Annotated in this window: 175 protein-coding genes, 8 tRNA genes and 1 riboswitch (2 of these 184 only partly in view); of the genes, 108 read left to right on the forward strand and 75 right to left on the reverse strand. The window is 44.4% G+C overall.

Annotation, left to right across the window (positions count from 1 at the left end; translation table 11 throughout):
• From treY to glmS, 3 genes are all read left to right on the forward strand, one after another.
• Positions 1 to 2209: the 3' portion of a malto-oligosyltrehalose synthase gene (gene treY, locus OQY15_RS18975; RefSeq protein ID WP_265793507.1), read on the forward strand. It extends 1784 nt beyond the left edge of the window; only the last 2209 of its 3993 coding nucleotides appear in the window; its start codon lies off the left edge, out of view; it ends in the stop codon at positions 2207 to 2209.
• Between the two features lie 9 nt (positions 2210 to 2218).
• Positions 2219 to 2698, forward strand: a complete 480-nt coding sequence (locus tag OQY15_RS18980; protein ID WP_265793508.1) for a DinB family protein — start codon at positions 2219 to 2221, stop codon at positions 2696 to 2698.
• A gap of 258 nt (positions 2699 to 2956) precedes the next feature.
• Positions 2957 to 4795 (forward strand): glutamine--fructose-6-phosphate transaminase (isomerizing), encoded by a 1839-nt coding sequence (gene glmS, locus OQY15_RS18985; protein WP_265793509.1) that lies wholly within the window; start codon positions 2957 to 2959, stop codon positions 4793 to 4795.
• 74 nt (positions 4796 to 4869) lie between these two features.
• Here the strand turns inward: glmS and dxs are convergent, their stop codons facing one another.
• Positions 4870 to 6798: a 1-deoxy-D-xylulose-5-phosphate synthase gene (dxs, locus tag OQY15_RS18990; protein WP_265793510.1), complete on the reverse strand. Its 1929-nt coding sequence runs from the start codon at positions 6796 to 6798 to the stop codon at positions 4870 to 4872.
• Positions 6799 to 6965: 167 nt separating this feature from the next.
• On the opposite strand from dxs, the gene glyA reads away from it, so the two are divergent.
• Together glyA and OQY15_RS19000 are read left to right on the forward strand one after the other, a co-directional pair.
• Positions 6966 to 8237 (forward strand): serine hydroxymethyltransferase, encoded by a 1272-nt coding sequence (gene glyA, locus OQY15_RS18995; RefSeq protein WP_265793511.1) that lies wholly within the window; start codon positions 6966 to 6968, stop codon positions 8235 to 8237.
• A 21-nt stretch (positions 8238 to 8258) separates the two neighbouring features.
• Complete coding sequence (locus tag OQY15_RS19000) at positions 8259 to 10724, forward strand: PAS domain S-box protein (protein WP_265793512.1); 2466 nt, start codon at positions 8259 to 8261, stop codon at positions 10722 to 10724.
• A gap of 164 nt (positions 10725 to 10888) precedes the next feature.
• Here the strand turns inward: OQY15_RS19000 and OQY15_RS19005 are convergent, their stop codons facing one another.
• From OQY15_RS19005 to rluF, 3 genes are all read right to left on the reverse strand, one after another.
• Positions 10889 to 11605 carry a ComF family protein gene (locus OQY15_RS19005; protein WP_265793513.1) on the reverse strand — a complete coding sequence of 239 codons (717 nt, stop codon included), beginning with the start codon at positions 11603 to 11605 and terminating at the stop codon, positions 10889 to 10891.
• A gap of 33 nt (positions 11606 to 11638) precedes the next feature.
• Positions 11639 to 12691, reverse strand: a complete 1053-nt coding sequence (gene rlmN / locus OQY15_RS19010; protein WP_265793514.1) for a 23S rRNA (adenine(2503)-C(2))-methyltransferase RlmN — start codon at positions 12689 to 12691, stop codon at positions 11639 to 11641.
• A gap of 128 nt (positions 12692 to 12819) precedes the next feature.
• Positions 12820 to 13875: a 23S rRNA pseudouridine(2604) synthase RluF gene (gene rluF / locus OQY15_RS19015; protein WP_265793515.1), complete on the reverse strand. Its 1056-nt coding sequence runs from the start codon at positions 13873 to 13875 to the stop codon at positions 12820 to 12822.
• Positions 13876 to 14049: 174 nt separating this feature from the next.
• Here rluF and OQY15_RS19020 point away from each other — a divergent pair, with 174 nt between their 5' ends.
• The 23 genes from OQY15_RS19020 to OQY15_RS19130 all read left to right on the forward strand — a co-directional run bounded on the left by OQY15_RS19020 (position 14050) and on the right by OQY15_RS19130 (position 42282).
• Positions 14050 to 14601 carry a sigma-70 family RNA polymerase sigma factor gene (locus OQY15_RS19020; protein ID WP_265793516.1) on the forward strand — a complete coding sequence of 184 codons (552 nt, stop codon included), beginning with the start codon at positions 14050 to 14052 and terminating at the stop codon, positions 14599 to 14601.
• On the forward strand, positions 14598 to 15254 hold the full coding sequence (locus OQY15_RS19025; RefSeq protein WP_265793517.1) for a cupin domain-containing protein: 657 nt from the start codon (positions 14598 to 14600) through the stop codon (positions 15252 to 15254). Before OQY15_RS19020 ends, OQY15_RS19025 begins: the two co-directional genes overlap by 4 nt.
• Before the next feature lie 51 nt (positions 15255 to 15305).
• A complete protein-coding gene (locus OQY15_RS19030) occupies positions 15306 to 16481 on the forward strand; it encodes an amidohydrolase family protein (RefSeq protein WP_265793518.1) in 1176 nt (391 codons plus the stop codon).
• 10 nt (positions 16482 to 16491) lie between these two features.
• Entirely contained in the window at positions 16492 to 17442 is a 951-nt protein-coding gene (locus OQY15_RS19035) for a DUF561 domain-containing protein (RefSeq protein ID WP_265793519.1), read from the forward strand.
• Positions 17443 to 17447: 5 nt separating this feature from the next.
• Entirely contained in the window at positions 17448 to 17720 is a 273-nt protein-coding gene (locus tag OQY15_RS19040; RefSeq protein ID WP_265793520.1) for an acylphosphatase, read from the forward strand.
• A 28-nt stretch (positions 17721 to 17748) separates the two neighbouring features.
• Positions 17749 to 19230 carry an oligosaccharide flippase family protein gene (locus OQY15_RS19045; RefSeq protein ID WP_265793521.1) on the forward strand — a complete coding sequence of 494 codons (1482 nt, stop codon included), beginning with the start codon at positions 17749 to 17751 and terminating at the stop codon, positions 19228 to 19230.
• 28 nt (positions 19231 to 19258) lie between these two features.
• Positions 19259 to 19690, forward strand: coding sequence for a dUTP diphosphatase (gene dut / locus OQY15_RS19050; RefSeq protein ID WP_265793522.1), 432 nt, complete (start codon positions 19259 to 19261; stop codon positions 19688 to 19690).
• A gap of 8 nt (positions 19691 to 19698) precedes the next feature.
• Positions 19699 to 21123, forward strand: a complete 1425-nt coding sequence (locus OQY15_RS19055) for a tetratricopeptide repeat protein (RefSeq protein WP_265793523.1) — start codon at positions 19699 to 19701, stop codon at positions 21121 to 21123.
• Positions 21101 to 21895 (forward strand): DUF4292 domain-containing protein, encoded by a 795-nt coding sequence (locus OQY15_RS19060; RefSeq protein WP_265793524.1) that lies wholly within the window; start codon positions 21101 to 21103, stop codon positions 21893 to 21895. The genes OQY15_RS19055 and OQY15_RS19060 overlap by 23 nt, the downstream gene beginning before the upstream one ends.
• Before the next feature lie 21 nt (positions 21896 to 21916).
• Positions 21917 to 23170 carry a peptidoglycan DD-metalloendopeptidase family protein gene (locus OQY15_RS19065; RefSeq protein WP_265793525.1) on the forward strand — a complete coding sequence of 418 codons (1254 nt, stop codon included), beginning with the start codon at positions 21917 to 21919 and terminating at the stop codon, positions 23168 to 23170.
• Positions 23171 to 23221: 51 nt separating this feature from the next.
• A complete protein-coding gene (tatA, locus tag OQY15_RS22380) occupies positions 23222 to 23986 on the forward strand; it encodes a twin-arginine translocase TatA/TatE family subunit (RefSeq protein WP_322973388.1) in 765 nt (254 codons plus the stop codon).
• 18 nt (positions 23987 to 24004) lie between these two features.
• Positions 24005 to 24208 carry a twin-arginine translocase TatA/TatE family subunit gene (gene tatA, locus OQY15_RS19075; protein ID WP_265793526.1) on the forward strand — a complete coding sequence of 68 codons (204 nt, stop codon included), beginning with the start codon at positions 24005 to 24007 and terminating at the stop codon, positions 24206 to 24208.
• A 43-nt stretch (positions 24209 to 24251) separates the two neighbouring features.
• Positions 24252 to 25682 carry an Asp-tRNA(Asn)/Glu-tRNA(Gln) amidotransferase subunit GatA gene (gatA, locus tag OQY15_RS19080; protein ID WP_265793527.1) on the forward strand — a complete coding sequence of 477 codons (1431 nt, stop codon included), beginning with the start codon at positions 24252 to 24254 and terminating at the stop codon, positions 25680 to 25682.
• On the forward strand, positions 25679 to 27001 hold the full coding sequence (locus OQY15_RS19085; protein ID WP_265793528.1) for a lytic transglycosylase domain-containing protein: 1323 nt from the start codon (positions 25679 to 25681) through the stop codon (positions 26999 to 27001). The genes gatA and OQY15_RS19085 overlap by 4 nt, the downstream gene beginning before the upstream one ends.
• Before the next feature lie 342 nt (positions 27002 to 27343).
• The gene (gene ruvA, locus OQY15_RS19090; protein ID WP_265793529.1) at positions 27344 to 27928 is read left to right on the forward strand and encodes a Holliday junction branch migration protein RuvA; all 585 of its coding nucleotides are present in this window, start codon (positions 27344 to 27346) and stop codon (positions 27926 to 27928) included.
• Between the two features lie 33 nt (positions 27929 to 27961).
• On the forward strand, positions 27962 to 35146 hold the full coding sequence (gene sprA, locus OQY15_RS19095) for a cell surface protein SprA (protein WP_322973389.1): 7185 nt from the start codon (positions 27962 to 27964) through the stop codon (positions 35144 to 35146).
• Positions 35147 to 35206: 60 nt separating this feature from the next.
• Entirely contained in the window at positions 35207 to 35587 is a 381-nt protein-coding gene (gene gcvH, locus OQY15_RS19100; RefSeq protein WP_265793531.1) for a glycine cleavage system protein GcvH, read from the forward strand.
• A gap of 17 nt (positions 35588 to 35604) precedes the next feature.
• Positions 35605 to 36063, forward strand: coding sequence for a VanZ family protein (locus tag OQY15_RS19105; RefSeq protein ID WP_265793532.1), 459 nt, complete (start codon positions 35605 to 35607; stop codon positions 36061 to 36063).
• Between the two features lie 26 nt (positions 36064 to 36089).
• Positions 36090 to 36227 (forward strand): hypothetical protein, encoded by a 138-nt coding sequence (locus OQY15_RS19110; RefSeq protein WP_265793533.1) that lies wholly within the window; start codon positions 36090 to 36092, stop codon positions 36225 to 36227.
• 131 nt (positions 36228 to 36358) lie between these two features.
• Positions 36359 to 39229 (forward strand): outer membrane beta-barrel family protein, encoded by a 2871-nt coding sequence (locus OQY15_RS19115; protein WP_265793534.1) that lies wholly within the window; start codon positions 36359 to 36361, stop codon positions 39227 to 39229.
• Between the two features lie 85 nt (positions 39230 to 39314).
• A complete protein-coding gene (locus tag OQY15_RS19120; protein WP_265793535.1) occupies positions 39315 to 39530 on the forward strand; it encodes a FeoA family protein in 216 nt (71 codons plus the stop codon).
• A 5-nt stretch (positions 39531 to 39535) separates the two neighbouring features.
• Complete coding sequence (gene feoB / locus OQY15_RS19125) at positions 39536 to 41650, forward strand: ferrous iron transport protein B (protein ID WP_265793536.1); 2115 nt, start codon at positions 39536 to 39538, stop codon at positions 41648 to 41650.
• Between the two features lie 17 nt (positions 41651 to 41667).
• Positions 41668 to 42282, forward strand: a complete 615-nt coding sequence (locus OQY15_RS19130; protein ID WP_265793537.1) for a SprT-like domain-containing protein — start codon at positions 41668 to 41670, stop codon at positions 42280 to 42282.
• Here the strand turns inward: OQY15_RS19130 and OQY15_RS19135 are convergent.
• The 12 genes from OQY15_RS19135 to pdxA all read right to left on the reverse strand — a co-directional run bounded on the left by OQY15_RS19135 (position 42231) and on the right by pdxA (position 55046).
• Positions 42231 to 43052 (reverse strand): hypothetical protein, encoded by an 822-nt coding sequence (locus OQY15_RS19135; RefSeq protein ID WP_265793538.1) that lies wholly within the window; start codon positions 43050 to 43052, stop codon positions 42231 to 42233. The two genes, OQY15_RS19130 and OQY15_RS19135, sit on opposite strands and share 52 nt — an antisense overlap.
• 59 nt (positions 43053 to 43111) lie before the next feature.
• Entirely contained in the window at positions 43112 to 45088 is a 1977-nt protein-coding gene (locus OQY15_RS19140; protein ID WP_265793539.1) for an alpha-ketoacid dehydrogenase subunit alpha/beta, read from the reverse strand.
• Between the two features lie 3 nt (positions 45089 to 45091).
• The gene (locus OQY15_RS19145; RefSeq protein WP_265793540.1) at positions 45092 to 46483 is read right to left on the reverse strand and encodes a LutB/LldF family L-lactate oxidation iron-sulfur protein; all 1392 of its coding nucleotides are present in this window, start codon (positions 46481 to 46483) and stop codon (positions 45092 to 45094) included.
• A gap of 84 nt (positions 46484 to 46567) precedes the next feature.
• Positions 46568 to 48187, reverse strand: a complete 1620-nt coding sequence (locus OQY15_RS19150; protein WP_265793541.1) for a M28 family peptidase — start codon at positions 48185 to 48187, stop codon at positions 46568 to 46570.
• 3 nt (positions 48188 to 48190) lie between these two features.
• On the reverse strand, positions 48191 to 49084 hold the full coding sequence (tatC, locus tag OQY15_RS19155) for a twin-arginine translocase subunit TatC (RefSeq protein ID WP_265793542.1): 894 nt from the start codon (positions 49082 to 49084) through the stop codon (positions 48191 to 48193).
• A 78-nt stretch (positions 49085 to 49162) separates the two neighbouring features.
• Positions 49163 to 50503 (reverse strand): acetyl-CoA carboxylase biotin carboxylase subunit, encoded by a 1341-nt coding sequence (gene accC, locus OQY15_RS19160; RefSeq protein WP_265793543.1) that lies wholly within the window; start codon positions 50501 to 50503, stop codon positions 49163 to 49165.
• Positions 50504 to 50537: 34 nt separating this feature from the next.
• Entirely contained in the window at positions 50538 to 51029 is a 492-nt protein-coding gene (gene accB, locus OQY15_RS19165) for an acetyl-CoA carboxylase biotin carboxyl carrier protein (RefSeq protein WP_265793544.1), read from the reverse strand.
• 69 nt (positions 51030 to 51098) lie between these two features.
• Entirely contained in the window at positions 51099 to 52088 is a 990-nt protein-coding gene (locus tag OQY15_RS19170; protein ID WP_265793545.1) for a beta-ketoacyl-ACP synthase III, read from the reverse strand.
• An 11-nt stretch (positions 52089 to 52099) separates the two neighbouring features.
• Positions 52100 to 53038 carry a phosphate acyltransferase PlsX gene (gene plsX / locus OQY15_RS19175; protein WP_265793546.1) on the reverse strand — a complete coding sequence of 313 codons (939 nt, stop codon included), beginning with the start codon at positions 53036 to 53038 and terminating at the stop codon, positions 52100 to 52102.
• 100 nt (positions 53039 to 53138) lie between these two features.
• A complete protein-coding gene (gene rpmF, locus OQY15_RS19180) occupies positions 53139 to 53330 on the reverse strand; it encodes a 50S ribosomal protein L32 (protein ID WP_142527375.1) in 192 nt (63 codons plus the stop codon).
• 23 nt (positions 53331 to 53353) lie between these two features.
• A complete protein-coding gene (locus OQY15_RS19185) occupies positions 53354 to 53890 on the reverse strand; it encodes a DUF177 domain-containing protein (protein ID WP_265793547.1) in 537 nt (178 codons plus the stop codon).
• Positions 53891 to 53966: 76 nt separating this feature from the next.
• Positions 53967 to 55046 (reverse strand): 4-hydroxythreonine-4-phosphate dehydrogenase PdxA, encoded by a 1080-nt coding sequence (gene pdxA / locus OQY15_RS19190; RefSeq protein ID WP_265793548.1) that lies wholly within the window; start codon positions 55044 to 55046, stop codon positions 53967 to 53969.
• Positions 55047 to 55204: 158 nt separating this feature from the next.
• Between pdxA and rsmA the strand changes: the two genes are divergently transcribed.
• Together rsmA and OQY15_RS19200 are read left to right on the forward strand one after the other, a co-directional pair.
• Complete coding sequence (rsmA, locus tag OQY15_RS19195) at positions 55205 to 56011, forward strand: 16S rRNA (adenine(1518)-N(6)/adenine(1519)-N(6))-dimethyltransferase RsmA (RefSeq protein ID WP_265793549.1); 807 nt, start codon at positions 55205 to 55207, stop codon at positions 56009 to 56011.
• Positions 56001 to 56927 (forward strand): 2-hydroxyacid dehydrogenase, encoded by a 927-nt coding sequence (locus tag OQY15_RS19200; RefSeq protein WP_265793550.1) that lies wholly within the window; start codon positions 56001 to 56003, stop codon positions 56925 to 56927. Before rsmA ends, OQY15_RS19200 begins: the two co-directional genes overlap by 11 nt.
• A gap of 282 nt (positions 56928 to 57209) precedes the next feature.
• Here the strand turns inward: OQY15_RS19200 and OQY15_RS19205 are convergent, their stop codons facing one another.
• Entirely contained in the window at positions 57210 to 59075 is a 1866-nt protein-coding gene (locus tag OQY15_RS19205) for a M1 family metallopeptidase (RefSeq protein WP_265793551.1), read from the reverse strand.
• A 189-nt stretch (positions 59076 to 59264) separates the two neighbouring features.
• Here OQY15_RS19205 and greA point away from each other — a divergent pair, with 189 nt between their 5' ends.
• Both greA and OQY15_RS19215 read left to right on the forward strand, forming a co-directional pair.
• Entirely contained in the window at positions 59265 to 59738 is a 474-nt protein-coding gene (greA, locus tag OQY15_RS19210) for a transcription elongation factor GreA (RefSeq protein ID WP_265793552.1), read from the forward strand.
• A gap of 10 nt (positions 59739 to 59748) precedes the next feature.
• A complete protein-coding gene (locus OQY15_RS19215) occupies positions 59749 to 60141 on the forward strand; it encodes an HIT family protein (protein ID WP_265793553.1) in 393 nt (130 codons plus the stop codon).
• A 10-nt stretch (positions 60142 to 60151) separates the two neighbouring features.
• On the opposite strand, the gene OQY15_RS19220 is transcribed toward OQY15_RS19215, so the two are convergent.
• From OQY15_RS19220 to rsgA, 3 genes are read right to left on the reverse strand one after another with little or no spacing between them, the layout of a single operon-like run.
• Positions 60152 to 60478 carry a nucleotide pyrophosphohydrolase gene (locus OQY15_RS19220; RefSeq protein WP_265793554.1) on the reverse strand — a complete coding sequence of 109 codons (327 nt, stop codon included), beginning with the start codon at positions 60476 to 60478 and terminating at the stop codon, positions 60152 to 60154.
• Positions 60479 to 60480: 2 nt separating this feature from the next.
• Complete coding sequence (dtd, locus tag OQY15_RS19225) at positions 60481 to 60933, reverse strand: D-aminoacyl-tRNA deacylase (protein WP_265793555.1); 453 nt, start codon at positions 60931 to 60933, stop codon at positions 60481 to 60483.
• A complete protein-coding gene (gene rsgA, locus OQY15_RS19230) occupies positions 60933 to 61853 on the reverse strand; it encodes a ribosome small subunit-dependent GTPase A (RefSeq protein WP_265793556.1) in 921 nt (306 codons plus the stop codon). The genes dtd and rsgA overlap by 1 nt, the downstream gene beginning before the upstream one ends.
• A 255-nt stretch (positions 61854 to 62108) precedes the next feature.
• On the opposite strand from rsgA, the gene thrA reads away from it, so the two are divergent.
• From thrA to thrC, 3 genes are read left to right on the forward strand one after another with little or no spacing between them, the layout of a single operon-like run.
• The gene (thrA, locus tag OQY15_RS19235) at positions 62109 to 64556 is read left to right on the forward strand and encodes a bifunctional aspartate kinase/homoserine dehydrogenase I (protein ID WP_265793557.1); all 2448 of its coding nucleotides are present in this window, start codon (positions 62109 to 62111) and stop codon (positions 64554 to 64556) included.
• On the forward strand, positions 64553 to 65488 hold the full coding sequence (locus tag OQY15_RS19240) for a homoserine kinase (protein ID WP_265793558.1): 936 nt from the start codon (positions 64553 to 64555) through the stop codon (positions 65486 to 65488). Before thrA ends, OQY15_RS19240 begins: the two co-directional genes overlap by 4 nt.
• Positions 65489 to 65499: 11 nt before the next feature.
• The gene (thrC, locus tag OQY15_RS19245; RefSeq protein ID WP_265793559.1) at positions 65500 to 66813 is read left to right on the forward strand and encodes a threonine synthase; all 1314 of its coding nucleotides are present in this window, start codon (positions 65500 to 65502) and stop codon (positions 66811 to 66813) included.
• Here thrC and OQY15_RS19250 read toward each other — a convergent pair.
• The 6 genes from OQY15_RS19250 to murQ all read right to left on the reverse strand — a co-directional run bounded on the left by OQY15_RS19250 (position 66797) and on the right by murQ (position 74447).
• Positions 66797 to 67231, reverse strand: a complete 435-nt coding sequence (locus tag OQY15_RS19250; RefSeq protein WP_265793560.1) for an META domain-containing protein — start codon at positions 67229 to 67231, stop codon at positions 66797 to 66799. The two genes, thrC and OQY15_RS19250, sit on opposite strands and share 17 nt — an antisense overlap.
• 76 nt (positions 67232 to 67307) lie before the next feature.
• Positions 67308 to 68261, reverse strand: a complete 954-nt coding sequence (gene metF / locus OQY15_RS19255; protein WP_265793561.1) for a methylenetetrahydrofolate reductase [NAD(P)H] — start codon at positions 68259 to 68261, stop codon at positions 67308 to 67310.
• An 8-nt stretch (positions 68262 to 68269) separates the two neighbouring features.
• Complete coding sequence (metH, locus tag OQY15_RS19260; RefSeq protein WP_265793562.1) at positions 68270 to 71929, reverse strand: methionine synthase; 3660 nt, start codon at positions 71927 to 71929, stop codon at positions 68270 to 68272.
• A gap of 111 nt (positions 71930 to 72040) precedes the next feature.
• Positions 72041 to 72150: riboswitch (SAM riboswitch) on the reverse strand.
• 110 nt (positions 72151 to 72260) lie between these two features.
• Positions 72261 to 73013 (reverse strand): Bax inhibitor-1/YccA family protein, encoded by a 753-nt coding sequence (locus OQY15_RS19265; RefSeq protein WP_265793563.1) that lies wholly within the window; start codon positions 73011 to 73013, stop codon positions 72261 to 72263.
• Between the two features lie 49 nt (positions 73014 to 73062).
• A complete protein-coding gene (locus OQY15_RS19270) occupies positions 73063 to 73632 on the reverse strand; it encodes a hypothetical protein (RefSeq protein ID WP_142527356.1) in 570 nt (189 codons plus the stop codon).
• An 8-nt stretch (positions 73633 to 73640) separates the two neighbouring features.
• Complete coding sequence (gene murQ, locus OQY15_RS19275; RefSeq protein WP_265793564.1) at positions 73641 to 74447, reverse strand: N-acetylmuramic acid 6-phosphate etherase; 807 nt, start codon at positions 74445 to 74447, stop codon at positions 73641 to 73643.
• A 194-nt stretch (positions 74448 to 74641) separates the two neighbouring features.
• Between murQ and OQY15_RS19280 the strand changes: the two genes are divergently transcribed.
• Positions 74642 to 76249: a S41 family peptidase gene (locus tag OQY15_RS19280; protein WP_265793565.1), complete on the forward strand. Its 1608-nt coding sequence runs from the start codon at positions 74642 to 74644 to the stop codon at positions 76247 to 76249.
• A gap of 2 nt (positions 76250 to 76251) precedes the next feature.
• Here the strand turns inward: OQY15_RS19280 and der are convergent, their stop codons facing one another.
• Positions 76252 to 77553, reverse strand: coding sequence for a ribosome biogenesis GTPase Der (gene der, locus OQY15_RS19285; RefSeq protein ID WP_265793566.1), 1302 nt, complete (start codon positions 77551 to 77553; stop codon positions 76252 to 76254).
• Positions 77554 to 77597: 44 nt separating this feature from the next.
• Entirely contained in the window at positions 77598 to 78476 is an 879-nt protein-coding gene (era, locus tag OQY15_RS19290) for a GTPase Era (protein ID WP_265793567.1), read from the reverse strand.
• Positions 78477 to 78586: 110 nt separating this feature from the next.
• Here era and OQY15_RS19295 point away from each other — a divergent pair.
• From OQY15_RS19295 to cobT, 10 genes are all read left to right on the forward strand, one after another.
• A tRNA-Met gene (locus OQY15_RS19295) sits at positions 78587 to 78659 on the forward strand.
• Positions 78660 to 78700: 41 nt separating this feature from the next.
• Positions 78701 to 78772 (forward strand) — tRNA-Glu (locus OQY15_RS19300).
• A 46-nt stretch (positions 78773 to 78818) separates the two neighbouring features.
• Positions 78819 to 78891, forward strand: a tRNA-Met gene (locus tag OQY15_RS19305).
• A 46-nt stretch (positions 78892 to 78937) separates the two neighbouring features.
• Positions 78938 to 79009, forward strand: a tRNA-Glu gene (locus OQY15_RS19310).
• A 40-nt stretch (positions 79010 to 79049) separates the two neighbouring features.
• A tRNA-Met gene (locus OQY15_RS19315) sits at positions 79050 to 79122 on the forward strand.
• A 41-nt stretch (positions 79123 to 79163) separates the two neighbouring features.
• Positions 79164 to 79235: transfer RNA gene (locus tag OQY15_RS19320), tRNA-Glu, on the forward strand.
• Between the two features lie 299 nt (positions 79236 to 79534).
• The gene (locus OQY15_RS19325; RefSeq protein WP_265793568.1) at positions 79535 to 80842 is read left to right on the forward strand and encodes a DUF5723 family protein; all 1308 of its coding nucleotides are present in this window, start codon (positions 79535 to 79537) and stop codon (positions 80840 to 80842) included.
• Positions 80843 to 80917: 75 nt separating this feature from the next.
• On the forward strand, positions 80918 to 85192 hold the full coding sequence (gene cobN, locus OQY15_RS19330; protein WP_265793569.1) for a cobaltochelatase subunit CobN: 4275 nt from the start codon (positions 80918 to 80920) through the stop codon (positions 85190 to 85192).
• Between the two features lies 1 nt (position 85193).
• Positions 85194 to 87098, forward strand: coding sequence for a magnesium chelatase subunit D family protein (locus OQY15_RS19335; protein ID WP_265793570.1), 1905 nt, complete (start codon positions 85194 to 85196; stop codon positions 87096 to 87098).
• 19 nt (positions 87099 to 87117) lie between these two features.
• Positions 87118 to 88791: a nicotinate-nucleotide--dimethylbenzimidazole phosphoribosyltransferase gene (gene cobT, locus OQY15_RS19340; protein WP_265793571.1), complete on the forward strand. Its 1674-nt coding sequence runs from the start codon at positions 87118 to 87120 to the stop codon at positions 88789 to 88791.
• Here the strand turns inward: cobT and OQY15_RS19345 are convergent.
• On the reverse strand, positions 88788 to 90101 hold the full coding sequence (locus tag OQY15_RS19345) for a cobyrinate a,c-diamide synthase (RefSeq protein WP_265793572.1): 1314 nt from the start codon (positions 90099 to 90101) through the stop codon (positions 88788 to 88790). The two genes, cobT and OQY15_RS19345, sit on opposite strands and share 4 nt — an antisense overlap.
• Positions 90102 to 90220: 119 nt before the next feature.
• Here OQY15_RS19345 and OQY15_RS19350 point away from each other — a divergent pair, with 119 nt between their 5' ends.
• From OQY15_RS19350 to OQY15_RS19360, 3 genes are read left to right on the forward strand one after another with little or no spacing between them, the layout of a single operon-like run.
• Complete coding sequence (locus tag OQY15_RS19350) at positions 90221 to 91069, forward strand: methylated-DNA--[protein]-cysteine S-methyltransferase (RefSeq protein ID WP_265793573.1); 849 nt, start codon at positions 90221 to 90223, stop codon at positions 91067 to 91069.
• 1 nt (position 91070) lies between these two features.
• Positions 91071 to 91670 carry an alpha-ketoglutarate-dependent dioxygenase AlkB gene (locus OQY15_RS19355; RefSeq protein WP_265793574.1) on the forward strand — a complete coding sequence of 200 codons (600 nt, stop codon included), beginning with the start codon at positions 91071 to 91073 and terminating at the stop codon, positions 91668 to 91670.
• A gap of 59 nt (positions 91671 to 91729) precedes the next feature.
• Entirely contained in the window at positions 91730 to 94267 is a 2538-nt protein-coding gene (locus OQY15_RS19360; protein ID WP_265793575.1) for an ATP-binding protein, read from the forward strand.
• Positions 94268 to 94270: 3 nt separating this feature from the next.
• On the opposite strand, the gene OQY15_RS19365 is transcribed toward OQY15_RS19360, so the two are convergent.
• A complete protein-coding gene (locus tag OQY15_RS19365) occupies positions 94271 to 95599 on the reverse strand; it encodes a sigma-54 dependent transcriptional regulator (RefSeq protein ID WP_265793576.1) in 1329 nt (442 codons plus the stop codon).
• A gap of 86 nt (positions 95600 to 95685) precedes the next feature.
• Positions 95686 to 96000 carry a hypothetical protein gene (locus OQY15_RS19370; RefSeq protein WP_265793577.1) on the reverse strand — a complete coding sequence of 105 codons (315 nt, stop codon included), beginning with the start codon at positions 95998 to 96000 and terminating at the stop codon, positions 95686 to 95688.
• Between the two features lie 227 nt (positions 96001 to 96227).
• Here OQY15_RS19370 and OQY15_RS19375 point away from each other — a divergent pair, with 227 nt between their 5' ends.
• From OQY15_RS19375 to OQY15_RS19395, 5 genes are all read left to right on the forward strand, one after another.
• The gene (locus tag OQY15_RS19375) at positions 96228 to 96476 is read left to right on the forward strand and encodes a hypothetical protein (RefSeq protein WP_265793578.1); all 249 of its coding nucleotides are present in this window, start codon (positions 96228 to 96230) and stop codon (positions 96474 to 96476) included.
• Between the two features lie 112 nt (positions 96477 to 96588).
• Positions 96589 to 97026, forward strand: a complete 438-nt coding sequence (locus tag OQY15_RS19380) for an Rrf2 family transcriptional regulator (protein WP_265793579.1) — start codon at positions 96589 to 96591, stop codon at positions 97024 to 97026.
• Positions 97027 to 97141: 115 nt separating this feature from the next.
• Positions 97142 to 97933, forward strand: a complete 792-nt coding sequence (gene cobA / locus OQY15_RS19385; RefSeq protein WP_265793580.1) for a uroporphyrinogen-III C-methyltransferase — start codon at positions 97142 to 97144, stop codon at positions 97931 to 97933.
• Positions 97934 to 98127: 194 nt separating this feature from the next.
• Positions 98128 to 100008 (forward strand): tetratricopeptide repeat-containing sensor histidine kinase, encoded by a 1881-nt coding sequence (locus tag OQY15_RS19390; RefSeq protein ID WP_265793581.1) that lies wholly within the window; start codon positions 98128 to 98130, stop codon positions 100006 to 100008.
• Positions 100009 to 100066: 58 nt separating this feature from the next.
• Positions 100067 to 101668 (forward strand): S8 family peptidase, encoded by a 1602-nt coding sequence (locus tag OQY15_RS19395; protein WP_265793582.1) that lies wholly within the window; start codon positions 100067 to 100069, stop codon positions 101666 to 101668.
• A gap of 38 nt (positions 101669 to 101706) precedes the next feature.
• Here the strand turns inward: OQY15_RS19395 and OQY15_RS19400 are convergent, their stop codons facing one another.
• A complete protein-coding gene (locus tag OQY15_RS19400) occupies positions 101707 to 104220 on the reverse strand; it encodes a hypothetical protein (RefSeq protein WP_265793583.1) in 2514 nt (837 codons plus the stop codon).
• A gap of 332 nt (positions 104221 to 104552) precedes the next feature.
• On the opposite strand from OQY15_RS19400, the gene OQY15_RS19405 reads away from it, so the two are divergent.
• From OQY15_RS19405 to OQY15_RS19415, 3 genes are all read left to right on the forward strand, one after another.
• Entirely contained in the window at positions 104553 to 115559 is an 11007-nt protein-coding gene (locus OQY15_RS19405; RefSeq protein WP_265793584.1) for a putative Ig domain-containing protein, read from the forward strand.
• Positions 115560 to 115583: 24 nt separating this feature from the next.
• Entirely contained in the window at positions 115584 to 116576 is a 993-nt protein-coding gene (locus tag OQY15_RS19410; protein ID WP_265793585.1) for a PorP/SprF family type IX secretion system membrane protein, read from the forward strand.
• A gap of 62 nt (positions 116577 to 116638) precedes the next feature.
• Complete coding sequence (locus OQY15_RS19415) at positions 116639 to 118603, forward strand: OmpA family protein (protein WP_265793586.1); 1965 nt, start codon at positions 116639 to 116641, stop codon at positions 118601 to 118603.
• Here the strand turns inward: OQY15_RS19415 and OQY15_RS19420 are convergent.
• Entirely contained in the window at positions 118600 to 118971 is a 372-nt protein-coding gene (locus tag OQY15_RS19420) for a response regulator (protein ID WP_265793587.1), read from the reverse strand. The two genes, OQY15_RS19415 and OQY15_RS19420, sit on opposite strands and share 4 nt — an antisense overlap.
• 84 nt (positions 118972 to 119055) lie before the next feature.
• On the opposite strand from OQY15_RS19420, the gene OQY15_RS19425 reads away from it, so the two are divergent.
• Complete coding sequence (locus OQY15_RS19425) at positions 119056 to 119244, forward strand: hypothetical protein (protein WP_265793588.1); 189 nt, start codon at positions 119056 to 119058, stop codon at positions 119242 to 119244.
• A gap of 133 nt (positions 119245 to 119377) precedes the next feature.
• Positions 119378 to 119884: a GAF domain-containing protein gene (locus OQY15_RS19430; protein WP_265793589.1), complete on the forward strand. Its 507-nt coding sequence runs from the start codon at positions 119378 to 119380 to the stop codon at positions 119882 to 119884.
• A gap of 7 nt (positions 119885 to 119891) precedes the next feature.
• On the opposite strand, the gene OQY15_RS19435 is transcribed toward OQY15_RS19430, so the two are convergent.
• Positions 119892 to 121961 (reverse strand): S8 family serine peptidase, encoded by a 2070-nt coding sequence (locus OQY15_RS19435; RefSeq protein WP_265793590.1) that lies wholly within the window; start codon positions 121959 to 121961, stop codon positions 119892 to 119894.
• Positions 121962 to 122029: 68 nt separating this feature from the next.
• On the opposite strand from OQY15_RS19435, the gene OQY15_RS19440 reads away from it, so the two are divergent.
• Positions 122030 to 122488, forward strand: coding sequence for a hypothetical protein (locus OQY15_RS19440; RefSeq protein WP_265793591.1), 459 nt, complete (start codon positions 122030 to 122032; stop codon positions 122486 to 122488).
• A 26-nt stretch (positions 122489 to 122514) separates the two neighbouring features.
• Here the strand turns inward: OQY15_RS19440 and OQY15_RS19445 are convergent, their stop codons facing one another.
• From OQY15_RS19445 to OQY15_RS19460, 4 genes are read right to left on the reverse strand one after another with little or no spacing between them, the layout of a single operon-like run.
• Positions 122515 to 123369, reverse strand: a complete 855-nt coding sequence (locus OQY15_RS19445; protein ID WP_265793592.1) for an N-acetylglucosamine kinase — start codon at positions 123367 to 123369, stop codon at positions 122515 to 122517.
• A 17-nt stretch (positions 123370 to 123386) separates the two neighbouring features.
• Positions 123387 to 124700: a TolC family protein gene (locus OQY15_RS19450; RefSeq protein WP_265793593.1), complete on the reverse strand. Its 1314-nt coding sequence runs from the start codon at positions 124698 to 124700 to the stop codon at positions 123387 to 123389.
• A gap of 11 nt (positions 124701 to 124711) precedes the next feature.
• Positions 124712 to 127822 carry an efflux RND transporter permease subunit gene (locus OQY15_RS19455; RefSeq protein ID WP_265793594.1) on the reverse strand — a complete coding sequence of 1037 codons (3111 nt, stop codon included), beginning with the start codon at positions 127820 to 127822 and terminating at the stop codon, positions 124712 to 124714.
• A gap of 13 nt (positions 127823 to 127835) precedes the next feature.
• On the reverse strand, positions 127836 to 128906 hold the full coding sequence (locus tag OQY15_RS19460) for an efflux RND transporter periplasmic adaptor subunit (protein ID WP_265793595.1): 1071 nt from the start codon (positions 128904 to 128906) through the stop codon (positions 127836 to 127838).
• 143 nt (positions 128907 to 129049) lie between these two features.
• Here OQY15_RS19460 and OQY15_RS19465 point away from each other — a divergent pair, with 143 nt between their 5' ends.
• Entirely contained in the window at positions 129050 to 130846 is a 1797-nt protein-coding gene (locus OQY15_RS19465; protein ID WP_265793596.1) for a PDZ domain-containing protein, read from the forward strand.
• A 65-nt stretch (positions 130847 to 130911) separates the two neighbouring features.
• On the opposite strand, the gene OQY15_RS19470 is transcribed toward OQY15_RS19465, so the two are convergent.
• Complete coding sequence (locus OQY15_RS19470) at positions 130912 to 131397, reverse strand: hypothetical protein (RefSeq protein ID WP_265793597.1); 486 nt, start codon at positions 131395 to 131397, stop codon at positions 130912 to 130914.
• 127 nt (positions 131398 to 131524) lie between these two features.
• Here OQY15_RS19470 and OQY15_RS19475 point away from each other — a divergent pair, with 127 nt between their 5' ends.
• The 8 genes from OQY15_RS19475 to OQY15_RS19510 all read left to right on the forward strand — a co-directional run bounded on the left by OQY15_RS19475 (position 131525) and on the right by OQY15_RS19510 (position 142337).
• Positions 131525 to 133303 carry a long-chain fatty acid--CoA ligase gene (locus OQY15_RS19475; protein WP_265793598.1) on the forward strand — a complete coding sequence of 593 codons (1779 nt, stop codon included), beginning with the start codon at positions 131525 to 131527 and terminating at the stop codon, positions 133301 to 133303.
• A gap of 207 nt (positions 133304 to 133510) precedes the next feature.
• Entirely contained in the window at positions 133511 to 134845 is a 1335-nt protein-coding gene (locus tag OQY15_RS19480; RefSeq protein ID WP_265793599.1) for an OmpA family protein, read from the forward strand.
• A 119-nt stretch (positions 134846 to 134964) separates the two neighbouring features.
• Positions 134965 to 135423 carry a MarR family transcriptional regulator gene (locus OQY15_RS19485; protein ID WP_265793600.1) on the forward strand — a complete coding sequence of 153 codons (459 nt, stop codon included), beginning with the start codon at positions 134965 to 134967 and terminating at the stop codon, positions 135421 to 135423.
• Positions 135404 to 137809 carry a 3-hydroxyacyl-CoA dehydrogenase/enoyl-CoA hydratase family protein gene (locus tag OQY15_RS19490; protein WP_265793717.1) on the forward strand — a complete coding sequence of 802 codons (2406 nt, stop codon included), beginning with the start codon at positions 135404 to 135406 and terminating at the stop codon, positions 137807 to 137809. The genes OQY15_RS19485 and OQY15_RS19490 overlap by 20 nt, the downstream gene beginning before the upstream one ends.
• Before the next feature lie 24 nt (positions 137810 to 137833).
• Positions 137834 to 139012: an acetyl-CoA C-acyltransferase gene (locus tag OQY15_RS19495; protein ID WP_265793601.1), complete on the forward strand. Its 1179-nt coding sequence runs from the start codon at positions 137834 to 137836 to the stop codon at positions 139010 to 139012.
• Positions 139013 to 139037: 25 nt separating this feature from the next.
• Positions 139038 to 140828 (forward strand): acyl-CoA dehydrogenase family protein, encoded by a 1791-nt coding sequence (locus OQY15_RS19500; RefSeq protein ID WP_265793602.1) that lies wholly within the window; start codon positions 139038 to 139040, stop codon positions 140826 to 140828.
• A 78-nt stretch (positions 140829 to 140906) separates the two neighbouring features.
• Positions 140907 to 141431 carry an FKBP-type peptidyl-prolyl cis-trans isomerase gene (locus OQY15_RS19505; protein ID WP_265793603.1) on the forward strand — a complete coding sequence of 175 codons (525 nt, stop codon included), beginning with the start codon at positions 140907 to 140909 and terminating at the stop codon, positions 141429 to 141431.
• Between the two features lie 3 nt (positions 141432 to 141434).
• The gene (locus OQY15_RS19510) at positions 141435 to 142337 is read left to right on the forward strand and encodes an FKBP-type peptidyl-prolyl cis-trans isomerase (RefSeq protein WP_265793604.1); all 903 of its coding nucleotides are present in this window, start codon (positions 141435 to 141437) and stop codon (positions 142335 to 142337) included.
• An 11-nt stretch (positions 142338 to 142348) separates the two neighbouring features.
• Here OQY15_RS19510 and OQY15_RS19515 read toward each other — a convergent pair whose 3' ends face one another.
• Both OQY15_RS19515 and OQY15_RS19520 read right to left on the reverse strand, forming a co-directional pair.
• On the reverse strand, positions 142349 to 143653 hold the full coding sequence (locus OQY15_RS19515) for a deoxyribodipyrimidine photo-lyase (RefSeq protein WP_265793605.1): 1305 nt from the start codon (positions 143651 to 143653) through the stop codon (positions 142349 to 142351).
• Positions 143650 to 144558 (reverse strand): TIGR01777 family oxidoreductase, encoded by a 909-nt coding sequence (locus tag OQY15_RS19520; RefSeq protein ID WP_265793606.1) that lies wholly within the window; start codon positions 144556 to 144558, stop codon positions 143650 to 143652. Before OQY15_RS19520 ends, OQY15_RS19515 begins: the two co-directional genes overlap by 4 nt.
• A 243-nt stretch (positions 144559 to 144801) precedes the next feature.
• Between OQY15_RS19520 and OQY15_RS19525 the strand changes: the two genes are divergently transcribed.
• The 5 genes from OQY15_RS19525 to OQY15_RS19545 all read left to right on the forward strand — a co-directional run bounded on the left by OQY15_RS19525 (position 144802) and on the right by OQY15_RS19545 (position 152181).
• Positions 144802 to 146055, forward strand: coding sequence for a DASH family cryptochrome (locus tag OQY15_RS19525; RefSeq protein ID WP_265793607.1), 1254 nt, complete (start codon positions 144802 to 144804; stop codon positions 146053 to 146055).
• A gap of 104 nt (positions 146056 to 146159) precedes the next feature.
• Entirely contained in the window at positions 146160 to 147038 is an 879-nt protein-coding gene (locus OQY15_RS19530; RefSeq protein ID WP_265793608.1) for a MerR family transcriptional regulator, read from the forward strand.
• Between the two features lie 54 nt (positions 147039 to 147092).
• Positions 147093 to 149888 (forward strand): 2-oxoglutarate dehydrogenase E1 component, encoded by a 2796-nt coding sequence (locus tag OQY15_RS19535; protein ID WP_265793609.1) that lies wholly within the window; start codon positions 147093 to 147095, stop codon positions 149886 to 149888.
• A 19-nt stretch (positions 149889 to 149907) separates the two neighbouring features.
• The gene (gene odhB, locus OQY15_RS19540) at positions 149908 to 151140 is read left to right on the forward strand and encodes a 2-oxoglutarate dehydrogenase complex dihydrolipoyllysine-residue succinyltransferase (protein ID WP_265793610.1); all 1233 of its coding nucleotides are present in this window, start codon (positions 149908 to 149910) and stop codon (positions 151138 to 151140) included.
• A 153-nt stretch (positions 151141 to 151293) separates the two neighbouring features.
• Positions 151294 to 152181, forward strand: a complete 888-nt coding sequence (locus OQY15_RS19545) for a hypothetical protein (RefSeq protein ID WP_265793611.1) — start codon at positions 151294 to 151296, stop codon at positions 152179 to 152181.
• On the opposite strand, the gene OQY15_RS19550 is transcribed toward OQY15_RS19545, so the two are convergent.
• Both OQY15_RS19550 and OQY15_RS19555 read right to left on the reverse strand, forming a co-directional pair.
• Entirely contained in the window at positions 152178 to 152888 is a 711-nt protein-coding gene (locus OQY15_RS19550) for a head GIN domain-containing protein (RefSeq protein WP_265793612.1), read from the reverse strand. The two genes, OQY15_RS19545 and OQY15_RS19550, sit on opposite strands and share 4 nt — an antisense overlap.
• Positions 152889 to 152963: 75 nt before the next feature.
• Complete coding sequence (locus OQY15_RS19555; RefSeq protein WP_265793613.1) at positions 152964 to 154616, reverse strand: M1 family metallopeptidase; 1653 nt, start codon at positions 154614 to 154616, stop codon at positions 152964 to 152966.
• A gap of 111 nt (positions 154617 to 154727) precedes the next feature.
• Between OQY15_RS19555 and OQY15_RS19560 the strand changes: the two genes are divergently transcribed.
• Together OQY15_RS19560 and lpdA are read left to right on the forward strand one after the other, a co-directional pair.
• Positions 154728 to 156419: a glycosyltransferase family 39 protein gene (locus OQY15_RS19560; protein ID WP_265793614.1), complete on the forward strand. Its 1692-nt coding sequence runs from the start codon at positions 154728 to 154730 to the stop codon at positions 156417 to 156419.
• Positions 156420 to 156496: 77 nt separating this feature from the next.
• Positions 156497 to 157903 (forward strand): dihydrolipoyl dehydrogenase, encoded by a 1407-nt coding sequence (lpdA, locus tag OQY15_RS19565; RefSeq protein ID WP_265793615.1) that lies wholly within the window; start codon positions 156497 to 156499, stop codon positions 157901 to 157903.
• A gap of 281 nt (positions 157904 to 158184) precedes the next feature.
• On the opposite strand, the gene OQY15_RS19570 is transcribed toward lpdA, so the two are convergent.
• From OQY15_RS19570 to OQY15_RS19595, 6 genes are all read right to left on the reverse strand, one after another.
• Positions 158185 to 159009: a hypothetical protein gene (locus tag OQY15_RS19570; RefSeq protein ID WP_265793616.1), complete on the reverse strand. Its 825-nt coding sequence runs from the start codon at positions 159007 to 159009 to the stop codon at positions 158185 to 158187.
• 76 nt (positions 159010 to 159085) lie between these two features.
• On the reverse strand, positions 159086 to 162277 hold the full coding sequence (locus OQY15_RS19575; protein ID WP_265793617.1) for an efflux RND transporter permease subunit: 3192 nt from the start codon (positions 162275 to 162277) through the stop codon (positions 159086 to 159088).
• Positions 162278 to 162283: 6 nt separating this feature from the next.
• Positions 162284 to 163348, reverse strand: a complete 1065-nt coding sequence (locus tag OQY15_RS19580) for an efflux RND transporter periplasmic adaptor subunit (protein ID WP_265793618.1) — start codon at positions 163346 to 163348, stop codon at positions 162284 to 162286.
• The gene (locus tag OQY15_RS19585) at positions 163345 to 164667 is read right to left on the reverse strand and encodes a TolC family protein (RefSeq protein WP_265793619.1); all 1323 of its coding nucleotides are present in this window, start codon (positions 164665 to 164667) and stop codon (positions 163345 to 163347) included. Before OQY15_RS19585 ends, OQY15_RS19580 begins: the two co-directional genes overlap by 4 nt.
• A gap of 28 nt (positions 164668 to 164695) precedes the next feature.
• Entirely contained in the window at positions 164696 to 165307 is a 612-nt protein-coding gene (locus OQY15_RS19590) for a TetR/AcrR family transcriptional regulator (RefSeq protein WP_265793620.1), read from the reverse strand.
• 113 nt (positions 165308 to 165420) lie between these two features.
• Positions 165421 to 166035, reverse strand: a complete 615-nt coding sequence (locus OQY15_RS19595) for a TetR/AcrR family transcriptional regulator (RefSeq protein WP_265793621.1) — start codon at positions 166033 to 166035, stop codon at positions 165421 to 165423.
• A gap of 192 nt (positions 166036 to 166227) precedes the next feature.
• On the opposite strand from OQY15_RS19595, the gene murB reads away from it, so the two are divergent.
• From murB to OQY15_RS19615, 4 genes are all read left to right on the forward strand, one after another.
• Complete coding sequence (murB, locus tag OQY15_RS19600) at positions 166228 to 167253, forward strand: UDP-N-acetylmuramate dehydrogenase (RefSeq protein ID WP_265793622.1); 1026 nt, start codon at positions 166228 to 166230, stop codon at positions 167251 to 167253.
• Between the two features lie 167 nt (positions 167254 to 167420).
• The gene (locus OQY15_RS19605) at positions 167421 to 167951 is read left to right on the forward strand and encodes a sigma-70 family RNA polymerase sigma factor (RefSeq protein WP_265793623.1); all 531 of its coding nucleotides are present in this window, start codon (positions 167421 to 167423) and stop codon (positions 167949 to 167951) included.
• A 125-nt stretch (positions 167952 to 168076) separates the two neighbouring features.
• Complete coding sequence (locus OQY15_RS19610) at positions 168077 to 168754, forward strand: lycopene cyclase domain-containing protein (RefSeq protein WP_265793624.1); 678 nt, start codon at positions 168077 to 168079, stop codon at positions 168752 to 168754.
• Positions 168754 to 168987 (forward strand): cytochrome b5 domain-containing protein, encoded by a 234-nt coding sequence (locus OQY15_RS19615; protein ID WP_265793625.1) that lies wholly within the window; start codon positions 168754 to 168756, stop codon positions 168985 to 168987. The genes OQY15_RS19610 and OQY15_RS19615 overlap by 1 nt, the downstream gene beginning before the upstream one ends.
• A gap of 57 nt (positions 168988 to 169044) precedes the next feature.
• On the opposite strand, the gene OQY15_RS19620 is transcribed toward OQY15_RS19615, so the two are convergent.
• A complete protein-coding gene (locus OQY15_RS19620; protein ID WP_265793626.1) occupies positions 169045 to 169965 on the reverse strand; it encodes a PfkB family carbohydrate kinase in 921 nt (306 codons plus the stop codon).
• A 146-nt stretch (positions 169966 to 170111) separates the two neighbouring features.
• Between OQY15_RS19620 and OQY15_RS19625 the strand changes: the two genes are divergently transcribed.
• A tRNA-Asn gene (locus OQY15_RS19625) sits at positions 170112 to 170185 on the forward strand.
• 62 nt (positions 170186 to 170247) lie between these two features.
• On the opposite strand, the gene OQY15_RS19630 is transcribed toward OQY15_RS19625, so the two are convergent.
• The gene (locus tag OQY15_RS19630) at positions 170248 to 171207 is read right to left on the reverse strand and encodes a WG repeat-containing protein (protein ID WP_265793627.1); all 960 of its coding nucleotides are present in this window, start codon (positions 171205 to 171207) and stop codon (positions 170248 to 170250) included.
• 10 nt (positions 171208 to 171217) lie between these two features.
• On the reverse strand, positions 171218 to 171544 hold the full coding sequence (locus tag OQY15_RS19635; RefSeq protein WP_265793628.1) for a DUF4870 domain-containing protein: 327 nt from the start codon (positions 171542 to 171544) through the stop codon (positions 171218 to 171220).
• Positions 171545 to 171757: 213 nt separating this feature from the next.
• On the opposite strand from OQY15_RS19635, the gene OQY15_RS19640 reads away from it, so the two are divergent.
• The 8 genes from OQY15_RS19640 (at position 171758) to OQY15_RS19675 (ending at position 184033) form a co-directional block, all read left to right on the forward strand.
• Positions 171758 to 173692, forward strand: coding sequence for a LuxR C-terminal-related transcriptional regulator (locus OQY15_RS19640; protein ID WP_265793629.1), 1935 nt, complete (start codon positions 171758 to 171760; stop codon positions 173690 to 173692).
• Between the two features lie 135 nt (positions 173693 to 173827).
• Positions 173828 to 176890, forward strand: a complete 3063-nt coding sequence (locus OQY15_RS19645; RefSeq protein WP_265793630.1) for a TonB-dependent receptor — start codon at positions 173828 to 173830, stop codon at positions 176888 to 176890.
• Positions 176891 to 176899: 9 nt separating this feature from the next.
• The gene (locus tag OQY15_RS19650) at positions 176900 to 178576 is read left to right on the forward strand and encodes a RagB/SusD family nutrient uptake outer membrane protein (RefSeq protein WP_265793631.1); all 1677 of its coding nucleotides are present in this window, start codon (positions 176900 to 176902) and stop codon (positions 178574 to 178576) included.
• Positions 178576 to 179619: a glycoside hydrolase family 43 protein gene (locus OQY15_RS19655; protein ID WP_265793632.1), complete on the forward strand. Its 1044-nt coding sequence runs from the start codon at positions 178576 to 178578 to the stop codon at positions 179617 to 179619. The genes OQY15_RS19650 and OQY15_RS19655 overlap by 1 nt, the downstream gene beginning before the upstream one ends.
• Positions 179620 to 179653: 34 nt before the next feature.
• Positions 179654 to 180730, forward strand: coding sequence for a cellulase family glycosylhydrolase (locus OQY15_RS19660; protein ID WP_265793633.1), 1077 nt, complete (start codon positions 179654 to 179656; stop codon positions 180728 to 180730).
• A 145-nt stretch (positions 180731 to 180875) separates the two neighbouring features.
• A complete protein-coding gene (locus tag OQY15_RS19665; RefSeq protein ID WP_265793634.1) occupies positions 180876 to 182231 on the forward strand; it encodes a Gfo/Idh/MocA family oxidoreductase in 1356 nt (451 codons plus the stop codon).
• 5 nt (positions 182232 to 182236) lie between these two features.
• A complete protein-coding gene (locus OQY15_RS19670; protein WP_265793635.1) occupies positions 182237 to 183277 on the forward strand; it encodes a PmoA family protein in 1041 nt (346 codons plus the stop codon).
• Positions 183278 to 183286: 9 nt separating this feature from the next.
• Positions 183287 to 184033: a DUF1080 domain-containing protein gene (locus OQY15_RS19675; protein ID WP_265793636.1), complete on the forward strand. Its 747-nt coding sequence runs from the start codon at positions 183287 to 183289 to the stop codon at positions 184031 to 184033.
• On the opposite strand, the gene OQY15_RS19680 is transcribed toward OQY15_RS19675, so the two are convergent.
• From OQY15_RS19680 to OQY15_RS19700, 5 genes are all read right to left on the reverse strand, one after another.
• Entirely contained in the window at positions 184020 to 184811 is a 792-nt protein-coding gene (locus tag OQY15_RS19680; protein ID WP_265793637.1) for a response regulator, read from the reverse strand. The genes OQY15_RS19675 and OQY15_RS19680 overlap by 14 nt on opposite strands.
• Entirely contained in the window at positions 184786 to 188001 is a 3216-nt protein-coding gene (locus OQY15_RS19685; protein WP_265793638.1) for a two-component regulator propeller domain-containing protein, read from the reverse strand. The genes OQY15_RS19680 and OQY15_RS19685 overlap by 26 nt, the downstream gene beginning before the upstream one ends.
• Before the next feature lie 54 nt (positions 188002 to 188055).
• Positions 188056 to 189714, reverse strand: coding sequence for an RNA-binding domain-containing protein (locus OQY15_RS19690; RefSeq protein WP_265793639.1), 1659 nt, complete (start codon positions 189712 to 189714; stop codon positions 188056 to 188058).
• A gap of 245 nt (positions 189715 to 189959) precedes the next feature.
• Positions 189960 to 190033, reverse strand: a tRNA-Asn gene (locus OQY15_RS19695).
• A 113-nt stretch (positions 190034 to 190146) separates the two neighbouring features.
• Entirely contained in the window at positions 190147 to 190992 is an 846-nt protein-coding gene (locus OQY15_RS19700; protein ID WP_265793640.1) for a helix-turn-helix domain-containing protein, read from the reverse strand.
• A 197-nt stretch (positions 190993 to 191189) separates the two neighbouring features.
• Between OQY15_RS19700 and OQY15_RS19705 the strand changes: the two genes are divergently transcribed.
• The gene (locus OQY15_RS19705; protein WP_265793641.1) at positions 191190 to 191945 is read left to right on the forward strand and encodes an alpha/beta hydrolase; all 756 of its coding nucleotides are present in this window, start codon (positions 191190 to 191192) and stop codon (positions 191943 to 191945) included.
• 54 nt (positions 191946 to 191999) lie between these two features.
• Here the strand turns inward: OQY15_RS19705 and OQY15_RS19710 are convergent, their stop codons facing one another.
• Together OQY15_RS19710 and OQY15_RS19715 are read right to left on the reverse strand one after the other, a co-directional pair.
• The gene (locus OQY15_RS19710) at positions 192000 to 193226 is read right to left on the reverse strand and encodes a Gfo/Idh/MocA family oxidoreductase (protein ID WP_265793642.1); all 1227 of its coding nucleotides are present in this window, start codon (positions 193224 to 193226) and stop codon (positions 192000 to 192002) included.
• Between the two features lie 2 nt (positions 193227 to 193228).
• The gene (locus tag OQY15_RS19715; protein WP_265793643.1) at positions 193229 to 194266 is read right to left on the reverse strand and encodes an FAD:protein FMN transferase; all 1038 of its coding nucleotides are present in this window, start codon (positions 194264 to 194266) and stop codon (positions 193229 to 193231) included.
• 177 nt (positions 194267 to 194443) lie between these two features.
• Here OQY15_RS19715 and OQY15_RS19720 point away from each other — a divergent pair, with 177 nt between their 5' ends.
• Positions 194444 to 194686, forward strand: a complete 243-nt coding sequence (locus tag OQY15_RS19720; RefSeq protein WP_265793644.1) for a DUF3253 domain-containing protein — start codon at positions 194444 to 194446, stop codon at positions 194684 to 194686.
• Between the two features lies 1 nt (position 194687).
• On the opposite strand, the gene OQY15_RS19725 is transcribed toward OQY15_RS19720, so the two are convergent.
• The gene (locus OQY15_RS19725) at positions 194688 to 196118 is read right to left on the reverse strand and encodes an amidohydrolase family protein (protein WP_265793645.1); all 1431 of its coding nucleotides are present in this window, start codon (positions 196116 to 196118) and stop codon (positions 194688 to 194690) included.
• A gap of 660 nt (positions 196119 to 196778) precedes the next feature.
• On the opposite strand from OQY15_RS19725, the gene OQY15_RS19730 reads away from it, so the two are divergent.
• Together OQY15_RS19730 and OQY15_RS19735 are read left to right on the forward strand one after the other, a co-directional pair.
• A complete protein-coding gene (locus OQY15_RS19730) occupies positions 196779 to 197669 on the forward strand; it encodes a HEPN domain-containing protein (protein ID WP_265793646.1) in 891 nt (296 codons plus the stop codon).
• 561 nt (positions 197670 to 198230) lie between these two features.
• Positions 198231 to 198869: a hypothetical protein gene (locus tag OQY15_RS19735; RefSeq protein ID WP_265793647.1), complete on the forward strand. Its 639-nt coding sequence runs from the start codon at positions 198231 to 198233 to the stop codon at positions 198867 to 198869.
• Between the two features lie 52 nt (positions 198870 to 198921).
• Here OQY15_RS19735 and OQY15_RS19740 read toward each other — a convergent pair whose 3' ends face one another.
• Entirely contained in the window at positions 198922 to 199521 is a 600-nt protein-coding gene (locus tag OQY15_RS19740; RefSeq protein WP_265793648.1) for a cupin domain-containing protein, read from the reverse strand.
• 267 nt (positions 199522 to 199788) lie between these two features.
• Between OQY15_RS19740 and cobI the strand changes: the two genes are divergently transcribed.
• From cobI to OQY15_RS19775, 7 genes are read left to right on the forward strand one after another with little or no spacing between them, the layout of a single operon-like run.
• Complete coding sequence (gene cobI, locus OQY15_RS19745; RefSeq protein WP_265793650.1) at positions 199789 to 200484, forward strand: precorrin-2 C(20)-methyltransferase; 696 nt, start codon at positions 199789 to 199791, stop codon at positions 200482 to 200484.
• Entirely contained in the window at positions 200481 to 201842 is a 1362-nt protein-coding gene (gene cobJ / locus OQY15_RS19750; RefSeq protein ID WP_265793651.1) for a precorrin-3B C(17)-methyltransferase, read from the forward strand. The genes cobI and cobJ overlap by 4 nt, the downstream gene beginning before the upstream one ends.
• A gap of 9 nt (positions 201843 to 201851) precedes the next feature.
• Entirely contained in the window at positions 201852 to 203039 is a 1188-nt protein-coding gene (gene cbiE, locus OQY15_RS19755) for a precorrin-6y C5,15-methyltransferase (decarboxylating) subunit CbiE (protein ID WP_265793652.1), read from the forward strand.
• Positions 203033 to 204862, forward strand: a complete 1830-nt coding sequence (cobM, locus tag OQY15_RS19760) for a precorrin-4 C(11)-methyltransferase (protein ID WP_265793653.1) — start codon at positions 203033 to 203035, stop codon at positions 204860 to 204862. The genes cbiE and cobM overlap by 7 nt, the downstream gene beginning before the upstream one ends.
• A complete protein-coding gene (locus OQY15_RS19765; protein ID WP_265793654.1) occupies positions 204859 to 205590 on the forward strand; it encodes a precorrin-6A/cobalt-precorrin-6A reductase in 732 nt (243 codons plus the stop codon). Before cobM ends, OQY15_RS19765 begins: the two co-directional genes overlap by 4 nt.
• Positions 205587 to 206693 (forward strand): cobalt-precorrin-5B (C(1))-methyltransferase, encoded by a 1107-nt coding sequence (locus OQY15_RS19770; RefSeq protein WP_265793655.1) that lies wholly within the window; start codon positions 205587 to 205589, stop codon positions 206691 to 206693. Before OQY15_RS19765 ends, OQY15_RS19770 begins: the two co-directional genes overlap by 4 nt.
• Entirely contained in the window at positions 206680 to 207405 is a 726-nt protein-coding gene (locus OQY15_RS19775) for a cytochrome c biogenesis protein CcdA (RefSeq protein ID WP_265793656.1), read from the forward strand. The genes OQY15_RS19770 and OQY15_RS19775 overlap by 14 nt, the downstream gene beginning before the upstream one ends.
• Here the strand turns inward: OQY15_RS19775 and OQY15_RS19780 are convergent.
• Together OQY15_RS19780 and cobA (OQY15_RS19785) are read right to left on the reverse strand one after the other, a co-directional pair.
• Positions 207383 to 208321 carry a sirohydrochlorin chelatase gene (locus OQY15_RS19780; RefSeq protein ID WP_265793657.1) on the reverse strand — a complete coding sequence of 313 codons (939 nt, stop codon included), beginning with the start codon at positions 208319 to 208321 and terminating at the stop codon, positions 207383 to 207385. The genes OQY15_RS19775 and OQY15_RS19780 overlap by 23 nt on opposite strands.
• Positions 208318 to 209046, reverse strand: coding sequence for a uroporphyrinogen-III C-methyltransferase (gene cobA, locus OQY15_RS19785; protein WP_265793658.1), 729 nt, complete (start codon positions 209044 to 209046; stop codon positions 208318 to 208320). Before cobA (OQY15_RS19785) ends, OQY15_RS19780 begins: the two co-directional genes overlap by 4 nt.
• Before the next feature lie 151 nt (positions 209047 to 209197).
• Here cobA (OQY15_RS19785) and OQY15_RS19790 point away from each other — a divergent pair, with 151 nt between their 5' ends.
• Together OQY15_RS19790 and OQY15_RS19795 are read left to right on the forward strand one after the other, a co-directional pair.
• Positions 209198 to 210598: an ATP-binding protein gene (locus OQY15_RS19790; RefSeq protein WP_265793659.1), complete on the forward strand. Its 1401-nt coding sequence runs from the start codon at positions 209198 to 209200 to the stop codon at positions 210596 to 210598.
• A 32-nt stretch (positions 210599 to 210630) separates the two neighbouring features.
• Positions 210631 to 212292, forward strand: coding sequence for a response regulator (locus tag OQY15_RS19795; protein WP_265793660.1), 1662 nt, complete (start codon positions 210631 to 210633; stop codon positions 212290 to 212292).
• Here the strand turns inward: OQY15_RS19795 and OQY15_RS19800 are convergent.
• From OQY15_RS19800 to recJ, 4 genes are all read right to left on the reverse strand, one after another.
• Positions 212258 to 213001 (reverse strand): histidine kinase dimerization/phospho-acceptor domain-containing protein, encoded by a 744-nt coding sequence (locus tag OQY15_RS19800; protein ID WP_265793661.1) that lies wholly within the window; start codon positions 212999 to 213001, stop codon positions 212258 to 212260. The two genes, OQY15_RS19795 and OQY15_RS19800, sit on opposite strands and share 35 nt — an antisense overlap.
• A gap of 264 nt (positions 213002 to 213265) precedes the next feature.
• Complete coding sequence (locus OQY15_RS19805) at positions 213266 to 214795, reverse strand: GH3 auxin-responsive promoter family protein (protein ID WP_265793662.1); 1530 nt, start codon at positions 214793 to 214795, stop codon at positions 213266 to 213268.
• Positions 214796 to 214811: 16 nt separating this feature from the next.
• Complete coding sequence (lptB, locus tag OQY15_RS19810; protein WP_265793663.1) at positions 214812 to 215546, reverse strand: LPS export ABC transporter ATP-binding protein; 735 nt, start codon at positions 215544 to 215546, stop codon at positions 214812 to 214814.
• Positions 215543 to 217258 carry a single-stranded-DNA-specific exonuclease RecJ gene (gene recJ / locus OQY15_RS19815; RefSeq protein WP_265793665.1) on the reverse strand — a complete coding sequence of 572 codons (1716 nt, stop codon included), beginning with the start codon at positions 217256 to 217258 and terminating at the stop codon, positions 215543 to 215545. The genes lptB and recJ overlap by 4 nt, the downstream gene beginning before the upstream one ends.
• A gap of 72 nt (positions 217259 to 217330) precedes the next feature.
• On the opposite strand from recJ, the gene OQY15_RS19820 reads away from it, so the two are divergent.
• On the forward strand, positions 217331 to 218098 hold the full coding sequence (locus tag OQY15_RS19820) for an MBL fold metallo-hydrolase (protein WP_265793666.1): 768 nt from the start codon (positions 217331 to 217333) through the stop codon (positions 218096 to 218098).
• Here OQY15_RS19820 and OQY15_RS19825 read toward each other — a convergent pair.
• The 4 genes from OQY15_RS19825 to ahcY all read right to left on the reverse strand — a co-directional run bounded on the left by OQY15_RS19825 (position 218085) and on the right by ahcY (position 223752).
• Positions 218085 to 218498 (reverse strand): response regulator, encoded by a 414-nt coding sequence (locus OQY15_RS19825; protein ID WP_265793667.1) that lies wholly within the window; start codon positions 218496 to 218498, stop codon positions 218085 to 218087. The two genes, OQY15_RS19820 and OQY15_RS19825, sit on opposite strands and share 14 nt — an antisense overlap.
• Positions 218499 to 218655: 157 nt before the next feature.
• Positions 218656 to 221535, reverse strand: a complete 2880-nt coding sequence (gene gcvP / locus OQY15_RS19830) for an aminomethyl-transferring glycine dehydrogenase (protein WP_265793668.1) — start codon at positions 221533 to 221535, stop codon at positions 218656 to 218658.
• Positions 221536 to 221610: 75 nt separating this feature from the next.
• Positions 221611 to 222330, reverse strand: coding sequence for a pyridoxine 5'-phosphate synthase (locus OQY15_RS19835; protein ID WP_265793669.1), 720 nt, complete (start codon positions 222328 to 222330; stop codon positions 221611 to 221613).
• A 105-nt stretch (positions 222331 to 222435) separates the two neighbouring features.
• On the reverse strand, positions 222436 to 223752 hold the full coding sequence (gene ahcY, locus OQY15_RS19840; RefSeq protein WP_265793670.1) for an adenosylhomocysteinase: 1317 nt from the start codon (positions 223750 to 223752) through the stop codon (positions 222436 to 222438).
• A gap of 208 nt (positions 223753 to 223960) precedes the next feature.
• Here ahcY and OQY15_RS19845 point away from each other — a divergent pair, with 208 nt between their 5' ends.
• Positions 223961 to 224371 carry a BrxA/BrxB family bacilliredoxin gene (locus OQY15_RS19845; RefSeq protein ID WP_265793671.1) on the forward strand — a complete coding sequence of 137 codons (411 nt, stop codon included), beginning with the start codon at positions 223961 to 223963 and terminating at the stop codon, positions 224369 to 224371.
• A gap of 68 nt (positions 224372 to 224439) precedes the next feature.
• Here the strand turns inward: OQY15_RS19845 and cdaA are convergent, their stop codons facing one another.
• Together cdaA and folP are read right to left on the reverse strand one after the other, a co-directional pair.
• Positions 224440 to 225231 (reverse strand): diadenylate cyclase CdaA, encoded by a 792-nt coding sequence (cdaA, locus tag OQY15_RS19850; protein ID WP_265793672.1) that lies wholly within the window; start codon positions 225229 to 225231, stop codon positions 224440 to 224442.
• Positions 225232 to 225261: 30 nt separating this feature from the next.
• Positions 225262 to 226119, reverse strand: a complete 858-nt coding sequence (folP, locus tag OQY15_RS19855; RefSeq protein WP_265793718.1) for a dihydropteroate synthase — start codon at positions 226117 to 226119, stop codon at positions 225262 to 225264.
• A gap of 56 nt (positions 226120 to 226175) precedes the next feature.
• Between folP and OQY15_RS19860 the strand changes: the two genes are divergently transcribed.
• Genes OQY15_RS19860 through OQY15_RS19875 form a run of 4 tightly spaced genes read left to right on the forward strand, consistent with a single transcriptional unit; the run spans position 226176 to position 229457 of the window.
• A complete protein-coding gene (locus OQY15_RS19860) occupies positions 226176 to 226718 on the forward strand; it encodes a DUF1599 domain-containing protein (protein WP_265793673.1) in 543 nt (180 codons plus the stop codon).
• 2 nt (positions 226719 to 226720) lie between these two features.
• Complete coding sequence (locus tag OQY15_RS19865; RefSeq protein ID WP_265793674.1) at positions 226721 to 227872, forward strand: BT_3928 family protein; 1152 nt, start codon at positions 226721 to 226723, stop codon at positions 227870 to 227872.
• Position 227873: 1 nt separating this feature from the next.
• Entirely contained in the window at positions 227874 to 228929 is a 1056-nt protein-coding gene (locus OQY15_RS19870; protein WP_265793675.1) for an ABC transporter permease, read from the forward strand.
• Between the two features lie 3 nt (positions 228930 to 228932).
• Positions 228933 to 229457 carry a shikimate kinase gene (locus OQY15_RS19875; RefSeq protein ID WP_265793719.1) on the forward strand — a complete coding sequence of 175 codons (525 nt, stop codon included), beginning with the start codon at positions 228933 to 228935 and terminating at the stop codon, positions 229455 to 229457.
• On the opposite strand, the gene OQY15_RS19880 is transcribed toward OQY15_RS19875, so the two are convergent.
• Entirely contained in the window at positions 229454 to 229852 is a 399-nt protein-coding gene (locus tag OQY15_RS19880) for a hotdog domain-containing protein (protein WP_265793676.1), read from the reverse strand. The genes OQY15_RS19875 and OQY15_RS19880 overlap by 4 nt on opposite strands.
• 67 nt (positions 229853 to 229919) lie before the next feature.
• Positions 229920 to 230686: the 3' portion of a tRNA pseudouridine synthase A gene (locus tag OQY15_RS19885; RefSeq protein ID WP_265793677.1), read on the reverse strand. It continues 43 nt past the right edge of the window; 767 of the gene's 810 nt are visible here — the last part of the coding sequence; its start codon lies off the right edge, out of view — the gene reads right to left on this strand; its stop codon occupies positions 229920 to 229922.

The raw sequence follows: 230686 nt of genomic DNA on the forward strand, positions 1-230686 counted from the left end.
AAAGGTAAATTCTCACTGGAGTGACCCGAATGTGGATTATGAGGAGCTGGTGAAGGAGTTTCTGAGGGGTATCATGGAGCCATCGGGCTCTTTCTGGCAGAGCTTTGTGCCCTGGCACCGTCAGCTCTCTGACTTCGGGATCATGAACTCGCTCTCACAGCTGGTGCTGAAGTTTACTTGCCCGGGTGTGCCTGATACGTATCAGGGAACGGAGCTCTGGGACCTGAGCCTGGTGGATCCTGACAACAGGAGGCCTGTGGACTATGAATTGCGCAAGCAATGGCTGCAGGAGTTTGGCGAAGGTGGTACTTCTTTGTCAGACCTATGGACGGAGCGTTATAACGGGAAGATTAAACTTTATCTGACGCATCTGCTGCTGGATAAACTAAAGCCTTATGCAGATCTGCTGGCATGGGGCGAATATATACCCTTGGAGGTTAAAGGGAAGTTCTCTTCTGATGTGCTTGCCTTTGCGCGTCAGGATGGGGAGCAGATGCTGGTGGTGCTGGTGCCGCTGCATCAGGGAAAGGCTGGCGGGGAAATCTCCGGGGAACTGCAGCGGGACTGGGGAAATACGCGTATTGAACTTCCGCTGAAGCAGTTCCGCTGGACAAATCTTTTGGATGGCTTTACGGCGAAGGAGAATGTGCCTGAGTTGTTTGTAGATAAATTATTTGGGGATTTTCCTATTGCTGTGCTTTCAACTGAGGTGGTACACAATCCGCGCGGTGCGGGTATCTTATTGCCGGTAACGTCTTTACCTTCTGACTATGGGATAGGTGATTTGGGTCTTGAAGCTTATGACTTTATAGATTTCCTGCAGCGTGCCGACCAGAAATACTGGCAGCTGCTGCCGCTGAATCCTATCGGTGCAGATCAGGCTTTTTCTCCCTATAGCTCGGTTTCTGCCATGGCAGGCAATACCTTGCTGATCAGTCTGTATGGCCTGGTGACGCAGGGTTTCCTGGAGCAGAAACAGCTGGAGAAGGTAAGGATATCTGCTAAGGATGAGGTGGATTTTAAAAAGGCGCTGGCGATAAAAGATAAGTTGCTGAAAAAGGCTTATGAGCGCTGGAAGAAATCTGAAGATCCGGGATTTGTTGATTTTGTGGAAAGGGAAAAGGACTGGCTGGATGATTTTGCGCTGTACTCGGTCCTGAAGGTCTATTTTAATGGTGCCTCCTGGGTAAAATGGTCTCCGGAATACCGTGACCGTGATGCGGGGAGCCTGAGTAGTTTTGCGGCTGATCGTGAAGATGAGCTGTCGTTCGAGAAATGGAAACAGTATGTATTTTTTGAACAATGGTCGGAAATCAGGGACTATGCCTGTGACAGCCGGATCGACTTGTATGGTGATCTGCCTTTTTATGTGGGGCATGATTCTGCAGATGTATGGTCGAACAGGGAATTGTTTAGCCTGGATGATACGGGTGCGATGATTGGTGTTGCGGGGGTACCTCCTGATTACTTTAACGCGGATGGGCAGCTCTGGGGAATGCCGGTGTACAACTGGGACAGGATGAAGGCTGATGGTTACCAATGGTGGCTGCGCAGGATCCGTAAGAATATGGAACTGTATCATTTGTTGCGTCTGGATCATTTCAGGGCATTTTACGACTACTGGGAGGTTCCTGCGGCTGAACGTACGGCGGTGAATGGCGCCTGGAAAGCTGGTCCGGGGGATGATTTCTTCCATGTGCTGCAGCAGGAGTTTCCTGCAATGCCTTTCGTGGCTGAAGACCTTGGGGAGATCAGTGATGGTGTGTACGGGCTCCGGGACAGGTTTAACCTGCCGGGCATGAAGGTGCTGCAGTTTGCCTTTGGTGAGGACATCAGTTTTTCTGACCATATCCCTCACAATTATCATTCAGATAACTTTATTGTATACACGGGAACGCATGATAACAATACGACGCGTGGATGGTATGAAACGGATGCAGATAAGGTCTCGCGCAAAAACCTGAATAGATACACGGGGATGAAGGTGAAGGCTCATGATGTGCATATGGTGTTGTCTAAAATGGCTTACGCCTCGGTGGCGAAGATCGTGATTCTGCCAATGCAGGATCTGCTGGGTCTTGATGGGAAATCGAGGATGAATAAACCGGCCTCGGTAAAGGAAAACTGGAAATGGCGCCTGAAGGATTTGCCGGGATGGGACATTGAGAAGAGGTTGCGCTCATGGGTTAAATTATATGGAAGATATTAATTGATCATTATGGATAACAGAAAAATTATCGTTGATGAGCTGACGGCTCTGATTGAAAAAGGGAATGCTCATGCTTCTTTTGAAGATGCTGTAGCAGGGGTTTCTTTGGACTTGATTGCCAAAGTACCGGAAGGTTTACCGTATGGCGTTTGGCATATGGCGGAGCACCTGAGGATTGCGCAGTGGGATATCCTGGAGTTTTGCCTGGGGCCTAACCATGAGTCGCCGAAATGGCCTGATGAGTACTGGCCGGAGGTTGGTGAAGAGGTGACGAAGGAGCAATGGGAGGCTACGGTTTCTGCATTCAAAAGGGACAGGGCGAGCTTCCTGGAACTGCTGAAGGATGAAAAAAGGGATCTGTTTGCGCCATTTGAATATGGCGACGGGCAGAGTCTTTTCCGTGAAGCGCTGTTGCTGGCAGATCATAATTCTTACCATCTGGGGGAGATTATCGTGATCAGAAGGTTACTCGGGGACTGGAAAAGTTAAATTTTTTGAAATATTTTTATTGCTGACCTGCTTTTTAAGCCTGCTAAATCCTTTATTTACGCTAAAACGTTTTAAAGTGTTTAGCAGGCTTGCTTTTGAATGGCCTGATTTCTATTTAAATGAAATTATCAGGCTTTATTTCTGATAAATCTTAGGTTTTTGAGCAAAAAATGGGGTCCTTTAAGTTAAAAAGGGAGTTTTGACTCCATGGATTGTGCCTGCTATTCTTTAGCTTTACGTTTTAAATTCAAATATAAAATGTGTGGAATAGTAGGTTATATAGGGCACAGGGAAGCCTGGCCAATCGTCCTTAAGGGCTTAAAAAGACTGGAGTACCGCGGTTATGACAGTGCGGGTATCTCTCTTATCAATAATGAAGGACTGAACATCTATAAAAAGCTGGGTAAGGTTCAGGAGCTGGAAAACTTTAGTACCGGCAAAAATTTGTCGGGCAGCATTGGCATGGGGCATACGCGCTGGGCTACGCACGGTGTTCCTTCCGACAGGAATTCACATCCACATACCTCTAACGATGGCCGCCTGACGATCATCCATAACGGGATCATCGAAAATTATGCGGTGCTGAAGGAGGAGCTGGCTTCAAGGGGTCACGTCTTTAACAGTGATACGGATACGGAGGTGCTGATACACCTGATCGAGGAGATCTTTCGCAAGGAAAATGTGGACTTGCTGGAGGCTGTTCGACTGGCATTACACCAGGTGAGTGGTGCCTATGCAATTGTGATCATGGATGAAGAACAGCCTGATCAGCTGATTGCCGCACGTAAGGGCTCTCCGCTGGTGATCGGGGTAGGTGCAGGTGAATATTTCATCGCTTCTGATGCAACGCCAATCATAGAATATACGAAAAATGTAATCTATCTTAACGATAACGAGATCGCTCTTGTGAAACGGGAGGAGCTGGTGATCAAGAGGCTGGACAATGTGGTTCAGACGCCTTACATCCAGGAGCTGGAACTGAAGCTGGAGATGCTGGAGAAGGGTGGCTATGAGCACTTCATGCTGAAGGAGATCTATGAGCAGACGCGCTCCATCCGGGATTGCCTCCGTGGACGTATTTATGCGAATGAGGGTCGCGTACAGCTGGGTGGTATCAAGGAATATGGGGATAAACTCAAGAATATCGACCGGATTATCATCGTGGCCTGTGGTACTTCATGGCATGCGGGTCTGGTGGGTGAATACCTGATTGAGGAATATGCGCGTATACCTGTGGAGGTGGAGTATGCCTCGGAGTTTCGCTACAGGAACCCGATTATTACGGAAAAAGATATTGTAATTGCGATCTCTCAGTCGGGAGAAACGGCGGATACGATGGCGGCGATTCAAATGGCGAAGGAACGTGGCGCTACGATCTTTGGGGTGTGTAATGTGGTGGGTGCATCTATTCCGCGGTTAACGCATGCGGGAGTGTATACACATGCTGGTCCGGAAATCGGAGTGGCATCAACAAAGGCATTCACAGCTCAGGTGACGGTGCTGACGCTAATGGCGTTCTACATGGCGCAGCAGAAGGGTACGCTGACGCAGGCGAAACTGGTGGAGCTGCTGACGGAGCTGGATAATATCCCTGAGAAGATCGAAAAAGCTTTGGAATCGAATGAACTTATTCTGGAGATCGCTCATAAATTTAAAGACTCACGCAACTGTTTGTTCCTGGGTAGGGGGAGTGGTTTTCCTGTAGCGCTGGAAGGGGCTTTGAAGCTGAAGGAGATCTCGTACATTCATGCAGAGGGTTACCCTGCTGCGGAGATGAAACACGGGCCTATCGCGCTGATTGATGAGGAGATGCCTGTAGTGGTAATTGCCACGAGGAATTCTTCGTATGAGAAGGTGATCAGTAATATCCAGGAGGTGAAGGCGCGTAAAGGTATTGTGCTGGCGATCGTTACTGAAGGGGATACTGAGGTACGTGATATGGTGGATTACTGTATCGAGATTCCTGATGCAAGTGAGGCGTTTTTGCCGCTGCTGGCGACGATTCCGCTGCAGTTACTGGCGTATCATATCGCGCTGCTGCGGGGTTGTAATGTGGATCAGCCAAGGAATCTGGCGAAGAGCGTTACTGTTGAATAAAAAAAGGTGCTGTGTTTTTGATGCTGTACGCTGCTGAAACGCAGCCTAAGGCATCAAAAATACAGCACCTTTTTTTAAGAAGCAATCGTTGCAGTAGTTCTGCTAACGGCGATCTTCTTTACGGTTTGGATGATGCCATTCTTATCGTATCCACAGATCGCCCATAACTCAGGCTGCTCGCCGTGCTCCACAACTTCATCAGGTAGTCCCAGACGGATAACATTTGCCTGATAGTTATGATCAGCCATGAACTCAAGAACGGCAGAACCCATGCCGCCCTGAAGGCAGCCGTCTTCTACTGTGACAATCTTTTTATAGCGTTTAAACACATCGTGAAGCAGTACCTCATCAAGTGGTTTCACAAAACGGATATCGTAATGGGCAGGATGGATACCTTCGGCATTGAGCTCCTTACAGGCCTCTACAGCAAAGTTTCCGACATGACCGATCGTCAGGATGGCAACATCTTCACCATCACAGATTTTACGGCCCTTACCTACTTCAATAGCTTTGAAGGGACGTTTCCAGTCGAGCATAACACCTGATCCCCTTGGGTAACGGATAGAGAATGGTCCCGCATCTTTCAGCTGGGCAGTATACATCAGGTTACGCAGTTCTTCCTCATTCATAGGTGCAGCAACCGTCATATTCGGGATGCAGCGCATATAAGCCAGGTCGTACGCACCATGGTGTGTAGCACCATCAGCACCAGCCACGCCGGCACGGTCAAGGCAGAACACAACATTCAGGTTCTGGATCGCTACATCGTGGATCACCTGATCATAGGCACGCTGCATGAAGCTGGAGTAGATATTACAAAAAGGTACAAGCCCCTGTGTAGCCAGTCCGGCAGAGAACGTTACGGCATGCTGCTCAGCTATACCGACGTCAAAGGCACGGTCGGGCATGGCCTTCATCATGATATTCATGGAAGATCCCGAAGGCATCGCAGGCGTGATCCCTACAATTTCTTTATTGTTTTCCGCCAGCTCCACAAGGGTATGTCCGAAGACATCCTGATACTTTGGTGGCTGCGGTTTATCATTCAGAGATTTTTTAATCTCCCCCGTCATTTTATCAAAGAGACCGGGTGAGTGCCACTTGGTCTGATCTTTCTCTGCCAGGGCAAAGCCTTTACCCTTTACGGTTACGCAATGCAGCAGTTTAGGTCCGGGAATATCTTTCAGGTCGCGCAGAATAGCAGCAAGCTTTTTCACATCGTGGCCATCCACAGGTCCGAAGTACCTGAAGTTTAAGGCTTCAAACAGATTGCTTTGTTTGAGCAGGGTACCTTTGATGCTTTTTTCGATCTTTTTTACAAAGGTATGGGCGTTAGGGCCCAGTTCCGAAAGCTTGATCAGTACGCTTGATATATCATCGCGGAAGCGATTGTAAGATTTGGAAATTGTAATGCTGGTAAGGTATTCCTTCAGAGCACCTACGTTGGGATCGATCGACATACAGTTGTCGTTCAGGATCACCAGCAGGTTAGAGTTTTCTATTCCGGCGTGGTTGAGGCCTTCAAAAGCCATCCCTGCGGTCATGGAACCATCCCCGATGACAGCCACATGCTGACGGTCATTTTCGCCCTTGTAATGGGAGGCTACAGCCATACCCAGTGCTGCAGAAATGGAAGTGGAAGAGTGGCCGACACCAAAGGTATCGTATTCACTTTCACTCATCTTAGGGAAGCCACTGATACCATTGAGCACGCGGTTGGTATGGAAAACAGACTTTCTGCCGGTCAGGATTTTATGTCCGTAAGCCTGATGGCCGACATCCCACACGAGTTTATCGTAGGGGGTATTGAGTACGTAATGTAAGGCAACAGTAAGTTCTACCACTCCCAGGCTGGAGGCGAAGTGCCCTCCGTTAACGCTCACAACATCAATGATATACTGACGTAATTCCTGGCTGATTTGCTCGAGATCATCTTCTTTATACTGCTTGAGATCAGCAGGGTAATTTATGTTCGGTAGTAATGGAGTGGTAAAGTTTTCCATGCAGATATTAGTAGACAACAATATACAAAGTACGTGATTTTAGTTAATAAAACCGCGAAATTTTAGCGTTTACATCATTTGTGTTTAAACGTGTGAGCAGGATGACATATTTATGCCCTTAAAATTGGCAGGAAATCGTTATTTTTACCGAAATTATATTTTAATAAATGGAAAGAGATACTTTAATCTTTGATTTGATTGACAAGGAATTAGACCGTCAGGAGAATGGCCTTGAGCTGATCGCTTCAGAGAACTTCGTAAGCAGACAAGTAATGGAAGCTGCAGGTTCAGTGTTAACGAACAAATATGCTGAAGGCTTACCAGGCAAACGCTATTATGGAGGTTGTCAGGTAGTTGATGATATCGAAACTATTGCCATTGAGCGTGCGAAGAAACTATTTGGCGCTGCATGGGTAAACGTTCAGCCTCACTCTGGTGCACAGGCAAATGCTGCCGTGATGCTTGCAGTATTGCAGGCTGGTGATAAGATCCTTGGTTTTGATCTTTCACATGGCGGTCACTTAACGCACGGTTCTCCGGTTAACTTTTCAGGAAAATTGTACCAGCCACTTTTCTATGGTGTAGGTAAAGAAGACGGACGTATTGACTATGCTAAACTTGAAGAAGTAGCACTGGCAGAACGCCCGAAACTGATTATCTGTGGTGCTTCCGCTTATTCGAGAGAATGGGACTATGCTTTTATCCGCAGTGTAGCCGATAAAATTGGTGCTTTGGTACTGGCAGATATTTCTCACCCTGCAGGATTTATTGCTAAAGGATTGCTGGCAAACCCACTTCCACATTGCCATATCGTTACAACGACTACGCACAAAACGCTTCGCGGACCACGCGGAGGGATGATCATGATGGGCAAAGATTTCGAAAATCCTTTCGGTTTGAAAACTCCTAAAGGCGAAACACGCATGATGTCATCTGTACTGGATATGGCTGTATTCCCTGGAACACAGGGCGGACCATTGGAGCATATCATTGCCGCTAAAGCAATCGCATTTGGCGAGGCACTGAGCGATGATTATCTGGTATATATCAAACAAGTTCAGGCGAATGCGCAGGCTATGGCGAAGGCTTTTGTTGCCAAAGGATATGGAATCATTTCTGGCGGAACAGATAACCACCTGATGCTGATCGACTTGAGAAATAAAAATATCACCGGTAAACTTGCTGAAAATGCGCTTGAAAAAGCTGATATTACGGTGAACAAAAACATGGTGCCTTTTGATGATAAATCACCTTTCGTAACCTCAGGAATTCGTGTAGGAACTGCTGCAATTACTACCAGAGGTCTGAAAGAAGAACAAATGGGCGAAATCGTTGATTTAATCGATCAGGTGTTGACAAACGCTGAAGATGAAGCAAACCTTGCCGCTGTTAAGAAACAAGTAACTGCCCTGGTTACACGTTTCCCATTATATAAGTAAAAATTAAAGGGTTAATCAAATATGTTGCAGAATTCAGGAGTGTTGTCAAATCATGAGCATGACAGGTTATGTGCCTTACATGCTTATCACATCCTGGATACCCCCGCAGAAAGCAGCTTTGATAACCTGGTTAATTTAGCCACCCAGATATTTAATATGCCCATTGCCTTTATCTCTCTTATAGATGAGAAAAGGCAATGGTTTAAATCTTCTATCGGTCTCAACGATAAGGAGATGCCCCGTGAAGCTTCCTTCTGTGAACATACCATCGGGGGAACTGATATCATGGAGGTTTGTGATACCCTGCTGGACAACAGGTTCAGTACGTACGGTATCGTTACCGAAGAACCTTTTGTACGTTACTATGCAGGTGCTCCGCTGATCGATGAGGATGGTTTTGCACTGGGTACGCTCTGCGTGGCCGACAGCAAACCCAATGAGCTTTCCGATCTCCAGAAGGACATTCTCCGCAACCTGGCGAAGGAGGTGATGGTGCACATCAAATTAAAGAAAAAGGAGCAGGAGATTGCTGCCAATGCCCTGCGGCTGGAGGAAACGAAGAAGCTGGAAAGCGATCGCATGAAGCTCTCTTTTGTGGCCAGCAAGATCAATAATGCGGTAGTGATCAACGATTCCAATAACCTGGTGACCTGGGTAAATGCGGCATTCGAAAAAATTACCGGATTTACATTGGAAGATGTAAAAGGAAAACGCCTGAGCGACCTGATTACTGGTCCGAAGACGGATATGGAACTGCTGGACGAAGTAAGACGGCTGACCGAAAAACGGCAGTCATTTACGATCGATATGCTGGCCTATCGCAAGGACAAACGTGAGATCTGGGTTTCCCTGTACAATACCGTGGTGCTGGATGAAGAGGGCAATGTGGATGCTGAGATAGAAATCATCATCGATATCACCGATAAGAAAAAGGCCGAGGAAGAGCTGATGCTGCTTTCGCTGGTGGCGAGTAAAACCGATACAGGGGTAAGCATCCAGGACAAGGAAGGAAGAACCACCTGGGTGAATAAGTCGCTCGAAAGAATGACGGGCTACACCATGAAGGAATTACGCGGGCACCAGATGGGAAATATCTTGTCGCCCAATTTCTACGACCAGGACCTGATTGAAGAATCGCGGAACAAGAGCTTAAACAGTCAGTCGTACAGTATCGAAGTGCTGGGCGAAAAGAAGGATGGCACACCGATCTGGTTTTCTATCTCGAATACGCCGATATTAAACAGCAGGGGCATGGTTGAACGCCAGATTGACCTGATCTCTGATATTACCCAGCGCAAGCAGGTAGAAAAGGAGATGATTGAAGCCAAAGAACAGGCTTTAAAGTTGAGTCAGGCGAAGCAGATGTTTCTCTCAGTGATGAGCCACGAGATCCGTACGCCGTTAAATGCCGTGATCGGGATGACACACCTGCTACTGGATAACGATCCGAAAATCTCGCAGATTGATGACCTGAATATCCTGAGGTTCTCGGGAGAAAACCTGTTGCATATTATCAATGATATTCTTGATTTTACCAAGATTGAAACGGGCAAGATGGAACTGGAAATCTTTCCTTTCAGTCTGAAGACACTGGCCAATGATATTATCCATTCCCTGCAGGTTAACGTTAAGAAGAACAGCAATGAACTCCGACTGATATTTGACCAGAATATACCTGCGCAGGTGTCAGGGGATAAGAACCGTTTGTATCAGATCCTGATGAACTTCCTGGGTAATGCCATCAAGTTTACGGACAAGGGGCTGGTGCAACTGAGGATTCAGCTGATAGAGGAAAATGACAGTGAGGCGGTGATCAGGTTTGAGGTGGAGGATAATGGTATTGGTATACCAAAAGATAAACAACAGTATATCTTCGAAACGTTTACGCAGGCAAAGACTGATATCTCCAGAAAATACGGCGGTACAGGATTAGGACTGGCGATTACGAAGAAGCTGCTGGACATGTTTAATTCTGAGATTACTGTAGAGAGTACTGAAGGAAAGGGCACGACCTTCTCCTTTGATATGAGATTTAGCAGGACGCATGAGCAATCCCTGGCATCTGCACTCGGACCTGAGATGAGTGTATTTATCGGGAAGAAAATTCTGGTGGTAGATGATAACGAGATCAACATCCTGATTGCAAAGCGCATACTGAGCAAATGGGGTCTGGAGATCGATGCTGCCATCAACGGCTATGAGGCGATAGATAAGATCATGACCATACATTACGATCTTGTTTTTATGGATATCAAAATGCCGGGACTTGATGGGTTTGAAACAGCGGGTATCATTCGTGATATCAGTGGCCTGTATTACAAGGAGGTGCCGATCATTGCTTTGACAGCCTCTACTCTAAAAAATGATCACTACAAATTCAAGGAATGCGGTATGAATGGGCATGTGCTGAAGCCCTTCAATCCCGAGGAGATCAAACAATTGCTTTCAGGCTTCCTCTCTGCGGAGACACTGGAAAGCCAGTACTAAGCCTCTTCATCTAACCAGAAAGGCGTTTTAAAAGATAAAGGGCCGATATTTCTGGGAAGAAATGACCGGCCCTTTTACCATCTAAATTAACGCTCTCGAATATATAAACGCAGACATTCCTGAAATGTTTTATTCCGGGATAAAAAAATAAGATTTATTTCTTTTTACTCCGTAAAAGCAAGCGCAGCTATGCTGAGCTGCTGCAGCCCGCTGTCCAGCAAAACCTGTCCGCATGCCTCCAGCGTGGCGCCGGTAGTGATGACATCATCCACCAGTAACACATGTTTACCTGCAAGGGCTGCCTGATCAGGGACACTGAAAACAGCCTTCATATTCTCGAAGCGCTTATAGCGGTTTTTTTTGGTTTGCGTAGCTGTAGAACGTTTGCGGATGAGCTGAGTGGTTCCGACAGGAATATGCATCACAGCGGATATACCTTCGGCGATCTTCTGGCTCTGGTTATAACCGCGGCTTCTTCTTTTAGCGGGATGGAGTGGGACGGGGATAATCAGGTCTGGCAGCGCATCAGCAGTTGTAAAGCCTTCCAATAACTTTTCTCCGAGTATTTCCCCCAGCCTGACGCCCAGTTCAGACTGGGAGCGGTATTTGAGCTGGTGAATGAGCTGCTGCACTTTGGAGGTCTTTCTGAAATACAGCATCGCCATAGCACTATGACAGTTGATCCTGCCCCAGAATAGCCTGGCAAGGGGGTTGTCGGGATAAAGATGGAAGTCGGTATAAGGCAGGTCGTACAGACAAGTTGTGCAGATCTGTTTTTCTCCATGAAAAAGCTGTTGCCCGCAGGCTGCGCAAAGATCAGGGAACAGCAGATTGAAAAAATCTGCCAGGTATCTTTTGAGGATGGTGGCTTTAAATTTCATGCCGCCAATGTACTGCCGTTCTGGAATATCCTGTTAGGCCTTTTCTTTCACCGCCAGCTGTCCGCAGGCAGCATCGATATCTTTTCCGCGGCTGCGTCTGATATTGGTGTTTACGCCCTGGCTTTTGAGGTAGTTGGAGAAGGCATCAATTTTATCACCTTCGGCATTGATGAAATCTGCAAACTGGATAGGGTTATACTCAATCAGGTTCACTTTGCAGGGTACATGTTTACAGAACTTGGCCAGGTCCATGGCATCCTGTATCTCGTCATTGAAACCATTAAAAACGATATACTCATAAGTAACCGGGTTTTTGGTTTTTGCGAAATAATACCGCAGTGCTTCTGCCAGTGCTTTCAGTGAGTTATGCTCAGTGATGGGCATGATCTCGTTCCGTTTTTTGTCGTCTGCCGCGTGAAGAGAGAGGGCAAGATTAAACTTAGCACCATCGTCGCCGAGTTTACGGATCATTTTGGCGATGCCCGCTGTAGAAACGGTAATCCTTTTATAAGACATGTTTAAACCATCAGGAGCAGTGATGCGCTCGATGGATTTCATGACATTGGCATAATTTAACAGCGGTTCGCCCATGCCCATATACACGATATTGGTAAGGGGAGCATTGTAATTCTTTTTGGCCTGCTCATCAATTAAGACCACCTGATCATAAATCTCATCAGCATTGAGGTTACGCTTTCTGTCCATATAACCCGTAGCGCAGAACTTGCAGGTTAAACTGCAGCCTACCTGAGAGCTCACACAGGCTGTCATCCGTTCTTCCATCGGGATGAGAACCCCTTCCACGATGTTGCCATCGTATAAACGGAAACTGCTTTTGATGGTATGATCGTTACTGTGCTGCGAGTTATTTACTGATACCACATTGATGGCATAATTTTCATCCAGTTTCCTTCTCAGGTCTTTGGAGAGGTTGCTCATCTCCTCGAATGTACGCGCAGATTTTTCCCATAGCCATTGGTAAACCTGTTTGGCTCGGTAGGCGGGCTCGTTCATTTCTTTGAAGTGTTGCTGAAGCTGGATCAGATTCAGTGAGCGGATATCAGTTTTAGTTAGTGTTGCAGGCATTTGATGCAAAGTTACCTAAAATTTGTAAGCCACCCAATATTTATAATGAGTTGACTTACAGATGGCATTAGGATTTCGGGGTGCTGCAGAGGGGCATGCTGTTAGCATTCCGCACTCTGCTGATTGGGTTATCTTTTAGGACTTCTGGTTTTTCCTGCAGGAGCTCCGGATTTTCCGTTTGATGGTCTTACAGGTCTGCGGCTTGGTCCGCCGGATTTATTCCAGTCGCCCGCCGCTGAAGCAGGTTTATATGAAGATGAGCCTCCGGCTTTTGACGGCCTTTCTGAAGCTTCTCCTCTTCCTGCACCGCTTCTTGAAGATCTTGGAGCATCTGCTCCGGCTTTAGCTCTTCCAGCTCCGGCCGGTTTAGCACGTGAAGAAGATCTTTTTGGTGTTACATTTACCAGATCATCATCACCTTTGACTGATTTTTTGGCAACCCTCTTAGGAGTTTTATCTGCTACAGAGCTTGATTTGGCTACCAAATTATAGATATCCGTTTCCTCTTCAGGCGTCAGTTCTCTCCATTCGCCAACCGGAAGGCCTTTAAGGCTGATATTCATGATACGCACACGTTCCAGTTTGGTGACATTGAAACCAAAGTGTTCACACATGCGTCGGATCTGTCTGTTGAGGCCCTGAATCAGGATGATCCTGAAAACAAAAGGACTTTCTTTGATCACCTTACATTTTTTGGTCATAACGCCCAGTACAGGTACACCCTTGGCCATGTCAGTAATGAACTTATCTGTAACCGGCTTATCAACCGTTACCAGGTATTCTTTTTCGTGATTGTTGCCCGCACGTAGGATCTTATTAACCAGATCGCCATTGTTGGTCATGAAGATCAGTCCCTGCGAGTCCTTATCTAACCTTCCGATAGGGAACACACGCTCGCTATGGTTCACATAGTCTACAATATTACTTTTTACCCCTGCTTCGGTAGTGCTGGTTACGCCAACAGGTTTATTAAATGCCAGTAAGATAGAATTTTCTGCCTGTTTAGGCTCGATGGTCTGTCCGTTTACCGAAACCAGGTCGCCGAAATAAACCTGGTCGCCAATTTTGGCTTTTTTGCCGTTAATGAATACATTCCCTTGCTCTATATACCTGTCAGCCGCTCTTCTTGAGCACATTCCGCTTTCACTGATGTATTTATTTAATCGGGTGGTAGAATCAGCCATAAATTAATTAATTGATTTTCTTTTTACAAAGTAATCAATTAATACCCATATATGCTATCAAAATAATTTAATAGGCTTTCACTACACTATTAACTGGCAAGTATCAGGAAGCTATTTGCAAGCTGATGGTAATTGGCTAATTTTACACCAAATAAAAGTATACACACAAATTATATGATCATTCCTTCCCCTCAGAACGATGTGGATCACAACTTCGTCGCCATGTTTCAGCACGGCGATAAAGAGGTGTATGCCCGTCTGTATAACAAATATGCACCTGCTATGCTTGGTGTATTACAGCGAATGACAGGGGACAGGGAACTGGCTGAGGAATGTGCCAATCAGGCTTTTCTCGCGATCTGGTCACAGCGGAAGGAGTATGATCCTGCGAAGGAGCGCTTGTTCACCTGGATCATGAAAATTGCGAAGCAGTCGCTCGCCTGTGTGGCTCCGGAGAAAAGAAACCAGATGGCCGATGAGATACGCGAGGAGATAGACCTGGTGTATGCCATGGATATCAAAACATATCTTCAGGAGATGCAGAAGGAGCAGGGTGATAATTTTGCTGCAGGCCTTGATGCAAACATCCGCGAAGCTATCCATCTCATATATTTTGAATCACAGAGCTTTGCCGGTGCGGCAGAAAAAATTGGTATCCCTGCAGACACCCTCAGGGGGAAAATGATTCAAACGATCAAACAAATTAAGGGTTCCATACTGTCATGATGAATCTGGAAGAATTTATAGCGTCCGGGATTCTGGAACTGTATGTTCTGGGTGATACTTCTGATGAGGAAACTGCGGAGGTCCTGATTATGCTGAGTAAATTTCCAGCAGAGATTACACATGAAATTGAGGAAATCAGCACAGCGCTGGAAAAACTTGCACTGGAAAATGCCGTAGAACCATCCGCAAAAGTAAAGGAAGGTTTTTTTGCCAAATTAAATGAACTGGAAGCCGGCAAGGCTGCGGCTAAGTCGTCAGTTCAAAGGGGAACTGTATTACATCAAAGCAGCCGGCCAGCGACTGAAATCCCGCTCTTAACGCATTTTTCAAAAAAAGAGGATTATACTGACTGGTTCAGTCCTGAAGACCTGCTCATGCCTGAAGGCTTTGCGGGTGTACACCTTAAAATGCTCGGTCATACCGAAAAGATGACCACCTTGCTGATCATCGCCACTGCAATTGAAGGTGAAGTGCATCATGACCTCTATGAAAAACTACTGGTGATTGAAGGCACCTGTAATGTTATTGTAGAGGGTAAAGTGCATACTTTTCAAAAAGGGGATTACATCAATATCCCACTCCATAAATGGCATGATGTAGTGATCCCTGATGGTACGATCTGCAAGGCCATTCTGCAAAGAATCCCCGTATAAATATCTTTCGCTTTTATCAGCTTTGGCGGGAATAACCGTTATTTGTACGATATGATTTCATACATTTCCGCATCCTGGATCTACCCTGTAAGCACTGAACCGCTGGAAAATGGCGTTATCGCGCTGCATCCCGACGGTACTATTGAAGAAGTACTGTCTGCAGAGGAGGCATCAGCAAGAAACATCACCGATATTTCCTCTCATGAGGGTATACTGGTTCCCGGACTGGTGAACACGCACTGCCATCTGGAACTTTCTCATTTAAAAGGAAAGATTGCGGAGCATACCGGTCTGCCTGGTTTTGTACAGCAGGTGATACAGCAGCGTGCTTCTTCTCCTGAGGAGATCGAAAATGCGATGCTGCATGCCGATGAGGAAATGTATAACAATGGTATCGTAGCCGTTGGGGATATCTCTAACCAGCCCGTTTCAAAAAACGTTAAACTGAACAGCAAAATCTATTACCATACTTTTGTAGAGGCCATGGGCTTTAATCCGGCAAAGGCGGGCGACATTATCGCCGCTGCGAAGCTTACCCGGGAAGCATTTGCTCCTCTCAAGGCCACGATCGTACCCCATGCACCGTATTCTGTTTCGGCCGAGCTCTTTCAGGAGATCAATGCACTTTCCGGAATCACAGGGGAGTCGGTTTCGATACATAACCAGGAGACGGCTGATGAGAATGCTTTTTTTGAAAGCAAGACTGGGCATTTCCTGAAGCTCTATGAGTTTCTGGGGCTGGATATCTCTTTTTTTGAAGCCGGCGGGAAATCTTCATTGCAGAGCTATCTGCCACGGTTATCTGCTGCGCCAAGAACGCTGCTGGTGCACAATACTTTTACAAGCAAAGCTGACCTTGAATTTGCTGCATTAACACATCCACAGCTTTTCTGGTGTTTGTGTCCCAATGCCAATCTTTATATTGAGAACAGGCTGCCTGATATTGCGCTGCTGAAGGATGCAGGCATAAGGCTTACGCTGGGAACTGATAGCCTGGCGAGTAACCATCAGCTGAGTATCCTGGCAGAAATGCTGAGCCTGCAGGAAAGGGAAGCAGTATCTTTTGAGGACGTACTGCGCTGGGCAACACTAAATGGTGCTGCCTTTCTTGGAATAGATACAATATATGGTAGTTTTGAAAAGGGAAAGAAACCTGGTCTGAACCTGATTACAGGGACTGAGGAAGGGCGGATCACAAACCGTACAAAGATTAAGCGTTTGATTTAAAATAAAAGCTATGTCTAACCGAATTAACAGCTTGTTTGATATTCAGTATCCCATTATCCAGGCAGGGATGGTCTGGTGCAGCGGATGGAAGCTGGCCTCGGCGGTATCCAATGCCGGGGGGCTGGGGATCATCGGTGCAGGATCTATGTACCCTGATGTATTGTGGCAGCATCTGCAGAAAATGAAAACGGCTACCGACAAACCTTTTGCTGTAAACATCCCTCTCATGTATCCGGATACGGAAATCCTGATGGACATCATTGTGAAGGAGGGCGTGAAGATTGTCTTTACCTCTGCGGGAAACCCGGCGATATGGACACCCTTTTTAAAGGGAATGGACATTACGGTAGTACATGTGATTTCCAATACGAGGTTTGCGAAAAAGGCAGAGGACGCAGGTGCGGATGCCATCGTTGCGGAAGGATTTGAAGCCGGGGGGCACAATGGGAAAGAGGAAACTACAACGCTGTGCCTGGTACCGATGATTGCCGATGCTGTAAAGATCCCGGTAATTGCTGCCGGGGGTATATCTTCTGGCAGAAGTATGCTGGCAGCGATCGCTTTAGGTGCCGAGGGCGTGCAGGTAGGATCGGCATTTGCCGTTGCCGAAGAATCTTCTGCGCATCCGGCATTTAAGGAAAGGATCATCAAGGCCAATGAAGGGGATACGCGGATGCACCTGCAGAAAATTGTACCGGTGAGGTTACTGCGAAATACCTTTGAAGCAGCCGTGGCAGCGGCAGAAGCAGAGGGTGCAGACCCTGCAACATTAAAATCTTTGTTGGGTCGCGCACGGGCAAAATTAGGTATGTTTGACGGAAATATGGAGGAGGGGGAGCTGGAAATAGGGCAGGTCTCGGCTATGCTGAAGGAAATTCGCCCTGCGAAAGTTATACTGGATGAAATCTGGCAGGGTTTTCTGTCTGAGCAGCAAACGCTCTCTAAGTTTGATATTAAATAAATAAGATGAAGCATATTACGATCAAAATAACGGGTAAAGTACAGGGTGTCGGTTTCAGATATACGACGAAAGTTGTGGCCGACCAGATGGGTGTAAGGGGAATGATCAGGAATGAAAAGGATGGCACTGTATATATCGAAGCAGAGGGAGACGATACGCTGCTGGAAGTATTTCTGGAATGGTGCAACGAAGGGCCTGACCGCTCAAAGATAGAAAACGTGGAGGTTACGCCGGGCGAACTGAAAAACTATCGTAATTTTGAAATTATTAAGAAGTAGAACATCCATTTTCGTTTAATCCGGTCACGTGTCAGTTATCAAAAAGTTTTTAGGTCAGACAGCTGTATATGGTCTCAGTACCGTATTCTCAAGGCTGTTTAATTTTATCCTAACGCCATTATTTACCAAGGTTTATGCGACAAGCGTATATGGCATCTTTACTACCTTATATAGTTATGCCTCGCTGATCAATGCAGTACTCGCCTTTGGGATGGAAAGTACTTATTTCAGGTACCTGAACAAACATGAGGATAAAAAGCAGGAGGTATACAACAATTCTTTTCTTTGTATTGCCTTTATTGCGCTGCTGTTCCTGATCACGGGTTCTGTTTTTGCCAACGGTATTGCCTCATGGATCAATAACGGGCATGAAGCGCAGGTGCTGGATTACCAGTTGTATATCCGTTTTTTTGTATGGCTGCTGTTTCTGGATGCAATCTGTGTGATTCCTTTCGCAAAACTAAGGGCTGACAACAAAGCTTTTAAATACAGCCTGATCAAGTTTTTGAATATCGGCTGCTTTGTAGGCTTTAATCTATTTTTTATTTATGTGGTACCGCTGATCATCAAAAGTCAGGGGCCGGTTGGGACCTGGTTTGAATCATGGTACCGCCATGGATGGGTAGGATATGTTTTTATTTCCAACCTGATTGCCAGTCTGGTGACATTTGTATTGCTGCTGCCAGAATTTTTACAGATCAGGTTCCGTTTTGACAGAGAGTTGTTTTCAAAGATGCTTTCCTACAGCTGGCCGATACTGGTGGCTAACCTGTCATTCATCGTGAATGAAAACCTGGATAAGATTGTGCTGAGCAGGTTGCTGCCAGATGAGATTGCAGATGGGCAGGTAGGTATCTATGGGGCGGTGTGTAAGATCGCGATATTTCTGAGCATTTTTATTACGGCTTTCAGGCTGGGTGCAGAACCATTTTTCTTTAGCCATGCCAAACAGGCGAATGCAAGAAACACGTATGCAGTGATCCTCCATTATTTTGTGATCGCTTTATCGCTGTTGTTCCTTGGACTGGTAGCAAATATTGAAATTCTGAAACATTTTATTGCAGAAAACTACTGGGTCGGATTACCGGCAGTACCGTATCTGCTTTTCGGCTATGTCTGCCTGGGAATTTATATGAACCTCTCTATCTGGTACAGGTTATCGGATCAAACGAAGTATGGCTTATACATCTCAATGGTAGGCGCAGTGATCACCATTGTTTTCAACGTGATCCTGATCCCGAAATTTAGTTATATGGGCTCTGCATGGGTGTCAATGCTGGCTTACTCAGTCATGATGGTGATATCTTATGTTCTGGGCCAGAAGTATTATCCGATACCCTACAAACTGAACAGAATCCTGGTGTACCTGCTGACCTCACTGGTATTGGTGGTACTCTCTTTCTGGGTATTTCACAGGAATATCTATATCGGCAACGGCCTGCTGCTGCTGTTCCTCGCGGGAATATATTATGTAGAAAAGGACGAAGTAAAAGCGCTGCTTAAAAAATAATATCATATACGAATAACCATATATTACAATGAAGATCAATATTATCAACAAATCAGGACTGGCATTACCACAATATGAAACTGCACATGCCGCCGGAATGGACATGAGAGCGTTTACGCCGCAAGAGATTGTGATTAAACCTTTACAGCGTATTCTTGTCCCAACAGGATTACATATTGAACTTCCTGTGGGTTACGAAGCGCAGATCCGTCCGAGAAGTGGTCTGGCCTATAAACATGGGATCAGCATTGTTAACTCTCCGGGAACAATTGATGCGGATTACCGTGGCGAGATCAAAGTGCTGCTGGTAAACTTGTCTGATACGGATTTTGTGATCAATAACGGCGACAGGATTGCGCAGATGGTCATTGCAAAACATGAAACCATCAGCTGGGAAAGCGTAGACGTACTGAGTGACACTGCACGTGGCGAAGGTGGCTACGGGCATACTGGTAAATAAAAAATATCATGTTTAGAATTGTTGTTTTATGCGGTATACTTTTAACAGGAATGCAGGCTGCAGCGCAGCAGGCAGTGACCCCTGTACGTGACAGTAGCCTCATTAAACAACTTTTCTTTGCAGGGCTGAAAGATAAACTGAACGAAAATTACGACAAGAGTAATGAGAGTTTCAGCAGGATTACAGCCATAGACCCGCGCAATGCTGCTGCATGGTATGAAATTGCCCTGCTGAATTTCAGGCAGAACAGAATGCCCGAAGCAGAGACGGCAATCAAAACGGCTGTGGGGCTGGACAAGGATAATCTCTGGTACTGGAAACTCATGGCGGAGCTTTATAAAAGCACCGGCAATATGGAGAAGCTGATCCCTGCATTTGACCAGCTGATCAGGCTTTCTCCGGAACAGAAGAATTTCTATTTTGACCGGGCAAATGCTTTATCCATAGCCGGGAAAAAAGAAGAGGCTCTGGCGGCATACACGCTGCTGGAAAAGAAATTTGGTCCTTCGGCTTCGCTCAACAGGGCAAAACAGAGGGTTGCTGCCGAGCCATTGCCAGCTGATTCTATGGCCATGGCGACACTGTATGCAGGACAGAAGAACTTCCAGGCTGCTGCCCGTATCCTCAAAAATATTGCTCCCGCACATCTCGACGACCCCTTGTACTTTGCGCTTTCGGGCGATATCCTCTACGAGAACGGAAACCTGCCGGCGGCACTGCGTAGTTATCATAAGGCTTTGAAAATAAGCGATCAGCTTTACGGTGTCTGGGAAAAGGTTTTGAATATACATATCCTTCTGGGGCAGTATAAGCAGATGATTGAAATGGGTGAAGCCGCTTTATCGGTTTATCCAAATCAGGCGATCCTGTATTACTATATGGCTTTTGCGCTGCACCGTGAAGAGAAGAACAGCGCGGCCCTGAGCAATATTAAAACCGCGCTTTCGCTGGATGGTGAAAACAAGGAGTTGCAAGCCTTGATTTTTGCTTTGCAGGCGGAGATCCTGATTGATGAACGTAAACCGGATGCGGCAGATGCGGCCTTCGACAAGGCCATCAGGCTTGATCCGAAGAATTACCTGATCATGAATAATTACGCTTATTATCTCGCGCTGCGAAATGAGAATCTCAATAAGGCGATTACATTGATAGATGTTGCAGCCCGGGCATTGCCCAATGACGCTTCCATAGCAGACACCTATGCGCTGGTTTTATTTAAAGGTGGTAAGTATACGATAGCCAGAACCTGGATAGAAAAGGCGCTGGAAAACAAGGAGGCGGGAAATAGTGTTTACCTGGAGCATTACGGGGATATCCTGTTTTTGCTGGGTGAGGCAGATAACGCAGTGCTGCAATGGAAAAAATCGAGGGATGCAGGGAATGATTCAACGCTGCTTAAAAGAAAAATAGATGAGAAAAAATACGTTAAATAGCCTGCTGCTGCTGTCGCTGATTTTCATAGCTGCAGGATGTAAGTCGAAAAAGGCTGTGGTAAAAGCACCTTCTGTGGCAGAGACACCTGCGCCGGTGCTGAATACTAAAAAACTGGAGAACCTGAAGACTTTGAAATCAAAGGATCTCCCTTTCAATACGCTTTCCCTGAAGGGCAAGGTAAGTATGGAAATAGAAGGCAAAGAGAATGGCGTATCTGTGAATGTGAGAGTGAAAAAAGATGAAAAGATCTGGATCAGCCTGACTGCGATTGCGGGAATTGAGGTAGCACGTGCGCTGATCACCCCGGACAGCCTGATTGTGAGAAACAACCTGCAGTCGGTAGCCCTCAAAAAGCCTTTCAGCTATATCTACAGGTTTGCCGGTAAACAGGTCACCTTTAAGATGTTACAGTCGGTGCTGACAGGGAATACCATAGATGAACTGATGACAGAACAGTCGGTAGTTGAGCTCAACGGAGGTATCTTTACGCTTACAGGCGATAAGAGCGGCCTGGGTTACCGGGTGTTGTTTAATACACTGCTGAAAACCGCTGAACTGAACCTGAATGACGCCAGGGCTGGTCAGGCCCTGAAGGTAAACTATGGCGAGTATCAGGATGTAACGGGAGCACTTTTCCCATCCGTCACCAGAATTAACTCCGTTTCAGGTACAAAAAAAACCAGCATTGCATTTGATTTTAACAAGATAGAGCGTAATGTTCCGCTTGATTTTCCGTTTAGTGTTCCCAAAAGGTTTGAGTTAATAAACTAATTTTTTTATACTTTTGATGCAATGAAGCTACACAAATTACTTTTCTTTCTTTTATTTTTTGCGTTTGTATCCACTGCGGTTGCGCAAAGCAGTTCACAGCTGAAAAGAAAAAAAGAAGCCATACAGCGGGAAATTGAACTCTTACAGCGAAATCTGAACAAGGCTTCACAAAGCAAGAAGCTTACTTTAGGGGAGATCCGTGCGCTGAGCACCAAGATTGACCTGATGCAGAATAAAATCACGGTGATTAACTCGGAGATAAAAAACCTGGACAGTGAGATCCATGAAAATACGAACACCGTACATTCACTACAGGGTCAGCTGGCGCAGTTAAAAAAAGAATATGCCGGGATGATCAGGTTTGCACAGCGCAACAGGAACTCATACGACAAGATGATGTTCATCTTTGCGGCGCGTGATTTTAACCAGGCCTATAAAAGAATAAAATACCTGCAGCAATTTGGTCAGTACCGCAAGAAGCAGGCTGATTATATCCAGGGAACAGAAAAGAACTTAAACTACAAGATTGTAGTACTTGACAAGAGTCTGAAAGCAAAAAGCAGTTTGCTGAAGGAACAGGAGTCGGAGCAGGATAAACTGGCAAGGAACAAGAAAGAGCAGGCTTCTGTGCTCAACAAGGTAAGCAGACAGGAAAAAGAGCTTGGCCGTGATATTGCAAAGAGGAAGAAACAGCAGTCGGCCATAGACAGGGCGATCAGGGATGCAATTGCGCGTGAGATTGCCATTGCCAGGAAGAAAGCTGAAGACGAAGCCCGTGCTGCTGCTGCAAGAGCAAGGGCAGAGAATAAGGCTGCACCTGTAGAGAAGGCAAAAACCAGTAGCAATTACCTGACATCTACACCTGAAGCCGCGAAATTATCCGCTGGCTTTGAGAACAACAGGGGACGTTTGCCATGGCCGGTAGGACAGGGATCGATCACCGAAAACTTTGGAAGACATACTGAAGGTGAAGCAAGCTATACCAATGACGGGGTGAATATCCTGACAGCTGACGGAGCGGCAGTAAGAGCGGTATTTGGCGGAGAGGTGCTTTTTGTGAGGATGATACAGGGTATTTATGTTGTGGCTATCCGTCATGGTGATTACTTTACGATCTATCAGAACCTGAGATCTGCTTCGGTAGCGAAAGGCGACAAAGTGGAGACACGCCAGACGATAGGATCTGTTGCCACAACCTCAGATGGGCCAGTGTTACATTTTGAAATCATGCGCGGTCAGGCTAAGCTGAATCCGGAGGCGTGGATAGCAAAATAAATAATTGGGTTTAAAATGATTATATTTGTTGAGATTTATTAATTTGTTGATATGAATTTTGGAGTGATATTAGAGTTTTTAAATATGGGCGGTGGAGAAATCATGCTGATCCTTGGCGTGGTGCTGTTGTTATTTGGGGGTAAGAAATTACCTGAACTGGCAAGAGGACTTGGTAAAGGTATCAGGGATTTCAAAGATGCGTCCGAAGGTGTGAAGAGAGAAATCCACAGGAATATCAATGCAATGGATATTGACGACGATCTGAAAGCTGAGAACGAAAAATACGAGCAGCAGCATCCGCCGGTAAATACACCAACTTTAGAGGAGCAAATGTACCCTACTGCTGCGGCAGCTGCGAGTACGGCTACACATGAAGAAGTGGAAATCCCTGCTTCGGAAGCTCCTGATGAAGTGGTATCAGAAGCACCGGAAGTTCCGGTTGAAAATGCAGAGCAGCCTGAGGCGAAACCTGCACCAGCACCACTGGGTACGCCAATTGCAGCTTATTCTGCAACCGCTGCAGCAGCAAAGTCAAATGCAGTTCCGGAACCGGAGACAGTAACGCCGGAGACGGCATCAGCTGATGAAGCCCCGGCGGCAAAAGCTGAGCAGCCTGCAGCTGAAGCTCCAAAAGCTGAGGCTCCGAAAGCTCCTGAGACAGTGACGCCGGAAACGGCATCAGCAAAAGCTGAGAAACCTGCAGGCAAAGCTCCTGAAGCCCCAAAAGTTGATGCAGCTGCATCAGCAGCACCTGCGGTTGAGACGGTAACGCCTGACACGCATCAAACAGTTCCTTCAGAAACAGAAAAAAAATAAAATTTAATTCTTACGATCATGTTGAATACAACAATATTAGCTGCCTTGGGCACACCAGAAATCCTTATTATTTTAGCGGTTGTTCTATTGCTTTTTGGCGGTAAAAAAATTCCTGAACTCATGCGCGGACTTGGTAGAGGCGTAAAAGAATTCAAAGACGGTAAAGACGGCGCGGATGATTCAGTTGAATCAAACCACACCAATACCCATAAACCTTTGTAGGTTTAATTTTTGAATTGCTAACCCTTTAATTGCCGCTTACAGTTTGAAGAAGTATACATCTTTATCAGAGATACAAGCATTGATTGATCAAAAAAAGCTTGTTCTTCCTGATCTGCTTGACCACTATTTTACACAGATAGAAAATCATATAAACCTCAATGCATTCAACGAGGTTTTTTTTGACTCTGCAAAAAAACAAGCGCAGGAAGTGCAGCAAAAGGTCAATAATGGCACTGCGGGGAAACTTGCAGGGATGGTCATTGGTATCAAGGATAATATACTTTACAAGGATCACGCTACTACCGCTTCTTCAAAGATGCTGGAGGGTTTTGTGTCTCCTTACTCGTCGACCGTTGTGGAGCGGCTGATTGCTGAAGACGCCATCATCATTGGCAGGTTAAACTGTGATGAATTTGCGATGGGCGGTTCAAACGAAACCTCTTATTACGGACCGGTACGCAATGCTGCGAATACAGAGATGGTAGCCGGTGGCTCATCCGGTGGTTCTGCGGTTGCAGTACAGGCTGATCTTTGTCTTTCTGCCCTTGGTACCGATACCGGTGGTTCGGTGAGACAACCCGCTGCTTTTTGCGGATGTTTTGGCTTTAAGCCTACTTACGGACGTATTTCGCGCTATGGCGTAATTGCTTATGCTTCTTCCTTTGATCAGGTAGGTACGCTGACCTCGTCGGTCACTGATGCAGCCCTGCTGATGGAAGTGCTCGCCGGCGCTGATGCATACGATAGTACCGTATCGACTTTGCCGGTTCCTGCTTACACTGCGAAGCTGGATGATCAGGGTAAAAAGAAAATTGCAGTGCTGAAAGAAACACTGGAAAGCGAGGGACTTGATCCTGATATCAAATCTTCCATTCTTGCCGCGATTGAAGAATTCAAAGCTCAGGGACACACGGTAGACTATGTATCGTTTGATCTGCTGGAGTACCTGGTGCCTGCCTATTATGTATTAACAGCTGCTGAAGCCTCTTCTAACCTTTCCAGGTATGATGGGGTACATTACGGATACCGCAACCTGCAGGCAGAAAACCTGAACAACTTATACAAAAAATCGCGTGCCGAAGGCTTTGGGGATGAAGTAAAAAGAAGGATCATGCTGGGTACTTTTGTACTGAGTGCAGGATACTATGATGCTTACTACCAGAAAGCCCAGCGTGTAAGAAGGATGATCAGAGATAAAGTTGAAGAGCTTTTTCAAAGCTACGATGTGCTCTTAAGTCCTGTTGCACCAACTCCGGCCTTTAAAATCGGGGACAATATCCAGGACCCGCTGGTGATGTATCTTGCTGATATATACACTGTACTGGCCTCTCTGAGTGGTATTCCTGCAATTGCAGTACCTCTGGGCAATAATTCATCAGGTTTACCGTTAAGCTTACAGTTAATGGCAAAACATTTTGAGGAAGATGTTTTACTTTCTATAGCAAAGAGTTTTAGCACCCCTAAGCGCTTATGATAAGAAATGTACTTGTAGTAATGTTCTCTGTACTCGTTGGTTTAACTGCTGCAGCACAGGAAAAAATAAACAAGCTGGATTCCATCTCCCCGATCAGCTTTCTTTCAACGACCTATACAGGTGACACCACCGCGGTACCAGCGGTTCTTGAAAATCCATTATTCTACAATTACAATTTCACTTACAAAAAACGTCTGGATTCCATTCAAAGGGAAATTCCGCTGACCTATAACGAATCTGTACAACGCTATATTGATGTTTATGCCGGCCGGAAAGAGATGATGGGTAAGATGCTGGGGCTTTCAGAATATTATTTCCCGATTTTTGAAAATGCGCTTAAAGCTTTTAGTGTGCCTGCTGAACTCAAATATCTGCCGATCATAGAATCTTCAATGAACTCTCACGCGATTTCGAGAGTAGGTGCTACGGGTTTATGGCAGTTTATGTTTACTACCGCTAAAGGCTACGGTCTGAACATGGATAATTATGTGGATGAGCGTAAAGATCCGATCCAGGCGAGTTATGCCGCTGCAAAATATTTTAAAGATGCTTATGCAGAGCTGGGCGACTGGCTGCTGGCGATAGCTGCCTACAACTGCGGAACGGGTAACGTAAACCGTGCCATTGCAAAAGCTAACTCAAGGGATTTCTGGGCGATCAGACCATTCCTGCCGATGGAAACAAGAAATTATGTACCTGCATTCATCGCGGCGATCTATGTGATGAACTGTCCTGATAAACACCAGATTCTGGCACAGAAGTCGCTTTTTGCGATCAAAACTGATACTATCCAGGTGAACCGTTACGTATCCCTGACTGAGCTTGCAGAAGCGATGTCTATGGATGAAACAGATCTTTGTACTCTGAACCCTTCTTACAAGAAAAAGATTGTGAATGGATCTGCAGACTTACCAAAAAGGATCATCATGCCAAAGGTCAGTCTGGCGAGTTATGCCAACATCTATGAAGTATTGAATGACCATACTCTGGCGGCCAGTCCTCAAATCATTCTGGCATCCAATGACGACAGGAGAATTCAAAAGAAGCGCAGGGAGCCGGTGACTGAGAAACCTGCTTTAAAATACCACAAGGTAAGCGCAGGACAAAACCTGACTACCATTGCCGATCAGTTCGGGGTAGAAGTACAGGATATCAAAGTATGGAATAAACTAAAAGGGAATAACATTGTTCCCGGACAGAAATTAATCATATCCAAAGACGGTGCTGCCGCCGGGCACACTGAAGCGCGTACAACCAAAAAATACATTTCTTACAGGGAACGCTCAAATGGAGTTTCCAAGTCCTCAGGAAGGCTTTAAAGGCCCTCATTCTTTTTGTTCATTCCTGATACAGTCTTCTTATTGCTCAAATATTATCTGATATTCGTATATTCTTCGCATGAATTATGTGGGGAGAAAATTTGTGTAGGTAAATTTAATACACAATAAAGAATTTAATAATATTTCTCTATTAACTTTGGCTCAAAAAACAGCAATATGTGATCATGTAGACCTGAAATCCATCTCTTTATTAAACGCTCCTTTAGTAAAAGTTTAGATTAACGAAAAGCTCAGAGTAATCAAGGTGTTGCAAATCATTATCAATGGTAGATTCCTTTTAGTAGCTTTAACACATTGATTTTAGCGAAAAAATAGAAAAATATGTACGATTATATTGATGGCAGGCTGACGTTTAAATGTCCTGCTTATGTTGTGGTTGAAGCTGGTGGTATAGGATATCATATCAACATATCACTGAATACCTACAGTGCACTGGGAGCTGGTGAGCGTTGCAAGATGTATGTTTGGCTCCATGTAAAAGAGGACGCACACACGCTTTATGGATTTATCGATGAAGGAGAACGACGGTTGTTCCTGCACCTGATCTCGGTGTCGGGCATCGGGCCAAATACCGGCAGGATGATGCTCTCATCGATTACCCCGGCAGAGATTCAGACTGCCATTGTCAATGCAGACTTACCACTGATCCAGCGGATCAAGGGTATTGGTGCGAAATCCGCACAGCGCTTAGTATTAGAACTTCAGGATAAACTGAAAAAAGAAGGTACGGGATCTCTGATCGCGGCCCCGCTGAGCAATACAACGAGGGAAGAATCATTATCTGCCCTGATGATGCTGGGCTTTGCAAAATTACCGGCAGAAAAAGCCATCGATAGCGCCATTAAAAATGGTGGAATGGACCTGACTGTTGAACAAATGATAAAAATAGCTTTAAAGAATTTATAAGACCAAATAGCCTGTACCTATATTTTTTTGCCTTTGAGAAACACTTTTACGTTGCTGATCTTCCTGGTTCTTTCATTCTGCGGCATTCATGTTTTTGCCCAGGTGAGACGCGTAGTTCCCTCCAGGGACACTACCAGGAATACTTTTGGCCTAAGGGAAAAGCAAAGACTGGGTATCAGGCAACCTTTTAATTCATTTGCGCCGCTTCCTGATAACATGACAAGGGAGGTGGAGTACGATGCGCTGAACAAAAGGTATATCATCAGGGAAAGAGTGGGAGGAAGGATGCTCGGTCTGCCGCAGTATCTGACCATCGATCAGTACCAGCGCCTGGTGAACAGCGAAATCAAACGCAATAACTGGCGTGAAATTTCCAATTCAGAAGTTGATGAGATCAGGAATACGGGGGTGATCCCGAGTCTGACCATTGAAAACAGATCTTTTGCCCGTTTATTTGGTGGCAACCAGATCAATATCCAGCCGAGGGGGGAGGCAGAGCTCACATTTCTGGGCAGAGTAAACAAAAATGAGAATCCCCTCTTTAATGAGCGGCAGCGCAAGCAGAGCAATTTCGATTTTAACCAGCGTATCCAGATGGATGTGGTGGGTAATATCGGAACGAAGCTGAAGCTGAACATGAACTACAACACCGAAGCCCAGTTCGACTTTGAAAACCAGATTAAACTGGACTACACGGGGGGCGAGGATGACATCATCAAAAAAATTGAAGCGGGTAACGTAAGTATGCCGCTGAGCACTGCCCTCATCCCCGGAACGCAGGCGCTATTCGGAATCAAAACCCAGCTCCAGTTTGGGAAACTGAATGTGACCTCGGTTTTCTCGCAGCAGAAATCGCAGTCGCGCGAACTCAAAATCACCAATGGTGCCCAGCAGAATGAATTCAGGCTTGGTGCCGATAACTATGAGGCCAACAAACATTATTTCCTCGCCAAATATTTCAGGGATACCTACAACAGATCCCTGGCTACTCCACCTACGGTTTTATCCGGAATCAACATCACGAAAATAGAAGTCTGGATAACCAATAAAACTGGAAACACCCAGGACTCAAGGGACGTACTGGGGCTGATTGACCTGGGAGAAAACCAGCCATTTAATACGGGACAGATTGTAGGTGGGGCGGGTTTCTCAGTAGTGCCATCCGGATATTTACTGCAGGGCAGCCGGCAATCCAACGACCTGCTGACCAAACTGCCCGCGGGAGCACGGCAGACGAACTCCAATGATATCATTTCTTTCTTCCAGGCAAATGGAGGAACTGATAACTTCGGAAAGATGACCTATGCCCGGAAGCTGTCAGACAGGGAATATACCTTACATACCCAACTGGGTTATATCTCGCTGAACAATCCTTTAAATGCAGATGAGATTCTGGCTGTAGCTTTCAGGTATACCTTTAACGGCGTGGAATATCAGGTGGGGGAGTTCTCTACCGATGTGAGTTTTGATCAGGCTTCGCCAAAAGTGCTGTATGCGAAGTTGCTGAAGAACGAGACGCTGAAGACCAATCTGCCTACCTGGGACCTGATGATGAAAAATATTTACTCCATCGGGGGATACCAGATCAGTCCGCAGAACTTCAGACTGGATGTATTGCGTCTGGATAATGAATCGGGTATTGAAAAACCGGTGATGTCTGAAGGGATCAACACCGCGAATAAACTCTGGATTAACCTGACGGGACTGGACAGGTTAAACCAGCAGAATGAACGCAAGCCTGACGGGGCTTTCGACTTTGCGGCGGAAGATAAACCTTTCGCCAGTACGGCCAGTTCAGGTACACAGACCTCAGCAGGAAATATGAATGTGCCGGGAAACTTTGGTGCGGGTACAACGAGTAATGGCCTTTCTTCATTCATCACGAATACCAGTGCGGGCTATGTGACGATTGATCCCCTTAACGGCAGGGTGATCTTTCCGGTGGTGGAGCCTTTTGGTAAAGACCTGGCCTCACAGTTTAATCCCGGGGAGCAGAACCTGATCGACAAATATACTTTTCCGGCCCTCTATGACTCTACCAAGGTGGTTGCACAGCAGCTGTTTACCAAACAAAACAGGTTTATCATCAGAGGAGCATTTCAGTCGGAAGTAGCTTCAGAATTTAGTCTGAACTCTATCAATGTACCCGAAGGCTCTGTAAAAGTATTTTCCGGAACAATTCCTTTACAGGAAGGTGTGGATTTTACAGTGGATTACCAGGGCGGACGTGTAAAGATCATCAATGCGGGCTTACTGATCTCCGGTCAGCCGATCAGGATTACAACGGAGAACAGTGAGCTGTTTGGTTTACAGCAGCGCTCACTCTTTGGGACCCGTCTGGATTACCGCGTGAACAATAAGCTGAATCTTGGAGGTACCTACCTGAACCTGACGGAGAAGCCGCTGACGCCAAAGGTTAACCTGGGCGAGGAGCCGATCAGCAACACCATCTACGGGCTGGACCTGAACTACAGTTCTTCCTCCAGGTTTCTGACGAAGATGGTGGACCGCCTACCGTTCATCTCTACAAAAGCGCCTTCGAAGATCAGCTTCTCGGCAGAATTTGCGCAGCTGGTGCCGGGGCATCCGGGGGCATTGAACAGCGCCGGAGATAAGGGTGGGGTGAGTTATCTGGATGACTTTGAAGCTACGCGCTCGGTGATTGATCTGAAAAGTGCGATCGCCTGGCAGTTGTCGGCCACGCCACAGCTTTTCCAGGAATCACAGCTGATAGATAATCTTGCCTATGGCTACAACCGGGCGAAGATGGCCTTTTACAACATCGACCCTACATTTTATAACAGCGCCGGAACGAACCTTCCGGCCAGCATCAGAAACAACAGGGCGGAGCTGTCCAACCACCTGGTGCGGGAGGTCATTGAGCAGGAGGTTTTTCCATTTAAGGAAACGCCTACAGGACAAAACGTATCGCTGCCTACATTGAACGTTGCCTTTTATCCCACAAAGAGGGGACCGTACAACTACGCTACTACCGGATTTAGTCCAACGGGCGACCTGCAAAACCCGAGATCGCGCTGGGGAGGTATCTTCAGAAAGATTGAGACGAACGACTTCCAGGCGCTGAATATCGAATACATAGAACTCTGGGTGATGGATCCGAATATCTATAAACCGAATTCTCTGGGAGGGGATGTATATTTCAACATCGGGAACCTTTCTGAAGATATCCTGAAGGACGGCAGGAAATCGCTGGAGAACGGGCTTCCTGCAGACGGGGATCCTTCGAAATATGATGAAACCAACTGGGGCCGCGTATCTAAACTGCAGCCGGTGATCCAGGCTTTTGATAACGACCCCGCTGCACGCCGTGCTCAGGATGTGGGTTTGGACGGTTTGTCCAGCAATGATGAAAAGGTGAAATTTGCCGCGCAGATCTCGCAGATCAAAGCACAGCTGAACCCTTCGGCAGCAGCAGAAATTGACAACGACCCAAGTTCTGATAACTATACCTTCTACCGCGGCCCTGCCCTGGATCAGGCAAATGCCGGAATTCTGAAGCGCTATGAAAATTACAACGGCCCTGAGGGAAACTCGAAAACCTCGCAGCAATCGCAGGAGGAGCTGGGCATAGACAACTCGGCCTCTACCTCATTACCTGATGCGGAGGATGTGAACAGGGATAACAACATGACGCAGAGTGATGAGTATTTTCAGTACAAAGTGTCGATGCGCAAGGGCGATCTGGAAGTGGGCAAAAACTACGTGACCGACGCCGTAACTTCGCAGGTGAAGCTGGCGAACGGGCAGACACAGCCGGTTACCTGGTACCAGATCCGCATCCCTCTGGCAGATTATGAACAAAAGGTTGGGAATATCCAGGACTTTAAATCTATCCGTTTCTTTAGGATGTTCCTGACGAATTTTGCGGATACTACGGTGCTGAGGTTTGCAAAGATACAGCTGGTACGTGGGGATTGGAGACAGTACAATTCGCTGAATGAAAGTTCACAGATCATCACCGATCCGGCATTGAATACGGTGACGGCAGATAACTCGACGATTGAGCTGACTACCGTCAACATTGAAGAGAACGGAAAGCGCTCGCCTATCCCGTATGTGATCCCTCCGGGAATTATCAGGGAGCTGGACTATAATAACTACAGAACGGATACAAAACTCAACGAGCAGTCGCTCGCTTTCACGATACGCAACCTGCGCGATGGTTATGGCAGGGCGACTTTTAAAACTACGCTGAGTGATTTCAGATCGTACAAACGTCTGAAAATGTTTGTGCATCTTGAAGCGCTGGGCAATACAGTGATTAACAATGGCGATCTGCATGCATTTATCAGGGTTGGAGCGGATAATCAGGATAACTACTATGAGTATTCACAGCCGATGACGGTGACGCCACCAAACACCAGTAACCCGGATGCGATCTGGCCGGATGCCAACGTGATGGATATTGAGCTGAAGCTGTTCCAGGATGCCAAGCTGGCACGGAACAGGGCCAGGGATGTGAATGGAGCCTTATGGGATATCAGTAAACCATTTACCTATGTAGTAGAGGGCAACAGGACCATCACGATCAAGGGGCAACCTGACATGGGCCAGGTGAAGGTGTATATGCTGGGGGTAAGAAACCCGCTGAAGAATGCGGCCATTCCGGGAGCTGATGACGGGCTGGAGAAAAGTGCGCAGCTCTGGTTTAATGAATTGAGGCTTACAGAATTTGATGAACGCGGGGGATGGGCGGCAGCGGCAAGGATGAACGCGCAGCTGGCAGATTTTGCAGAGGTAAATGTATCGGGAAGTAAAACGACGATCGGCTTTGGCTCACTGGACAGCCGCGTGAGTGAACGTAACAGGGATGACAATGTATTTTTTGATATCTCTTCAAATATTCAGCTGGGCAAGTTCTTCCCGCAGAAGTCGGGTTTGAAGGTGCCGATGTTTGTGAGTTACTCTAACCAGGTGAGCACGCCGCAGTATGATCCGAAGATGCCGGATATTGAACTGAAAAGGGCTGTAGCGACAGCCACCAGGGAGGAGAAAAAGGAAATCCTGGACTACTCTCAGGATGTAACAACACGCAACAGTATCAACTTTACGAATGTACATAAGGAACGTACCGACCCTTCGAGGAAACCGCAGGTGTGGGATGTGGAGAACCTTAGTGCCAGTTACTCCTTTACGAAATTCCTGCACCATGATTTTATCAACCAGAATACGGTGCAGAAAACTACGTTTGCATCGCTGGCATACAATTACTCCGGACAATCGAAGAACTATCGTCCATTTGACAAGATCATCAAAAACAATACGCTGGCGTTGTTGCGGGATGTGAACTTCAGTCTGCTGCCAAGTGCGATCAATTTCAGGATTGATGTAAACCGCTTTTACTCGGAGAACAGTTTGCGGAACAATGATCCTACCAACAGTATCCCGATCAATACCACCTATAATAAGAACTTCCTGATCACGCGGGTATATGCGATTTCCTGGAACCTGACGAAGTCGATGACTATAGATTTTGACGCAACGAACTATTCCATCATCGATGAACCGGAAGGCAGGATCAACGGCCTGAAAAGGGATACCGTATGGCAGAACCTGAAAAGCCTGGGCCGTACCACTGATTACAGTCATAACCTGAACATCACTTATACGCTGCCGCTAAACAAGATCCCGGGAATGGACTGGGTAAATGTGGCTACCCGTTACGGAACAAACTTTAACTGGCAGACAGAGCCTTTGTCGACACTGAACGACCCGAATATTAATCTCGGAAATACGATTCAGAACTCGAGGACGATCCAGCTGAACCCTACGCTGAACTTCAACGGGCTGTACAATAAGTTTGGGGCACTGCGCAACATGAAGGATGGTGATGGCAGCGGATTTTCAGGGGTGATGGCCAACCTGCTGACCAGCATTAAAAACATTAACGCGGCGTACACACAAACCAAAGGGATCTTCCTGCCGGGCTACCTCCCGAGAACAAGTTATTTTGGTATCGATGATCTCACGGGTGCCCCCGGTCTGGGTTTTGTTTTCGGAAGCCAGAGGGACATCAGGCAGATGGCACTGAACAATGGCTGGATCACCAGAGATACGCTCCAGCAGCAGCTGTATATCAATACGCTTAGGGAGGACATCAGCGTGACGAGTGTGCTGGAGCCCTTCCGGGATTTAAGGATTACGCTGACAGCAAACAAGAACAGGACACTGAACTATTCCACGAACTTCAGGTACGACAATACCAGTCAGGCTTTCCGGAATCTGAGTCCGTATACCACGGGTGATTACAGTATTTCATTTATCACGCTGGGAACGGCATTCTCGGAGAAGGCCGGCAGTACGGTATCACAGCTGTACAACCGTTTTATGGCGAACCGCAGTGTCATCTCGCAGCGTCTGGGGGCTTTAAACCCGAATTCAAGAGGGCTGAGCGGGGGATTTGCTGATGGTTATGATCAGAACTCTCAGGATGTGATTATCTCGGCATTTATGGCTGCTTACAGGGGTAAAGATGCTTCAACCTCGAGTCTGAATGCTTTCCCTAAGATTCCTCTGCCCAACTGGCGTATCAACTACGGCGGACTGGGCAGGCTGGACTTTATGGCGGAGACTTTTAAATCGATCGATCTGAGACATGCCTACCGCTCTGTGTACAGTGTAAACGGTTTCAACTCACTGCTGCGCTATACGGAGAACAATGGTTTTTCGAATACAAGGGATGATAACCAGAACTTCCTTCCCTTTTACCAGTTCCAGCAGGTAACGATTGCAGAAACTTTCTCGCCGCTGATCGGTGTGGACACGCGGTTGAAGAATAATCTGACGGCGAATTTTGAGATCGGCAGAACGCGGTTGCTGGGTCTGAGCCTCTCCAACAGTCAGCTGGCACAGCTGTCGGAGAATAACCTGGTGTTTGGAATCGGCTACAGAACGACGAAGTTCAGGTTCCCTTTCGGGCTGTTCAAGGAGCTGAAGCTGGACAACAACATGGACTTTAAACTGGATCTTGCCATACGGGACAACAAAACCGTGATCTACAGGGCGGACGTGCTGGAAGCAGAAGTTTCTTCGGGAGCCAAAAATATCACTTACAGGCCTACAGTGGATTACATCCTGAACCAGCGTTTCAATATCAAATTATTCTATGATGCGAACCTGACCAAGCCTTATACCTCGCAAACCTTTAATACTTCGTTCAGCAATTTCGGCTTTAGTTTGCGTATTACACTGAATTAGCCTTGCTAAGAAGCAGATATTATTTACCTTTGGTTCATACAAACAAAACCAAACAAGAAAATGAATTTTCCATCAGAACTAAAGTACACGAAAGACCACGAATGGGTTAGAGTTGAAGGTAATGAAGCCTTTATTGGTATTACTGATTTTGCACAACGCGAACTGGGTGACATCGTTTATATCGATATCAATACAGTAGGTGATGAGATTAGCAAAGATGAAGTTTTTGGTACTGTTGAGGCGGTTAAAACTGTGTCTGATCTTTACATGCCTGTTACTGCAACAGTCCTGGAAGTAAATACAGCATTAAACGACAATCCTGAACTGGTAAATTCTGATCCTTATGGTGAAGGATGGATGGTTAAAGCTACAATCTCTGATGCTTCTCAGGTAGAAGGTTTGTTAACTGCAGAAGCTTATCAGGCCTTAGTTGGTGCATAGATCATACAATGAGTAAAATGAAAACATTATCATATCAGCGATGGACGGTTCTCTGGACGGTCGTGATCCTGATATTTTGTACTGCGAAAATGCCCGATACCCAAGGTTCGGGCTTTTTCTTTGCTGGATTTGACAAGCTGGTGCATCTGGGATTTTTCTTTGTGCTGAGCATTTTGTTGTTCTACGGAAAAATTAAAAGCCAGTCGAGCTACAGTTTCAGGGTGATGACGATCTTTAAGATCGTTGCGCTGACCTTCTTTGTAGGTGCAGGAATTGAGGTTCTTCAGCTGGAGTTGTTTCCCTACAGATCTGCCGAATGGTGGGACCTGGGTGCGGATATGATGGGGGTGATGATGGCGGTATTTAGCTACATTCTTTTACACCGGTCAAACTACAATGAGTCTGCAATGAGCAGGGAAATCCGTAAGAACAATGAAGCTGCACTTGAAGAAGCTGTTGAAGTTGAGAAAAAATAGTTTTTATTTTACCAAATAATTTTCCGATGAAGACAAGGTATAGTATTTTATTTCTGGGAGTAGTGATGCTGGCCAGCGGATGCAGGATCTTTAAACCGGGCTGCAACTGTCCGCATGTAGTTTCTGCTGCGGAGCTCAAAAAACAGGAAGTTAAAAGATCCTGATTTTTAATACATAATGGATATCCCTATCCTGTGTATTTAATTTGTTACCCTTCTTTCTGTTTGTCATTTCAAACTATTTGCAGGAACTGGAGTCTGATACCTTAGACAAACAAACATACTCCTCATTCTTGATGACAACTTCTACAAAAAATCTGCTGCTGATAGCTTTTCTTCTGATCAGCTTCTCCTCATTTGCTCAAACCAAAAATGGTTCCGTGACCGGAAAAGTGGTGAATGCCAAAGACCGCCTGCCTGTAGATTTTGCTTCTGTAGCAGTCAAAAATTTAGCGGATACTACACAGACCTCAGTAATCAATACACAGGCTGATGGTTCTTTTTCTATCGGCGGACTTGCCCCAGGCAGCTATCGCCTGACGGTGGCTTATCTGGGTTTAACTAACCTGAACAAGCAATTCTCTATCAGTGCTGCGGCTCCCCAAGCTGCTTTGGGTGAACTGGCCATGGAAAACGGTGGGGTAGATTTGAAAACAGTGGTGATCAATGGGGTGGTGACACCGGTAACGGTAAAAACGGACACCGTAGAATACGATGCGAAAGCATTTAAGGTGAGGGAGAATGCCGTAGTGGAGGATGTGCTCAAGAAATTACCAGGTGTGGATGTAGCTAAGGATGGCTCTGTCAAAGCGCAGGGGGAAACGATTACCCGCGTGCGCGTAGATGGAAAGGACTTTTTTGGGAACGACCCGCTGCTGGCCACTAAAAACCTGCCGGCGGATATGATCGAGAAGATCCAGGTGATTGACCTGCTGTCTGACCAGGCGCAGTTTACGGGTGTGGATGACGGCAACAGGGAGAAGATCATTAATATCACGACGAAGAAGGATATGAAGAATGGCTATTTCGGAAATTCTTCTGCCGGCTATGGTACCAACTCAGGTGCAGGAACGGACCCGCGGTATGATGTAAGTATCAATGCAAATAAATTTAACCAGGACCAGCAGTTTTCTGTAATCGGCCAGTTCAACAATGTAAACAAGCAGAATTTTGGCAGTGGTGGCGGAGGCGGTAACCGTGGTGGTGGTGGCGGAAGAGGTGGATTTGGTGGTGGTGTCAGCACTGGTGCGCCGCAGCAGGGAATTACCACGACCAATGCTTTCGGGCTCAACTTTGCGGATGTGTATACCGATGAGACAAAGATCACAGCCAGTTACTTTTTTAATAAAAGTTCTCTTTTTAATGATCAGAGCAGTTTAAGACAGAACTTACTGGGGAACAGTACAACAACTTTTGATGAAGACCTGAACAGTCTGACTGACAGAAAGAATCACCGCTTTAACTTTATGATCGATACAAAGATCGATACGGCGACAACGATTCGTATTGAACCGGCAGTAACGTATACGGAAAGTGGTCTGAACCAGAATAGTTCCTATGTGAATACCTACGCTACTTCGCAAACCGTAGGAACGCAACGCCTGAATACAAAGACAACTGCACCAACGGTTAATAACAATATCCTGTTGCGTCATAAGTTCCCGAAAAAAGGGCGTACATTATCATTGAATATCAGAACGACGATCAATGAGAGTGATGGCAGAAACTTCAATACGATCCTCAACAGGACGACCTCTGGTCTGGATTCGCTGACACTGGACAATACAGATCAGCTGAATAATACAAATTCCAATTCAATCAGCAATACCTCAAGGCTGGTCTATACAGAACCGCTGTCGAAAACGCTAAGCCTGGAACTGAACTATCAGAACGTCTATAATTTTGATAACAGTGAGCGACTGACCTATAATTATAACACGGTTACTTCACTGTATGATATTCCTGATTTTACATATACCAATACCTACGAAAACAAGACTTTAACGAATGCGGTGGGTGCCAGCATCAACAAGACGGCCAGTAAGTACAACTGGAACATCGGACTGGCAGTGCAGAATGTAGACAGAAGAAATGATAACCTGACTACAGGCAATGTTTTTGATCAGAATTTTAACAATATTGTGCCGAGCGGGCAGCTGCGTTATAACTTCAGTAAAAGCAAAAGACTGGTGATCAGATACCGCGGAAGTACACAACAACCGTCAATTACCCAGATACAGCCTATTCCTGATAACTCGAATACACAGAGTATACCTATTGGTAATCCGGATCTGAAACCGGCCTTTACAAATAACATGACGGTGCTGTACAATAATTTTGATTTTGCCCATTTCCGCTCGCTGTTTATTTTCGCTAATCTGAGTCAGACGATCAATGCCTTTGGTAATAACAATACACTGATCAATGATGCCAATGATCCTAATTTTGGTAAGATCGCAGTAGTTCCTGTAAACGTGCACGGTGTGTATCAGGGTACACTGGGTTCATCCCTGGGATTGCCGATTATAAAAGAAAATAAGCTGAACCTGAATATTGACCTCGGAGGTACCTACGCAAGAGGAGTGAACTTTACAAACTCGATTGAGAATATTACCAATGATGTTTCTGTTACCAATAAATACAGGCTGGTGAGTTCTATGGATAAACTGGATCTGACGGCAGGTATTGCAGGATCAATCAACAGGGCTACTTACTCTGCACAATCCAATGCGAATACGACATATTATACGCTGAACCCTACTGCCAATGTGAGTTATATGTTCCCTGGGGAATTCAGGCTGGCCATAGATGCAGATTATTATCAAAATACGGGCAGGGGTCCTGGGTTTGATACCAACTATACCATTGTGAACGGTTATATCAGTAAACAGTTTTTCAAAAACCGGGGAACCTTTAAGCTGTCGGTAAATGATGCGCTGAACCAGAATCAGGGAATCACCAGAACATCGAGCAATAACACGATCACGGATTTGAGATACAATGTGCTTAAGCGGTTCTATATGTTTTCCTTCACTTATTCGTTAAACCGTATGGGTGGCAGGAACATGAACAACATGACGCCTGGTCAGCGCGGAGAGCGTGGAGATCGCGGCATGGGAGGCGGCATGGGTGGCTTTGGTGGCGGCGGAAGACGAGGAGGAATGTAATTTCTGCATCATCTATGCAGGTGATATGTGACTCATTATTTGGATTTATTATCGATAAAGGGTAAATTGCCAGCTAATTTAAGGTATGAATCTTTCACATTTAAAACCAGGAGAACGCGGCACAATCGTAGCTTTTACAGATCTTGAAATGTCTGTAAAATTAATGGAAATGGGCTGTCTGCCTGGGGAGATGGTTGAAGTTGAGCGTTTTGCCCCTTTAGGTGATCCTATGGCAATCCGTGTGGCGGGATACCAGCTTTGTTTGCGTAAAGACGAAGCTTCAGTTATTATCATTACATAGACACATTGAGCCATATTCTAAAAATCGCGTTGGTTGGTAATCCCAATACGGGAAAATCAACTTTGTTTAACTTACTTACAGGATTGAACCAGAAGATCGGGAACTTTCCCGGTATCACGGTTGACAAGAAGGTAGGTTATTGCAAATTGACGCCCGATCAGCAGGCTGAAGTAACCGACCTTCCGGGAACTTATAGTTTATACCCAAAAAGTAAAGACGAAAGCATAGTTTTCCAGGTCCTGGCAGATAAAGGCAATGCGAATCATCCTGATATGATCGTGGTTGTTGCCGACGCGACCAACCTGCGCAGAAACCTGCTGTTGTATTCTCAGGTGGCGGATCTGAATATTCCTGTGGTACTGGCGCTGAACATGACGGATATGGCGAAGAAAGAGGGGATCAACATCAACGTTGATAAACTCTCTGCCAAACTGGGTATACAGGTGGTGCCGATTTCTGCCCGCAGTAATACGGGACTGAAAGAGCTGAAACAGGCCATCGCCAATATTACTCCTATTGCTACGCAGGAAAAAGGTGCTGATATGAAAGTACTGGCCGGAGGAGCGATTGAGGAAGTGAAAACGCTGGTAGGTACGGACAACGATTATTATGCCCTGCAGTTGCTGCACCAGCATGAACATCTGGAATGTTATACCTCTCAATACGAGGAGTTTGAAACGATTGAAAGAAATCACCATTTTGAATCTTCGAAACTGCAGGCGGCAGAAACAATTGCTCGCTACAAACACTTAAGTACAATCTTATCTGACGTGATTGAGGATACGGGAACAGCAAAGAAGTTTGTGATCAGTGACCGTATTGATGCGATCCTGACGAACCGCTTCTGGGGTTTCTTCATTTTCCTTTTCATCTTACTTTTTGTTTTCAATGCTATATTTTCATGGGCAAGTTATCCTATGGACCTCATTGAAGAATCCTTTGCATGGCTGACCAGCACGGGGCATGAGCATCTTCCCCCAGGTGTTTTAACCGACCTCCTACTGGACGGGGTGGTAGCCGGATTGGGAGGGATTGTGATCTTTATTCCGCAGATTGCGATTCTCTTTGCCTTTATTTCTATCCTGGAGGATACGGGATATATGGCGAGGGTGACCTTCATGATGGATAAGATCATGCGCAAGTTTGGTCTTAGCGGCAGGTCTGTGGTACCGATGATTGGCAGTCTGGCCTGTGCCGTGCCTTCTATTATGAGTGCAAGAACCATCGAAAGCTGGAAGGACAGGATCATTACGATTATGGTGGCTCCGCTGGTGAGCTGCTCGGCCAGGTTACCGGTATATACCTTGCTGATCTCACTGATTATTCCTGAGGAAAATGTATTTGGCTTTATTAGTCTGCAGGCATTAACGCTGATGGCGATGTACCTGATCAGTATTGTGGCCGCGATGGTCGTAGCTTTTGTGATGAAGTTTATCATCAAGGCCAAAGAGAAATCGTATTTTATCATGGAGCTGCCGGTGTACAGAATGCCACGATGGAAGAATGTGCTTTTTACGATGTATGAGAAATCGAAGACCTTTGTACTGGAAGCAGGAAAGGTGATTATAGCGATCTCTATCGTATTATGGGTGCTGGCAAGTTACGGCCCATCAGAGAAGTTTAAGGCAATTGACAGTAAATATGCACAGATTGAGCTGAAGCAGGATAGCCTGCAGGTGAGTACGCTTGAAAGGGATAAATCAGCAGAGAAGCTGGAGAATTCTTATGCAGGTATACTTGGTCATACGATTGAACCGGTGATCAGACCGCTTGGTTTTGACTGGAAAATCGGTATAGCTCTGATTACATCATTTGCCGCCAGGGAAGCCTTTGTAGGTACAATGGCGACGATTTATAGTGTGGATGGTGTCGCGGATAATGAAGGGACTATACGGGATAAAATGCGGGTTGCCGTGGATGCCAAAACTGGTCTGCCACTGTTTACTTTTGCTACCGGATTTTCGCTGATGTTGTTCTATGCTTTTGCCATGCAATGTATGAGTACGGTGGCTGTGGTATACAGGGAGACAAAAACCTGGAAATGGCCAGTGATACAGACAGTCTACATGACGGTAATGGCTTATGTTGCCAGCTTAATTGCCTATCAGATTTTAAAGTAAATACTTATCTTAGGACTGTGGAAAAAGTGAATGTTTTAGCACAGTATATGCCTCCTGAAGCTGCTCCGGTAATTGCTAAATGGATAGATTATTTTCAGTGCGAATTTAAGATTTCTAAAAGCCGTGCTACCAAGCTTGGGGATTACAGGCATCCATACAAGGAGCTTGGCCACAAAATTTCTGTAAACAATAACCTCAACAGCTACGCTTTTCTGGTAACTACGGTACATGAGTTTGCGCATTTGCTGACCTGGAACGATCACCGGAATAAGGTTAAGCCCCATGGGGAGGAATGGAAAGTTAACTTCAAAAGGATGATGAAGCCCTTTCTGGAGAAACAGGTGTTTCCTGCCGATCTTGAGCTGGCCATCACCAGTTATCTGAATAACCCTTCTGCTTCCAGTTGTACTGACCTGAAGTTATCGCGGGCACTGAAACGTTATGATGCACTGGCGGACCATACACGTCTGGAAGAGTTGCCGCGACATACGGTATTTGCCATCAAGGACGGCCGAAGGTTTAAAAAAGGGGAGCAGTTGCGGAAAAGGTTCAGGTGCGAATGCCTGGATAACGGTAATATCTATTTGTTTAGTCCGCTGGCAGAAGTACTGGTACTGTCTACAGGTACGTAAACTGCCTCTTTATCCTTGATTTTCCATTTTAAGCTGAGTTTATCATCTTTGAATACTGAAGGGAAATTTAAGAGGCTATCTATAAAAGCATCCCTGGTATTGACCAGCAAACTGGCTTTGTAGTTACTGGGATTCTTACTTTTCAGAAAGATATAATGTGCATCAGGATAAGTGGTGATATTATCAAAAACCATCTCAAACTTATCTTTACCTGCGATCGCATCATCCATACTTTTGATATCATCTGTATAATCCTCTGCTGGGTATTTGTTATCCGAAGGCTGGACTAAGAGATAGGGCAATGTAGACAGCGCAGCGGCAGAACCGGCAGTTCTGCTGTCCATTTTGAAGGTTACGTTGTTGCGGAGATAGGTACGGATATTCTTGTATACCTCGACACCTTCATTCATAATTTTGTCCTGCTCTTTTACCAGAATAAGACTATCATTTTTAAAATAATAGCTTTTTACGCTGTTGCTGATGTTGCCATTGGCACTATATGTTTTATACAATTTGCCATCGCCGTAGGCACTGTACTTTTCTGCATACACGGAAAGATCCCCCGAAAGGTAGATCAGGCTATATTCTTTTTTGTAATGGCTTAATGTTCTATCTATAGTAGCAGAGTAGTTGAGGATAGATTTATCAGTCATGCCCGTGGTTCCTCCCTGTCCGGGCAATGCAGCTTGTGGGTGTTCCGATTTAAAGTAATTACAGCTGCAAAATGTAAACAGTAAGCATACTAAACTAAAAAACCGGATCGTGTTCATAAGGTCTTGGTAATTGGGTTGATATCAGCTATAAGGCTATTATCGTGCCAATGAAATCCTTAGTAAGCCAATAATTTTTGGATAGAGGTATGTAACCTGCTTTTGGCGAGAAACTGATCCTCCAGTATATTGTTCATCGGGATGGCGGTATCCAGACTTGCACAACGCATCACAGGGGCATCCAGCATACTGAAGCAGTTCTCGGCAATCCAGGCTGCCAGTTCTGCCCCAAAACCGTTGCTCAGTGTATCTTCATGTAAGATCAGTACTCTTCCTGTCTTTTTTACGGCCTCCGCCACAGCATCCTGATCCCAGGGTTGTAAGCTGCAGAGATCCAGTAGTGTTGCTGACAACTGCGGGTATTCTGCCAGGTAAGCGAGTGCCCAGTGTACCCCAAGGCCGTAGGTGATGATACTGAGTTGCTCACCTTGGCTGAGTACATTCGCTTTACCTATTTGCATGGTATAATACCCCGACGGAACCTGTCCGCTGATGTTTCTGTACAGATATTTATGCTCAAAATACAGTACTGGGTTGGGGTCTTCTATGGCGGCTAACAGTAGTCCTTTCGCATCCGCGGGGAAGGCGGGATACACAATCTTTAAACCCGGTGTTTTCGTAAACCAGGCTTCATTGCTCTGGGAATGGAAAGGTCCGGCACCGGTTCCTGCACCGGTAGGCATTCGGATAACTACATCAGCCTTCTCTCCCCAGCGGTAATGCGTTTTTGCGAGGTTATTTACGATCTGGTTAAATCCACAGGTGACGAAATCAGCAAACTGCATTTCTATCACCGCCTTATATCCATTGATGGACAAGCCCAGTCCGGCACCTACGATGGCGGATTCACAGATGGGGGTATTGCGTACCCTGGCTTTCCCGAACTCCTCAGCAAAACCCTGTGTGATCTTGAAGGCTCCGCCATATTCAGCAATATCCTGGCCCATCAAAATCAGGTTACCGTGCTTTTGCATGCCAGTTCTGAGTCCGTCGCTGATCGCATCAATATACCTCATCTTATTACTTACCCTTGAGGGCGCTGCAGGCAGGGGATGATGTGGTTTGTACATATCACTGAGTTCCTCCTCTGCTGAGGATACCGGTTCAGGATCATGAAAGGATAATTCTATTTCCTGATCAATCTGGATTTTGAAATCTGACCTGATTTTTTGTATGGATTCAGGGCTGAGCACTTGTTGTGCCACCAGATAATCTTCGAAGTTCTGCAGCGGATCTTTCTGCTGCCATTCTTCCAGCAATGCTGCAGGAACATATTTTGTACCTGAGGCTTCCTCATGTCCCCTCATTCTGAAAGTTAAACACTCCACCAGTACCGGTCTGGGCTTAGTTCTTATCTTTTCTGCGATTGCGGAGAGGGTATCCAGCACTTCCAGCACATTGTTGCCATCGATCTGCAAACCTTCGATACCATAACCTGGTGCTTTATCGCTCAGGTTTGCACAATTGTACTGTTCCGTAATGGGAGTAGAGAGGCCATAGCCGTTATTTTCTATAAGAAAGATTACTGGTAAATTCCAAACGGAAGCTACATTGATGGCTTCGTGGAAGTCGCCCTCACTGGTGGCACCTTCACCACTGAAAACTAGTGTAACTTTTTCCTTTTTACCGATCAGATCTGCCAGGGCTATGCCATCTGCAATGGCCAGCTGAGGCCCCAGATGGGAGATCATCCCGATAATCTTATGGTGCTGTGTACCGAAATGGAAGGACCTGTCGCGGCCTTTGGTAAAACCTGTGGCTTTCCCCTGCCATTGTCCCATCAGTTTTCTAAGGGGGATCTTTCTGGCGGTAAAGACACCGAGGTTGCGGTGCATTGGCAGGATATATTCATCGGCATTCATTGCCAGGCTGGCACCAACAGCAATGGCTTCCTGACCGATTCCTGAGAACCATTTTCCTATTCTGCCCTGCCTCAGCAGGATCAGCATTTTTTCTTCGACGAGTCTGGGATAGAGCAATTCCCTATAGATGGATATAAGGGTACTATTGCTTTTATCTCTCCGGTCGAACTGCATAGGTTAAATGTCTGTTTTGCTTTTTTGTTTCTCCTGCCACTGTGCAGCAAAAGATTTGTCGGCAATTTCTGGCATAGCACGATACTTACCCCACATCTTTTTAAAGAAGAATTTGAGCAGGAAGTTTTTGATCTTTCCTCCAACCATATCCATCCGGGAGCGTTTGGACATGCCCGTGTTCCACATTTTCCAACCGATGTCCTCTACTTTTGTATTTTCATGTTGTTCTGCGGCATCCCTTCGGTTAAACAGCAGCATTTTATGAATATCGATCTTAACGGGGCATACTTCTGAACATTTTCCGCAAAGGCTGGAGGCATAGCTGAGGTGTTTGAAATCCTTCATCCCCTGTAAATGTGGAGTGATGAGCGAACCGATCGGGCCGCTGTAAGTGGTGTTATATGTATGTCCACCGATGTTTTTATAGATCGGGCAGGCATTGAGACAGGCTCCGCAACGGATGCAATATAAACCCTGGCGCTGATCTTTCTGGGCCAGCAGGTTTGTACGTCCGTTGTCCAGCAGGATAACATACATTTCTTCGGGTCCGTCAGTTTCATGCGGCTGTCGTGGCCCACTGAGGATGGTATTGTAAACTGTGAGGTTCTGACCTGTTCCATGGCTGGCCAGCAGCGGCCAGAAAAGATCCAGGTCGGCCATCGAAGGAATGATCTTTTCGATCCCTACAATGGCAATATGTATCTTGGGGAAGGTAGTGCTTAATCTGGCATTCCCTTCGTTCTCCGTAAGCGCTATACTGCCTGTATCGGCAATGAGGAAGTTGCCTCCGGTGATACCAATATCAGCAGTGAGGTATTTTTCCCTCAGCAGTTCCCGGGCTTTCTGTGTGAGCTGCTGCGGTGTGTAGTCTATCGGAGTGCCGAATTTCTCGTGGAAAAGCTTCGCGATATCCTCTTTGGTAAGGTGCATTGCAGGAGTAACGATATGGTATGGAGCCTGGCCAAGGAGCTGTACGATGAATTCTCCAAGGTCGCTTTCCAGCGAGTTAATGTCATTTTTCTCGAGGAAATCATTCAAATGAATTTCTTCGGTGATCATCGACTTGGACTTGATAACCGTTTTACCGCCGCTTTTGCTGATAATATTTAATATCTCCCGCTGTGCCTCTTCGGTATCGTTTGCCCAGATTACTTTACCGCCACGACGCTGAAAGTTGGCTTCAAATTCTGGTAAGAATTTGTCGAGGTTCTCCATTACTCTCCATTTGATCGTATGGGCCTTCTTTTTTGAGTTCTCTAAATTCTCAAATTTAGTGAGGCCTCTCTCAACCGCGGCATTATATTTACCAATGTTATGGTTAATCGTGTCACGGTGATCCAGATCAAATGCCTTCTCATCTGCCTTTACCAAAAACTCCTCAGCAATCTTCGTCATCTTCAAATATAAATAAATACGTTTATAGGTAAACAAAAAAACCTGCCGGTTGGGGCAGGTTTTTTATTGTTTTACAAGTATTTTTTATTTTTTAGGAGTACCATCTTCGTTTTTGTCCACTACAGGGCGTTTAGCGCCGTTCGCGAGTTCCCATGCAGTGTAATAAACCAGCTGAGCGCGTTTGCTGAGCAGGTCAAAATTGATTTTGCTCACTTCATCTCCGGGCTGGTGGTAATCTGCGTGTACACCACTGAAGTAAAAGATAACCGGGATACCATGTTTAGCGAAGTTATAATGATCTGAACGGTAGTAGAACTGATTTGGATCTGTCCTGTTATTGTATCTCATATCCAGGTTCATTTTGATGTTATCGTCATTCGCTTTGATACCGATGGCATTCAGGTCGGAACTTAACATATCAGAACCAATAATATAGATATATTCAGGATTGTCCTGGTGTGCATCATCAACACGTCCGATCATATCGATATTCAGGTCAGTAATGGTTTTATCCAGTGGAAATACCGGGTGTTCTGAATACCATTCAGATCCAAGTAATCCTTTCTCTTCACCAACAACGGTCATAAACAGGATGCTTCTTTTTGGTCCTTTACCTGCTTTTTTTGCTTTGGTGAAAGCATCTGCAAGCAACATCACTCCTGTAGTACCAGAACCATCATCATCAGCACCATTGTTCACTTTATCCGGGCCGGAAGTTGTGAGTCCGATATGGTCATAGTGACCGGTGATGACCAGGATCTCATCTTTCAGAACAGGATCAGATCCTTCCAGGAAACCCAGTACGTTCTCTGCCCTTACTTTAACTTCTTCTTTTGCTGCTTTTCCGGCTACGGCAACCTTTAAGTTCCGGGATGCCGGCTTTCCTGAAGAAGTAATTTTTTGCTGCAAAGCTGACACTGTAGTACCTGCAGCTTTTAACAATTCATTAGCAGTAGCAGTGGATACTCTGATTGACGCAAGTGTATTTGCGCTCTGCAGTTTTGCCGTGTTTGCTGCGTTTTTCAGCATCACGTCACCTTTGCCACTGTAGTTCATTTTCATCTCTTCAGTGATGTTATCCAGATTTGGATCGATCTGAATCACTGCAAGTGCTTTGTGCGAAGCCAGGTATTGTATTTTTGCCTGCTGAGCAGCCATCATCTTTCTTCTGGCAGCACGGTCTGCAGGAGCAGCAGCAGTGTCTTTAGTTGTTGGATCGCCATAAGCAAAAATCAACACTACTTTTCCTGCAACATCTACACCTGCAAAGTCATTGTAACCCTGCTGATCCAGGCCATAGCCTGCGAAAACGATATCTTTTGCATCGAAATTGAATCCGCCTAAAGCAACTGTAGAAGCAGAAACTACGAAATCTTTGGCATATTCCTTCGTTTGTCCATTGATGGATAAAGCCATCCCGCTAAGGTTATAGGAAACCATATCAATCGGCTGGAAATAACTTCCGTTCACAGGAGCTTTTAAACTCAGTGATTTAAAATAATCCCTGATATAATCAGCGGCCATCCAGGCGCCTTTTTTACCGGTTTCCCTACCTTCATACTCATCAGATGCCAGCACTGACAAATGTTTGTAGGCATTGTCTTTATTGATGGAGGTGCTGAATTTCTCGGCAGTTTTGTTTTGTGCAGCACAGCCCAGGCATAGTAATAAGGCTAAGCTGGTGCTTAAAAATTGTTTGTTCATGTCTTAGTCTTGTTTGGGTGCTTTACGTGTTCCATAAAGCTCTTTATTCTTTTTACCTTCGATGTAGGCTGATATATAGATACTCAATTCATATAGAAGGAAAAGCGGGAAGGCTACAACAAGCATGGTAATCATGTCAGGTGTAGGCGTTACAATTGCAGCGATAATCAGGATGACAACTACCGCATAACGACGGCTGGCTCTCATGAACGCAGGGGTCATCACACCAAACAGTGACAAAATGTAAATGATTACAGGTAGTTCAAAGATAATTCCCGTTCCGATGGTTAAAGTTGCTATGGAAGAGAGGTAAGAATCAATGGTAAAGGTATTTTCAATCATCGGACTGATCGAAAAGCCTGTCAGGAAATTTATCGATAGGGGACAGATGATAAAATAACCAAAAAATACACCGGTGAAAAAAAGTATCGAAGCAAAGAATACAAAACCGCGGGCTGACTTTCTTTCTTTGTCATGCAAGGCTGGTTTGATGAACAGCCACAATTCAAACAGCAGGTAGGGGATACCAAAAACAATTCCCGTCATGATACAGGAGTTGATCTGAAGCGTAAACTGTCCTGCCATTTCTGTATTGATGATTTTACCTTTTATTTCTGTAATACAAAAATCGGCACCCAGCGAAGGAAACTGGGCCACCAGTTTACACATCATACGGTAAGTCCAGAAATCAGGACTTTTAGGGCCCATGATCACTACATTGAAAAGGTATTCGTAATACCAGAAAGCGAGACCCGTAAAAATTACTATCGCCAATAAAGCACGCAGGAGGTGTTTTCTTAATACATCAATATGGTCAAAAAAGGACATTTCGGCTTCTAAACTCTTTCCTTTATTCTTAACGGCCTCTATAAGGTCCTGCGCTCTATTATCACTCATGAATATAATTTGTAAACAAAAATACCATTCTATTTAATTTAGAATGGTATTTACGTTAAATATAATAATTAGATCTTTTTAATCAGTAAAAACAAAAGTTTCCATGAATTTTGTGGTGAAATTACCTGCCCTGAAGTTAGGATCTTTCATTAATTTCAAGTGGAAAGGAATGGTAGTTTTTACACCTTCAATCACAAATTCACTTAAAGCGCGTTCCATGGTACTGATAGCTTCTTCGCGTGTTTGTGCTGTACAGATCAGCTTCGCAATCATGGAATCATAGTTTGAAGGGATCTGATAACCCGCATAAACGTGAGTATCAACCCTTACGCCATGACCACCTGGTGAATGGAAGTTTGTGATCTTTCCTGGTGAAGGCCTGAAGTTATTGTAAGGATCTTCAGCATTGATCCTGCATTCGATAGAGTGCAAATTAGGGAAGTAATTCTTTCCTGAAATTGGCACACCTGAAGCAACTTTTATTTGTTCTTTAATTAAATCGTAGTTGATGATCTCTTCTGTTACCGGATGTTCTACCTGGATACGGGTATTCATTTCCATGAAATAGAAGTTACGGTGTTTGTCTACCAGGAATTCGATGGTTCCTGCACCTTCGTAAGATACTGCAGTAGCACCTTTGATGGCAGCTTCACCCATACGGTCTCTCAGCTCTGGAGTCATAAACGGAGAAGGAGCTTCTTCTACCAGTTTCTGATGACGACGCTGAATAGAGCAATCGCGTTCTGATAAGTGACATGCTTTGCCATACTGATCACCAATAATCTGGATCTCGATATGTCTTGGATCTTCAATATATTTCTCAAGATAAAGACCATCATTACCGAAGGCAGCACCAGACTCCTGTCTTGCGCTATCCCAGGCATTTTCAAAGTCTTCATCTTTCCAAACCACGCGCATTCCGCGGCCACCACCACCGGCAGTAGCTTTGAGGATGACAGGGTAACCAACTTTATTAGCCAGTTCGATACCTTCTTTTACACTTTCCAGTAATCCTTCAGATCCCGGAATGGTAGGTACACCTGCTTTTTTCATGGTTTCTTTGGCTGATGCTTTATCACCCATAGAGTTGATCTGCTCAGGTGTAGCGCCAATGAATTTAATACCGTAGTCTCTGCAAACAGAAGAGAATTTTGCATTCTCTGACAAGAAACCATAACCCGGATGTATAGCATCCGCATTGGTTAATTCAGCAGCAGAGATAATATTTGGAATACTCAGATAAGAATCTTTACTCGGAGGCGGGCCTATACAAACAGCTTCATCCGCGAAACGAACATGTAGACTTTCCCTATCTGCAGTAGAGTAAACAGCGACAGTTTTAATGCCCATTTCTTTACAGGTACGAATAATACGCAAGGCAATCTCGCCCCTGTTGGCAATTAATATTTTTTTAAACATATAATTGATAAGATGATGATTTGCTAAAAGCAAATTACATAGGTTCTACTAAAAATAATGGTTGGTCATATTCTACCGGAGATGAATTGTCTACCAGTACTTTAACTACTCTTCCAGAAACTTCACTTTCAATTTCGTTGAATAACTTCATAGCCTCGATGATGCAAATTACCTTACCCACAGCGATCTCATCACCAACATTTACAAATGATGGTTTTTCAGGGCTTGATGAACGGTAAAATGTACCGATCATTGGAGATTTAACAGTAATATATTTTGAAGTATCCTCTGCTGCTACTGCTGCTGGTTCAGCTACCGGAGCTGCATTTGCGATCACAGCAGCTGGTTGTGCAGCTGGTGCTCCTGCCAGCACTTGTGGTGCTACAGCGGGTACAGTAGTATTTATAACCGTTGGGGTCTGGTTAGTTTTGATAGTGATTTTGAAGTCTTTTTGTTCAATAGCAACTTCATTGACGCCCGAACGAGAAACAAATTTAATGAGTTCCTGAATTTGTTTGATATCCATTTTGTGGTATTTTGTTGAAAAGATTTCTGTCTTATAAAGACTCTAAGTTAATATTTATTATCGTATAAATTAGTAAGCCCATTTGATGTACACGGCACCCCAGGTAAAGCCGCCCCCAAAAGCAGCGAGAACAATGTTGTCGCCTTTTTTAAGCTTGCTTTCCCATTCCCACAAACAAAGTGGGATGGTTCCGTTGGTCGTATTGCCGTAACGCTCAATATTGATCATTACCTTTTCTGATCCTACGCCCATTCTTGCGGCAGTAGCATCGATAATTCTTTTGTTGGCCTGATGCGGTACCAGCCAGGCTACATCATCAGCGGTCAGCTCATTTCTGTCCATAATCTCGGCAGCGACATCGGCCATATTGGTAACAGCAAACTTAAATACTGTTTTACCTTCCTGGAATACGAAGTGCTCTTTGTTATCTACAGTTTCATGAGAAGCTGGTTTCACTGAGCCTCCGGCTTTCTGGTTCAGGAACTGTCTGCCGGCACCATCAGATTTAAGGATAGAATCCATAATTCCATTGCCCTCTTCATTTGGTTCTACCAAAACAGCGCCACATCCGTCACCAAAAATGATGCAGGTAGTACGGTCTGTATAGTCGATGATCGATGACATCTTATCACCACCAACAACCAGTACCTTTTTATGTTTGCCTGATTCGATAAATTGTGAAGCTGTAGTGAGTCCGAAGATAAACCCTGAGCAGGCTGCCTGGAGATCAAATCCCCATGCGTTTTTAGCGCCTATTTTATCCGCGAGGATATTTGCTGTTGCCGGGAATGGCATATCAGGAGTAGTGGTACAGAAAATGATCAGATCGATTTCTTCAGCACCGATACCGCGTTTTTTTAGCAGGCCATTTACAGCATGCACAGCCATATCGGAGGTTCCGAGACCTTCACCTTTTAATATTCTTCGCTCTTTAATACCCGTTCGTGAGGTGATCCATTCGTCTGTTGTATCTACAAGAGATTCTAATTCTTTGTTAGACAATACATATTCGGGAACATAACCTTGAACCGCAGTAATAGCAGCGTGAATTTTATTCATTTTTCTCGTATTTATTTAAAAGCAGCCTGTATTTTTTCTACCAGACCTGTAGTTATCATTTCTCTGGCTTGCAGCACCATATTCTTTACCGCTTTAGGGGTAGAGATACCGTGACCAATGATGACTGGTGCATTCACACCCAGCACAGGGCTTCCACCATGATTCTCATAGTTGAACCTGTCAAAAAATTCATCCTTGAGTCCTTTCTGGATAGTCATCACATAAAAGGATTCTGCAAGTTTAAGCATAATATTTCCTGTGAAGCCATCACATACAATCACATCCGCTTTTTCGTTAAAAAGATCGCGGCCTTCAATGTTTCCAATAAAGTTAAACTGCTTACATTCCTTCATTAGCGGGAAGGTGGCGAGGCTGAGCATGTTGCCTTTCTCGTCTTCTTCACCAATATTGATGAGACCAACTTTAGGATTGTTGATGTGCATGACATTTTCGGCATATAGACTGCCTACGATACCAAACTGTACCAGTACGTCTGGTTTACAATCTGCATTGGCGCCTACATCGAGCATCAAACCAGTACCACCGTCCAGTTTAGGCACCAGAGTACAAAGGCTTGGCCTGATAATGCCGGGTACAGTTTTTACGCTGAATACCGCGCCCACCATCATGGCTCCGGAATTACCGGCACCAATAAAGGCATCAATTTCTCCCTTTTTTAACATGGAGAAACCTAAAGAAATGCTGGAATTAGGTTTTTGGGCGATTGCCCTTGTAGGATGTTCGCCCATACCAATTACTTCTTCGGTATGAACATATTCAAAGTGATCGGCATTGAAGCCTTTTTCGGCAAGGATCGGCTTAATCTGCTGTGTATCGCCAATCAGCACCAAGTGCTCGTTTGGCGATAAAAGTTCATGAGCTGCTATTGCTCCCAAAACATTTGCTTTGGGAGCATAGTCTCCGCCCATTATATCGAGACCTATTTTCATAGTAAAAAATCAGTTTGTGAGTAAAGCGTTATTGCCTTTTTTTCCAAGCGCCTAAGTTAAACTTAAAGAGGCTGAAAACACAAACAATTTCTCAGTAAAATTAACCTATTGAGGTATTTTCAATAACCAATTTACCGTTGTAGTATAAGTTACCGTCAACGTTGTATGCATGGTGAGGAACGTGGATTGCACCAGTAGTTTGACAAGTAGCGAAAGAAGGAGCTACCGCTTTATAGTGTGTTCTTCTTTTATCTCTTCTGCTTTTAGAGATCTTGCGTTTAGGATGTGCCATTGCTGATTTATTATTTTAAATTATTATTTTAATTTTCGTAGCGCTTCCCAGCGTGGGTCGTCACTTGTTGTTTTTTCTTCCTGTTGTTGAGATGGTGAAGAGAGGTTTTCCAGTCTTTCAATCATCTCGCTGTCGCATTTAGCATCAATGCCATTCTGCTCACAGATTTTAATGTAGGGTACTGACACTGTAATCAATTCATATAGAATCTCAGAAATATCAATACTACTTTCTTTTTTGTTGAGCATGATAATCTCCAGATCATCACTCTCTAAATCATCCTCTGCAAACTTCACGATCTGCCTTTCTGTAACGTCCAGCGGAGAGTCAAAAACTGCAAGGCATTTATCGCAATCCAGTTTAATCGTTCCGGCAACGTGAATCATCAGAATCAGCATTGTCTCCTGTTTGTCCAGCTCTACATCTACTTTTAGTTGCCCTTCTTTTACCAAAGAGTACTCAAATGCGTCAAAAAAGCTGTTATCAATCTCAAAATCAAATTGATGCTTGCCAATTTTTAAGCCTGTAAACGGGATTGAAAATTGTTGTAAAGGTTTCAATTGTAACAAAATTTTAGCCCGCAAATGTATGAATTAATTTGGGATATCTAAAATGTTTTACAAATATTATTAAAGGTTAATTTGCATCATCCTTTACATCGGCTGCAGTTTCTATTACTTTGCCTCCGCTTCTTAACTGATTGCTTAACAGAGATTCCTGCTCACGTCTGTGTTTTACAATGTGCGCAGCAGCAAAAACTGCCTCAAGGAATGAGGAAGGATCTGCCACATTTTTGCCGGCGATACCATATCCCGTACCGTGGTCGGGAGAGGTGCGCACATATTTCATTCCGGCGGTGTAGTTAACACCATTACCGAAAGCAATAGTTTTAAATGGAATCAGTCCCTGGTCGTGGTACATCGCCAGAACAGCATCAAATTGTTTGTAAGTTGCGTTTCCAAAGAAGCCATCCGCAGGATACGGGCCGAAGCAAATCACGCCTTTATCAAACGCTTCCTGTATTGCAGGTATGATGATATCCTGCTCTTCTGTTCCCAGCAAACCATTGTCGCCTGCATGCGGGTTTAGTCCCAGTACTGCGATTTTTGGTTTTTCGATCCAGAAATCCTTTTTCAGGCTTTCATTGATCATGACCAGCTTTTTAACGATCTTTTCTTTGGTGATGCTTTGTGCAACCTGCGTGATCGGGATATGGCCGGTAACGACACCGACACGAATATCTTCGCTCACGAGGAACATCAGCACATCTCTTGCGCCACTGCGTTCCTGCAGGTATTCTGTATGTCCGGGAAAGTTAAAAGTATCAGACTGTATATTATGTTTATTGATTGGTGCGGTAACCAGTGCATCTATATCTCCGCTGACCAGGTCTTCAGTTGCTTTTTCCAATGATAACAAGGCATATTTTCCACCGGTAGGGGTTGATAGACCAAGTTCGATCTTCACATCTTCCTCCCAGCAGTTGATCATATTGGCTTTTTTCGGATTTGCATCCGCAGCCTGACTGATGACGTTGAAACTGAAATCACTTAAACCGAGGGCTTTTCTATGATAGGATGCTACTTTGGTATGTCCATAAACGATAGGGGTGCAGTAATCCAGGATACCTTGATTAGCTAAAGTCTTCAGAATAACTTCCAAACCAATGCCATTTACGTCGCCTATACTGATACCTATTTTAATCTTACTGCTCATGCTCAAATAAAAATTTAGCGCAAAATACAGAAAATTCATCAGGATAGTGTTTTTTAGTGGGTCATATGTCCGGTGTTACCCCATTAATCATAAATCTTTAGTTATTTTGCAGGAATGATGACGGTGGTTACTGTTTTCAAATTTAATAAGGATAGCATATGAGTCTGGTAAGGGCGAAAAAACATTTGGGACAACACTTTCTGACCGATAAGAAGATTGCGGAAAAGATTGTGAACGGTCTTGTTCATACTGATCAGTACCGTCAGGTGCTGGAGGTAGGCCCGGGGATGGGTATTCTTTCTGACATCCTTCTGGAGAGGGATTATCTGGAGACTTTTATGATAGACATTGATACGGAATCGTATCATTTCCTGAATGAGAAGTATCCGCAAATGGGAAGCCGGCTGATCAATGGGGATTTCCTGAAGCTTGACCTGGCGGCTGTTTTTCCGGGAAAGTTTGCCATTATTGGTAATTTCCCTTACAATATATCTTCACAGATCCTGTTCAAAGTACTGGAACACCGCGATAATGTGGTGGAAATGGTGGGTATGTTCCAAAAAGAAGTTGCAGAACGCTGTGCTTCAAAATCGGGAACTAAGGAGTATGGTATCCTCAGTGTCCTGATACAGGCGTACTATGATATAGAATACCTCTTTACCGTAAAGCCCGGTACTTTTAATCCGCCACCAAAAGTAAACTCGGGTGTGATCAGGCTGAGCAGAAACAAGGTGGAAACGCTGCCATGCGATGAGAAACTTTTCTGGGCAGTAGTAAAGGCGGGCTTTAACCAGCGCAGGAAAACATTACGCAACGCTTTGTCGGGTGTGCTGCCCAAAGCGAAAATGGACGATCATATTTTTTTTGAAAAACGTGCGGAACAGCTGACGGTGGAAGATTTTATTACACTTACACAGCATGTAACTGAACGCGCTAAAATTACTATACAAACAGATGAAGGGTAAAATTTTAATTGTTGACGACCTGCATCCTGTATTTAAGGAGAGGGCAGTACAACTGGGTTATGAAGTTGATGACCTTCCAAAAATCACAAGAGCTGAAACAATGGCCGCAATTGCGGGATATGATGGTATTGCCGTGCGTACAAAATTCAGAATTGATAAGGAACTGATGGACGCGGCTCCCGGGCTTAAGTTTGTAGCCAGGGCAGGAGCTGGACTGGATAATATTGATGAAGCCTATGCCAATGAAAAAGGCATTTTGCTGATCAATGCCCCGGAAGGAAACAGGGATGCTTTAGGTGAACATGCCGTGGCGCTGCTGCTTTCACTGATCAATAATCTGCGCAAGGCTGATATTGAAATCAGGAATGGTATCTGGGACCGTGAAGGCAACCGTGGCTGGGAACTGAAGGGTAAAACTGTCGGAATCATAGGCTATGGCTTTATGGGCAGCAGTTTTGCACAAAAACTTTCAGGTTTTGGTGTTAAGGTGATTGCCTATGATAAATACAAGACCGGGTTTTCTGATGCCTATGCACAGGAATGCAGCATGGAGGAGATTGTAAAACACAGCGATGTGCTCAGTCTGCATATCCCCCTGACTTCAGAAACCAGGCAAATGGTAGATGCAGAGTACTTTTACCATTTCAAAAAGAAGATATTTTTTATCAATACTGCGCGGGGCGAAATTGTGAGCACGAAAGCGGTGCTTGAGGGTTTGTCATCCGGCAAGATCATGGGTGCCGGATTGGATGTACTGGAGGCAGAGAAGTTCCCTAATTTGGGAGAACAGAACTGGTATGACGAGCTAAAAGTCTCTCCGAAGGTGTTGCTGAGCCCTCATGTGGGTGGCTGGACCTTTGATTCGTACCGTAAGATCTCAGAAGTTCTTGCTGATAAGCTGGAACAGCTAAAATAATAAAGAGGCCGTATCATAAACCATTTACGATACAGGCCCTATTGTATATCGTTATGTTTTTGATTATCCTCTGTTGAGTTACAGAAGGTATTCTGGTCGCTATTACCAGAGGTTTAGGAAGCTGTTGATGAGGTGTTGACAGGCTCAATTCATCGTTTTGAGCCTGTCAACACCCTGTTAACACCCCGTTAACAGCCTGCTAAGTATGAAGCAGATGCCTGCCGGGGGCGATGATCGGACGATCTTATATATCACTGTCTTATACGATGTCTGCTCCTGATTTTACTTTTTCCAGTCGTTATTTGCTGGTGTAGCATCCATATAGATACCGCCATCAATCACAATTGCAGCAACTGCCTTTTTAGCGGTAAACTGAACTGAAGTGGATTTCTGGTTGGCTTTCCAAACTGCAGGGGTATGGTGGAATGCTTGTGTGGTGCCGTCTGCATAAGTTACTTTGACATCGAAAGGAATGGCGAAACCACCTACATTATTTAACGCAACTGCATATTCATCACCCTTGATAGAAACTTTGTCGATAGCCAGATCTATATAGTTATTACTGAAGAACCAGTTATTCCAGTACCAGTTGAGATCCTGACCGGAAACATTATTGATTGAATTAAAGAAATCCCATGGCACAGGATGTTTACCGTTCCAGCGATCCATATAGGCACGGAGATATTTTTTGAAGGCCTCATCACCGAAAAGATCCTTTAAACCAAGGTAAGCCAGAGAAGGTTTTACATAGGCGTTATTGCCTGTGGCAAGAGTAGTGGGCGTAATTACCGGCAGCTCCTCTTCGGTGTTTTTGCTGGCAATCCATCTTTTTACCCTGAACTGCTTATAGTTTTCTGCTGCTTTTTCTTTACCCAGCTGGTCAATGGCAATCAGGTATTCGAGAGTAGTTGCCCAGCCCTCATCCATATAAGCGTAACGTGTTTCATTGATACCCATATAAAAAGGGAAGTAGGTGTGTGCGATTTCGTGGTTCATCACAAACTGGCTGAATTCCATATCCGGTGTAGTAGAATCGTTCACCATCATTGGGTATTCCATGTCGGCAAAGCCCTGCACTACTGTCATTTTTGAAAATGGGTAGGGCACTCCCGGCCAGTTCAGAGAGAACCAGTTCAATGCCAGTTTAGACCATTCTACACCGTGTGAAAAGTCTGTAGCTTTTGAATCATAGGCAGATTGTACACTTGATCTTCTTTTAGTTTTCGGATCAACGATCACACTTCCGGCATCCCATATATAATGGTTGCTCAGAGCAAAAGTAATATCAGTGATATGATCGGCAGTAAATTTCCAGGTATTCCATGCATTCTGTTTGGTTACCTGTCCCTTGGACATCTCTTCGGCATTTGCCATGGAAATTACCTCGTCGCTGGTATATGATTTTTTCAGGCGCTGGGCAATCTTTGGCTGCAGCACCTCGTCAGGATTTTTCAGGTCACCTGTTGCCCAAACCACATAGTTTTTGGGTGCAGTGACGCTAAACTGGTAATCATTGAAATCATTGTAGAACTCTGCCCTGTCGGTATGTGGGATGAGGTCCCAGCCATTATAGTCGTCATAAACGGAAATTCTTGGGAAGGCATAGGCAACAAAGAATGTAGTACTGTCCAGTTGTCCTTCGCGTCCGCTTTCTTTGGAAAGAGGGTAGCTCCAGCCAATCTTTAATTTAGCAGTTTCGCCGGGAAGGATCGCTTTTTTTAATTTAACCATTCCAATCGTTCCCCAGTCTTTTGCATCAATGGCATACGAATCAGCCCCGATAACAAAAGAGCTGATCTTTAATCCTGTGGTCAGAAAATCCTGTCCTGTGTAATTGGATCTTGGAGATTCAGGTTTGTGGATATTATTGACAAACCTGACAGCGATGGTGCGTAAAGTATCAGGGCTGTTGTTGGTATAATCTATGGTTTCATTTCCTTTTACCGTTTTATCATCTGGCGTAACGGTAAGTGACATGTTGTATTTTCCTTTGTTCTGCCAGTAGCTTTTGCCTGGTTTTCCATCTGCCGAGCGGGTACCTTTATCGAAGGCAGCTTTGATATTTCTAGGCATGTAAAGTTGCTGTGCCTGACTGCTGTAAGTAAATAACATACCCAGGACGGCCAGTCTTAAAATTTTGCGGTGCATAAAGATTAATCAATTAGTTGCATCAAAAGTAAAGGTTTTAAGTTCTTTCTAAACAATTCAAATCAAAAGATTTGCTTTTATAAGAATTGCCTGTTATCTTCGTTTTAATTGAAGCAAGACTATGTAGGCTTAAAATGCCCATATAGTCTTGTTTGTATTTTAAAGGAAGTTATAAATAATAAATAAGCTATGACAGAGGTAACATACTACACTCAGGAAGGATTAGATAAGCTAAAGGAAGAAGTACATTACTTGACGACAACAGGGAGACAACTGATCTCTAAAGCTATAGCTGAAGCAAGAGATAAAGGTGATCTTTCAGAGAACGCAGAATACGATGCTGCCAAAGAAGCACAAGGGCTTCATGAGGCGAAAATTTCAAAATTGAAGGCAACTTTAGCTTCAGCAAGACTGATCGATGAATCAAAACTGGATACATCAAAGGTACTTGCATTATCAATTGTTAAAATTAAAAACGTTAAAAACGGGGCGACCATGACTTATCAGCTGGTTGCTGAATCAGAGGCTGATATGAAATCTGGCAAGATCTCAGTAAAATCGCCTATTGCCCAGGGATTACTGGGTAAGTCTGTTGGCGATAAAGCAGAAATTGAAGTTCCTGCGGGAAAGATAGAGTTTGAAATTTTAGAAATCAGCAGATAAACAATAACATATGGCAAGTATATTTTCAAAGATTATAGACGGGGAGATTCCCGCGCATGTAGTTGCAGAAACGACAGAATTTCTGGCTTTTCTGGATATTAATCCCCTGACGATGGGCCACGTGCTGGTGATCCCAAAGAAAGAAGTTGATTATATATTTGACATGGATGACGAGAGTTATTTCGGACTGACGCTGTTTGCCAAGATTGTTTCGGCAGGTGTGAAAAAAGCATTTCCATGTATTAAAGTTGGAATGGCAGTGATAGGTCTTGAAGTGCCGCATGCACATATCCATTTGATTCCGCTAAATACGATGGATGACATCAACTTTAGCCGTCCCAAGCTGCATCCTACCCAGGAGGAGCTTGAAGAAGCTGCACTAAAAATTAAAGCACAGTTATAATATAACTGTGCTATCTTAGTTTCTCATTATTCCGGTGCCTGTCGGCATCCCTTATACTTTTCTTTACCAGATTTTTCTCCAGAGCTTCCGTCAGGTTAATTCCGGTCTGATTGGCAAGGCAGATCAGAACGAACATTACATCGGCCATTTCTTCTCCCAGATCCACTGCTTCATCACTCTTTTTGAAAGATTGCTCTCCATAACGGCGCGACATGATGCGGGCTACTTCGCCTACTTCTTCCATTAATATGGCCGTATTGGTGAGTTCATTAAAATAGCGGATGCCCGTGGTATTGATCCAGCGGTCTACCGTTTCCTGTGCTTCCTGTATGGTCATGACTATACTTTATTTTTTGTGTCTATCAGTATGGTTACGGGGCCGTCATTGAGCAGACTGATTTTCATATCTGCCCCGAAGATTCCGGTTTGAACGGGTTTACCAAGCAGTGTGCTCAGCTGCCTGATCATGGCTTCATATAATGGGATTGCTTTTTCCGGCCTGGCTGCCCGGGTAAATCCTGGTCGGTTTCCTTTTTTTGTAGCGGCAAACAGCGTAAACTGACTGATCAGCAAAATATCTCCGTTGATGTCTGCCAGGGATTTGTTCATGAGTCCCTGCTCGTCGCCAAATATCCTGAGGTTAACAATTTTTGATGCCAGCCATTCCAGGTCTTCCTGCTGGTCGCTGTCTTCAATACCCAGCAATACCATCAAGCCTCCGGTGATCTCCCCGGTGACCTGTCCATCAACTTTGCAGCTTGCTTCGGTTACTCTCTGGATCACTGCTCTCATTATGCCCTGGTTTCGTTGCCGTGATAGATACTGAGATAACTCTCATAGCGGCTGGTGTCTATTTCTTCATTTTCTACTGCTTTTAATACGGCACATCCGGGTTCATTGATATGTCTGCAGTTATGGAATTTACAAAGGTGCATCAGATCGCGCATCTCGCGGAAATAATGGCCCAGCTCTTCGGGTTTGATATCATAGATGCCAAGCTCCCTGATGCCTGGTGTATCGATCAGGTATCCCCCAAATGGCAGGGTGTGCATTTCTGCAAAAGTAGTGGTATGCTGTCCTTTATCACTCGACTCCGAGATCTCTCCCGTTTTAATACTCCTTCCCGGAAGAAGGGCATTGATCAGGCTTGATTTTCCCACTCCGGAATGGCCGGAAAATAAGGTTGTCTTATCTTTTAAGAGTCCCTCTATTACAGGAATATTGGTTCCTTCCAGTGCAGAGACGGTATAACACGGATAATCCAGACGTTCGTATATACTTTTATAATCTGCCAGTACTTCCAGCCCTTCATCGCTGAAGAGATCGAGTTTGTTAAAGATCAGCGTGGCCGGGATACGGTAAGCCTCGGCCGTTACGAGAAAGCGATCTATAAAGCCCAGCGAGGTACGTGGCGAAACCAGCGTGACAACGAGAAAGGCCTGATCCATGTTAGCGGCGATAATCTGCGCCTGCTTGGAGAGGTTAATGGATTTCCGGATAATATAGTTGCTGCGTTCATGAAGTTTGAAAATTACCCCATTATCTGAGTTGGGTTCCATTTCAAATTCCACCTGATCACCCACTGCAATTGGATTGGTGGTCTGGATACCTTTGATCCTGAATTTACCTTTGATCCTGCAGTCATAATCCTGGCCATCTGCGCCATGAACCTGGTACCAGCTCCCTGTTGATTTAATTACTAATCCTTGCATATTTACAGGGGTAAAGGTAAATTTTTTTATGATTTCCTTGCTTATTCAAAAAATATAACTTTACTTTATGGCGCAGCAACAACTAAATAGTTTTTGCTCCTGAAATATGAAATCACCTATTACAATTACATCCATTATTATTACCACCACCGGCATGTCCGGAGGCAGGTGAGCTAATGGTATAAAGAAAATATAAAAAACCATAGAAAGCGCCTTCCTCTAAACGGAAGGCGCTTTTTTTTTAATTCTAAAATTATGAATATTTTAAAATTCGGAGGTACTTCAGTCGGTTCAGCAGAAGGCATCCGTACCCTGATCAGTATACTGAAGAAGGGAGAGCAGGAAGAGTATCCTGTAGTAGTACTCTCGGCGATGAGCGGCGTAACCAACCTGCTGCAGCTCATGGCAGAGAAAGCACTTTTAGCTGAGGAATATGCTCCGGAACTCAAACAAATTGAGGAAAAGCATTTCCAGGTGGTGCGTGAGTTGTTACCTGCATCTGCACAGAACCCGGTGTTTACCAAATTAAAGATCTACTTTAATGAACTGGAAGACATCCTGCAGTCGGTATATACTTTAAAGGAATTGAGTCCTCAGACCAGGGATTCTATCCTGAGTTTCGGAGAGCGCTGTTCTACATTCATGATCAGCCATATTGCCAGACAAGATTTCCCTGCTGCACTTGCCGTGGATGGGGCTGAACTGATCAAAACTGACAGCAACTACGGACAGGCGAAAGTAAATACGCCTTTAACAGAAATGCTGATCCAGGATTTCTATGCAGCTAATCCTGATAAATTGTTGTTTGTAACCGGATATATTGCCAGCAACACTGAAGGCAGAATCACTACCCTGGGACGCGGCGGTAGCGATTTTACTGCTGCGATATGGGGATCTGCCTTAAACGTGAACCAAATTGAAATCTGGACTGACGTAGACGGTATGCTGACTGCCGATCCAAGGATTGTTGAAAAAGCATTCTCATTGTCAGAACTGAGCTATACCGAAGCGATGGAACTTTCATATTTCGGTGCCAAGGTGATTTATCCGCCAACGATGATCCCTGCCTTTTTAAAGAAAATCCCTATTGTCATCAAGAATACCTTCAATACAGATTTTGATGGTACGTATATCCGCCATGGCGCAGATTCTTCGGACCTGCCGATCAAAGGAATTTCATCTATCGATGATATCAGTATCCTGAACCTTTCCGGTAGTGGTATGGTAGGAAAAGCTGGTTTTAGCGGCCGTCTGTTCTCCCTTTTATCAAGAGAGCAGATCAATGTAGTGCTGATCACACAATCTTCATCTGAGCACAGTATCACTTTTGCAGTGAAGCCGGAAGATGCACTGAGAGCGCTGGCGATCATCAGCAAAGAATTTGAACTGGAACTCCATGCCAAGAAACTGGAATATCCGCAGGTAGAAAACGGATTGTCTGTACTGGCAATTGTAGGGGAGAACATGAAACACACGCCCGGTATGTCTGGCAAGTTATTTCATGCCCTGGGCAGAAATGGAGTGAACGTAAGAGCAATAGCACAGGGATCTTCAGAATACAATATCTCGGTAATCCTGTCGAAAAACGATTTGTCTAAGGCGGTGAATGCAGTGCATGACGCTTTCTTTGCTGATCTGAAAAAGACGCTGCATATCTTTTGTCTGGGCACAGGAAATATTGGTAAAACATTGTTCCGCCAGCTGCTTAGCCAAACTCCGCATTTAGCGAAGAACAATGATCTGGAAGTAAAGGTAATGGGTATCAGCAATTCCCGCCAGATGAGTATGAGCAGCACAGGATTTGATCTTGCCAACTGGGAAGAGGAAATGCAGGTTAATGCAGAGCCCGCTGATCTGAAGGATTTTGTGAAGCAGATGAAGGCAATGAACCTGCCGAACTGCGTTTTTGTTGATAATACAGCGAGTCCTAATCCTGTATATTATTATCAGGATATCCTGGAATCAAGCATCTCAGTGGTGACTTGCAATAAAATTGGTAACTCTGGAGAATATAGCCAGTACAGTGCATATAAGGCTGCTGCACGAACCTACGGGGTAGATTTTCACTATGAAACTAACGTAGGTGCAGGCTTGCCGATTATCCGCACCCTGAAAGACCTGATGATGAGTGGTGACAATATCGCCAGCATTGAAGCGATCCTGTCTGGTACCATTTCTTATATCTTTAACAATTTTAAAGGAGATGTGAAATTTCATGAGATCGTGAAGTCTGCACAGGACATGGGTTATACTGAACCTGACCCGCGCGACGACCTTAACGGGAAGGACTTTATGCGGAAGATGCTGATCCTGGCCAGGGATGCCGGATATCCTCTGGAAGAAGCTGATATCGAAATTGAAAGCATGCTCCCTGCTTCTTGTCTGGCGGCGGCAACAGTAGCTGATTTTTACCAGGAGCTGGAGAAAAACACGGAATACTTTGAAAATCTCAAAACAACGGCTGCCAGCAGTGGAAAAGTGCTGAGATATATTGGCAAGCTGGAAGCGGGTAAGGTAGCGATTACACTGCAGATGGTAGATGATTCGCATCCTTTTTATATGTTATCAGGTAGTGATAATATTATTTCTTTTATCACTGATCGGTATAAAGACCGTCCTTTAGTGGTTAAGGGGCCAGGTGCAGGTGCAGAAGTTACTGCAGCAGGAGTATTCGCAGATATAATAAATGTAGGTAAGAGATGAGATCGTCAGTAAAAGTTTTTGCGCCAGCTACAGTTGCCAACGTAGTTTGCGGGTTTGATGTGTTAGGATTTGCAGTAAATGAGCCGGGGGATGAGGTGATCATGCGGGTAACAGATACGCCGGGAGTGTTGATCTCCAAAATTACCGGTGATGAAGGACGTTTGCCGCTAAATCCGGCAAAAAATACTGTGAGTGCAAGTGTTCAGGATTACCTGAAACATATTGGACGTACAGATATCGGAATAGATATAGAGTTACATAAAAAGATGCCGATTGGCAGCGGGCTGGGTTCCAGCTCTGCAAGTACGGTGGCAGGCCTTTTTGCGATCAATACTCTGTTTGATAACCAGCTTACAGCTCAGGAACTCGTGCCCTTTGCGATGAAAGGTGAGGAGCTTGCCTGTGGGTACGGTCACGCAGATAATGTAGCCCCGGCCTTGCTGGGAGGATTTGTGTTGATCAGAAGTTATGAGCCACTGGATGTGATCAGTCTTCCTTTTCCTGAAGAGATGTATGCAGCTATAGTATATCCTGAAGTGGATGTGCCTACAAAAGATGCGCGCCAGATGATCCGTTCCAAGGTTTACCTTAAAGATGCGGTAAAACAATGGGGGAATGTAGCGGGACTGGTAACAGGTTTGTTCACTAAAGACTACGACCTGATTGGCCGCAGTATGGTTGACGGACTGGTGGAGCCTACGCGTTCTATCCTGATCCCTGATTTCTATAAAATGAGAAGTATTGCCATGGAAATGGGTGCCATCAGCTTTGGTATTTCTGGCTCCGGCCCTTCGGTTTTTGCCTTGACGAAAGACGAATCCACAGGTCATGCGATCACTCAGGCTTTACAGAAACAACTAAAATCCATCCAGATCAACAGTTTATCATTTGTATCATCAGTTAATAAAAAAGGTCCGGTTGTACTGGATTAAAGTATATCAGAATGAAATTATATAGTACTAATAACCACGACCTGGAAGTAGACTTTCAGTCGGCTGTTTTTAACAGCATGCCACAGGACAAAGGATTATATATGCCGACAGAGATCCCTGTGCTGGATGAAGATTTCCTTAAAAACCTGGACAAATACACCCTTCCGGAAATTGCCTATAAGGTGGCGTCAGCTCTGTTGCAGGACGATATTCCTGCGGATGACCTGAAGGCACTTATTGATGATGCCATCAATTTTCCTGCTCCGGCTAAAAAGCTGGATGAGGAAACTTATGTACTGGAACTGTTCCATGGCCCCTCATTGGCTTTCAAAGATTTTGGAGCGAGATTTATGAGCAGGGTGATGGGCTATTTCCTGAAAGACGGAGAGCAATTACTGGATGTTCTGGTAGCTACATCAGGTGATACCGGTGGCGCAGTGGCGCTGGGCTTTCTGGGGGTGCCCAATACACGTGTGACAATCTTATATCCCAAAGGAAAGGTGAGTGAAATCCAGGAGTTGCAATTGTGCAGCAATGGACAGAATATCCGCGCTATAGAGATCGACGGAACATTCGACGACTGCCAGGCACTGGTAAAACAGGCTTTTGCAGATGATCAGCTGAACGCCGAAATGAGACTTACCTCAGCCAATTCGATCAATATTTCAAGACTGATTCCTCAGACGTTTTACTATTTCAATGCCGTAGCACAATTGTACAGGGAGGGTAAAAGAGACATTGTGTTTTCTGTGCCAAGTGGCAACTTTGGTAATATCGCTGCAGGATTACTGGCCTGGAAAATGGGCTTGCCGGTAAAACAATTTATTGCTGCTACCAATGCCAATGATACTGTGCCTCGTTTCCTGGAAACAGGGGTTTATGAAACCCGTCCCTCAGTTCAAACTTATGCAAACGCAATGGACGTGGGTGCACCAAGTAACTGGGTAAGGATCATGGAACTGTTTAAGCAGGATACTGTAAAGCTGAAAGAACTGGTAAAGAGCTACCGCTATACGGATGATGATACAGTGAAAGCTATTGAAGCCATTTACCAGCAGTTTAACTATGTAGCTTGTCCGCATACTGCAATCGCATGGCTGGCAGTTCAGGCCTACAAAGCTGAATACCCATCGGCAGAGGATGCTTTCGTCTTTTTATCAACGGCACATGCCTGCAAGTTCCCGGATATTTTCTCTGCTGAAATGGCTGCACATATTGATTCTCCGGAGCAATTGGAAGAGTTGAAAAAGAAAGGTAAATCAGCTACACCAATGAATGTGGATTTTGAAGCCTTTAAAGGGTTTTTACTTACTGAATCTTTTTAAAACGCATAATAGCGATATCGCCCATCATGAAGTTGAGGGTGGTATCGCCTGTTATTGCATATTTATTTACTTTTTTCAGCATCTCAAAAAATACGGCCTCTCCTTCACCGGGACAGGCCATTTTTGTAACTATTAATGGCTCATTGAAATTGATGGAAGTATCATCTGCCTGCAGCTTACCTGAAAAAGAGTTGCAACTGCTGTTTCCGCTTATGCGTTTGTCGGCAAGGTTGAAAATCATTTGCGGTTTTTTTCCCGGATAAAGACCATTAAAAGCAATCCTTGGTCCCGAAATATAATTCAGTTCCCAGGAGCCCCCCAGTTTGGACAGATCAGAGCTTGCCTCTACTGTATTCTTAAGCGCATTACATGATGATAATGTAACGATAGCAAGCATAATCAATGTCGTCTTTCTCATAACGTTCCTGTTTATAGGAACGGAATGTACAAAGAATCTGCCAATTTTATCCCAGAATAATAATTAGACATCAGAATTAGAAAATTTCGCGGGCAATTCTCCTGGTCGGTTCGGGATTACTCATGGTATAAAAATGCAATACAGGCGCACCAAGTTTTACTAACTCTTTGCATTGCTGTATCATCCATTCTATACCCACTTCTTTTACTTCCTTTTCATTCTTGCAGGCTTGTATCGCCTCTGTCAGGTTCTCAGGAAGATCCAGGTGGAAGATCTTGGGCAGACTGATCAGTTGTTTGGATGAGGTGATGGGTTTTAGTCCGGGAATAATGGGTACATTTATCCCATTTGCCCTGCATTGTTCAACAAACTCTGAATATTTGGAATTATCGAAAAACATCTGTGTAACGATAAATTCTGCACCCATATCCACTTTTTGCTTTAGATATTTGAAATCTGTTTTGAGGTTTGGCGCTTCGAAATGTTTCTCCGGGTATCCGGCTACGCCAATACAGAAATCAGTTTGGTAGGCGTCATGGTCTTCAAACAGGTATTTGCCTTTGTTCATGTTAGCTACCTGCTCCAGCAGGTCTGTTGCGTAGGCATGGCCGCCTGGGGTAGGAATAAACCCGGAATCTGCGTGGCGGGCATCACCGCGCAACACCAGCACATTGTCGATACCTAAAAACTGCAGGTCGATCAGTGCATTTTCTGTTTCCTCTTTGGTAAAACCTCCGCAAATCAGGTGTGGAACAGCATCTACTTTATACCTGTTCATGATAGCCGCGCAAATGGCTACCGTTCCCGGGCGTTTACGGTATGAAACTTTCTCCAGCAGCCCATTATCATGCTGTTTGTAAATATAATCTTCTCTATGGTACGTTACATCAATGAAAGGAGGGTTGAATTCCATCAAAGGGTCAATGGCATCGTAAATATCTGAGATACTCTTTCCTTTAACAGGTGGCAGCAACTCAAACGAAAACAGGGTTTTGCCCCCGGCATTCTCAATGTGTTCGGTAATCTTCATTCTCAGTTTTAATAAGCTAAATTTGGACTAAGCCATCTTTCAGTATCGTCCAGGGACATGTTTTTTCTGCGGGCATATTCTTCAACCTGATCTTTAGTGATCTTGCCAAGACCGAAATATCTGGACTGTGGGTGAGCAAAATAAAATCCGCTGACAGCAGCAGTAGGGTACATGGCGAAGCTTTCTGTAAGTCGTATGCCCGTTTCCGCTTCTGCATCCAGTATACTAAACAATATGTCCTTCTCTGTGTGATCAGGGCAAGCAGGATATCCCGGAGCAGGACGGATACCGGCGTATTCTTCCTTGATCAGTTCATCAGCCGTAAGCTGCTCATCTTTTGCATAACCCCAGTATTCTGTACGTACCAGCTCATGCATTCTTTCTGCAAAGGCTTCAGCCAGCCGGTCTGCCAGTGCTTTTGCCATGATGCTGTTATAATCATCATACACGGCTTCAAATTCTGCTACGAGCTCATCGCAACCAATACCAGTGGTGACTGCAAATCCACCGAAATAATCCTGTACACCACTGTCTTTGGTAGCTACGAAATCAGAAAGTGCATAATAAGGCTGTCCCGCAACTTTTTCTGCCTGCTGACGAAGTGTATGGATCGTTACAGGTTTACCTTCTACCTCTAAAAGAATATCATCCCCAACTGAATTTGCCGGCCAGAAACCGATCACGCCGTTTGCCGAGAGTAGTTTCTCATCAACAATTCTTTTCAGCAGTACCTGGGCATCATCGTATAATTTTTTAGCTTCATTTCCGATCTTTTTATCTGTGAAGATCCTCGGATAGCTGCCACCCATTTCCCAGGTATGGAAAAATGGCGTCCAGTCGATATATGGTACTAATTCTTCCAGCGGATAATTAGTAAAGGCTTTTGTTCCCAGGAATGCCGGCGCCGAAGCTACCTGTGCAGGGTCAATCTGGAATCGGTCAGCACGTGCTTCTTCAATAGTTTTGAAGCGTTTGTCTGAACGTTTATTTAAATGCGATTCTCTCGCTTTATCATATTCCTGTCTGACGTTGTCTATGTAGGCGTCGCGGGTTTCTGCATTCATCAGCGTACTGCAAACTGATACGCTTCGGGATGCATCCAGAACATGTATAGCCGGCCCTGAATAGTTAGGAGCTATCTTTACCGCCGCATGAATGCGAGATGTGGTGGCACCTCCGATCAGCAGTGGAATGGTGAAGCCTTCACGTTCCATTTCTTTGGCAAAATGCACCATCTCATCCAGTGAAGGGGTAATTAAACCACTTAAACCGATGATATCAGCATTGATCTCTTTGGCTTTTTTAATGATCTCCTGTGCTGGTACCATTACGCCCATATCAACGATCTCGAAGTTATTACAGGCCAAAACTACGCCTACAATATTTTTACCAATATCATGTACGTCGCCTTTTACCGTAGCCATCAATACCTTGCCGGCGGATGAGCTCTGATCGCCATCCGGATTATCCAGTTTTTCCTGTTCAATAAATGGAAGCAGGTAAGCTACTGCTTTTTTCATTACCCTGGCCGATTTTACTACCTGTGGAAGGAACATCTTGCCGGCACCAAAAAGATCTCCTACGATGTTCATCCCGTCCATCAACGGGCCTTCAATCACATGGATCGGTCGGTCGTATTTTTGTCTGGCTTCTTCCACATCGTCATCAAGATATTCGATAATACCTTTAACGAGAGAGTGGGAAAGCCGTGCCTCTACGGATTCTTTTCTCCATTCCTCATCCTTCACCAACTCCTTGCCCTTGGATTTTACTGTTTCTGCAAAATCTACGAGACGTTCAGTGGCGTCATCCCTGCGGTTGAGCAATACATCTTCTACTTTTTCCAGCAGCTCTGCGGGAATAGCTTCATAAACCTCAAGCATTCCTGCATTCACGATACCCATATCCAAACCAGCTTTGATGGCATGGTACAGGAAGGCCGAGTGCATGGCCTCACGTACAGTATTGTTTCCCCTGAAAGAGAAGGAAATATTGGAAACACCGCCGCTTACCTTTGCGTGAGGCAGATTTTCTTTAATCCATCTGGTTGCATTGATAAAATCGACAGCGTAATTGTTATGTTCTTCCAAACCTGTAGCAACGGTTAAGATATTCGGGTCAAAGATGATGTCTTCAGCCGGGAAACCAATTTCATGCACAAGGATATCGTATGAACGTTTACAGATTTCTATCCTGCGTTCGTAATTATCTGCCTGTCCCTGTTCATCAAAGGCCATTACCACTACGGCGGCACCAAAATTCATAACTTTGCGTGCACTTTCGCGGAACTTATCTTCACCTTCTTTTAAGGAGATGGAGTTGACGATTCCTTTTCCCTGCAGGCATTTCAGTCCGTTTTCGATAACGCTCCATTTGGAGGAGTCTACCATGATCGGCAGTTTGGAAATATCCGGTTCTGAAGCGATCAGGTTGAGGAATTTGGTCATTGCTGCCTCGGAATCAAGCATCCCTTCATCCATGTTAACATCGATCACCTGTGCACCGCCTTCTACTTGCTGACGGGCAACAGTAAGTGCTGCTTCGTAATCGCCGCTAAGGATAAGCTTGGAGAATTTAGGTGATCCGGTGATGTTTGTTCTTTCGCCGATGTTGACGAACATGCTTTCGGGGGTGATGGTTACGGGTTCTAAACCGCTGAGACGCATGTATTGAGGAAGTACTGGTATTTTTCTTGGGCTAATGTTTTTTGCTTTGGCAGCTATGGCGGCAATATGGTCTGGCGTCGTGCCACAACAACCACCTACAATATTCACAAATCCATGCTCTATAAAGTCTTCAACAAGTGTTGCAGTTTCATCAGGAAGTTCGTCATAAGCACCAAATTCATTGGGCAGACCAGCATTGGGATAGGCTGAAACATAACATCCGGCTTTGGCCGAAAGTTCTTCAATATGTGGCCTCATATCTTTGGCACCCAAAGCACAGTTGAAACCTATGCTCAGCGGTTTGGCATGCACGATAGAGTTTAAAAATGCTTCAGCAGTTTGTCCTGATAAAGTTCTTCCTGAAGCATCGGTAATGGTACCGGAGATCATGATCTCTATTTTACGTCCAATGACCTCTTCATATTGTTTAATGGCAAAGATGGCAGCTTTGGCATTAAGTGTATCGAAAATAGTTTCTATCAACAGTAAATCTGCACCGCCATCAACAAGTCCTCTGATCTGCTGGTAATAGGCATCCGCAAGTTCATCAAAGGTGAGCGCTCTGAAACCAGGGTCATTTACGTCAGGAGAAATAGACAGCGTACGGTTTGTAGGGCCCACAGCACCGGCAACAAAACATATCCTTTCCGGATGGGCAGTCATGAACTCATTGACTGCTTCTTTTGCAATTTTTGCGCCTTCGAAACTCATCTCATAATCCAGCTCCTCCATCTGGTAATCTGCCAGGGAGATGCGCTGGGTGCTAAAGGTGTTGGTCTCGATAATATCGGTTCCGGCCTTCAGGTATTCTGTATGTATGGCTTTAATGATATCCGGGCGGGTGATATTGAGCAGGTCATTGTTACCTTTTACATCACAGGGATGATTCTTAAAGCGTTCGCCCCTGAAGTCTTCTTCAGTAAGTACATAACGCTGGATCATTGTGCCCATTGCACCGTCAATTATTAAAATACGTTTTTCGAGCTCTTCTCTAATGTTCATTATCAGGGGTAATCATAGCCATTTCTGTACGTCTATTGTTCTTTGAAAAAACAATGTCATCCAGGAAATTAAATAAACAGGCTTAATCAGAATTCCGGCGGCGGATCGAATTACTTATCTTTCAGGAGCGCCTTTAACTGCTCGAGTAGAATGTAGCACCTTGTAAGCACAGGTTGCTAAGACTTCGCAGGGTCTAATCCCTCCGTCTTTCTTTATAAGCGTGTGCAAAAATGCAATAAAGAAAAATCAATTCCAAAATTTGCCAGGTTAAACCCAATAAAAAAGGCTGCCGAAATATTCGGCAGCCTTTTTTATGCATTTGTAATCTGGATTATTTTCTTCCTCCAAAGATCCTTAACAGGAACAGGAAGATGTTGATAAAGTCCAGATATAAGGACAGTGCACCCATAATAGCCAGTTTCTTAGAATCATCAGCAGCAATAGTGTCGCCGTTTTCCTCGATACCAGCACCGATACGTTTTAATTTCTGAACATCATATGCCGTTAAGGCTGTGAAGATAGCTACTCCGAAAAAGCTCATTACGTAATCGAAACCTGAACTTTTTAAGAACATATTAACGACACTTGCGATGATTAAACCAACTAAACCTACCATTAATATCGGTCCGAATTTACTCAGGTCCGTATCAGTGGTGTATCCAAGAACGGCCATCAGACCAAATATTCCTGCGGCTGCAGCAAAACAACCAATTACTGATCCTGAGGTATAAATCAGCAAGATAAAACTTAAACTCACACCTGTAAGTACTGAATAGAGGATAAATGTACCCAGCAAAGCACCATAAGAAAGTTTGCTCAATCCGGCACTCATTAACAGTACCAATCCAAGCGGAGCAAACATGACAATATAACCTAAAGTAGAAAGTTTACCGGTTTCCATATTAAGCAGATACTGCAACATTTCCGGAGTATTTGCCATGTAAACAGCAGCTATTGTAGAGATGCCCAGTGCCACGAACATCCATAAAAAGACATTAGCAAAGAATTTTTTGGCAACAGTTCCTGTCTGGTTTTCTACGAAAACTGATTTTTCTGACCAGTTGTAATTATTATTGTTATCCATTTTTTTAAAATTTTAATTAAATATACGGGTAATATGCTACATGCAAAATTTATGCCCCTAGTCTTTTTGTCAGAATTTCTTCAACTTTATGGAAAAATTGAAGGGGTTTAAGTGTTCGCCATGCCAAATCGTCCAGCTGTCCGCCAAAATTAATATAGTAGTCTATATTGCTGCTTCTGAACTCTTCGATCACATGTGGATTAAAATTAATACCTGTAATCCATCCGTCTTCTACATCCTGAAACCACTCTTCATAATAACTGTCTTCAGAAGAATGAAAGTTCAGAATGTTTTCACCAATCAGAATGAACTTATTGATGCCCTCATCGATCATCAGCTCCAGGATTTCTCTTTTCAGCAGCATGATGTCATTTGATATTGCATCATTCCATTCACCTATAAACTCAATGATTGCATAATTATGGTCGTAATCTACAAACAGGACTTTGATATATAGAGTACTCGAGCCAAAATCATCCCATTGAGGGTGGATCAGGTAATTGTACAGTTGTTTATCGAAATAAAACTCTGAATATTCCGTATTGAAAAATGGTGAACGGGGATCCTCTGCGGCTATATAATCGTCCCGCCAGCGGTAATATGGTTCTATTTCATGCATACAAGCTCTTATTTATTACTGGCTTCAACAGCTTTCCTTACACTTCCGTAACGGATCAGCAGATCTTCGGCTTTTTGATAATCGATATTTAGTTCATCCATTACCATCTGTGTACCTCTGTCTACCAGCTTATGATTAGTTAACTGCATATCGACCATTCTATTGCCTTTCACCCGTCCCAATTTTATCATTACGGTGGTACTCAGCATATTTAATACGAGTTTTTGAGCCGTTCCTGATTTCATACGGGTAGAGCCGGTGAGAAATTCGGGACCCACGACAACTTCTACCGGGAAGTCGCTGGCTGCAGCAATAGGTCCTCCCTCATTACAAACGATGCATCCGGTTAAAATCCCATTTTCGCGGGCTTTCATCAAGCCTCCGATCACATATGGCGTAGTTCCCGAGGCTGCCAGGCCAATCAGGCTGTCTTTTGAATTGATATTAAATTCCTGCAAATCTATCCATGCCTGAGCATCATCATCTTCGGCATTTTCTACGGCGCGCCTGATTGCCGTATCACCACCCGCAATAATACCTACTACTTCGTCAAATGGAACACCAAACGTTGGGGGGCATTCCGAAGCATCAACTACACCCAGCCGGCCACTTGTGCCTGCACCAATATAAAATAACCTGCCACCATTTTTCATTCTCTGGGTAACAGCTATCGCAAGTTTTTCTATTTGGGGGATACATTTCTCTACTGCAAGAGGAACAGTTTTGTCCTCATTATTGATGCCTTTAAGAATGTCAAGCACTTCCATTTGGTCTATGTTATTGTACTTTGACTCTTGTTCGGTTACACGTATCATAGTCTGTGTTTATTTTTTACGTATCGGTAAGTAAATATGGTTTGATAAAAATCGTCAATTTCTTTTGAATGGTGAAATATGAATAGAAATAGATGAAAGATCAATATAACAAATAGATGAAACAATAATAATCCGGGACGGTTTAATTAGATAATTGACAATGTAATTTTATAGCTTTGTACAATTGCTCATACATGAAACCGACTACCCGTAAAAACTTGCTCATTGCACTTACCTATTCTGTAACATTAATAGGTGGTATGTTCCTGGGCTACAAGTTTTTAAAGGATCAGGGTTTTACCTTCCAGCGCAATGCACAGTTCGCAGACAACAATTCTGAAAAAGTTCATGAAATTATTAATCTGATCAACAGAAATTACGTGGATGAAATTGATGCGGACACGCTCAGTCACCTCGAAATTGACAGTTTGCTTCACCAGCTGGACCCGCATAGTGTTTATTTGCCACCGGTTAAACTTACAGACCAGTCTGAGATGCTGGAAGGCAATTTTGAAGGTATCGGAATAGAATACTATATCCTGAAAGATACTTTGCTGGTTACGCAGGTTTTTAAGGATGGCCCTGCAGAATCTGCGGGATTGAAGCTGGGGGATAAGATCATTAGGATAGACAGCGTGTTTGTTAGCGGCCGTCATTTGAAAAGAGAACAGATGATGGGCAGAATCAAAGGGCGCAAGGGTACCTCAGTACATTTACTGATCCTGCATCCCGGTGCTGGTCGCCCGGTTGAGATGGCCGTAAAACGAGGCCGTGTAAATGTAAGCAGCATTGACGCAGCCTACATGGTGAATGCCGATGCAGGATATATCCGTATCAGTGAATTTGGGGCCAATACCGATAAAGACTTTGTTGAGTCGGTACGGACACTAAAACAGAGAGGTATGAAAAAACTGATTCTCGACCTTCGTGATAATGGGGGAGGATATCTCACTGCAGCAACAGGTCTTGCCAACCAAATTCTTCCTGAAAATAAACTTATCGTATATACTGAGGGCAAGCATGAACCTCGCACTGATTACATAGCTACAGGCGGAGGAGAATTTGAGGATGGTAAACTTGCCGTGCTCATCAATGAGAACTCTGCCTCTGCCAGTGAAATCCTTGCCGGTGCGGTGCAGGATCTTGACCGCGGAATCATCATTGGCCGCCGTTCCTTTGGAAAAGGCCTTGTACAGGAACAGTTTCCATTTGGCGATGGCTCAGCTTTAAATTTAACAATAGCCAGATATTATACTCCCTTAGGTCGTAGTATACAAAAATCATACAAAAGGGGATATACAGCGTATCAGAATGAAATTGAAGAGCGCTTCAATGATGGGGAGCTAACTGAAAAACCACTGGGTTCCAGAGACAGCCTACAGAAAAACCTGGCTTTTATTACCGGATCGGGTAAAAAGGTTTTTGCCGGAGGAGGTATACAGCCTGATATATATGTAAAGATGGATACCGCTGGGATCAACAAGTTTTACAGCCTGATGATGGATAAGAGGGTACTGTTCGACTATGTGTTTGATGTGTTAGCCAACCGTTACACAGCTACTTTCCTGGAACAGAACCTGAGTACCTTCAGTATCAGTGATGCTGATTACAGAGACTTTGTGCGCTACGTGCAATCCAAGAATATAGTGATTGATAACAGGCAGCTGATTGCTTCGAAATCAGTAGTTTACAATGACCTGAAAGCCCTGCTATACAAATATCATCTTGGTGAATCCGGATATTATAAGGCGCTGAACCTGAATGATAATATGATAAAGCAGGCTCTTACGAGCCTGCAATAATCTTATTTCTGTCTGAAGTAAATCTGAATAGGTACACCGCTGAAATCAAAATTCTCACGAAGTTTGTTCTCGATAAAACGTTTGTACGGTTCTTTAATATACTGAGGTAGGTTACAGAAGAATGCAAACATCGGTGATGAAGCATTGATCTGTGTTACGTACTTTACTTTGATATATTTCCCTTTCAGTGCCGGCGGAGGATAGTTTTCAATAATCGGCAACATGACATCATTCAGTTTTGAGGTAGGGATCTTTTTACCTCTGTTCTGATATACTTCGAGAGCAGTTTCTACTGCTTTGAAGATACGTTGTTTGCTGATTACTGAAGTAAATACAATTGGTACATCAGTAAAAGGCTGAAGTTTCTGACGGATCTGATCCTCAAAAGCTTTCATGGTTTTATTATCTTTTTCTACCAGGTCCCATTTGTTGACCAGGATCACGATACCTTTTTTGTTTTTCTCTGCAAGGTGGAAAATGTTCACATCCTGCGACTCCAGACCTTCCATAGCATCTATCATCAGGATGACTACGTCAGCTTCTTCCAGTGCTTTAATGGTACGCATAACAGAGTAAAATTCGATGTTCTCTTTTACCTTGGTTTTTTTACGCAAACCAGCCGTATCAATGAACATAAACTCATGGCCAAACTGATTATAGTGGATATGAATAGAGTCACGCGTGGTTCCTGCAATAGGAGTAACGATATTTCTCTCCTGGCCCATCAAAGCATTGATCAATGAAGATTTACCAACATTTGGTCTGCCTACAATGGTTAATTTTGGTAATCCGTTGTCTTCAATGACATCATCTTCAAAGTGTGAAACCACTTCATCAAGCAGATCTCCGGTTCCGGAACCCGTCATGGAGGAGATAGAATAGATCTCTCCAAGTCCGAAGCCATAAAATACAGCAGCATCATTTTCAAGGGAAGTATTGTCTACTTTATTTACGACGATGAAAACCGGTTTTTTGCTTCTGCGCAAAATCTGGGCTATTTCATCATCAAGATCTGTTATTCCTGTAACAACATCTACCATAAACAGGATTACTGATGCCTCTTCAATGGCAATAATCACCTGTTCGCGGATAGCTGCTTCAAAAACATCTTCAGAATTTGCTACATAACCACCAGTGTCGATAACTGTAAATTGTTTGTCGGTCCACTCAGCTACACCGTAATGACGATCGCGTGTTACACCGCTGAAATCATCAACAATAGCTTTACGACTCTCAGTTAAGCGGTTAAAAAGGGTAGATTTGCCTACGTTTGGTCTTCCGACGATTGCGATAATGTTTGCCATGTGTTGTTAATTGTAGTAATTATTAAGGGGTTGCAAAGGTAGGTTTAATTTTCGTACCCGAAACTTTTTAAATAGTTCTTTTTACTTCTCCAGTCGGGAATCACTTTTACAAAGGTTTCGAGGAATACTTTTTGTCCCAGAAATCGCTCCACATCCTTACGTGCTTCAGTACCAACCTTCTTAAGCATAGAGCCTCCTTTACCGATCAGAATATTTTTTTGTGAGTCTCGTTCTACAATGATCTCCGCGCTGATGCGTGTGATTTTTTCTTCTTCCTTGTAGGAAGTGATCACTACCTCAGTACTGTAAGGAATTTCCTTCTGATAGTTATTAAAGATTTTCTCCCTGATGATTTCCGATACAAAGAAGCGCTGGGTTTTATCAGTAAGTTCTTCTTTATCATAATAAGCAGGGTGTTCAGGAAGATATTCGAGCACTGTTTCGAGTATACCGTCCAGGTTATATTTATGCAAAGCTGAAATTGCATAGATATGCTTTGGTTTCAGCAGCTCCTGCCAATAAGCCTGTTTTTCATCTACCTCTTCCTGGCTGGCTCCGTCGATCTTATTGATCAGGACAATCATAGGAATGGTCGTGTTGATGATTTTTTCGAGTACATCATTTTCATCATGCTGCTCATTTACATCCGTTACAAACAAGATGAGGTCGGCATCACTCAATGCGCCTTTTACAAAATTCATCATGGAATCCTGTAGTCCATAGCGTGGTTTTATGATCCCCGGGGTGTCAGAAAAAACGATCTGATAATTTTCTTCATTCACAATTCCCAGAATGCGGTGACGTGTAGTTTGGGCTTTTGGAGTGATGATCGATAGTTTTTCCCCTACCAGGGCGTTCATTAAGGTAGATTTACCAACATTTGGCTTACCTATGATGCTTACAAAACCTGCTTTATGCGACATTGAATATTTTTTAAAATAAATTTGCATTGCAAAGAAACGAAATATATCTTTGCAGACCAATTTAAAACAAAGGAAGATTGATTCTTTAACTGATTTAAGTTGATATAAAGTGCGGGGTGGAGCAGTTGGTAGCTCGTCGGGCTCATAACCCGAAGGTCATCAGTTCGAGTCTGGTCCCCGCTACCTGGAGAAGCAGCATCTGCAAAGGTGAGTCGCTTCAAAAAGGCCCGTTCGTCTACCGGTTAGGACGCCAGATTTTCATTCTGGAAATAGGGGTTCGATTCCCCTACGGGCTACACAGAAACGCTAGTTGCACGCTAGCGTTTCTTATTAAAGGCATAGTGCGGGGTGGAGCAGTTGGTAGCTCGTCGGGCTCATAACCCGAAGGTCATCAGTTCGAGTCTGGTCCCCGCTACCTGGAGAAGCGTTTAACTTGCAAAGGTTAAACGCTTTAATCTAACGGCCCGTTCGTCTAGGGGTGAGGACGCCAGATTTTCATTCTGGAAACAGGGGTTCGATTCCCCTACGGGCTACTTGAAAAGATCAAGAGGTTAAAGGCCAAAAAAAACATAGTGCGGGGTGGAGCAGTTGGTAGCTCGTCGGGCTCATAACCCGAAGGTCATCAGTTCGAGTCTGGTCCCCGCTACCTGGAGAAGCAGCATCTGCAAAGGTGAGTCGCTTCAAAAAGGCCCGTTCGTCTACCGGTTAGGACGCCAGATTTTCATTCTGGAAATAGGGGTTCGATTCCCCTACGGGCTACTTCGAGGAGAGCAGTTATCATTTGATGGCTGCTCTCTTTTTTTATAACCCATATAGCATATTTCCCTCGAATATTTTATGTTTAGTCACTTACTTTTTATTAAATAAGGATTAACTATCGTAATCTCAGAGCTTATAGCTCTTAATATTTTATGATGTTGTTTCTCTTTTGTCCGTAGTACATCGTTAAAGATGTTTTTAAAAGAAAACATTAAACTATAAACTTCTTTGTATTATTTATATAGACAATATTGTATCTTTAAATTTAAAGTTATAATTTTTGGAAAATATTATAATATATGGCTAAAACATGCGTTGTTATCTGCCTTCTATTGATCTCATGTCAACTCAAGGCACAGCAGTTCGGGCTGTTTAATACGAACACCTTATTTGATGCTTTTGAAAATCCCGCTCAACGAGCATTTATCCATGATGATTCCCGTCAGTTTGCTTCTAACTTTTTGCTACCTACAGTCGGAGCTAATGCCGGCAACCGGGGAGACGCGAGTTATGCGCTCCAAAGAAAGCTAAATGACGGCGCCATTGACACCAGAGATATTCCGGTTGGTACAATCAGACGAAATAAGTTATATGGTTCATCAAATGTGTACCTGTTAGCTTTCAGAACCAGCCCTTTTTATCAAAATAATAAAGAATTGGGATTCTCCTGGCAGGTACGCGCGGATGTTTATGCTGATTATAGCAATGAAACTATTGTGGCGCTAAGAAATTACACCAGGTTCAATACTTCACTGGATGAGCCTTTTAATGGAAATGGCTATGGACAGTCTTATCATCAGTTTAGTGCAAATTACAGGGTAGACTATGGCGATGGCATTGCTGTTGGTCTGAAGTTGGGACTGCTGAGCGGTATTACTTATAACAAGGCTGAGGTTACGCAATCCAGCTTAACCGTGGCAGCTGACCAGTTGGATGTGAGGCTAAGTGAAAAGTATAGAGCCAGTTTTCTGCTGACGGAGGAGCTGGAGCGGAAGACGCTGCTGCCGGATTTTAAAAATCCTGGTATTGCCCTAAGCTTTGGTGCAACCTATACATCACCTTCTGATGTATTTATCATGGCGAATATTAAAGACCTGGGTTTTATCCGCTGGAATAAAAATTCCAGTAATGTAATCTTGAATAACGACCTGATTACTTTGGATGCGAGGAATACTGGCGTTACAAAAGACTTTCAGCGTAAGGTTGTAGATCTACTCAAATTGAAGAACCAGCATAAAGGTTTTTATACTGCCACCAATTCAAAGATCGATTTCCTGATTTCAAAGACATATAATTTTTACAGCCCCGATCTGATCATTTCCAAGAATTTATTCTACAATGGGGCTGATGTGGTTCTGGTTAATAATTTCAAGGTGGAAGAATTCACATTTAGTGTTTCGCCCGCATTTAATATGAACCAGTTTCTCCTGATTGGCGTGCAGGGTCTATACCAGTCGGCCAACTTTGAATTTTTCGCAGGTACTGATAACCTGCTGAAATCAGCAGTAATTTTTAACGATGCCAGCTTTTCGCCCAAGGGAACAATAGGCGCTTCAGTTTATATGGGGGTAGGGATCAAATTCGGGCACAATGCAGCTTTGCGTTAATAAATGCTAAAAATTCTTGATACTTTTGACAGAGCATACGCTCAATTGTACTGAGGTTTAACATTTAAATAAGCGATGGGCGAAATTAAACGGCAACGGGTTACAAGAGCAGATGGAAAGGCCATTAACCTGGTGCAGAGAAGAGGACATCTTTCTTACTGTTACAATGCATGTTGCTGCGGCAGGACGGACAGGGGCTATAGTGCTGTACCAGTAGACCTGTATAAAAGCGAATGGCTACGCCGCAAATTACGGAACGTTGTACATATGACTAAGGGTGGCTGTTTGGGTCCCTGTACACTTGCGAATGTCGTTACGCTGTTATTTGACGGGCACTCGGTCTGGTTTCATTCCATTAACAGCGACTGGCAGGTAACGGCGATATTTGATTATATCGACAGCATGGTAGCTGCCGATGGATTTCAGGTGCCACCTGCCGAACTCAGTGAATATGTCTTTCAGTTTTATACCTGGAAAGGTACTGAAGCACCCTCCATATCAGGCCCTGCCGATCAGGCAAAAGAAGGAATTGTATTTCTTTCCCATGCAGATACAGACCTTCTCAGTCTGCACCAATCCCTGCAATTTCTTCCCGAAGAGTTTCCACAGACGCTAGGTATTAACCTGCTGGCGGTAAAAAGCGATGCTCATATGGCACAGCTGCTCGATCGCGAAATAGCTGGGGCTAAGATCATCATTTTGAGAATACTGGGAAGGCCAAGTACTATTCCCGGATTCAGTGAACTGGTGAGCAGGGTGAAAAAGCAAGGGCAGCATCTGATTCTTGTGAGTGGCACCAGTGACTTCAATCCCGAATATGCTGCCGTTTCCACTGTACCGCCCGATGTCCTGCAGGAAACTCTGAACTATCTGGATGCCGGGGGACAAGGAAATATGGTCTCGATGCTACAATTTTTATCGGACCGTCTGCTGATGACCGGCTTTGGATTTGATGCACCTGTGATACTGCCACAGCATGGTATTTACCATCCGGAACTGCCGGAGAATCCAAGTTTTGAAGACTGGCAGCAACGCCGAAATGCATCATGGGCGACAGTAGGCATTACGTTCTACCGCGCACATTACATGAGTGGTAACACCTCTTTTATCGATGCGCTAATCAGATCGCTGGAAGACAGGAGTTTGAATGTACTCCCGGTATATACGGCTTCCTTAAAATCGACAGATGCAGATAGCGGATGGCCTAATGCCTTTCAGTTTTTTAACTCAGGGACTAAGGTCGTTATTGATGTATTAATCAATACAGTATCTTTTGCGATGCAGGATGGCAACGCGACATCTGCAGCAGAGAACATTCTGAGTAAACTGGATGTGCCAATTTTGCAGGCTATCACCAGTGGTATGGGGCGTGGCTCCTGGGAGTCATCTAGCCGGGGATTAAATCCGCTAGATACTGCAATGAACGTAGCGATCCCGGAATTTGATGGCCGCATCATTACTGTGCCCGTATCCTTCAAGGAAAAAGGAAAAGATGCAAGGGGATATGAATCTGTCGAGGACAGGATCGACCGTGTAGCTGGTCTGGCAGTACGGTTTGCCCGTTTAAAGCACCTGCCTAACCGGGCTAAAAAAATAGCATTTGTATTTACCAACTCGAGTTCCAAGGCTTCCCAGATTGGGAATGCTGTGGGATTGGATGCGCCAGAATCGCTGATGATGATGCTCAGGGCAATGCAGGCCGAAGGTTATGACATTGATGCTCTTCCAGATTCGGGAACACAACTGATTCATGACCTGGTGAACAGATGTTCTTACGACGAGACTTACCTTACACCGCAACAGCTGGAAAATGCTGTGGGACAAGTATCCTTTTCGCAGTATGCCGCCTGGTTTAGAGAATTACCTGTGGAATTACAGAAAAAAATAGAAAAACAATGGGGGCCTGCTCCCGGAAAATCATATATACACAATGATCATATTGCCTTCGCAGGTCTCGAATATGGGAACGCGATGGTTGCCCTGCAGCCTCCGCGTGGTTATGGGATGGACCCAGATGCGATATATCACCAGCCAGACCTTGCGCCCACACATCACTACCATGCCTTTTATAAGTGGTTAAGGAACGACTGGGGCGCAGATGCAATTGTTCATGTGGGCAAACATGGTACGCTGGAATGGCTGCCAGGGAAAAGTATAGGCCTCTCAGAAAACTGCTTTCCTGATGCCTTCCTCGCAGATTTACCTTTGTTTTATCCCTTTATCATCAATGATCCGGGCGAGGGATCGCAGGCCAAACGCCGTGCACATGCCATTGTGGTAGATCATCTTACGCCAGCTATGACTTCAGCAGACAGCTATGGGGAACTTGCTATGCTTACACAGCTGGTGGATGAATACTATCAGGTAGAAACTCTCGATCCTTCCAAACTACCTCTGCTGCAACACCAGATCTGGAATCTGATTAAACAGACGAACCTGGACAAGGACCTGTCTGTGATGCTGCAGCGTGATCATGGCGATCACAAACACGAATGGGACGATGAAATGACTCCTGAAGGCATTCCGGTGAGTATCACCGAAATGGACGGCAAGGACATTGCGCATCTAATTGAAGATATTGACGGCTATCTCTGTGAACTGGGGGCTGCGCAAATCCGTAACGGACTGCATACGTTGGGTCAGGCACCAGTGGGAATAGCCTTGACTGATATGCTGGCTTCCCTCACGCGACTTTCAAATATAGGTGTGCCCGGATTGCCTCCGCAGATTGCCGCACTCTTTGATTTTGATTTTAATGCACTGCTGGACAAAAAAGGACAGCGCTTGTTGCAGGTTCCGGAACGTTTTAAACTTCTTGCCGGAAGGCCGGTAGTTACTGCTGCCGATGCATTGGAGGTCATTGCTGAATTGGGAAACCACCTTTTTCAGCTGTTGGAAAAATATCATTTCAACCCTGCATCTGTACAGGAGGTCTATCAGGAAACCTTTGGTAAATCCACTCCGGTACGTGCAGAAATAGTGGCTGTACTCAGCTATGTCTGTGAACGTCTGCTGCCCAATCTGTCACAAACCTATGACGAGATCAGTAGCCTGCTGCATGGATTATCCGGCGGATATATCGCAGCGGGTCCAAGTGGGGCACCTACACGTGGCATGGCACATATCCTGCCTACGGGACGTAATTTTTATAGCGTTGATCCCCGTGCACTGCCATCGCAGGCCGCCTGGCAAGTGGGCCAGCAACTGGCCAATGAAGTGCTGGAACGCCATCTCAGGGAAAAAGGTTTCCACCCTGAAAGTGTTGCCATCAGCATCTGGGGAACAAGTGCAATGCGTACACAGGGCGATGATGTGGCAGAGATATTAGCCTTAATGGGAGTCAGGCCTGTATGGCAGCCGGAAAGCAGGAGGGTAGTGGGGCTCGAACTGATCTCCACCGAAGAACTGAAGCGCCCGAGGATAGATGTCACTACAAGGATCAGCGGTTTCTTCAGAGACGCGTTTCCTCATCTGGTGGATCTGATCGATGAGGCTGTTCAGATGGTGATTGCACAGGAAGAGGAGCCTGCAGAAGATAACTTTGTAAGAAAACATTATATAAAAGACCTGGAGGAATTACAGTCCGCAGACCTCTCCCTGGAGCAGGCAGAAGAAAAAGCCGCTTACCGGATCTTTGGCTCGCCGCCGGGAAGTTACGGTGCGGGTATACTAGAAATGGTGCAGGAACGAAACTGGCATTCTGATGCTGATTTCGCGTCAACGTATATCAATTGGGGTGGATATGCCTATGGTAAAAATGTTAGCGGTGTTGACGCGAGAGATGAATTTAAAAAGCGGCTGGCTACCGTAGAAGTTGCGCTGCATAATCAGGATAACCGGGAGCATGATATCTTTGACAGTGATGATTACCTGCAGTTTCATGGAGGAATGATTGCTTCAATCCGCAGTCTTTCAGGCAAGCAGCCTAAAAGTTATTTCGGAGATACCCAGAATCCCGACAGGACTGTTGTGCGAGACCTGAAGGAAGAAGTACAACGTGTATTCCGCTCAAGGGTGGTAAACCCCAAGTGGCTTGAAAGTATAAAAAAACATGGGTACAAGGGAGGATTAGAACTGACTACAACTGTAGATTATATATTCGGTTATGATGCAACAGCTCAGGTAGTTGACGACTGGATGTATCAGCAACTAACAGAAACTTATGCCCTGGATAAGGAAATGCAGGAGTTTTTTGCGAAAAACAATCCATGGGCACTACATGCCATCACCGAAAGATTGCTGGAAGCTGTACAGCGTGAGATGTGGAGTGCCTCTCCGGAAACGCTGGAAGCCCTGAAACAGCTCTACTTACACAGTGAAACATTATTGGAAGAACGAAACGAAGTTTAATATGAATTATCCATTTTCAGCGATAGTAGGACAGGAAAAACTTAAAAAAGCTTTGCTGTTGTGTGCCATCAATCCCGGCGTCGGTGGTCTGCTGATCCAGGGTGATAAAGGCACAGCTAAAAGTACTGCTGCCCGTGCCCTGGCAGAGGTGGTGCCACCGATCACTAAAGCGGCAGACTGTCAGTTTAACTGTGCGGAGGAGCAACCTCTGGACATCTGTCTGAGCTGTAAGGACAATGAAAGAACAATGCTGCAAGTGCAGGTTCCTTTCATCAACTTACCCATTGGTGCTACTGAGGAAAGAGTGATTGGCAGTATTGACCTGGAGGGTATTCTGGCCGAAAAGAAAAAGAAGTTTCAACCCGGATTGCTGGCTGCAGTTCATCAGGGTATCTTATATATTGACGAAGTGAATTTACTGCCGGACCATTTGGTGGATGTATTGCTGGATGTAGCCGCTATGGGTGAAAATATCATCGAGAGGGAAGGGCTTTCGCTGAGCCATCCTTCGCGCTTTACGCTGATTGGTACTATGAATCCCGAAGAAGGACAGCTGCGGCCTCAGTTTCTGGACAGGTTTGGGCTGATGGTAACGGTAGAGGCTCCAAATGAAGTGTCAGAAAGAACAGAAGTGGTGCGCAGGAGGATTGCTTTTGAAAATTCTCCGGCATCCTTTAGTCAGCAATGGGAGCGAAGCCAGGTGAATTTGCAGCAGCGCCTTCTGAAAGCAAAAGAACTGTTGCCAGAAGTACAGCTGCAGGATGAACTGCTGACACTGATTAGTGAACTGACGACAGATTCGGGTGTGAGAAGCCTACGTGCGGATATCGTGATGTACAAAACGGCTATCACGCTTGCCGCGCTTGACCAGCGTACTGAAGTAACTGCTGCAGATATCCGGGAAGCTGCAGAACTGGCACTTGCTCATCGCAGCCGGAGAAATGCACCACAATCACCTGCTAATACACCGAAATCATCACCGGATCAATCGCAGGCCGACAGAACCTCCCCTGCCCCCGAGCAGAGGGCTGCCGATAGCTCTGAGCCTGCTGACCTTAAAAACAATACACCACCTACAACAAATCGTAATGAAGGAGAAGCCGATGAGCAAATATTTGATGCTGCTGGAGCCATTATCCTGCCACCTATACAGGGGTTGAACACTAGATCTGAAAAAGCGGGCAAGCGAACTGTTGCCCCTGACACCAAAAGGGGCGCATATATAAGGCCGCTGCCCTTACAGAATGGATCAGGTATTGCCCTAGATGCTACAGTAGTACAGGCCTTGCAGAGAGATCCTGAAAAGTTGGACATCACGATGGCCGATCTGCAGCAGAAACAACGGAAAGGGAAAGTTAGTAACCTGATCCTCTTTGTGGTGGATGCTTCTGGCTCAATGGCCGCCAGTAAAAGGATGGAGGCTGTCAAAGGTACTGTAATGCAGTTGTTGACAGATGCCTATCAGAAGAGAGATACCGTAGGGGTAATTGCTTTTCGCGGTATATCAGCTCAGGTACTGCTTGAACCAACCCAGAGTATTGATCTCGCAGAAGAGGCGATGAGAAGTCTGCCCACAGGTGGACGTACGCCTCTGCCTCATGCCCTGCAAACGGCAATGAAAGTAGCAGAGCAGTTCAGTAAGAATTATTATCCTTTGCTCATTATCTTAACAGATGGAAAGGCGAATGTAGCCCTCGATGGTGAAGGCGATCCATGGATGCAGACTCTCGACTTAGCTGGCCGACTCAAAAACAACCAGGTCCAGTCAGTGATCATCAATACTGAATCTAATTTTATCAACTTAAATAAGGCGGAAGAGCTTGCCGAAACTCTGGGTGCGCAGTACATATCACTGCAGGACATCTCAGAGGAGAACCTGCTACCAATCGTCGGTGATTTATTGTAATTAAACCGAGCCCCAGAAAATGATGTTAGAAGACCTGTTAAAATCTAGACGTGATACCCGGCATTTTACCAATGAACCTGTGCCTGATGAGGTGCTTGAAAAAGCCCTTCAGGCTGGGCATATGGCTCCTTCGGTAGGTTTAACCGACGCAACCCGTTATTATGTGATCCGGTCAGCCGAAGTTAAACAGGCCATCAAACAGCTGTTTGACAGTTATAACCGTAAGGCTGAGGAGCTGATTGAAAACGAGCGACAGAGATCTGCGTATCAGGATTTGAAACTTGAAGGCATCACAGATGCACCTCTGGGACTGGTAGTATGTTATGACCGTTCCGTTTTAAATGAGTTTACCATCGGTACTGTCGCCAGTAATGATACGATAAAATCTAGTGCAGTTTGTGCTGTGCAGAATATCTGGCTTTCCTTAACGGAACAAGGATATTCGATGGGCTGGGTATCGATATTGAACTACCATCACTTTAAAAAAATATTGGACCTCCCTGATCATATTGAACCCCTCGGATATTTCTGTGTGGGCAAACCGGCGACGGATTATGGTCAGCAACCTATGCTTCAACAACTGGGTTGGAAAAATAAATCTGCAAACCCGATCGTAACTGAACTTCATACTATTTGTAGTGCTGTGGTTCATGAAAGCAGCAATGCAGCACAGGACGTGCCTGATCATCTTTCAATGCAGCTGAGAGCTGCAATTGACGGTAAAACGAAACCTGCAGGTTCATTAGGAATGCTTGAAGATCTGGCGATGCAGATCGGAAGTGTTTTGGGTACCCTCAAACCCAGGATCACTGCTCCTCATTTGGTTGTTTTTGCGGCTGATCATGGTATTGCTCATCATGGTGTCAGTGCCTATCCACAGGAAGTAACCCGGCAGATGGTCAGTAATTTCCTCGATGGTGGTGCGGCCATCAATGTTTTTTGCAGGCAGCACGACATTAATCTCAGGGTAGTTGATGCCGGAGTAAATTATGATTTCGCCGGAAATGCAGATCTTACGGTGCACAAAATAGCGAAAGGCACACAGTCTTTCCTGTATGCTGCAGCGATGTCTGCTGACGAACTGGAACTGTGTTTACAAAAAGGAGCAGAAGTAGTTGCCGCGATCGCAGCGGCTGGCTGCAATATCATCGGTTTTGGAGAGATGGGTATAGGTAATACTTCCAGTGCCGCGGTACTGATGCATTTGCTTTGTGAACTTCCCCTGCAGGAATGTGTAGGAAGGGGAACGGGCCTGAAAGACGAACAATTAAAGAAAAAACAGGAGATTTTACAGCTGGCCATCAGTCGTTATCAGGGTAGTCATCATCCAAAAGAACTGATGGCTTATTTTGGGGGCTTCGAGATCATGCAGATTGCCGGGGCGATGCTGGAAGCGAAGAAGAAAAATATGCTCATCCTGGTAGATGGCTTTATCTGTACCGTGGCATACCTTTGCGCTTTCAAATTAAACCCAGAGCTGAAAAGCAATGCCGTCTTCTGCCATCAGTCTGACGAACAGGGTCACCGGATTTTACTCAAACAGCTGGAAGCTAATCCATTATTGCAGCTGAATCTGCGCCTTGGCGAAGGTACAGGCTGTGCCCTGGCTTTTCCGCTGCTGAAGAGTGCTGTAAATTTCTTAAATGACATGGCTAGCTTTGAAAGCGCTGATGTAAGTAAAAGTAGAGATTAATCAAAAAGAAGCTTCTCTACAGTATCAGTTTGGTCTCCAAAATAAAAATGGAGATAACTGGCCAGTATCTGGTCCGTTTTGAAAACCGGCGTTTGCAATACTTCATTTCTTGCATTCCATACCTGAATATCTTCCTGCTGTGGAGGCATTTCGATAAAATGAGAATAGTGAAATTCATGCCCCCGGAGTTCTGTGCCTCCAATAGCTACACGTTTGTATCCCAGTGCAAGTTTTTTTTGCTGCATGCCTGTGGCGATATCTAAAATGCCTGTCATGGGATATTGCTGTCCATCCTCATCTGCGATGTATTGTCCGAGATACATCATTCCACCACATTCTGCTAGGAATTTGCCACCCTGTTCATGATAACTGAGTAATTGCTTCTTTAAAACAATGTTGTTTGATAAGGATTGAAGATGCAACTCCGGGTATCCTCCCGGAAAGTAAATCAGGTCTGCCGGAGGCAACACCGCATCCTTTAACGGACTAAAATACTGTACTTCTCCAAGATTGCTCAAAGCACGTATATTCTCGGCATAGAGAAAGTTAAAAGCTTCATCTCTGGCAATCAGAATTTTTTTGTTTTTTTTTGGTTTGTGGAAAACCGGAACTGGAACAGTGCGATGAACACTATAGGGAACTGTAGTAATGCGTATCAGCTCAGTGAGGTCTATATGTTTTTGAATATGCTCAGCTGCCTGTTCAATAATGGCTTCGTGATCGATATCTGAACCTGTTTTTAATCCCAGATGTCGTGATGGTATCTGCATCCCTTCATTTTTTGGTAAAAATCCCAGAGCAGTAATACCTACATCATCCGCGGCGGCTTTGAGCAGCCGGTAATGCGATTCATGTTCAACAAAATTGAAGATGACACCGGCGATACATATGTCTGTACGCATAAGCTTAAAACCCAGTAATAATGCAGCAGCAGAATAAGCCATCCCTTTGGCATTAATGATCAGCACAACGGGAATTTGCAGAAAAGCGGCGAGATCAGCGCTGCTTCCTTCCATCTTTACGGCACCATCAAAAAGTCCCATCACTCCTTCTGTGATCAATACCTCTGCGTCATTCCCATAATGGTTGTAGGTGGTCCTTAGATGGATATCGTCCATCATAAAACGGTCCAGGTTGAGGCTTGTTCTTCCTGAAGCGAGTGAATGTAATTTGGGGTCAAGATAATCTGGTCCGCATTTATACGACTGTACCGTCAGCCTGCTGTTACGCAGTGCCCTGATCAGGCCTAGTGTGACTGTGGTTTTTCCAGCACCACTGTGCGGAGCTGCAACTAAAAACTGAGGCTTCATCTAATGTTTAATCCGGTTTATGAAGCCAAATATAACCTGATCGGCATAAGGAATGAAATAATTAAATAAACAGCAAGTTTCGGGTAGTGAGGTAAATTATTCCTCTTTACCTTTGGGATATGAACAGTCAGGAAGAAACCAATTTCGGGCGAGTTGCCTCAGCAATTCATTATATCAATACGAATTTTAAAACGCAGCCAGGGCTTGATGAAATTGCAGAGAAGGTGAATCTCAGTCCTTTTCATTTTCAAAGGCTTTTTACAGATTGGGCTGGAGTAAGCCCCAAGAAATTTCTGCAGTACCTCACCATTGCACATGCAAAGAAAATGCTGAAAGATAGTCAGGCTACACTTTTTGATACCGCATTCGAAAGCGGACTTTCAGGCACAGGAAGATTGCATGACCTGTTCATCAATATTGAGGGGATGACCCCGGGAGAGTACAAAAATGGCGGTGAGCAACTACATATCAATTACAGCTTTGCAGATACACTTTTCGGGAGGGCCCTGATCGCCTCTACTTCCAAGGGTATCTGCTATATTGCTTTAAATGAGGATGAGAATGCCGAGTTTGGCAGCCTGAAGGCAAAGTTCCCGCGGGCGCAATATCAACAGGAGACAGATACATTTCAGCAGGAGGTACTGCAGCTCTTCGTCCAACACTGGTCACAGCCCCAACAACTTAAGCTGCATCTCAAAGGAACTGATTTCCAGTTAAAAGTTTGGGAATCACTGTTGAAGATCCCCCTGGGCCGGTTGAGTACCTACGGGTCTATTGCCGGGAGTATTGGACTTCCTTCTGCTTCAAGGGCAGTGGGCACCGCAGTAGGGGCAAATCCTGTAGCTTTTTTAATACCTTGTCACCGTGTAATCCAGTCAACCGGTATTTTTGGACAGTACCGCTGGGGCAGCATCCGCAAACAGGCTATGATCGGCTGGGAAGCTGCACAGCTAGAAAACAATCATTAGCATGAACTTATTTAATACCGGCGGGACCGCTAACTTATTACCATATGACGGTGAGAGCTATTATTACGGCAAAATCATGTCTGATACGGATGCACAGTATTACCTGCAGAAATTGCTGGATGACATTGCCTGGAAGAATGACGAAGCCGTCATCTTTGGAAGACATATCATCACAAAGAGAAAAGTTGCCTGGTATGGTGATTCCGACTATTCATATACCTATTCCAATATCACCAAGCAGGCGCTGGAATGGACACCTGAATTGCTCGCCCTGAAACAGCTTACTGAACAAAAGACCGGAACTGCATTTAATTCCTGCCTGCTCAACTTATACCACGATGGTAATGAGGGAATGGCATGGCACAGTGATGATGAAAAATCCCTGGGAAAAAATACCAGTATAGCCTCTCTGAGTTTTGGCGCAGAGCGGAAGTTTGCCTTCAAACACAGGGAGAGCAAACATACCCTTTCGCTGATGCTGGAAAGCGGGAGCCTGCTGCTGATGAAAGGCGCCACGCAAAGTAACTGGCTCCATCAGTTACCTAAAACCACAAAAGTTACCCGCCCCAGGATCAATCTCACCTTTCGGACCATGATTTAGGAGGCCACACAAATTGCGCTGATCATTGTTATCTTTACAGTTCATACCCGATACTGCACATGATAGATGTTTCCGAGAAGAGTTTTTTAGCTGCGGCCAAAGGCAAAATTATTACTGGATTTGTACTCGCCTTCTTCGCCCTGTTTCTGGCGTGGGGAGTAAGTAAAATCGCCTTTAATGAAATGCTGGATACGGTAGATGCCATTTCTACGCCAAATGCAAAATTACGCCTCGTGAACCAGGTTTCCAGAAAGGTAGCCAGTCTGGACCAGCAGCAGAGAACAACGGCATTAAATTCTCCCGGGAAGTACAACGGTTTCCTGAAAGATTCGCGTCAGCTGAGGTTACTGCTTGATTCACTGGCAGGGATGTATAGCACTGACCTGATACAGCTGAACAGAATCAAATCTATTCAGAAGCTGCTCGTTGCCAGAGATAAACAGTTTGTCAACTACCTGAAAGTCCGCGAAGGACTGGTCAACAATAAATCTTTCACAGAAGAAGTACAAAAGTTGAATGCGCTGGTAAACCGTCCTCCGCAACAGCAGGACAGCACAATTGTAACCACAGAAAAAAAGACCTCTACAGTCACCATTTTGCCAGTGGATGAGACTGCAAAGCGGAAAGGGTTCCTGAGCAGGATCTTCAGTAAGAAAAGCGATCCGGAAGAACAGAGTAAGACCTATCAGGTAACTAACGAAGAGAAAATACAGCGCGATACCATTGCCTTGTCCGGAGAAACCATCATTGCTAAAGGACTTGAAAAATCATTGCGTAGCATTGCGACAGAACAGCAGCTCAAAAGTGCCCGTTTTTTAGATAGAGAGGCAGTTTTAGCAAACGCTAACGATGCACTGACGCGCCAGATGCTTGATATCCTCAGGAAAGTAGAAGCCGAAGTGGTCACCCAGATTGAGAAGAATGGCATATCAGCCAAAGCAGTGGTCAATACGGGTATTACCAGAATAAGCTGGATTATGATCGGTTTTTTTTTACTTACTATCATCTTGTTATACCTGATTCTTACAGATATCACCAGAAGCAACCTTTACAGGAAGGAACTTGAAGCTGCCCGCGATGAGGCCGAATATCATGGTATGGCCAAGCAGCGGTTTCTCTCCAATATGAGCCATGAGATCAGGACCCCGCTACAATCGATCATCGGCTATGCCGAGATCATCAGAAACCAGGAGCGGCCCCAGCACAAAGATATCGAAGCCATCTATCATTCTTCGGAACATCTCCTTCAGATCGTCAATGAGATCCTGGATTATAACCGCATCATTTCAGGGAAATTTACTTTCCAGCGAAAACCTTTTAATATTAAAGAGCTACTGGAAGAAGTTGTGTCTGTGATGAAACCACAGGCAGAACAGAAAAGCCTGACGATGCGTACAGCTATAGAATTGCATGGTATTGAGTTTGTTGAGGGGGACGCCTTCAGGCTAAAACAGATCCTGTATAATCTGCTCAGCAATGCCGTAAAGTTTACTCAGAAAGGAGAAGTTGTTTTAACGGTTTATTACAAACGGCAACTGGGGAACCTTCATTTCACCTTTATGGTAAAAGATACGGGGATAGGATTTACAGAAGAAGAGAGCAGCAGGATCTTTAATGAATTTGAGCAGATAGATTCTGCAGACAAAGAGGTGATCAATAAGGCTGGTGCCGGCCTTGGCTTAACGATCATTAAATCTCTGATAGAGAATCAGGACGGACGTATTTACGTAAAAAGTAAATCTGGTGCCGGCAGTACGTTTACTGTTTATCTCACTTTTAAAGTAGCCGACTCGGTGCAGGTAGAAAAAGTGTTGCCTGTAGCCGCAAAGAAACTCAATACCAAGGATAAAGTTTGGGTAGTGGATGATGACCAACTGATCCTCGATCTTTGTGAGATCATCTTTACTAAAAAACAAATTCCTCATGTATGCTTTAACTCACCGGCGGCTGTTCTTGCTGCGGAATGGGACCCGGCGGTAAAGTTCATGCTGATGGATATGCGCATGCCTGAAATATCTGGTACAGAGTTATGTCATCAGATGAGAGCAAGGATCCCGGCAGATGTGAAAATCTATGCAATGACAGCCCAGGTTCTGCCTGAAGAATTGGAAGCTGTGCTGGAGCAGGGGTTTGACGGCCTGATCATGAAACCTTTCCGTGAGAATGACTTGCTTGCTGTATTCAGTACAGAGGACAAGGACATCCCGGTAATTAAGGAATCTGTGGCTGATGACGTTAAAGAGGCTGATTATTCAGACATCACTCTGGACACTTCTGTAGTGGAGAAAATGACATTCGGGGATCAGGAACTTCTGGTAAATATCCTGAACAGGTTTAAGGAAGATTGCGAAAATGATATTGCAGAGCTGCAACAAGGCATACTTGCAAATGATCTTGCTCTCGCAAGGCTTATTGTTCACCGGATTGCTGGCAGAACAGCGCAGATGGGCTCCGCCAAGCTGGCTGCAGAATTCAGGCTGATGGAGATAGAACTCGCTTCGGCAGATACAATTACAGCGCTGCACCGTCAAAAGCTGGAAAACTGCATCAGCAGGCTTGGCTTACTGATGCAGCTTGTCAACTTAAAGGTCGGTTAGATTCTATTCGATTTCGTAGCGCTCCATTTTGGAATACAGCGTTTTCCTGTCGATGTTGAGCATTTTAGCCGCTTTTGACTTATTATATTTAACCTTGATCAGCGTTTCGATAATCAGGGTCTTCTCATTGACTTCATTGATGGCTTTCAGATCCGATCCTGTAGGTTTTGGAGCCTGTTTGATCGCCAGAATCATCTCATCCGGAAGAGCCTCCAGATTAGCAGTGTCAGTTGGCGTTAACAATACCATCCTTTTGATCACATTTTTTAATTCGCGAAGGTTCCCCGGCCAGTCGTAATTCAGCAACAGGTCACGTACAGGCGCTGAAAGCTTTTGTACATTTCTGTCCAGCTCTTCATTTGAAAGCCTGATAAAATGGTCTATAAACAGTTCCAGGTCCTGACCACGGTCCCGCAATGCAGGAAGAAGGATCTTAAATTCGTTTAAACGGTGATAAAGATCTTCGCGGAATTCTCCGTTCTGAATACTGTTCAGCAGGTCGTCATTTGTTGCCGTTATGATACGGACATTCACAGCGATCTTTTTTGTGCTTCCTAAAGGCTGAATCACTCTTTCCTGTAATGCCCTCAGTAATTTGACCTGCACTTCATAGCTCAGGTTGCCCACTTCATCCAAAAAAAGAGTACCCCCTTCTGCGGCCTCAAATTGTCCTTTCTTATCATTTACTGCACCAGTAAATGCGCCTTTGACATGTCCAAACAGTTCACTAGCTGCAAGGTCTCTCGACAAAGCACCACAGTCAATCGCTATAAATGGTTTTGCACTTCGTTTACTTTGAGTATGTAGTGTCCGGGCAGCATATTCTTTGCCTGTACCACTTTCTCCCTGGATAATGACCGACATGTCTGTTGGTGCTACCAGGTCTATGTGTGCATAAAGTTTGTCAGCTGTAGCACTTTTACCCTTGATAAAGTCGGCATGTTCTACCGTAGCTTTGGTCGCGCTTTCGGTTTTTTTCTCCAATGCCCCACCAATGGTCATCAAGAGCTCATCAGGATTAACAGGTTTGGTAATATAATCTATCGCGCCCAGCTGAATTGATTTAACGGCTGTACGCACATCATTAAAACTTGTCATGATAACAACCGGATAGTTAAAGCCTTTTTCACGAACGTGAGAAAGTACTTCGAGGCCTGTACCATCTGGCAAGCGGTAGTCTACCAGTAAAAGTTGAAAGGTATCCTGAGCTAATATTTTGAAAGAATTTTTAACATCATGAACGATAAATGGCTGATGGCCATGCTTCTTAAGAAAGCCCTCTAACAACTGTGAGAAAGTTAGATCATCTTCAATAATAAGTATTTTCGCCATAGGTATCTGCTTTGATATAATGGCAAAAATACAAAAGCCGGAGGATTTCCGGCTTTAATATCTTCATAATTTGTGTTTAGTTTTATTTATTGGATGATCGACCCATCTTTACTAAGCTGTAAATAAGCCATGTCAGTTCCCTTTTTAACATCTACCTGATAGAAGGTTGATTTATCTGATTTTGTGATTATGAATGCTGTTGTTGGTGTCCATTCTTTGTAAGCATTTGCCTTCAGAGTTGTTTTTACTGCTTCAGGTAATTCTTCCAGTTTAACAGGAACTTTATCCGCAGTACTGTCTGATTGTAAGGCAATGGTTACTGGTGTGATGATTTCATTTGCTTTAACTGTAGATACGCCTGCGAATGCTAAGATAGCTGCTGATAAAATGAAATTTTTCATAGTGTGTTCGTTTATTTAAAAATTACTGTTTTAATTCTGATGTTATAAGTATGAAAATAATGCCATCGTGCCAGAATAGTGTAAACTAACTATGAATCAGTTTATTGTGGTTTAAGACTATCAAAAATGCTGTCCATTTTCTCTACAGTCTGTCCCTAACAGGAGCAAAATCCGCAAGAACAAAATCAAACAGCAAGCGTTATATAGCTATCTATAAATGTACAACTATGACTTACAAAGAACTTCTTTATGACCTGGCAGACAGAACTGCCGAAACTTATAACTCCTACTTGGAATCTAAAGTATCTTCACTGGTTGATCCTCAGCAGTCTGTGCCCGACCGGACGGAGTTGCACCGTGCTGAATATGAAAGGCTGGAGAAAAAACTGATTGCCTTACTGGCAACAGTTAAAAATGACGCATCTGCCGATAACGAAGCTCCCGGGGATTTCTATGAAGAGTTTATCAAAGAATAACAATAATCCTTTCATTCAGGGGGTTGAATTTTGTTTGATCCCCGTAACTTTTTACTAAGTAAATATTTAGCATTTATCATTACCTAAATCTTTTCTTAGCTTTGCATCCAATATGTTGTCTAAGAAAACAAAATATGCCATTAAAGCACTGGTGGCTTTAGGCAAAAACGTAGAAAACCCTCCAATGCAGATCGTTAGATTAGCAGAACAGGAGATGATACCCCGGAAATTTCTGGAACAGATATTATTAGACTTGCGTAATGCAGGTTATCTGTATAGCAAAAAGGGAGCTGGTGGAGGATATAGCCTCAACAAAAATGCTGCAGACATCTACCTGGCGGATATTCTACGAATCACCGATGGCCCTATTGCCATGGTTCCATGCGCAAGTTTAAAGTTCTATCGCAAATGCGATGAGTGTCATGACGAAAAAACTTGTGGAATTAGAAAAACTTTTATTGATGTAAGAGACGCCACCTTACAAGTATTGTCCAGAACTTCCGTTGCAGATGTAATAGCCAGGGAAACTTTGGACGACCTGATCAGTTAAACGGATCCGTTTTTGAGGGCTGAATAAATTATTTTAAAAATAAAGACTACTTATTCAATAGACTTTGTATATTTGTATTGCTAAACATACATATACACCCCTTAAAATTTCGGTTATGATTTTAAATAAAACAAAAAACAGCATCCAGGAACCACGTATTACATTGGTTGGAGCTGGCCCCGGAGATCCTGATTTAATTAGCTTAAAAGGAGTTAAGGCGCTTAACACAGCCGATGTGGTATTGTATGATGCATTAGTTAACGGTGCTTTATTAAACCATGCACCTGAACATGCTATCAAGATTTTTGTAGGCCGTTCTGATGATGAATCTTTTTCACAGGATGCCGTAAATAAACTAATGATTGATTATGCTTTAAATTATGGGCATGTAGTGCGTCTTAAAAGCGGCGATCCTTTTGTGTTTGCAAGGGGCTTTGAAGAAGTGGATTATGCAGAATCATATAGCATCCAAACTGAAATCATTCCGGGTATTTCAAGCGCCACAGGCGTACCGGGGCTGCATAAAATACCGATGATCTATGGCGATCTGAGTGAGAGTTTCTGGGTGCTTTCAGGAACAAATGCAAAAGGAGAAGTTTCGGCTGACCTAACCGGTGCTGCCAGATCAAATGCTACAGTTGTCGTACTGATGGGTATTGAAAAGATCAGAGAAATTGCTGCAATCTTCATTAAAGAAGGAAAGGACAGACTACCTGTTGCAGTAATTGAGAATGGATCAAGTAAAGACGAAAACATCATTGTTGGTGTGGTGGATACTATTGCAGAGCTCATCGAAGATCATCATATTTCTTCGCCGGCACTATTAGTGTTTGGTGATGTAGTTTCAGTGCATCCAGCTTTCGCCAGAATCAGAGATTTCTACGCGGTACTTTCAGAAGAGTATTAAAAAATATATACATCTTAATTTTGTTGCTAAAGCCGGGTTTTTACCCGGCTTTTTGCATTTAAATTAAGCTAAACCACTATCTTTGGCCTACCCTATTGCCTCTGGTAACCATACATATGTCCCTTTTCCGTGCGCTTTCCGTCTGTTTTTTTCTGGCATTCAGCTCCAAATTCCTTTTTTGCTTCCAAAAACCTTTGTCGTCAGCTGTTCCGGGATTAGATATCGCTGCATACGAGAAACTGGTGACGCGTTACCGGTATGATAAACCAGATTCTGCCTTGTTTTATGTCCGCGAGGGGATGAAACTTGCCAAAAAGAATAATGATGAAGAGGGGATTGCCAGAATGCTGAACCAGATGGGGATGATAGATGACAATACCGGAAATGCAGAATCTTCAAGACAAAGGTACCTCGAGGCGCTGGAGATCTATAAAAGGCTAAACAATCCTAAAGGGATAATTAAAGAAAACATCCGCCTCGGGGTGGTAGAAAACAGGAAAGGTAATTCGGCAGCTGCGCTTACTTATTTTCTGCAGGCATTAAAAGTAAGCGAAAAAAGTAATGATAAGAGCGGCATAATGGAATCTTATGTCACCCTTGGTGAAGTACATGCCTTCCGTCATAATTACGACCGGGCAATTTCTTTTTATCAAAAAGCCGAAGCCATCGGCAACCAGCTTCCCTTTTCGAGTTTAAAATTAAACAACTACCTCAATTTTGGTACTGCATACCGGGAAATGGGTGATTATCCCAAGGCAATCTTCTATTTTGAAAAGGGAATTGCACAAAGTGATTATCCTGAGATGATGGGCTTAAATATTTCACTCACCAACGGACTTGCACAGGTATACGCAAAGTCAGGTGCTACATCCAAAGCGATTGAACTTCAGAAAGGAGCCCTGCAAAAGTCCAGGAACATTCACAACACTATCCGGGAATTTCAAAGCCTTATGGCCCTTGCAGAAAGCTATGAGCCAACTGATCCTAAATTATCACTAAGATACCTGCATCAGGCGCTTAACCTTGGTCAAAATAAAAAAGCGAATAAACAAATCCTCGAAGCACTAGCGCATATTGCGGCACTCAATGAGAAAACAGGGGACTTTAAAGCTGCCTATGAGGCGAAGACGAAACAGTACAGTATTGCTGACAGTTTTTACTTCAAGGATATCTCTGCAAAGATATCAAACCTGCAGGCACAATATGAACTCACTAAGTCTCAGGCCAGGGTAGAACAGCTGAAATTTCAGAACAATGAACAGGAACTAGAGAAGAGAGCGCTGTCATGGATGATCTTTGGCAGCATCACACTTTTGCTCATTCTTGGAGCCTATTTTTTTAAAATCAGAAACCTAAACAGGTTAATGAACAAAGTTAATGCAGACCTTGTACAGTCAAACACCGTTAAGGATAAGCTTTTTTCAATTCTCGGGCACGACCTTAGAGGCCCGTTAAATTCAATACTCAATCTGCTGGGGCTGGTGAACAGGGGCTGGCTTGATGAACAGGAGAAGGCCGCGATGCTCAATAAGCTTGAAACACAGTGTAATGCCTCTCTGGATACCCTTAACTTGCTATTGCGGTGGGGACAGATGCAACTGAAAGGAGTAATGATCAATCAGACCGATATCTTACCAGCAAAAGTAATAAACAGAAACCTGTCTCTGCTTGGGGAAGCAGCTGCGCAGAAATCTATTACTATCGAACAGGAGACTGTACCGGATATCGTAGTTTTTTGTGATGGGGACCATCTGGATTTCCTGATCCGTAATATCCTGTCAAATGCCATAAAATTTACACCAGAGGGAGGTAAGATTAATATATCGGTAAAGCCTTACCAGGATGACCAGGTGATCTTTGAGGTGAGAGATACCGGTGTGGGTATTGAGCCTTCGCGTCTGGAATCTATTTTTAGTGTAAATAACGTAAGTACCTCAGGTACAAATAATGAGAAAGGTACCAGTTTGGGACTGGTCATCAGTAAGGAATTTGTAACTGCAAACGAAGGCAGAATCTGGGTGGAGAGCAAAGCCGGGGAAGGTTCCAGTTTCTTTTTCGTGCTAAAGAGAAAATAGATTCCAAAACAACTATTTTTGCTGATCAGCGTTTAAAAACTAATTGACTAAATAAAATATGAATAAACTGAAAAATAAAATTGTATTGAAGGGGGCATTGAGCATTTTGTTTGTTGCCGGACTTGGATTTCAATCATTTGCACAAAAGAAAAACTGGCAAAACCTGGATTTGAAAAAGGATAGTGTTTTTGGTATAGACACAGAAAGAGCATATGCTGAATTATTAAAAGGTAAGAAATCTTCTCCCGTCGTAGTTGGTGTACTGGATGGAGGTGTAGACATTAATCACGAAGACCTTAAGCGAGTGATATGGGTAAATAAAAAAGAAAAAGCAGGTAACGGCAAGGATGATGATAAAAACGGCTATATTGATGATGTCAATGGCTGGAACTTTTTAGGTTCTGCAAAGGGATCTGTAAATCAGGAAACCCTGGAACTTACACGAATCCTGCGCAGGGACAAAGCAAAATTTGAAAATGAAACTGCTGCTACAGTAAAACCTGCAGACTCTGCGGCTTTTACACAATACCTCAAAGCAAAAATAGACTTCGAAAAACAAACCGAAGAAGCTAAAAGTGCAGTGGCAAACATCGGCGGACTTAAGAACGTGCTGGATGCCATGGTAAAAAAAATGGGTAAGGAGAATCCCGGAGTTGCAGACTTCCAGAATGTCAAAGCTGAATCTGCCATGGAAGACCGTCTGAAAAAAATCATGGTTTCCCAGTTGCAAAACACAAGCTTTGAGGCCTTCTATAAATCACAAATTGTTAAAGGATTAGATCATTACGAAGATCAGCTTAAATATAACCTGAACCTTGAATTTGATCCCAGACCTGAGTTTGTTGGTGATAACTATGCTGACAGCAAACAAAAGAACTATGGAAGCAATGACGTAAAAGGACCCGATGCCAGCCATGGAACACATGTTGCCGGAATTATCGGTGCTGACCGCACCAATACCATAGGTATTCTGGGTGTTGCTGATAACGTACTGATTATGGGCGTACGTGCTGTACCAAATGGCGATGAAAGAGATAAGGATGTTGCCAATACTATTCGTTATGCCGTAGATAACGGGGCCAAGGTGGTAAACATGAGTTTTGGTAAGGCTTATTCATGGGATAAAAAAACTGTAGATGAAGCTGTGAAATATGCAGTGTCTAAAGACGTTCTCCTGGTACAGGCTGCGGGTAACGACAACAAAAACCTTGATGTAGAACAAAGCTTCCCGAGCCGTCGTTACGAAGACGGAGGTATTGCTTCTTCTTACCTGGTGGTTGGTGCTTCAGGGCCTAATGACGATAAAACACTGAAGGCTGATTTCTCCAACTATGGTAAAACTACTGTAGATGTGTTCGCTCCGGGCGTACAGATCTATTCTACTGTGCCGGACGGTAAATATGAGGCTTACAATGGTACAAGTATGGCCTCACCTGTAGTAGCCGGTCTGGCTGCGCTGATCAGGTCTTACTATCCTAAGCTAACCGCCGTACAGGTGAAAGATATTATCATGAAATCTGTGGTGAAAGTTAATCACGATATCGAGATCGAAGGAGAAGAAGGTACTGCACCTCAAACTGTGCCTTTCGCTGATATCTGTATCACTGGTGGGATTGTTAATGCCTATGAAGCATTAAAGCTTGCTGCTACCTATAAATAAATACTATTTAGCCGTCATGCGAAATAAGCATGACGGCTTTAAAATAACTGTCTTGATAGTTGCTGCTCATCCAGCAGACATAGCTTTTCGTATTTATATTCATTAACCAGGTCATAATTCTCTAGATCTGTATAAATCATGATCAGCAGGTTAAAGATGAACATCGCGTTCAGTACCACATCATTTCTTTTAAAGAGCAACAAACATTCTTTTGCATAGTCGATTGCAAGAGAATATTCTTTTCGGTAGTAAGCTTGCTCCGCCTGGAACATCATTAAAATGGACTCCTGGTATTTTGTTAAAATTGAATTGCTCCTGTTGGACAAGTTAACCATAATATTCTCTATCTGGTTTGTCTTTCTGCCGGGATGCAACTTGGCACCATAGATTCCATATAAACTCAGAATGTACAGGTCAAAATTGCTTTTCTTCTTAATTTCCTTGGGATGCAGCTTTACGATGTTCTCAATGATTTTCCTCGCCGATGGGGCATCACCCAGGAAAATGTTGACCAGGATGATTAAAACATAAGTCACTCCCTCACGGGTATCCATCTGTTGATTCTCATTTACCTGAAAAGGATTTTCGCCTTCCTTGAATGCTTCTATTTGCTGAAGAAGCTGCTCATGCTGCATTGATGCTCCGTTAAGCTTGGCGAGGACAATTTCGAGAGCATGCGCCGGATTAACCATCCATTTGCTGCTATCCAGCGTTTTCAGTTTCGCGATAATATTCTTTATTCCATCTTTATCAAGCTTGATAATCTCCATTACCCCCAGAATGGAATAATACATCAGCAGATGTTCGTTACTCCTCGCTATATCTACAAGCGCGAGAACAGCCTCAGGATAACATGAATCTATGAAATCCAGATTGATCAGCTTGGATATGATGATTTCATGGAATTTATCTTCCTCAAGTACGCTGAGGATCTCAGCATTATATTTCGACCTGTATTTAATTTCTTCAGCAATGAACAAGATGATGTAATTGGTTTCAAAGCTGTTCAGGTTTAGTTTGAACATTGATTTCAGGGAATGGAAATTCCCGGTTTTGATCAAAAAGCGTGTAGCCCACTGCAATAGCTGGAAGCGCACCTGGTTGTAATCATATTCCTCATTAATGTAGGCGAAAAATTCCTTGCTCACTTGCAGGTGGAATTTCTCCAGAATCTCCACAAACAGGAAGTACTCAAACATGTGCGGATGCAGAAAACGTACATATTCTTTGGGATGTGCATCCTCAGATCTTTTCTCCTCCATTAAAATACCATCAGAAAGCAGTTCCATGTAGGCATTCCTAAATGCAGAAAGCTCTGCAATCAGGGAATCTTTTTCAACGGAGTTTGAATTTTTCCCGTAATTGGTTAGCTGAATAATTTTTTTCAGAAAGAGGATCTTTTCGGTGTAGTAGTTCGAACGGTATATCTTTTCCTGTATAAACCGTGAAACAAGCTCGTAGAAGGTGATATTGGTGTAGTAATTAAAATCTGGGTCCTCCTCTTTTAACTGATAATAGAGCTGGATATGGAAAGGAAACTTTAATTGTGCCTTTAATCTTGGATTGACCTCTTTATGGTCTAGATAATTAATCTTCGAGATGATGATTTCTACCTCTTTTTCTGATAGGGGTGGTACGTTGGAAAGTTCATGTAAATTAAAGTAGTTGCCGGGAAACCACTTGTTCTTTAGAAATGAAGAATGTCGCATACGGTCATAAAACCTTGTCCAGGTAGTAGAACGCATCGCCATGATCAGTTTGATATGCTGACAATCTTCCAATGAACAGATCAGGTTAATGATACTGTCATATAATGTTGTCTTATCCTCTTTCTTAAGTACCAGTTCTGCAAAGCCATCAATGATGATAAAGAACTTACCGCCATGTGCGCCCTGCAGGCGGTCTATATACTGTAATACATTTTCATTTGTTTCGATCTGAAGGTGTAGTTTCAGTTGTTCCTCCAGGTGCAGGTGCATGGCGTCTTTATTGAAAAAGCTATATGCTTTGATAAAAAGCACTGCAGAATCTTTGTAAGCCGCATTAGGTCTGTAAAAAAGGTTCTCGGTCAGATGACTGAGTAATATCGTTTTCCCGTAACCGGGTTGTGAAACGAAGGTAGTAAAGATAAATTCTCCGTTGTAAAATTCATCAAAGTCGTGCTCAGCAAATTTCCTGCTGATCGTCATGTCGTATGGAATGCCTGAACGGTTTCTTATGGTCTTGAGCGTGAAATTGGTTATAGCATCGGATTTCTCTTTCAGAGCTTTCCACTCATCGATGTGGTCAGTGCTGACTGCAGGCAACTGTGTTCTCTCCGGCCCGGCAATGTCAACATATTCAGCTAAAGTGGTAAGCGTGAAAGTGGAAAATTTATGTTTTACCAATGCAAATCCAAACAATCGTTTGATAGTAGTCTCGCTAACATTTTTGTTCAGGTGCTTACTGATCTCAATCGAAATTCTCTTACAATCTGCAGGTGTAATAAATCGGATACCAAGTTTTGAGAGAATCAGGCCTTTGAGCTCATCCAGCCGATTATTGTATTCCATAGTACCTTTTTAAGTCGACAAGTTTATCATTTGGTAAATAGCTAATTAGAACCACTTCTGGAAGCCAATATAACACATATACGTTATAAATGAACAGAAAGGTTTCAAATAAAACCGGAGGGAAATGTAAGATTTAGGAGACAAAGTGCCCTGCAGTATCACTAAATCCATATAGCCTTAATTTTCGGCTGAGGAAATTTAAAAATGAACAGAATGAATGATCAGAGTGAATGATTTCGCCTTTCGTAATGAATGATTTGAACACTTAAAGAGAAGTTCTCTATTCTTAAAATTGCCGTAAGTATTAAAGTTAACCTCTAAAGCTTCCCGGAATGAATATAATTTCTACTCCTAAAATTACGAAAAACTACCTCTTTTTGATTGCGAATCTTATACTAATAACGGTATTTGGCTCTCAATCTTATGCCCAGACGAAAAATTATGCAGAAGTTGCTCCCTCTACAAGAAACATCGCATATTTTACAAATGCTCTGGGTGGGGCAGCAGTTCAAAATCCTTCAGCAAATGCTGCCGTTACCAATGCAGGTAATGCAAGCTCCGGGACCTCTACACTCCCGGCGACGCTAACAGCTAATTACGCTACTATACTTGGTTTGTTTAATGCTGAGGGAGAAGCGTCTATTCAGCTAAAATATGGCGCAGCCTTGCCGGCCGGTAAAACTACCTATATCCCCTTTGATGCTCCAACTACAACAGGTATAAATTTAGATTTGCTTAACCTTGTAGGAGATCTTACCGGGCTATTTAGCAAACAGATTGTTACGATCGAAGCCTATACTGGTGCTACAGCCGGAGCTGACGGTACACAGGTTCCGCAGGGTGGTGTTTTAAGTACTATCGTAAGGGACGCCGCTGGCAGGAATTATTTTGCCGTTACTCCTAACAGTACATATAACTCTGTACGTATTAAACTGCGCGTTCCCAGCACCCTGCTCGGATTGTCACTTGGCTCAGGTGTCAGCCTTAATGTATATACTGCATTTAATTACACAGCTGATAATTGCGGAACTCCACTGTATACCAACATTGGTGAATCTACAGGTCTGAATGTTTCTCTTACGACGCTGGTGATTAATCCTGAGCGTGCTATCGATAACAATGTAAATACCTTCTCACAAATACAGGCCGGCGTAGCCGCTCTGGGGGGCTCGGTTTCACAAACGGTGTTCCTGAACGGATTATCAGGAACAGGCGATGTAGCTAAAGTTGTGCTTTCGCAGCCGGGAACTGTGTTAACTGTTAATTTGCTCAATACCATCACCATTCAGGCCTTCAACGGAAATACTGCCGTGGGTGGCGTTCAGTCAGTGGGTAACCTACTCAACCTGCAGCTACTTACTTCAACCGGGAACAATAACAGATTCCCGGTTTATTTCACACCCGGTGCTCCGTTTGACAGAATAAAGGTTACGCTCAACAATGGACTGGCAATTGGTGGAAACATCCTGTCAGGAGGACTCAATGTTCATGAAGTTCAACGCACAGTGCCCAAACCTGTATTTGCTGGTACAACAGGTGGCGCACTAACTATATGTGGCGGGAGTACCCTAAGCCTCAGTGGGCAGAACCTTAACCCGGCATATACCTATAACTTTTATAAAAAAGAAAACACCGTTACCACCCAGGTTGCAGCAGCAACAGCCGGTACCTATACCGAGACTGGACTTGCTGCGGGCACTTATACGTATTATATATCTGCACAGAAAGCCGGTTGTGCCGGTGAGTCTGATAGAGACAGTGTGCTGGTTACTGTAAAACCAACGTTAGTATTCCCAACGGCTACATTAACAAATGCGTCAGTAGGCAGGGCTTATTCCCGACAGGTTCCTGCCGCTACTGGCGGTACTCCAGGTTACACTTATGCACTGGCTGCAGGAAGCTCCCTTCCCGCAGGCCTGACCATTTCTCCTGCCGGACTTATCTCGGGAACACCTTCTGCTGCTGGTCCAGTAACTTTCAGCCTGGTCGTAACCGACAGCTTTGGCTGTACCACCACAACCAGCTTCACCCTTAATGTAACTCCAGCCCTGGTGCTGCCGCCAGCAGTGCTGCCAACGGGAACAACTGGAACGGCTTACACGCCAACTTTACTTCCTGCCCCTTCCGGAGGTACCACACCTTATACTTATACCGCAGCAAATATTCCTCCCGGATTAACAATCAATCCTTCCACAGGAGAAATCAGCGGTACGCCAACACAATCAGGAACTTTTACCTTCCCGATAACGCTGACAGATGCTGATGGAAACACGGTAAATACCAATTTTACCATCATCGTCAGAGATCCGCTGGCCATCACTCCTGCTACTTTATCAGACGGGACTGTAGGTAGTGCTTATCCTACACAGATCATCCCTTCCGCGACCGGGGGAAGTGGTGTCTATACTTATACTGCTACTAACTTACCGGCGGGACTAACCTTTAATCCTGCAACCAGGGAGATTACCGGTACGCCTACACAATCAGGAACATTTACTTTTCCGGTTACAGTAAGCGACAATGAAGGGCGGACCGCTTCTGCCAATTATACCATCGTAGTCAGGGATCCTCTTGTACTGGGAACTGCAACATTGCCTAATGGTACTGTGGGAGTGATGTATCCTACACAAACTCTTCCGGCAGCAAGTGGAGGAACAGGGCCTTACACGTATGTTGCGGTAAACGTTCCTCCGGGGCTCAACTTTGATGGCCCAAGCAGACAGATTACGGGTACGCCTACCCAATCAGGTACGTTTACTATTTCTGTAACTGTGACTGACGCTGCCGGCAATGCTGTAACGGTACCTTATACACTTACCGTAAATGGAACATTGGCGCTCGCTCCGGCAACTTTGGCTGATGGTATTGTAGGTACAAACTATACTTCGCAAGTTCTTCCTGCTGTATCCGGTGGTACTGCTCCTTATACTTATAGTATGACAGGACTGCCTGCAGGATTAACATTTGATCCTTCTACCCGTATCATTTCAGGAACACCTCAGACCGGAGGTAATTTTACCGCCAAGATGAGTGTGTCCGATAACGGGGGATTAAGTACAAGCACCGATTACTCCCTGCGGATCAATGTTCCGGAGCCAATTATTTCCGGTACCACCATCTGCAGCGGTAATGCTGTTACTTTGTCGGTATCTAGTCCGGTGACTGGCGTAACTTATAATTTCTATGCTGCAACAGGCAATACACCACTGCCTTCGTCAGCTGGTAGTTATACCACACCTGTTTTAACGCAAACTACTACCTACTACGTTGAGGGTGTCTCGGGAGGAGCGGTAAGTGCACGTGTTCCCGTAACTGTTACAGTCAACCCGGCACCTGAGCCTCCAACAGTATTGAGCAACAACCTTACTATCAGCAGTGGACAGTCGGCTACACTGCAGGCTACTGCTGATGCAAATTCTACCATCTTCTGGTATACTACTCCAACGGGAACCGTAGCTGCCGGAACAGGCTCAACATTTACCACACCTGCACTCAGCGCCTCAACAACTTATTATGCAGGGACAGTGAACAGCAATGGCTGTGCAAGCCTGAGCCGAGTTCCTGTGGTGATCAATGTAATCAGCGGACCGGTTAACCCTAACTGTAATGCGGCGGTGTCGCAGCAAAGTAATATCACCGGACTACTTTGCGTGGCTTGTACCATCCAGAATCCGGGCAATTCTACCGATGCCGATTTGACCAACTATACAGAGATCAGATTAACTGCCGGTGTAGCTGCAACAGCTTATCAGCGCCTGATCTTCCAGAGAGCAGGTACTGCTACTGACAGTATCCGACTGGATCTTGAGACACCTGTAGGTCTTGCCGATCTGGGGGTTCTTGGCGGTGTGACGATCAACGTAATGAACGGGAATACCGTAGTAAGAAGTTATCCACTGAACAATTCCCTGGTTAGTTTAGGTTTGCTACTTGGAAACCGGTTCAGTGCTACGGTGCAGGCAACTGCGGCATTCGACAGGGTAGAAGTAAGCTACAGTACGCTGGTGTCAGCATTAACAAGCCTGCGCATCTATGGTGCACAGGTGATACTGCCTAATCCTACACTGGTTTCAGGAAGTCAGACAATTTGTTCGGGTACTAATGCAAGTCTGAGTGCTACTGCAGCTCCCGGAACTACGCTAACCTGGTACAGCGATGCCACAGGAGGCAACGTACTGGCCACAGGCGGTACATATACTACACCCACATTAACTGCAACTACCACTTATTATATCGAGGTAAGCAGGGTTGATGGCAATGGTGTCAGGTGTGCGAACCCTACCAGAGTTCCTGTAATTGTAACCGTGACCCCAGCTGTTGCCACACCTGTGCTCGCTACAGTTGCACCTGTATGTACAGGTGCTACAGGAGTGCTTTCAGTGGACAATCCGCAAACCGGCATCACCTATAACTGGTATACTACCGCTACTGGCGGTACTCCGGTATTTACCGGCGAAACTTTTGTTACTCCGGCCTTAACTGCAAATACAACCTATTACCTGGAAGCTGCCAGTGGTACCTGTACCTCAGCAACACGTGCTGTCGCCTCAATTACTGTAAACCCACGCCCTGTACTTCCACAAGTTCAGGCTGCAGCAACAACTATATCACAGGGGCAGTCGGCAAACATGACTGCTACTTCTTCTGAGGCTAATGTAAACTTTAACTGGTATACTACGCCTGATGGTACTACACCGGTTTTCACGGGTGCGAATTATGTTACACCACCACTTTTCGCTACTACTACCTATTATGTAGAAGCTACTTCAGCTACTACCGGTTGTGCCTCTTCTTCGAGAGTTCAAATCACCATTACAGTGAATGGTACCGGAACTCCTGTGCCGGTACTTTGTGAGCTGCCCGTGAGCCAGACAATAGGTTTTGGCGGTACAGTTTCAGTATTTGCAAGAGTAGATAACCCGGCTCAGGCTATAGATGGCGACCAACAAACGGCCTCTACTTTATCAATTCCTGTAGGTATCAATGCTTCTGTATTCCAGAGAGTCAATTTCACCGGATTATCCAATGTGGGAGACACTTTAAGAATTCGTTTAACAGCTACCAATCAATTATTATCACTTTCGCTGCTATCAGGAATCACCCTTACTACTTATCAGGGAACTACCAGCAACAATGATGGCGTGGCACTGAACAATGGCCTGATTAATCTTCAATTGCTTAACGGCGGTGCAGAAGCACTCATCAGTCTGGTACCGGCAGCAGCGTTTGATATGGCTGAAGTAAGACTGAATTCAGGATTACTGGGAGCTTTATCATCTGTAAACTTTAATTATGCCAGAAGAATCACCTTAGCCCCGTCGGTTTCATCCGCAAACGTCACAGCTTGTTTAAATGCGACACCTACGCTTAGCGTGACTAACCCACAGCCAGGAATCATATATAACTGGTATACCACTGCCACTGGTGGTACACCTGTATTTACAGGTGAGAACTTTGTAGTTCCAGCTGTTACAGCGAACATTCAATATTATGTAGAAGCGACAAGAAATGGCTGCGGCGGTTCCAGAACAGCAGTAAATGTGATGGTAATCCCGGCACCACTCGTGCCTGCACTGCTCTCTCCAACAGAGCAAACTTGTCAGGGTTCAAACCTGGTCTTACAGGTGCAAAATCCGCAGGCAGGAGTAACTTACCAATGGTATGAAAATAGTACTCTGATATCTGGCGCCACTGCTTCTTCTTATAATGTAACCAATATTCAAGCGAATACTAGCTACAGTGTTGAAGCGATCAACAGCTGCGGAACGGTATCTGCCAGAGCAACGGTTGCTGTAACTGTGGGATCACTGGCTGCGCCTGTAGTTAATCCTACCGCAATTACCATCAACTCAGGTGAGCAGACCATCCTGACTGCCAATTCTTCTACAGCTAACCTTGTGTATACCTGGTATACTACTAATCCTGCTTTGGGTGGGGCTGTTCCAGTTTCTACCGCAACCAATGGCGCAAACGGAACATTCATCACACCAAACTTAAGCAGTACAACTACTTTCTATGTTACTGCACAAAGTAATACCGTAGGCGGCTGTACTTCTGTTGCATCGAGTATTGTTGTTACCGTAAATCCTACGCCAACAAATCCGGGATCTGTTCCCTGCGAGCCTGCAATCAGCCAGACGGTACGAGCTGGCGGAACTATAACCACCGGTACGGTATCCAATGCAGCTTTTGCAGTGGATGATGACATTGAGACCAGCTCATCACTCTTAGTTCCATTTGGTGTTAACGGATTTATTGCACAGAAAGTAAACTTTACCGGCACATCGCAGATTGGTGATACGGTTAGGGTACGCTTGTCGTCACTTCCTGGAAGGCTCTCAGCAGCTGTGGGCTCAAGCATAACGTTGACAACCTACAGTGGTACAGTAAGTAATAATGATGAAAGAACGATAGTTAGTTCTGGCATCAACGTAGTATTTGCAAGTAACGGAACTGATGCTATCATTAATTTTGTACCAGCCCAGCAATTTGATGGCGTAGAATTAAAACTTAACTCAGGCCTTCTGGGAGTTTTAACTTCTGTCAACCTTAATTATGCAAGAAGAATTATCCTTGCACCAACACCTGCTGTTGCAAATGTGACAGTGTGTGAAGGACTTCAGGCTACATTAGCTGTAGCCAACCCACCTGCAGGCATTACCTACAAATGGTACAGCGGTCCTACAACATTGGTAGCAACTACCGATACTTATCAAACTCCTGCAAGTTTGACAGCGGGTGTTTATACCTACTATGTTTCAGCAAACAGAAATGGCTGTGAGAGTGCAAAAGTACCTGTTACAGTGACAGTTCTGGGCATTCCTGCAGCACCGGTGCCAAGTGCAGCAAATCCTGCGGTAACCTGTATCAACACACCAGTTACGCTGAGCGTAGACCAGGTTGCAGGCGTCAGCTATAACTGGTATGACGCTCCTGCGGGTGGCAATCTGCTTGCTTCGAATACCAACTCTTACACTACTTCTGCTATACTCGGAGTAGGTACCAGCAATTACTATGTAGAGGCTATAAACAGCAATAATTGTTTAAACACAACTGCAAGGACGGTAATATCTGTTACAATCAGACCTGATGCTACAGAGGCTGACCTTTCAGTTGCAGGTGCCGATCTGGCATTCTGTGCCGGTGCAACAGCTACCCTCACTGCCAGCAGCACTACTGTACTCAATCCTGTATTCACCTGGTATACTGATGCGGCACTAACCAATGCAGTATTTACCGGAGCAACCTTTAATGTCGCTTCAATTGCGGCCACAACCAATTACTATGTTACGGTAAGAGGGGATGACAAATGCGAAAGTAAAACAGGCAAGCTGGTAACGCTCAGAGTTAATCCAGGCAGCCTGGCATCTGATATCACCATCACAGGTGTTCCTGCCAGTCTATGTTCTGGTACAGCAGTGACCTTAACTGCCAGCAGCACTACTGTAACTAATCCTGTATTCACCTGGTATAACGATGCTGCATTAACCAATGCAGTATTTACGGGCCCGGCTTATACCACTGCAGCCTTAACCGGAAACACGAATTTCTATGTGACCGTACAGGGGTCTGACAGATGCCCTAATACTTCGGCTAATGCCAAAGTGGTTCAGTTAACCGTTAACCCGCCGGCAGTACCTGCAGATATCGACGTGAACGGTGTTCCTGCATTCGCCTGTGCCGGATCCGGTGCAACACTCACTGCCAGCAGTACCACAGTTATTAACCCGGTATTTACCTGGTATACCGATGCTGCTTTAAGCAATGCAGTATTTACAGGAGCGGTATACAATACGCCATCGATTACTGCCAATACCACTTATTACGTAACCGTACGCGGAGATAATAAATGTGAAAATGTTTCAGGCAATGGCAGAGCGGTTGTTGTGAACCTCAATCCGGCAATTGTTTTCAATGGTTCGGCCTTGCCATCAGGAACAACTGCGGTACCATATGTTACACAGATCAGTTCTGCAACGGGTGGCACTCCGGGCTACAGTTATATCATTGCCTCCGGAAACACCTTGCCTCCGGGCTTATCATTAACCAGTGCGGGACAGATTTTTGGTGTTCCAACGGTTGCAGGTAACTATACTTTCGCTATCACAGCCAGTGATAGCAGAGGATGTAATGCCACCGCTACCTTCACGCTGAATATTGCAGGCGTAGGTCTGATGACCCTGCCACCGGCTACATTGCAAGACGGACTTGTGGATATAACCTACACACCGCAAACCCTGCCTGCACCAGTTGGCGGTACAGGCCCTTATACCTATACGGCTGTTAATGTTCCTCCCGGACTCGTGTTTGATACCAGCACCAGGGTTCTTTCGGGAACGCCAACTCAGGGCGGAACATTCACCTTTACAGTTACTGTTACAGATGCAAACGGTTTGACTGCCAGTACCAACTATACCGTGGTGGTGAACGTGACACCTCCTGTAGTTGCCAATGCTGAAAGCTGTAATGGCAACAGTGCTTTACTCACTGTAACCAACCCTACCCCGAATGTAACCTACAATTGGTATGCTTCGTCATCGGGCGGTGCGCTACTGGCAACAGGAACCACCTTCCAGACACCGCCAATAGCTGCTACTACAACATACTATGCAGAAGGAGCTTCAGGAACTGCCAGAAGTACAAGAACTCCTGTTACAGTTACACTCAGACCTAGTGCTACAGATGCTGATGTGACTATCACCGGCATACCGGCAAATGTATGCTCCGGATCTGGCGTAACCTTAACAGCAAGCAGCACTACCGTGACCAATCCAGTCTTCAACTGGTACAGTGATGTTGCTTTAACAAACCTGGTATTTACTGGTGATACATATCAGATTCCGTCCCTCACTGCCAATACAAACTTCTTTGTCAGCGTAAGCGGAACCAATAAATGCGAAAATGAACCTGGAACAGGTAAAGCAGTAGCTCTTAGTGTAAACCCTGCCATTAGTTTTATGGGGACTACGCTGAGTAATGCCAATACCAGCACAGCTTATTCGGTACAGCTTAACCCTGCGACCGGCGGAACACCAACATATACTTATACACTGCCGTCAGGAAGTACACTTCCTGCGGGACTGTCACTGTCAGCTACAGGGCTGATCTCGGGAACAGCAACAATTCCGGGTACAAATACCTTTATCGTGCTGGTAACCGACAGCAAAGGCTGTACTGCAACTGCCAGTTTCAACCTGACAGTGACAGGTACAGGTGCCACTCCAATGGTACTGCCACCTGCCAGTCTCCCTAACGGAGAAGTAGGAACGCCATATACCCCTCAGGTTTTACCAGCGGTAACAGGCGGAACGGGTCCTTTCACCTATACTGCTACTAACCTTCCTCCGGGACTGACATTTGATCCTCAGACAAGGGAGATCAGTGGAACGCCATCTCTTGCAGGTACATTTACATTCACCGTTAGCGTTAAGGACGCTACAGGTGCGACTGTAACTGCGAATTATACGGTAACAGTTACCGTTCCGGCTCCAGTTGTGCCAGGTGTAGCAAGCTGCGGCGGTAGTTCAGTCACCCTGACCGTTCAAAATCCAGTGGCGGGTGTAACCTACAACTGGTATAGCACGGCTACTGGCGGATCTTCACTCGCTTCCGGAACTAGCTTCCAGACACCTGTGGTTACTGCCAATACAGTTTATTATGCTGAAGGTTCTTCCAATAATGTATCAAGCAGCAGAACTGCTGTCAACGTAAATCTGGGAGCAGGGGCAACCAGCGCGGATATCATCATCACCGGCGAGCCTGCAACCGCAGTATGTGCTGGAGCTTCGCTCAGCCTGACTGCAAGCAGCAATACCGTTACTAACCCGGTATTCACCTGGTTTACGGATGCTGCCCTAAGCAATGCAGTATTCACCGGTGCTACATTCAATATTCCATCAATTACAGTCAACGCAACTTATTATGTGACTGTACGCAATGCAACTCAATGTGAGAATGCTGCCGGAAACGCACGAGTGGTCAACCTCACGGTAAATCCTGCAATGACTTTCAATACTACGGTATTGCCTGCTGCAACCAATGGCACTGCTTATGTAGCCAGGATCAATGATGCCACAGGAGGTACTCCGGGGTATACCTACACCCTGGCATCAGGTAGTAGTCTACCTGCCGGCCTTTCATTGTCAGCCACAGGAGTAATCTCAGGAACACCAACAGTTTCCGGAAATTATGATTTCTCTATCACAGCATCAGACAGCAGGGGATGTAATGCAACAGCGGCCTTCAGCCTCAACGTCGGCACTGTGACCTCCGTACCTTTATCGTTGCCACCGGCTACTCTGCCAGATGGACTGGTAGGTACTCCATATGGTCCGCAAACACTACCTGCCGCAGTAGGAGGAACCGGACCATTCAGTTATAGTGTGAACGGTCTACCTCCGGGATTAACTTTCAATCCTGCAACACGTGAGATCACTGGAACGCCAACAGTGGGAGGTACCTTCCCGGTTGTACTGACAGTTACTGATGGTAATGGATCAACAGCCACAGCTACCTACACAATTATTGTCAGGGTACCTAATCCTATGGTGTTAAGTGCTCAAAGTTGTGATGGCATCAGTGCTACGCTGACCGTATCCAATGCCATTCCAGGTGTTACGTATAACTGGTATACCACTGCTACCGGTGGAAGTATCATTTTCACGGGGCCAAGCTTCCAGACGCCTGCACTCACTACCAGCACAAGCTATTATGTAGAAGGTGTTTCAGGTACAGCACAGAGCAGCAGGACGCTGGCAAATGTGGTTATCCTCGCCAAACTGGCAACTCCGGTAGTCACCAGGCAGTCGAGCACTTTCACCAGCATTACCTTCAGCTGGACAGCCATAACAGGTGCAGTAAGCTACGAGGTGTCCAGAGATGGGGGCGCAACATGGGAAGCTCCAAGTTCAGGTGCTACCGGGACTACCCACCTGGTGTTCGGCCTACAGTCTAACGAAGCAGTAACCCTCCTGGTTAGGGCTAAGGGCACCAGTACCTGCCAGACCAGTGATTCGGGCAGTTTCACCGGAAGGGCAAATAACGGAGCAGGTGCAGAGCCTGATAACAACGACGTATTCATCCCTAACACCTTTACGCCGAACGGCGATGGTAATAACGATATCTTCTTCGCTTATGGAAGCTCAATGGTAAATGCCACCATGCGCATCTATGACCAATGGGGACATGTGATCTTCATCTCGCAACAGATGACGATGGGATGGGACGGAACCTACAGAGGACAGCCGCAGCCTAATGGAGTGTATGTATATGTCATCGATGTACTGATGAGAGATGGTACCAAAGTCATGAGAAAAGGAACCGTTACACTTTTAAAATAGATCCGTTAACCTGATATCAAGAACATGAAGAAACTTATAATAATCGTCTCATTTGGCCTGATTTGCTTACTGGGAACTACAAGGGTTAATGCACAGATTGATCCGCACTTTTCACAGTATTATGCAAACCCTCTATGGCTTAACCCTGGTCTTACGGGTGTGATCAATGGTGATTACAGGGTGAGCCTGAATGCAAAACAACAATGGAGCTCTATCTCCAACTCATATCTTACAGCAGGTGCCTCTTTTGATATGGCACCTACAAAAAACCTTGCATTCGGAGGTATGGTGTTAAACCAGACTGCCGGCGCATTGAATTACAATTACCTGAGTGCCCTGGCCTCGGCAGCCTACCGGGTACGCTTTGGGCAGGCAGGTTTGAATATCGTTAATTTTGGAATCCAGGCAGGCTTGCTCAACAAAAGCTTCGACCCTTCGAAGATCACCACCGGAAGTCAGTTTAACGGCGGGGCTTATGATCCTACGATGCCCACAAATGAAACTTTTAGTTCTTCCAATACGCTTGTTCCGGATGTCAACTTTGGGGCAATGTATTTTGATGCCAACGATGATAAGAATGTCAACATCTTTGCCGGTGCAGCCGCGAACCACCTAACCAGGCCGGTAGACCGCTTTCTTGGTAATGATGTCAGGATCCCGATCAGAGCTACATTTCATGGTGGCGCCCGCATTAAAGTGAGTGATGCACTAGACATTACCCCTAATGGTTTATACATGAGGCAGGGAACAGCCAGAGAAACCTCTCTGGGAGTTTATGCCCAGTATTTTATTAACCCTGAAGCCAATTTGCTGTTTGGCTCCAACTACCGGAAGGATGATGCCGCAATCGCCTATTTCGGCATGCAGCTCAAGAACATCAATTTTGGTCTGAGTTACGATTTCAATACCTCTAACCTAAGCCGCGCAACCGGAAGCAGAGGGGGGCTTGAGCTGTCCGTTTCATTTACCGGCCGCAAAGGAATTGCAGGTCCTAATTTCTTCTGTCCACGCTTATAATACCACACCATATGAAACCGCTTAAATTAATGCTTTTGTTGTGCCTGTTCAGTTTTGGGCTAATGGCACAAACATCATACGTCTCCAATAATAAGAAAATTGCCGATCTGTATTTTAAAAATAAAGAGTATTATGCAGCAGCCGAGTATTACAAAAGGGCCCTTCAGATATCCAGGGATACGATTGGATTTGTAGTGCCTTACGCTTTCGAAAATAAGATGAAAGAAGAGAGCCCGAAACTGGCAGACTACCAATACTGTGTATTTCAGCTGGCTACTTCATTGCGTCTGTATAAAGATTTCAGGGCTGCCGAAGCATGGTACGCCCTGGCCAGGAATTTTTCTGAACCAAGATATGCGCTTAGCCCTTTTTATTACGCAGAATGCCTGCGCTCTAATCAGAAGTTTTCAGAAGCCATTCCAGCCTTCAATGCCTTCTTAGACAAGTATAAAATAGCTGACTCCTATAAGGATAAGGCTAAAATTGAGGTGGCCTCCTGTAATTTTGCGCTTTATGAAATGCGCTATCCACGTCTGTATAAATTTAGTAAGCTTTTCAACCAGATCAATGAACAGGGATCAAATTACACCCCTTTGCAACGCAACAATAATTTCTATTTCACTTCATCCCGCCCTGTCGTGATCAGCAAGGGGGGAAAAGACGAAGTCCTGGAAGATAAACAGACAAAATCTAAAGTCGTTAAAAAGGAAAGCCCTTATATCAATGCGATCTATGAAGCGGCGGGAGATCCCCAGGCCCCTGCCACAACGGTAAAACGAATTGGTGCCGTAGAGACAGGTAAAGAGTTTGCTGCACCCGCTTTTCATCCCAATGGAAAAACAATGTACCTCACCAGCTGGACGGCAAAAGGCAGCAGAAAAATTTACGAGGTGAATATCTCTCAGGGAAACGGAGCCACCTGGTCGGCTCCAAAAGAACTGGGTGCCGAGGTAAATATCAATGGCTTTAATTCCATGCAGCCTTTTATCACCAAAGACGGCAAGTACCTGGTGTTCTCATCTGACAGACCCGGAGGATTAGGCAAGTACGATTTGTGGTACTGCATTTTGCGCGCCGATGGATCACTGGGGCAGGCTATCAATATGGGAAATACTATTAATACAAAGGAAGATGAAGAAGCTCCCTACTACAATCCCGCAACAAAGAAATTGTTATACAGCAGCGCCGGCAGAGTGGGGATTGGTGGATTGGATTTCTATGAAAGCGAAGGTGATTTTGGCAGCTGGACCGAGCCAAGGAACCTGGGCTACCCGTTCAACTCGTCAAAAGACGATGCGTACTTTACGCCGCTGAATGACGCCGATACTGAAGGTTATATCAGTTCAGACCGCGAGTCTGTCTGCTGCCTGGAGATCTTCCATGTTAAAAAAGAATTTATTACCGTACAGGGTACGATACTCGATTGTCTGACAGACAGACCCTTAAATGGAGCTGTTGTTACGCTAAGTGATTCTTCACAGGAGTTAAGGATGACCGTGGGACGTGATGGTAAATATAATTTTAAGATCAACTCTAACCGCGCCCTGAAGATCACTGCGGAAAAATCTGATTATCTGAAAAAAATGATCAGCTATAATTATGAGGAGCTGGCCAAGGCCGATACACTGGTAAATCCAAGGTTGTGCCTCAGACCCTTTGCCATCAATGTCCCTATCGTGCTGAAGGATGTCTTGTACGATTTTAATAGTGCAGAGCTCACACCGGGATCAGAAAAGCAGCTGGATGTGTTGTATACACTGCTGACAGATAATCCAACAATGGAGATCGAACTCAGTGCCCATACAGACAATGTTGGTTCAAAAAATTACAACCTCAACCTGTCAGATAAACGGGCACATTCCTGCGCAACATATCTGATTATGAAAGGAATTGCCTCAGAGCGGCTGAAAAGTAAAGGTTATGGATTTAGTAAGCCGGTGGCGCCAAATCAGTTCCCTAATGGCAAAGATAACTTCCTGGGTCGTCAGCAAAACAGGAGAACAGAATTTAAAATCACTAAGATCTAATACCAGGTGCGCTTGAGGAGCTTCTCAATCTTCTTTAGCATCTCGGACATTTCAAAAGGTTTTTCCAGGTAGTCTGACGAGTGTAAACTCTCCCTCATGACATAATCCTCGGAGAAACCACCTGAAGTTAGAATCACCGGGAGGTGTGCCGTCATCTCCCGGCTTCTGATCTCCTTAAAGATCGCCCTGCCATCCATGCCGTCGAGCATAATATCCATTAGAATTAGATCGGGTTTGAATTCCTCGATAATTCTGAAAATCGGCCTGCCGGTCATCAGCGGAAAAACCCTGTAATTATTCTGCTCTAATATGATTTGCACTACTTCCAGCAAGTCCGGATCGTCGTCTACAACAAGTATTCTATTCATGATTTGACTCCTCCCGAACAACTATAATGCCGTGATTGGAGAAAAGAAATGATACTTTTGTCTTTTTATATTCCTAAAAACTATATGCAGTTAAAAGATCAGATTGAAGCCATCGCTAATACCTTACTTCCCAGTTTCCTACCCAAAGATCCTGAAGAAAAATCGCTGTCTTTCCATTTTACTCTACCTCCCGATTCAAGTTACAAAGTATATTTTGAAAAAGATGCCAAATCAAAATGGCAGTTTATCCGGTTTGAAGAGGCCACCCGCTAATGTCATCGCTATGAAATGATCCGCTGATATTCCTGTGGTGTTTGGGAATTTTTAAGGTGTTTTTTTTAAAAGGAATAGTAATTGCATAAATATGCAAAATAGAACCTTTAAATCACTTAATTAACGCAATCATTTGGAAAATACCTTCGGAAAGAATATCATCCCGCAGAACGAGCGACAGAGGCTTGAAAGCCTAAAAAAATATGACATATTATATACACTGTCTGAGCCAGTCTTTAACGAACTGGCGGCACTCGCGGCCATGAGCTTCGAAATGCCTATTGCTATGATCAATTTTGTCGATAAGAATAACGTCTGGACCAAGGCCAGCCAGGATGGCGAAACTGGACTTAACATAGAAAGAGGGACCAGTTTATGCGCTCTTGCGATTCTTAAGGACGAGGTTACCGTATATGAAGACGCTCTTAAGGAGCGCTGTTTATTGGCTAATCCATTTATTGCTGGTGAGCATGGATTACGCTTTTATGCTGCTGCACCAATTGGAACCAAAGAAGGGTATAATATTGGGGTAGTCTGTATTGTTGACAGGAAACCGAGGGACTTTGGCAGGGCAGAACAGGCCAAGCTGGAAAGTATAGCCCGCATGGTGGAGCTGGAGATAGAAAAAAGAATAAGCTGATTTTCCGTTATTTAGTGCAAATAAACTTTTTGGTATACGATTTATTGCCCACCTTCAGCACGATAAAATAAATTCCTGCTACATAGGAAGATGTATTTATCTGATGCTGGTAAATTCCCGTAAATGCCGATCTGTCATCCTGGTAAAGCACCTGCCCGGATATATTGATCAGTTTTACCTGCACACTGGTGTTCTCCGGAATGTTAGCGCTAACATTAATTTCATTTTTTGCAGGAACAGGGTAGATGACCATATTCAGCTCATTGTTACTTATCCCTGTTGTACTAAAGTTGCTATCCCCGTTGATACCGGTGATGAGGATGGAATAAGCTTGTGGCCCGCGTTTGAGCTGCCCCTTGTGCGAAACCTTAAACCTGTATACAGCTCCTGCGAGTGGATTGCTGATCAGCACCTGCTCTACATTATCGCGGGTATTGTCGCCTCTTATAGCTGCTGCAGCAGGATTTGCCGGGTCAAGCACCCAGGGGTTATAGCTTTCCGATCCATGTACTGCACGCAGGTCCAGGTCATTGATCAGCCGCGGAGTCCTGTTGTTCAATCCGTTTAACGAACTGATGGCTACTGCCTCGGGATCTGTCCAGCAGATGGTAGCTTTGATCGGGGATGTCCCTGTTGCCGTCACTTCCAGAAATTGCTGGTCCCCCTGAGATAAAATATTTTCCGCAATTTTAGCCCTTGTACCATTGTCCAGGATAGCCTGTGCAGCAGCTTCCATATTGAGCAAACCCCAGCCATAGCTGTAATCGGGGCCTTCTGCCGTTCCTGCATCCGTTGCAGTGCCTATTGCCAAAGCTTTCAACGTGGCTGAACGCATGAAATTATTGCCGTTTTTTTGACTGTAAAGCTCTTGGAGTAAGATCAGTGATCCACTCACATTGGGAGTAGACATAGAGGTGCCCGACAAAATGGTGTAACTGTTGTTTCCGGCATTGCTGGTAGAGGTTACACGTACCCCGTCAGCTACCAAATCCGGTTTTATCCTTCCGTCGTCTGTAGGCCCCCAGCTGCTGAAAGTGGTAAGCCTGATATTGGCTGCGGTATAGGGGCCATTTGCCAAAGGATTGATGGCACCAACAGTCAGAATATTCTTTGCTGTGCCATAGGTAGAAATGTTATCGTAACTATCATTACTGCTAATGCCTTCCGGCCGCGGACCCGCATTGCTCATCACCCGGCTGGCGTTATACCTGTAGTAATTTTCTCCAATCGCTGGTCCATTAACAGTCCTGCTGTTCCCGGCAGATTTTACCGGCAGATAATAGGGGGCATTGTAGCAGATCTTATCCCATTCTGAACATTCTGTATCATAATAGCCGAATTTATAATCTTCGTTTTCTCCAGGTGCGCCAAGAAACTCCCAGCGTTCCGGCGTAACACTTGTATTTTGCGACCAGCCTGCGGCCGTGCCGTAAGAATGGTTGGAGATCAGCAGTGTGGCCGCATTCGCAGACATTTCCGGGGTATCATTGTCAAAATTAAATACGTAGAGCTTAGGTAAACCAAAAGCCATTCCTCTGGCAATAGCATTGACACCGGCAGCGATCATTGTACCTGCAACATGAGTGGAATGGACAGCGGTAGTGGTCGTCTTGTCACGCACCTCAATGCGCCCGCCGGCAAACTCGACATGGCTGGCCAGTACGCCCTCGCTGTCCCAGATGGCTACCTTTCCCGCAGAAATACTGCTGCCGTTCAGTGAGAGTCCTAAACCTCCGCCAGTGTATAGTTTTGTAGTACGGGTGGTTCCAGCCGCAATTACATTATTGGTAGTGATATAATAAACGGGCAGTCCGCGGTCATCTGTCCGCTGCAGTCTGAAAATATTTCCGTCAGAACTTTCTCCGAAAGTTTTCCATCCCTTTTCTTTCGCTATTGCGAAAGCATTTGCTCGGTTTAGACTGGAAATATCGAGTAATGCGGCGCCATTTTCTTTGAGGAATGCAGAATTTGTTACATTTGGTCTGATGATTTCCTGAGCGTAAAGTGCATGATAATTCAGCCCGGCAACACAGAGTATACACCATACAAACCTTGTTAAGCCGCAATAATGAATCATAAATGGCTGATAATTTGCATGAGCGTTGAAATGGGTGTATCTCAAATTTAACTTTAATAACTATACAGATGAAATTTTATAAAGCTTTTTTATGTGGAGTAACGCTATTTGCAGCTACTGCCTGCACAGTAAGAAACGCGGGACAGACAGAACTGAAGGAAGGTATTTCCGGTCAGGTAACTTATGCGGAAGGGAATATGATGCCAGGACCGGGCCAGAAGGCAGCACCTAAGGGGATTCAGCGTACCGTGTTTATTTATGAAACCGCAACCGGGGCAGATGCAGAAGGGACGGCTCCCTTATTCACAGCAGTCCGCACCAGGCTGGTAGCCAAAGTTACAAGTGACACCGCCGGCAATTACTCCGTTAAACTCAAACCAGGAAGATATTCTGTGCTGACCGGTGAAGAAGAAGGAAAACTGTTCTCGTCCGTATCAAATGATAAAGGAGAACTCAGCCCTGCCGAAGTTCTCCCTAATGAGGTACTAAAGTATAATATCCTTGTGAATTACAAGGCCGTATATTAACAATCAAATGGCGTCACTTCTGCTGATCAGATGGTGATGCCTTCTTTTCTGAGGATATAATTAAAGATCCCTTCGATAGGCTTCTGCAATATCTTTCCAACACGTATACCATTTCTTTCACACACTCTGGTCAGTATATCCTGATAGTAGAACGAGATGGAACCCACAAAGTGGCAGGCGATAGTTTTATAGTCTTTAAAATCTTTGATATTGACATTGATAAATTCCTGAAATCCATCCTCAAGTACCTGCAGGATAAATGGATGTTCCCTGTTATCATACATGAAACGGCTGAATCCGGCGAGGTAGGTGTTTGGCAGTGGACGCTGATAAACATTGGTGATTACCGTTTCCTTATCAATTTCATAATCTTTTTCAAAAAGTGTTCTCAGATCTTCAGGCATTTGTTTGTACAAATAAGAAGTGATCATTTTTCTTCCGAAAAAGGTTCCGGATCCTTCATCCCCTAAGATATAACCAAGACCATAGTTGCTGTCGTAAGTAGATACACCATCAAAATATGAAACATTTGAGCCTGTACCCAGGATACAGATCAAACCTTTCTCGTCGCCGCAGGTAGCATATGCAGAACCAATCAGATCATTTTCAACACTGATAAATGCTTTTGGAAAAAATAATGATAAGCCATTGGAAATTACTTCATGTTTATCCGGTGTAGAGCAGCCTGCACCATAAAAATAGATTTCCTTTACTTCTTCAGCAAACTCACCCAGCATTTGAACTTTTGCCAGGACTTTATATATATCCTGTGCATTTAAAAAATATGGGTTGATACCCTGTGTGTTGAAACTAATTGTTTTCCCGGACTTGTACCCTAACCAATCAGTTTTGGTCGATCCGCTATCTGCTACTAAAATCATATACAAAAGTAACGACTTTATTGAACTTTTAATGTGCCGCTAACCTCTTTAAGATTGATTTCTGTTAGTTTCGCCTGATACTCAGCATCCAGAAAACGGATAATCGCATTTATGGAGTTTCTTTGCGCTTCACGCAATTCCAATGGCGTAATACTGCCTAAACGATACTTCTCAAAGGTAATATCCAGATTTTGTTTGGCCAGGTCTACATTGCCCGTCTCTACCTTCAGAAGATCCAGGTTGGTCAGGTAGTTCTGGTAAGTGGAGATGAGCAAAGCTTTTACATCTTGTCTGGTCTTATCGAGTGTCAGCTCTGATGAGTTAATCTCTACCTTGGCATTTCTTTCGTTCTGCCGCTGCAGGAAGCCGTTAAAGATATTCAGATTAGCGGTTAACCCATAAGTAAATCCATCAGCACGTGCACGGGTCGTAAATCCTGTTGGACTGGCACTTCTAGAAAACTGGTATCCACCGTTTACAGCTATCACAGGATAGCGTTGTCCTTTCACGGCCTTAAGGTTCAGGTCGGCCAGTCTTTTGTTGATAATGGCAAACTGCAGGTTGGGATTCATCTGCATAGTCTGTGTTTCCAGTTCTGCCAGTTTCATATTGCTTTCAATCTCGAATGTCTCATCAGCAATAAACGTAATATTCAGATCTCTCGCCATTAACTGGTTTAGCGCAACTCTTGATGTGTTGAGAATGTTCTTTTGCTGCAGGTAAGTGGTAGTATCGGTATTGAAATCTACCTTCGCCGTTACCACATCCAGTTTCGAGCCCCTGCCAATCTGAAGTTTGTTTTCGGCGATCACAACCCTTAACCGCGAAACTACCATGGCACTGTCTGTCGCTCTTACCAGCTTCTGCTGTCTCACTACCGCATAGTAAGCTTCTACGACATTTGATACGGTACTCAGAATAGTGGTCTTTGCACCAGCTTCTCCTTGTTTTTGTAGTTCTTTGAGGCGCTCATAGTTGGTAAACATCTGCAAACCATCAAAGATCGTCCAGTCCAATGCCGCACCATAACTCATGTTGGTGTTACGTACCCCCCTGGCTTCAATTTCTGCGCCTGTAGACCGGGTTTGTGTAGTGTTTTGTCTGCTGCCATTCTCACCGAATGTTCCCCCAAGCGTAGGCAGCATCCCTGCATTTCCGATGTTCACATTGTTTCTGGCAATAGCGACGTCATTAGTTCCCAGGCGTATATCAAAATTGTTTTTTAATGCAGTAGTGATTGCGTTTTCAAGCCTGAGCGTATCCTGCCCATTCACGATTTGTGTACAGCAGGTGATCAACACGGCCAACGAATAAAATATGTGTTTGTTCATTTGTCTGTAGTTTAGGCTGTGGCAGTTTCTTCAGCCAATGCTGCTTTTAGAGATCTTTCCAGTTCGGTGTTTGCTTTATGTTCCTTAGACCAGTATGAATAAATCGAAGGGATAACGAATAGCGTCAGCACCAGTGAGAATGTTGTTCCTCCCACGATGACGATACCCATGCCCATTCTGCTTTTGGCCGCTGCACCCAATGCCATGGCAATTGGCAAGGCACCGATGGCGATAGCGAGACTGGTCATCAGGATCGGCCGTAAACGTGAAACCGAAGCCTCTCTGATGGCATCCTGAACATTTTTACCCTCTTCCTTAAGCTGATTGGCAAATTCTACAATCAGGATACCGTTTTTGGTTACCAGTCCGATCAGCATGATCGTACCGATCTGACTGAAAATATTCCAGCTTTGTCCAAACAACCAGAGCGACAGGAATGCCCCGGCAACAGCCATAGGTACGGTTAAAATAATGATCACCGGATCTTTAAAACTTTCGAATTGTGCAGACAGGATCAGGTAAACCAGCAGTAAGGCCAGACCGAAGGCAAAAAGCGTATTGGAAGAACTCTCCTTGAAATCCCGAGATTCGCCACTTAGGTCGGTCGAGAATGATTCATTCAGGATCTTTGCGCTGATCCTGTCCATGGCCTCGATGCCGTCGCCAATACTTTTTCCAGGTGCCAGACCCGCAGAAACTGTAGCAGCAGTAAAACGATTGTTTCTGTACAGCTGCGGCGGACTACTCTCTTCCTTCGCGGTTACCAGGTTGTCTATCTGTATGAGCTCACCCTTGTCACTGCGCACATACACAGAGCTGAGGTCTAAAGGATCTTTACGGTTACCACGGTCAAACTGGCCGATTACCTGGTACTGCTTTCCATTCATAAAGAAGTAGGAGAAGCGCTGACCACTCAGTCCGAGTTGTAGTGTTTGAGCTATGGCCGATACCGACACGCCCAGGTTCTTCGCTTTGTCGCGGTCGATCGTCAGGTTGATCTCTGGCTTATTGAATTTCAAATTCACATCAGATACCGTAAAGGTTGGGTCTTTACTTACCTCATCCATAAACAATGGTACCTTCTCGCGCAGCTTCTCGAAGTTCTGTGCCTGGATGATATAACTGATCGGCAGTCCACCGCGGCGGCCTACAGATATCGTTGGCTGCTGGGTAACTACTACTTTTCCTTCTGAATATTTTCTGGTGATCCTGGTCAGCTGCGCCGCAATCTCTTCCTGCGAGCGTTCACGCTCACCCGGGGGACTAAGACCAATTCTTACAATACCGCTGTTCACAGAACCGGAACCTCCAAAACTTGGTGAACTGATGGTGATCAGTACTTGTTTCTCTGGTACAGAATCCTGGATCATCTTGGTGATCTTCATCACAAAAGCGTCTGTATAATCAAAAGATGCACCCTCTGGTGTACTGATATTCATGCTGATCAGGCTTCTGTCATCATAAGGTGCCGTTTCCTTTGGCAATACCTTCCAGAATAACACAATCATCCCTACGCAGACCACAATGATAGGCACCGCAAGCCACCTTCTTTTGAGGAATTTGTCCAGGTTTTCTGCATAATTATCATTGAGTGCCACAAAATAAGGTTCAGACCAGTTGTAAAAACGTGATTTGGTGTGCCCTGTGCTTTTCATCAGGTACGCATTCAGCATCGGAGTCAGCGTGAGTGATACAAAAGCAGAGATCAGTACGGCAGCACCAATTACAATCCCGAATTCCCGGAACAGCCTGCCGACAAATCCTTGCAAAAATACTACCGGTAAGAATACCGCGGCAAGCGTGATAGAGATGGAGATAACGGCAAAAAAGATTTCATTGGAACCCTTAATAGCGGCTTCAAAAGGAGAGTATCCTTCCTCCACCTTCTTGAAGATATTTTCTGTGACCACAATTCCGTCATCTACTACCAGACCTGTAGCAAGTACGATGGCCAGCAAACTCAATACGTTGATGGAAAATCCACAGACGTACATAATGAAAAATGTGAATACTAGCGAAACGGGGATATCAATCAAGGGGCGTACAGCAATTGCCCAGTCGCGGAAGAACAGGTAAATAATGATAATTACCAGTATCAGTGAAAGTATGATCGTCTCTGCCACCTCTGTGACAGAAGTTTTAATAAACTTGCTGTTGTCAAGCGAGATATTCAGCTTCATATCCTTCGGGATATCCTTTTTCAGCTGCTCAAATCTTTTGTCAAATTCTTTTGAAATCTCCAGGTAATTGGCACCGGGTAGCGGAATCAGAGCTACAGACACCATCGGCCGTGCCGACTCCCGCAGAATGGTTTCTTCATTCTCAGACCCAAGCTCCGCATAACCCACGTCCTTTAACTTGATCACATTGTTTACATCATTTTTTAGGATCAGGTTATTGAACTGGTCTTCGTTGGTCAGCTTGCCCAGTGTTTTAACTGTTAGCTCCGTGCTTGCACCTGTAATTTTACCTGAAGGAAGCTCTACGTTCTCATTGTCAAGAGCGGAAACGATATCCTGAGAAGTAAGACCATATGCAGCTAATTTGTTAGGGTCAATACGTATACGCATTGAGTATCTCCTTTGTCCCTGGATCTGCACAGCACTCACGCCCGAGATGGTTTGAATGCGCTCTGCAATTACGTTTTCTGCGTAGTCGCTCAATTCCAGTGCATTTCTTTTATCGCTCTGCACCGTCATGGTGATGATCGGATCGGAGTTGGCATCCGCTTTACTGACTACAGGGTTGCCGTCGATATCTTTTGGTAAGCTCCTTGCTGCCTGTGAAACTTTATCACGCACATCATTGGCGGCTTCTTCAATATTTTTGTCCAGATTAAACTCGATAGTGATATTACTGCTTCCCTGGTTACTGGATGAGGTAATGTTTCTGATCCCGTCAATGCCGTTGATGGATTTCTCCAGGGGTTCTGTAATTTGTGATTCAATGATATCAGAATTCGCTCCAGGATATGAAGTACGTACGTTTACAACTGTAGGATCAATATTCGGGAATTCCCTGACCCCCAGGAATGTGTAGCCTATGACCCCAAAAAGGAGGATCATCAGGTTCATCACTATCGCCAGAACAGGTCTCTTTATACTCGTGGTAGATATACTCATTTCGGTATGTTTATTATTTAACCACAGACACTTTTACTGGTGCATCCTCTTTAAGAGTCATGGCACCGGTAGTTAAGACAGTATCACCTGCAGACAGGCCGGAAGTGATCACGATATTCGCATCTGTACGTGTTCCGGAATGAACCTCAACTTGTTTAGCCTTGCCGTTTCTACTGACAAACACCGTTTTTCCTTTGAGTACAGGGATGATAGCCTCGTTGGGAACAAGAATGGCATTTTCAACATTGCTCAATACCAGTGATACCTTGGCAAATGAGCCCGGTAACAGTTCATTGTTATTGTTTTGTGCGAGCGCTTTGATCTGCAAGGTACGGGTCTGGGCATTGATGCCGGGCTCAATGGCGAAAACTTTACCGGTATAAATCTGGCTGCTGCCATCTGTACGGAAGGTAATGCTGGAGTTCATTTTGATCTGGCCCATATATTTTTCAGGAACAGAGAAATTGACTTTCACTGGATTGGTGCTCAACAGATTTGCAATCACGGTGGTTGGAGTAATATATACGCCGACAGATATGGAACGCAAACCAATTTTACCGCTGAAAGGAGCGATGATCGATGTTTTTGCCAGTTGTGCCCTGATCAGCTGGCCCTGTGCTTTCAGCGATTTCAGGTCGGCCAGGGAAGCATCATATTCTTCCTGACTGATAGCGCCTTTGGCGAGCAGCTGTTTCGCACGGTTTTCATTGCTGGCAGATAAATTTTGTTTGGTCAGTGCCTCCTGCAGCTGTGCCTGTATATCGCGGTCATTAATTTTTACCAGTACACTTCCCTTACTGACATTGCTGCCCTCTTTGAAAAATATGCCTGTAACCAAACCTGAAACTTCACTTTGAAGTGATACAGATTCATTGGCTTCAATAGTTCCGGTAACATCCAGGTTGTTGGCAAAAGACGCAGGTTTGATAACGATGCCGTTTACCGCAAAACTTTGTGTTTTACCACCTTTAGCACCAGCTCCGGCACCCGATCCCTCCATCTTCTTATTGGTAGTAATACGGTGATAAACAAGGTAAACAATCCCTGCAAAAAGTAGGGCATAGACAAGGTATTTCAGTTTCATATGTGGTTAAGGGAGCGATTAAGTGAAAACAAAAATATTCAAATAACTTCTCGAATGGTACTTGTATTAAGGATGTTACAGCTAATATATTATTTTAACCCTCAGCGAATGTCATATGTTTTAAATTTGCCCAAAAAATAAATATGAATTTCAAAAATATAGGCTTGCTGCTGCTGGCTCTCACCCTGCCTTTTCTAGCCGCAAAGTCACAGGTCAAAATTAGTTACGAGGTAAGCTTTAAACAACCGCAAACACATTATGCTGATGTTGAAATGAATCTTTCAGGTCTTTCCAAACCTTATATCGATGTGAAAATGCCGGTTTGGACACCAGGGTCATACCTGATCCGCGAGTTTTCAAAAAATGTGGAAGGCTTTACAGCCAGTGCCGGAGCATCTGCGCTTAAAGTAGAAAAAGTGAAAAAGAATACCTGGAGAGTATATAGCAACAGTGCGAAGTCGGTAAAAATCAATTATAGTGTTTATGCTTTTGAAGTATCTATACGCACTCCTTTTGTTGATGCCAGTCATGCTTTCCTGTCATCAACGGGAATTTTTATGTATCCTGATCAGCATCTGGCAGCATCCAGCATTGTGAAAATCGTGCCTTTTACGGGTTGGAATAAAGTATCTACCGGTTTAGAGCCTGTAGCCGGCCAGCCTTTTACCTTTACCGCCAAAAACTTTGATATTCTTTATGACAGCCCACTCGAAGTAGGAAATCAGGAAGTTTTTGAGTTTATGGCCGCCGGTGTTAAACATACCGTTGCTATGTATGGAGGTGGAAAATACAATCCTGAGCGCTTAAAAAAGGATATGCCTAAAATTGTTGAAGAGGCTACAGCCGTATATGGAGAAAATCCAAATCAGCACTATACCTTTATTGTGCATAACCTGTCCAGGGGCAGCGGCGGACTGGAGCATTTAAACTCTACCGTGCTGGGAGTAGGCAGGGATAGTTATGCTACAGAAGAGGGGTATCATTCTTTTTTAGGACTGGTAGCACATGAATATCACCACCTATGGAATGTAAAACGCCTGCGTCCTGTTGCCCTGGGGCCTTTCGATTACGAGAATGAAAATTATACGACCAATCTATGGGTAGCTGAAGGATTTACCTCTTATTATGAAAATAAATTGATGCTGCGTGCAGGTTATCTTAGTCCTGATGATTTTGCCGCCGAACTCATAGGTAAGGTTGCCAATATTATCAATACTCCAGGCGCGAAGATAGAATCAGCTGCAGCCTCCAGTTTTGACGCCTGGATAAAATATTACAGGCCTAATGAGAATTCCAATAATTCTACTGTTTCTTACTACAGTAAAGGAGAGGTAATTGGTTTGTTGCTCGATCTTGAAATTATCCAAGCTTCCAAAGCGACAAAGAGCCTCGACGATGTGATGAAAGCTATGTATCTGCAGTGTAAAGCCAGCGGTAAAGGTTATACTGATGCTGAATTTAAAGCTATGGCGGAGAAAGTAAGTGGTACCAGCATGAATGATTTCTGGGATAAATATGTCAATGGGGTATATCCAATCGAGTATGCAAAGTATTTTGGATACGCCGGCATCAAAGTGCAGAATGAATACGAAGGTACAAATCTGCCGTACCTGGGCATCGCTGCCCGGGGGACTAATGGTCATTTGATTATCGGGGCAGTTTCACGGGATTCCGGCGCCTGGAAAGACGGACTCAATGTAGGTGATGAAATCAACAGTGTTGATGGTGCCGAAGCTGAGCCTTCAATCGCCGGAATGTCAGTATTGCAGCAGAAAAAGGTGGGAGATGTGGTGACCTTTAAGGTGAAAAGAGACTTGCTTGATAGGGAAATCAAAGTTACCCTGACGGCGAATCCTAACGTGCGCCTGGTGCCTTCTATGGCAGAGGGAATTACTGCAGATCAGCGAAATGTGCTGAAGAAGTGGATGGGACTCAAATAACCTTGGTCTGGTAAAAGATTTGATCAAAAAAAAGCTTGGCATCAGTAGGAGGCCAAGCTTTTTTTTTAGAAAGTGAAACGCAGTGACAGTCCCACGCCTGAAGCGTCAAAGTCAGTATCTGGAGCCAGCTGGATAGCAGGTTTCCAGTCCAGCGATAAGTTTATAGGCGCATCAGCGAATTTATAATCCAAACCTAATACTCCGTCAACAGACAGGTAAAGATCGCTTGAGTTATATGGTCCGTATTCATATTTTACAGAACCGATACTCGCACCACCACCATAATACCAGTTTAATCCCGGTGCATCAGTAATCGGAAGATAAACCTCGTACAAACCCGTAACTCTGAAATACTTATAATTGTTATTTGATCTGAAGTTGGCAATCAGATCCAGCATCTTGTTTTCACCAAGCGTAGTCTTAAACGTAACCCCGTTAGCAGCGCCAAAACGACCACCGATAGCATTGTCATAGCCCTGAGCTTTTGAAGTTGAATGGATTGCGAGTGTAGCGATAAACGCTAAACAAAGTATAGTAAATACTTTTTTCATATGTTTTGATTAAGTTGTTTATGAAATTCTTGTTAACAATTATTGTGCCGTGTGTGTTATTGTTTTATTACACTAAATTATTTATTAGATTTGATTATAGCTGTTTAACCAATATAAATCTGAATGTATGCCCGAAAACATAACCCGAGTATTTGATTTGCTCAAATACAGCTTGGAGAAATATCCAAAAGATGAATTCATTAGCGGCAAGATTAAAGGCGTGTGGAAGAAATACAGCACGAAGGATTTTTGTGATACTGCAGATCAGCTCAGCAGGGGTTTGATCCGTTTAGGTGCAGTAAAAGGTGACAGGATTGCTGTCATGTCACACAACAGACCCGAATGGAATATTACTGACTTTGCCATTACCCAGATCGGGGCATATCAGGTGCCTCTTTACCCGACATTACCGGAGCACGACATCAAATTTATACTGGAAAATGCCGAAGTAAGCATCCTTTTTGTTTCTGATGACGCCCTCTATCAAAAAGTGCACTCAGTATTGGAGAGTCTTGATAGGTCTGTCAAACTTTATACTTTTGAAGATATCTCGGCTGAAACTAACTGGATGGAGCTGGTAGCCGACGGTTCATCACATCAGGACATTGATCTTGAACCATACCGTGCTGCGGTGGATCCGGGAGATATACTGACATTGATCTACACTTCCGGCACCACAGGAACACCTAAGGGGGTCATGCTTACGCACAATAACCTGATTTCAAACTTTAAAGCAGGATCTATCCTGATCCCGGCAGGGGTAAAAAAAGGACTGAGCTTTTTACCTTTGTGCCATGTATATGAACGCATGATCATCTATATGTATATCTATAAGGATGTAGCGATTTATTATGCTGAAAGTATGGAAACGATTGTGGCCGATATCCAGTTTGTTAAACCAAATATATTCTGTACCGTTCCCCGTCTGCTCGAAAAAGTTTATGATAAAATCATAGAGAAGGGCAAGGCCCTTACCGGAATAAAGAAACGCCTCTTCTTTTGGGCACTGGAACTGGGAGAGCAGTATGAAGTGAATAAGGACTGGTTTTATCAGTTTAAACTAGGTATTGCCAGAAAACTGGTGTTCTCAAAATGGAGGGAAGCCCTGGGTGGTGAGGTTGTTGTTATCGTCTCAGGGGGCGCCGCATTGAGCCCGCGCTTAAACCGGATCTTCTGGGCTGCCGGTTTGTTTGTAGCGGAGGGCTATGGACTAACAGAAACCTCTCCGGTGATCAGCTCCAACTGCCTTGAAAGGATGATGTTTGGCACCGTTGGGCATCCGCTTAAAGATGTGGAAATAAAGATTGCAGCTGATGGAGAAGTGATTACCCGCGGACCGCATGTGATGAAGGGCTATTATAAGCGGGACGATCTAACAGCAGAAGCTATTGATGCAGATGGTTGGTTCCACACCGGCGATATTGGTGAGCTGGTAGGGGATGGTTTTCTGAAGATCACTGACCGTAAGAAAGAGATCTTCAAAACCGCTGGCGGCAAGTATATCGCACCGCAGCTACTTGAAAATAAATATAAAGAATCTACACTGATAGAACAGATCATGGTGCTCGGCGAAAACCGCAAGTTCCCATCGGCACTGATCGTCCCTAATTTTGCAGTGCTGAAAATATGGTGCGAAAATAAAGGTATCCCATACATCAGCAACGAAGAGATTGTCAAAGATCCACAAGTGCTGGAGAAGTTTAACCAGGAGATCATCAATGGCTCTGTAGAATTTGGCAAATGGGAGCAGGTAAAACGCTTTGCCCTGCTTGCTAAAGAATGGAGTATTGAAGGCGGCGAGTTTAGTCCAAAACTGAGCCTTAAACGGAAGGTAATCCTTGAAAAGAATAAGGAGCTGATAGAGAAGATGTACAAGGATGCCGAAGATTATAAAGGCGTACACTGACAGAAGCTGAGCCTGCCAGTGCCAGAGTATATGATGTCTCTCTGTCTATCATAACGATCATGTTACAATGATTACATTCGTAATTTGAACTACAGTTTAATGTGTAAATAACCCTAAGAAGGGCTTTAAAGGCGTATTTTTTAACTTGGTACAGATATTGCATCGCAAGAGCAAATACGGGAACCAAATTAACATTAGACTCATATTATGAAACAACAATTATTTAAATGTCTGCCGGTAGCTTTAGCTGCCCTATTTGTTGGTGGTGCTGCGCAAGCGCAAACACAAACACCAGCAAGTACTTCAGCGACTCAGGAGTTCAGTACCTGGTCGATCGGTGTAAACGCCGGTGTACTTTCACCTCTTTCACCTCTTGGTGGTAAGAACGATTTTTCTAACTGGAAGTCAAGCTTTGGCTACGGCTTATCAATTAAAAAACAATTTACGCCATACTTCGCCCTGAAACTGGACGGAATCAGAGGTAAATTAAAAGGAGATAACTCTGAACCTTATGAAAGTGGTCAAACGGTAACAGGCGGAAATTCTGCTTATGAAACAGACCTTTCTTATGCAGCTACATTAAGCGCACAGGTGAATATGTTTAACATTGATATGTTCCGCAAACAGGATGTGCTGCAATTATATCTATCTGCAGGTGCTGGTTTAGCTGGTTATAAACCAACTGTTACTGATGCCGCTGGGGCAACAACTGATTTCGCAGGTGGTAAATCTATCAGCGAACTGGTAATCCCAGTTGGATTAGGTGCTAAATTCAGAGTTTCTGAGAAAATCAATTTTGACCTGGGATGGTCAGTGTATTTTGTTGATGGTGATAACCTGGATGGTACTTACCGCAACAATAACAGTGATAAATTCAACTATGCACACGCAGGTTTAGAGTTTGCGCTGGGTAAAGGAAAACAATTGGCATATCACAATCCGGTAGCAGCTACGTATGACGAAGCTGTTGCGGCTAAACAACTGGCGGGTTCACTGAAAAGTGACCTGGATAACCAAAAAGCTGAAAATGCTAAGCTCAGATCTGAAATGGACGACCTGCTGAAAGATTCAGATGGTGACGGGGTTGCAGATAAATTGGATAAATGCCCGGGTACACCAGGAAATACTGTTGTTGATGGTGCAGGGTGTCCTTTAGTAACTCCTAAACCAGTAGAGAAAGTAATCATTACTGAAGAGGATCGTCGTGTGGTTAGAGATGCGATTAAAAACTTAGAGTTTGATTTAGGTAAAGCTACCATCAGATCTAAATCGTTCCCTACTTTAAACCGTGTTGCTAATCTATTGGTAACTAAAAACTTTAGCCTGAAATTAGCTGGTCATACAGATAACACTGGTTCTGCAGCGCTGAACATGAGATTATCTAAAGAAAGAGCTGAGTCAGTTAAAGCTTACCTGGTTTCTCAGGGTGTAAATGCATCTAGAGTTGAAGCCACAGGTTACGGCTTGACACAACCAATTGCAACCAATAAAACTGCAGCTGGACGTCAGAAAAACAGACGTGTAGAGTTTACTTTATACTAGTAGATAAATAGCTTGAAAAAGCCGCCGGGGTTTGTCCCCGGCGGCTTTTTTTTTGCTGTTTTTTTTCTTGCATCCAAACATATTATTAATTAGCTTTGTTATGCAAGCATAGTATTTTAATGAGACACGAAGAAACTATTGATTATTTATTGAAGGTTGTTTGGCAGAACATGTCGAACACCTATAACCAGATTGCTTCCGGATTTGGGATTACCCAGGCTATTGGATATGTGCTGATTAACATTGACAAAGAAGGTACAGCTGTTACCCAGCTGGCAGGTCTTCTGGGGGTTAAAGCCACCAGCTTGTCGCGCATCCTGAACAGTATGGAAGAGAGTGGTCTCATCTACAGGGCTGCCGTTCCATCCAACAAAAGATCAGTAAGGGTATTCCTTACGGAATATGGTACAGAGAAGCGGCAACTGGCTAAAGGCGTAGTCAGGTCGTTCAACGAATACCTCAACAGTAACCTCAGTGTCCAGGAAAAAGAGGCTGTAGTGAAAACGCTGCAAAAATTGAATCAACTTACTTTAGCATATACAGTAACTACAGAAAATGATGAACAAAAAGATAAATAAGGTAGCTGTCCTGGGTTCCGGAATTATGGGCTCACGTATCGCCTGTCACTTTGCGAATATAGGAGTAGAAGTATTATTGTTAGATATTGCAGCTAAAGAATTGCTCCCCGAAGAGCAGTCTAAAGGTCTGACCCCGGAACATCCCGCTGTAAAAAACCGGATTGTAAATACTGCATTGCAGAATGCAATCAAGACCAATCCATCACCAGTATATACGAAAAGCACGGTCAATAAAATCAGCACAGGTAATTTTGATGATGATATGGCTAAAATCGCCGGTGCCGACTGGATCATTGAGGTTGTGGTGGAGAATCTGGATATTAAGAAGAAAGTATTTGAACAGGTTGAGCAGTTCCGTAAACCGGGAACACTGATCAGCTCCAATACTTCAGGCATTCCTATTCATCTGATGGCAGAAGGCAGGTCGGACGACTTTAAAGCTAACTTCTGCGGTACACACTTCTTTAATCCCCCACGCTACCTGCGTTTATTGGAAATCATTCCCACGCCAGATACAAAACAGGAAAATATAGATTTCCTGATGCATTATGGGGATAAGTTCCTGGGTAAAACTACTGTCTTATGTAAAGATACGCCAGCATTTATCGCCAACAGGGTAGGTGTATATGCGATTATGGCCCTGTTACATCTTGTAGAAAAGCTGGACCTCACAGTAGAGGAAGTAGATAAATATACCGGTCCGGTGCTAGGCAGACCTAAATCGGCTACGTTCCGTACTTCTGATGTGGTGGGATTGGATACGATGATTAAGGTTGCAAAAGGGTTGTACGATAATTGCCCTGACGATAAAGCACACGATTTATTTAAACTTCCTGCCTATGTGGTAAAAATGGAAGAGAAGAAATGGTTGGGCGATAAAACGCAGCAGGGCTTCTATAAAAAAACTAAAACTGCCGATGGCAAAACGGAGATCCTTGCGCTGGACTTGAAAACGCTGGAATACCGCCCGCAGGAAAAGGTAAAGTCAGCTACACTGGAACTCACTAAGCCTATTGAAAATGTAAGAGAGCGCATGAAGGTCTTTGCCGCTGGAAAGGATAAAGCTGCAGAGGTATTCCGACATTCCTTTTTCGGCCTTTTCGAGTATGTGTCAGACCGGATTCCGGAAATTTCAGATGAGTTGTTCAGGATAGACGATGCCATGCGCGCAGGTTTTGGCTGGGATCTTGGGCCATTTGAAGTATGGGATGCAGTGGGTATTGCCAGTTCGCTCGAAGGAATGAAAGCCTATGGTCATGAGGCAGCAACATGGGTACATGAAATGCTGGCGGCAGGAAATACCTCCTTTTATAAAGTGGAAGACGGGATTAAGAAGTATTATGATATTCCCTCCAAAACGTATCTGCCGCTGCCAAATGCAGATGCATTTATTATCCTTGACAATATCAGGGCTGCAAAAACGGTCTGGAAAAACTCTGGTGCTTCAATAATCGATCTTGGTGACGGTATTCTGAATGTAGAGTTTCATTCGAAGATGAATACGATTGGGGGCGACACCTTGCAGGCCATCAATAAAGCGATCGACCTGGCAGAGAAAGATTACCGGGGTTTGGTCATTGGAAACGATGGAGCCAATTTTTCTGCAGGTGCCAATGTAGGGATGATCTTTATGATGGCTGTAGAACAGGATTGGGATGAGCTGAATATGGCGGTGAGATCTTTTCAGAATACGTCGATGAGAATCAGGTATTCTTCTATTCCTGTAGTGATTGCGCCGCATAACCTGGCGCTGGGTGGGGGCTGTGAGTTTAGTCTCCATGCCGATCACGTTCAGCTGAATGCAGAAACCTATATGGGACTGGTTGAGTTTGGCGTCGGACTTATTCCAGGTGGTGGAGGTTCCAAAGAATTTGCCTTGCGTGCCTCAGATGAATATAAGGAAGATCAGATCGTACAGAATGTTTTGAAAGACCGTTTCCTCACGGTAGCGATGGCAAAAGTTTCTACCTCTGCCGAAGAAGCCTTTGAACTGGGCTATCTTCAAAAAGATAAATACTCAATTTCCATGAACCGCAGCAGGCTGATTGCCGATGCGAAAGCAAAAGCTATTGAGCTGGCAGATGCGGGATATACCAAACCTGTACAGCGTAAAGATATCAGGGTGCTGGGTAAACAGGGACTAGGGATTGTTTATGCCGGGGCGAATACGATGTACTCCGGAAATTACATCTCAGAACACGATAAAAAGATGTCCGAAAAGTTGGGTTATGTGATGTGCGGCGGGGATCTTTCTTCACCCACGGAGGTCACTGAGCAGTACCTGCTGGATCTGGAAAGGGAAGTTTTTCTGTCGCTCTGTGGAGAGAGAAAAACACTGGAACGTATCCAGAGCATTGTCACCAAGGGTAAACCTTTACGTAACTAATTCATCAATTTAATCAGAAAAATCATGCAGGAAGCATATATCATAGCAGGTTTACGCACCGCAGTAGGCAAAGCGCCACGTGGGGTATTCCGATTTACCAGGGCCGATGATCTGGCTGCTGAAGTTATCAGACAGCTGGTAGCACAGGTGCCAAACCTGGATAAGGAACAGATAGATGATGTGATCGTAGGAAATGCTACCCCTGAAGCGGAGCAGGGCCTGAACATCGGCAGGATGATATCGCTGATGGGACTGGATACGGATAAAGTTCCGGGAGTAACAGTTAACAGGTATTGCGCATCCGGACTGGATACCATCGCTACTGCCGTGGCAAAAATCCGGAGCGGAATGGCCGATGTGATCATCGCCGGTGGCGTAGAAGTGATGTCGGGCATGCCATTCGGTGGATGGAAGGTGGTGCCGAACGCGGATGTAGCAAAGAAGAATCCGGACTGGTACTGGGGTATGGGACTTACCGCAGAGGCCGTAGCTGCTGAGTACAAGGTGAACCGTGAAGACCAGGATGAGTTTGCCTACACCTCTCACATGAAGGCCATTGAGGCGATTAAAAATGGTCACCTGAAAGCGGGAGTGGCCCCAATTACAGTGACCGAGAACTATCTGGATGCTACCATGAAGAAAAAAACACGGACTTATGTAGTAGATACCGACGAAGGGCCACGTGAAGATACAAGTCCGGACAAACTGGCAAAACTCAAACCTGTTTTTGCAGCAGGTGGAAGTGTTACTGCGGGAAATTCCTCGCAGACTTCTGACGGAGCTGCCTTTGTGCTGGTGGTTTCTGAAAGCAAGCTGAAGGAGCTCGGTGTTGATCCTATCGCAAAACTCGTTGGATATGGCGTAGTAGGTGTGCCGCCGAGGATCATGGGCATCGGCCCGATAGACGCGATCCCGCTGGCACTGAAAAAAGCGGGATTAAAACTTGAACAAATAGACCTGATAGAGTTGAATGAAGCTTTTGCATCTCAATCCCTGGCAATTATCAGAGCTCTGGATATCAACACTGAAAAACTTAATGTAAACGGGGGTGCGATAGCACTTGGACATCCGCTGGGATGTACCGGAGCAAAGCTTACAGTACAGATTTTTAATGAACTGAAACGCAGGGAAGGGAAGTATGGAATGGTGACGATGTGCGTAGGAAGTGGGCAGGGTGCTGCGGGAATTTTTGAAATGTTATAATCAAAAGAACTAAATATAAACCGATATGGAAGCTACAGATAAAGTAACAGCAAAAGGAGGAGAGTTCCTGATCAGGGAAACGGCATTCCAGGATGTATTTATTCCTGAAGAATTTGATGAAGAACAAAAGATGATCGCTCAGACCTGCCGGGATTTCCTGAGCTCGGAAGTCTATCCGAACCTGGACAGGATCGATCAGCAGGAAGAAGGACTCATGCCATCGCTGATGGATAAAGCCGGAGAGCTGGGGATTCTCGGAGTTTCCATTCCCGAAGAATACGGAGGTTTTGGAAAGAATTTCAATACGTCTATGCTTGTGACAGATGTGATTGGTGCTGGTCATTCCTTCGCCGTAGCTTTATCTGCACATACAGGAATCGGCACTTTACCTATCCTGTACTATGGGAATGATGAGCAAAAAGCTAAATATATACCTAAACTGGCCACAGGGGAATGGAAGGCCGCATACTGTCTGACAGAGCCTAACTCAGGCTCGGATGCCAATTCGGGAAAAACCAAAGCTGTATTGTCCGAGGATGGTACGCATTACCTGATCACAGGACAAAAGATGTGGATCACCAATGGTGGTTTCGCCGATATCTTTATCGTTTTTGCAAAAATTGAAGAGGATAAGAACCTGACTGCATTTATTGTAGAACGTGATTTTGGTGGCATTACAATGAACCCTGAAGAACATAAAATGGGTATCAAAGGATCTTCTACGCGCCAGGTTTTTTTTAACGACTGCCCGGTACCTGTAGAAAATATGCTGTCCGACCGCCAGAATGGGTTCAAAATCGCAGTGAATATCCTAAACATCGGCAGGATTAAACTGGCAGCTGCAGCTATCGGGGCTTCCAGACAGGTGATTAATGCAGCCATCAATTATGCCAATGAGCGCATCCAGTTTGAACGCCAGATTTCCAAATATGGTGCTATACGGTACAAACTTGCTGAAATGGCTACCAAAGTTTATGCTGTAGAATCTGCAAATTACCGTGCCGGGCAAAATATTGATGATGCTTATGATGCCCTGGTTGCCGGTGGCATGGAAAACAATAAAGCTAAACTCAAATCTACAGAACAGTTTGCCGTAGAATGTGCGATACTGAAGGTCTGGGGGTCCGAAGTGCTGGATTATGTGGCTGATGAAGGGGTGCAGATCTATGGTGGGATGGGCTTCTCTGCTGAAGCACCCATGGACCGCGCTTACCGCGATGCGAGGATCAACAGGATCTTTGAAGGTACCAATGAGATCAACAGGTTGCTTACTGTGGACATGATGCTGAAAAGGGCCATGAAGGGTGAGTTAGATCTGATGACTCCTGCTACTGCGGTGGCAGGAGAGCTCATGTCGATTCCTGATTTTGGTGAGGAGGATGACACCTTGTTTGCTCCTGAAAAAAAGGTGATCAAAAACTTGAAAAAGGCAACCCTGATGGTGGCCGGAGCTGCGGTTCAGAAACTGATGATGACGCTTTCAAAAGAGCAGGAAATCCTCATGAATATTGCTGATATGGCGAGTTATGTATATGTAGCAGAGTCTGTGTTATTAAGGACAGAAAAACTGGTACACCTGAAAGGTGCAGAAACTTGTGAAGGACAGTTGAATATGATGCGGATTTACCTGGTTGAAGCTGTTGATGCACTACAGAAAGCTGGTAAAGAAGCGCTTTGGGCTTTTGCTGAAGGCGATGAGCAGCGGATGATGCTGGTAGGGCTGAAAAGATTTACGAAGATGGAACCTTTTAATGTTAAAGAGGCGCGCCAGCAGGTAGCACAACAGTTGATAGCTGCGAATAAATATTGTTTTTAACGTATCGTTTCTTTTTTGTATTTGTTAAAATTGGTTAAATATTGTGCCGTCGCCAATAAAAGACTATTTTTGTGCAATATGTTAAAAAGTAGGAATCTGTTGCTGTTTGTTTTAGCTTCATGTTTGTATGTCGCCTGTAAATCAGATCCGGCCTATAACAAGGAGCAGCAACTGCTTATCGATGATGACATTATAGTGAAAGCTTTGGAAGCGTCAGAACAAACCGGAGACTTTACTAAACATTCCAGCGGAGTGTATTATCATATCATGACAGAGGGCGAAGGACAAAATCCGGTGGGCACTGATACGCTAATGATACATTATGTAGGAAGAACTTTTCCGCGTGGTGTGTTATTTGATTCCACAGCCACAAACGTGGATTCTCTTGCAACGAGATTTGTTCTGGAAAGCGGAATCGAGGGATGGCAGAAAGCTATTCCTCTGATCAAACCTGGAGGACGTATCAGGATGCTGATCCCTTCTGCACTTGGTTATCAGAACCGGAACTTGCAGAATGTCGATACCTCGCTGGTCGCCAATACCAACCTGGATTTTGATATCCGGTTAATTAGCTTAAAACATAAAGTAGAAACAACAAAATAAATAATGCTTAAAAAGTTTTCAGGATATATCCTGGCCTTAGCTGGCCTAACCGTCATCTTTACATCGTGTAAGAAGGAATACGATTCTATACAAACTGTAGATTCTGCAAAAATTACAGATTTTATTGCTAAAAATAATATCACCGGAATGGTGCAGGATTCTGCTAAAACAGGATACTACTATCAGATTGTAACTCCGGGTACGGTAGGGGCACTTTTGAAAAATTCTGATACTATTTTGTATACCGGTAGTTTTAAAGGTATGGAAAGTGGTGTTACCTATTTTTCTACTGCCAGTTATTATAACCTGAATAATTTTGTAGGATATACAAACTCTATCAGTTATAATGGCGCATCCTACAACATCCCGGCGATCAGGGAGGTGATGTTAAAAATGAGACGTGGTGGTACGGCGAGGATTTTGCTGCCGTCATATCTGGCTTTTGGCAGAAACGGCGCTGGTGAAATTCCTTCGAATGAAAATATTGATCTGACGATTACTACTTTTCCTGATACGACACAGGCACAGCTTGATGACAGATTGATTCAGGCTTTTGTAACGAGCAAGGGTTTGAATATGACCAAAGATCCTTCAGGTATTTGGTATAGTATTTCGGCACCCGGATCTGGCGAAGTGCCTATTACGGCTGAATCTAAGATCACAGCTGCATATACAGGCAGGTTGACCGATGGAACGGTGTTTGACTCCAGTACTTCAGCCGAATTTGAATTAGAAGGAGGAGTGATTGCAGGTTGGACCAGGATTATCCCGGGTAAATTATTAAAAGGTGGTAAAATGCGGATGATTATTCCTTCCCGCCTTGCTTATGGAAAATCAGGAAGAGGATCAATTCCAGGTAATACAATCTTAGATTTTGACTTAGAGGTTCTTACTATAACAAATTAATTTTTAGCGGGCTAGCCCGCTAAAGCTTCTTTAAAAACTTTGAGAATTCTATCTCGCGCAAAAGCATGCTCAACTATAGGTTGGGGATGCTTTTCTGTTTTATACTCAGGTGCCCAGTGATAGATATACTTATTTTTAGCATCGAACTTTTTAGCCTGCAGCTCCGGATTGAATACCCTGAAGTAGGGTGCGGCATCATTTCCACATCCGCAAGCCCATTGCCATCCTCCTACATTACTCGCCATTTCATAATCCAGTAACTTCTCGGCAAAATAAGCTTCGCCCCAACGCCAGTCGATCAGCAAATGTTTGGTTAAAAAACTGCCGACAACCATCCTGACGCGATTATGCATATAACCGGTCTGGTTCAGCTGGTTCATGCCTGCATCCACAATCGGGTAGCCGGTCTTTCCATTTTTCCAGGCTTCAAATTCCTTTTCATTGTTACGCCATTTGATATTATCATACGCAGGCTTAAAAGATTTTGTCGCAACATGCGGAAAATGCCAGAGAATCATCATATAAAAATCCCTCCAGGCCAATTCTGAAAGCCATTTGAGCGCTTTCGCATCCTGTGCGGTAGCGGCAGCCTCCCTGATGCTAACAGTACCGAAGCGAAGGTGCATCCCGATACGGGTTGTGGCATCATCTCCCGGATAATCCCTTCGTTCTTCATAGGAAGCCAGCTTTCTGGCGAAATTTGCAGAAGGAAATTCCTGATCAGATTCTTTGAAACCTAAAGAGGATAAACTGGGAAAGGGCAACGCCCTGGTTTGGTATAAATTTTTCAGGTATTTCTTGACCGGATATGCCTTCAGGTAAAAATCATCCAGTTTAGCCATCCACTGGCGAAAATAGGGAGTAAACACCGTATAGGGTTTGCCGTCAGCTTTCACTACTTCATCCTTTTCAAAAATCACCTGGTCTTTATAGGTATGTAGCTGGATTTCCTCAGAGCGCAGGAATTCTGCCAGGGCATCATCCCGCTCTTTGGCATAAGGCTCATAATCATGATTGGTATATACAGTGTTAACAGTATACTCTTTCAGAACTTCAGCCCATGCCTTTTCAGGCGTGGCATGTTTAATCAGTAGGGAAGAACCTTTCTTATGTAGCTCCTTTTCGATCTCCTGCAGTTGCTGATAAATAAAGGTTACCCTCGCATCCTTCTGATCATGCAGGTCGTCCAAAATATTTTTGTCAAATATAAACAGGAGTAGTACCGGTGTTTCTCCCTTCAGCGCATGATACAGCGCAGCATTATCTTTTATCCTTAAATCTCTTCTTAACCAGCAGATGCTAACTTCTTTTTTCATGAACCGTAAATATCGGATAAAGCATCCTCAAGCTGTGTATAACTGAAAATAAATCCTGTGTCTAATAGTTTTTGTGCGGAGGTGTTGGTGCTGTTCAATACAACCGCACTCATTTCGCCGAGAATAGTTTTCATTACAAATACCGGCACGTTGAATGGCCATACCGGTCGGTGTAATGCCTTTGCAATGGCTTTTGTCAGCGTTTTATTGGTAACGGGGAAAGGAGCACAGGCGTTGTAAGTTCCCTGTATAGACTGATCTTTCAATGCATGCAGGTAAATCTGCGTCATATCACTGTGATGAATCCAGGGTATCCATTGCTTACCTGTTCCCAGAGGGGCACCAACAAAGAATTTTACAGGCACAGACATTTGAGGCAGAGCCCCGTCGTCTTTACTCAGCACTACACCCGTGCGTATCTTCACTACTCTTAATCCGGCTTGCTTGAACTGATCAGCAGCCTCTTCCCACTGGCTGCAGCATTCTGCCATAAAATCCCTGCCGGCAGGACTTTCCTCCCTCAGAATTTCATCGCCCCGGTTACCGTAAAAGCCAACTGCAGCGGCAGAAATAAAGTTTTTTACCTGGTTTGGCTCTGAAGATAAAGTATCAAATAATAACCTGGCCGACTCCACCCTGCTGTCAATAATCTCTTTTTTACGCTTATCTGTCCATTTCTCTTTCGCAATGTTTTCTCCCGCAAGGTGTATAATTGTACTCACACCCTGCAGACAGCGTTTATCTATTTCACGTTTGGTAACATCCCAGAGAAAAACCTGCACATTTCTGATCTCAGCAGGTTTGCGGCTAAGTATCGAAACCTGATATCCATTCTCTAGCAATGATTTGATGAGCTCTTTGCCGAGCATGCCTGTGGCGCCTGTAAGTAAAATATGCTGATTCATATTTTATATACCTCAATTGTCTGGTTTTGTTTTTAAAACTCTGCTTTTTATGAAAGCATTTGTTTTGGTTATGTAAATATTACCTCCTCTATTAGTTGTTAGAAGAAAAATGCTATATTTTTGATTTTTATAACGGAAAATTATTAGTAATCAGATGAAACCTGCGTAAGATTACTTCGTATATGATGTTATAAACTATCTGATGTACGCTTCATCACCGATCGGAATTAAACTCACATTCAAATGAAAGAGAAGAAAATACTTGTTTGGTTTAGAAATGATCTGCGCTTACACGACAATGAAATGTTGGTGGAGGCGATCGCCAAGTCAGACAGTATTCTGCCAGTTTATTTTTTTGATCCGGCTTATTTTGAATTTGATACCGAAGGAAATATGCTGGAAGGGAACAGCAGAGTCAAGTTTTTAATAGAATGTGTGGCTGCCCTTCGTGAATCCCTTAAAAAAATTGGCGGCAATCTTCTCGTTATAAATGGCAGTCCGGAAGAACACATGCCTGCACTTGTAGAACAATATGAGATAGCAGAAGTTTACCATCACCGGGAAGTGGCCACTAAAGAAACTACAGTTTCATCCAATGTTGAAGACCTGCTCTGGAAACTAAAAGTTAACCTGAAGCATTTTATAGGGCATACCCTTTATAATAAGGAAGATCTACCTTTTCCGATCAAAGATATTCCTGATATTTTTGCACAGTTCAAAAAGAAAACCGAACGGGATGCTATCGTGAAAGCGTGTTTTTTAAGTCCTGAAGTCATTAGCCTGGTTGAGGTGGAGGACTGGGGAGCACTGCCGGAATACCATACTGCTTCTGCAGGTCCTCTGGGGGGTGAAGAACAGGGCATCGCGCACCTGAACGAATTATTTATAGAAGGATCTGAAATTTATGCCCGCGTAAATAGCAGGGCAAATACTGATAAACCGGTTTACTCCTCCAAACTATCACCCTGGCTGGCACTGGGTTGTCTATCGCCCCGAAAAGTTTATTGGGCAGTGAAAGATGCAGAGCGCAGGTTTGGCACTAACGCCAACTTCAATCATTTGATACTTGGTTTGCTATGGCGGGATTATTTCCGTTTCATGTTTAAGAAACACACCCTTCATTACTTTACAGATATTGTGACGGAGACTGACAGTGTTGCCGGTGCGGCGCAGGATGAGCTCAATCTGCAAGCCTGGAAAGATGGCACCACTGGTCATGGACTGGTAGACAAGTACATGAATGAACTTAACGTTTCTGGATACATCTCCCACGCCGGAAGATTGGTTGTTGCTACTTTCCTTATCTATGTCCTTAAGCTAAACTGGCTGGAAGGTGCTGCTTACTTTGAACAGAAACTGATCGACTACTCTCCGGCAAGCAACTGGGGCAATTGGGCCAATGTAGCGATGGGAGGAAAAGATCCCCGCTCAAAAAATACTTTTGATCTGGACAAGCAAATCAAAATGCTGGACCTGGAAATCTATGATCCGTCATAAGGAATATTTCTCCAGAATTTTAGAATAACATTGAAGAGTTTTTTGGTATGTTAGACAAAAAATATTTTTAAAACAATTTTGTTTAATAGTTGTTAACGAAACAAGTGAAGAAATTTTCAATCAGTGATATCGAAGGCCTTATAGGTATCAAAGCGCACACGATCAGGGCTTGGGAAGCCAGGTACAATCTGGTGCCGCCAAAAAGGACAGCCACAAATATCAGATTTTACGATGAAGACGACTTAAAGCTGCTCCTGAATATCGTTACACTCAATGAAAAAGGCTATAAGATCAGCAGGATCGCCCAAATGACCAAAGAGCAGATCGCTGAAATGGTGACGCAGTTTCAGGCCGACTGGAACAATGATACTGTACAGGTGCTCCGTCTCTCAGATGCTACACTACATTATGATGAAGTTGCCTTCGCAGAAATTCTTTCAGGATGCATTGAAGAATTTGGGCTCACCAAAACGATGGACCTGGTATTATTTCCCTTTATGAAAAAGGTCGGCATGCTATGGCAAACCGGCGCTATAGACCCCTCACAGGAACACTTTGCCTCAAATTTAATCAGAGACAGGATCATTGTTGAAATTGATAAACTCGAAAAACCTGTCAGAGAAAACCCAAAAAGATTTTTATTATTCCTTCCGGAAGCCGAAATGCACGAAACCGGACTGCTTTTTGCTCGCTATCTGCTGAAAAGCTGTGGCATGGATGTACTATACCTGGGACAGGAAATCCCATATAGCGATATCAAAAAAGTAATTATTTCCTATAAGCCCGACTATGCTTTTATTGTTCTTACCTCATTGAATCTGGGAAAAGATATTAACAAGATCATCGGAAGGGTAATGGAGCATGTTGATGTTCCGCTGCTGGTTGCTGGGAGTTTAATCTCGGAATTTGATATTCTTGTCGACAATCGGCTTACACCACTGAAAAACGTTTGTGATATCACAGATTTTCTTGAAGAATTATAACCGTTTTACAAGGTAAAATCCTAATTTTGCCGTACTTATATCAATTCATAAACAATGGATAATTTATCTTATCTCAACGGCGCCAATGCCGAATACATCGATTCTATCTATCAAACTTATAAAGAGGACCCTAACGCTGTTGAATTTGGCTGGCAGAAGTTTTTTGAGGGCTTTGATTTTGGAAGGGGAGCTGAAGCCGGACAAGTTAGCGAAGTAGCGCCTGAGCAATTTTTGAAAGAAGTAAATGTGCTGAACCTAATTAATGGCTATCGTCAGCGCGGACACCTTTTTACACATACCAATCCTGTTAGGGAAAGACGCCAGCATTTACCAACGCTGGATATCGAAAACTTTGGTTTGGCAGAAGCTGATCTGGACACGCCATTTAACTCTGGTGTAGAGCTGGGTATCGGTACCGCTACACTGCGTGATATTATTGCTTTTCTTCAGAAAACCTACTGCAGGTCTATCGGTGCGGAATATAAATTTGTACGTACTCCCGAAGTACTGGGATGGATTGAAAATAAAATGGAAAGTGTGCAAAACACGCCAAATTTTTCCATTGAAGAGAAAAGAAGAATCCTTAAAAAGTTAAATGAAGCGGTAAGTTTTGAGAACTTCCTTGGTACAAAGTTCCTGGGACAGAAAAGGTTCTCACTGGAGGGTGCCGAGGCATTGATTCCCGCATTGGATTCAGTGATCGAAAAAGGCGCTGCCCTGGGTATTGAAGAATTTGTGATCGGTATGGCTCACAGGGGACGCTTAAACGTTCTTGCCAACATCATGCAAAAAACATACAAAGATATTTTTGCTGAATTTGAAGGTAAAGGCTATAGTGCTGAATCTCCTTTTGGTGGAGATGTGAAATATCACCTTGGATATTCAACAGACATCACAACCGAGGCCGGAAAGAATGTCCATTTGAGTTTATGCCCTAACCCGTCCCACCTGGAAACAGTAAATGGCGTAGTAGAGGGGATGACCCGTTCAAAAATTGATTTTAAGTATGAAGGCGATAATTCACGTATCGCTCCGATCCTGATCCATGGGGATGCCTCAGTAGCGGGTCAGGGTATTGTTTATGAAGTTATTCAGATGGCTGGCCTTGATGGTTATAAAACCGGTGGTACTATCCACCTGGTGATTAACAATCAGATTGGTTTTACCACTAACTATAAAGACGGACGTACCAGTACTTATTGTACTGATATTGCTAAAGTGACGCTTTCTCCTGTATTCCATGTGAACGGGGATGATGTAGAAGCTTTGGTATATGCCATTAACCTGGCGATGGAATACCGCCAAAAGTATAAAAATGATGTGTTCATCGATATCTTGTGTTACCGGAGATTTGGTCACAATGAGTCTGATGAGCCTAAATTTACGCAGCCTCTTCTCTACAAAACTATTGAGAAGCATGCTAACCCTAGAGACATTTATATTCAGCAGCTGGTTACTGAAGGTAAACTGGAAGCTAGTCTGGCAAAGGAAATGGAAGTTGAATTCCGTGGTATCCTTCAGGAAAGACTAAACGAAGCAAAAGAAATCACCTCTACCTATCAGGCAGTGAAATTTGCCGGTGCATGGGCAGACATGAGGATTGCTAGTGCCGAGGATTTTGTAAGCTCTCCGGATACTTCTGTAAAGAAATCTACTTTACTGGAAATCGCAAAAAGGATCAGCACCTTGCCGGCTGACAAAAAGTTCTTCAAGAAAATTGAAAAGCTTTTTGCAGACAGAAATAAAATGGCTACCTCTACGGAGATGTTCGACTGGGCAATGGGAGAGCAAATGGCTTATGCAACCTTACTTACAGAAGGAAAAAGGGTACGTTTGAGTGGACAGGATGTTGAGCGTGGTACTTTCTCTCACCGTCATGCGGTGATTACCCTTGAAGATTCCGAAGAAGAATATATCCCGCTGGCCAATCTATCGGATCAGCAGGCTCCATTTGATATTTACAATTCACACTTATCTGAGTACGGTGTACTAGGTTTTGAATATGGTTATGCCATGGCCAATCCAAATGCATTAACGATCTGGGAAGCACAGTTTGGAGATTTCTTTAATGGCGCTCAGATTGTGGTTGACCAGTATATTGCGAGTGCCGAGACCAAATGGCAGCGTGAAAATGGCCTGGTGATGTTATTGCCACATGGCTATGAAGGACAGGGACCTGAGCACTCTTCTGCAAGGATCGAGCGTTTTATGGAACTGTGTGCTGATTACAATATGCAGGTAGCTAACTGTACTACCCCGGCTAACTTCTTCCATGCCATCCGTCGTCAGTTTAAACGTGATTTCAGAAAGCCTTTAGTGGTGTTTACACCAAAAAGTTTATTGCGCCACCCGGCATGTGTATCGCCACTGGCAGACTTTACCGATGGTAAATTCAAAGAAGTTATTGATGATACCAATGTGAAAGCAAATGCTGTAAAACGCGTGCTGTTCTGCAGTGGAAAAATCTACTATGAACTGCTTGAGAAACAGCAGAAAGATAGTATCAAGGACGTAGCAATTGTGCGTGTAGAGCAATTGTACCCAACACCGCTTGCGCAAATGGAAGAGGTTTACAAAGGTTACAAAAATGCAACTGAAGCTGTCTGGGTTCAGGAAGAACCTGAAAACATGGGTGCATGGCCATACTTATTACGTAAGACCCGCAAAACAGTGTTTTCGGATATCGACGTGATCTCAAGAAAAGAAAGCAGCAGTACCGCTACTGGTTTTGCAAAACAACATGCAGATCAGCAGGCATTCATTCTGGCCAAGGCATTTGAAATGAAGATTACCGAAGCTGATAAGAAAATTGCTAAAAAATCAGTGAATAAAGTATTTAACGTAGATTAGAAAATATAATACATCAATTATGAGTCTAGAAATAAAAGTTCCGCCAGTAGGGGAGTCGATTACCGAAGTTGTGTTGTCCCGCTGGGTGAAAAATGATGGTGAGGCAGTGGAAATGGATGAAGTAATAGCCGAATTAGAATCTGATAAAGCAACTTTTGAGTTAACTGCTGAACAAGCCGGAACTTTGAAAATAGTGGCTGCCGAAGGCGATACACTGGCCATCGGAGCTGTAGTTTGTAGTATTGAAGATGGTGGCGCTGCCCCTAAAGCAGCTGCTCCGGCACCGGCTGAAGAAAAGGTTGCTGTAGCTGCCGATAAACAGGCTGCTGCACCTGTAGCAGAGAAATCTGGTAGCAGCTACGCTGCAGGAACACCTTCACCTGCCGCAGGAAAGATACTTGCTGAAAAAGGTGTTGATGCTGCCTCGGTAAATGGTTCTGGTGTTGACGGAAGGATTACTAAGGAAGATGCACTTAAAGCTGCTAAGCCTGCTGCTGCAGCTGCACCTGCTGCTAAACCTGCCGCTGTTTCAGCTCCTGCTGTTGCCGGATCGAGAAACGAACGCAGAGAGAAAATGACGCCACTGCGTAAAACTGTAGCCAAACGTTTGGTGGCCGTGAAAAATGAGACAGCAATGTTGACTACGTTTAACGAAGTAAACATGAAGCCGATCATGGACCTGCGTGGAAAATATAAAGATCAGTTCAAAGAAAAATATGGTGTTGGATTAGGTTTCATGAGCTTCTTCTCAAAAGCAGTTTGTGAGGCTATGAAAGATTTCCCTGCTGTAAATGCACGTATTGATGGTGATGCAGTGATTTTTAACGACTTCGTTGATATCTCTATCGCCGTTTCTGCACCTAAGGGTCTGGTTGTACCGATCATCAGAAACGCAGAAAGCATGAGCCTTGCTCAAATTGAGAAATCTGTGATTGAACTGGCAACTAAAGCGCGCGACAGCAAGTTGACGATTGAAGAAATGACTGGCGGAACATTCACTATCACCAACGGGGGTGTGTTTGGTTCAATGATGTCTACTCCTATTATCAATGCGCCACAGTCTGCAATTTTAGGAATGCACAACATTATTGAACGCCCTATCGCTGAAAAAGGTGAGGTGGTTGTACGTCCTATGATGTACCTGGCTTTATCTTATGATCACCGTATCATCGATGGCAGGGAGTCTGTTGGCTTCCTGGTAAGAGTTAAACAATTACTGGAAGATCCTGCACGTTTGCTGCTTGGTGTTTAAAATAACTATACTGAAAGTCCGTATTACCAAAGGTAGTACGGACTTTTTTTATGCGCTTTAATGTAGGTTAATCTTATTTTAATCCAATAGCCATCCCGGGGTCAAATATCCTGCTAAAGGTTGTTTTGATGCTAATTTGATTAATTTTGCCCGGTGAAAAATTGCTGCTTACTCGTCCTTTTACTTGCTTTTTGTACCATATCAACCCAGGCCCAGGATTATTCTACAGATACTCCTGATGACCTTGGCAAAAGTATCTTCGGAAACGAAGTGAAGAGAAATTTCTCCCGGAAAGGGGATTTCTACTTTCATTGGGGATATAACCATTCCTGGTATGGTAAAAGTGATATCAGGTTCCAGGGACCAGGATATGATTTCACCCTGAAAGATGTGGTGGCTCATGACAGGCAAAGTAAGCTCAGCTGGGATTATCTCAATCCGGGTCTGATCAGTGTTCCTCAGTACAATATCCGCTTCGGCTACTTTTTCGCAGACAACTGGAGTGTTTCTTTTGCCTGGGATCATATGAAGTATGTAGTGGACATCCCACAGACTGTTGCGATTACGGGTACTATTGAACCAAATATTTCTTCGCCGGCGGTTCCTACAGGAGCATTGGCAGGAACATACAATGGGCAAATGATAACGCTTACTCCTGAAGTGCTTACCTATGAGCATACTGATGGCTTCAACTATGCGAATATAGAACTGGAGCGTCACGATGACATCTGGGTTGCCCCTTCGAGAGAAACCTCACTTACCCTTGAAACCGGTGCTGGCGGTGGGATGATGGTGCCACGTTCTGATGTACGACTTTTCGGTCAGGGAAGGAACAACCACTGGAATGTTTCAGGTTACGGTTTCTCTGTCAAAGCAGGCCTCAAATTCTATATCAGTAAATTCCTGTATCTGCAGAACACGACAAAACTCGGTGCTACAAATCTGAAGAATGTACATACAACGGGGCATGATGATCTGGATAAGGCCAGTCAGAAGATCAGATATACTGAAAATCTGTGGGCACTTGGTTACCAGTTTTAGTTCCTGGTAACACTTCCCGATCCTATAATTGTCTTTTTTACTGTAGCATCACCGCTGTAGATCACGCTTCCTGAACCGCTGATCACTGCTTCTAGGTTTTGCGTGGCTTTAACATAAACATCTGCTGAGCCACTGATCTGCACAGAAACCTTGGCTGAGGCAAAGCCTTTTCCTTTGAAGCTTCCTGATCCGCTGATGGTAAGGTTTGCATCATCAGATTTACCAGACAGATTGATATTACCAGAGCCGCTGAGTACGCCGGTGTATGATTTTACATTGGCAGTAGCTTTGATACTTCCTGATCCGCTCAGCGTACAAACAAGATCAGCACCTGTAAGGGTGTTCGTTACTTCCAGATTTCCGGAACCGCTCATCGTTAATGAAGAAAGCTTTTTGGCGTTGATGTAAACAGTGATTTCCGGTTTGCGGTATCTGCGGGACCAATCGCTCCATTTGGTTTTTGGTTTGATGGTCAGCACGCCACTCAGCACTTCCGTCGTCAGTTCGGCAATGGCCTCCTGATCGCCCTCAAAACGTATGGATTCAGTACTTCCCAAAGTTACTTTGATATCCAGGGGGCCTCCGGCGGCGATGCCTTTAAAGTTACTTACTGTTCTTTCCTGCGGAGCAGGTTTGTTGCTTGCAGCACGGGCACTATAACTGAATACCAGGCAAGCCAGGAGTAAAATTGTAGTTAGTCTTTTCATCGTTAGTTTTAGGTTTAGTTGGGTTATGTACAGATAAGACGGTGGTTAGCCGCAATCGTTGCATATCAAATGATATTATTTTGTTTTGGTCAGGATATAAAAATCAGGATCTACTTTGAAGCTCGCATCAGTTACACCATCTACACTGATTTCTTTCCACTGCTGTGAAGGGTAGATGAGTGTAAATACATCTGGCTTTAATGAAACTTTTACAGGCATATCAAAGCCTTCTACTACATTGTCCCAGCGATACGAAAGCTTGTTTCCGGTAATCTGATAAGTCAGTACAGGAATCTTAATCGTTCTGAGGTACTGATCAAAAACCTTGTTCAATTTAAGCCCGCTTTTTTCGGAGATATAATTTTCTATCTGGGCTGTCGTAACTGTCTGATGATAAAATTGCTGGTTTAAGCCGCGTAAGATGGACCTGAATTTCTCATCATTGCCAATCAGCTGTCTGATCGTATGGATCATATTTGCGCCTTTAGGATACATATCTCCTGAGCCCTCTTTGTTCACATCATAAGAAGATATGACAGGAATATCATTGCGGATAATTTTCCTGATCCCCTGCACATATTCAGATGATGCTTTCTTACCATAATAGCTTTCCAGGAACAAAGGCTCTGAGTAGTTGGTGAAACTTTCATGTATCCACATATCAGCAACATCTTTATTGGTGATATTATTTCCGAACCACTCATGACCACTTTCATGTACGGTGATGAAGTCGAACTTTAGACCCCATCCACTGCCCGAAAGGTCTTTGCCCAGGTAGCCCTGCTTGAACTGATTTCCATAAGCTACAGCGCTCTGGTGTTCCATACCCAGATGCGGAGCCTGTACCAGCTTGTATCCATCTTCATAAAACGGGTAAGGGCCAAACCAGTGTTCAAAAGATTTGAGCATGCGTTTCACATCGGCATCCCAGTGCGGTTTTGCGAGGAGGCTATCTTGTTTGAGCGACCAGTAGTCGATGCTCAGGTTTCCTTTTTCTCCCTGGTACTGATCTGTCCAGTGTGCGTAGTCGCCAATGTAAAAAGTAACATCGTAATTGTTGATAGGATTGGCCACAAACCAGTTATACTGCTGATAACCGTCAGGCTTGTCTTTGATACTTCTCAGGCGCCCATTGGAGATCTCTTTTAATTCTTTAGGCACACTGATACTGATCATCATACTGTCTACCTCATCACTCAGGTGGTCCTTATTTGGCCACCATGAACTTGCTCCCAATCCTTCACAGGCAACGGAAGCCCATGGTTTACCGTTTTTATCTTTTGTAAAGATAAATCCACCATCCCAGGGTGCCTTCACGGCAATAATAGGCTTTCCTGAGTAATAAACCTTAAAGCTATCTTTTTTACCCTTTTTAATGGTAGCCGGGAACGTAACAAAGACGGCGTTAAATTCTCTGGTGTATGCCAGTTTTTTGCCTTTGTACTCAATCTTATCGACCTGCAGATTGCTGAAAAGGTCGAACTGAAGTTTTGTAAAGTCTGATACTGCAGTAAAATTAAAGGTATTACTGCCATCAATGCTGTGCTGATCTAAATCAATTTTCACATCAAGATGGTAATAGTTGATATCGTAACAACTGCGTAATGGACTGAGCTGTCCTCGTAAACTATCGGCACGGCTGAATGTATCTTTAGGCTGTAGTAATTGTGCCTGAGTGCTTAACATAGTGATGCAAAGCAGTGTAATGCTGTAAAATATTCTTTTCATCAAAGGGGGTAATTGATCTTAAAGGTTAAATATAAGGCTTGCATTTCTTTTTTATCGTAAGCTGATAAGATTTATATTTCATTTACCTTTATCGCGATAAATACTATATGCATGATGTCGCCTGATCAACAGCTTACAGGGAAGCCCCTGACAGCACAACATACCCAATGGTTATACCTCTTTATCGGTATTGCTGTTCTCGTCAATTTTACTGGTTTGTTCGTTCCGGTGATGGGACCGGACGGTGCTTTATACGGATCAATAGCTAAAAATATAGCACAACATAATAATTTTGCAGATTTGTATGTACAGGGGAAAGACTGGCTGGATAAGCCGCATTTTCCTTTTTGGGTCACGGCCGTTTTCTTCCAGGTCTTCGGAGTAGCTGCGTGGTCATATAAATTGCCGGGAATACTTTTTATGCTGCTCGGGGCATTTTATACCTATAGATTTGCGAAAGACCTGTATGGTAAACAAGTGGGACTCTGGGCAGCGCTGATTTTACTCACCGCCCAGCATATCCTCATCTGTACCATGGATGTACGTGCCGAGCCTTACCTGACGGGCCTGATCATTGGAAGTGTGTATCACTTCTATAAATCACTGGGAAAAAAATGGTTTCTCCACCTGGTAATGGCCTCTTTGTTTGCTGCCTGTGCAGTGATGACCAAGGGTATCTTTGCCCTGATTCCTATTGCCGGTGCCATCGGCGGTGATCTGCTGATCAGGAAGGACTGGAAGATGGTCTTCAACTTCCGCTGGCTGCTGGCTGCAATTCTGGTGCTCATTTTTATTCTGCCGGAGTTATATACACTCTATACACAATTTGATCTTCATCCTGAAAAGGTGGTGTTTGGGCACCAGAATAATTCGGGGCTCAGGTTTTTCTTTTGGGACAGTCAGTTTGGCCGTTTCTTTAATAATGGCCCCATCGTAAAATCCAAGGGCGACCCTACATTTTTCCTGCATACTATTCTCTGGGCATTTCTGCCCTGGTGCCTCCTGTTTTATACGGCACTGTACCAGTATTTCCGTAAACATGTCAGACAGCCAAAGCTTGCAGAGTGGTTCTGCGTTTCGGGTTCGCTGCTTACCTTACTGATATTCTCGGTCTCCAAGTTTCAGTTGCCATTTTATATCGTGATTGTATTTCCTTTCTTTTCGATTTTATGTGCACAATACCTGGTAAACCTGAAAATTGAAAGTTCAATAAAAGCTATCCGCATTACGCAGCTGATCGTCTGCAGTCTGATGGTATTGCTGGTCATTCTGTTACATTATTTCTTCCAGCCGGAAAATATTCCGCTGCTATGCTGGCTATTGCTGATCCTGGCTGTACTTTTATTTGTAGTGGTTAGCAAGACGGCTGCGAATGGCAGGTTCAGGATCTTTTTCCAGTGCTGCACAGTGGTCTTCTTCGTGAATATCTATTTCAACCTGGCTTATTACCCGGCGTTATTGAAGTACCAGGCCGACAGCGAAGCGGCTTTCTGGGTCAATGCCAATAACCCTGAACATCTACCCGTCGTCCAAACGCGCATCGGCTTTGGCTACGGACTGGATTTCTATTCGGATGCTCCCTTGTATTTCCTCCATCCGGGAGAGGAAAAGCTGTTGCCGCCAAAGCCTTATATCCTATATGGGGAGAAGGAATTTATTGATCAGTATGTTCCGGGAGGGGCGGCACTAAAGCCCCTGAAAACCTTTGATAATTACCGCATCAGCAGGCTCAAAGCAAAGTTTATCAACCATGCCACGAGAAAAGAAACCCTGTCTAAAACTGAATTTGTACTGATCCGATAACAGAATTGCAATAAACCTTTTTTGATGCTTTATTTGTTGGACGGTTTATTAACTTTGCTCAACAAAATTTTTCATATATGCAATACGACGTCGTTATTATTGGTTCTGGTCCTGGTGGTTATGTAAGCGCAATCAGATGTGCTCAATTAGGCTTAAAAACAGCGGTTATAGAAAAGTATAAAACTTTCGGAGGTACCTGCCTTAACGTAGGTTGTATCCCTTCAAAGGCATTGCTTGATTCTTCGGAACACTATCACAATGCTGCGCACACTTTCACTACTCACGGTATCGAGCTGAAAAACCTGAGCGTAAATATGCCACAGATGATTGCCCGTAAAAATGATGTGGTTGCTCAAAATACTGCAGGTATCACTTACCTGTTTAAAAAGAATAAAATTGACAGTTTCGAAGGGGTGGGATCTTTTGTGGATAAAAACACAATCAAGATCACTAAAACTGACGGAACTACTGAAAATATCACTGCAAAAAATGTGGTTATTGCTACAGGTTCAAAACCAACAGCACTGCCATTTTTGCCAATCGACAAAAAACGTATCATCACTTCTACTGAAGCGCTGAATATTACTGAAGTGCCAAAAACAATGGTTGTTATTGGTGGTGGTGTAATCGGTCTTGAGCTTGGATCAGTATATGCACGTTTGGGTACCAAAGTATCTGTAGTTGAATATTTACCTTCCCTGATTGCTACAATGGATGCTGGACTGGGCAAGGAACTGCAGCGTGTACTGAAAAAATCACTGGGTATGGAGTTCTTCATGGGACACAAAGTTACCGGTGCTGCTACCAAAGGTAAAACGGTTACTGTTTCTGCACAAAATGCCAAAGGCGAAGATGTGAAACTGGAAGCTGATTACTGCATTGTGGCTGTAGGTCGTACGGCATACACTGCTGGATTAGATCTGGAGGCTATCGGTATCAAAACTGAAGAGCGTGGTAATAAGATCCCTGTAAATGCACATCTTGAAACGTCTGTTCCGGGAGTATTTGCAATTGGTGATGTGATCACTGGTGCTATGCTTGCTCACAAAGCAGAAGATGAAGGGGTATATGTTGCGGAGTACATCGCAGGACAAAAACCACATATCAATTATAACCTGATTCCTGGAGTAGTGTATACCTGGCCTGAGGTAGCTTCGGTAGGTGCTACTGAAGAACAGTTAAAAGAAAAAGGAACTAAATACAAATCAGGATCTTTCCCTTTCAAAGCAAGTGGACGTGCCAAAGCAAGTATGGATACTGATGGTTTTGTGAAGGTACTGGCGGATGAGACTACGGACGAGATTTTGGGAATCCATATCATCGGACCACGTGCTGCTGATATGATTGCTGAAGCTGTTGTTGCTATGGAATACCGCGCTTCTGCTGAGGATATCGCAAGAATCTGTCATGCACACCCAACTTATACTGAGGCTTTAAAAGAAGCAGCAATGGCGGCTACTGCTAACAGGGCAATTCATATTTAATCTGTTGCATATCGCTTAAAGGAGTTTTTCCTGGCTTCGCTAAAAAAAGCATCATACTATATTCCGTCTGCATTAATTTGCTCCGCAAAAGAACGCTAGGACGTCATATAGTATGATGCTTTTTTTTTAGATGATCCTGTAGCGCGGTGGCATAGAAGACCCTTTAAAAAAAATAAAAGGTATACAGTAGGCGGCCTAGCGTTCTTTTGCGCAGCAAATTAATGCAGCCGTCCTACTATATACCTTTATTTTTTAAACACTGAAACCCTAAGCTAAATGTCTTATTCCGGTATCGGCTCCTGAATCCCCGTATCAGGATAAAGTTGTGCAAGGACTTTAGCCCCAAGCTTGATCAGCCTCAGATGTTCATCAATATGACCATGCTGCACTTCTGCATTGATGTATGGAATCTTATTCTGCATGGCATAGATCGAAAGTGAACCGTCATCTACAGCACCCTGCGACTGTAAAACGACATTAACGTTCTCCTTTTTAAGCAAATTAAAAATAGCTACTTCCGTAACCAGCAGCATATCATCATTATCCATCTGAAAGTTGATATGTACGGAATCGGCTGTGCTTTCCAGGTCATAGCCCTTTAAATAGCTGCTGATCCCAAATCCGCCATCGGCATTATTATGCAGTGTAAAGATATATCCTGCTTTCTTTGGGTTATAAGTATTAAGGATTGTTTTTCCGGCCTTTTCAAGCTCCTGAATCACATTATCATCCCAGATCCCATATTTCTGCAAACCTGCTTTGATACCCTTCAGTGTATAGATGCTGTTCGGGTCAGTCTGGTATTCTTCCTCATCATAGATGAATTTGTAATTCCTTACACCTCCGTACTGGCAGTCGACAATAGTTCCGCCATTATCATTGATGTAACGAAAGGCGGCCTTTACGCCAGTATCCTCATCATCATGTATAGCCAGGAAGTGAATATTCTGGTCACTGTATTTGTAATTTACAAGGTTGATATCAAGATCGCCCAAGGTGATATATGCACTATCGGTAGTCATACCTTCAAAAACCGGGGGATGCTGCGCTTTGGAGCTGAGAGCGAGGCAGCATAAAATTACTAAAGTTAAATATCTCAATGTCATATCACAAAAAGGATTTTTGAATATATGCAAAAAAGGAACCACAATTGCGGTTCCTTTTGATAATTCTTAAGATCTTTTAATGCTGATGATCTAAATCATATTCCTTCACTTCCTTGTGATCATAAGGCTGTACCATCAGTTCATCGATAGTGATGCCCTTTTTATTAAATCCAAGGCGATCCAGTATACGGTCAAAAATCTGGTACATTACAGGGACTACAATCAGGGTCAGGAACAATGAACTGAGCAAACCACCAATAATTACCCATGCAAGACCATTTTTCCATTCTGCACCTGCACCACCTGCCAGTGCAATCGGCAACATACCGATCACCATGGCGATCGTTGTCATCAAAATAGGGCGTAAACGCGCATGGTTGGCAAGGATCAGTGCTTCATGAGTAGTTTTCCCTTCAGCCTTCATCTGATTCGTGAAATCCACCAGGATAATCGCGTTCTTCGCTACCAGTCCGATCAGCATGATGAGTCCCAGGATGGTAAAGATATTTAATGCGTTATTTGTTAACGATAAGGCCAGCAATGCTCCGATTACCGATAGAGGGATAGAGAACATCACGACAAATGGATAAACAAAACTATCATACAGCGCCACCATAATCAGGTATACCAGGATGATGGAAGCCAGCAGCGCAATTCCGAGGGTTCCAAATCCGTCTCCCTGATTTTCAGCATCACCCGCCCAGACATAACTTACGCCTACAGGTTTTCTCAGCTTTCCGGATTTCTCCAGTTTGAGCAGCTCCTCCTGGAATTCAGCAACGATGGTACCTGTTGGGCGGCCGATCGACTGCGCACGCACGGATACCGAAGTACTTTTATCTCTGCGTTCCAGCTGACTTGGTCCGGCGCCTTCAGTGATCGCAGCGAACTGCGTCAGCTTAACCTGTTTGCCCTCGCTGTTCATAAAGATCAGGTTTCTCACGTCATCGATATTCTTACGGTTGAAATCCTGGTAACGGATATTGATATCGTACTCGTACTCACCTTTACGGAATTTACCATCGGTATTGCCACTAAATGCAGTCTGCATCGTCGCACCTACCGTTTGCAGGGTAAGTCCAAGGGCAGCCATCTTATCACGGTCTACCTGCACGTTGATCTCCGGGCTACCACTTTCTACAGAAAGCTTCAGCTCCGCAGAACCTTTGATTTTTGCCAGTACATCTTTTGCGCCTTCGGCATATTTCATTGCACTGTCCAGATCCGATCCCATTACAACCAGGTCGATAGGGGCATTCTCTGCGATACCCAGGATACTAATCGGAACCGTCTTTACTTTGGCACCCACCAGGTATTTGGATAACTCTCGACTTACCTTTGTAGCGTAGATACTCGAGTTATCTGCACGCTGATCACGTTCCACGAGTTTTACGTTGATCTCCGATTTGTAGGCTGTAGCCTGTGAAGCACCAAAGTCGCCACTCGATTGTCCCACCGTAGTAATCAGCTGGATAATCTCAGGTTTTTTTGATAAAAATGCTTCTGCTTTTTGAGTAATCAGGTTGGTCTGCTCAATGGAAGCATCTTTTGGCAGCTCCACCTGCACCAGGAATTCCCCTTTATCACTTTTAGGGAAAAATTCCGTTCCGATATATCCTGCAGGAATCAGACCACAGGAGCCAAAAAACATCACCAATACCAGCAGGATCGTTTTGCCTTTGTTGGCGAGCGACCACGTGAGGATGCTTGTGATCCAGATGGTGAACTTGCGCAGCTGTGCCTCAAACCAGAGGATGAATTTTCCGAAGATATTTTTACCTTCAATCCTTTCCAGTTTACCGAAACGGGAGGAAAGAAGAGGTACAATGGTAAATGAAGAGAACAGAGATAGCAGCGTGGCAATAATTACCACAACGCAGAACTGGCGCAAAATATTGGATACCAGACCAGTGCTGATCGCGATAGGGAAGAACACCACCACAATTACCAGCGTGATGGAAACCACCGTAAAGCCGATCTCGCTCGTTGCATCGTACGCTGCACGAACCTTGTTCTTACCCATCTCCATATGGCGGTAGATATTTTCCAGTACCACAATCGCATCATCCACCAGGATACCTACCACCAGTGATAATCCCAGCAGCGACATCAGGTTGAGCGTATAGCCCAGCAGGCTCATGCCGATAAAAGTTGCAATCAGGGACGCCGGGATCGATACCATGACGATCAGTGCATTCCTGATACTGTGCAGGAAGAACAGCATCACGAACGCTACCAGAATAATCGCCAGTACCAAATCGTGGATTACCGCATCGGCAGACTCCAGGGTAAAGATAGAGCTGTCGTTGGCAATAACGATCTTCAGGTCGTTCGCTTTATAGTCCTGCATCAGTTTCGCAATCGCCGTGTGTACCCCTTTACTCACTTCTACCGCATTGGCGTCAGATTGTTTGATGATCTGTACAGCAATCGCCCCTTTGCGGTCGATACGTGCCAGTTTTTCAACTTCTTCCTGTGCATCCCTTACATCGGCAATGTCGCCCAGGCGAATCTGGGCACCATCTTTACCCATACTCACCACCAGGTTGCGGAGTTCATCCACGTTTTTGTATTTACCCGACAAACGGATCAGGATGTCCTGCTCCTGTGTTTTTACGCTACCTGTAGGGAAATCCAGATTGGAAGTAAGGATAGATTGCTGCACCTGTGGTACAGACAGACCATAGCCCTGCAGTTTTCCGGCATCCAGCGATACCTGGATTTCTCTTTCCTGGCCACCTACAAGGTTCACCTGAGCTACCCCCGTCACCCTTGAGATGATTGGGGCAATACGTTTGTCGATCAGGTCATAAAATGCCGCATCATCCATCTTTGCCGAGGCAGACATCGTGATTACCGGAAGATCGTCCAGTGAAAACTTGTTTAATGACGGCGTTTTTACATCCGTTGGCAAGTCTGCCAGTATCGAGTTTACCTTACGCTGTGCCTCGTTGAGAGAAAGATCCACATTGGCCTTGTCATTCAGCGTAATTGTTACTACCGAAAGACTTTCGTAGGATACTGCATTCAGTTTTTTAATATTTTCCATCGAAGACACTGCATCTTCAATTTTCTTTGTCACCGTATTTTCTACTTCACTTGGAGAGGCTCCGGGATAGATCGTAGAGATAGACACTACATTATTGGAGAACTTGGGCAGCAACTCATAACTCAGAGAGAAGTAGCTCAATAACCCCATCAATGTCAGCACGGTAAACACCACGATAACCAGTGAAGGTCTTTTGATCGATATTTCTGTTAACTTCATAGTAGGTTATTTTATTGGTGCTACAGGACTTCCGTCTACTAAATTAATCTGCCCGCTCACGATTGCCGTTTCACCTTCTTTCAATCCTTCAATAATCTCCACCTGGTCGTTAATAGTTCTGCCGGCAATTACCTTACGGAGCTTCGCAGTGTTACCATTTTCAAGTACAAAGATCTGGTTGCTGCTTACACTACCTACAAATGCTCCGCGTGGAACAGTGATCGTTGCTGCCTGTGCAGGGAATTTGAAGATAGCCGTGCCGTACATTCCCGCCTTGATTGTATTTGCATGGTTATTCTCCACTTCGATTTCAATAGGGAAGTTTAGTGTACCATCCGCTTTAGGGGCGATGAAGGTGATCTTTCCGGAGAAGTTATCAGCAGGGAATACATTCGATTTGATCTGAACCTGATCGCCAACTTTAAGGCTGGCCACCTGGCTTTCATTCACGTTTACCTTTAACTTCAGTTTGGAAACGTCTACCAATTCAAACATCTGCGTGCCCTGTGCATTTACGAAGGCACCTACTTCGATATATCTTTTGTTGACGATCCCGTTGATCGGAGATTTAATATTGGCATCATTCACGCGGCGTGCAGAGCTCTGTAATCTCAAACGCGCATTTCTTACAGTAAGCCTTGCCTGGTCCAGCTGTTGTTGTGTAACCCCGCCAGTGCTGAAAGAGCTTTCATATCGTGCTGCATCCTTGATTGCATTATCCAATGTTGCCTGTGCCGTTTCACGGTCTGTATTGATAATCTCTGCGTCTATACGGGCAATCACCTGTCCTTTTTTTACACGGTCACCTTCATCCACATAAATCGCATTTACGCGTCCTGCGTTTTCAGATAAGAAATTGAGTTCCTGCTTAGCGGCAAAGTTGCCGTTTGCAGTAAAGTCCAAATCAACGGCTTCTTTTTTCACCTGAGCAATACGAACGCTGACGGCGCCGCCTCCCTGAGAAACCAATGCTGTTTGCGCGTCATTTTTCTTTTTGTTATTGTTCAGTACCCATGCGATAACACCGATAACAACTATAACCAGGATGACTGTTATAATTCCTCTTTTCATTTTAATAGTGATTTTATATTTCCGTTTGATTTGATTAATTGTATTTCGGCAATTTTATAATTTAATAATGCCTGAGTATAACTGTTCTGTGCCTCTGTCAGTGCATTTTCGGTGTCCAGAAGATCCGTCAATGCGGCAAGTCCGTTGTTATAATTGTTTTGGGTGCTGTTATATATCTCCTGGGCCAGATCCACGTTCTGGCGTTGGGTTTTGATCGTATTGATGTTATTCTTCAGCTGGATCTTCGCATTCTCGTAAGCCAGGTTGAGGGAGTTTGTCCTTTCCCTGATATCTTCATCGGCCTTCCTGATGTCAACATTCGCCTGGCGGATTCTTGAACGGGTGGCAAAACCATTGAATATAGGAACCCTCAGAGCAAGCCCAATCGCCGAAGCATTGTAGTAAAATGCTGATCCGCTTCTGCTGAAAAGGTCGAACTTATCACTCTGCCCTGTAACCGAGATGTTGCCCGTAAGAGACAGGCTGGGATAGTATTCTGCTGCATAAGCTTTGCGTTGCAAGGTGTATAAGTCCTTTTGTACATTCAGCAGGCGCATTTCTATCCTTCCGGAAGTGTTGATGGTATCAGCCATTTCAGGCAATGTTCCTATTTTCTTCAACTCATCCGGTGGGATGTTCACAGCAGTTGATACAGGCATTCCCATCGAAAACTTAAGCTGGTTTTCCAGTTGCACTACCGCATTGATCGTCTGCTCACGCTGTGTTTGCAGGTTCGTCAGGTTAACCTTGATACGGTCTACATCGATTTTCTTAGCCAGTCCGTTTGAGTATTGGTTTGTAATGATCTTTTCTACCACCTTAACATTCTTGATGTTAGTGTCGATCACATTCAGCTGCTGTCTGCTCACCAGCACCTGGTAATAATTATTGGCAACCAGTTCAATGATCTGTTCATCAGTAAATTCCGCATTGAGATTGTAATAGCTTTCGCTCGTCTTTGCGGCTTTGAGCCCCGTGAATACAGTCTGGTTAAATAATTTCTGGTCCAGCTGTACACCTGCGTTATTGTTCCATTTTCTTCCGAGCTGGAAAGACTGGTCGCCCACCACCAATTGACCGATTATCGGGTTGTAAGTCAGCGATGCATTTCCGGTAAGTTGTGGCAATGCTTCTGCACGGACTTCCTGGGTCTTATACTTACCACGATCGATGTCGAGTCTCGACTTCCTTGCAGTTGCGTTATTTTCAATCGCAAAATTCAGCGCATCTTTGAGTGTCAGCGGCTGTTGGGCATTCACGATGGTGGACACCAACATGCACAGCCATAAGATGGGTATTGATTTTACTGGTTTAATCATAATCTGGTTTTTCTGGTATGGGAGCTGGTTAGTTTTTGAGTCCTTTGATAAATATTTTTGACAGGCTGACCTGCTTTTCCTTCATAAGTTTGAGCTCTTTTTTACCGGGAAAGAGCTCCTTGTTGCCATGCATAATACAGAGTGAAGTCAGACCTGATTGTGTAGCCAGGTAAAGCTCTGCGAGTTTAGGGATATCTTCCTGTGCCGCGATTTCATTTTTGGCTACCGCCGTTTCAAATACACTTTCATGAAACTTCAGGTTTCTTGCCATCATGGTTTCAAGATAGTTCTTCAATTCTACGGAACTCAGCGATGAATCCGGATTACCATAGGAAAGATGCAGCATATAGTAGCGCAGAAAGAATTTATGCTTGATCTCAATGATGTTCAGCAGGGTAGTTTCTAAGGGCGTTCCCTGTTTCTGGTCTTTATACAATACGTTGAAATAATCATCGAAGATCTTTTCCATGACACCCAGGATAAGGCTCGTTTTGTCAGGAAAGTAATAGTACAGTGAAGGCTTGGATACAGAAAGATCTTCTGCAATTTCATTCATTGTTGTTTTGTTAATTCCGAAATGGATAAAACGTTTAATCGCTCCTTCTATAATCAGTTCCCTCTTTTTATCAGTTTCTAACATTCTACTTTTTTACCTTTTGACTTTATTGATTCTATAGTCAAAAATATAGCAAGCATTCTGCATAAAAAAACTTCATCCCCGATATCGGGGATATCAACAGTTAAATGACAATTCTATGACCTATTAACTGGCTTTAAACCAGCTAAAAAGATTTCTGCGAATCGTTTTTCCTTGAGAAAGATAAGTTTAAATTCTTCTTTGCCGGGGAAGAGATGTTTGGCGCGTTTGAGGATATTGAAATGAATACCAGATACTGCTTCTACAAATATTTCCGTAGTAAACGGGATGTCCTGTACTGCCAGTTCGCCCGACTGATTGCCTTTACTGAGCAGTTCTGTGATGATCTTGAGTTCGAAGGCTCTGGCGCGCGTGAACTTCTCATAAAGTGCTTCAGGAAGCTCCGGACCAATCATTTGTGTAAATTCTATCAGCTTGTAATACTTCTGAATAAAGGCCTGTCTTTTCTGGAGCAGTATCAGAATCCCTTCAGTAGCGGTAGATGTTTTATCAACCGACTTGATCAGGTCTCTGCTCAGCGTATGCATCATGTTTTCAATTACGCTCACATACAAGCTCAGTTTATCAGGGAAATAGTAATAAAGCAAGGCTTTTGAAAAGGAGATGTCTTTTGCGATCTCGGTCATCGTAGTTTTTGCCAGTCCGTAATGAGCGAAACGTTTTAGTGCGGCATCTATGATCAAAAGTCTTTTTTTATCTTGATTTTCCATGTTAATCAGGCTTGCTTTTTTGCAATTGGGGTAACGGCTTAAATAAGGTTATAATCGAACGTAAAATATGCAAAATTATTAAATATTTCACTTAACAAGTTTATTACAAGGTATAACATTTACTATGAGACGATAATAAAAAAAATCCGTCTGAATATCTCTACATTTGCCGCAAACAACCATTTGCCCAATATGTATTTACTAAAGGAAAATATCTCCCTGCAACCCTACAACACTTTTGGTATCGATGTGATAGCACGTTTCTTTGCCGAGATATTCACTGAAGAAGACTTGCGTGAGCTGAGCCTGCTCCCTGTTTTCACAGAGAATAGATTGTTGGTTCTTGGCGGTGGCAGTAATATGCTTTTCACAAAGGATTACGAAGGACTGGTGTTAAAGCTGAGTATCCCCGGGATCTCTGCGGCAAGGTCGGCAGAGAATGAGGACCAGGTAATGGTCACTGCCGGTGCGGGAATTGTCTGGAACGACCTGGTAAATTACTGTGTTGAACAGGATTTTGCCGGACTGGAGAATATGAGCCTGATCCCGGGAACGGTGGGGGCTTCACCGATCCAGAATATCGGGGCTTATGGTGTAGAACTTAAAGATGTATTTGAATCCTGCAGGGCTTTTGAAATTGCTACCGGCACTATCAGGAAGTTTGAATTTGCAGATTGCCATTTCGCTTACCGCGATAGTATCTTTAAAAATGAACTGAAAGGACAGTACGTAATCACTGAAGTAACCTTCAGATTAAATACACAGGCCAGAATTAATACCCAATACGGAGCTATTCAGGCTGTGCTTGCAGACAGGGGCATCAGACGGCCAACGATTGCTGACATTTCTAAAGTGGTGTCTGAAATCAGGGTGAGTAAATTGCCGGATCCTTCAACCATCGGCAATGCCGGTAGTTTCTTTAAGAACCCGGTGATTGAGAAAGCACAATATGAATCTATTCTCAAAACTTTTCCGGACCTGATCAGTTATCCTGTAGGAAAAGAAAAGGTAAAACTAGCTGCGGGATGGCTCATTGAGTCATGTGGTTTTAAAGGTATTGCAGAAGGCAATACAGGTACATGGAAGAACCAGGCGCTGGTACTGGTGAATCATGGACAGGCCACAGGGGCTGAAGTGTATAGTTTTTCGGAAAAGATTATAGACACTGTAGAAGCTAAGTTTGGCGTCAAATTAGAGCGTGAGGTAAATATTTTGTGACAATCAGTCGTGTGTTAAACCTAAACCTGCATTTTTTTTCCTGAACCTCTGAATTGCTTTTTTGGTACATATGTTGCATTAAGGTTATTAAGCAAGATTAAATAAACAGACAACGCCACTCTATCACGCTGTTTATTTGCTCTTTAACCTTAAAAACTTAAAAGACTATGACAAAAAATGAATTTAACCTCCAGCTCCATAACCATTCGGTTTCTTTGCAGTCATTCGCTTTAAATTTTACTAAAGATATTGAAGATGCTAACGATCTTGTTCAGGATACGATGCTTAAAGCTGTAACTTATTACGGTAAATTTAAAGAAGGTACAAATCTAAAGGGATGGTTGTTTACCATCATGAAAAACACTTTCATCAACAATTACAGACGACTGGTTAAAACAAATGCACTGATTACAAAATCTGAAGATATCTCATCTGCAAATCTTCATTACAGTGCTACAAAAAATACAAGTGACAGTAAATTCGTTATCGGAGACATCAATAAGGCTTTGGCAACACTGCAACCAGAATACCATGTTCCTTTTGTAAAATACTTTGAAGGGTATAAATATCATGAGATTGCAGATATGCTGGATATTCCCATTGGGACTGTTAAAACAAGAATCCACGTAGCACGTCAGATACTAAAAAAATATCTGAAGACGTATTCTAAAGAAATTCTGGGAACTGAGATCGTTTAATAACCGGCTCAACCCTTTGAAAAGCGATTGATCGTAAAGATCAGTCGCTTTTTTTTTTGCTGATGCTGTCGTTTGAATCCGGGTTCAAAAGTTTATTTTTGGCAATTCATATATAAAAAATTGCGATGAATTACACCTACCTGCTCGTTAACCTGGGTTTATTACTGTTTTCGGGTTTAGTATTTTCAAACAGGCAAATTAATTTTGCAGGTCAGAGTAAATTTATCATTCTCGCCGTTTTAATCAACGTCTTTGCTTTTTCGGTGCCTACAGAATTTCTCACACAGCTAAAGGTCATTGTGTTTAATCCGCCTTACCTGAGCGGGATGACTTTGTGGGAGCTACCTATAGAAGAGCTGCTCTTATCTCTGCTGCTTCCCTTAAGCGGCATTGCTATCTACCTCTTCCTGAATATGCGTTATAAGGACAATTCATTGGAAAAATACAGTCTTGCCCTCAGTAATATGCTGCTGGGCGTATGCATTGCCATGCTGTACTTTGGTCACCAGAAATTATATACACTCTTTACTTTTTCTATCCTGCTGGTATTCCTGCTCTATATAGAATATGTGAACAAGATCAGGTTTATGTATAAGTTTTACCGTGCCTTTCTTGTGTCGCTCCTGCTGTTTTATACGGTTTACGGCATATTAACGTCTATCCCGGTTATTCAGTATACCACCGAGGAAACGCTGAATTTCAACTTCTCACATATTCCTTTTGAAAGCCATTTCTATTATATGTCGATGTTGCTGCTGAGCATTTATCTTTATGAACTGTTCAAAAGCAGAGCGCGTAACTAATGGATTTACCAGAATATACCAAACAGCAGCTGGCCTTACGCAACGGGCAGGATAAACCGCAGATCTGGGTTGCCTACAAAGGGTTCATCTATGATGTCGGAGAAAGCAGGTTATGGAGGAACGGCAAACATTATGAGCACTGGGCAGGGCAGGACCTTACAGATGAATTGGCAGATGCCCCGCATACCGAAGCTGTTTTTGAAAAGTTTAAGCCGGTTGGGAAACTGAGGTGATAAAAAAACGGCAGTACTTTTTAGAGAACTGCCGTTTTTGTATAGTGATATTACTGACTAAGCTTCGATAGCGAAGGAGCTCAGGTTTACAAATTGCTGTACACGTTTGGCAACTTCATCTTCACTAAGGTTAACGATCTTTTCTGTACCAAATTTCTCCACACAGAATGAAGCCAGCGCTGAACCAAAGATGATTGCATTTTTCATGTTGTTGAAGTTTACAGTACCAACTTTTGCCAGGTAACCGATAAATCCACCTGCAAAGGTATCACCTGCACCTGTCGGGTCAAAAACCTCTGCCAGCGGAAGTGCAGGAGCAGAGAATATTTTATCCTCGTGGAATAATAAAGCCCCATGTTCACCTTTTTTGATGATCAGGTATTTAGGACCCATAGTAAGGATTTTCTTGGATGCTTTCACTAAAGAGTACTCACCTGACAGCTGTCTTGCTTCTTCGTCGTTAATGGTCAGTACATCTACCAGCTTAAGCGTTTCCAGCAGATCATCCATTGCCACGTCCATCCAGAAGTTCATGGTATCCAGAACAACCAGCTTAGGCCTGTTTTTAAGACGTTTGATCACTGTTTGCTGGATCTGTGGAGTAAGGTTGCCCAGCATCAGGTATTCGCAGTCCTGGTAGCTCTCAGGGATAATCGGATCAAAGTCGGCCAGTACATTCAGTTCCGTTACCAGGGTATCCCTGCTGTTCATATCATTGTGATATTTTCCCGACCAGAAGAAAGATTTCTCACCTTCTTTGATTTGTAAGCCTTCTGTATCGATACCGTGAGTAGTAAAGGTATCAATGTCGTCCTGATGGAAGTCATCACCTACTACACCTACAATTTTTACCTTTTTATAGAAGTAAGATGCAGCTAAACTTGCATAGGTAGCAGCGCCACCAACGATTTTATCAGTCTTTCCGAAGGGTGTTTCAATAGCGTCAAATGCTACAGTCCCTATGATTATCAGGCTCATATGTTTTATTTTAAATTTTTTTCAATATTTTTCGTTACAAATATTGCATAAATAATTTAAAAGCCCTAATATTGCATTCCCAAATCGGACGACACTTTATGTTCTTTATTAAAGCTGAAAGCCATTTTAAGGGATAACCAGAGTACTCCTTCTTAGCTCAGCTGGTTAGAGCATCTGACTGTTAATCAGAGGGTCGCTGGTTCGAGCCCAGCAGAGGGAGCAGAAAAAAAAGCCTTACCATGTCCGGTAAGGCTTTTTCTGTTTTCAGATCTCTTTTAATTTTTATTGCCAGGCAACACCGAATAGTTTGTATCCAACCTCTGTACGCAAAAATTCATAATGCTCCTGCTTAGGGTTGCCGCCCTTCACCTGAATAGTAGTAATGACTTCGAAAACCGGGTACCGGGCTTCATTAGGCTCATCACAATCGGTATAATACGGTCTAAATTCTTTGCTGGTTTGTATAAATGGGTTTAGTCTGGAAGGGAAGATCACCGTTTCAATTGCCCTGCTTTGAATCGCCTTCAATTTTATTTTCATCACATCAGCATATTTAGTCCTGAACGTGTTTTTTGCATAGGATTTTTCTTTCCCTCTTCTGCTCATACTTTCTACTCTGACCTTATCATACAGCACAAGCTTGCCTGCAATTGCTCCCGGCAGGAAGCAACCATAGAACCAGTTATTAAACTCCGCTTCGTAATTTAATATGGAGTAATACTGTCCATCAATGGTTTTGAACGAGGTGTAACCCTTCACAGCAGAAGGCGATTTACAGAGTTTAGCTGAGTACCAGTTTAAGTTTCGTATGAGGTCATCGTCGAGATGATCTGCCACTATTCGTCCGGTACTGTCAATTATTGCAGTAACCCCATCCCACATCCAATGTTCACACTTTCCGCGCTCATAAGGTTTACCATCCAGGCAAACACGCTTTGCATCATGCATAACCAGCGCCAGACCATTATAAAATGGCCTGGCGTCATTAAATTTCGCTGGTATTACCACCTGTCCGCGGCTGCCAAGGAAACCTACCTTGTCTGTGATAGGGTCATGGAATCTGATTTTTCCTTCCTGCTCACAATCATAGGTCATATCGAACACATATATGCTATCCAGTCTAACCTTTTTCCCGCTCTTCAAGCGGTAGTGAGTACCTGATGGGTTTACCTGAGCAACAGATGACGATACCACCATTGCCAGATACAAGAATAAAATAAACAGAAGGAATTTAGGACTCATGGCAGGTTGATTAAAAATCAAATTTACCTTCAAATAGTTTGCCGACAACAGGCAGTGGTTTAATGGCTTCATTTGATGCAGCGATCACACCCATCAGCAATAGGATGATCGTGAGCAGACCAATGACCATAGAAACCACGCTGATCGCAGGAATCACCATCACCAGGACAGAGACTATAACACTGAGAACAATGGAAAGAATGATCAGTCCCAGCGACTGGCCAAGGTGATATTTTACCAGGGGACTTTTTACAGGGCTTTTTTTGTATTCCAGGTAGGAAACTATCCAGCCGATAATTGTGATGTAGCCGATCATGGCCATGCTTTTGTTTGACATATGCTTTAGTTTTTGTTGTAAATGATAAAACGAAAGTATTGCCGGGAAGCCGGAAGACAAAAAAATCGGCGCCTACAAGCTATCTACAACTTCTTGCTCATGCATCTACAAAATGTCTACAAAACGATAGTAACTATTTGATTATTAAGTTATTTTTATCGGCTTTCAAAGCGATAAGTTGTAACAAGCTGATAAAATGATATTTTTACCATTATGCCATTAAAAAAGTGTCTTCCGGTATTCCTGTTTTTATTGATCTGGCTTATCATTTCCCCTGAGGCCTTTGCGCAGTCCTTAATTATTGATTCATTGAGCAAGGAACTGAAATTTGCCACCGGTAAAGAAAAGCCTATCATCATGGCCGAGCTTGCCCGCGCAAATTTTGAGAAGGATATCAAAAAATCACTGCGCATATGCCAGGATGCGATCACTATGGCGCAGAAACATCATGATAAAGATGCAGAAGCCTTTTGTTATGCCTCGATGGCACATTTGCTCGTGCAGCAAAACCAGGAACAGCGTGCGGAGAAATATTTGGATAGTGCAGTAATGAAAGTAGACCGCAATACAGCGCCGGCAATTGCATCTTTTGTCTGGTTTCGGAAAGGATGGCTGGAAGTAGTGCAGGGCAATAATGATAAAGCGATGTCGGCCTTATTAAAAGCTGATCAGCTGATCAAAGACACAGACAACAGGCGGGCAATCAATTATAAGGTGCTGATCAATCATTATATGGCCAGTATCTATGCGTACGGCAGCGATACGCTTAAGCAACATAAATATGCGATTGCCTGTCTTGCGGCCGCCCGCCGGAGTATTTTTGCAGACGACATGCAAACGGGGTACATGACAGTTGCACATAGTTTCTTCTCGGCTTTTGAAAAAGATATGAGCAAGCATAGTTTGCTGGATTCTTCGCTTGCCTACCACCGCAGAGCCCTCAACTTTTACTCGAGCAACAAAGAAAGGATCTTATTGCAAAGCAATGCTTCGGTCACTGCTTTAAATATGGCGAACAGCTATTTCAAGTACTATCCGCCCTCATTCAGGGACAGCAGTTTCAAATATGTGAACCTCGCGCTCAAAATTGCACGGACTACGAACGGACGCGAGGTAATTGCTAACGGATATGGTATCCTCAGCGAGTATGCCCTGCGTGATAAGGATTTTAAAAGAGCAGAAGAATACCTGAGCCTGGGAATTGCAGAACTGGCGACACTATCAAATGGTGTAGACATCACCAGGTCGCGGATGATGCTTGGACTGGCAAATATTGCCGAGAGCAGCGGAGATCTTAAAAAAGCACTGACTTATTACAAGCAGTACAATGCCTATCATGACAAAGTCTTTGATGTGCAGAAGTTAGCCGTGACACAGCAGCTGGAAGAGCAATATCATGCGTCACAACGCGAGAATGAGATTGCAAGACTCAAAGAACGCAACGACTACAACAGAAGATTAAACTGGCTGTATGTACTGATAGGTTCTACAGGTATCATCTCCCTGGGCTTCCTGCTCAGCTCTTATCACTACAAACTGAAAGCCTCCCAGCAGGAGCAGAAGATGGCCAACCAGGAAAGAGAAGAAGCCGAACTGCTGGCGAAATTACAGCAGGCAGATGCCACACGCCTGATGCTGGAGAAACAGGAGGCTGAACTCAAAGCCGCGTTAAAAGAGGAGGAAAGTGCCCGCCTGCAGGCCCAGCAGGAACTGCTGCAGGACCGGACCGACTGGCTGGAAAAAGCGTTGCTTGCCGGAACGCTGAAAATCGAAGAAAAAAATACCATCCTGGAGATGCTCAAACAGAAGGCCAGTCAGGCAGACTCTCCGGTCATAGCCCGCCAGATTGGCCGCATTGTTAATCAGAACCTGCGGATGGACAAGAACTCTGAAGAGTTAAAATCTATAGCCGATATACATCCCGGATTTTTCAGAGCCCTGCAAAACAGTGCCGGAAATACGCTGACAAGATTGGATCTCAAATATTGCTCCTACATCGCTATGGGTCTGGAAAACAAAGATATCGCCATACGACTTGGTGTTGAACCAAAGAGCATCCGTATGACGCGCTACCGCCTCAAGCAAAAACTCAACCTCAGCAAAACAGATAATCTGGATCAGTTTATCAAAACTAGCGGAGAAAATTGAGACGAATACACAAAAGGTTGAACAGTAAATAAGAAACTCATTCGTTTATTTTGGATTTACCATTGGTGGCAATAACATGATCGTACGCGATTATACATTGTCATGAATTTTATCAACCAAATATAATCCAAACGTATGAATAAAATTTTTACGCCTATTAAACACAGGAGGAGTCTGAAATCTGTAAAACAAAGCGTCTCTGTGACTGCCTTGATTTCAGGTGTTCTCTTCACTGTTATCCTGCCGGGTAAAGCCTGGTCCGCAGAATGGTCCGGAACTCACATCGCAAAACACAGCCTGGCCCTGCAGCAAATTGAAGAGGTTAAAGGTAAAGTTGCTGACGCCAAAGGTGCTCCGCTGCCAGGGGTTTCTGTTAAAGTTAAGGGTACCAATATCGCGTCCGTAACAGATCAAAACGGAAACTTCAGAATCAGGGTAGCAGATAAAAATGTAATCCTGACATTCAGCTATACAGGATTTGTTACGCAGGAGAAAGACCTCAGTGCCGGCCTGGAGCTTAACGTTGTACTTGCCGAAGACAATAAAAACCTGACAGAGGTGGTTGTGGTTGGCTACGGTCAGCAGAAAAAAGCTACTGTTACCGGAGCTATCGCGCGAGCAAACCTCGAAGCTTTCAGGGATGCCCCAAATACGAATATCGGACAATCCTTACAAGGGGCTGTTGCAGGTTTGAACGTAGGGCCGGTTACACAAGCCGGAAGCACGCCAACAATCAGGGTAAGGGGTCAGAATACCCTGGGCGGAAATCAGAGTGCGCTGATCATCCTTGACGGGATTCAGTATAACGGTAACCTTTCGGCTATCAACCCTGATGATATCGAATCAATTGACGTATTAAAGGATGCGAGTTCAACAGCAGTTTATGGTGCCCAGGCCGCAAACGGGGTGTTATTGGTCACCAGCCGCAAGGGTAAAGGTGAACCAAGAATCAATTTTACCACTTCTTATGCTACACAAACACCTTCATCCGATCTGCGACCAATGAACCGTGCCGAATACCTTGAATACGTAAAAGCACTCGATCTTACTAAGTCTTATACCAATCCTAACTATGTACAACCAGACATCACGGTTATTGCTGATGGCGGTGTAAAGAATGCAAACGGACTTTTACCTAATGATTTTAACTGGTTTGATCAGGGAACTAAGAGGGGATATATCAATGAATATGGCCTCAGTGTGTCGGGAGCTTCAGATAAAATCAATTACCTGATTTCTGCAAACTATACCAATCAGTCTAATTTTATAAAAAATGATCTGTTTAAGCGCAAGAGCGCAAGGGCAAACATCGAAGGAAAAGTGACTGACTGGCTAACTGTTGGTGTACAGACTTTTGCCGCATTTAATAACGAAGATGGAGCAGAACCTGACAAAACTACATTGTTTAGAACTTCACCGCTGCTGGTGCCTTATGATGCAAATGGCAACGTAATTGTTCAGCCATACAGTACTTCACAGGATATCAATCCTTTTAGTAATTCTGATATAGATAACTTCGAAAGGCATAATTTCTACTTTGCAAACCTCTATTCGCAGATAAACTTTCCATTTTTGGAGGGCCTATCATACCGGGTAAATTTTGGTAACAATGGGCGGACAGATAATATATATATCGCTAATCCTTACGGAGCCAGCCAGACCGGAAGTGCATCTAAAAGTACAGAACAGTACTATGATTATACCCTGGATAATATCCTGACTTTTAACCGCAAGATCAATAAACATGGTATTACAGCAACCTTACTTTACGGCTCAATTGATCGTAGGGACGAAAAAACTGTCGCCAATGCTACGGGCTTTACGCGTTTAACTCTTGGATATAATAACCTTGGCCTCGGAGCGGTGCAGACTACAGCATCTGATGGATACCGCGAAAGTCTAAACTACCAGATGGCCCGTATCAACTATACTTTCGACGACAGATACATCTTTACCGGTACAGTAAGACGTGACGGGTTCTCGGCCTTTGCCGAAAACAATAAATACGCAGTATTCCCATCAGCATCCTTAGGCTGGATTGTTACGGATGAATCTTTCTTTAAAGTGCCTGCAGTACAATATCTTAAAATACGTGCTGGATATGGTGTCAGTGGAAATCAGGTGCAACGCTATCGTTCCCTGGACCAGGTGGCAGCCAGCGGTTACAATTATATATTTGGTGATGGAAACTCCAATACGCAGTTTGGGCAGCGCCTCAGAAATCTGGGCAACCCAAACCTGCGTTGGGAGAAAACAAGGGAGCTCAACGTGGGTGCCGACTTTACCTTATTTAAAGGAAGGCTGAGCGGTGCGTTGGATGTGTATTCCCGCCAAACTAAAGACCTGCTCTTCAATGTTAACATTCCAAGTGTTACCGGATTTGAAACCATTACCAGCAATATTGGTGGTGTATCAAACAAAGGTATAGAACTCACGCTGACCTCTACAAACATCAACAGAGGAGGTTTCAGATGGAACACGACCTTCAACTTCTCGAGAAATGTGAACAAAATCACTGAATTGCTTGGTAACGGAGATTTGATAAACAGTAATTTATTTATCGGTCACTCTATCAACAGTTTCTATGATTACCGATATAACGGTATTTATAACATCGGAGAAACGATCCCGGCAGGATATTATCCTGGTACACGCAGGGTGATAGATACCAATGGTGATGGGGTTGTTAACACGCAGGACAGGGTGATTGTAGGTTCTGCAGACCCGGCATTTCGTTTCAGCGTGCTGAACTCATTTGATTATAAAAACTTCACCTTTAGTTTTTTTATCAACTCTGTACAGGGTGGGGGCAGTGGATACCTTGGGGATAATTCACAATCACTCATCCTCAATGATAACAATATCCGATGGAATAATATAGCTGGTATCGACTGGTGGTCGCCAACGAACCCGAACGGAGAATATCCAAGGTCACAAGTTTCGCCAACATTCAATCCACGCTATTTTAAATCCCGCAGTTTTGTTCGTCTGCAGGACATTACATTGAGCTATAAATTTCCAGAGCCACTGCTCAAATCTATGCGCATGAAGGGATTGAGCATCTTCGCCAGTGGCAAGAACCTGGTCACCTGGACCGACTGGAAAGGTTGGGATCCTGAGATTGCTGACGGCGGTCTGAATATGGGTGCCAGACCTTTGCTCAAAGGTGTTTCAATTGGTCTAAACGCAACATTTTAATATTACGTCATGAAGAAGTTATTAGCTATATTAATTATACTTACACTCGGTACCGCTTCCTGCAAAAAGGATTTTCTGACCGAAAAACCAATTTCATTCCTCAGCGGATCAAATGCTTTTATTACCTATAAAGATTTTACAGCCTCTGTAATAGATCTCTATGTACTTACCCGTGCTGAATTTTACAGTGCCAACGAAAGCCGGCCTTTTGATTACATCTACGGAACGGATCTCGTATTTGACGGCGAACCGGGAACAGACAGGCATACCAATATGATTGCTGCCTATAATCCCACAGGAAATATTGCCAGTGATCACTGGAGGAGACTCTTCAAAATTGTCGCCGAAACCAATACGATTCTGGCGCGTATGCCACAATCTGAGCTAACGGATGCACAAAAAACATTGATTGAAGCCCATGCCAGATTCTTCAGGGGACTGGCCTACCGTACATTAACTTACCTGTATGGAGGAGTACCACTGTCTCTGGAAGAAGTGACTTCACCAAAAACGGATTATGTGCGTGCAACTAAGGAAGCATGTCTTAACCAGGTAATTACAGACCTCACTTTTGCAGTGACCAACCTTCCTGCGATCACTGCGGTGCGCGATGGGGAAATCAGTAATGTAGCCGCTTCTCATCTGCTCGCCGAGGTTTACCTGGCGGCAGGCAAGTACCAGGAAGCTGTTGATGCCGCCACAACGGTCATCGGCAATGCCAACTTGGGTCTAATGAGAACCCGTTTCGGATCTAGGTCTACCGTTACGCCGGGCGATGTCTACTGGGATCTTTTCCAGCAGAAAAACCAGAACAGAACTACCTATGGTAATAGAGAAGGTATCCTGGTGGTGCAGTTTGAAACCGATGTGATCGGCGGTGGTGTACTATCCACTAACAGAGATTCCAGTTATATGCTGGAAAGACACCATGCACCTTCAGTACGTGATATTTTTGTGAACTCAGCGGGTACGACTACCAATGTCCCTACTTTCCTGTGGCCGAATAATGATTATTCTGGTGGCAGAGGTATCGGATGGGCAGTATCTACAAGTTACTTTATGAATGATATCTGGCAGAGTGATTTCAGAAATGATATCCGTAATGCGAACCATAACTTTGTGCGTGATTATACCTGCAATAACAGGGCCTCAGATATGTTCGGTAAGGTCATCTCCACCTCCAATCCTCCAAGAGGAATCACGGTTCCTTCACGTGCTTTCTATGCTTACCAGAGTAAAGCAACCACACCTTTTGATCATCCTACACAGTTGATTCAGGATGCCGCAACGGGCCTGCTCAAACCTGCCGCAGGTGCCACATTCACTGATCAGTACCTGTTCAGGCTGGCAGAAACTTACCTGATCCGTGCAGAAGCGTATATGCGCCTCAACAATCTGGGCAATGCTGCAGCGGATATCAATGTGATCCGTACAAGGGCTAATGCTACACCAGTGCTGCCTGCCAATGTGAATATCGACTACATCCTCGATGAGAGAATGCGCGAGCTGGGTGTGGAAGAAAAAAGGCGACTGACGCTGGGACGTTTAGGATTGCTGTACGACCGTGTGAAAAAATGTAACCCTTACTATAAAGATATGCTGCCGACCTATAACCTTTGGCCAATCCCTGCGGGAGAGATCGAGAGGAATAAGGACGTAGTATTAACACAAAACCCAGGCTACTAATGAAAGTTAACTTCTGTTTCCTCTTTTTGTTTATGCTGACATTTTCTGCGGTTGCGCAGCAAAAAAATCAGTCCACATTCACCAACCCGATTTTACCATCGGGGGCCGATCCATGGATCATTCATAAGGATGGCTATTACTATTATGCCAATGCTTCGGGAAATGGTTTGGCGCTGAGGAAAACGAAAAACATTACCGACCTGCGCAATGCGCCTGTAAAGAAGGTGTGGACAGCGCCGGCGACAGGCCTGTACTCCAAAAACATATGGGCGCCGGAAATTCACTTCCTGCAGGGCAAATGGTACATGTACTTTGCTGCTGATGACGGCAGGAATGATAACCATAGGATGTATGTCATCGAGAATGCCTCTAAAGATCCTATGCAGGGCGAATGGATTTTTAAAGGACAAATCAAGGATGCCAGTAATAAATGGGCCATCGATGGCTCAGTGTTTAACCATAAGGGGCAGCTGTATATGATCTGGTCGGGCTGGGAGGCTGACAAAAACGGGCAGCAGGATATTTTCATTGCGAAGATGAAAAACCCATATACGCTGACTGGCCCCCGGGTGAAGATCTCAAGCCCGCAGTTCGATTGGGAGAAAATCGGAGACCTCAATGATCCTGTAAACCCACCACATGTAAATGTGAACGAAGGTCCGGAAGTGCTGGTGCACGACAATAAGTTATTCCTGATCTTCTCAGCTAGTGGCTGCTGGACAGATCATTACACGCTGGGGATGCTGACCGCCTCTGCCAATGCCGATCCGATGGACCAGCGCTCATGGAAGAAGCACCCCAGGCCGGTTTTCAGCACGAGTAAGGAAAACAGCGTGTACGCCCCGGGACATAACAGCTTTTTTAAATCTCCTGACGGGAAAGAAGACTGGATACTTTACCATGCCAACCCTGCCCCGGGCTGCGGTTGCGGCGGTAAACGCTCTCCACGCATGCAAAAGTTTAGCTGGAACAAGGATGGAACACCAAATTTCGGTATACCCGTAAAAGAAGGAACAGCATTGCCAGTGCCTTCGGGCGTTTAACTAATGAACTAAAAGAAACACAATTGAATAAACTATGATGACAAAAACGAACCGATTCCTTTGCGTGATCCTGTGTGCACTCTCGCTTTCTACACAGGCACAGACAACCGAAAGCAAACAAACTTCGCCCCGCTGGACGCTTGAGCAGGCCGCGGCATGGCAAAAAGAAAATGGCTGGGTATCAGGAGCCAACTTCCTTCCCAGCACAGCTATCAACCAGCTGGAAATGTGGCAGGCCTCAACTTTTGATCCTAAAACGATCGATAAAGAACTGGGCTGGGCCGAGGGTATAGGGTTCAACGCCATGCGCGTCTTCCTGCATAGCCTGGCTTATCAGCAGGACCCTGCAGGTTTCAAAAAACGTGTAGACCAATACCTGGCTATTGCTGATAAACACCATATCAAAACGATTCTGGTATTCTTTGACGACTGCTGGAACCCAAACCCGAAAACAGGCAAACAGCCTGAGCCGAAAACAGGAGTGCACAACTCCGGATGGGCACAGGATCCGGGACGCCCGATTACTGAGGCCAAAGATTTTGCAACGCTTTCCGCTTATGTAAAAGATATCATGAACACTTTCGGTCAGGATAAACGTATTCTGCTCTGGGACCTCTACAATGAGCCGGGTAATTCCAAAAAAGGAAATGAGTCTATCGGCCTGCTCACTAAGGTTTTTGAATGGGCGCGTGATACCAAACATGTACAGCCGATATCTGTAGGATTATGGAAATGGGACCTTACAGAACTGAACTCTCTGCAGGCGCTCAACTCAGATGTGATCACTTACCACCAGTATGAAGCTCCGGCAGAACACCAGCGTACATTGGAGGTATTAAAATCACATGGCCGCCCGCTGATCTGTACGGAGTACATGGCACGCCGTAACAACAGTCTTTTCAGCAACGTGCTGCCGATGCTCAAAAAAGAGAATGTTGGTGCCATCAACTGGGGCCTGGTAGCAGGAAAGAGCAATACGATCTACGCCTGGGATACGCCAATGGCTGATGGTGGCGAGCCTAAGTTATGGTTCCATGATGTTTTCCGTAAAGACGGAACTCCATACAAAACCGATGAAATTGAGGCCATCAAAAAAGAAACAGGGAAATAGTCTTGTGTAATATTTGTAAGGCATTGACGCTAAATTGCTTTAGGTTGTAAATTGTTTACATATAATAACGATATTTAGCTCAGTAGACCTTCCCTTAAAGGCCATAACCAAATAATCCTGTAACCAAATTAACCTTATTGAACAAATGGAAAATTCTCGTCGTAAATTCATTACACAGGCATCCATCGCCGGACTCAGCTTAATGCTTCCAAAAACCAGCTGGAGCGCTAAAAGCTATAAGCGGATTATTGGCGCAAACGATCGTGTACAAGTGGGGGTGGTAGGTTTCTCAGACCGTCACCGCAGTTCGCATATGCCTTGTTTCATGAACCATTACAAAGAGCTCAATTTTGAAGTAGTAGCTGTATCAGATATCTGGAAAAAGCGCCGCGATGAAGGTGCTGCCATGTGGAAAGAGAAGATGCAGAACAACGTCAAGGCGTACCGCAATAACGAAGAGTTGTATAACAGTAAAAGTGTTGATGCGGTATTTATCGGTACTGCCGATTTTCAGCATGCCCAGCACACCATAGAGGCAGTAAGAGCAGGCTGTGATGCCTATGTGGAAAAGCCTTTTGCTGAAACTATGGAGGACAATAAAGCCGCCCTGAAAGCAGTAAAGGAAACCGGAAAGATTGTTCAGATCGGATCACAGCGCCGCAGTGGTACCAACTACCACGCTGCGTACGACTTTATTAAATCGGGTAAGTTCGGGCCTATCACCATGGTAGAACTTACCTGGAACGTCAACCAGCCGGGACGCTGGCGCCGCCCTGAACTGCTCAATGTTTTAAAGGAGCAGGATACCGACTGGAAACGTTTCCTCGGCAACCGCCCATACGAAAAATTTGATCCAAGGATTTACCTGGAATATCGCCTGTTCTGGCCATATTCATCAGGTTTGCCGGGTCAGTGGATGAGCCATCAGATCGATACTGTACACTGGTTTACGGGTTTAAAACACCCGCGGAGTGTGGTTGCCAACGGTGGTATCTACCAATGGAAAGATGGCCGCCGCAACTGGGATACCATACTGGCTGCGTTCGACTACGGGCCGCAGGATGATCTGTCACAGGGTTTCCAGGTTACATTTGGATCACGTATGCATAACGGCGATGAGCGCCCTGCAGAAATCTACTATTCTAATGGTGGCGAGCTCAACCTGATCACCAATAAAATATCCCCAAAAGGTGGTTTAACGGAGAAGATGGCCGCCGCAATGAATATGAAAGCCAACCTGCTGCCAGAGCTGAGTCTCGACAATTCTGAACAGGTAGTAGCATCTGCCAATACCGGCGGGGATAAGCTTACTTCCAATCACGTACGTAACTGGATGGAGTGTATCCGCAGCCGCAAGCAGCCAAATGCTCCTGTTGAAGCCGGCTACAGCCATAGTATTGCCAATATCATGACTACAGCTGCAGCACATACCGGTGCAAAAGCAACATTTGATGAAAAAACTCAGGAAGTAATGGCTAATGGTAAGGTATTTAAATACTGATAACGATGATCAAGCTTAAAATCTTTGGTAGTGTGGCGCTGGTAGCCGCACTCTCTACTGCCGCTATTGCGCAGCAGGAGACAGTGACGTTCAAAAAATCTGAGCAGCAGAAAAAGGTGGATATCCTGATCGGGGGTAAACCTTTCAGCACGCTGATGTACCCTGATACGCTGGAAAAACCGGTGCTCTACCCACTTACCACCGCCGGGGGAACAGTTGTTACGCGGGGCTTTCCGCTTAACCCAAAGGCAGATGATCCTACAGACCATCCGCATCATATAGGGTTGTGGTTTAACTTTGAGAACCTCAACGGACTGGATTTCTGGAACAACTCATTCGCCATCCCTGCCAGCAGAAAAGCGCAATATGGCTGGATACGTACCGACAAAATTACGGAAGTTAAGGATGGTAAAACCGGTATACTGGCCTACCATGCCAACTGGACCAATCAGGCAAAGGAAGTGATACTCGAAGAAAATACCCGCTTTGAGTTTAGCGGCAACGGCAGTCAGCGTATCATTGACCGTGTAACTACCCTTAAAGCAGTGCAGGATGCCTTATTTACCGATGCAAAGGATGGCATGCTGGGTTTAAGGCTTGCCCATGAACTGCAAATACCGACTACAAAAGATGAGAAGTTTAAAGACAGCAAAGGGATTGAAACCATAGTAAAAGGAGGAACGGACAAAGTGCCTACAGGAAATTACCTGAGCAGTGAGGGCAAAACAGGCGATGCCGTGTGGAGCACCCGCGGCGTATGGTGCATGATCCACGGCAAGATGGGTACAGATTCTGTGAGCGTGGCGATGATCGACCACCCTAAAAACCCTAACTATCCAACTTTCTGGCATGCCAGAGGTTATGGACTGTTTGCTGCCAACCCTCTCGGCGAAAAACAATTTACCAATGGCGCTTCTGCCAAAAACCTCAGCTTAAAAAAGGGCGAGTCTGTCACTTTCAGGTATCGCGTAGTAATTAACAACGGCAGCGCAGCGCTTAGTCCGGCACAACTCAATACGCTGGCGGGCAGCTTTGCCAAAAAATAAAAACAACACATGAACTTAAAATCTCTGTATAAAATATCTGTTGTGCTCTTATTTATGGGCGTAACCAGTGCTGCACAGGCACAAGTAAATACCCTTACTCCAAAAGAGAAAAAGGAGGGCTGGAAACTTCTTTTTGACGGCAAGACCAGTAAAGGCTGGCGCAGTGCAAAATCATCCAGTTTCCCTACAGGAGCAAATGGATGGATCATCAAAGACGGCTTACTAACCATACAATCATCTGATGGTAAAGAATCACAAAATGCCGGTGATATTATCACCGTAGGTGAGTATGGCGCATTTGAACTGAACTTTGATTTCAAACTCACCAGGGGTGCTAACAGTGGCGTAAAATACTTTGTGACCATGAAAGAAAACTCCGGTGCTTCTGCTATCGGACTGGAATATCAGGTGCTTGATGATGATGTGCATCCAGATGCCAAACTGGGTCGCGATGGTAACCGTACGCTGGCCTCTCTGTACGACTTAAAAACATCAACCAAAGCCGGTGCAGTAAAACCTATCGGCGAGTGGAACACGGGCAAGGTAATCGTATATCCCAATAACCATGTAGAGCATTGGTTAAACGGAGTGAAAGTGCTGGAGTATGAACGTAAATCTCCGGAATACCGTGAGCTGGTTAAAATGAGCAAGCACAAAGTGTGGAAAGACTTTGGCGAAGCCGATAAAGGGCACATCCTCCTGCAGGACCACGGTAATGAAGTGAGCTACCGCAATATCAAGATCAAAACGCTTTAAGTTCATCCCTGGATGACTTATTGCGCAGGGTTTGGATATACTCCACAGGTGTAACCTTAAAATACTTTTGAAAGTTACGCGTAAAGAGACTCTGGGAGCTGTATCCAACAGTTTTTGCGATCTCAAACAGCGTAAATTCGTTCTGTGCAATGAGTTTGGCCGCCTTTTTTAGTCGGGTGAGGTCTATCAGTTCTTTCGGCGACAGCGAAGAAAGGGACTTCACCTTACGGTAAAATGTAGGGCGGCTCATATTCATATGGTCAGACAGCTTATCGATATCCATATTACCATCGCGCAGGTTCTTGCGGATATATTCATCCAGTCTCTTCAGGAAGGCCTCATCCGTTTTGGAATGGGCCATCACCCTCACATCCTCAAATGGCGAACTTGCAAAATGATCTTTGATCTTCAAACGGTTTTTAAGCAGGTTCGCTATCTGATGCTGCAGGAGGTGTGGCGAAAATGGTTTCTGAATATAGGCATCGGCACCCACTTCCAAACCTTCAATATGGGCATTATAAGTGTTCTTGGAGGTCAGCAGAATGATAGGGATATGGCAGTAATCTACATTTGACTTCAGCTGGCGGCAGAGCTCAAAGCCATCTATACCGGGCATCATGATGTCCGATATTACCAGGCTGATCACCTCGGCAGATAGGATGCTGAGTGCTTGCTCGCCATCCGCAGCCAGATGGAGTGTATAATGATCTGCCAGAACCTCAGTCAAAAATTCCAGGATATCTTCGTTATCATCAATGATTAATATGCTGTCTGTCATGATTATTTATCTTTTTCCAACTACTTAATTTAAATTCAATCCTTTGATGCACAGGTAAGCGCAATTCAAAAACGGTGATCTTACTGTTGTTCCTTACTAACCTGAGTGAGCCATTATGTAATTCTGCCAGTGATCTTGCCAGTGCAAGCCCGATGCCTGTTCCGGGTTTGTTCGTTCCCCTTAACCTGAAAAAGGGCTCAAATATTTTCTCGGCAAACTCGTCTGGTATACCCTTTCCATCGTTACTAAACCTGATGGTAAAGTGATCATCAGCAATGCTGAAGGGTGCTATGCTTACCGTTACTGTGGTAGCGGCATATTTAATAGCATTCGAAATCAGGTTGCCGGATATTTTAATCGATGCTTCCCGGTCTACGAAAGCCGCCACAGTTGTAGGGGGGAGCTCAAGGTTCAGTTCAATGCCGTCTTTCAGCGCCTGTTGCCTGAAGATGTCAACCTGTTCGCTGATCAAAGCGGTCATGTTGGTTTTTACAAAACTGAGGCCAAACTGGTGCGACTCCGTTTTGCGGAAATCCAGCAGCTGTGTGGTCAGCTCCGCCAGTCGCCGCGCATTCTTTTCCACCATCAGCAAGCTTTTTCTGATGCCAGGATGTTCCATTGTCTTGCTGATCAGCAGCTCCACCGGACCAACGATCAGCGTCAGGGGAGTTTGTATTTCATGGGCGATGTTCGTGAAGAACTCAATTTTTGCCTGATAAATCTCCTTTTCCTTTTCATGCTCAAACAGTCGCAGTTTGTTCATATTTCTGCGCTCCAGGTAGCGGTGATAGTACCGTACAGAAAGGTAAAGGCTCAGTCCGCTGATCAGCAGATAGACCACATACGCAGCGGTGCTTTTCCAGAAGGGCGGCAGTACCCTGATAAAGAGGCTGCGCTGTTTGCCCGTCCAGCTGCCTACGTTACTTTCTGCCTGCACCAAAAAGGTATATTCACCTGGAGAGAGATCTGTGAAATAGGCTTTACGATTGCTTTTCAGGTAGGTCCATTGTTGGTCCAATCCTTTCATCAGGTATTTGTACCGCGTTACCTGTGGCGAGGAATAGTTTAACGCCGCAAATTCTATATTGAAATTACTCTGATCGTATTTGAGGGTAATTGTATCTGTATACAAAATGGATTTAGCTAAAGGACCTGATTTATCCCCTGGCATAATCTCCTTATTATTGATCTGAAAACCCGTAATATAAGTTGGGGGCGAGGGTTCCTGATGCGAAAAGGCGGCCGGGTCAAAGGCAATCATCCCTTTAACCGTTCCAAAATACATCTTCCCATTGGGGTCCTTATAGGCGGAGTTATAGTTAAACTGGTCGGTAATCAGACCGTTAGACTTGGTGTAAGTTTTAAACTTTTCGGTCTTCAGATCCAGGCATACCAATCCCCGGAGGGTACTTACCCAAAGGTGTTTGGAATTATCTTCCAGCATACAGAAGATCATATTGCTGGGCAGGCCATCTGCTGTAGTAAACTTTTTAAAAGTCTTGAAGTCGGGACTCAGTTTGATCAGTCCGCCACCACCGGTAGCAAACCACATGTGATGGTCACTATCCTGCAGGATGTACCGTACAGAAACATCGTTGGTAGAATGCTTGCTCAGCTGGTCGCCAAACCGGATGTTTCCTTTAATTCCCGTTTTAGGATTGTAATAATAAGCTCCCTGGTTCATACTGCCCGTCCAGATGTTACCCTTGTCATCTTCAAGAATGTGCAGCACGTAAGATTCGTAGGGTATATGTTTAATCCTTTTGAAGGTTTTTGCTTTCCTGTTATAGGCAAACAGCCCGGCGCCATTGTAAATCGTGCCTACCAGTAAAGTACTATCTTTTGTCAGGTAAAAACACAGGACAAAGTCGCTCTTGTTATCATCCTTATCGCCAATAAATTTAAAGCGGGTCTTAACTTTCCCCGTGCGCAGATCCATGATATCCATCCCATGGAAGAAAGGGCCAACAAATAAGTCATTACCAACAGCGAGTATACCATGAATGTTAGGATAAGACAAATCATCTTTTTTTCCTGTAGCCGTATAGTGACTGAACTTGCCTGTCTGTATATTGAATTTATTCAATCCTGCATCTTCGGTCCCAATCCACAGGTTGCCCTTGTTGTCAGGACGGATTTCACGCACGGCATTCCCGGAAATAGAGTTTTTGCCCAGCTGCAGGTACTTCTCAAATCTGGCGTTGTCCTTGGAGTAATAGTTGAGTCCGCCAAAAAAAGTTCCTATCCACATTCCGCCCTGGTTGTCCTTGCAGGCAGTGTACACAGCATTGTCAGCAATAGAGTAGGGGTCGCCAGCAACTTTGCGGATGTTGTTACTGGTGTTTGCAGCCAGATCATAAATGTAGATTCCCGACTCTGTAGATATCCAAAATTCCTGTTTTCCTGCAGCAGTGATATTCCTGACATAAATATTGCTGTCTGCCCTGCCACTCAATGAGATGGAGCGGGTTCTTCCTGATTTGACATCATGAAGTTTTAGTCCCTGCGTAAAGCAGCCCACCAGCATCCGGTCGCCATCCAGGGGAAATAAAGTATTGATAGACCGCATTTTTGGGGATACACTTTCATCAACGATGCGTACTGTCCGCAGGGCATGGTTAAACGGCGAGTAGATGCTGGCCATCCCATCAGCACTTCCTACCCAGATGTTCCTGTGATGATCAATCGCTACACAGTTACCCGATATTTTCAGTTTCTCAATCTTATCCTGCCGCTGTATGTATCTATACAGTGAATGCTCTGACAGGAACCACATGTTATCGTCTGCATCTATGACCAGACTTTCGATATAAGTTTGCGGGACTTTTTCTATCAGCGTAAGTATTTCCCTGTAGGGATCGTATCTGAACAAACCTTCGCCGCTCCCTATCCATAATATCCCGTTTCGGTCTTCCCTGATGCCGGTAATGACATTGTTGCCGATGTCGCCAAGTTTGTTTCCCTTGTTTTTTATCGTCTTAAACGTGTATCCGTCGAAGCAGTTTAGTCCGCCGCGGGTGCCGATCCACATCAGCCCTTTGCTGTCCTGAAGTATTGATGTTACTGAATTGTGCACCAGACCATCATCCACCTGATAGTGCTTAAAATAATAGGGTTGCCCCTGGCATGAATATAGCCTGGCAGCCATCAGTAAAGACAGAAATACCGTTCGCAGGAAAAAGTTCATCATTTAGTTAGACTCAAATATATTAATAAACAGCGTTTTAAGCGGTGTATTTTTATATTATTCGTTAATCCTGGCTTTTAAAGCGTCGGTGATAAAATACCCTCCAGTTTTAGTACCGCCGTCTGTAAAATCAATAAGTCCTGCTACACGCAACTGTTTAATATATCTTTCTAGTGTCTTTGCATTGAACCCCGTTATCCTCACATATTCAGGCACCCTTTTATTTTCATGGTCAATTATTGCCATTAATGTTCTTGCAATCTTACCTCTTGTTCTTGTCGTAGCTCCCTCAATTGCTCCCTCAATTATCTCCTCTATTACTTTAATATTAAGATTAATATATGCGTGAGGCATTGCTGCAAGATCTCCTGAGACTCCTTCACCAACTTTTGCTTGAGCATTTGCTCCCTCAATTGCTTTAGTATTTGCTCCCTCAATTGTTTTGACGGAATTAGCATTAACCGCAAACTCTGGCTGTATATAAAGCGTAACCTGGAAATAACTTCTTCCATCATCGGTATCAAACACTGGTTCAGGTGATCCATTCATCTTCATAGCTTTCTTTATACGGGGAATACCTGTAGCCTTTCCTTCAGTTAAATCCAACTCTTTCAAAAAATCACCAAGCCGCCTGTTTCGATATCTCCTAGGTATAATTGTCCCACTTTTGAAAGCCAATGGCTTTATACTGCGATCAGGACCTCCATAATTAATAACTATAATATGATCAGGATAGATTCGCACCTCAACCGGTTCACTTTCCTGATAATCCCTGTGATACAATGCATTCGCAATTACTTCTTCAAAAGCTTCATAAGGATAATTCCATACTCTAACACTTTCAGCCTGGCCAGGAATTTTCTTGATCTTTTGCTTTAAAATATTTGTTTTAAGGTAGAGTAGAGTTTGTCTAATCTGATTAGGTATTGGCCCTATAATCGCCGGTACTTCGAAAAATTCCGGATCATCTGCACCATTCGGAAAATTCACAATTTCAACTCTGGTACCTGGAAAATACTCTTCCGGATCATCAGTAAAAAGCATCAGCGCAATATTCCTGGGATGTACCAGTTCAGGAGGTCCACTCAAAAGTTCCATCTGTGATAGCACTTCAGTTTTAGTATGTTCATCCACCCAATCAAGCAGCTTACTATTGGTTTGCCGAAGGTGCTCTTTTAAAAGAGTGAAAGAAATATCATGTAAGCTGGCTTTACTATTTCCCCTGTCATCGAAAGGGGTTCTATTGGAAAGAGCAATCAATTCCTCCCGTTGCTCTTTGTTCGCTATTACGGAATTGGCCATAATACGAATATAGTAGTGATACTTTTTGTCCTTTGCCTTTATTTCATCTGGTACCTCATAAGGCCGGGAATTGCCGCTAAGGGCCCAAATGACAATAATTTTCTTACCCTCATATTCTTCAATGCTTACTTTGGCATGGTACGCCGGATTGATCAGGTTGTTAAATCCAATCATATCCCTCTGAATTTTATCAATTTCATCGTCATCGACACCAAGGATAGGTAATACCGGCCTTCCATTTTTTTCCTCCATGCCGATAATGATATATCCCCCACCGATATCATCAAAGTCATTTGCGAAGGCACAAATACTCCGGTAAACAGCACCGGGATTCCAGCCTTTTTTGTATTCTATTCGCTCATCTTCTACGATTCTTCCTGCTATTAATTCTTGAATATTGATGTGTAGCGGCATATTTTATTATCTGTTATTTTGGATTGTAGGGTCTATTAACAAAAATACTTAACATAAAATAGAATAGGTTAATTCAGAATTGCGTCTATTACTTACAAGTTGTTATTATGGCATATTTTTGCCTCAAAGAAAAGGGTGTCATATTTGTGCGGAGGTATGGTTGCGCAGCGTAAAGTGCAGTAGAAATAATCGTATAAAAACAGAAAAGCCTTACCGGACATGGTAAGGCTTTTTCTGAAATTTTGCTCCCTCTGCTGGGCTCGAACCAGCGACCCTCTGATTAACAGTCAGATGCTCTAACCAGCTGAGCTAAGAAGGAGTACTTGCTGGATTACCAAAAAAACAAGGATTTTAAAGCCCTTTTGCTTTCGGTGGTGCAATGTTACGACTTTTGTACTTAACCGTCAAATTTAATCTCAAAAATAACTAAAACTATGCCTGCAGCTTTCTCAGGTCCGACGGATTTTGCTGTGTGGCATTTTTGAAAAAGCGGCTGAAATGTGCTGCATCACTGAATCCAAGTTCAAAGGCAATCTCCTTCGCAGACAGACTAGTGTAATAAAACAACCTTTTTGCTTCCATGATAATCCTGTCCTGTATCATGGATGAGGGCGGACTGTAACCATACTGCGTAAAAATGCGCGTCAGCGATTTGGGTGATCTGTTCAGCTGGCTGGCATAATACTGCACCTGATGCTCCCTGTTATAGTTCTGATCTACCAGAAGATTAAACTGCCTGATCAGGTCAAACTTATCTTCTTCATATACTTTGCCACTGAGATATTGTTCCTTGGCCAGCCTCGTCGTGATGATCACCAGACGTTTGAGCAACATCTGCAGCATATCCGTCTGGATCGTATCTACCGTCTCAAACTCTTCGATGAACATCTGCTGCAGCACCCGGAGCTTCTCGCGGTGCTCTTCATCCAGCTTCAGAAAGAGGTTGCCACTGTAGCCATGAAAAAGCATACCGAGGCAGCTGATCTCAAAATAACTGTCCGTTAAACAGTAAAAGTTGCGGCTATATTGCCAGGAAGTAATCAGTTCCGGTTTCTCAAAGCTGAAAATCTGGCCTGATAGCAGCGGAATAAGTCCGTACGGTTCAAATGTGTAAGAGACACCGTTGATAGTCATCTGCTGTGCTTCTGCACCATTCAGGTTAATGGTAAGCATAAACTCATCGTCTTTCCTCCCGCTAAAGAAGTGGGCCGGAGAAGCCTCCTGATAATTAAATATGAGCTTACCTTGAGTTTTCGGGGAAATATGTACCAGGTGCATGAGAACCTAAATTTACTTCTGATGAAATTATTTGCAAAGCTACATCTTTCTCATTTACATGACTATTCCATAAGTCATATGATTATCACATTGGTCGTTGGGGAAAATTCGGCAAGCATTTGAGAAAATTATCCATTTTTCCGGAGCTTAAAATTAGGGAAATTTGACCTATCAATAATCAACAAATTATATTTAAAATGAAAACGATAAAATTTTTAACAGTAGCCGTATTAGTCGTATTAGGTAGTTTCAATCTGTATGCCCAGCAAACGGAAAAACCAACGATTGTTTTTGTGCATGGTGTTTGGGCTGATGGCTCATCATGGTCTAACCAGATCAGTGCCCTGCAGGCTAAAGGTTATCCTGTAATCTCAGTACAAAACCCAATCACGTCATTGCAGGATGATGTCACCGCAACCAAACATGCTATTGCTCATGCCAAAGGAGACGTGATCCTTGTAGGACACTCATGGGGAGGCTTTGTGATCACCCAGGCGGGAAACGACCCTAAAGTAAAAGGATTGGTTTATGTGGCAGCATTTGCACCTGAACTTGGAGAGTCTATTCCTGCTTTAGCCACCAAAGCGCCTGAAGTTGCATTGAGTAAATACTTTGAGCCTTCAAACGGATTCTTATATCTGTCACGCGAAGGTGTCAGAACTGTCTTTGCCCAGGACCTGTCAGAAAAACAACAAAACATGATCTTTGCTACCCAGGAGCCTGCTGCACAAGGTGTATTTGCTGAGGTAAGTGGTGAGCCAGCATGGAAAACCAAAGCCAGCTGGTACATCGTTGCCAAAAGCGATAAAGCGATACACCCTGACCTGGAACGCTTAATGGCAAAAAGAAGTAACGCTAAAACAACAGAGATTGAAGCCAGTCACGTGGTGATGTTATCACACCCTAAAGAAGTGACCAGCATCATTGAAGAAGCAGCAACTGCAGCGAAATAACTAATCCTGATATAAAAAAAGCGGCATCCATATGGACTGCCGCTTTTTTTTATGTTAGGAATGCTTTTGCTTTATATCATGGTCTAATACCAGATATTCCTTTTTCCAGCGTACAATCTCATTGTTGTACAATGCCTGATTGGCCAGGTGAACGCATATAGCAGTCTTGGCACCGGTGTAAATATTTGAATCAGGTAAGGTTCCTGTGCTTACCTTATCATAGAAATCATTTAATGCATACCATGTTCCATCCTTGGTAGCATCAGGCAGGATAGGAGTTCCGCCGTCTTTATCCCAGGTGATTTTGGTAGCACCTGTTACGCCATCCACCACACCTTTCTCTTTCTGCTGTACCTTTTCGGGATAGAACATCCCTTTATCGGTTAATAAAGACACCGTACCCTTGGTGCCTTTAATCTTGAAAAGGTAACCGTCACGGCTGTTGCCGCAGGTAGCTCCAAAATTGCCCACCATGTTCTGATCCGGGTAGCGCAGCATCACCTGCACATTGTCGAATGTCTCGCGACCGTCCTTAAACACATCGATACCTCCTGTGGCCAGAAATTCTGCAGGGTGAGTGTCAAAAGCCCAGTTGATAAAATCTATCTGGTGTGATAACAACTCAGCGACCAGGCCGCCAGAGTATTCTTTGTACATCCTCCAGTTGATCTGTCTTTCCAGCGAAGGTTCCGGCACCGGCCGTCTCCAGTTGGCATTGCGGTCCCAGCGGCAGTCTACCTGACTCACTTTGCCAAGGTATCCCTTGCTGATCATTTCTTTAACCCTGTAATAGAGCGGAGAATAGCGGTATTGATGACCAATCTGCACGATCTGTTTAGGCCTGCTTTCTGCAAGTTTTACCAGATCCATCGCCTGGTCAATATTATACGTCATGGTTTTCTCCAGGTACAGGTGTTTACCAGCTTTGAGCACATCTACCGCTACAGGGTAATGCAGGTGAAGTGGTACAGCAACAATAACTGCATCTATTTCTTTATTTTCCAGTAGGGCACGGTGGTCTTTGTACTGGCTGTACTGATGATTTTTGGCATACTTTTGTGCCTGCGTCAGGCGCATATCCAGTACATCGCAGATGGCAACGATGTTATACTTCTCGGGGAACTCATCGATAACCCTCATGATTCCCTTTCCTCTGTCGCCGCAGCCTATGATCCCTATATTGATCACACGGCCGGGGCTTTTCGCAAAGAGATCAGTCTTATTTAACCATAATGCACCGGCCAGCAGCCCTGTATTTTTAACAAAAGTTCTTCTTTCCATGATCAATCTATATCGTAGCCTTTAAATCCTGTAGTCACCGTATCCGCTACTGTGCCGTTCTCTTTTTTATAAATAATATATGCTCCAATATCTGTTCTTTTTTCCAGAAAGCGGAGTGTCTTTTTTAATCCCATTACCATAAATCCGTTGTCGTAGCCATCTGCGGTAATTCCATCTTCTGCCCAGACAGTCACGCTGATCATCTCATTGATGGCAGGATAACCTGTTTTAGGATTGATGATGTGTGATATCTTTTTTCCGTTAGCTTCCAGATACTTGCGGTAATTTCCTGATGTAGTTACAGCTCCGCGGCCTGGCGCAATGACTTTTCTTAAGGGCGAGGGCGCCATATCAGTTCCGTCGATTGCTTCGATACCTATCTTAAAGGGCTCTTTGCCTGGTTTATTGCCTTTGATACGAAGTTCGCCGCCAATCTCTACCACATAATCATTGATGCCAGACTGATCAAGCAGGGCCGCCAGCAAATCAGCAGAATAACCCTGGGCGATGCCATTCAGGTCTATTTGTACGTCTTTACTTTTTTTGTGCAGAAAATTGCCCTTGAGCCAGATCTGTTCAGGGCCAACATTTGTTAAGATCTGTTTTATCTTTTCATCTCCGGGAGGGGCTGCAGCTTTCTTAACGCCAAATCCCCAGGCATCTACAAGGCTTTTAACAGTTACATCAACTACTCCATCCGTCGCTTTGTTAATTTCCAGGGCTTTACGGATCAGCACACGGAATGGTTCATCAATACTGATCCCTTTGTCTGACTCATTGAACTGACGGATCAGTGAACCGGGGAGATATAAGGAGACTGACCTGTCCAGGCTTTTCAGCAAGCTATCGGTTTGTTTGTTTGTAATGGTTTTTGCCAGGCCGTAATATACAATGTGATAGGTGGTGCCCTGCGCAAAGCCATCAATCTCAAATCTCTGCGGAGGTGTTTGCCGGGGCATTATCCATGCGGTACATATGCTAAGCTTGAGCATAGATGTGGCCAGCACCATCATTTTTGTTGAATAGTTGCTGCCTCTCATTGATATCCGCAATTTTTGTTCATTCTAGTAAATATATGATTTATCACAGTTACTATAAAAGAATAGACAAGGCATATTCTATTCATTTTTTTGTCGATTCGTCTCAAGAGATTTGACCGGGCTTGAAAAAGAGGTAAGACATTAAAACAATGGTCAGCTTTATTTGTCAAATCCTACATGCAGCAGCCAGATATATCAGCAAGTATTGTATCCGTCGCCACAGACCGCGGTCCTGATAAGAGTACCTGCCCGTCTGAAATAGCAAGAATGTTATTTCCAGAGGACTGGCGGGCACATATGAAAGATGTAGTAAATGTGGCAATTGATCTGCAGCATCAGGGTAAAGTAGTTATCACACAAAAAGGTGTACCTGTTGACCTGAATCAGATTAAAGGACCTATTCGCATTAAGATCTTGTGAATCAATAATCACTTCTCTTTTTCCATAGAAATCTATCCTTGTTTTCAATGTTCCATTGTTCAAGGTTCTTCAGCATGGTGCTGATTTTTTCTTTACTTACCCAATTCCCATCTGCAAACACTCCGGAGATTTTTCTCGTATTTTTGATATTTTCCAAAGGGTTGGCTTCAAGTAAAACGAGATCTGCAAATTTTCCGGTTTCAACAGTTCCGATTTTATCGGCGATACCAAGCCATGTGGCAGGTAATCTCGTGGCTGAGGCCAGTGCTTCCTCATTGCTGAGACCCGCTTTAACCAAAAGCTCCAGCTCATCATGAAGAGAATATCCCCATACAACTCCGGAAACACCGGCATCGGTTCCGGCAACTATTGGGACTCCTGCTTTTTTAAAGGCTTGTACCAGGCGAAGGTTAAAGCTTGTCATGTGATTCAGACGGGCGATACGTTTTGGCTCAGTTTCCCGGTTGTAGTTATTCGCTGTAAGCCATTTATCCTGCATCAGTGGGTGAACGTATTTAGGGTAGGGAAGGTTGCGGATGCCATCCAGCGAGTGCGTCTGACTGGCAATGCTTTCCATTGTAGTCAATGTTGGGGTCAACCAGGTGCCGTTTGTTTTAGCAAGCTGCGCAAAACGTTCTGCATCTGTATCACTAAAATCTTTACTTTCTTTAGCATATTCTTCAGCATGGGCTACCATATCAAAATGAGGCACAAATGCTTCTTCTATTTTGCCTCTGAAAGCGTTTGGAATGTGTCCAACAACCTTCATCCCTTGTTGAGCCGCTTCTTCAATAATCGCTTTGTAAGTATCAATATTTAAGCCTGAGTACACTTTGATAAATTCATATCCCTGAGCTTTTGCTATACGCACTGTTTGTCGCCCTTCAGAAGGCGTGTTCGCAATATTACCTGACCCGGAACCTCCGTCAATCAAAAAAGCCAGCGCAATCCTGGGACCGATTACCTTGCCTTTTACAATCTCATTCCTTTGTCCGAAATGCTCTACGCGGGCGCTTAACTCAAATACTGTGGTCACACCATTGGAGATGTAGAGTAGCATAAAGTTTTGAGTGTCGGCAAGCAGTGTTGCGCCTTTGGTAGGGTAAGCCTTGCTGAAATTAATATCAGCGAGATTATGTACATGCATATCGCTAAGACCTGGAAGGAGCCATTTACCGCTGCCGTTAATGATTTTGGCTTTGTCGGGGATACTTTCGTTAACAGACAGAATTTTTTTATCTCTGATGACTACAGTACTATTTTTGAGCACCTGATTTTTTACAGTCATGGTGATGATGTTCACATTTTTGATTGCATATATCACCGGTTGCTGTGTTTCATGCGTAGCTGATTGGTTTAACGAGCTGCAGCCACAGGTAATCAGGATCACAGAGCAGAGTACAAAAATGGTGTGTAGTAACTTGTATTTCATCGAGTTTGGGCTGATCAATGAAGATAATGTTTTATTTTATGAATACTGCCGGATTTGGCGATTGGATAAGCTAGTGTAAAGTGAGACAGCGGGTAATTTAATTTCTCTATTGTTTAATTAAATCTTTGTGATTACATTTGTTTTGTAAAACTAAAGCATATGTAATTATTTATTAAACAACATAAATTTATTATTACATCTCAAAAATATTGAGGTGTTCTATTTAAGAACCTCGCTGACACAAATGTGAAAATTTAAGAACACGAGGAGTAAGTAGAGCTCCGGGCTTACCTATATTTGCAAATATAGGTCCGGCGCAGCTTATTGTAGTGTTCTGAATAGTTTACTATTCCCCGCTTTCACCGGGTAGTGTCAGCTACAAGACCTGTTGCCGGACCTATATCTTCAGTTCTTGTACATGGTTCTATTGAATATTTAAATCAATAGCATCCAATGAAGAAGAACTTAGAAATAACCGCCATATCCATTCCTTTCCTTAGCATCCCTGTTCAGCAATTCTATTTCCTGAAACCTCCTGATTGATTATTGCCCTGATTTCTATCAGGTGACGAACTTATTGTATTCCCAATTATCCAATTTCTGATAAGACCTAACGATGAAAATACTCGTTATGGCCGCGCTTTGACCAAATCTAAAATCATGAATACCGAACTGCAATTAAATCATCAACACCCTCAGGAACATTTCTCTGCATTTATCAAAGTACTCGCTGAAAAGTTTAAGCCGCTATACATCTACTGTTTTGGAAAGATCTTTGAATCGAGCAGCAAGCAAGGCTGCTTCATTGATAGTGCTGCGCAGCAACATTGCAGGTATTACCTGTTGATGATCTTAGAAAACGAAACCAGAATTGAACATCATGTGCAGGATTACGTCAACGAGCATTTCCGTCAGGGTATGATTACTATCCTGGTACATGGGAAAGATGCGGTCAGGGAAGAGATTAATGCGAACAACAGATTTTTTATCACAGTCTCCAATTTTGGTGAGTTGTTATACTGCTCTGACCGGATGCTGAAGTCTTTCCAGGTGCCCGGCTATGTTCCTACACGTGCTGCAGCAAAAGCGAGCAAACATTTCAGCCATCATCTCACCTTAGCTTCAGGTTTTCAGGAAAGCGCAAAAGAGTGCCTCAGAACGAGTAAGTATCATCTATGCATATTCATGCTTCATCAGGTTGTTGAACAGTGCTGCATCGCTTTAATTGGTGTTCATATTTCTTATAAGTCAGATATCCATAATTTAAGACGGTTGCTTCATTTATGTGATATCTTTTCTCCTGAACTTTCCCGGGTTTTTCTGAATGAAGCTGAGGAGGGCAGGAGGTTGTTTGAACTGATGCTGAGGAGTTATTCTGGGGCGCGTTACAGGGATGATTTTATTGTAGCGCAATCCGATGCGGAAAAGTTATACAGCCAGGTTTCTGCTTTCCTGGAAATGACTGAGGTTTTATGTGTGGATAAGATTGCTGGTTTGGAGGTAGAGGCGGAAGATTATAAAAAGCTAAGATTAGGGAATGAAGTAAATTAAATTAAATTTCTTATATTAGTAATGAAATCGTAATTCATGGCGTTCTGCCATAATTCCCCCTCATTTAATCTTATTTTGATTAGTTACGGACTAGTACCGGCTCGTACCCCGCTCGTAGATTGTTCGATATTACAGGGTTATTACGGTATACTAAAAAGAGACCATAAATATACTTCAAAGGGCATCCAAGCGGGTTTGGTACGGGTTTCCTACGGCTATTTGCCGTACCAAACCCGTACCAAACCCGTAGGAAACCCGCCAAAAACCCGTTTTAAATATACTCTTGGCCTATTTTTAGTACCAGATTAAGACCATGTAATAACCTGCAAAACACGAGTGAGGTACGAGCAAAGACCGAATACGGGCACAGCAGACTTCAAACAAGGGGTGGGAAAACCGGAAGAGTTGGAAACTCAGTTACCTATTATTAGAGAGGGTGTGATAATCACACATGCTATTGTGTGAATATACAAAATTCTTAAAATTTTGCATAATTAAATTTCATGTGTTTTTAATACAAGATAAACGAAATGGAATCGGTTATCTTAATCATATTTTACAATGGATATTCATAGAGCGCTAAGAGAAATATCAAATCAACCGCTGACCCACCAACTTTTGGCAAGTATTCTGAAGGACTACAAACGGCCAAATGATAAAATATTATCTTTAAAAGTGGACGGCCTGATCGAACCGATCAAGAAAGGACTTTATATAGCTGGTCGATCCCTTGGCTCTGAACGACCTGAAAGGGCAGTGCTTGCCAATCATATATTCGGACCAAGCTATCTTTCAATGGACAGTCTGCTCGCTCATCACGGCTTGATTCCAGAGAAGGTATTTGCGGTCACTTCTATGACTACAAAAGTATCCAGGAAATTTCAGACCAATATTGGATTATATACCTATACTAAACTGCCATTGCCTTATTACGCATTTGGACTTGCTACTGTGAGCCTGTCTAAATATCAGCAAGCAATAATGGCAACGCCTGAAAAAGCATTATGTGATAAAATAGCTACAACAGCAGGCATAACCTTAAGAAGTCAGTCGTCAGCAAGGGACTATATATTTGGGAACCTCAGAATGGAGGAAGAAGATATCGCTAAGTTTGATCTAAATGCGATGATAAGTTGGCTGGAAAATGCACCCAAAAGGAAAAGCCTGGAAATGTTAATCAGTATGATTGAAAAGATATGATAAAGGAATGGCTTGAAGGTTATCATTCCTGAAATAGGTAAGAAGCTGAAAATTAAACCGCTACATATTGCGCGATAGCCATTACAGGCTCAGCAGAAGTGATTTCTACTTTATGATTTTCGTTGAGTGGAATTTGAGTAAATCCCCCGGGGTTTAAATAAAACACTTCCTCTCCAACAGTGCATTTACACTGCCCGCGTAAAATCAGGAAGCTCTCATGCACATCGTCGTGGGTTTCGGTATCGATATCCGTTAAAGTTACAACAAGCACCTGGGTAATCCCATCTTCAGCCCTCAGGACTTCTTTATACTCTTCTGCTTCAAAGGCTGTCGGAAATTCTTTTGAAATCAGACTCAACCAGTTGCGGTAATCAGAATGGGTACTGATCAGTGACAGGTGGTTCATATCCATATTTTGTTCCAGTGCAGCAACAGCAATGGAAGTCTCAATTTTTGCCTTTAATGATTTTGAGGGTTCAATGGCATGAGCATCTGCATACAAATGAAGTGTAGATTCAATCTCCTGCACTTCTTGCTTCAGGACAGGAAACTTGACAAGCATATCCAGAACTTCTGCCCGTTCTGCTTCATTGAGCAGATCTAAAACAAATAATTCCAATATGCCACTTTCGATGTAAATCGCTAAATCCATAGTTTTCCTCCTTGTGTTTAAATCATCTTACCACTTATTTGTGTAATATTTTGTAATAGAAAGAAAAAAAAGCAGATTCAATTATTTCTCAAAGATAATACTTTTACGTTTATTATTTATAATAAAATAGTTGAACAAAATGTTTTATTTTTTTAAAATTAAAGATCGCCCCGGCTGCTCCGCTGAAATATATTGAGCTCCCCCGTACCGCTTATAAACAATAAATAATTAGTTTTACACCCTCAGCAGAACTAACCAGCGCATTACGTGAACACAATCTACGGCATTTCTTTAGGCCCCGGAGATCCGGACCTGATCACAGTAAAAGGACTTCAGATCTTAAGACAATCGGATATCATTTTTTATCCGGGATCTCTGTTTAAAGATGGCAGAAAGGAAAGTTACGTACGTCCGATGCTAGACCATTACGGATTGCAGCCGGATAAGCTGGAGGGTTTCTTCCTCCGCATGGGTAGCGACAGAACCGCTGCGGAACTGACTTATCAGCAAACTGCTCAAAAGATACTTCAACTGAGCGGAGCAGGTAAGATAGTGAGTATCGTTTGCGAGGGAGACCTTAGTTTTTATGCATCCTTCTCCTATCTGCTGGAAAAACTGGAAACGGTAAACGCCAGCATAGAGCTCATCCCCGGAGTGAATTCGTTCTCCCTGGGTGCTTCTCTTCACCAGGTGCCGCTATGTTTGCAACATGAAAAGCTGGCAGTACTGCCTCTGGCATCCGATATCACTGAGATAGAACAAACTTTGGAAAATACAGATACCCTCATTCTCATGAAAATCAGGATGGGCTGGAAAGAATTGTATCCGGCATTGCTGACAAAAACATGGAAATACTACTACTGTGAGCGTTTGGGCACAGCTGAACAATATATTACCGCCGATATTGCGGACTTAGCGTACAGAGAGATACCTTACTTCTCTCTATTAATTATTAAAAAATGATCAAAGTTGTTGGTATCGGGCCCGGAGGTCATGATTATTTGTTGCCTGTAGCACAAAAAGCAATTCAGGAGGCCGATGTGATTATCGGTTACCATTACTATTTCCAGTTCATCGCAGACCTGGTGCAGGAGGGAACTCAGTGCATCGGTAAGGAGCTCAGCGAAGAAGAGAAAAGGGCAGAGATTGCCATAGAAAAAGCCATTGAAGGGTATAATGTGGTGGTTATTGGTTCTGGGGATGCCGGCATTTACTCCATGGCGAGCATTGTTTACCAAAAGGCAGCAGCCTCAGGAGAGGACATTGAGCTGGAAACTATTCCCGGGATCTCTGCTTTTGTAGCCGCGGGGAGCAAGTTAGGCGCAGTGCTGGGCCACGATTTCTGCTGTATCTCCCTGTCAGACCTGATGACACCCTGGAAAACTATCCAGAAACGCATAGAGGCAGCAGCCTGGGGAGACTTCGTGACTTCTATTTACAACCCGAAAAGTGCCAAGAGGTACTGGCAGCTGAATAAACTAAAATCCATTTTCCTTTTACACCGCGATGCCGGAACACCTGTAGCCATCTGCTATCAGCTGGGCAGACCCGAAGAAAAGATTACGCTGACTACACTGGGCGACCTGAATGTGGAAGAGGTGGATATGTTCAGCCTGGTGGTCATCGGCAACAGCCAGACCTTTGCCTATAAAAAACACCTGATTACGCCAAGAGGTTACTTAAACAGAAAGCCTGAAACGGGTCTGGAAATCCAGCAGGCAAGTTTCCGCGAAATTGTTGAACAGCTGGATACAGATCAATATCCTAAAGATTTTCTTTGGGCAGCTATCCGTTGTATTCATACTTCTGGTGACCATGATTATATCAATTACCTGAGCATGTCTGACCAAGCCATCTCAAAAATGCACCAGTACCTGATCAGCGGGGGGACCATTGTAACCGACGTAACTATGGTACAGGCCGGAATTACGAAAGCTTTTTTAGAAAAATACGGAAATCAGGTGATCTGTTTGCTCAATACCGAAGAAACGCTGTCACTGGCAGCAGAGGAAGGACTTACACGTTCGCAGGCAGGGATTAAACTGGCGGCAAAACTGTACCCCGAAGCACTGTTTGTGATTGGCAATGCACCTACGGCATTGATCGAAATCGCTGATCAGGTAAGAATGGGAACCATCAAGCCGGCGGGTATTATAGGAGCTCCGGTTGGGTTTGTAAATGTAGTGGAGTCAAAAGAACGCCTCAAAATGCTTTCGGTACCTCATGTTATTATTGAAGAAAAACGCGGAGGCAGTAATTTTGCGGCGACGCTGGTGAATGCAGCATTTACGCTGGATACAGCTGTCGAGTATATCAACTAAACAAACAGTATGGTTTTTCAGGTCATAGGAATTGGAAACAGAAAAGCGCAGTTTGCTACAGAAACAGCCGATTTAATTGCCAGGCATACTGTGTTTAGTGGTGGGCACCGTCATTATGAACTGGTAGGGCATCTGTTGCCTGAAGGACATATCTGGCTGCCTGTGCAGGCTCCTATGGAAGTTCTTTATGAAAGTTATCTTCAGGCAAATACCGCGATCGTTGTCTTTGCAAGTGGCGACCCGCTGTTTTATGGCATCGGCAATACGCTGCGGGCAAAATTTCCTGATGCTGAAATTCATACCTATCCTTATTTCAGTTCTATACAGCTGTTGTTGCATAAAGCTCAGCTGAGCGCTAACCAGCTGCAAACAGTAAGTGTTCACGGGAGGCCATGGACAGCGCTTGACGAAATAATTATACAACAGAAGGCCCTGATCGGGGTATTAACCGACGCAGAGAAATCTCCTTCAGCCATAGCCAAACGATTACTGGAATACGGCTATACAAACTATACGATGTGGATAGGTGAAGATCTGGAAGCTGAAAATGAAAGCGTACAACAGTTAACATTGCAAGAGACCGCTGAAAGTGCCTTCCATCATCTGAACTGTGTCATCCTGCAAAAAGAAAAACATCGGAAGATCGCTTTTGGCATAGATGATCAGCTTTTCGAAGGACTGGAAGGACGCCCGAATATGATTACCAAGATGCCTGTGAGGTTGTGCTCATTGCATAGCCTGGATCTGGAATCAAAATCTGTATTATGGGATATCGGTTTTTGTACCGGCTCATTGAGCATTGAGGCTAAACTCCGTTTTCCGCAGCTGCAGGTCCATGCTTTTGAACAAAGGCCGGAATGTCTGGAGATCCTGCATAAAAATCAGCGTCGCTTTGGCAGTCCGGGTATTCAAGCCTGGATGGGCGATATTTTTGACACGGCACTTAGCGATATACCCAAACCACAGGCGGTATTTATTGGCGGACATGGAGGACGTTTAACCGAATTGCTGCAACGGATCGACCAATATCTGCCTGTAGGCGGTACAATGGTGATCAATGCGGTCCAGCAGGACTCCATCACTGACTTTACCGCCTTTGCCAGTCGGCCACACTGGAAACTGGATGAACCTTTGCAGTTAAAGGTAAATGCGCATAATGAAATCACCATTTTAAAAGCGACAAAACAAAAATGTTAAAAGAGGAAAAAATAGGCCTGATTGCTTTCACTGATAGCGGACTCTCCATCGCGAGAACCCTTCAGAAAGAATTTCAGCGCAGTAAATTATATACAACCAGAGAAACAGATTTTTCAAAAGATGTGCTGAAGCTGGAAAACCTGGATACCCTGTTAAAAGATAATTTCCAGCGTTTTGATGTCTGGATCTTCGTTGGTGCCCTGGGTATCTGTGTAAGGGCTATTGCTCCTTACATCCTGGATAAACATACCGATCCGGCGGTGATCAATATTGATGAACAGGGAACCTTTGTGCAATCTGTACTCAGCGGACATAGCGGCGGAGCGAACGAGCTAAGTATGAAACTAAGCCGGGTGCTGCAGGCACAGCCAGTGATTACTACGGCGAGCGACCTGCAGGAGATCTGGGCACTGGACCTGCTGGCAGAGAGGTTTGGCTGGAATACCGGTGCCACAGCAATCAACAAGCCGGTTTCTCTATTTGTAAATAACCGCCCAACGGCGCTGGTGCTGAAGGTGAAAGATGCTGGAACGGCTTTTCTTGAAAAGACAAAACCTGCATTTGCAGATATCTACTATGACCTTTCTGCAGTTGATCAATCGCAATACGAGCTGCTGATCTATGTGGGGTATGAACTCTTTGAAGAAAAGATCACAACACTATCTTTTTATCCGCGCTGTTTAACGCTAGGAACGGGTTGTTCTAAAGATATAGAACCGGTATTATTTGAAGAGATGCTGCTGCAGCAGTTATCAAATGAACATATCGCTTATCAAAGCATATCAGTAATTGCATCAGTTGATATCAAAGCTCAGGAACAGGCTTATCTGGAGATCGCAGAAAAATACAACTGGGATTTTACCACTTTCCCGGCCACAGACCTTGGGGATGTGCATCTGGCAAATCCATCCGAGGTTGTCCTCGAAAAGATAGGTATCCATGGGGTTTCAGAAAGCTCTTCGGCTCTGGCAGCAGGTACAGACACCTGGCTGATCGAGAAAACCAAAGCCGAAGTGTCTTCAGGCAAGATGTTTACACACGCGATTTGTCTGATCAGTACTTATGAAAGAAAAGGACAGATTGCTATCGTTGGCGCAGGCCCGGGGGCAGCGGAATATATCACCGTAAGGGGAAAAGAATTGCTGGAAACTGCAGATTGTATCCTCTATGCCGGAAGTTTGGTGCCCGAAGAACTGACCAGTATTGCCAAAGCAGGTGCATTGGTGAGAAACTCTGCGGCGATGACGCTGGAAGAGCAGGTGGAGCTGATGGACCAAATGTATCAGCAGGGCAAGCTCATCGTTAGGCTGCATTCCGGCGATCCTTCTATTTACGGGGCTATCCAGGAACAAATGACGATCTTTGATGAAAGGAACTACGATTACTTTATCGTACCGGGAATTTCCTCTTTCCAGGCCGCTGCGGCATACCTCAAGTCCGAATTTACCATTCCTGAAGTGGCACAAACGATCATCCTCACCAGAGGTGAAGGAAATACGCCTATGCCGGAGCATGAGAAACTGGAAGAGATGGCAAAGTTAAGGGCAACGATGTGTATCTTCCTGAGTGCGGGAATTATCAAAAAGGTAGAGGGGCAGCTGCTGCAGCATTATCCGCCAGAAACTCCGGTTGCGGTATTATTCCGCGTCAGCTGGAAGGATGAGAAGGTGTGGACAGGTACACTGGATGGACTGAGCAAAATTATAAAAGACAATAAGTTAACACGTACCGTGCTGGTGATTGTGGGTGAGGCGATAGGAGCGAGGAAAAATCGTTCCTGGTTGTATGGCGATAACTGGCACCATATCTTCAGAAAAAAATGATCCTTTTACTGGGTGGAACAACAGAAGCGAAACAGGTTGCCGGTTATCTCGATGAGGCCGGGGCAGGTTATATCTATTCTACCCGTACAGAAGTATCATTTGAAGGGAAGGGGCAGTACAGATTTGGCAGTCTGGATGCCGCAGCGCTGAAAGAGTTCTGCAGGTTAAATGGTATCCACATGATTATCGATGCCTGCCATCCCTTTGCGGCGATACTGCACGCCACTGTAGCGACTCTGGCAGAGCAGATTCCGGTGATCAGGTTTGAAAGGGAATTCCCTGAAAGGCTCAACCATCCGCTGGTACAGTATGCAGCAGATTTTGAAGATGCTTTGCAGAAAATACGTGAACAGGATTACCGCTCCATGCTGGCACTCACCGGAGTGCAGTCTATACCGGCACTCAGCAGCTTCTGGCAGCGCTACCCCTGCTGGTTCAGGATTCTGGACCGCAAATATTCCAGGGATTTTGCGGCAGGCTACAATTTTCCCGCAGATCATTTGCTGTTTGGACTGCCTCAGGACAAGCAGGAGGAGATTGAACTTTTCCGCAAGTTAAGGCCGGAGGTCGTCATAACCAAAGAAAGTGGGCTGAATGGAAAGCTGGATGCTAAAATTGAAGCGGCTATCCATTGCAATATTCCTGTATTTATCATTAAAAAGCCCGAACTTTCTGCCTTGTTTCAAACGATACATCATTTACAGGATCTACACAGCAGGATACAATGACCGAACTTCAGCCCATACCGGATGGCCCACTGAGAACAGGCTTCACTACAGGAGCCTGTGCTACAGCCTGCACCAAAGCGGCACTGCAGGCGCTGATCAGTGGAGAACGGGTAACTGAGGTGCTAGTCACCTTACCCATCGGGCAGGAACATCTTTTCCGGATCTTATCCTGTAATCTTGGTCAGGATACATGCAGCTGCACAACCCAGAAGGATGCGGGTGATGATCCGGATGTTACGCATGGGGCGATTATTGGCGCAACAGTTAGTTTAACCGATACAGGAATGATCAGATTTCTGCAGGGGAAGGGCGTAGGTAGGGTGACACTTCCGGGACTGGAAATTAAACCTGGAGAACCGGCCATCAATCCTGTGCCACGCCAGATGATGGAAAACGCCTGTAAAAAACTATTGTCGGAGAACCAGCTGGCGCATCAGGGAGTGGATATCACAATCTTTGTGGAGAACGGAGAGCTGATTGCAAAAAGAACACTCAACGAGCGACTGGGTATTATGGGTGGGCTGTCCATCCTGGGGACGACAGGCATCGTCACCCCATTTTCTGCTTCTTCCTATATCGCCAGCATCACCCAGGGCATAGACGTAGCTGTAGCCAATGGCAGCAGCGAACTGGTGATCAACTCCGGCGCCAGGAGCGAGAAAAGCCTGAAGTCACTTTTCCCTGATCTGCCAGAATTTGCCTTTGTACATTATGGTAACTGGATAGGGGAGACGCTGGAAAAGATCGCCCTAAGCCCGGCCATCAAAAAAGTTAACCTGGGCATTATGCTGGGCAAATCTGTGAAACTGGCTGAAGGGATGCTGGATACGCACAGCGGCAAAAACACCTGGAATAAGGAATTTGTAGCGCAGATGGCGAAAGATGCCGGCTATCCGGAGGAGTTGTTAGATCAGATTTTATCATTTAATATGGCGGGCCGTTTAACTGAATTGTTTAGCTTTGCCAGCGCTGAACCCTTCTACCAGGCATTATTAAAAGCCTGTTATGAGAACTGTTCTGCATTAATCCCCTCTGCAGAGTTGGTCATATTCCTGATCAGCAGGGAAGGAGAATATATACAGTATCCAAATGAATTTTCTTAATATAAGTCGCCCGCTGATTGCCGGCATATTACATTCTTTTGAACCCGACCATGTGACAGCTGTTTCCGTACTGGCTTCAGAACAGGCTGTCAATAAAAAAAGGATGTCCTGGGCTGTGATTTTCAGGGCTTCGCAATGGGCATTGGGGCATTCTGTGACGCTGATTATTTTTGGCGTAATTGCGCTGATTTTTAAGGCCTCGCTTCACAGCTACGTCACTAACATCTCTGAATGGGCTGAAATTGCCATCGGGCCGATCATGATTATCCTGGGCCTCAACGCCATCCGCAGTAATTACAAGATCAATGAAATGATCAGAGACAATAAGAAAATTGAAGCTCATGAACACCTGCCATCCAACCCTATTCACCTGCATGGAAAAAAGGGTGAGGAGATTGCCATGAACCCTTTAACACGATCGTTCTGGGTGGGCATGCTGCACGGATTAGCCGGCACAGGGGGTGCTTTAACGACAGCACTGGTGATCAGTGCCCCAACTGTCGGCGCTTCAATCCTGGTACTGGTGATAGAATCTGTAGGGATTATTCTGGCGATGAGCGTGTACAGTTATGTGCTGATCCATACCATGAGCCGTTTCCTGGAAAAAAACATGGCGATATTCAAATGGATGAATGGTATCGCCGGGCTTGCATCGATCACGATCGGCTGTATCTGGATCTACACGCTGGTTATATCCCCAGCAATTTCTTAAACTGGCTGCCAAGGGTATTCTTTTTCTCGCCAACCTTCTCGTCTTCTTCAAATAAAACACCTTTTACATTGAGATGGTGGCCTATTTGTTCTTTACCTACCTCTTCTTCAAAACCAATGATCTGTTTACGGTATTTACAAAGCTGACAGTTCATATTTCCTGTACCGTTAACGGCTTCTTCCAAACGGCTGTCGAAAGCCTTTAACATCAGCTCGTCCGTGCCGAAGGCCGCAGTGCAGATAATTTCCTGCTCAGAAAGCCTGTTTTTCTCTTCAATCGTAGCATGTATCCTGTCCAGCAAGACCCCCGAGAAAAAGAAAAATGGGATGGCGATCGTTCTTTTGAAACCCAGTTTTTCTACCAGCGCCAGAGATTGTTCAACCGAAGGGTAGGCGGTGCCGCTGTAAGCTGTAGTGGCAAAGCCGAAGCCCATTCCTTCCCAGAGCATGCTCATGAGCTTGGTCACGTCGCTGTTGGCATCAGGATCCGTAGTGCCCCTACCAACCACCACCAGGCAGGTTTCCCGGCGATCTATTGCAGTCAGCCCTGCTTCTGTTTCTTCAATCCTCTTTTTCGCCAGGTCCAGAACGAAGGAGTTTACCCCAATAGGGCTGCCCATTTTAATCTGAAGATCGGGATAGTACGACTGGATCGTGTTTAGTTCATATGGAATATCGTTTTTGGCATGTGCGCCTGCAAAAAGAATCACTGGCAGCGCATAAATCACGCGTACGCCTTTGTTGTACATGCGCTCTACCGCCGCTTCAAACAGCGGATGATTAAATTCCAGGAAGCCATAATCTACCTCATAGTTACTTTTATAACGCCCTTTGAGGATCTCTACCAGTTTCTTGAATTCTTCTACACCAGCGGTTTTTCTGCTGCCGTGGCCGCAAAGCAAAACTCCTTCTTTCATAGTGATAAATTTACAACCGCCCCAATGATGATGATGGCGGGATAGGTCAACTGTGCCGATGCAGCCATCGCCGGCAGGTCCTGCGCCAGTCCTTTGACAGATTTTTGTGCCGGCAGGGAGGCATGCTGTATGATCGCAGCCGGGATATGGCCTTTTCCTGCTTCTATATAGGTATTTGCAATGGAGGAGAGCTGTTTCATGCCCATGTAGATCACTACCGTGGCATTGCTTTGCATGGCCAGACGGAGGTCGGCCGACAAAGTGCCGTCTTTCCTGGTTCCTGTTACCACCCAGATGCTTTCGCTCACATTCCTGTGCGTCAGAGGGATATCCTCAAAGCCCACAGCCTGCATACTCGATATTCCTGGTACAAAATGCGTTTTTATGCCCTGTTCACGGGCGTAAAGAATTTCTTCAAAGCCTCTCCCAAAGATGAAGGGGTCACCACCTTTGAGGCGAACTACCTTTCCTTTGGTAAAGGCATAGTGCCTGATCAGTTCATGAATGGTCTCCTGTGGGGTATACTCACCGTAAGGCTGTTTGCCCACATATACTTTCTCACAATCTGCTCTGGCAATACTCAGCAGTTCTTTATTGGCCAGGTTATCATATAAAATAACGTTCGCCTCCTGCAATATTTTATAACCTTTAATGGTCATCAGATCTATATCACCCGGGCCGGCTCCAACTACAAATAATTCAGGGGATTCGTTATTTTCTGTCATTCAAATTAAAAATTGCCTAAAATTAAGGTTTATATTGGTCTTAACTCAATTTTTCAGTCTGAATGATCAATCGTATGCATTTTGACATTAAAGAGAAATTTATACATGTATTCTATAGGAGAGTAAATCAGTATTTAACTAAATTTATGGCATGCAAAGCGTAAACCTATCCTGGCTCAAATCTCTCGAAGTTTTTATAAATGTCCCCGACGCACAGTTACAATGGTTTATTGATAACAGTGAGATCATAGTGGTGGAGGACGGCGAAGTCATCTTTCAGCCGGGTGATAAGCTGACCGGCCCACATATCGTGGTTGAAGGAGGCATACAGTTTTATATGGTGCAGAATGGTTCGCGCAGGGCATCTGTGAATATCCACCGGGGTGATATTACCGGTTACCTTCCCTATTCAAGAGGAAAGGTTTCCGTAGGATACGCCGTGGCAGTTGGCCAGTTGCAAACACTGAGCCTGCATGGGGAGAAGATGCAGGAAATGATCAGGGAACATTTTGAACTGACGCAGGCGCTGGTACATGTGATGAGCAACAGGGTGAGGGACTTTACCGCCTTTCAGCAGCAGAACGAGAAAATGATGGCGCTGGGTAAGCTCTCTGCCGGACTGGCACATGAACTCAATAACCCCGCATCAGCTATTGCGCGCGACTCACAGTCGCTGCAACAACACCTCAAGCTGGACCCAAAGTTGTTCAAGGAGCTGCTGATGATTCGTATTGATGAAGACCAGGTAGACCAGCTCAACAGGGAACTGTTTAAGGTACTGTCTATAACAGAACCGCCACGGCTGAATTTGAAGGAACGTATGGCACTGGAAGATAGCCTCACTGAATGGTTTGAGGATCACGATGTAGAAAATGGATATGCAATTGCCGAAAGTTTTGCTGATTTCAGCTTCTCTGCAGATAGCCTGAATGCCTGCGCCGCCGCTATCCCGCCGGCATGTTTATCCCCCATGTTTAACCTGATCAGTAACTTATTGATCACGGAAAGAATGGTGCAGGATATCCAGTTGTCCTCTAAGAGGATTGCTGACCTCGTTACGTCTATCAAGAACTTTACCCACATGGACCGCGCGCAGGACAAGCAGTTTGCGGATATCCACATTGGAATACGTAATACACTGACGATGCTGGGGCATAAGATCAGGAAGGGAAATATTGCAGTGGTAGAAGATTATGACGAAACCCTGCCCCCGGTAAAAGGGCTGATCGGCGAGCTGAACCAGGTGTGGACAAACATCATCGATAATGCAATTGATGCGATGGAGGTGAATGGCAAAGGCACCCTGACCATAAAAACTGAAAGGGACAAGGAGTTTGTACAAATACAGCTGATAGACGACGGCCCGGGAATCCCGGCGGAGGTAGTCCCAAATATTTTTGATCCTTTTTATACCACCAAGCCAATGGGCAAAGGTACGGGGCTGGGGCTCGAAGTCGTGCAGCGGATCATCTACCAGCATAACGGAACAGTAAAGGTGAAGTCGGCCCCCGGGCATACAGTGTTCACCGTATGTTTCCCACTGGATAACTAAATGCTTTTTTAAATTACTACAATGATTGCAATATGAATCTCCCTATAATTTTTTCTATCGATGACGATCCTCAGGTATTGCGTGCCATTAGCCGCGACCTGAAAAGGCAATATGGTAATGTGTATAAAATCATCAGTACCACCTCTGCCAATGAAGCCCTGGAGGCACTGACCGATCTGAAGAACAGCTCTGATGTGGTTGCGCTCTTTCTGTGTGATCAGCGTATGCCCGAGATGGAGGGTGTAGCTTTCCTGGAAAAAGCAATTAAGATCTTTCCTGAGGCAAAACGGGTACTGCTAACGGCCTATTCTGATACAGAGGCGGCTATAAAAGCCATCAATGAGGTGAAACTTGATTATTATCTGATCAAACCCTGGGATCCGCCGGAGGAAAAACTCTATCCCGTAATTACGGATCTGCTGGATGACTGGCAGGGGGATTATATTCCTGAATTTAAGGGGATAAAACTGGTAGGTTTCCAGTTCTCACCACAGTCGCACCTGGTGAAAGATTACCTTGGAAGTAACCTGATCCCTTACCGCTGGCTGGATGTGCAGTCGCACCCGGAAGCGGCAAATATGCTGAGCATCAATAACCTTTGTAATGATGATCTTCCGCTGGTATTTTTTGATGATGGCTCTTACCTTACAAAGCCCTCTATCAAGGATATTGCTGCCAAGATCGGCAAGAACCCGGAGACCATGCATGATATCTATGATGTGGTAATCATTGGTGCGGGACCAGCTGGTCTTGCTGCTGCGGTATACGGCGCTTCTGAAGGTCTGAAGACGCTGATGATTGAACGTAAGGCACCGGGAGGACAAGCGGGAACAAGTTCCAGAATAGAGAATTACCTGGGTTTCCCATCGGGACTGAGCGGGGCCGACCTCACCAGACGTGCGATGAGTCAGGCGACCAGATTAGGCGCGGCATTTCTATCCCCGCAGTCGGTCAAAGATATCAGGCAGAAAGATGGATACAAAACGATTATCCTGGATGATGGTCCTGATATTCTTACCCGTTCAGTGGTGATCACTACAGGCGTGGATTACCGTAAGCTGGAAGTGAAAGGGGTGGAGGACTTTACGGGAGCGGGTATCTATTACGGAGCGGCAAATACCGAAGCCTCGGCTTGTAAAGGGAGGGATGTCTTTATTATTGGTGGCGGAAACTCTGCCGGACAATCTGCAATGTACCTTTCAAAATTTGCGAGCAACGTAAGTATTATTATCAGAAAGGATGACCTCTCTGCAACGATGTCTGCCTATCTGATTGAGCAGATTGAACTGACGCCAAATATTCACGTGCTGCCAAACACAGAGTTGTTTGAAGCTACGGGAGATCTCCATCTTGATAAATTGACGCTGATCAATATCAAAACCAAAGAGAAACAAACAAAAGATGCCGGAGCCCTCTATATTTTTATTGGTGCCAAGCCGTATACCGACTGGATAAAGCTGGAGATTATCAAAAATGAAAAGGACTTTATTGAGACAGGCCGGGAGCTGCGCAATTATGAGGAGTTTAAGAAGACCTGGAAGTTATCCAGAGATCCTTACCTGCTGGAGACCAGCTGTGCAGGGGTTTTTGCCGCAGGAGATGTGCGTGCCGGAGCGATGAACAGGGTGGCTTCTGCAGTGGGCGAAGGCTCAATGGCCATCAGCTTTGTACACAAGTATCTGGCTGAGGTTTAGGAATTGCAGTGCTGAGCAGGGTTTGTATTTTTTGTGAGGATATTTCAATTTTGGAAGCCATAGAAAATACTTTCTCTGCACTCATTTCACGGCTGCCCAGCAATTGGGCATACAGGGAAATGGAGGTTACAGGGTTTTTCAGATCGTGCGACAAGCGTCTGAGAAATTCATCATGAGTTTTCTGCAGCTGAAGGTTGACCAGCCTGGATTCCATCTTCTCCATGATATGATCTGCCAATAACTGTAGCAGGCGGATTTGCTTCTCGCTAACGTCAGGATGTGCTTTGCTATCGGTTACGCAGATGGTGCCCAATGCAGAGCCCGATCCGTTTTTGATGGGGGCGGCTGCATAAAAGCGGAGATCATCATCTCCCTTTAAAAAAGAACTGTCTGTTAATTCATAATGCTGATGGATATCGTGATATACGGTGACTTCATCTTTGAGAATGCTTAAAGAACACAGGTTTTCGGCCCTTTTTGTGGCTCTTGGTCCGTATTCAGCGGGGAAGCTGGCTTTGATAAAAACCTCATCCTTATCAACAAAACAGATAAAGGCTTTTTCGCTGTCAAAGATCTCAGCAGCAAGCAATGTCAGGAGGTCAAAATCTGTCTCCGGAAGTGTATTCAAAATTTCAAATCTGTTCAATTCTTCTATCCTGAATGACTCATCCTCAGGAATAATATCGACAGGCATCTTGTAATTTATCATTTATCTTTAATTTCAGTATGATGTGACAATGAATCTGTTAGCTCCTGGTAGTTGGTTCAGTATCCTATAAAAAAAAGCTTGTGACCGAATAAACAAAAAACTGGATTGATTGTTGTGCAAATATTGTTTTTGAGAATGTTTGACCAAATGTAAGATATTGATACTTTAAATATCATGTATTTTCTTCATCAATTTAAAATATGAATTTAATTAAGTTTTGCCTGGGATTCATTAAGTTTTTGATTTCGCAGGTTTAGGAGATTATTAATGGTCAGTGGTGATCGGTTGTATCATGGGAAGAATCTCATCTACGTACTTTCGCTCATTGGCAAGACGGGGAACTTTATGCTGCCCGCCCAATTTACCTTTTGATTTGAGCCAGTTGTAAAAAGTGTTATGTGGCGCATTGTGCACCTTTGGACGGCACAGGGCCATGTTATTAAAACGCTTGGCATCGTAATCTGAATTGATCTCGCGAAGCGTCTGATCCAGGATATCCACAAACTTTTCAAAATTATCCGGTTGCTGGTCAAACTCTATGATCCATTCATGTCCGCCAGCCTTGTCCCCCCTGAAATAAATCGGACAGGCGGTATAATCTTTAAATGCAGCACCGGTCTCGCGGCAGGCTTTACTGATCGCCTGCTCAGCATTATCAATAATTACCTCTTCCCCAAAAGCATTGATAAAGTGTTTCGTCCGTCCTGTGATCTTGATCCTGAAAGGCGAAAGCGAGGTAAACTGAACAGTATCGCCAATGACATATCTCCATAAGCCAGCATTGGTAGAAATGATGATCGCATAGTTTTTATGCAGTTCCACTTCCTCCAGGCTCAGCGTTTTAGGATTGTCATCACAGAGCTGGTCGAGCGGCAGAAATTCATAGTAAATACCATAATCCAGCATGAGCAGCATCTCTTCAGAATGCAGCTGATCCTGAATACCAAAGAAGCCCTCTGAGGCATTGTAAGTCTCCAGGTAGTACATTTCATCAGATGGGATCAGTTCTTTGAACTGCTCCCTGTAGGGGCCAAAGTTTACGGCGCCGTGGAAATAGAGTTCCAGGTTTGGCCATACCTCCAGCAGGTTTTTCTTGCCGGTAATCTCCAGCACTTTTTTAGCCAGTACAATCGTCCAGGTTGGTACTCCCGAAATGTTGGTTACGTTTTCTCTGATGGTAGCCTCAGCCATTTTCTCCATCTTCTGTTCGTAGTCATTCATCAGGGCAATAGAAATATTCGGCGTGCGGTAATACTCGGCCCACATCGGCAGATTCTTGATCAGTACTGCCGAGAGATCACCGTAAAAGGTATCCTCATTCAGCTGGTTGATCTGGTGACTGCCTCCAAGAACCAGGGCTTTACCGGTAAGGATCTGGTTGTTAGGTTTATTGTTACAGAAGATAGAGATCATGTCTTTACCTCCTTTGAAATGACATTCTTCAAGGGCTTCAGGCGATACCGGGATAAACTTACTTCTGTCGCTCGTGGTGCCCGATGATTTTGCAAACCACCTGACTTCTGAAGGCCAGAGCACATTTTGTTCGCCCTGCAGCATACGCTCGATGTAGGGCTTCATGCTGTCGTAATTCTGAAGCGGTACACGCTCTTTGAACTGCTCAGAAGTCTCTATAGACCTGTAATCGTATTTTTTTCCCCATTCAGTGTTTTCCGCAGAGGAAATCAGGTTGTGAAACCATTCTTCCTGTACGTCTACCGGATATTTCATGAAAAGCTCTATCTGATGAACGCGCTTTTTCATGTACCAGGTAAAAATAGAATTTACAAAAGCCATATCTGGTTAGTATAGATTATAGGTTTTTACTTCGAAGTACAAAATTAGAGCCGAGATATACCTTTCTCACCATTTCATTGGCCGCAAGTACCTCTGGTGTGCCAGATTCGAGGATTTTTCCTTCAAACAGCAGATAAGCCCTGTCTGTAATTGACAACGTTTCCTGCACGTTGTGGTCAGTAATGAGGATACCGATGTTTTTATTCCTCAGTTTTGCCACAATGGTCTGTATTTCTTCTACAGCAATAGGGTCTACACCAGCAAAAGGTTCGTCAAGCAGGATAAAGTTAGGGCTGGCCGCCAATGCACGTGCGATTTCCGTTCTGCGGCGTTCACCACCGGAAAGCAGGTCGCCACGGTTTTTGCGCACTTTATGCAAACTAAACTCGTCGATCAGTTCTTCCAGTTTTTCTTCTCTTTCTACCCTGGACATGTCTGTCATCTCGAGGATAGACAAGATATTGTCTTCTACGGTAAGCTTCCTGAAAACTGAAGCCTCCTGCGCAAGGTAACCAATTCCTTTTTGCGCCCGTCGGTACATGGCATCCTTGGTAATATCTTCATCACCCAAATAAATTGATCCTTCATTGGGTTTAATCAATCCTACAATCATATAAAAAGAGGTAGTCTTTCCGGCACCGTTGGGCCCCAGTAATCCTACAATCTCACCCTGGCTCACACTAAACGAAACATCGTTTACGACGGTCCGCTGTTTGTATTTTTTAATAAGATTATCAGCTCTTAATATCATTTATCGTATTGATTTTGAATTTTGATCGCTTTAATATTCAATTGCAATCGTCTTTGCTCTTTCCAAATATTTTCCTCGACTGTATAACAAACAGAAAAAAGCACATTAGGTTGCAAAAGATTCTCAAATTCTGCAAGTCCAAAACCGATGGCTTCAAAAATAGCTGAATTTTGTTGTTTAACGTTCAACTTTAAATGTTTTGTTCCCACCACATACGGCCTGCCTGCCAGCATCACATCAGTGCTTACAAATACCGGCGCCGGGTTCATCGGTCCAAAGGGTGCCATCTGAGCGATAATGCGCTGGAATTTACCATCTATTTGTGTAAAGCTGATCTCGCTGTCGATGTGTATTTCCGGACAAAGCAGATCATCAGTAATGGTAGCACCCACGATATTTTCAAAACGTTCAGAAAAAGCTTCTATGTTTTCATGTTTCATGGTGAGTCCTGCCGCAAACTTATGCCCACCGAATTGCTCCAGCAGGTCTGCACAGCCCAATAGGGCCTCGTACAAGTCATAACCCGGAACAGACCTGGCCGATCCTGTAAGAAGCCCATTAGAATGGGTAAGCACGATTGTAGGACGGTAGTATTTTTCTGTCAGACGCGAGGCAACAATTCCAATAACGCCCTTATTCCAGTTTTCATTGTAGACTACGGTAGTCTTTTTGCCGATCAGTACCTCAGATTCATCAATCAGTGCAAGTGCTTCGGCGGTAATATTCTGATCTGAAGCCTTACGGTCAGTATTCTGAAGATTGATGAAAAGACTTTGTTCTGCAGCAAGGTTATCTTCTGTGCAGAGCAACATTTTAACAGCCTGGTTGCCATGGTCCATCCGCCCTGCGGCATTGATTCTTGGCGCCAGCGTAAACACCACATCAGTAATCGTGAAATCTTTGTTTTTGCCGCAGCTGTCCATCAGAGCCTTGAGACCGGTACATGGCTTGGTATTTAATTTCTGCAGTCCGAAGTAGGCCAGCGTACGGTTTTCATCGATAATGGGTACAATATCTGCGGCGATAGAAACCATAACCAGGTCCAGGTACTGCTCATATAAATCATCCGGCAGCTGATGCGCAAAACAATAGGCCTGCGCGAGTTTAAACCCGATACCGCAGCCTGCCAGTTCTTTAAATGGGTAAGGGCAGTCGGCCCGCTTAGGGTCCAGTATTGCTACCGCAGCGGGTAGTTCCTCTCCCGGTAAATGGTGGTCGCAGATGATGAAATCTATGCCAAGCTCATTTGCATAAGCAATCTTATCGTTGGATTTGATCCCGCAGTCTAGCGCGATGATCAGTGTGATACCTTTAGATTTTGCATAATCAATGCCTGCAGTAGAAATTCCATATCCTTCCTTATGTCTGTCAGGTATATAGTATTCCAGGTGCCGGCTAAACTGGCGGAAAAAGCTAAATGCCAGCGCTACAGAAGTAGTGCCGTCTACATCATAGTCGCCATAGATCAGGATCTTTTCAGCTGTGTGAATAGCCTCGTCTATTCTGCTGATGGCTTTATCCATATCCTTCATTAAAAAAGGATCATGCAACTGGCTGCGCTGCGGCCTGAAGAAATCTTTGGCTTCATCAAAGGTAGTGATACCCCTCTGCACCAGGATCTCTGCCAGACTTCTGTCTATATTTAATTGTTGTGCAAGCAAATCAGTAGCTTCTTTATTGCTATTTAGCGCCTGCACCCATCTTTTCTCCATTTGGTTTTTGTGTATCTTTGCAACAGATTGTAAATATATCATTAATTATTCTTTTGACTAATACCTAGACTAGTGCAAGTATTCACATTACACGAAGGTTCCTATTCTGTAGCTGCCGATAAAAAATTCATTCCGTTTGACCCTCAAACAGATAATCCAAAAGACAGGCCGGCATCGTTGTTTATCAATGTTCAGCCTTTTTTAGTGAAATTTAATGATTTGCTGCTGGTGCTGGACACTGGCCTGGGCTATAGCAATAAGGAAGGGGAGATGATCCTGCATGAGAACATCAGGAAAGCGGGTTTTGATCCTGCAGATGTGGATTATGTGCTGATGTCTCATTTACATTTTGACCACTCGGGCGGGATGGTGCACAAGCAGAACAACAGTATGGAACTGAGCTTCCCCCATGCAACTTATGTGATCCAGCGCGGAGAGTGGGAAGCTGCATTTACCAGTACCTCTTCATCCTACAGGACAGAGATCTTTGATTTTCTGCAGCGCAATGCCCAGCTGGCTTTTGTAGATGAGTCCGGGGAGTTTCTTCCGGGAATCAGCCATGAGTTTACCGGCGCACATACGCCTAACCACCATGTCTGGCTGCTGGATGACGGTACCGATAAAGTATTCTTTGGGGGTGATGTGTTGCCTGAACCGGAGGAACTGCTAAGGAAATTTATCGCTAAGTACGACTTTGATGGCCGCAAGGCGATGGAGCTGCGTGAAGAGTTTGGTAAACGAGCTGTGGAAGAGCATTGGAATTGCCTGTTTTATCATGGCAAATCCAAAGCGTCGGGATATATTGCACTAACTGACGAAGGTCAGTTTAAGATTGTATAGGCTCTATATTTTTTCCTTCAAAAAGTTCGATCAGACGTTCGATAGAAAGGGGTTTAGAAATAAATCCCTTTACTGTTTTATAGGTTTTTGCCTTCTCGATATCGTTTTCATATACTGAGGACGAAAGCATATACATGTCAATATCAAGCTGTATGTCTAACTTTTCATAGGCTTCCAAAAATTCCCAGCCGTTGAGAACCGGCATGTTGATGTCAATCAGTATCAGCTGAGGGAAAGGGAGCTGCGAATCTTTCAGTTCTTTCAGATAGTCTATTGCAAGCTGTCCATTTGTTTTTGCCACCATCTGAGCATCATATCCGGTTTTTTCTACAATTTTTTTAATGATAAAAATGTTAATATCATCATCGTCAATTACCAGTAGATTAATTTTATCGCTCATCAGATTAGGTTATAAAATTTTGATTTTAAATAAAGATATAAAATAGAACTGTAAAGTATAGGTCCAAATTAGTTATTTAACAAAAAGAGGACCATTATCTGATAATGACCCCCTTTTTGCGTGTGATTGCAAATTATTATTTGCTTATAGTCTGATACTAAGCTTCAGCTTCCATGTAACTTTCAATTGGAGGGCATGCACAAACCAAAGATCTGTCTCCGAATGAATCATTTACTCTGCCTACAGAAGGCCAGAATTTGTGTTCTGCCACATATGCCAGCGGGAATGCTGCTACCTTTCTGCTGTAGCTGTGCGACCACTCGTCCCCGGTAACTGTTGCCACAGTATGGGGAGCATTCTTCAAAGGATTATCTGTTTTATCCAGGGAGCCATTCTGAACGCTGCTGATCTCGTTTCTGATTGCAATCATGGCATCGCAGAAGCGGTCCAGCTCATGTTTAGGCTCACTTTCAGTAGGCTCTACCATCAGCGTACCTGCAACCGGAAATGATACTGTAGGTGCGTGGAAACCATAGTCCATCAGCCTTTTTGCGATATCTACTACCTCAATACCAAAGTTTTTAAATTCACGGCAGTCGAGGATCATCTCATGTGCACAACGACCCTGGCTTCCGGAATACAATACCGGGTAATGTTCTTCCAGACGGGCTTTCATGTAGTTTGCGTTTAAGATCGCATATTCCGTAGCCTGTTTCAGACCTTCGCCACCCATCATGGCAATATAGGCATGAGAGATGATCAGGATAGATGCCGAACCCCATGGTGCAGAAGATACGGCCGGTATAGATTTTTCATTGTTGATATCCACAACCGCATGTCCAGGTAAGTATTTTACCAGGTGTGCAGCAACACCGATAGGGCCCATGCCCGGGCCACCGCCACCGTGAGGGATACAGAAGGTTTTGTGCAGGTTAAGGTGACATACATCGGCACCGATATTTGCAGGACTTGTTAATCCTACCTGTGCGTTCATGTTTGCACCGTCCATATATACCTGTCCGCCATTGGCATGGATCACTTCACAGATCTCAATGATGCTCTCCTCAAACACACCGTGTGTAGAAGGATAAGTTACCATGAAGCAGGAAAGATTTTCTGCATGCTGCTCAGCTTTAGCTTTCAGGTCAGCAACATCAATATTTCCGTTCTCGTCACATTTCACAATCACGATCTTCATTCCTGCCATTGCAGCAGATGCCGGATTGGTTCCATGCGCCGAAGAAGGGATCAGCGCGATGTTACGATGGTGGTCACCACGATCCTGGTGATAAGCCCTGATCACCATCAGTCCTGCGTATTCGCCCTGAGCACCAGCATTAGGCTGTAAGCTCATGGCTGCAAAACCTGTGATTTCACTTAACCACCTGTCCAGTTCGTTGAAAACGGTATAGTAACCCGCTACCTGATCGGCAGGTGCAAAAGGGTGTACTTTACCAAATTCTGCCCATGTTACAGGAACCATCTCTGTAGTCGCGTTTAATTTCATGGTACATGAACCCAAGGCGATCATCGAGTGACAAAGAGAAAGATCCTTTGCTTCCAGTGATTTGATATAACGCAGCATCTCATGTTCTGAGTGGTGCGAGTTGAATACCGGATGTGTCAGGTAAGCAGAAGTACGCTGCAATTCAGCAGGTATTACTGTTTGAATGTTTTTTTCTGAAGCCAGTTCAACACTGTCTGCAGCGATGGCTTTCACCTTTGAGAATATCTTGTTCAGCAATTTGATGTCTTCAACAGATGTGGTTTCATCAAGCGCGATAGTAGCTACTGAACCTTTATAGTGCAGGTTGATCTCATTGTCTACACACTCTCTGTGAATAGAGTCTTTCAATGAACCCAGTTCAACCTGGATGGTATCAAAATACGAGTCTGCAAGGATGGTGTAACCGATTGCAGATAATGATTGTGCAAGCGTTACTGTTAAACCATGCGTTCTTTCGGCGATTAATTTTAATCCCTGTGGGCCATGGTAAACTGCATAAAATCCAGCCATAATAGCCAGTAAAGCTTGAGCCGTACAAATGTTGGAGGTAGCTTTATCTCTTCTGATATGCTGCTCTCTGGTCTGCAGGGCCATTCTTAACGCGTAGTTATTGTGGCTGTCTATCGTTACACCGATGATTCTTCCGGGAATAGAACGTTTGTATTCTTCTTTGGTAGCAAAGTACGCTGCGTGCGGACCACCAAAGCCCATAGGCACACCGAAACGCTGAGTAGTACCTACAACGATATCAGCACCCCATTCTCCCGGAGGAGTTAATAATGTAAGACTCAGGAGGTCTGCCACTACTGTCAGCTTCACATTTTTTGCATGAGTTTGTTCTGCAAAAGCAGTGTAGTTGAATACCTCACCATTTCCGGCAGGGTATTGTACAATAGCACCAAAAAACTCTTCAGTAACTTCAAAAGTTTCATGATCTCCGATTACCAGCTCAATACCAAAAGGATTGGCGCGGGTTTGCAGAATATCTATCGTTTGCGGGAACAGCAATGCTGATACAAAGAATTTTGTAGCCTGTTGATTTTTACGCAGACTATACTGCATAAACATCGCTTCTGCAGCTGCAGTACCTTCATCCAACAGGGATGCGTTGGCAATCTCCATACCGGTCAGGTCGATCACCATCGTCTGGAAATTGAGCAGTGCCTGTAAGCGGCCCTGTGCAATTTCTGCCTGATAAGGTGTGTACTGTGTATACCATCCCGGGTTCTCCATTACATTACGCAGGATTACTCCCGGCGTAGTTGTATCATAATATCCCTGTCCGATATAAGATTTCAAAACTTTATTCAGCGAAGCCGTTTGTTTCAGGCTTTCCAGGTATTCTTTTTCAGACTTTGCTGCCGGCAGGTCGAGCGGACGTTTTAGCCTGATTTTTTGCGGCACTGTCTGGTCGATCAGTTCATTGACAGAATCTAAGCCGAGAGTGCTCAGCATGGCGTCTGTATCCTCCTGGTTAGGAGCGATATGACGGTCTTTAAAGTCTTCTTTGTAATGGATATTTAAACTCATGAAGTATAACAATAAAAGTTGCGCGAAGGTACTAAATTTTCCGTTTTTATTCTAATGGATAATATGACTGCGTAATTAGTCATTCAGTTGTCTGAGATACATTTGAACCGTGTTTTCCAATCCCAGGTACAGGGCATCACTGATCAGTGCATGGCCTATGGATACTTCCAGTAAATTAGGGATATTATCTGCGAAATACTTCAGGTTCCGGAGGTCCAGGTCGTGCCCGGCATTAATACCTAATTCCAGTTTATTCGCCGTATGTGCGGCCTGAATATAGGGAGCAATTGCCGTAACGCGGTCTTTCGCAAAATTTGCAGCATAAGACTCTGTGTAAAGCTCAATGCGGTCTGTCCCCGTAGTTTTTGCGGCTTCGATCATGTCCCTTACCGGATCTACAAAGATGGATACACGAATGCCGGCCAGTTGAAAAATGCTGACCATTTCTTTCAGGTAATCCTGATGTTTGATGGTATCCCAGCCATGGTTGGAAGTGATTTGTCCTTCCGCATCCGGAACAAGTGTTACCTGTGCAGGTTTGTTGGCCAGTACGAGGTCTACAAATTTTTGCTCTCTGCAATTACCTTCTATGTTGAATTCTGTAGCGATTGCTGCTTTCAGGTCGAATGTATCCTGGTAACGGATGTGTCGTTCATCAGGTCTTGGATGTACGGTGATTCCTTCGGCGCCAAAGCGCTCACAATCCAGTGCTACCTTTACCAGGTCGGGATTGTTACCTCCGCGGCTATTGCGCAGAGTGGCTATTTTGTTGATGTTTACTGATAGTTTTGCCATTTACAAAGATAGTCCATTAATGCAGACGAGGTATAATTTTATTGTAAACTAAAAAAGGGATACGCTTTTCAGCGTATCCCTTTTATGCGTATGATCGATTACAGATTAGTATCTGTAAGCTTCGCCTTTGAAAGGACCTTCTACCGGAACTCCGATATAGTCAGCCTGGTGCTGATCAAGTACATCAAGTTCAACACCGATTTTAGCCAGGTGTAAACGGGCAACTTTTTCATCCAGGTATTTAGGAAGAACATAAACTTTGTTCTCGTATTTACCAGGGTTTGTCCATAATTCCAGTTGTGCTAAAGTCTGGTTAGTGAATGAAGCAGACATTACGAAACTTGGATGGCCTGTAGCACAACCTAAGTTTACCAAACGTCCTTCAGCCAGTAAGATAATGTCTTTACCGTCAATTGTATATTTATCAACCTGTGGTTTGATCTCGATTTTAGTATCACCATAGTTAGCATTTAACCAGGCAACATCGATCTCATTGTCAAAGTGACCAATGTTACAAACGATGGCTTTATCTTTCATTGTTTTGAAGTGCTCAGCACGAACGATATCGCAGTTACCTGTAGTAGTAACGATGATATCAGCTTCTTTTACAGCATTAGCAAATTTCTTTACTTCATAACCTTCCATTGCAGCCTGTAATGCACAGATCGGATCAATTTCAGAAACGATTACACGTACACCCTGTGAGCTAAGTGATTCTGCAGAACCTTTACCTACATCACCGTAACCAGCTACAACTGCAACTTTACCTGCCAGCATGACATCAGTAGCACGACGGATCGCATCTACCAATGACTCACGGCAACCGTATTTGTTGTCAAATTTAGATTTTGTTACTGAATCGTTAACGTTGATAGCCGGTAAGTGTAAAGTTCCGTTTTTCATACGCTCGTACAGACGGTGAACACCTGTAGTAGTTTCTTCAGAAAGACCTTTGATCGCAGCGATCAGCTCAGGGAACCTGTCAAAAACCATGTTGGTTAAGTCACCACCATCGTCCAGGATCATATTTAATGGCTGTTGCTCAGGGCCGAAGTGTAAAGTTTGCTCGATACACCAGTCAAATTCTTCTTCGTTAAGACCTTTCCATGCGTAAACCTGGATACCTGCAGCGGCGATAGCAGCAGCAGCGTGGTCTTGTGTAGAGAAAATATTGCATGATGACCAGGTAACTTCTGCACCCAGTTCAACTAAAGTTTCGATTAAAACTGCAGTTTGGATGGTCATGTGCAGGCAGCCTGCAATGCGCGCTCCTTTTAATGGTTTCGACGGACCAAATTCTTCGCGTAAGGACATTAAGCCCGGCATTTCTGCCTCTGCTAATCCGATCTCTTTACGGCCCCATTCTGCCAGTGAAATATCCTTTACTTTGTAAGGGATGTACGTAGTCTCTACTGATGACATATTGTTATAGATTTTGTGAGTTGCAAATTTACTGCATTATATAGTCAATAACAAAATGGAATGCGGATATGACGAAAGAATGGTCTTGAATCTAAGTAATTTAAAGGTCAAAAACTCCGGCGTGTGTGCGTAATGCTTTGATGCTACTAAATCTCGGTGTACCTTTGCTGCAAGAAAATTGAATACTCATATTTAAAGCATCTTACATATGTATCCAGAATATTTAGTAGAACCTATGCGTGCGGAATTAACCAAAGTAGGTTTTGAAGAAATGAAAACTGCAGAAGAGGTAGATAATGCCCTTACTGGTGAAGGAACTGTTTTTGTTGTTGTAAACTCCGTATGTGGTTGTGCAGCAGCGAATGCGCGTCCGGCAGCAAGATTGGCCGCTTCCAATGAAAAACATCCTGATAAACTGATTACAGTTTTCGCAGGTATGGAAAAAGATGCAGTAGACAGAGCAAGAAACTATATGTTGCCTTACCCTCCGTCATCACCAGCTATGGCCTTGTTCAAAGATGGTAAACTGGTTCATATGATCGAGCGTCACCAGATTGAAGGCCGTCCGGCACAAATGATCGCCGAAAACCTGATCGGTGCTTTTGATCAGTACTGCTAAGTTTAAAGAATCTACCGGTGTCTTGCCGGTACGAAGATCCGGCCCTGTGCCGGATTTTTTTATGCCTTTTAAAAATCCTTGTTCAGCAATTTTTCCAGCTCGCCGAAGGATACATTCATACGCACCCGCCCTTGTTTTGCGTAGGCAATCTCGCCCGTTTCTTCCGAAACAATTACGGCTACGGCATCTGTAGTTTCAGATATACCAATTCCCGCACGGTGGCGCAGACCAAACTGGGCGGGCAGTTTATCATTGTCGGTCAGCGGTAAGATACAGCTGGCACTCTTCACTTTGTTTTCGGAGATCACCACTGCCCCGTCATGCAGGGGACTGTATTTCTGAAAAATGCTTTCCAGCAGGCGTTTTGAAATCTTGGAGTCTATCAGTTCACAGCTGTTCGCAAACAACTGGTCGTCATAAAACTTGACGAAAACAATCAGTGCACCTGTACGGGATTTCTTCATGCTCTTACAGGCGTCGATGATCGGTTTGATACGTACCAGGTTATCGCGTTCAATATCCTTACTGCCAAATAAATATCCCCACCAGGCCCTGTTTTTCTGCAGAAAGGTGTTTTTCCCGATCAGCAGCAGGAAGCGCCGGATTTCGGGCTGAAAGATGATGATCATGGCAATCACACCCACGCTCATAAACTTGTTGATGATTGCAGACAGCAGGCGCATATTGAGCGCGTCAACTACAAACCACAGGATCAGGATGATCAGCATACCCAGCAGCAAATTCACCGCCATGGTATTTTTGATCAGGTTATAGGTGTAATAGATCAGGAAGGCAACGAACAAAATGTCCACTACATCCGTGACTGTTATGGTAAGAAAATCAAAGTCAAAACCTTTCATTAGCGCCAAGTTAAGTATTTTAGAGAAATATTAACGCTCCTGAACTTTTTCCACCAGAGCAATACATTCTGCCGCTGCTTTAACGTCATGCACCCTGAGAATTGTGGCCCCCTTCTGAAGCGCCAGGGTATTCAGAACTGTAGTAGCATTCAAGGCTTCCTGCGGACTAATGTTCAGGAACTTATAGATCATAGATTTCCTGGAAAAACCCACCAGCACCGGGAGGCCGAAGATGTCCAGGTTCTGCATGTGGTTTAACAGTTCGTAATTATGGTCGATCGTTTTGGCAAAGCCAAACCCTGGATCGAGAATGATATCCTTCAGGCCAAGTTTTTTCAGGATGTTCACTTTTTTCTCAAAATAATCCACCACATCCAGGCTTACATTGCCATATACCGGATCATCCTGCATGTTCTGTGGATTGCCTTTCATATGCATGAGGATGTAGGGAACCTGCAGGTCCGCCACAGTTTCAAACATCTGTTCATCCAGTTCCCCGCCGGAAATATCGTTGATGATGTGTGCCCCGGCTTCAATACTTTCACGGGCAACTTTAGCCCTGAAGGTATCAATGGAAAGCTTTGCTTCAGGAAATCTTTTGCTGATCGCCTCCACCACCGGAATCATCCTTTTCAGCTCTTCATCAGTGCTCACATCAGCAGCGCCCGGGCGCGAAGAATAGGCTCCGATATCGATGAATGAGGCCCCTTCCTGCAAGCAGTTTTCCACTCTTTCCAGGGCCCGGTCTGTGGAACTGATCCTGCTTTCAGTGTAAAAAGAATCCGGTGTTAAATTGAGAATACCCATTACGCAGGGCCTGCTCAAATCCAGCAGTTCACCTTTGAGGTTTAGTGTTATTTTTCGGTTTAAAAACGTATCTTTAGCCATCATTTGATACAAAAATACAGTATTAAAACAGCTTTAAACTAAATATTTTAATTGTTTTGGCCACAAATACCTCACAAGAATTCGATTCAGTAATTGCGGTCTGCAGATCGCTTTTTTTAAAGAAAACCAAAGATTACGGAACGGCCTGGCGCATACTTCGCCTGTCTTCTATTACAGATCAGATCTTTATCAAGGCGCAGCGCATACGTACGCTGGAAGAAAAACAAATCTCCAAAGTGGGAGAGGGGATCATTCCTGAATATATCGGGATCATCAACTACTGTGTTATTGCTATGATACAATATGACATGGATGAAAATGATCCGCTGGAAATGGATCCTGAAAGGGTAGAAAAGCTGTTTGACCAGAAGGTGCAGGAAACGAAAGACCTGATGTTCGCCAAGAACCACGATTACGGCGAGGCATGGAGAGATATGAGGATCAGCTCTCTGACGGACCTCATCCTGATGAAGATCTTCAGGGTAAAACAAATTGAAGATAACCTCGGTGCCACTGTTGTTTCTGAGGGGGTAAATGCCAATTATCAGGATATGCTCAACTATGCTGTTTTTGCGCTGATCAAATTAGAACTGAAATAAAAATGAATAAAGCCGCGTTAAATTTTTCCAGATTATTTGTAGGGCTGCTCTTTATTTTCTCCGGACTGATCAAGGCCAACGATACCCTGGGCTTTGGTTATAAACTGGAAGAATACTTTGATGTTTTCCATATCTCCTTTTTTAGTCCCTATGCCACGGGTATAGCCATGATTCTCTGTGTGCTGGAAATTGTGCTGGGTGCCTTGCTGCTGGCCGGTTTCTGGAGTATGAAGGTAGCAGCCGGGCTTTTGGGAACTATTATATTTTTTACTTTCCTCACTTTTGTATCGGCAGCTTTTAAGGTAGTTACTTCCTGTGGATGTTTCGGGGATGCGATTCCTTTGACACCATGGCAGTCGTTCTCCAAAGATCTGGTATTACTGCTGCTGATTGTATACCTGTTTATCTATCGTAATGCCATTAAACCGGTAACGGAAAATGCCGGAGTTCAAAAGATCGTGCTGATTGCTGTAGTGGCGGTATCCTTTATGTTCGCCATATATACGCACAGCTACCTTCCGGTCATAGATTTCCTTCCGTATAAAATTGGGGCGAGCCTGCCAGAGGCGATGAAAATTCCTGATGGTGCAGAACCCGACCAGTACCTGATCATGTACAAGCTGAAAAATAAAGCTACAGGAGAAACGAAGGAGATGAGCGACAAAGATTACCTGAAAACGGAAATCTGGAAAGACAGCAACTGGCAGATCGTGGGTGATCCTGTTCAGCAGCTGGTAAAGAAGGGTTATGAACCAAAAATAAAAGACCTGATCATCAGTGATGCGACAGGCACCAACTACACCAATGAACTGATTGAGAACCCTTATTATAACATTATCATTGTTGCCTACAACCTGAACGATACCAACACAGATGCGATAGGCAAACTTAATGCACTGACGATGGATGCCACAGAGCAGTTCAATATCCGTACGGTATTGCTGACCTCCAACTCTGCGCAGGATGCGGATGCTTTCAGTAAACGCAATAAGTTGTTGTCAGAAATTTTCTATGCGGACGCTGTGCCGCTGAAAAGTATGGTAAGGGCCAATCCGGGGGTGCTGTTGATGAAAAACGGAGTGGTGATCGATAAGTGGAGTTACCAGTCGGTACCTTCTTTTGAAAAATTAAAGACGGTTTATTTCGAAAAATAACATGTGGTCATACGCGCTCAGGAAACTACTCTATGGATTCGCCGTAATGGCGGGGGTAGTGGTAGTGGTGTTTGTCCTGTTTAACATCCTTCCGGGTGATCCGGCGAGAATGACGATGGGACAGCGGGCCGATGTGCAGTCGCTCGAGGCCGTGCGTAAGGAATTCGGACTGGATAAGTCCAAACCCATGCAGTTTCTGCTTTTTATCAACGACCTTTCTCCTGTAGGCTGGCATGAGCACAGTCAGGAGGAACAGGAGAAGTATAACTATCTTCCTTTACTACCGCTTTCTACACATGTTATCGCGCTAAAGATCCCTTATCTGCGACGCTCGTACCAGACAAAACGCGAAGTAGCGACCATACTGGGAGAAACCGTGCCCAATACATTTGTGCTGGCCATTACGGCGATGGTGTTTGCCACGCTGATTGGAGTTTTTCTGGGAATAGTTTCTGCAGTGTATAAAAACACCTGGATTGATAATGCGGCCAATGCCTTTGCGATACTGGGCATTTCGGCACCGGCGTTCTTTGCCGGGATCATCATTGCCTGGTTCTTTGGTTTTGTGCTGGGCCCATACACCGGGTTGAATATGTCAGGCAGTCTTTACAGTTATGACCCTTTCCGCGGAGAGGTGATTACGCTTAAAAACCTCATCCTGCCTGTAGTCACTTTAGGTTTACGCCCCCTGGCGATTATTGTACAGCTTACCAGAACGGCTATGCTGGATATCCTGGCACAGGATTACATCCGTACGGCGCGGGCCAAAGGCCTTGGACGCTTTGCAGTTATCTATAAACATGCCCTGAAGAACGCGCTGAATCCGGTGATCACCGCAATTTCCGGCTGGTTTGCCTCTTTGCTCGCGGGTTCCTTTTTTGTGGAGTATATATTTGGGTACAACGGACTGGGGAGAACAACGGTAAAAGCACTGGAAATGTCAGATTTTCCTGTGGTGATGGGTTCCATCCTGTTTATTGCACTGATATTTGTGATAATTAATATTTTAGTAGATATTTTGTATGCCTTTGCAGATCCAAGGGTAAAATTGGCTTAAGTGATGAAGATATTTCTGATTGGTTTTATGGGATGCGGCAAGACAACGCTGGGAAAGAAGTTAGCGAAGAAACAAGGTTTTGAACTCGTAGATCTGGATCATGCCATTGAGCATGCCACAGGAACCACTGTAGCCAATTACTTTGCCACACATGGTGAAGAAGCTTTCAGGAAGCTTGAAAGTGAAACGCTGAAAAATCACCCTTATGCAGAAAACTGTGTGATTGCTACCGGAGGGGGAACGCCATGTTTTTTTGACAATATGGAATGGATGAATGCCAACGGAACAACTGTTTATATTGAGCTTTCTCCGGTATCGCTGGCCAAAAGACTGGAAAAGGGAATGGCTAAACGCCCCCTGCTGCAGAATCTTACAGCAGAAGGAGTGGTAGACTTTATCAGGAACAAGCTGACAGAACGGGGACCATTTTATAAACAGGCGAAAGTTACGCTCAACGGGATGAGCCTTACGGCAGATGGCATCCGTGATGCAGTAAACAACCTGAATCAGGCTGACCTCAGACTTTAATTGTCTTCAGCAGCAAACTGCTCTTCGATAAACTTGATCTGGGTTCTGCCATGAGGTACAGGGTTGCCGTACTCATCCACATTTACAAATACCATTTTGTCGATTGTAAGGATGCTTTTTCTGGTGATCTTGTTACGCACCTCACAAACCATGGTCAGTGATGTATTTCCAAAGGCCACGGCAGTAATACCCATTTCAATGATGTCGCCCTGTTTTGCAGAACTCACAAAGTTGATCTCTGAAATGTATTTTGTAACTACCCTGGGGTTGCCCAATTGTACAATGGCATATATTGCAGCCTCTTCATCTATCCATCTGAGCAAACTGCCTCCAAATAAACTACCGTTTGGATTCAGATCTTCCGGTTTGATCCATTTTCTGGTGTGGAAATTCATAGTATTCTTATTTCCCACAAAAATAAGCCATTATTAGCTCTCGAATCTCACCTTAGCGTAAATAATGTTACAGCTTTCTCCAGGAAGTGTCTGAAGCTTTCTGCAGAATCGCTGAAAAATCTGTTCTTGGAGGAAGATCAAGATAAGGATATGTCACCTTGGACAGGTATAATCCCTGCGGATGGGCAGGAGTGATCAGCACTGGTGTCTGCTTACTGATCAGATGGCCTTCAAATTCATCTACACTAAGTGTTCCTTTGCCGATTTTCAGGAGCTGCCCCATGAGAATCCGGATCATCTTTCCCAGAAATCGGTTGGAGGAGATCTGAAATCTGAGTTTTTCTCCTTTGTCGTCCACCATCAGGCTGGCTGACCGGACGTAACAAAGGGTATGCTCATATTTATCAGGATGGGTACAGAAGGCACGGTAATCCTTATATTTTGGCAATAAGTCTACTGCAGCTTTCATGGCGTCCCAGTTCAGGCCGTCCAGCAGATAGTATGAACTCAAGCCATTCAGAAAAGGGTCTTTGTAGGTGTGCAGGAAATAGTCGTACGACCTTTGTACCGCGTCAAAGCGGGCATGTGGCTGACCTTCCATAGGGATGATATCATACACTGCAATATTCAGGGGAAGCAGCTTGTTCAGCCTGAACATCAGGTCGAAATCCCATGTTTGCTCCAGATCCATATGGAAGAAGAACTGGCTGGCGTGTACCTGGGCATCTGTCCTTCCGCAGCCATTGATGGCTATCTCAGTCTTGAAGATCTGGCTCAGGGATTTCTCTATCACCCCCTGCACGTTCATCACTGCCGCCTGGCGCTGCCATCCAT

It is taken from the genome of Pedobacter sp. MC2016-15, from assembly GCF_026239695.1.
Classification (GTDB): domain Bacteria; phylum Bacteroidota; class Bacteroidia; order Sphingobacteriales; family Sphingobacteriaceae; genus Pedobacter.

Coding starts and splice junctions, on each gene's coding strand:
- OQY15_RS19480 (WP_265793599.1), top strand. CDS start 133,511: ATGAAACAACAATTATTTAAATGTCTGCCGGTAGCTTTAGCTGCCCTA.
- OQY15_RS19550 (WP_265793612.1), bottom strand. CDS start 152,888: ATGAAAAGACTAACTACAATTTTACTCCTGGCTTGCCTGGTATTCAGT.
- dxs (WP_265793510.1), bottom strand. CDS start 6,798: ATGGAAAACTTTACCACTCCATTACTACCGAACATAAATTACCCTGCT.
- OQY15_RS19665 (WP_265793634.1), top strand. CDS start 180,876: ATGGAAAATTCTCGTCGTAAATTCATTACACAGGCATCCATCGCCGGA.
- OQY15_RS19215 (WP_265793553.1), top strand. CDS start 59,749: ATGGCAAGTATATTTTCAAAGATTATAGACGGGGAGATTCCCGCGCAT.
- rsmA (WP_265793549.1), top strand. CDS start 55,205: ATGAGTCTGGTAAGGGCGAAAAAACATTTGGGACAACACTTTCTGACC.
- OQY15_RS19035 (WP_265793519.1), top strand. CDS start 16,492: ATGTCTAACCGAATTAACAGCTTGTTTGATATTCAGTATCCCATTATC.
- OQY15_RS19110 (WP_265793533.1), top strand. CDS start 36,090: ATGAAGACAAGGTATAGTATTTTATTTCTGGGAGTAGTGATGCTGGCC.
- thrC (WP_265793559.1), top strand. CDS start 65,500: ATGAAATTATATAGTACTAATAACCACGACCTGGAAGTAGACTTTCAG.
- OQY15_RS19595 (WP_265793621.1), bottom strand. CDS start 166,035: ATGGAAAATCAAGATAAAAAAAGACTTTTGATCATAGATGCCGCACTA.
- OQY15_RS19805 (WP_265793662.1), bottom strand. CDS start 214,795: ATGGCTTTTGTAAATTCTATTTTTACCTGGTACATGAAAAAGCGCGTT.
- recJ (WP_265793665.1), bottom strand. CDS start 217,258: ATGGAGAAAAGATGGGTGCAGGCGCTAAATAGCAATAAAGAAGCTACT.
- OQY15_RS19040 (WP_265793520.1), top strand. CDS start 17,448: ATGAAGCATATTACGATCAAAATAACGGGTAAAGTACAGGGTGTCGGT.
- OQY15_RS19455 (WP_265793594.1), bottom strand. CDS start 127,822: ATGAGTATATCTACCACGAGTATAAAGAGACCTGTTCTGGCGATAGTG.
- glyA (WP_265793511.1), top strand. CDS start 6,966: ATGGAAAGAGATACTTTAATCTTTGATTTGATTGACAAGGAATTAGAC.
- OQY15_RS19790 (WP_265793659.1), top strand. CDS start 209,198: ATGCAAAGCGTAAACCTATCCTGGCTCAAATCTCTCGAAGTTTTTATA.
- OQY15_RS19575 (WP_265793617.1), bottom strand. CDS start 162,277: ATGAAGTTAACAGAAATATCGATCAAAAGACCTTCACTGGTTATCGTG.
- OQY15_RS19120 (WP_265793535.1), top strand. CDS start 39,315: ATGAATCTTTCACATTTAAAACCAGGAGAACGCGGCACAATCGTAGCT.
- rluF (WP_265793515.1), bottom strand. CDS start 13,875: ATGGCTGATTCTACCACCCGATTAAATAAATACATCAGTGAAAGCGGA.
- OQY15_RS19170 (WP_265793545.1), bottom strand. CDS start 52,088: ATGAATAAAATTCACGCTGCTATTACTGCGGTTCAAGGTTATGTTCCC.
- OQY15_RS19205 (WP_265793551.1), bottom strand. CDS start 59,075: ATGCACCGCAAAATTTTAAGACTGGCCGTCCTGGGTATGTTATTTACT.
- OQY15_RS19265 (WP_265793563.1), bottom strand. CDS start 73,013: ATGGATAACAATAATAATTACAACTGGTCAGAAAAATCAGTTTTCGTA.
- gcvH (WP_265793531.1), top strand. CDS start 35,207: ATGAATTTTCCATCAGAACTAAAGTACACGAAAGACCACGAATGGGTT.
- OQY15_RS19435 (WP_265793590.1), bottom strand. CDS start 121,961: ATGATTCATTATTGCGGCTTAACAAGGTTTGTATGGTGTATACTCTGT.
- OQY15_RS19825 (WP_265793667.1), bottom strand. CDS start 218,498: ATGAGCGATAAAATTAATCTACTGGTAATTGACGATGATGATATTAAC.
- OQY15_RS19800 (WP_265793661.1), bottom strand. CDS start 213,001: ATGATAAATTACAAGATGCCTGTCGATATTATTCCTGAGGATGAGTCA.
- OQY15_RS19485 (WP_265793600.1), top strand. CDS start 134,965: ATGAGACACGAAGAAACTATTGATTATTTATTGAAGGTTGTTTGGCAG.
- OQY15_RS19005 (WP_265793513.1), bottom strand. CDS start 11,605: ATGAAATTTAAAGCCACCATCCTCAAAAGATACCTGGCAGATTTTTTC.
- tatC (WP_265793542.1), bottom strand. CDS start 49,084: ATGAGTGATAATAGAGCGCAGGACCTTATAGAGGCCGTTAAGAATAAA.
- OQY15_RS19395 (WP_265793582.1), top strand. CDS start 100,067: ATGAATAAACTGAAAAATAAAATTGTATTGAAGGGGGCATTGAGCATT.
- ruvA (WP_265793529.1), top strand. CDS start 27,344: ATGTACGATTATATTGATGGCAGGCTGACGTTTAAATGTCCTGCTTAT.
- OQY15_RS19515 (WP_265793605.1), bottom strand. CDS start 143,653: ATGAAAAAAGAAGTTAGCATCTGCTGGTTAAGAAGAGATTTAAGGATA.
- OQY15_RS19500 (WP_265793602.1), top strand. CDS start 139,038: ATGGAAGCTACAGATAAAGTAACAGCAAAAGGAGGAGAGTTCCTGATC.
- OQY15_RS19400 (WP_265793583.1), bottom strand. CDS start 104,220: ATGGAATACAATAATCGGCTGGATGAGCTCAAAGGCCTGATTCTCTCA.
- OQY15_RS19415 (WP_265793586.1), top strand. CDS start 116,639: ATGGCACAAACATCATACGTCTCCAATAATAAGAAAATTGCCGATCTG.
- OQY15_RS19635 (WP_265793628.1), bottom strand. CDS start 171,544: ATGTCAAACAAAAGCATGGCCATGATCGGCTACATCACAATTATCGGC.
- OQY15_RS19680 (WP_265793637.1), bottom strand. CDS start 184,811: ATGACAGACAGCATATTAATCATTGATGATAACGAAGATATCCTGGAA.
- OQY15_RS19270 (WP_142527356.1), bottom strand. CDS start 73,632: ATGCATGAAATAGAACCATATTACCGCTGGCGGGACGATTATATAGCC.
- accB (WP_265793544.1), bottom strand. CDS start 51,029: ATGGATATCAAACAAATTCAGGAACTCATTAAATTTGTTTCTCGTTCG.
- OQY15_RS19380 (WP_265793579.1), top strand. CDS start 96,589: ATGTTGTCTAAGAAAACAAAATATGCCATTAAAGCACTGGTGGCTTTA.
- OQY15_RS19355 (WP_265793574.1), top strand. CDS start 91,071: ATGAACTTATTTAATACCGGCGGGACCGCTAACTTATTACCATATGAC.
- gcvP (WP_265793668.1), bottom strand. CDS start 221,535: ATGAGTTTAAATATCCATTACAAAGAAGACTTTAAAGACCGTCATATC.
- thrA (WP_265793557.1), top strand. CDS start 62,109: ATGAATATTTTAAAATTCGGAGGTACTTCAGTCGGTTCAGCAGAAGGC.
- OQY15_RS19880 (WP_265793676.1), bottom strand. CDS start 229,852: ATGAATTTCCACACCAGAAAATGGATCAAACCGGAAGATCTGAATCCA.
- OQY15_RS19220 (WP_265793554.1), bottom strand. CDS start 60,478: ATGACCATACAGGAAGCACAGGAAACGGTAGACCGCTGGATCAATACC.
- OQY15_RS19055 (WP_265793523.1), top strand. CDS start 19,699: ATGTTTAGAATTGTTGTTTTATGCGGTATACTTTTAACAGGAATGCAG.
- OQY15_RS19510 (WP_265793604.1), top strand. CDS start 141,435: ATGCTTAAAAAGTTTTCAGGATATATCCTGGCCTTAGCTGGCCTAACC.
- OQY15_RS19240 (WP_265793558.1), top strand. CDS start 64,553: ATGAGATCGTCAGTAAAAGTTTTTGCGCCAGCTACAGTTGCCAACGTA.
- ahcY (WP_265793670.1), bottom strand. CDS start 223,752: ATGTCATCAGTAGAGACTACGTACATCCCTTACAAAGTAAAGGATATT.
- OQY15_RS19765 (WP_265793654.1), top strand. CDS start 204,859: ATGATCCTTTTACTGGGTGGAACAACAGAAGCGAAACAGGTTGCCGGT.
- OQY15_RS18980 (WP_265793508.1), top strand. CDS start 2,219: ATGGATAACAGAAAAATTATCGTTGATGAGCTGACGGCTCTGATTGAA.
- OQY15_RS19875 (WP_265793719.1), top strand. CDS start 228,933: ATGAAGATATTTCTGATTGGTTTTATGGGATGCGGCAAGACAACGCTG.
- murB (WP_265793622.1), top strand. CDS start 166,228: ATGTATTTACTAAAGGAAAATATCTCCCTGCAACCCTACAACACTTTT.
- OQY15_RS19555 (WP_265793613.1), bottom strand. CDS start 154,616: ATGAAAAGAATATTTTACAGCATTACACTGCTTTGCATCACTATGTTA.
- OQY15_RS19870 (WP_265793675.1), top strand. CDS start 227,874: ATGTGGTCATACGCGCTCAGGAAACTACTCTATGGATTCGCCGTAATG.
- OQY15_RS19585 (WP_265793619.1), bottom strand. CDS start 164,667: ATGATTAAACCAGTAAAATCAATACCCATCTTATGGCTGTGCATGTTG.
- OQY15_RS19660 (WP_265793633.1), top strand. CDS start 179,654: ATGATGACAAAAACGAACCGATTCCTTTGCGTGATCCTGTGTGCACTC.
- OQY15_RS19410 (WP_265793585.1), top strand. CDS start 115,584: ATGAAGAAACTTATAATAATCGTCTCATTTGGCCTGATTTGCTTACTG.
- OQY15_RS19835 (WP_265793669.1), bottom strand. CDS start 222,330: ATGGCAAAACTATCAGTAAACATCAACAAAATAGCCACTCTGCGCAAT.
- OQY15_RS19690 (WP_265793639.1), bottom strand. CDS start 189,714: ATGCCGCTACACATCAATATTCAAGAATTAATAGCAGGAAGAATCGTA.
- OQY15_RS19725 (WP_265793645.1), bottom strand. CDS start 196,118: ATGAAATACAAGTTACTACACACCATTTTTGTACTCTGCTCTGTGATC.
- OQY15_RS19460 (WP_265793595.1), bottom strand. CDS start 128,906: ATGAAACTGAAATACCTTGTCTATGCCCTACTTTTTGCAGGGATTGTT.
- OQY15_RS19620 (WP_265793626.1), bottom strand. CDS start 169,965: ATGAGCCTGATAATCATAGGGACTGTAGCATTTGACGCTATTGAAACA.
- OQY15_RS19580 (WP_265793618.1), bottom strand. CDS start 163,348: ATGAAAAGAGGAATTATAACAGTCATCCTGGTTATAGTTGTTATCGGT.
- OQY15_RS19200 (WP_265793550.1), top strand. CDS start 56,001: ATGAAGGGTAAAATTTTAATTGTTGACGACCTGCATCCTGTATTTAAG.
- OQY15_RS19720 (WP_265793644.1), top strand. CDS start 194,444: ATGCAGCAGCCAGATATATCAGCAAGTATTGTATCCGTCGCCACAGAC.
- OQY15_RS19570 (WP_265793616.1), bottom strand. CDS start 159,009: ATGACATTGAGATATTTAACTTTAGTAATTTTATGCTGCCTCGCTCTC.
- OQY15_RS19250 (WP_265793560.1), bottom strand. CDS start 67,231: ATGAGAAAGACGACATTGATTATGCTTGCTATCGTTACATTATCATCA.
- OQY15_RS19470 (WP_265793597.1), bottom strand. CDS start 131,397: ATGAAAAAAGTATTTACTATACTTTGTTTAGCGTTTATCGCTACACTC.
- OQY15_RS19795 (WP_265793660.1), top strand. CDS start 210,631: ATGAATCTCCCTATAATTTTTTCTATCGATGACGATCCTCAGGTATTG.
- OQY15_RS19025 (WP_265793517.1), top strand. CDS start 14,598: ATGATGAATCTGGAAGAATTTATAGCGTCCGGGATTCTGGAACTGTAT.
- cobJ (WP_265793651.1), top strand. CDS start 200,481: ATGATCAAAGTTGTTGGTATCGGGCCCGGAGGTCATGATTATTTGTTG.
- OQY15_RS19405 (WP_265793584.1), top strand. CDS start 104,553: ATGAATATAATTTCTACTCCTAAAATTACGAAAAACTACCTCTTTTTG.
- dtd (WP_265793555.1), bottom strand. CDS start 60,933: ATGAGAGCAGTGATCCAGAGAGTAACCGAAGCAAGCTGCAAAGTTGAT.
- OQY15_RS19375 (WP_265793578.1), top strand. CDS start 96,228: ATGACTTACAAAGAACTTCTTTATGACCTGGCAGACAGAACTGCCGAA.
- OQY15_RS19000 (WP_265793512.1), top strand. CDS start 8,259: ATGTTGCAGAATTCAGGAGTGTTGTCAAATCATGAGCATGACAGGTTA.
- cbiE (WP_265793652.1), top strand. CDS start 201,852: ATGGTTTTTCAGGTCATAGGAATTGGAAACAGAAAAGCGCAGTTTGCT.
- cobA (WP_265793580.1), top strand. CDS start 97,142: ATGATTTTAAATAAAACAAAAAACAGCATCCAGGAACCACGTATTACA.
- OQY15_RS19640 (WP_265793629.1), top strand. CDS start 171,758: ATGCCATTAAAAAAGTGTCTTCCGGTATTCCTGTTTTTATTGATCTGG.
- der (WP_265793566.1), bottom strand. CDS start 77,553: ATGGCAAACATTATCGCAATCGTCGGAAGACCAAACGTAGGCAAATCT.
- OQY15_RS19865 (WP_265793674.1), top strand. CDS start 226,721: ATGAATAAAGCCGCGTTAAATTTTTCCAGATTATTTGTAGGGCTGCTC.
- OQY15_RS19030 (WP_265793518.1), top strand. CDS start 15,306: ATGATTTCATACATTTCCGCATCCTGGATCTACCCTGTAAGCACTGAA.
- OQY15_RS19065 (WP_265793525.1), top strand. CDS start 21,917: ATGAAGCTACACAAATTACTTTTCTTTCTTTTATTTTTTGCGTTTGTA.
- OQY15_RS19440 (WP_265793591.1), top strand. CDS start 122,030: ATGAAATTTTATAAAGCTTTTTTATGTGGAGTAACGCTATTTGCAGCT.
- OQY15_RS19770 (WP_265793655.1), top strand. CDS start 205,587: ATGACCGAACTTCAGCCCATACCGGATGGCCCACTGAGAACAGGCTTC.
- OQY15_RS19535 (WP_265793609.1), top strand. CDS start 147,093: ATGGATAATTTATCTTATCTCAACGGCGCCAATGCCGAATACATCGAT.
- dut (WP_265793522.1), top strand. CDS start 19,259: ATGAAGATCAATATTATCAACAAATCAGGACTGGCATTACCACAATAT.
- odhB (WP_265793610.1), top strand. CDS start 149,908: ATGAGTCTAGAAATAAAAGTTCCGCCAGTAGGGGAGTCGATTACCGAA.
- rlmN (WP_265793514.1), bottom strand. CDS start 12,691: ATGCCTGCAACACTAACTAAAACTGATATCCGCTCACTGAATCTGATC.
- cobT (WP_265793571.1), top strand. CDS start 87,118: ATGATGTTAGAAGACCTGTTAAAATCTAGACGTGATACCCGGCATTTT.
- OQY15_RS19445 (WP_265793592.1), bottom strand. CDS start 123,369: ATGATTTTAGTAGCAGATAGCGGATCGACCAAAACTGATTGGTTAGGG.
- OQY15_RS19115 (WP_265793534.1), top strand. CDS start 36,359: ATGACAACTTCTACAAAAAATCTGCTGCTGATAGCTTTTCTTCTGATC.
- plsX (WP_265793546.1), bottom strand. CDS start 53,038: ATGAAAATAGGTCTCGATATAATGGGCGGAGACTATGCTCCCAAAGCA.
- cobM (WP_265793653.1), top strand. CDS start 203,033: ATGTTAAAAGAGGAAAAAATAGGCCTGATTGCTTTCACTGATAGCGGA.
- OQY15_RS19420 (WP_265793587.1), bottom strand. CDS start 118,971: ATGAATAGAATACTTGTTGTAGACGACGATCCGGACTTGCTGGAAGTA.
- OQY15_RS19350 (WP_265793573.1), top strand. CDS start 90,221: ATGAACAGTCAGGAAGAAACCAATTTCGGGCGAGTTGCCTCAGCAATT.
- OQY15_RS19145 (WP_265793540.1), bottom strand. CDS start 46,483: ATGACGAAGATTGCTGAGGAGTTTTTGGTAAAGGCAGATGAGAAGGCA.
- OQY15_RS19475 (WP_265793598.1), top strand. CDS start 131,525: ATGCCCGAAAACATAACCCGAGTATTTGATTTGCTCAAATACAGCTTG.
- OQY15_RS19520 (WP_265793606.1), bottom strand. CDS start 144,558: ATGAATCAGCATATTTTACTTACAGGCGCCACAGGCATGCTCGGCAAA.
- OQY15_RS19150 (WP_265793541.1), bottom strand. CDS start 48,187: ATGAACAAACAATTTTTAAGCACCAGCTTAGCCTTATTACTATGCCTG.
- cobA (WP_265793658.1), bottom strand. CDS start 209,046: ATGACAGAAAATAACGAATCCCCTGAATTATTTGTAGTTGGAGCCGGC.
- OQY15_RS19505 (WP_265793603.1), top strand. CDS start 140,907: ATGTTAAAAAGTAGGAATCTGTTGCTGTTTGTTTTAGCTTCATGTTTG.
- pdxA (WP_265793548.1), bottom strand. CDS start 55,046: ATGAGCAGTAAGATTAAAATAGGTATCAGTATAGGCGACGTAAATGGC.
- OQY15_RS19345 (WP_265793572.1), bottom strand. CDS start 90,101: ATGAAGCCTCAGTTTTTAGTTGCAGCTCCGCACAGTGGTGCTGGAAAA.
- tatA (WP_265793526.1), top strand. CDS start 24,005: ATGTTGAATACAACAATATTAGCTGCCTTGGGCACACCAGAAATCCTT.
- OQY15_RS19085 (WP_265793528.1), top strand. CDS start 25,679: ATGATAAGAAATGTACTTGTAGTAATGTTCTCTGTACTCGTTGGTTTA.
- OQY15_RS19280 (WP_265793565.1), top strand. CDS start 74,642: ATGAAACCGACTACCCGTAAAAACTTGCTCATTGCACTTACCTATTCT.
- OQY15_RS19630 (WP_265793627.1), bottom strand. CDS start 171,207: ATGAGTCCTAAATTCCTTCTGTTTATTTTATTCTTGTATCTGGCAATG.
- OQY15_RS19780 (WP_265793657.1), bottom strand. CDS start 208,321: ATGAAAGAAGGAGTTTTGCTTTGCGGCCACGGCAGCAGAAAAACCGCT.
- OQY15_RS19675 (WP_265793636.1), top strand. CDS start 183,287: ATGAACTTAAAATCTCTGTATAAAATATCTGTTGTGCTCTTATTTATG.
- OQY15_RS19775 (WP_265793656.1), top strand. CDS start 206,680: ATGAATTTTCTTAATATAAGTCGCCCGCTGATTGCCGGCATATTACAT.
- OQY15_RS19615 (WP_265793625.1), top strand. CDS start 168,754: ATGGATTTACCAGAATATACCAAACAGCAGCTGGCCTTACGCAACGGG.
- OQY15_RS19710 (WP_265793642.1), bottom strand. CDS start 193,226: ATGGAAAGAAGAACTTTTGTTAAAAATACAGGGCTGCTGGCCGGTGCA.
- OQY15_RS19845 (WP_265793671.1), top strand. CDS start 223,961: ATGTATCCAGAATATTTAGTAGAACCTATGCGTGCGGAATTAACCAAA.
- metF (WP_265793561.1), bottom strand. CDS start 68,261: ATGAAGATTACCGAACACATTGAGAATGCCGGGGGCAAAACCCTGTTT.
- OQY15_RS19495 (WP_265793601.1), top strand. CDS start 137,834: ATGCAGGAAGCATATATCATAGCAGGTTTACGCACCGCAGTAGGCAAA.
- OQY15_RS19740 (WP_265793648.1), bottom strand. CDS start 199,521: ATGGATTTAGCGATTTACATCGAAAGTGGCATATTGGAATTATTTGTT.
- OQY15_RS19700 (WP_265793640.1), bottom strand. CDS start 190,992: ATGCACCTGGTACATATTTCCCCGAAAACTCAAGGTAAGCTCATATTT.
- OQY15_RS19525 (WP_265793607.1), top strand. CDS start 144,802: ATGAAAGAGAAGAAAATACTTGTTTGGTTTAGAAATGATCTGCGCTTA.
- OQY15_RS19610 (WP_265793624.1), top strand. CDS start 168,077: ATGAATTACACCTACCTGCTCGTTAACCTGGGTTTATTACTGTTTTCG.
- lpdA (WP_265793615.1), top strand. CDS start 156,497: ATGCAATACGACGTCGTTATTATTGGTTCTGGTCCTGGTGGTTATGTA.
- OQY15_RS19715 (WP_265793643.1), bottom strand. CDS start 194,266: ATGAGAGGCAGCAACTATTCAACAAAAATGATGGTGCTGGCCACATCT.
- metH (WP_265793562.1), bottom strand. CDS start 71,929: ATGAACATTAGAGAAGAGCTCGAAAAACGTATTTTAATAATTGACGGT.
- OQY15_RS19425 (WP_265793588.1), top strand. CDS start 119,056: ATGCAGTTAAAAGATCAGATTGAAGCCATCGCTAATACCTTACTTCCC.
- OQY15_RS19450 (WP_265793593.1), bottom strand. CDS start 124,700: ATGAACAAACACATATTTTATTCGTTGGCCGTGTTGATCACCTGCTGT.
- cobN (WP_265793569.1), top strand. CDS start 80,918: ATGGGCGAAATTAAACGGCAACGGGTTACAAGAGCAGATGGAAAGGCC.
- glmS (WP_265793509.1), top strand. CDS start 2,957: ATGTGTGGAATAGTAGGTTATATAGGGCACAGGGAAGCCTGGCCAATC.
- OQY15_RS19465 (WP_265793596.1), top strand. CDS start 129,050: ATGAATTTCAAAAATATAGGCTTGCTGCTGCTGGCTCTCACCCTGCCT.
- OQY15_RS19135 (WP_265793538.1), bottom strand. CDS start 43,052: ATGAACACGATCCGGTTTTTTAGTTTAGTATGCTTACTGTTTACATTT.
- rpmF (WP_142527375.1), bottom strand. CDS start 53,330: ATGGCACATCCTAAACGCAAGATCTCTAAAAGCAGAAGAGATAAAAGA.
- lptB (WP_265793663.1), bottom strand. CDS start 215,546: ATGATATTAAGAGCTGATAATCTTATTAAAAAATACAAACAGCGGACC.
- OQY15_RS19730 (WP_265793646.1), top strand. CDS start 196,779: ATGAATACCGAACTGCAATTAAATCATCAACACCCTCAGGAACATTTC.
- era (WP_265793567.1), bottom strand. CDS start 78,476: ATGTCGCATAAAGCAGGTTTTGTAAGCATCATAGGTAAGCCAAATGTT.
- rsgA (WP_265793556.1), bottom strand. CDS start 61,853: ATGCAAGGATTAGTAATTAAATCAACAGGGAGCTGGTACCAGGTTCAT.
- OQY15_RS19020 (WP_265793516.1), top strand. CDS start 14,050: ATGATCATTCCTTCCCCTCAGAACGATGTGGATCACAACTTCGTCGCC.
- OQY15_RS19670 (WP_265793635.1), top strand. CDS start 182,237: ATGATCAAGCTTAAAATCTTTGGTAGTGTGGCGCTGGTAGCCGCACTC.
- OQY15_RS19370 (WP_265793577.1), bottom strand. CDS start 96,000: ATGAAAAATTTCATTTTATCAGCAGCTATCTTAGCATTCGCAGGCGTA.
- folP (WP_265793718.1), bottom strand. CDS start 226,119: ATGGCTAAAGATACGTTTTTAAACCGAAAAATAACACTAAACCTCAAA.
- OQY15_RS19590 (WP_265793620.1), bottom strand. CDS start 165,307: ATGTTAGAAACTGATAAAAAGAGGGAACTGATTATAGAAGGAGCGATT.
- OQY15_RS19360 (WP_265793575.1), top strand. CDS start 91,730: ATGATAGATGTTTCCGAGAAGAGTTTTTTAGCTGCGGCCAAAGGCAAA.
- OQY15_RS19365 (WP_265793576.1), bottom strand. CDS start 95,599: ATGGCGAAAATACTTATTATTGAAGATGATCTAACTTTCTCACAGTTG.
- OQY15_RS19605 (WP_265793623.1), top strand. CDS start 167,421: ATGACAAAAAATGAATTTAACCTCCAGCTCCATAACCATTCGGTTTCT.
- OQY15_RS19705 (WP_265793641.1), top strand. CDS start 191,190: ATGAAAACGATAAAATTTTTAACAGTAGCCGTATTAGTCGTATTAGGT.
- OQY15_RS19685 (WP_265793638.1), bottom strand. CDS start 188,001: ATGATGAACTTTTTCCTGCGAACGGTATTTCTGTCTTTACTGATGGCT.
- OQY15_RS19335 (WP_265793570.1), top strand. CDS start 85,194: ATGAATTATCCATTTTCAGCGATAGTAGGACAGGAAAAACTTAAAAAA.
- OQY15_RS19560 (WP_265793614.1), top strand. CDS start 154,728: ATGATGTCGCCTGATCAACAGCTTACAGGGAAGCCCCTGACAGCACAA.
- murQ (WP_265793564.1), bottom strand. CDS start 74,447: ATGATACGTGTAACCGAACAAGAGTCAAAGTACAATAACATAGACCAA.
- OQY15_RS19060 (WP_265793524.1), top strand. CDS start 21,101: ATGAGAAAAAATACGTTAAATAGCCTGCTGCTGCTGTCGCTGATTTTC.
- OQY15_RS19105 (WP_265793532.1), top strand. CDS start 35,605: ATGAAAACATTATCATATCAGCGATGGACGGTTCTCTGGACGGTCGTG.
- cdaA (WP_265793672.1), bottom strand. CDS start 225,231: ATGAAAGGTTTTGACTTTGATTTTCTTACCATAACAGTCACGGATGTA.
- greA (WP_265793552.1), top strand. CDS start 59,265: ATGACAGAGGTAACATACTACACTCAGGAAGGATTAGATAAGCTAAAG.
- OQY15_RS19645 (WP_265793630.1), top strand. CDS start 173,828: ATGAATAAAATTTTTACGCCTATTAAACACAGGAGGAGTCTGAAATCT.
- OQY15_RS19325 (WP_265793568.1), top strand. CDS start 79,535: ATGGCTAAAACATGCGTTGTTATCTGCCTTCTATTGATCTCATGTCAA.
- accC (WP_265793543.1), bottom strand. CDS start 50,503: ATGTTTAAAAAAATATTAATTGCCAACAGGGGCGAGATTGCCTTGCGT.
- tatA (WP_322973388.1), top strand. CDS start 23,222: ATGAATTTTGGAGTGATATTAGAGTTTTTAAATATGGGCGGTGGAGAA.
- OQY15_RS19490 (WP_265793717.1), top strand. CDS start 135,404: ATGAACAAAAAGATAAATAAGGTAGCTGTCCTGGGTTCCGGAATTATG.
- OQY15_RS19650 (WP_265793631.1), top strand. CDS start 176,900: ATGAAGAAGTTATTAGCTATATTAATTATACTTACACTCGGTACCGCT.
- OQY15_RS19140 (WP_265793539.1), bottom strand. CDS start 45,088: ATGCAGTTCGACCGGAGAGATAAAAGCAATAGTACCCTTATATCCATC.
- OQY15_RS19655 (WP_265793632.1), top strand. CDS start 178,576: ATGAAAGTTAACTTCTGTTTCCTCTTTTTGTTTATGCTGACATTTTCT.
- OQY15_RS19735 (WP_265793647.1), top strand. CDS start 198,231: ATGGATATTCATAGAGCGCTAAGAGAAATATCAAATCAACCGCTGACC.